This is a genomic window from Nocardioides marmoribigeumensis, from assembly GCF_031458325.1.
GTDB lineage: Bacteria > Actinomycetota > Actinomycetes > Propionibacteriales > Nocardioidaceae > Marmoricola_A > Marmoricola_A marmoribigeumensis.
Window position 1 is genome coordinate 447,659 of the sequence record NZ_JAVDYG010000001.1, and the last position, 225,541, is coordinate 673,199.

Annotated in this window: 221 protein-coding genes, 5 tRNA genes, 3 rRNA genes and 1 riboswitch (2 of these 230 cut by a window edge); of the genes, 59 read left to right on the forward strand and 170 right to left on the reverse strand. The window is 72.8% G+C overall.

The features are described 5' to 3' along the window. Together leuA and J2S63_RS02185 are read right to left on the reverse strand one after the other, a co-directional pair. Positions 1–913, reverse strand: the 5' portion of a protein-coding gene (gene leuA / locus J2S63_RS02180; RefSeq protein ID WP_310298038.1) for a 2-isopropylmalate synthase. The gene continues 887 nt to the left of window position 1, outside the view; only the first 913 of its 1,800 coding nucleotides appear in the window; the start codon lies at positions 911–913; its stop codon lies beyond the left edge, outside the window. Between the two features lie 152 nt (positions 914–1,065). After that, entirely contained in the window at positions 1,066–2,730 is a 1,665-nt protein-coding gene (locus tag J2S63_RS02185) for an FAD-binding dehydrogenase (protein ID WP_310298040.1), read from the reverse strand. Between the two features lie 41 nt (positions 2,731–2,771). Between J2S63_RS02185 and J2S63_RS02190 the strand changes: the two genes are divergently transcribed. From J2S63_RS02190 to J2S63_RS02215, 6 genes are read left to right on the forward strand one after another with little or no spacing between them, the layout of a single operon-like run. After that, complete coding sequence (locus J2S63_RS02190) at positions 2,772–3,263, forward strand: flavodoxin family protein (RefSeq protein WP_310298042.1); 492 nt, start codon at positions 2,772–2,774, stop codon at positions 3,261–3,263. 19 nt (positions 3,264–3,282) lie between these two features. Beyond that, positions 3,283–4,080 carry a septum formation family protein gene (locus J2S63_RS02195; protein ID WP_310298044.1) on the forward strand — a complete coding sequence of 266 codons (798 nt, stop codon included), beginning with the start codon at positions 3,283–3,285 and terminating at the stop codon, positions 4,078–4,080. 7 nt (positions 4,081–4,087) lie between these two features. After that, complete coding sequence (locus tag J2S63_RS02200) at positions 4,088–4,939, forward strand: septum formation family protein (RefSeq protein ID WP_310298046.1); 852 nt, start codon at positions 4,088–4,090, stop codon at positions 4,937–4,939. A 33-nt stretch (positions 4,940–4,972) separates the two neighbouring features. Further along, a complete protein-coding gene (locus J2S63_RS02205; RefSeq protein ID WP_310298048.1) occupies positions 4,973–7,507 on the forward strand; it encodes a DEAD/DEAH box helicase in 2,535 nt (844 codons plus the stop codon). A 45-nt stretch (positions 7,508–7,552) separates the two neighbouring features. Next, the gene (locus J2S63_RS02210) at positions 7,553–7,690 is read left to right on the forward strand and encodes a hypothetical protein (protein ID WP_310298050.1); all 138 of its coding nucleotides are present in this window, start codon (positions 7,553–7,555) and stop codon (positions 7,688–7,690) included. 30 nt (positions 7,691–7,720) lie between these two features. Then, positions 7,721–9,256 carry an LVIVD repeat-containing protein gene (locus tag J2S63_RS02215; protein WP_310298052.1) on the forward strand — a complete coding sequence of 512 codons (1,536 nt, stop codon included), beginning with the start codon at positions 7,721–7,723 and terminating at the stop codon, positions 9,254–9,256. Here J2S63_RS02215 and J2S63_RS02220 read toward each other — a convergent pair. Beyond that, the gene (locus J2S63_RS02220) at positions 9,223–10,398 is read right to left on the reverse strand and encodes an acyl-CoA dehydrogenase family protein (protein ID WP_310298054.1); all 1,176 of its coding nucleotides are present in this window, start codon (positions 10,396–10,398) and stop codon (positions 9,223–9,225) included. The genes J2S63_RS02215 and J2S63_RS02220 overlap by 34 nt on opposite strands. A gap of 68 nt (positions 10,399–10,466) precedes the next feature. On the opposite strand from J2S63_RS02220, the gene J2S63_RS02225 reads away from it, so the two are divergent. Beyond that, entirely contained in the window at positions 10,467–11,249 is a 783-nt protein-coding gene (locus J2S63_RS02225) for an inositol monophosphatase family protein (protein WP_310298056.1), read from the forward strand. On the opposite strand, the gene J2S63_RS02230 is transcribed toward J2S63_RS02225, so the two are convergent. From J2S63_RS02230 to J2S63_RS02250, 5 genes are read right to left on the reverse strand one after another with little or no spacing between them, the layout of a single operon-like run. Then, positions 11,216–12,505: an MFS transporter gene (locus J2S63_RS02230; RefSeq protein WP_310298058.1), complete on the reverse strand. Its 1,290-nt coding sequence runs from the start codon at positions 12,503–12,505 to the stop codon at positions 11,216–11,218. The two genes, J2S63_RS02225 and J2S63_RS02230, sit on opposite strands and share 34 nt — an antisense overlap. Beyond that, entirely contained in the window at positions 12,502–13,098 is a 597-nt protein-coding gene (locus tag J2S63_RS02235; protein WP_310298060.1) for a helix-turn-helix domain-containing protein, read from the reverse strand. The genes J2S63_RS02230 and J2S63_RS02235 overlap by 4 nt, the downstream gene beginning before the upstream one ends. A gap of 54 nt (positions 13,099–13,152) precedes the next feature. Further along, entirely contained in the window at positions 13,153–13,995 is an 843-nt protein-coding gene (locus J2S63_RS02240; protein WP_310298062.1) for a zinc metalloprotease, read from the reverse strand. Continuing rightward, positions 13,996–15,837 carry a CocE/NonD family hydrolase gene (locus tag J2S63_RS02245; protein WP_310298064.1) on the reverse strand — a complete coding sequence of 614 codons (1,842 nt, stop codon included), beginning with the start codon at positions 15,835–15,837 and terminating at the stop codon, positions 13,996–13,998. Between the two features lie 3 nt (positions 15,838–15,840). Next, positions 15,841–17,010 carry an alkaline phosphatase family protein gene (locus J2S63_RS02250; protein ID WP_310298066.1) on the reverse strand — a complete coding sequence of 390 codons (1,170 nt, stop codon included), beginning with the start codon at positions 17,008–17,010 and terminating at the stop codon, positions 15,841–15,843. 118 nt (positions 17,011–17,128) lie between these two features. Between J2S63_RS02250 and J2S63_RS02255 the strand changes: the two genes are divergently transcribed. Then, a complete protein-coding gene (locus J2S63_RS02255; protein WP_310298069.1) occupies positions 17,129–17,386 on the forward strand; it encodes a hypothetical protein in 258 nt (85 codons plus the stop codon). Here the strand turns inward: J2S63_RS02255 and J2S63_RS02260 are convergent. Beyond that, entirely contained in the window at positions 17,371–17,910 is a 540-nt protein-coding gene (locus J2S63_RS02260; RefSeq protein WP_310298070.1) for a NifU-related iron-sulfur-binding protein, read from the reverse strand. The two genes, J2S63_RS02255 and J2S63_RS02260, sit on opposite strands and share 16 nt — an antisense overlap. Before the next feature lie 81 nt (positions 17,911–17,991). On the opposite strand from J2S63_RS02260, the gene J2S63_RS02265 reads away from it, so the two are divergent. After that, the gene (locus J2S63_RS02265) at positions 17,992–19,041 is read left to right on the forward strand and encodes a serine hydrolase domain-containing protein (protein ID WP_310298072.1); all 1,050 of its coding nucleotides are present in this window, start codon (positions 17,992–17,994) and stop codon (positions 19,039–19,041) included. A 6-nt stretch (positions 19,042–19,047) separates the two neighbouring features. Here the strand turns inward: J2S63_RS02265 and J2S63_RS02270 are convergent, their stop codons facing one another. The 4 genes from J2S63_RS02270 to J2S63_RS02285 all read right to left on the reverse strand — a co-directional run bounded on the left by J2S63_RS02270 (position 19,048) and on the right by J2S63_RS02285 (position 23,047). Then, positions 19,048–20,304, reverse strand: a complete 1,257-nt coding sequence (locus J2S63_RS02270) for an oxidoreductase (RefSeq protein WP_310298074.1) — start codon at positions 20,302–20,304, stop codon at positions 19,048–19,050. 4 nt (positions 20,305–20,308) lie between these two features. Then, the gene (locus J2S63_RS02275; RefSeq protein WP_310298076.1) at positions 20,309–20,911 is read right to left on the reverse strand and encodes a TetR/AcrR family transcriptional regulator; all 603 of its coding nucleotides are present in this window, start codon (positions 20,909–20,911) and stop codon (positions 20,309–20,311) included. Positions 20,912–21,051: 140 nt separating this feature from the next. Then, the gene (locus tag J2S63_RS02280) at positions 21,052–22,530 is read right to left on the reverse strand and encodes a PH domain-containing protein (RefSeq protein WP_310298078.1); all 1,479 of its coding nucleotides are present in this window, start codon (positions 22,528–22,530) and stop codon (positions 21,052–21,054) included. 7 nt (positions 22,531–22,537) lie between these two features. Next, positions 22,538–23,047, reverse strand: a complete 510-nt coding sequence (locus J2S63_RS02285) for a PH domain-containing protein (protein WP_310298080.1) — start codon at positions 23,045–23,047, stop codon at positions 22,538–22,540. A gap of 94 nt (positions 23,048–23,141) precedes the next feature. Here J2S63_RS02285 and J2S63_RS02290 point away from each other — a divergent pair, with 94 nt between their 5' ends. Beyond that, the gene (locus J2S63_RS02290; RefSeq protein WP_310298082.1) at positions 23,142–24,062 is read left to right on the forward strand and encodes an LLM class flavin-dependent oxidoreductase; all 921 of its coding nucleotides are present in this window, start codon (positions 23,142–23,144) and stop codon (positions 24,060–24,062) included. Between the two features lie 4 nt (positions 24,063–24,066). After that, positions 24,067–24,747, forward strand: a complete 681-nt coding sequence (locus J2S63_RS02295) for a trimeric intracellular cation channel family protein (RefSeq protein WP_310298084.1) — start codon at positions 24,067–24,069, stop codon at positions 24,745–24,747. Positions 24,748–24,756: 9 nt separating this feature from the next. Here the strand turns inward: J2S63_RS02295 and J2S63_RS02300 are convergent, their stop codons facing one another. Further along, positions 24,757–25,299, reverse strand: coding sequence for a TetR/AcrR family transcriptional regulator (locus J2S63_RS02300; RefSeq protein WP_310298087.1), 543 nt, complete (start codon positions 25,297–25,299; stop codon positions 24,757–24,759). 141 nt (positions 25,300–25,440) lie between these two features. Between J2S63_RS02300 and J2S63_RS02305 the strand changes: the two genes are divergently transcribed. After that, positions 25,441–26,895: an MFS transporter gene (locus J2S63_RS02305; protein ID WP_310298089.1), complete on the forward strand. Its 1,455-nt coding sequence runs from the start codon at positions 25,441–25,443 to the stop codon at positions 26,893–26,895. A gap of 84 nt (positions 26,896–26,979) precedes the next feature. Continuing rightward, the gene (locus J2S63_RS02310) at positions 26,980–27,450 is read left to right on the forward strand and encodes a hypothetical protein (RefSeq protein ID WP_310298091.1); all 471 of its coding nucleotides are present in this window, start codon (positions 26,980–26,982) and stop codon (positions 27,448–27,450) included. 6 nt (positions 27,451–27,456) lie between these two features. Here the strand turns inward: J2S63_RS02310 and J2S63_RS02315 are convergent, their stop codons facing one another. Next, positions 27,457–29,133 carry a hypothetical protein gene (locus J2S63_RS02315; RefSeq protein WP_310298093.1) on the reverse strand — a complete coding sequence of 559 codons (1,677 nt, stop codon included), beginning with the start codon at positions 29,131–29,133 and terminating at the stop codon, positions 27,457–27,459. Between the two features lie 58 nt (positions 29,134–29,191). Here J2S63_RS02315 and J2S63_RS02320 point away from each other — a divergent pair, with 58 nt between their 5' ends. Further along, positions 29,192–29,431, forward strand: a complete 240-nt coding sequence (locus J2S63_RS02320; RefSeq protein ID WP_310298095.1) for a hypothetical protein — start codon at positions 29,192–29,194, stop codon at positions 29,429–29,431. Between the two features lie 41 nt (positions 29,432–29,472). On the opposite strand, the gene J2S63_RS02325 is transcribed toward J2S63_RS02320, so the two are convergent. Then, the gene (locus tag J2S63_RS02325; protein WP_310298097.1) at positions 29,473–29,667 is read right to left on the reverse strand and encodes a hypothetical protein; all 195 of its coding nucleotides are present in this window, start codon (positions 29,665–29,667) and stop codon (positions 29,473–29,475) included. Positions 29,668–29,712: 45 nt separating this feature from the next. Here J2S63_RS02325 and J2S63_RS02330 point away from each other — a divergent pair, with 45 nt between their 5' ends. Continuing rightward, positions 29,713–30,288 carry a TetR/AcrR family transcriptional regulator gene (locus tag J2S63_RS02330; protein WP_310298099.1) on the forward strand — a complete coding sequence of 192 codons (576 nt, stop codon included), beginning with the start codon at positions 29,713–29,715 and terminating at the stop codon, positions 30,286–30,288. A gap of 15 nt (positions 30,289–30,303) precedes the next feature. Here J2S63_RS02330 and J2S63_RS02335 read toward each other — a convergent pair. The 6 genes from J2S63_RS02335 to J2S63_RS02360 form a co-directional block, all read right to left on the reverse strand. Continuing rightward, positions 30,304–30,377, reverse strand: a tRNA-Pro gene (locus tag J2S63_RS02335). Positions 30,378–30,436: 59 nt separating this feature from the next. Next, entirely contained in the window at positions 30,437–30,790 is a 354-nt protein-coding gene (locus tag J2S63_RS02340) for a DNA polymerase ligase N-terminal domain-containing protein (protein ID WP_310298101.1), read from the reverse strand. Next, on the reverse strand, positions 30,787–31,599 hold the full coding sequence (locus tag J2S63_RS02345) for an SDR family NAD(P)-dependent oxidoreductase (protein WP_310298103.1): 813 nt from the start codon (positions 31,597–31,599) through the stop codon (positions 30,787–30,789). The genes J2S63_RS02340 and J2S63_RS02345 overlap by 4 nt, the downstream gene beginning before the upstream one ends. Then, complete coding sequence (locus tag J2S63_RS02350) at positions 31,596–32,159, reverse strand: carboxymuconolactone decarboxylase family protein (RefSeq protein ID WP_310298104.1); 564 nt, start codon at positions 32,157–32,159, stop codon at positions 31,596–31,598. The genes J2S63_RS02345 and J2S63_RS02350 overlap by 4 nt, the downstream gene beginning before the upstream one ends. Further along, positions 32,156–33,064, reverse strand: coding sequence for an SDR family oxidoreductase (locus J2S63_RS02355; protein ID WP_310298106.1), 909 nt, complete (start codon positions 33,062–33,064; stop codon positions 32,156–32,158). Before J2S63_RS02355 ends, J2S63_RS02350 begins: the two co-directional genes overlap by 4 nt. Next, positions 33,061–33,693 carry a TetR family transcriptional regulator gene (locus J2S63_RS02360; protein WP_310298108.1) on the reverse strand — a complete coding sequence of 211 codons (633 nt, stop codon included), beginning with the start codon at positions 33,691–33,693 and terminating at the stop codon, positions 33,061–33,063. The genes J2S63_RS02355 and J2S63_RS02360 overlap by 4 nt, the downstream gene beginning before the upstream one ends. Before the next feature lie 21 nt (positions 33,694–33,714). Here J2S63_RS02360 and J2S63_RS02365 point away from each other — a divergent pair, with 21 nt between their 5' ends. Then, positions 33,715–35,079 carry an alpha/beta hydrolase gene (locus J2S63_RS02365; RefSeq protein WP_310298110.1) on the forward strand — a complete coding sequence of 455 codons (1,365 nt, stop codon included), beginning with the start codon at positions 33,715–33,717 and terminating at the stop codon, positions 35,077–35,079. Here the strand turns inward: J2S63_RS02365 and der are convergent, their stop codons facing one another. Continuing rightward, positions 35,080–36,411 carry a ribosome biogenesis GTPase Der gene (gene der, locus J2S63_RS02370; RefSeq protein ID WP_310298112.1) on the reverse strand — a complete coding sequence of 444 codons (1,332 nt, stop codon included), beginning with the start codon at positions 36,409–36,411 and terminating at the stop codon, positions 35,080–35,082. It lies immediately after the preceding gene. After that, on the reverse strand, positions 36,408–37,094 hold the full coding sequence (gene cmk / locus J2S63_RS02375; protein ID WP_310298115.1) for a (d)CMP kinase: 687 nt from the start codon (positions 37,092–37,094) through the stop codon (positions 36,408–36,410). Before cmk ends, der begins: the two co-directional genes overlap by 4 nt. Positions 37,095–37,178: 84 nt before the next feature. On the opposite strand from cmk, the gene J2S63_RS02380 reads away from it, so the two are divergent. Next, positions 37,179–37,832 carry a hypothetical protein gene (locus J2S63_RS02380; protein ID WP_310298119.1) on the forward strand — a complete coding sequence of 218 codons (654 nt, stop codon included), beginning with the start codon at positions 37,179–37,181 and terminating at the stop codon, positions 37,830–37,832. 299 nt (positions 37,833–38,131) lie between these two features. Here the strand turns inward: J2S63_RS02380 and J2S63_RS02385 are convergent, their stop codons facing one another. From J2S63_RS02385 to J2S63_RS02415, 7 genes are all read right to left on the reverse strand, one after another. Further along, positions 38,132–39,199 (reverse strand): prephenate dehydrogenase, encoded by a 1,068-nt coding sequence (locus tag J2S63_RS02385; RefSeq protein ID WP_310298121.1) that lies wholly within the window; start codon positions 39,197–39,199, stop codon positions 38,132–38,134. After that, positions 39,196–39,579 carry a chorismate mutase gene (gene aroH, locus J2S63_RS02390; protein ID WP_310298124.1) on the reverse strand — a complete coding sequence of 128 codons (384 nt, stop codon included), beginning with the start codon at positions 39,577–39,579 and terminating at the stop codon, positions 39,196–39,198. Before aroH ends, J2S63_RS02385 begins: the two co-directional genes overlap by 4 nt. A gap of 68 nt (positions 39,580–39,647) precedes the next feature. Further along, positions 39,648–40,385, reverse strand: coding sequence for a pseudouridine synthase (locus J2S63_RS02395; RefSeq protein WP_310298126.1), 738 nt, complete (start codon positions 40,383–40,385; stop codon positions 39,648–39,650). Further along, positions 40,382–41,038, reverse strand: coding sequence for an SMC-Scp complex subunit ScpB (gene scpB / locus J2S63_RS02400; RefSeq protein WP_310298129.1), 657 nt, complete (start codon positions 41,036–41,038; stop codon positions 40,382–40,384). The genes J2S63_RS02395 and scpB overlap by 4 nt, the downstream gene beginning before the upstream one ends. Continuing rightward, positions 41,035–41,967 (reverse strand): segregation and condensation protein A, encoded by a 933-nt coding sequence (locus J2S63_RS02405; RefSeq protein WP_374725096.1) that lies wholly within the window; start codon positions 41,965–41,967, stop codon positions 41,035–41,037. Before J2S63_RS02405 ends, scpB begins: the two co-directional genes overlap by 4 nt. 4 nt (positions 41,968–41,971) lie before the next feature. Beyond that, positions 41,972–42,328, reverse strand: coding sequence for a hypothetical protein (locus J2S63_RS02410; RefSeq protein ID WP_310298131.1), 357 nt, complete (start codon positions 42,326–42,328; stop codon positions 41,972–41,974). After that, positions 42,313–43,161, reverse strand: a complete 849-nt coding sequence (locus tag J2S63_RS02415) for a ParA family protein (protein ID WP_310298134.1) — start codon at positions 43,159–43,161, stop codon at positions 42,313–42,315. Before J2S63_RS02415 ends, J2S63_RS02410 begins: the two co-directional genes overlap by 16 nt. 49 nt (positions 43,162–43,210) lie before the next feature. Here J2S63_RS02415 and J2S63_RS02420 point away from each other — a divergent pair, with 49 nt between their 5' ends. Together J2S63_RS02420 and J2S63_RS02425 are read left to right on the forward strand one after the other, a co-directional pair. Continuing rightward, a complete protein-coding gene (locus J2S63_RS02420; RefSeq protein WP_310298136.1) occupies positions 43,211–43,363 on the forward strand; it encodes a hypothetical protein in 153 nt (50 codons plus the stop codon). A 178-nt stretch (positions 43,364–43,541) separates the two neighbouring features. Continuing rightward, the gene (locus J2S63_RS02425) at positions 43,542–44,777 is read left to right on the forward strand and encodes a vanadium-dependent haloperoxidase (protein WP_310298139.1); all 1,236 of its coding nucleotides are present in this window, start codon (positions 43,542–43,544) and stop codon (positions 44,775–44,777) included. Positions 44,778–44,805: 28 nt separating this feature from the next. On the opposite strand, the gene J2S63_RS02430 is transcribed toward J2S63_RS02425, so the two are convergent. The 18 genes from J2S63_RS02430 to pyrE form a co-directional block, all read right to left on the reverse strand. After that, positions 44,806–45,708 carry a site-specific tyrosine recombinase XerD gene (locus J2S63_RS02430; protein WP_310306559.1) on the reverse strand — a complete coding sequence of 301 codons (903 nt, stop codon included), beginning with the start codon at positions 45,706–45,708 and terminating at the stop codon, positions 44,806–44,808. A gap of 56 nt (positions 45,709–45,764) precedes the next feature. After that, the gene (locus J2S63_RS02435; protein WP_310298142.1) at positions 45,765–46,400 is read right to left on the reverse strand and encodes an NUDIX domain-containing protein; all 636 of its coding nucleotides are present in this window, start codon (positions 46,398–46,400) and stop codon (positions 45,765–45,767) included. 4 nt (positions 46,401–46,404) lie between these two features. Next, positions 46,405–48,063 carry a CTP synthase gene (gene pyrG / locus J2S63_RS02440; protein WP_310298145.1) on the reverse strand — a complete coding sequence of 553 codons (1,659 nt, stop codon included), beginning with the start codon at positions 48,061–48,063 and terminating at the stop codon, positions 46,405–46,407. A gap of 125 nt (positions 48,064–48,188) precedes the next feature. Further along, on the reverse strand, positions 48,189–49,124 hold the full coding sequence (locus J2S63_RS02445) for a copper transporter (RefSeq protein ID WP_310298148.1): 936 nt from the start codon (positions 49,122–49,124) through the stop codon (positions 48,189–48,191). Beyond that, complete coding sequence (gene steA, locus J2S63_RS02450) at positions 49,121–50,347, reverse strand: putative cytokinetic ring protein SteA (RefSeq protein WP_310298152.1); 1,227 nt, start codon at positions 50,345–50,347, stop codon at positions 49,121–49,123. The genes J2S63_RS02445 and steA overlap by 4 nt, the downstream gene beginning before the upstream one ends. A gap of 33 nt (positions 50,348–50,380) precedes the next feature. After that, positions 50,381–52,111, reverse strand: coding sequence for a DNA repair protein RecN (gene recN / locus J2S63_RS02455; protein WP_310298155.1), 1,731 nt, complete (start codon positions 52,109–52,111; stop codon positions 50,381–50,383). After that, positions 52,111–53,073 carry an NAD kinase gene (locus J2S63_RS02460; RefSeq protein WP_310298158.1) on the reverse strand — a complete coding sequence of 321 codons (963 nt, stop codon included), beginning with the start codon at positions 53,071–53,073 and terminating at the stop codon, positions 52,111–52,113. The genes recN and J2S63_RS02460 overlap by 1 nt, the downstream gene beginning before the upstream one ends. Next, positions 53,070–53,903, reverse strand: coding sequence for a TlyA family RNA methyltransferase (locus tag J2S63_RS02465; RefSeq protein WP_310298160.1), 834 nt, complete (start codon positions 53,901–53,903; stop codon positions 53,070–53,072). The genes J2S63_RS02460 and J2S63_RS02465 overlap by 4 nt, the downstream gene beginning before the upstream one ends. Before the next feature lie 33 nt (positions 53,904–53,936). Next, the gene (locus J2S63_RS02470; protein WP_310298162.1) at positions 53,937–54,122 is read right to left on the reverse strand and encodes a hypothetical protein; all 186 of its coding nucleotides are present in this window, start codon (positions 54,120–54,122) and stop codon (positions 53,937–53,939) included. Between the two features lie 116 nt (positions 54,123–54,238). Next, entirely contained in the window at positions 54,239–55,279 is a 1,041-nt protein-coding gene (locus J2S63_RS02475) for an HAD-IIA family hydrolase (RefSeq protein ID WP_310298164.1), read from the reverse strand. A 9-nt stretch (positions 55,280–55,288) separates the two neighbouring features. Beyond that, positions 55,289–55,666: a single-stranded DNA-binding protein gene (locus J2S63_RS02480; protein WP_310298166.1), complete on the reverse strand. Its 378-nt coding sequence runs from the start codon at positions 55,664–55,666 to the stop codon at positions 55,289–55,291. A gap of 140 nt (positions 55,667–55,806) precedes the next feature. Then, complete coding sequence (locus J2S63_RS02485; RefSeq protein ID WP_310298168.1) at positions 55,807–56,508, reverse strand: tetratricopeptide repeat protein; 702 nt, start codon at positions 56,506–56,508, stop codon at positions 55,807–55,809. Positions 56,509–56,756: 248 nt separating this feature from the next. Beyond that, a 5S ribosomal RNA gene (gene rrf, locus J2S63_RS02490) occupies positions 56,757–56,873 on the reverse strand. Between the two features lie 89 nt (positions 56,874–56,962). Beyond that, positions 56,963–60,068 (reverse strand): 23S ribosomal RNA (locus tag J2S63_RS02495). 327 nt (positions 60,069–60,395) lie between these two features. Further along, positions 60,396–61,916 (reverse strand): 16S ribosomal RNA (locus J2S63_RS02500). The 16S, 23S and 5S rRNA genes sit together here, the layout of an rRNA operon. A 512-nt stretch (positions 61,917–62,428) precedes the next feature. Next, on the reverse strand, positions 62,429–63,490 hold the full coding sequence (locus J2S63_RS02505) for an alpha-hydroxy acid oxidase (RefSeq protein WP_310298170.1): 1,062 nt from the start codon (positions 63,488–63,490) through the stop codon (positions 62,429–62,431). Further along, entirely contained in the window at positions 63,487–64,764 is a 1,278-nt protein-coding gene (gene tyrS, locus J2S63_RS02510; RefSeq protein ID WP_310298173.1) for a tyrosine--tRNA ligase, read from the reverse strand. The genes J2S63_RS02505 and tyrS overlap by 4 nt, the downstream gene beginning before the upstream one ends. Further along, positions 64,761–65,309: an orotate phosphoribosyltransferase gene (gene pyrE / locus J2S63_RS02515; protein WP_310298175.1), complete on the reverse strand. Its 549-nt coding sequence runs from the start codon at positions 65,307–65,309 to the stop codon at positions 64,761–64,763. The genes tyrS and pyrE overlap by 4 nt, the downstream gene beginning before the upstream one ends. Positions 65,310–65,347: 38 nt before the next feature. Here pyrE and J2S63_RS02520 point away from each other — a divergent pair, with 38 nt between their 5' ends. Continuing rightward, positions 65,348–66,241, forward strand: a complete 894-nt coding sequence (locus J2S63_RS02520) for a haloalkane dehalogenase (RefSeq protein WP_310298178.1) — start codon at positions 65,348–65,350, stop codon at positions 66,239–66,241. A 4-nt stretch (positions 66,242–66,245) separates the two neighbouring features. On the opposite strand, the gene J2S63_RS02525 is transcribed toward J2S63_RS02520, so the two are convergent. The 9 genes from J2S63_RS02525 to argC form a co-directional block, all read right to left on the reverse strand. Continuing rightward, the gene (locus J2S63_RS02525) at positions 66,246–66,848 is read right to left on the reverse strand and encodes a DNA-3-methyladenine glycosylase (RefSeq protein WP_310298181.1); all 603 of its coding nucleotides are present in this window, start codon (positions 66,846–66,848) and stop codon (positions 66,246–66,248) included. Then, complete coding sequence (gene argH, locus J2S63_RS02530) at positions 66,836–68,266, reverse strand: argininosuccinate lyase (protein WP_310298184.1); 1,431 nt, start codon at positions 68,264–68,266, stop codon at positions 66,836–66,838. Before argH ends, J2S63_RS02525 begins: the two co-directional genes overlap by 13 nt. A 119-nt stretch (positions 68,267–68,385) precedes the next feature. Further along, positions 68,386–69,810, reverse strand: coding sequence for an argininosuccinate synthase (gene argG / locus J2S63_RS02535; protein ID WP_310298187.1), 1,425 nt, complete (start codon positions 69,808–69,810; stop codon positions 68,386–68,388). Next, complete coding sequence (locus J2S63_RS02540; protein ID WP_310298190.1) at positions 69,807–70,346, reverse strand: arginine repressor; 540 nt, start codon at positions 70,344–70,346, stop codon at positions 69,807–69,809. Before J2S63_RS02540 ends, argG begins: the two co-directional genes overlap by 4 nt. Beyond that, positions 70,343–71,272: an ornithine carbamoyltransferase gene (argF, locus tag J2S63_RS02545; protein WP_310298193.1), complete on the reverse strand. Its 930-nt coding sequence runs from the start codon at positions 71,270–71,272 to the stop codon at positions 70,343–70,345. Before argF ends, J2S63_RS02540 begins: the two co-directional genes overlap by 4 nt. Then, complete coding sequence (locus J2S63_RS02550; protein WP_310298195.1) at positions 71,269–72,444, reverse strand: acetylornithine transaminase; 1,176 nt, start codon at positions 72,442–72,444, stop codon at positions 71,269–71,271. The genes argF and J2S63_RS02550 overlap by 4 nt, the downstream gene beginning before the upstream one ends. Next, positions 72,444–73,397 (reverse strand): acetylglutamate kinase, encoded by a 954-nt coding sequence (gene argB / locus J2S63_RS02555; protein ID WP_310298198.1) that lies wholly within the window; start codon positions 73,395–73,397, stop codon positions 72,444–72,446. Before argB ends, J2S63_RS02550 begins: the two co-directional genes overlap by 1 nt. A gap of 12 nt (positions 73,398–73,409) precedes the next feature. After that, positions 73,410–74,561, reverse strand: a complete 1,152-nt coding sequence (gene argJ, locus J2S63_RS02560) for a bifunctional glutamate N-acetyltransferase/amino-acid acetyltransferase ArgJ (protein WP_310298201.1) — start codon at positions 74,559–74,561, stop codon at positions 73,410–73,412. Then, positions 74,558–75,586 (reverse strand): N-acetyl-gamma-glutamyl-phosphate reductase, encoded by a 1,029-nt coding sequence (gene argC / locus J2S63_RS02565; RefSeq protein ID WP_310298205.1) that lies wholly within the window; start codon positions 75,584–75,586, stop codon positions 74,558–74,560. Before argC ends, argJ begins: the two co-directional genes overlap by 4 nt. A gap of 73 nt (positions 75,587–75,659) precedes the next feature. Between argC and J2S63_RS02570 the strand changes: the two genes are divergently transcribed. Next, a complete protein-coding gene (locus tag J2S63_RS02570) occupies positions 75,660–76,469 on the forward strand; it encodes a maleylpyruvate isomerase N-terminal domain-containing protein (RefSeq protein WP_310298208.1) in 810 nt (269 codons plus the stop codon). A gap of 11 nt (positions 76,470–76,480) precedes the next feature. Next, complete coding sequence (locus tag J2S63_RS02575; protein ID WP_310298211.1) at positions 76,481–77,149, forward strand: ion channel; 669 nt, start codon at positions 76,481–76,483, stop codon at positions 77,147–77,149. 9 nt (positions 77,150–77,158) lie between these two features. Here the strand turns inward: J2S63_RS02575 and pheT are convergent, their stop codons facing one another. The 3 genes from pheT to J2S63_RS02590 form a co-directional block, all read right to left on the reverse strand. Beyond that, positions 77,159–79,636: a phenylalanine--tRNA ligase subunit beta gene (pheT, locus tag J2S63_RS02580; RefSeq protein WP_310298214.1), complete on the reverse strand. Its 2,478-nt coding sequence runs from the start codon at positions 79,634–79,636 to the stop codon at positions 77,159–77,161. Then, a complete protein-coding gene (gene pheS, locus J2S63_RS02585; RefSeq protein ID WP_310298217.1) occupies positions 79,636–80,745 on the reverse strand; it encodes a phenylalanine--tRNA ligase subunit alpha in 1,110 nt (369 codons plus the stop codon). Before pheS ends, pheT begins: the two co-directional genes overlap by 1 nt. A 111-nt stretch (positions 80,746–80,856) precedes the next feature. Further along, positions 80,857–81,969: a sensor histidine kinase gene (locus J2S63_RS02590; protein ID WP_310298220.1), complete on the reverse strand. Its 1,113-nt coding sequence runs from the start codon at positions 81,967–81,969 to the stop codon at positions 80,857–80,859. A gap of 86 nt (positions 81,970–82,055) precedes the next feature. Between J2S63_RS02590 and J2S63_RS02595 the strand changes: the two genes are divergently transcribed. Further along, positions 82,056–83,696, forward strand: coding sequence for a hypothetical protein (locus J2S63_RS02595; protein WP_310298224.1), 1,641 nt, complete (start codon positions 82,056–82,058; stop codon positions 83,694–83,696). Positions 83,697–83,705: 9 nt separating this feature from the next. Here the strand turns inward: J2S63_RS02595 and J2S63_RS02600 are convergent, their stop codons facing one another. From J2S63_RS02600 to J2S63_RS02620, 5 genes are all read right to left on the reverse strand, one after another. Further along, the gene (locus J2S63_RS02600) at positions 83,706–84,503 is read right to left on the reverse strand and encodes a TrmH family RNA methyltransferase (RefSeq protein ID WP_310298226.1); all 798 of its coding nucleotides are present in this window, start codon (positions 84,501–84,503) and stop codon (positions 83,706–83,708) included. Positions 84,504–84,526: 23 nt separating this feature from the next. Beyond that, positions 84,527–84,910, reverse strand: a complete 384-nt coding sequence (rplT, locus tag J2S63_RS02605) for a 50S ribosomal protein L20 (RefSeq protein ID WP_310298228.1) — start codon at positions 84,908–84,910, stop codon at positions 84,527–84,529. Between the two features lie 35 nt (positions 84,911–84,945). Then, positions 84,946–85,140 (reverse strand): 50S ribosomal protein L35, encoded by a 195-nt coding sequence (gene rpmI, locus J2S63_RS02610; RefSeq protein ID WP_310298231.1) that lies wholly within the window; start codon positions 85,138–85,140, stop codon positions 84,946–84,948. A gap of 81 nt (positions 85,141–85,221) precedes the next feature. Then, on the reverse strand, positions 85,222–86,196 hold the full coding sequence (gene infC / locus J2S63_RS02615) for a translation initiation factor IF-3 (RefSeq protein WP_310298233.1): 975 nt from the start codon (positions 86,194–86,196) through the stop codon (positions 85,222–85,224). A 75-nt stretch (positions 86,197–86,271) separates the two neighbouring features. Then, on the reverse strand, positions 86,272–86,793 hold the full coding sequence (locus tag J2S63_RS02620) for an SseB family protein (RefSeq protein ID WP_310298236.1): 522 nt from the start codon (positions 86,791–86,793) through the stop codon (positions 86,272–86,274). Between the two features lie 36 nt (positions 86,794–86,829). On the opposite strand from J2S63_RS02620, the gene J2S63_RS02625 reads away from it, so the two are divergent. Beyond that, the gene (locus tag J2S63_RS02625) at positions 86,830–87,255 is read left to right on the forward strand and encodes a hypothetical protein (protein ID WP_310298239.1); all 426 of its coding nucleotides are present in this window, start codon (positions 86,830–86,832) and stop codon (positions 87,253–87,255) included. Continuing rightward, entirely contained in the window at positions 87,252–87,830 is a 579-nt protein-coding gene (locus tag J2S63_RS02630; RefSeq protein WP_310298241.1) for a nucleoside/nucleotide kinase family protein, read from the forward strand. Before J2S63_RS02625 ends, J2S63_RS02630 begins: the two co-directional genes overlap by 4 nt. A 6-nt stretch (positions 87,831–87,836) precedes the next feature. On the opposite strand, the gene J2S63_RS02635 is transcribed toward J2S63_RS02630, so the two are convergent. The 8 genes from J2S63_RS02635 to rpe all read right to left on the reverse strand — a co-directional run bounded on the left by J2S63_RS02635 (position 87,837) and on the right by rpe (position 93,885). Next, positions 87,837–88,325, reverse strand: coding sequence for a PH domain-containing protein (locus J2S63_RS02635; protein WP_310298242.1), 489 nt, complete (start codon positions 88,323–88,325; stop codon positions 87,837–87,839). After that, positions 88,309–89,214, reverse strand: a complete 906-nt coding sequence (gene hisG, locus J2S63_RS02640) for an ATP phosphoribosyltransferase (RefSeq protein WP_310298244.1) — start codon at positions 89,212–89,214, stop codon at positions 88,309–88,311. The genes J2S63_RS02635 and hisG overlap by 17 nt, the downstream gene beginning before the upstream one ends. A gap of 22 nt (positions 89,215–89,236) precedes the next feature. Next, positions 89,237–89,500: a phosphoribosyl-ATP diphosphatase gene (locus J2S63_RS02645; RefSeq protein ID WP_310298247.1), complete on the reverse strand. Its 264-nt coding sequence runs from the start codon at positions 89,498–89,500 to the stop codon at positions 89,237–89,239. Between the two features lie 11 nt (positions 89,501–89,511). Then, the gene (gene ribH / locus J2S63_RS02650; protein ID WP_310298250.1) at positions 89,512–90,009 is read right to left on the reverse strand and encodes a 6,7-dimethyl-8-ribityllumazine synthase; all 498 of its coding nucleotides are present in this window, start codon (positions 90,007–90,009) and stop codon (positions 89,512–89,514) included. After that, positions 90,006–91,262 (reverse strand): bifunctional 3,4-dihydroxy-2-butanone-4-phosphate synthase/GTP cyclohydrolase II, encoded by a 1,257-nt coding sequence (locus J2S63_RS02655; RefSeq protein WP_310298253.1) that lies wholly within the window; start codon positions 91,260–91,262, stop codon positions 90,006–90,008. The genes ribH and J2S63_RS02655 overlap by 4 nt, the downstream gene beginning before the upstream one ends. Further along, the gene (locus tag J2S63_RS02660; protein ID WP_310298255.1) at positions 91,259–91,876 is read right to left on the reverse strand and encodes a riboflavin synthase; all 618 of its coding nucleotides are present in this window, start codon (positions 91,874–91,876) and stop codon (positions 91,259–91,261) included. The genes J2S63_RS02655 and J2S63_RS02660 overlap by 4 nt, the downstream gene beginning before the upstream one ends. After that, positions 91,876–92,928, reverse strand: coding sequence for a bifunctional diaminohydroxyphosphoribosylaminopyrimidine deaminase/5-amino-6-(5-phosphoribosylamino)uracil reductase RibD (ribD, locus tag J2S63_RS02665; RefSeq protein ID WP_310298258.1), 1,053 nt, complete (start codon positions 92,926–92,928; stop codon positions 91,876–91,878). Before ribD ends, J2S63_RS02660 begins: the two co-directional genes overlap by 1 nt. 91 nt (positions 92,929–93,019) lie before the next feature. Then, a riboswitch (FMN riboswitch) is annotated at positions 93,020–93,149 on the reverse strand. A 73-nt stretch (positions 93,150–93,222) separates the two neighbouring features. Further along, a complete protein-coding gene (gene rpe / locus J2S63_RS02670; RefSeq protein ID WP_310298260.1) occupies positions 93,223–93,885 on the reverse strand; it encodes a ribulose-phosphate 3-epimerase in 663 nt (220 codons plus the stop codon). Between the two features lie 131 nt (positions 93,886–94,016). Here rpe and J2S63_RS02675 point away from each other — a divergent pair, with 131 nt between their 5' ends. Further along, complete coding sequence (locus J2S63_RS02675) at positions 94,017–94,475, forward strand: hypothetical protein (protein WP_310298262.1); 459 nt, start codon at positions 94,017–94,019, stop codon at positions 94,473–94,475. On the opposite strand, the gene J2S63_RS02680 is transcribed toward J2S63_RS02675, so the two are convergent. From J2S63_RS02680 to pyrR, 17 genes are all read right to left on the reverse strand, one after another. Beyond that, positions 94,445–95,917: an RsmB/NOP family class I SAM-dependent RNA methyltransferase gene (locus tag J2S63_RS02680; protein WP_310298265.1), complete on the reverse strand. Its 1,473-nt coding sequence runs from the start codon at positions 95,915–95,917 to the stop codon at positions 94,445–94,447. The genes J2S63_RS02675 and J2S63_RS02680 overlap by 31 nt on opposite strands. Then, positions 95,914–96,834 (reverse strand): methionyl-tRNA formyltransferase, encoded by a 921-nt coding sequence (gene fmt, locus J2S63_RS02685; RefSeq protein WP_310298267.1) that lies wholly within the window; start codon positions 96,832–96,834, stop codon positions 95,914–95,916. Before fmt ends, J2S63_RS02680 begins: the two co-directional genes overlap by 4 nt. Then, positions 96,831–97,373, reverse strand: a complete 543-nt coding sequence (gene def / locus J2S63_RS02690) for a peptide deformylase (RefSeq protein ID WP_310298269.1) — start codon at positions 97,371–97,373, stop codon at positions 96,831–96,833. The genes fmt and def overlap by 4 nt, the downstream gene beginning before the upstream one ends. Positions 97,374–97,435: 62 nt before the next feature. Then, the gene (locus J2S63_RS02695; RefSeq protein WP_310298271.1) at positions 97,436–99,505 is read right to left on the reverse strand and encodes a primosomal protein N'; all 2,070 of its coding nucleotides are present in this window, start codon (positions 99,503–99,505) and stop codon (positions 97,436–97,438) included. Between the two features lie 160 nt (positions 99,506–99,665). Continuing rightward, entirely contained in the window at positions 99,666–100,868 is a 1,203-nt protein-coding gene (gene metK / locus J2S63_RS02700; RefSeq protein ID WP_310298274.1) for a methionine adenosyltransferase, read from the reverse strand. 29 nt (positions 100,869–100,897) lie between these two features. After that, on the reverse strand, positions 100,898–102,172 hold the full coding sequence (gene coaBC / locus J2S63_RS02705; protein ID WP_310298277.1) for a bifunctional phosphopantothenoylcysteine decarboxylase/phosphopantothenate--cysteine ligase CoaBC: 1,275 nt from the start codon (positions 102,170–102,172) through the stop codon (positions 100,898–100,900). Positions 102,173–102,229: 57 nt separating this feature from the next. Continuing rightward, the gene (gene rpoZ / locus J2S63_RS02710) at positions 102,230–102,571 is read right to left on the reverse strand and encodes a DNA-directed RNA polymerase subunit omega (protein WP_310298279.1); all 342 of its coding nucleotides are present in this window, start codon (positions 102,569–102,571) and stop codon (positions 102,230–102,232) included. 63 nt (positions 102,572–102,634) lie between these two features. Further along, entirely contained in the window at positions 102,635–103,204 is a 570-nt protein-coding gene (gene gmk / locus J2S63_RS02715; RefSeq protein WP_310298281.1) for a guanylate kinase, read from the reverse strand. Continuing rightward, a complete protein-coding gene (gene mihF / locus J2S63_RS02720; protein ID WP_310298283.1) occupies positions 103,201–103,527 on the reverse strand; it encodes an integration host factor, actinobacterial type in 327 nt (108 codons plus the stop codon). Before mihF ends, gmk begins: the two co-directional genes overlap by 4 nt. 125 nt (positions 103,528–103,652) lie before the next feature. Next, positions 103,653–104,129, reverse strand: coding sequence for a hypothetical protein (locus J2S63_RS02725; protein WP_310298286.1), 477 nt, complete (start codon positions 104,127–104,129; stop codon positions 103,653–103,655). Beyond that, positions 104,126–104,965: an orotidine-5'-phosphate decarboxylase gene (gene pyrF / locus J2S63_RS02730; protein WP_310298288.1), complete on the reverse strand. Its 840-nt coding sequence runs from the start codon at positions 104,963–104,965 to the stop codon at positions 104,126–104,128. Before pyrF ends, J2S63_RS02725 begins: the two co-directional genes overlap by 4 nt. Beyond that, positions 104,962–106,038: a quinone-dependent dihydroorotate dehydrogenase gene (locus tag J2S63_RS02735; RefSeq protein WP_310298291.1), complete on the reverse strand. Its 1,077-nt coding sequence runs from the start codon at positions 106,036–106,038 to the stop codon at positions 104,962–104,964. Before J2S63_RS02735 ends, pyrF begins: the two co-directional genes overlap by 4 nt. Continuing rightward, the gene (carB, locus tag J2S63_RS02740; protein ID WP_310298294.1) at positions 106,035–109,409 is read right to left on the reverse strand and encodes a carbamoyl-phosphate synthase large subunit; all 3,375 of its coding nucleotides are present in this window, start codon (positions 109,407–109,409) and stop codon (positions 106,035–106,037) included. Before carB ends, J2S63_RS02735 begins: the two co-directional genes overlap by 4 nt. Before the next feature lies 1 nt (position 109,410). Continuing rightward, positions 109,411–110,538 (reverse strand): glutamine-hydrolyzing carbamoyl-phosphate synthase small subunit, encoded by a 1,128-nt coding sequence (gene carA, locus J2S63_RS02745; protein WP_310298296.1) that lies wholly within the window; start codon positions 110,536–110,538, stop codon positions 109,411–109,413. A 79-nt stretch (positions 110,539–110,617) separates the two neighbouring features. Then, positions 110,618–111,910 carry a dihydroorotase gene (locus tag J2S63_RS02750; protein WP_310298299.1) on the reverse strand — a complete coding sequence of 431 codons (1,293 nt, stop codon included), beginning with the start codon at positions 111,908–111,910 and terminating at the stop codon, positions 110,618–110,620. After that, positions 111,907–112,866 (reverse strand): aspartate carbamoyltransferase catalytic subunit, encoded by a 960-nt coding sequence (locus J2S63_RS02755; RefSeq protein ID WP_310298302.1) that lies wholly within the window; start codon positions 112,864–112,866, stop codon positions 111,907–111,909. Before J2S63_RS02755 ends, J2S63_RS02750 begins: the two co-directional genes overlap by 4 nt. After that, on the reverse strand, positions 112,866–113,411 hold the full coding sequence (gene pyrR, locus J2S63_RS02760; protein ID WP_310298304.1) for a bifunctional pyr operon transcriptional regulator/uracil phosphoribosyltransferase PyrR: 546 nt from the start codon (positions 113,409–113,411) through the stop codon (positions 112,866–112,868). Before pyrR ends, J2S63_RS02755 begins: the two co-directional genes overlap by 1 nt. Positions 113,412–113,660: 249 nt before the next feature. On the opposite strand from pyrR, the gene J2S63_RS02765 reads away from it, so the two are divergent. Both J2S63_RS02765 and J2S63_RS02770 read left to right on the forward strand, forming a co-directional pair. Continuing rightward, positions 113,661–114,503 carry an SDR family oxidoreductase gene (locus J2S63_RS02765; protein ID WP_310298306.1) on the forward strand — a complete coding sequence of 281 codons (843 nt, stop codon included), beginning with the start codon at positions 113,661–113,663 and terminating at the stop codon, positions 114,501–114,503. A 9-nt stretch (positions 114,504–114,512) separates the two neighbouring features. Next, complete coding sequence (locus tag J2S63_RS02770; protein WP_310298309.1) at positions 114,513–115,229, forward strand: acetoacetate decarboxylase family protein; 717 nt, start codon at positions 114,513–114,515, stop codon at positions 115,227–115,229. Here J2S63_RS02770 and J2S63_RS02775 read toward each other — a convergent pair. From J2S63_RS02775 to efp, 4 genes are read right to left on the reverse strand one after another with little or no spacing between them, the layout of a single operon-like run. Next, complete coding sequence (locus tag J2S63_RS02775; RefSeq protein WP_310298310.1) at positions 115,198–116,757, reverse strand: PP2C family protein-serine/threonine phosphatase; 1,560 nt, start codon at positions 116,755–116,757, stop codon at positions 115,198–115,200. The two genes, J2S63_RS02770 and J2S63_RS02775, sit on opposite strands and share 32 nt — an antisense overlap. Positions 116,758–116,762: 5 nt before the next feature. Then, positions 116,763–118,184, reverse strand: coding sequence for a dihydrolipoyl dehydrogenase family protein (locus J2S63_RS02780; protein WP_310298314.1), 1,422 nt, complete (start codon positions 118,182–118,184; stop codon positions 116,763–116,765). Positions 118,185–118,205: 21 nt separating this feature from the next. Beyond that, a complete protein-coding gene (gene nusB, locus J2S63_RS02785; RefSeq protein ID WP_310298317.1) occupies positions 118,206–118,631 on the reverse strand; it encodes a transcription antitermination factor NusB in 426 nt (141 codons plus the stop codon). Positions 118,632–118,639: 8 nt separating this feature from the next. Further along, positions 118,640–119,200 carry an elongation factor P gene (gene efp / locus J2S63_RS02790; protein ID WP_310298320.1) on the reverse strand — a complete coding sequence of 187 codons (561 nt, stop codon included), beginning with the start codon at positions 119,198–119,200 and terminating at the stop codon, positions 118,640–118,642. A 98-nt stretch (positions 119,201–119,298) separates the two neighbouring features. Here efp and J2S63_RS02795 point away from each other — a divergent pair, with 98 nt between their 5' ends. Both J2S63_RS02795 and J2S63_RS02800 read left to right on the forward strand, forming a co-directional pair. After that, positions 119,299–120,195 (forward strand): AAA family ATPase, encoded by an 897-nt coding sequence (locus J2S63_RS02795; protein ID WP_310298323.1) that lies wholly within the window; start codon positions 119,299–119,301, stop codon positions 120,193–120,195. Positions 120,196–120,207: 12 nt separating this feature from the next. Beyond that, the gene (locus J2S63_RS02800; protein WP_310298327.1) at positions 120,208–121,611 is read left to right on the forward strand and encodes a vWA domain-containing protein; all 1,404 of its coding nucleotides are present in this window, start codon (positions 120,208–120,210) and stop codon (positions 121,609–121,611) included. An 11-nt stretch (positions 121,612–121,622) separates the two neighbouring features. Here J2S63_RS02800 and J2S63_RS02805 read toward each other — a convergent pair whose 3' ends face one another. From J2S63_RS02805 to J2S63_RS02900, 20 genes are all read right to left on the reverse strand, one after another. Next, positions 121,623–122,030, reverse strand: a complete 408-nt coding sequence (locus tag J2S63_RS02805; protein WP_310298329.1) for a DUF4190 domain-containing protein — start codon at positions 122,028–122,030, stop codon at positions 121,623–121,625. Continuing rightward, the gene (gene aroB / locus J2S63_RS02810) at positions 122,027–123,133 is read right to left on the reverse strand and encodes a 3-dehydroquinate synthase (protein WP_310298332.1); all 1,107 of its coding nucleotides are present in this window, start codon (positions 123,131–123,133) and stop codon (positions 122,027–122,029) included. Before aroB ends, J2S63_RS02805 begins: the two co-directional genes overlap by 4 nt. Further along, positions 123,130–123,657, reverse strand: a complete 528-nt coding sequence (locus J2S63_RS02815) for a shikimate kinase (protein WP_310298334.1) — start codon at positions 123,655–123,657, stop codon at positions 123,130–123,132. The genes aroB and J2S63_RS02815 overlap by 4 nt, the downstream gene beginning before the upstream one ends. Continuing rightward, positions 123,654–124,832 carry a chorismate synthase gene (aroC, locus tag J2S63_RS02820; protein WP_310298337.1) on the reverse strand — a complete coding sequence of 393 codons (1,179 nt, stop codon included), beginning with the start codon at positions 124,830–124,832 and terminating at the stop codon, positions 123,654–123,656. The genes J2S63_RS02815 and aroC overlap by 4 nt, the downstream gene beginning before the upstream one ends. 12 nt (positions 124,833–124,844) lie before the next feature. Continuing rightward, positions 124,845–125,639 carry a prepilin peptidase gene (locus J2S63_RS02825; RefSeq protein ID WP_310298339.1) on the reverse strand — a complete coding sequence of 265 codons (795 nt, stop codon included), beginning with the start codon at positions 125,637–125,639 and terminating at the stop codon, positions 124,845–124,847. 9 nt (positions 125,640–125,648) lie between these two features. Further along, complete coding sequence (locus J2S63_RS02830; RefSeq protein ID WP_374725098.1) at positions 125,649–126,506, reverse strand: shikimate dehydrogenase; 858 nt, start codon at positions 126,504–126,506, stop codon at positions 125,649–125,651. After that, entirely contained in the window at positions 126,500–127,741 is a 1,242-nt protein-coding gene (gene mltG / locus J2S63_RS02835; RefSeq protein ID WP_310298346.1) for an endolytic transglycosylase MltG, read from the reverse strand. The genes J2S63_RS02830 and mltG overlap by 7 nt, the downstream gene beginning before the upstream one ends. Positions 127,742–127,762: 21 nt before the next feature. Continuing rightward, positions 127,763–128,224 carry a Holliday junction resolvase RuvX gene (gene ruvX, locus J2S63_RS02840; RefSeq protein ID WP_425573295.1) on the reverse strand — a complete coding sequence of 154 codons (462 nt, stop codon included), beginning with the start codon at positions 128,222–128,224 and terminating at the stop codon, positions 127,763–127,765. Positions 128,225–128,250: 26 nt separating this feature from the next. Next, positions 128,251–130,959: an alanine--tRNA ligase gene (gene alaS / locus J2S63_RS02845; RefSeq protein WP_310298352.1), complete on the reverse strand. Its 2,709-nt coding sequence runs from the start codon at positions 130,957–130,959 to the stop codon at positions 128,251–128,253. 65 nt (positions 130,960–131,024) lie between these two features. Then, complete coding sequence (locus J2S63_RS02850; RefSeq protein ID WP_310298355.1) at positions 131,025–131,330, reverse strand: DUF6167 family protein; 306 nt, start codon at positions 131,328–131,330, stop codon at positions 131,025–131,027. Then, positions 131,327–131,914: a hypothetical protein gene (locus J2S63_RS02855; RefSeq protein ID WP_310298358.1), complete on the reverse strand. Its 588-nt coding sequence runs from the start codon at positions 131,912–131,914 to the stop codon at positions 131,327–131,329. The genes J2S63_RS02850 and J2S63_RS02855 overlap by 4 nt, the downstream gene beginning before the upstream one ends. Before the next feature lie 11 nt (positions 131,915–131,925). Continuing rightward, positions 131,926–133,344, reverse strand: a complete 1,419-nt coding sequence (locus tag J2S63_RS02860; protein WP_374725099.1) for a replication-associated recombination protein A — start codon at positions 133,342–133,344, stop codon at positions 131,926–131,928. Between the two features lie 31 nt (positions 133,345–133,375). Beyond that, entirely contained in the window at positions 133,376–134,422 is a 1,047-nt protein-coding gene (locus tag J2S63_RS02865) for an ABC transporter ATP-binding protein (RefSeq protein WP_425573296.1), read from the reverse strand. Beyond that, positions 134,419–135,504 carry an ABC transporter ATP-binding protein gene (locus J2S63_RS02870; RefSeq protein WP_310298361.1) on the reverse strand — a complete coding sequence of 362 codons (1,086 nt, stop codon included), beginning with the start codon at positions 135,502–135,504 and terminating at the stop codon, positions 134,419–134,421. Before J2S63_RS02870 ends, J2S63_RS02865 begins: the two co-directional genes overlap by 4 nt. Beyond that, entirely contained in the window at positions 135,504–136,421 is a 918-nt protein-coding gene (locus tag J2S63_RS02875; RefSeq protein ID WP_310298364.1) for an ABC transporter permease, read from the reverse strand. Before J2S63_RS02875 ends, J2S63_RS02870 begins: the two co-directional genes overlap by 1 nt. Continuing rightward, positions 136,414–137,415, reverse strand: a complete 1,002-nt coding sequence (locus J2S63_RS02880) for an ABC transporter permease (RefSeq protein WP_310298365.1) — start codon at positions 137,413–137,415, stop codon at positions 136,414–136,416. The genes J2S63_RS02875 and J2S63_RS02880 overlap by 8 nt, the downstream gene beginning before the upstream one ends. Positions 137,416–137,538: 123 nt before the next feature. Next, on the reverse strand, positions 137,539–139,179 hold the full coding sequence (locus J2S63_RS02885; protein ID WP_310298368.1) for a peptide ABC transporter substrate-binding protein: 1,641 nt from the start codon (positions 139,177–139,179) through the stop codon (positions 137,539–137,541). A 127-nt stretch (positions 139,180–139,306) separates the two neighbouring features. Continuing rightward, on the reverse strand, positions 139,307–141,103 hold the full coding sequence (gene aspS, locus J2S63_RS02890) for an aspartate--tRNA ligase (RefSeq protein ID WP_310298370.1): 1,797 nt from the start codon (positions 141,101–141,103) through the stop codon (positions 139,307–139,309). Beyond that, a complete protein-coding gene (gene hisS, locus J2S63_RS02895) occupies positions 141,100–142,461 on the reverse strand; it encodes a histidine--tRNA ligase (RefSeq protein WP_310298373.1) in 1,362 nt (453 codons plus the stop codon). The genes aspS and hisS overlap by 4 nt, the downstream gene beginning before the upstream one ends. Before the next feature lie 51 nt (positions 142,462–142,512). Then, complete coding sequence (locus J2S63_RS02900; protein ID WP_310298376.1) at positions 142,513–143,238, reverse strand: MBL fold metallo-hydrolase; 726 nt, start codon at positions 143,236–143,238, stop codon at positions 142,513–142,515. A gap of 188 nt (positions 143,239–143,426) precedes the next feature. Here J2S63_RS02900 and J2S63_RS02905 point away from each other — a divergent pair, with 188 nt between their 5' ends. Continuing rightward, positions 143,427–144,872 carry a DUF349 domain-containing protein gene (locus tag J2S63_RS02905; protein WP_310298379.1) on the forward strand — a complete coding sequence of 482 codons (1,446 nt, stop codon included), beginning with the start codon at positions 143,427–143,429 and terminating at the stop codon, positions 144,870–144,872. On the opposite strand, the gene J2S63_RS02910 is transcribed toward J2S63_RS02905, so the two are convergent. The 12 genes from J2S63_RS02910 to pdxS all read right to left on the reverse strand — a co-directional run bounded on the left by J2S63_RS02910 (position 144,862) and on the right by pdxS (position 157,115). Then, positions 144,862–147,090, reverse strand: coding sequence for a RelA/SpoT family protein (locus J2S63_RS02910; protein ID WP_310306565.1), 2,229 nt, complete (start codon positions 147,088–147,090; stop codon positions 144,862–144,864). The genes J2S63_RS02905 and J2S63_RS02910 overlap by 11 nt on opposite strands. A 230-nt stretch (positions 147,091–147,320) precedes the next feature. Beyond that, complete coding sequence (locus J2S63_RS02915; RefSeq protein WP_310306566.1) at positions 147,321–147,851, reverse strand: adenine phosphoribosyltransferase; 531 nt, start codon at positions 147,849–147,851, stop codon at positions 147,321–147,323. A gap of 50 nt (positions 147,852–147,901) precedes the next feature. Continuing rightward, positions 147,902–149,170 (reverse strand): protein translocase subunit SecF, encoded by a 1,269-nt coding sequence (secF, locus tag J2S63_RS02920; RefSeq protein WP_310298381.1) that lies wholly within the window; start codon positions 149,168–149,170, stop codon positions 147,902–147,904. Beyond that, positions 149,167–150,921 (reverse strand): protein translocase subunit SecD, encoded by a 1,755-nt coding sequence (gene secD, locus J2S63_RS02925; protein ID WP_310298383.1) that lies wholly within the window; start codon positions 150,919–150,921, stop codon positions 149,167–149,169. Before secD ends, secF begins: the two co-directional genes overlap by 4 nt. Then, the gene (yajC, locus tag J2S63_RS02930; protein WP_310298386.1) at positions 150,921–151,289 is read right to left on the reverse strand and encodes a preprotein translocase subunit YajC; all 369 of its coding nucleotides are present in this window, start codon (positions 151,287–151,289) and stop codon (positions 150,921–150,923) included. The genes secD and yajC overlap by 1 nt, the downstream gene beginning before the upstream one ends. Before the next feature lie 88 nt (positions 151,290–151,377). Continuing rightward, a complete protein-coding gene (gene ruvB, locus J2S63_RS02935; RefSeq protein WP_310306568.1) occupies positions 151,378–152,394 on the reverse strand; it encodes a Holliday junction branch migration DNA helicase RuvB in 1,017 nt (338 codons plus the stop codon). Positions 152,395–152,506: 112 nt separating this feature from the next. After that, on the reverse strand, positions 152,507–153,112 hold the full coding sequence (gene ruvA, locus J2S63_RS02940; protein WP_310298389.1) for a Holliday junction branch migration protein RuvA: 606 nt from the start codon (positions 153,110–153,112) through the stop codon (positions 152,507–152,509). Continuing rightward, entirely contained in the window at positions 153,109–153,642 is a 534-nt protein-coding gene (gene ruvC, locus J2S63_RS02945) for a crossover junction endodeoxyribonuclease RuvC (RefSeq protein ID WP_310298392.1), read from the reverse strand. The genes ruvA and ruvC overlap by 4 nt, the downstream gene beginning before the upstream one ends. 87 nt (positions 153,643–153,729) lie before the next feature. Continuing rightward, the gene (locus tag J2S63_RS02950) at positions 153,730–154,494 is read right to left on the reverse strand and encodes a YebC/PmpR family DNA-binding transcriptional regulator (RefSeq protein WP_310298395.1); all 765 of its coding nucleotides are present in this window, start codon (positions 154,492–154,494) and stop codon (positions 153,730–153,732) included. A gap of 24 nt (positions 154,495–154,518) precedes the next feature. Next, a complete protein-coding gene (gene pdxT, locus J2S63_RS02955; protein ID WP_310298398.1) occupies positions 154,519–155,163 on the reverse strand; it encodes a pyridoxal 5'-phosphate synthase glutaminase subunit PdxT in 645 nt (214 codons plus the stop codon). A 50-nt stretch (positions 155,164–155,213) separates the two neighbouring features. Next, positions 155,214–155,492 (reverse strand): hypothetical protein, encoded by a 279-nt coding sequence (locus J2S63_RS02960; RefSeq protein WP_310298401.1) that lies wholly within the window; start codon positions 155,490–155,492, stop codon positions 155,214–155,216. Between the two features lie 696 nt (positions 155,493–156,188). Then, a complete protein-coding gene (gene pdxS, locus J2S63_RS02965) occupies positions 156,189–157,115 on the reverse strand; it encodes a pyridoxal 5'-phosphate synthase lyase subunit PdxS (protein ID WP_310298404.1) in 927 nt (308 codons plus the stop codon). Between the two features lie 180 nt (positions 157,116–157,295). Between pdxS and J2S63_RS02970 the strand changes: the two genes are divergently transcribed. After that, a complete protein-coding gene (locus tag J2S63_RS02970; protein WP_310298408.1) occupies positions 157,296–158,603 on the forward strand; it encodes a pullulanase X25 domain-containing protein in 1,308 nt (435 codons plus the stop codon). A gap of 16 nt (positions 158,604–158,619) precedes the next feature. On the opposite strand, the gene J2S63_RS02975 is transcribed toward J2S63_RS02970, so the two are convergent. From J2S63_RS02975 to J2S63_RS03005, 7 genes are all read right to left on the reverse strand, one after another. Continuing rightward, positions 158,620–159,693, reverse strand: a complete 1,074-nt coding sequence (locus J2S63_RS02975) for a glycosyltransferase family 4 protein (protein ID WP_310298412.1) — start codon at positions 159,691–159,693, stop codon at positions 158,620–158,622. Further along, entirely contained in the window at positions 159,693–160,559 is an 867-nt protein-coding gene (locus J2S63_RS02980; RefSeq protein WP_310298415.1) for a phosphatidylinositol mannoside acyltransferase, read from the reverse strand. Before J2S63_RS02980 ends, J2S63_RS02975 begins: the two co-directional genes overlap by 1 nt. Positions 160,560–160,566: 7 nt before the next feature. Further along, positions 160,567–161,214 (reverse strand): phosphatidylinositol phosphate synthase, encoded by a 648-nt coding sequence (pgsA, locus tag J2S63_RS02985; RefSeq protein ID WP_310298417.1) that lies wholly within the window; start codon positions 161,212–161,214, stop codon positions 160,567–160,569. A 31-nt stretch (positions 161,215–161,245) separates the two neighbouring features. Beyond that, positions 161,246–161,716, reverse strand: a complete 471-nt coding sequence (locus J2S63_RS02990) for an HIT family protein (RefSeq protein ID WP_310298420.1) — start codon at positions 161,714–161,716, stop codon at positions 161,246–161,248. Positions 161,717–161,804: 88 nt separating this feature from the next. Next, entirely contained in the window at positions 161,805–163,802 is a 1,998-nt protein-coding gene (gene thrS / locus J2S63_RS02995) for a threonine--tRNA ligase (RefSeq protein WP_374725100.1), read from the reverse strand. A gap of 71 nt (positions 163,803–163,873) precedes the next feature. Next, positions 163,874–164,320: a hypothetical protein gene (locus tag J2S63_RS03000; protein ID WP_310298422.1), complete on the reverse strand. Its 447-nt coding sequence runs from the start codon at positions 164,318–164,320 to the stop codon at positions 163,874–163,876. A gap of 57 nt (positions 164,321–164,377) precedes the next feature. Next, positions 164,378–164,449, reverse strand: a tRNA-Val gene (locus tag J2S63_RS03005). Positions 164,450–164,878: 429 nt separating this feature from the next. On the opposite strand from J2S63_RS03005, the gene J2S63_RS03010 reads away from it, so the two are divergent. Continuing rightward, positions 164,879–165,325 (forward strand): SsgA family sporulation/cell division regulator, encoded by a 447-nt coding sequence (locus J2S63_RS03010; RefSeq protein WP_310298425.1) that lies wholly within the window; start codon positions 164,879–164,881, stop codon positions 165,323–165,325. A 126-nt stretch (positions 165,326–165,451) separates the two neighbouring features. Here the strand turns inward: J2S63_RS03010 and J2S63_RS03015 are convergent, their stop codons facing one another. Continuing rightward, the gene (locus tag J2S63_RS03015; RefSeq protein ID WP_310298428.1) at positions 165,452–166,291 is read right to left on the reverse strand and encodes an aminotransferase class IV; all 840 of its coding nucleotides are present in this window, start codon (positions 166,289–166,291) and stop codon (positions 165,452–165,454) included. A gap of 128 nt (positions 166,292–166,419) precedes the next feature. Between J2S63_RS03015 and J2S63_RS03020 the strand changes: the two genes are divergently transcribed. The 3 genes from J2S63_RS03020 to J2S63_RS03030 all read left to right on the forward strand — a co-directional run bounded on the left by J2S63_RS03020 (position 166,420) and on the right by J2S63_RS03030 (position 166,689). Continuing rightward, a tRNA-Gly gene (locus J2S63_RS03020) sits at positions 166,420–166,492 on the forward strand. Between the two features lie 35 nt (positions 166,493–166,527). Then, a tRNA-Cys gene (locus J2S63_RS03025) sits at positions 166,528–166,598 on the forward strand. A 16-nt stretch (positions 166,599–166,614) separates the two neighbouring features. Further along, positions 166,615–166,689: transfer RNA gene (locus J2S63_RS03030), tRNA-Val, on the forward strand. A 34-nt stretch (positions 166,690–166,723) separates the two neighbouring features. On the opposite strand, the gene J2S63_RS03035 is transcribed toward J2S63_RS03030, so the two are convergent. The 5 genes from J2S63_RS03035 to J2S63_RS03055 form a co-directional block, all read right to left on the reverse strand. Beyond that, complete coding sequence (locus J2S63_RS03035; RefSeq protein ID WP_310298431.1) at positions 166,724–167,443, reverse strand: UPF0158 family protein; 720 nt, start codon at positions 167,441–167,443, stop codon at positions 166,724–166,726. A gap of 133 nt (positions 167,444–167,576) precedes the next feature. Next, positions 167,577–169,082 (reverse strand): hypothetical protein, encoded by a 1,506-nt coding sequence (locus tag J2S63_RS03040; protein ID WP_310298434.1) that lies wholly within the window; start codon positions 169,080–169,082, stop codon positions 167,577–167,579. Positions 169,083–169,446: 364 nt separating this feature from the next. Next, complete coding sequence (locus tag J2S63_RS03045) at positions 169,447–170,097, reverse strand: hypothetical protein (RefSeq protein ID WP_310298437.1); 651 nt, start codon at positions 170,095–170,097, stop codon at positions 169,447–169,449. A gap of 96 nt (positions 170,098–170,193) precedes the next feature. After that, a complete protein-coding gene (locus J2S63_RS03050; protein WP_310298440.1) occupies positions 170,194–170,982 on the reverse strand; it encodes a VOC family protein in 789 nt (262 codons plus the stop codon). Positions 170,983–171,049: 67 nt separating this feature from the next. Continuing rightward, the gene (locus J2S63_RS03055; RefSeq protein WP_310298443.1) at positions 171,050–171,496 is read right to left on the reverse strand and encodes a hypothetical protein; all 447 of its coding nucleotides are present in this window, start codon (positions 171,494–171,496) and stop codon (positions 171,050–171,052) included. A gap of 42 nt (positions 171,497–171,538) precedes the next feature. On the opposite strand from J2S63_RS03055, the gene J2S63_RS03060 reads away from it, so the two are divergent. Together J2S63_RS03060 and J2S63_RS03065 are read left to right on the forward strand one after the other, a co-directional pair. Next, positions 171,539–172,375, forward strand: a complete 837-nt coding sequence (locus J2S63_RS03060; protein ID WP_310298446.1) for a sigma-70 family RNA polymerase sigma factor — start codon at positions 171,539–171,541, stop codon at positions 172,373–172,375. A gap of 61 nt (positions 172,376–172,436) precedes the next feature. Beyond that, entirely contained in the window at positions 172,437–172,673 is a 237-nt protein-coding gene (locus J2S63_RS03065; protein ID WP_310298449.1) for a DUF1059 domain-containing protein, read from the forward strand. Between the two features lie 3 nt (positions 172,674–172,676). On the opposite strand, the gene J2S63_RS03070 is transcribed toward J2S63_RS03065, so the two are convergent. The 3 genes from J2S63_RS03070 to J2S63_RS03080 form a co-directional block, all read right to left on the reverse strand. Then, a complete protein-coding gene (locus J2S63_RS03070; protein WP_310298452.1) occupies positions 172,677–173,798 on the reverse strand; it encodes an SAM-dependent methyltransferase in 1,122 nt (373 codons plus the stop codon). Beyond that, a complete protein-coding gene (locus J2S63_RS03075; RefSeq protein ID WP_310298455.1) occupies positions 173,795–174,493 on the reverse strand; it encodes a hypothetical protein in 699 nt (232 codons plus the stop codon). Before J2S63_RS03075 ends, J2S63_RS03070 begins: the two co-directional genes overlap by 4 nt. A 66-nt stretch (positions 174,494–174,559) precedes the next feature. Then, complete coding sequence (locus J2S63_RS03080; protein ID WP_310298458.1) at positions 174,560–177,805, reverse strand: ATP-binding protein; 3,246 nt, start codon at positions 177,803–177,805, stop codon at positions 174,560–174,562. A 68-nt stretch (positions 177,806–177,873) separates the two neighbouring features. On the opposite strand from J2S63_RS03080, the gene J2S63_RS03085 reads away from it, so the two are divergent. Continuing rightward, positions 177,874–178,005, forward strand: a complete 132-nt coding sequence (locus J2S63_RS03085; RefSeq protein WP_310298460.1) for a hypothetical protein — start codon at positions 177,874–177,876, stop codon at positions 178,003–178,005. 4 nt (positions 178,006–178,009) lie between these two features. Here J2S63_RS03085 and J2S63_RS03090 read toward each other — a convergent pair whose 3' ends face one another. Beyond that, entirely contained in the window at positions 178,010–179,137 is a 1,128-nt protein-coding gene (locus J2S63_RS03090) for an Rv3169 family protein (protein ID WP_310298462.1), read from the reverse strand. Next, on the reverse strand, positions 179,134–180,279 hold the full coding sequence (locus tag J2S63_RS03095; RefSeq protein WP_310298465.1) for a phosphotransferase family protein: 1,146 nt from the start codon (positions 180,277–180,279) through the stop codon (positions 179,134–179,136). The genes J2S63_RS03090 and J2S63_RS03095 overlap by 4 nt, the downstream gene beginning before the upstream one ends. A 101-nt stretch (positions 180,280–180,380) precedes the next feature. Here J2S63_RS03095 and J2S63_RS03100 point away from each other — a divergent pair, with 101 nt between their 5' ends. Genes J2S63_RS03100 through J2S63_RS03115 form a run of 4 tightly spaced genes read left to right on the forward strand, consistent with a single transcriptional unit; the run spans position 180,381 to position 183,052 of the window. After that, complete coding sequence (locus J2S63_RS03100; RefSeq protein WP_310298468.1) at positions 180,381–180,956, forward strand: TetR/AcrR family transcriptional regulator; 576 nt, start codon at positions 180,381–180,383, stop codon at positions 180,954–180,956. A gap of 11 nt (positions 180,957–180,967) precedes the next feature. Next, complete coding sequence (locus tag J2S63_RS03105) at positions 180,968–182,068, forward strand: glycosyltransferase (RefSeq protein ID WP_310298470.1); 1,101 nt, start codon at positions 180,968–180,970, stop codon at positions 182,066–182,068. Next, positions 182,065–182,490, forward strand: a complete 426-nt coding sequence (locus tag J2S63_RS03110) for an SRPBCC family protein (protein ID WP_310298473.1) — start codon at positions 182,065–182,067, stop codon at positions 182,488–182,490. The genes J2S63_RS03105 and J2S63_RS03110 overlap by 4 nt, the downstream gene beginning before the upstream one ends. Then, complete coding sequence (locus J2S63_RS03115) at positions 182,483–183,052, forward strand: TetR/AcrR family transcriptional regulator (RefSeq protein ID WP_310298476.1); 570 nt, start codon at positions 182,483–182,485, stop codon at positions 183,050–183,052. The genes J2S63_RS03110 and J2S63_RS03115 overlap by 8 nt, the downstream gene beginning before the upstream one ends. On the opposite strand, the gene J2S63_RS03120 is transcribed toward J2S63_RS03115, so the two are convergent. Beyond that, positions 183,049–183,846, reverse strand: a complete 798-nt coding sequence (locus J2S63_RS03120) for a GNAT family N-acetyltransferase (protein WP_310298479.1) — start codon at positions 183,844–183,846, stop codon at positions 183,049–183,051. The genes J2S63_RS03115 and J2S63_RS03120 overlap by 4 nt on opposite strands. A gap of 158 nt (positions 183,847–184,004) precedes the next feature. On the opposite strand from J2S63_RS03120, the gene J2S63_RS03125 reads away from it, so the two are divergent. From J2S63_RS03125 to J2S63_RS03140, 4 genes are all read left to right on the forward strand, one after another. Then, positions 184,005–185,072: a ScyD/ScyE family protein gene (locus J2S63_RS03125; RefSeq protein WP_310298482.1), complete on the forward strand. Its 1,068-nt coding sequence runs from the start codon at positions 184,005–184,007 to the stop codon at positions 185,070–185,072. Positions 185,073–185,129: 57 nt separating this feature from the next. Next, positions 185,130–186,584, forward strand: a complete 1,455-nt coding sequence (locus J2S63_RS03130; RefSeq protein ID WP_310298485.1) for a protein adenylyltransferase SelO — start codon at positions 185,130–185,132, stop codon at positions 186,582–186,584. Between the two features lie 50 nt (positions 186,585–186,634). Next, positions 186,635–186,985, forward strand: coding sequence for a VOC family protein (locus J2S63_RS03135; protein WP_310298487.1), 351 nt, complete (start codon positions 186,635–186,637; stop codon positions 186,983–186,985). Positions 186,986–187,083: 98 nt separating this feature from the next. After that, positions 187,084–188,628: an HNH endonuclease signature motif containing protein gene (locus J2S63_RS03140; RefSeq protein ID WP_310298489.1), complete on the forward strand. Its 1,545-nt coding sequence runs from the start codon at positions 187,084–187,086 to the stop codon at positions 188,626–188,628. A 28-nt stretch (positions 188,629–188,656) separates the two neighbouring features. Here J2S63_RS03140 and J2S63_RS03145 read toward each other — a convergent pair whose 3' ends face one another. From J2S63_RS03145 to J2S63_RS03160, 4 genes are read right to left on the reverse strand one after another with little or no spacing between them, the layout of a single operon-like run. After that, entirely contained in the window at positions 188,657–190,264 is a 1,608-nt protein-coding gene (locus J2S63_RS03145; RefSeq protein ID WP_310298491.1) for an alpha-amylase family glycosyl hydrolase, read from the reverse strand. Positions 190,265–190,266: 2 nt separating this feature from the next. Then, entirely contained in the window at positions 190,267–191,355 is a 1,089-nt protein-coding gene (locus tag J2S63_RS03150; protein ID WP_310298495.1) for a potassium channel family protein, read from the reverse strand. Between the two features lie 9 nt (positions 191,356–191,364). Next, the gene (locus tag J2S63_RS03155; RefSeq protein ID WP_310298498.1) at positions 191,365–191,709 is read right to left on the reverse strand and encodes a hypothetical protein; all 345 of its coding nucleotides are present in this window, start codon (positions 191,707–191,709) and stop codon (positions 191,365–191,367) included. A 44-nt stretch (positions 191,710–191,753) separates the two neighbouring features. Continuing rightward, positions 191,754–192,851, reverse strand: coding sequence for a YihY/virulence factor BrkB family protein (locus J2S63_RS03160; protein WP_310298501.1), 1,098 nt, complete (start codon positions 192,849–192,851; stop codon positions 191,754–191,756). A gap of 17 nt (positions 192,852–192,868) precedes the next feature. Between J2S63_RS03160 and J2S63_RS03165 the strand changes: the two genes are divergently transcribed. After that, a complete protein-coding gene (locus J2S63_RS03165) occupies positions 192,869–194,524 on the forward strand; it encodes an acyl-CoA dehydrogenase family protein (protein WP_310298504.1) in 1,656 nt (551 codons plus the stop codon). 33 nt (positions 194,525–194,557) lie between these two features. Here the strand turns inward: J2S63_RS03165 and J2S63_RS03170 are convergent, their stop codons facing one another. Continuing rightward, the gene (locus J2S63_RS03170; protein WP_310298507.1) at positions 194,558–196,390 is read right to left on the reverse strand and encodes an NAD(P)/FAD-dependent oxidoreductase; all 1,833 of its coding nucleotides are present in this window, start codon (positions 196,388–196,390) and stop codon (positions 194,558–194,560) included. A 97-nt stretch (positions 196,391–196,487) separates the two neighbouring features. On the opposite strand from J2S63_RS03170, the gene J2S63_RS03175 reads away from it, so the two are divergent. The 4 genes from J2S63_RS03175 to J2S63_RS03190 are packed head-to-tail and all read left to right on the forward strand — an operon-like array spanning position 196,488 to position 199,057. Next, on the forward strand, positions 196,488–197,681 hold the full coding sequence (locus J2S63_RS03175; RefSeq protein ID WP_310298510.1) for a GAF domain-containing protein: 1,194 nt from the start codon (positions 196,488–196,490) through the stop codon (positions 197,679–197,681). 19 nt (positions 197,682–197,700) lie between these two features. After that, a complete protein-coding gene (locus J2S63_RS03180) occupies positions 197,701–198,012 on the forward strand; it encodes a pentapeptide repeat-containing protein (protein WP_310298513.1) in 312 nt (103 codons plus the stop codon). After that, positions 198,009–198,377 (forward strand): NYN domain-containing protein, encoded by a 369-nt coding sequence (locus tag J2S63_RS03185; RefSeq protein WP_310298516.1) that lies wholly within the window; start codon positions 198,009–198,011, stop codon positions 198,375–198,377. Before J2S63_RS03180 ends, J2S63_RS03185 begins: the two co-directional genes overlap by 4 nt. Continuing rightward, complete coding sequence (locus J2S63_RS03190; RefSeq protein WP_310298518.1) at positions 198,377–199,057, forward strand: alpha/beta fold hydrolase; 681 nt, start codon at positions 198,377–198,379, stop codon at positions 199,055–199,057. The genes J2S63_RS03185 and J2S63_RS03190 overlap by 1 nt, the downstream gene beginning before the upstream one ends. Here J2S63_RS03190 and J2S63_RS03195 read toward each other — a convergent pair. Further along, positions 199,050–200,507 carry a glycine hydroxymethyltransferase gene (locus J2S63_RS03195; RefSeq protein WP_310298520.1) on the reverse strand — a complete coding sequence of 486 codons (1,458 nt, stop codon included), beginning with the start codon at positions 200,505–200,507 and terminating at the stop codon, positions 199,050–199,052. The two genes, J2S63_RS03190 and J2S63_RS03195, sit on opposite strands and share 8 nt — an antisense overlap. 323 nt (positions 200,508–200,830) lie before the next feature. Here J2S63_RS03195 and J2S63_RS03200 point away from each other — a divergent pair, with 323 nt between their 5' ends. The 5 genes from J2S63_RS03200 to J2S63_RS03220 all read left to right on the forward strand — a co-directional run bounded on the left by J2S63_RS03200 (position 200,831) and on the right by J2S63_RS03220 (position 206,546). Beyond that, positions 200,831–202,561, forward strand: coding sequence for a nitrite/sulfite reductase (locus J2S63_RS03200; protein WP_310298521.1), 1,731 nt, complete (start codon positions 200,831–200,833; stop codon positions 202,559–202,561). Between the two features lie 144 nt (positions 202,562–202,705). Continuing rightward, positions 202,706–203,452: a phosphoadenylyl-sulfate reductase gene (locus J2S63_RS03205; RefSeq protein WP_374725101.1), complete on the forward strand. Its 747-nt coding sequence runs from the start codon at positions 202,706–202,708 to the stop codon at positions 203,450–203,452. A gap of 78 nt (positions 203,453–203,530) precedes the next feature. Beyond that, positions 203,531–204,274, forward strand: coding sequence for a sirohydrochlorin chelatase (locus J2S63_RS03210; RefSeq protein ID WP_310298523.1), 744 nt, complete (start codon positions 203,531–203,533; stop codon positions 204,272–204,274). Positions 204,275–204,351: 77 nt separating this feature from the next. Next, on the forward strand, positions 204,352–205,752 hold the full coding sequence (gene lpdA / locus J2S63_RS03215) for a dihydrolipoyl dehydrogenase (RefSeq protein WP_310298526.1): 1,401 nt from the start codon (positions 204,352–204,354) through the stop codon (positions 205,750–205,752). Further along, on the forward strand, positions 205,641–206,546 hold the full coding sequence (locus J2S63_RS03220; RefSeq protein WP_310298527.1) for a serine hydrolase: 906 nt from the start codon (positions 205,641–205,643) through the stop codon (positions 206,544–206,546). The genes lpdA and J2S63_RS03220 overlap by 112 nt, the downstream gene beginning before the upstream one ends. Here the strand turns inward: J2S63_RS03220 and J2S63_RS03225 are convergent. From J2S63_RS03225 to J2S63_RS03240, 4 genes are read right to left on the reverse strand one after another with little or no spacing between them, the layout of a single operon-like run. Then, complete coding sequence (locus J2S63_RS03225) at positions 206,530–206,898, reverse strand: hypothetical protein (RefSeq protein ID WP_310298529.1); 369 nt, start codon at positions 206,896–206,898, stop codon at positions 206,530–206,532. The two genes, J2S63_RS03220 and J2S63_RS03225, sit on opposite strands and share 17 nt — an antisense overlap. Before the next feature lie 47 nt (positions 206,899–206,945). Continuing rightward, positions 206,946–208,028, reverse strand: coding sequence for an adenosine deaminase (locus J2S63_RS03230; RefSeq protein WP_310298531.1), 1,083 nt, complete (start codon positions 208,026–208,028; stop codon positions 206,946–206,948). Then, complete coding sequence (locus tag J2S63_RS03235; RefSeq protein WP_310298533.1) at positions 208,025–208,405, reverse strand: DUF3037 domain-containing protein; 381 nt, start codon at positions 208,403–208,405, stop codon at positions 208,025–208,027. The genes J2S63_RS03230 and J2S63_RS03235 overlap by 4 nt, the downstream gene beginning before the upstream one ends. Further along, complete coding sequence (locus tag J2S63_RS03240; RefSeq protein WP_310298535.1) at positions 208,402–209,172, reverse strand: HipA family kinase; 771 nt, start codon at positions 209,170–209,172, stop codon at positions 208,402–208,404. Before J2S63_RS03240 ends, J2S63_RS03235 begins: the two co-directional genes overlap by 4 nt. Positions 209,173–209,247: 75 nt before the next feature. On the opposite strand from J2S63_RS03240, the gene J2S63_RS03245 reads away from it, so the two are divergent. Beyond that, positions 209,248–212,484: an NHL repeat-containing protein gene (locus J2S63_RS03245; protein ID WP_310298536.1), complete on the forward strand. Its 3,237-nt coding sequence runs from the start codon at positions 209,248–209,250 to the stop codon at positions 212,482–212,484. Positions 212,485–212,487: 3 nt separating this feature from the next. Here J2S63_RS03245 and J2S63_RS03250 read toward each other — a convergent pair whose 3' ends face one another. Both J2S63_RS03250 and J2S63_RS03255 read right to left on the reverse strand, forming a co-directional pair. Next, positions 212,488–213,561 (reverse strand): 1-acyl-sn-glycerol-3-phosphate acyltransferase, encoded by a 1,074-nt coding sequence (locus tag J2S63_RS03250; protein ID WP_310298538.1) that lies wholly within the window; start codon positions 213,559–213,561, stop codon positions 212,488–212,490. After that, positions 213,558–214,376 (reverse strand): patatin-like phospholipase family protein, encoded by an 819-nt coding sequence (locus tag J2S63_RS03255; RefSeq protein ID WP_310298540.1) that lies wholly within the window; start codon positions 214,374–214,376, stop codon positions 213,558–213,560. Before J2S63_RS03255 ends, J2S63_RS03250 begins: the two co-directional genes overlap by 4 nt. A 70-nt stretch (positions 214,377–214,446) precedes the next feature. On the opposite strand from J2S63_RS03255, the gene J2S63_RS03260 reads away from it, so the two are divergent. Then, positions 214,447–215,745 (forward strand): FUSC family protein, encoded by a 1,299-nt coding sequence (locus tag J2S63_RS03260; RefSeq protein WP_310298542.1) that lies wholly within the window; start codon positions 214,447–214,449, stop codon positions 215,743–215,745. Positions 215,746–215,772: 27 nt separating this feature from the next. Here the strand turns inward: J2S63_RS03260 and J2S63_RS03265 are convergent, their stop codons facing one another. The 12 genes from J2S63_RS03265 to J2S63_RS03320 form a co-directional block, all read right to left on the reverse strand. Next, positions 215,773–216,558 (reverse strand): glucose 1-dehydrogenase, encoded by a 786-nt coding sequence (locus J2S63_RS03265; RefSeq protein WP_310298544.1) that lies wholly within the window; start codon positions 216,556–216,558, stop codon positions 215,773–215,775. A gap of 4 nt (positions 216,559–216,562) precedes the next feature. After that, entirely contained in the window at positions 216,563–217,465 is a 903-nt protein-coding gene (locus tag J2S63_RS03270; RefSeq protein WP_310298547.1) for a 3-oxoacyl-ACP reductase, read from the reverse strand. Between the two features lie 64 nt (positions 217,466–217,529). Beyond that, positions 217,530–217,721 carry a ferredoxin gene (locus J2S63_RS03275; RefSeq protein WP_310298549.1) on the reverse strand — a complete coding sequence of 64 codons (192 nt, stop codon included), beginning with the start codon at positions 217,719–217,721 and terminating at the stop codon, positions 217,530–217,532. A gap of 26 nt (positions 217,722–217,747) precedes the next feature. Then, on the reverse strand, positions 217,748–218,224 hold the full coding sequence (locus tag J2S63_RS03280; RefSeq protein WP_310298551.1) for a pyridoxamine 5'-phosphate oxidase family protein: 477 nt from the start codon (positions 218,222–218,224) through the stop codon (positions 217,748–217,750). A gap of 1 nt (position 218,225) precedes the next feature. Beyond that, complete coding sequence (locus J2S63_RS03285; RefSeq protein WP_310298553.1) at positions 218,226–219,212, reverse strand: NAD(P)/FAD-dependent oxidoreductase; 987 nt, start codon at positions 219,210–219,212, stop codon at positions 218,226–218,228. Between the two features lie 118 nt (positions 219,213–219,330). Next, positions 219,331–220,098, reverse strand: coding sequence for a hypothetical protein (locus tag J2S63_RS03290; RefSeq protein WP_310298555.1), 768 nt, complete (start codon positions 220,096–220,098; stop codon positions 219,331–219,333). Continuing rightward, positions 220,085–220,597, reverse strand: coding sequence for an Rv1363c family protein (locus tag J2S63_RS03295; RefSeq protein WP_310298557.1), 513 nt, complete (start codon positions 220,595–220,597; stop codon positions 220,085–220,087). The genes J2S63_RS03290 and J2S63_RS03295 overlap by 14 nt, the downstream gene beginning before the upstream one ends. Positions 220,598–220,604: 7 nt before the next feature. Next, entirely contained in the window at positions 220,605–221,852 is a 1,248-nt protein-coding gene (locus J2S63_RS03300; protein WP_310298559.1) for an MCE family protein, read from the reverse strand. Beyond that, positions 221,849–223,102: an MCE family protein gene (locus tag J2S63_RS03305; RefSeq protein WP_310298561.1), complete on the reverse strand. Its 1,254-nt coding sequence runs from the start codon at positions 223,100–223,102 to the stop codon at positions 221,849–221,851. The genes J2S63_RS03300 and J2S63_RS03305 overlap by 4 nt, the downstream gene beginning before the upstream one ends. Further along, a complete protein-coding gene (locus J2S63_RS03310) occupies positions 223,099–224,301 on the reverse strand; it encodes an MCE family protein (RefSeq protein WP_310298563.1) in 1,203 nt (400 codons plus the stop codon). The genes J2S63_RS03305 and J2S63_RS03310 overlap by 4 nt, the downstream gene beginning before the upstream one ends. Then, positions 224,301–225,278 (reverse strand): MCE family protein, encoded by a 978-nt coding sequence (locus tag J2S63_RS03315; RefSeq protein WP_310298565.1) that lies wholly within the window; start codon positions 225,276–225,278, stop codon positions 224,301–224,303. Before J2S63_RS03315 ends, J2S63_RS03310 begins: the two co-directional genes overlap by 1 nt. Beyond that, positions 225,275–225,541 carry the end of an MCE family protein gene (locus J2S63_RS03320; protein WP_310298569.1) on the reverse strand. 813 nt of this gene lie beyond the right edge of the window, so the window shows 267 of its 1,080 coding nt (coding positions 814–1,080); its start codon lies off the right edge, out of view; the stop codon is at positions 225,275–225,277. The genes J2S63_RS03315 and J2S63_RS03320 overlap by 4 nt, the downstream gene beginning before the upstream one ends.

The window sequence follows — 225,541 nt, forward strand, 5'->3', positions numbered from 1 at the left end:
GGGTCACCAGGCACACGTTGCCGGTGCGCTCGCCGTGGCCGAACAGGCAGCCCTCGACGCGGTCGGCGCCCGCCATCATCGCCAGCTCGGTCGCGGCGACCGCGGTGCCGCGGTCGTTGTGCGGGTGCAGGCTGATCGTGGTGTGCTCGCGCCGGGTCAGCTGGCGGGAGAACCACTCGATCTGGTCGGCGTAGACGTTGGGCGTCGCGGACTCGACCGTGGCCGGGAGGTTGAGGATGATCTCGCGGCCGTCCTCGGGCTGCCACACGTCGGAGACCGCCTCGCACACCTCGTGGGAGAACGGCAGCTCGGTGCTGGTGAAGATCTCCGGGGAGTACTCGTAGCCGATGACGGTGGCGTCGAGGTTGTTCTCGACGTGCTTCATCACCAGCTCGGTGCCGCGGACCGCGATGTCCTTGACCTCGTCCTTGGAGGCGTGGAACACCACGCGCCGGAACAGCGGCGCGAGCGCGTTGTACATGTGGATGTTGGCGTGGTGGATGCCGACCAGGCTCTGCACCGTGCGCTCGATCAGGTCCTCACGGGCCTGGGTCAGCACCGAGATCGTCACGTCCTCGGGGACGCGGTCCTGCTCGATCAGCTGGCGCACGAAGGCGAAGTCGGTCTCGCTGGCGCTCGGGAAGCCGACCTCGATCTCCTTGTAGCCCATGCGGACGAGCAACTCGAACATCGCGAGCTTGCGGGCCGGGCTCATCGGGTCGATCAGCGCCTGGTTGCCGTCGCGCAGGTCGGTGGAGAGCCAGCGGGGGGCCTCGGTGATCGTGCGGCTCGGCCAGGTGCGGTCGGGCAGGTCGATCGGCTCGAACGGCGTGTAGCGGCCGAACGGCATCGGGGAGGTCTGCTGGGTGTTGCGGAAGCCGGAGCGGGTGAAGCGGGGCGGGGTCTGGGTCATGGGTTGCGGTTGCCTTCGCGAGTGAGGGGCGCCGGCTGCACAGCACGCTCTCCGCAACGAGGGGTCCGGCTGGTCAGACCTCGCTGCGGCAGCGAAGGAGCCCTTCGACTGAGCTCAGGAGAACGAGGCTGCGCGTCAACATCGCCGCCAGCCTACCCGACCTGGGCAGCCGCCGCGCGGCCCGCCGTACGCCCGGAGAAGAGGCAGCCGCCGAGGAAGGTGCCCTCGAGGGCGTTGTAGCCCATCATCCCGCCGCCGCCGAAGCCGTTGACCTCGCCCGCGGCGTAGAGCCCCTCGAGCGGGGTGCCGTCGCTGCGCAGGCAGCGCCCCTGCAGGTCGGTCTCCAGCCCGCCGAGGGTCTTGCGGGTCAGGATGTTGAGGCGCACGGCGATCAGCGGGCCGTTCCTGGGGTCGAGCATCTTGTGCGGGCTGGCCGTGCGGACGATCTTGTCGCCGCGGTGCTGCCGGTGGCTGCGGACGAACGTGACCTGGGCGTCCTTGCTGTAGGCGTTGTCGAGCTCGCGGTCGCGGCACTCGAGCAGGTGGCGCAGGGGCGCCTCCTCGATGAGCGGCTCGTCACCGACCCGGTTCATCCCCTCGACGAGCCCGGCGAGGTCGTCGGCGACGACGAAGTCCTCGCCGTGCTGCTTGAACTTCTCGATCGGGCCGGGGGCCCCGTCGCCGACCACGCGGCTGAGCAGGAGCTTGACGTCCTTGCCGGTGAGGTCGGGGTTCTGCTCGGAGCCCGACAGGGCGAACTCCTTCTCGATGATCTTCTGCGTGAGCACGAACCAGCTGTAGTCGTGGCCGGTCGTGCGCAGGTGCTTCAGCGTGCCGAGGGTGTCGAAGCCCGGGAAGTACGGCGCGGGGAGGCGCTTGCCGGTCGCGTCCAGCCAGAGACTGCTCGGGCCGGGGAGGATCCGGATGCCGTGGTTGGCCCAGATCGGGTCCCAGTTGCGGATGCCCTCGACGTAGTGCCACATCCGGTCGGGGTTGATGATCCGCGCACCGGCCTCCTCGGTGAGGCGCATCATCCGGCCGTCCACGTGGGCCGGGACGCCGGCGACCATCGTGCGCGGCGGCTCGCCCAGGCGCGCCGGCCACGCCTTGCGGACCAGGTCGTGGTCGCCACCGATCCCGCCGCTGCTCACGACCACCGCCTGCGCGCGGATCTCGAAGTCGCCGGTCACGTCGCGGTTGGACGCGACGCCGCGCGGCATGCCGTCGGGGGCGAGGACCGCTCCCCGCACCCCGACCGCCGCACCGCCCTCCACGAGCAGCTCGTCCACGCGGTGGCGGAACGCCAGCCGGATGCGCCCCCCGCTGACGTGCTCGCGCACGCGCCGCTCGAACGGCTCGACGACTCCGGGCCCGGTCCCCCAGGTCAGGTGGAAGCGCGGGACCGAGTTGCCGTGCCCCTCCGCGCGGCCGTCCCCGCGCTCGGCCCAGCCGACGACGGGGAAGATGCGGTGGCCCATCTCGCGCAGCCAGGCGCGCTTCTCGCCGTGGGCGAAGTGCAGGTAGGCCTCGGCCCACTGCCGCGGCCAGTGGTCCTCCTCGCGGTCGAACTGCGCGCTGCCCATCCAGTCCTGCCGGGCCAGCTCGAACGAGTCCTTGATGCCCATCCGCCGCTGCTCGGGGGTGTCGACCATGAACAGCCCGCCCAGGCTCCAGAACGCCTGGCCGCCGAGCGACTGCTCCGGCTCCTGCTCGACCAGCACGACGCTGCGGCCCGCGTCGGCGGCCTCGGCAGCCGCGACCAGACCGGCGAGACCGGCTCCCACCACGACGACGTCGGTCTTCTCCACGTTCGACATGGCGTCACGCTCCCACACCCGGCGGCGCCTACGGTGGCGGCATGGCCCGGTTGCTCGTCGTGCACCACGCGCCCACCCGTTCGCTGCAGGCACTGCTGGACGCGGTGCTGGACGGGGCACGGGACCCGGTGATCGAGGGCGTGGAGGTCGTCGACCGGGCCGCCCTCGGGACGACCGCCGAGGACCTGCTCGCCGCCGACGGCTACCTCCTGCTCACCACGGCGAACTTCGGCTACATGTCGGGCGCGCTCAAGCACATGTTCGACTCCACGTTCCTGCACATCGGGGGCGCCCTGTCCGACGACGGGTCGGCCGCCGAGGGCGAGGGCGGATCGACGGCGGGGCGGCCGTTCGGTCTGCTGGTCCACGGCCGCTACGACACCGAGGGGGCGGTGCGCTCGGTCCTGTCGATCGTCTCCGCGCTGCGGTGGCGCCGGTCGGCCGAGGTGCTCGAGGTGAGGGGCGAGGTCACCGACCAGGACCGCGAGGCGGCGTACGAGCTGGGGGGCACTTTGGCGGCGCTGCTGTCGTGAGGTCGCCTAGCCTGGACCGGTGACCCGCCTCCTCGCCGTCGCCGCGCTGCTGCTCGCGGTCCTGCTGAGCGGCTGCGAGGCCAAGGACGTGGTGCCCGGGGGTGGCGGGGGCAGGGCCGCGGACCTCAGCGCCCCGGGCAACGGGCTGTGCCGCGACCTGGACGTCGAGGCGGTCGACGCCCCGTCCGACGCCAGCGAGCCGGTCGCGTGCACCGCCACGCACACCGCGCAGACCTTCTTCGTGGGCAGCTTCGACAAGGCGGCGACCAAGGACACGGCGTACGACGACGAGGCGCTCGGCGCGACCGTCGCGCGGTCGTGCCGCCCGAGGTTCACCCGGTTCACCGGCGCGACCGACAGCCTGGTGCTGCGCACGGTCGTGACGTGGGCGTGGTGGCGGCCGAGCAAGGAGGCGTGGGAGCAGGGCGCCCGGTGGTTCCGCTGCGACGTGGTCGCGCGCAGCTCCGCCGACGCCCTCGCCCCGCTGCCCCGCACGGCCAAGGGGCTGCTCCTCGGCATCCCGCCGGCCAGGTGGATGGTGTGCGCCGACGGGGCCAAGGTGGCCGATGCGCCTCGTGTGGCGTGCACCGAGAAGCACACCTGGCGCGCTGTGAGCGCCGTCTCCATCGGCACCAGGCGCGACCGGTGGCCGGGCTCACGTTTGGTGGAGGTCCGGTCTCGGGACTTTTGCTCCGACTGGGTGGGCGCGTGGACGAACTACTCGCTCGACTACGAGTACGCCTACACCTGGTTCGGCAAGGACGACTGGGCGTCCGGCAACCGGCTGTCGGTGTGCTGGGCGCGGACCGAGGAGTGACCCACGCATGACCCCGCGACGACGAACCTGGTCCCGGCTGGGCACGACCACCTCGGTGGTCCTGCTCCTGGCCGCCGGGCTGGCCGCCTGCAGCGGCGGGAGCGACGGCGGGAGCGGCGAGCCCGCCGTGCAGCCCCCGAGCAAGGCCTCCTCCTCCAGCCTCGACTCGATCGAGGCGGCGCGCCCGCAGCCGGGCGACTGCCACTCGATGACGCTGTCGCAGGTCACCGCGACCTCCGCCGACGACACCTCCACCGACTGCCTCCACCGGCCCACGACGATCACGGTCGCCGTCGGCTCGCTCGAGGTGAAGGGCCGCGAGGTCGCACCCGGGTCCCGCGCCGCGCAGGACCTGATGCGACGGACGTGCGAGCCCAGGGCCGCCGCGTGGCTGGGGGCCGACTCGCTGCGGCTGAGCCGGCTCACCGCGGTCTGGTTCGTCCCGAGCCCCGAGCAGGTGGCGGCGGGCGCGCGGTGGTTCCGCTGCGACGTGGTCGGCTTCGACCGCGGCGACCACCTGCTGCCGCTGCCTGCCCCGCACCAGCTGCGCGGGTCGCTCGAAGGTGCCGGCGCGAGGCGCTACGCGCTGTGCGGCACGGCCAGGCCGGGCGACAAGAGGTTCCAGCGCGTCATCTGCTCGCTCACGCACTCCTGGCGGGCGATCGCGACGATCGACCTGCCCGGCGGCAAGGCCTACCCCGGCCCGGCCGCGGTGCGGGACAAGGGCGACGACGCCTGCTCGGCCAAGGCCCGCTCCGCCTCCGGCAACGCCCTCACCTACGACTACGGCTGGGAGTGGCCGACCGCGCAGCAGTGGGCCGCCGGCCAGCACTACGGCTTCTGCTGGGCGCCCGCCTGAGCCGCGTGCCGTCCCGACCGGCATGATCGCCGCATGAGGCTGGTCGTTCCGGACACGTCGGACCCCGACGAGGTGTACGACGCGTTCTCGGCCTGGGCGGACGAGCGCGGCACGTCCTTCTACCCCCACCAGGACGAGGCCCTCGTCGCGCTGCTCGAGGGCAGCAACGTCGTCCTGGCGACGCCGACCGGGTCGGGCAAGTCGCTGGTCGCGCTCGGGGCGCACTTCACCGCCCTCGCGACCGACCGGGTCAGCTTCTACACCGCGCCGATCAAGGCGCTGGTCAGCGAGAAGTTCTTCGACCTGTGCGACGTGCTCGGCGCCGACAACGTCGGCATGCTCACCGGCGACGCGTCGGTCAACCCCGACGCCCCGGTCATCTGCTGCACCGCCGAGGTGCTGGCCAACCTCGCCCTGCGCGAGGGCAGCCGGGGCGACGTGGGCCTGGTGGTGATGGACGAGTTCCACTTCTACGCCGAGCCCGACCGCGGGTGGGCGTGGCAGGTGCCGCTCCTCGAGCTCCCGCAGGCCCAGTTCCTGCTGATGTCGGCGACCCTCGGCCCGATGGACCGGATCGCCGACGACCTCACCCGTCGTACGGGTCGGGAGACGGTGGTCGTCGACGACGCCGAGCGTCCCGTCCCGCTGGTCTTCTCGTGGGCCCTGACCCCCCTCACCGAGACCGTCGAGGAGCTGGTGAGCACCCAGCAGGTGCCGGCGTACGTCGTGCACTTCACCCAGGCGGCCGCTGTGGAGCACGCGCAGTCCCTGCGGGGGTCGTTCAAGCTGACCAAGGAGCGCAAGGAGCAGATCGCCGAGGCGCTGGCCGGGGTGCGGTTCGGGGCGGGCTTCGGGCGCACCCTCTCGGCGCTGCTGCGCGCCGGCGTGGGGGTGCACCACGCCGGGATGCTGCCGCGCTACCGCCGGCTGGTCGAGCAGTTCGCGCAGCGCGGCCTGCTCACGGTCATCTGCGGCACCGACACCCTCGGGGTCGGCATCAACGTGCCGATCCGCACGGTGCTGATGACCGGCCTGGTGAAGTTCGACGGCACCCGGCAGCGGGTGCTGCGCACGCGCGAGTTCCACCAGATCGCCGGGCGCGCGGGGCGGGCCGGCTTCGACACCGTCGGGTACGTCGTCGTGCAGGCCCCCGAGCACGTCATCGACAACGAGCGCGCACTGACCAAGGCCGGTGACGACCCCAAGAAGCGGCGCAAGGTGCAGCGCAAGAAGCCGCCCGAGGGCACCGTGGTGTGGACCGAGCAGACCTTCGACAAGCTGGTCAACGGGGACCCCGAGCCGCTGCCCTCACGGATGCGGGTGACCAACGCGATGCTGGTCAACGTCCTCGCCCGCGAGGAGGACGCCTTCCCGGTGGTGCGGCGGTTGCTGACCGAGAACCACGAGGACCGGCGCCGGCAGCTGCGCCTGGCGCGGCGCGCGCTGCGGCTGACCCGGTCCCTCGTGCACTCCGGGGTCGTGACCCGGCTCGACGAGCCGGACCGCTTCGGGCGGACCTACGTGCTCACCGTCGACCTGCCGGTCGACTTCGCGCTCAACCAGCCGCTCGCCCACTTCGCGCTCGCCGCCCTCGACCTCCTCGACCCCGACAGCCCCGACCACGCGCTCGACGTCGTGTCGGTCGTCGAGGCCGTCCTCGAGCAGCCCCGACAGGTGCTGATGGCCCAGCAGTTCGCCGCGCGCGGGGAGGCCGTCCAGCAGATGAAGGCCGACGGGGTCGACTACGAGGAGCGCATGGAGCGGCTCGAGGAGGTCACCTGGCCGCAGCCGCTCGCCGAGCTGCTGGTGCCGGCGTACGAGACCTACCGGCAGCGCCACCCGTGGCTGCCCGAGGACGCACTGGCCCCGAAGTCCGTGGTCCGCGAGATGTACACCCACGGCATGACGTTCACCGACCTGGTCTCCCGCTACGGCCTGAGCCGGTCCGAGGGGCTCGTCCTGCGCTACCTCAGCGACGCCTACCGCACGTTGCGCCGCACGGTCCCCGAGGCCCACCGCAGCGAGGAACTGGACGACCTGGTCGAGTGGCTCGGCGCGACCGTGCGCCACACCGACTCCTCGCTGGTCGACGAGTGGGAGGCGCTGTCCGACCCCGCCCACGTCGTCGAGCGCCACGAGGCCCCGCCGCCCCCGGTCTCGCTCGCCCAGCAGGAGCGGGTGCTGCGGGTGATGGTCCGCAACGCGATGTTCCGCCGCGTCGAGCTCGTCGCCCGCGACGACGTCGACGGCCTCGCCGCGCTCGACGCCGCCGACGCCGAGCGCACGGACCCGCCGCGAGCGCCCGTGTGGACGGCGGCCGACTGGGACGCCGCCATCGGGGAGTACTACGACGAGCACGACCGGGTCGGCACCGGGCCGGACTCCCGCGGGCCGGACCTGCTGGCGGTCGAGGTCGAGGGACGGGTCTGGCGGGTGCGCCAGACGCTCGACGACCCCGAGGGCCACCACGACTGGGTGGTCGAGGCCGAGGTCGACCTCGACGCCACCGCCGAGGTGGGTGAGCCGGTGCTGCAGGTGCGGCGGTTCGGCCGCCTGGGTGACATCTGACCTGCGTCCGTCGCGCTCGCCCCCTCGGCGGAGGCGGTCCGCGACGTGCAGGCCGACCGTCGCGCCGCCAAGACCGCGTGGGACGAGGCCAAGCAGGCGCTGCGCGACCTGCGCGCCGCCGTCGAGGACTGCGCCGCAGCCGACGACACAACCGACCCGGTGGCGCTGCCCGCCGGGGCGTGACCTCGCCCCAGACCTGTCGTTGGGTCAGGTATGAGCCCCACGCAGAAGCGCGCCGTCCTGGCGCTGGTCCCCACCGCCGCGGTCGCGGCGGCCGCGCTCGTCGGCACCGTCGGCGGACCCGCGCAGGCCGACACCGACAGCCTGCGGCTGCACGAGCAGAGCCTCGCCGCCTCCGGCACGGCCGCGCCGCTGCAGAGCGGCAACGTGACGTCCGTGGGGAGCTTCCCCGGCCAGGCCGGGATCTCGGGGTGCTTCCTGCGGACCGCTCCGATCCTGGTCACCAGCGGCGCCGACAGCCTGCAGGTCTGGAACGTCAGCAAGCCCGCCGCGCCCCGACTGGTCGGCACGCTGCCCGACGCGCTCTTCGAGAACGAGGCGATGAACTGCGGGGAGCGACGCACGTCGACGGGCACCCAGCGGTTCGCGCTGATCGGGGTGGACTCGGTCCAGGCCTCCCCCGACGACCCCCAGCACGTCAACGTCGGCGGCAACGAGCTGATCGTGGTCGACGTGACCAGGCCCTCGGACCCGACGATCCGCTCGCGCACCCCCGGCCTGACCAGCACGCACACGGTGGCCTGTGCCGACCGCGACTGCAGCTACGCCTACAGCGCCGGCGACTCGGGTTCGGGCACGTTCAGCGTCTTCGACCTGCGCCACCTCGACAAGCCGCGCGAGGTCGACGGCAAGCCCGGCAAGGCCGGCCTCCAGGCCTTCAGCTCGCCCACCGCCGGCCACAAGTGGAACTTCGACAACGCCGGCTACGGCACCCACACCGGCTTCGACGGCGCCTCGATCTGGGATGTCCGCAAGCCGGCTCGCCCCCGCCTGGTGACCACGACCGGCGCGGCCGGCAAGGGCAACGACCCGCGCTACCCCGGCTGGAACGACTTCATCCTGCACAACTCCTTCCGTCCCAACGCCACGGCGTTCAGGCCCGACGCCACCCCCTCCTTCGCCCACGGCAACGTGCTGCTGGTGACCGAGGAGGACTACGAGCAGGTCGACTGCAGCAAGGCCGGGTCGTTCCAGACCTGGTGGGTCAAGCGTCTCGACGGCACCCCAGGCGCGATCCGCCCGCTCGACAAGGTCGAGCTGTCCGACCTGGGCAGCTACCCCCTGCCCGTGGGTGGATTCTGCTCGTCGCACTGGTTCGACTTCCGCCCCGGCGGCCTGGTCGCGGCCGGCTTCTACGGCGGCGGCACGCAGGTCCTCGACGTGCGCAACCCCCGCGACATCAAGCCCTACGGCCACTCGGTGTGGGGAGGCTCGGAGGTCTGGGACGCGATGTGGGCGCCGGTCTACAAGGACGGTCGGCAGACCGGGCGGAAGACCAGCTACGTCTACTCCATCGACCTGGTGCGCGGCCTCGACGTCTCCCGCGTCGCCCTGCCCGGTACGACGGCCGCGCGCTCCGCGGCGAGCACCCCGGCCGCTCCCGCGGGCGGCCGCGTCCCGGGTGCGCCGCTGGGCCTCGTGGGTGCGGCGCTGGTGAGCGCCGCGCTGCTCCGGGTGGCCGCCCGGAAGGCCGGTCAGCGGAACGCGGAGATCCCCGTCAGCGCCTGACCCACCACCAGCTGGTGCACCTCCGAGGTGCCTTCGTAGGTCAGCACCGACTCGAGGTTGTTGGCGTGCCGCAGGACGGGGTACTCCAGCGTGATCCCGTTGGCCCCCAGCAGCGTGCGGCACTCCCGTGCGATCGCGAGGGCCTCGCGCACGCTGTTGAGCTTGCCCATCGAGACCTGCTCGGGGCGGATCGTCCCGGCGTCCTTGAGCCGGCCCAGGTGCAGCGCGAGCAGCATCGCCTTGTCCAGCTCGAGGGCCATGTCGGCGAGCTTGGCCTGGGTGAGCTGGAAACCCGAGAGCGGGCGGCCGAACACCTGCCGCTCGGCGACGTAGTCCAGCGTGGTCTCGAGGCAGTCGCGCGCCGAGCCGAGCGGGCCGAAGACGATGCCGAACCGCGCCTCGCTCAGGCACGACAGCGGGCCGGCCAGCCCCGCGGCCTCGGGCAGCATCGCGTCGGCCGGCAGCCGGACGCCCTCGAGGACGACCTCGCCGGTGACCGACGCCCGCAGCGAGAGCTTGCGCGTGATCTCCGGCGTGCTCACCCCGGGGGTGTCGGTCGGGACGACGAAGCCGCGGATGTCGCGCGAGGACTCCCCCGTCCGTGCCCACACGACCGCCACGTCGGCGATGGGCGAGTTGGTGATCCACATCTTGGTGCCGTCGAGGACCCAGTCGTCGCCGTCGCGGCGGGCGCGGGTGCGCATCGCCCCCGGGTCGGAGCCGGCGTCGGGCTCGGTCAGCCCGAAGCACCCGATCACCTCGCCGGTCGCCATCCGCGGCAGCCACTGCTCACGCTGCTCCTCGCTGCCCCAGCGGTGGATCGCGAACATCGCCAGCGAGCCCTGCACCGAGACCAGCGAGCGGATGCCGGAGTCGGCGGCCTCGAGCTCGAGGCAGGCCAGGCCGTACGCCGTCGCGGTCGTCCCCGCGCAGCCGTAGCCCTCCAGGTGCATCCCGAGCAGCCCGAGGTCCCCGAAGACCCGGGCGAGGTCGCGCGCCGGGAGCGACCCCTCGTCGTACCACCGGGCGAGGTGGGGGCGGACCTCGCGCTCGAGGACGGCGCGGACGCTGGCACGCATGGCCAGGTCGTCGTCGCTGACGAGGTCGTCGAGGTCGAGGAGGGCGAACGGGTGGGTGCTCACCCACCCACCCTGCCAGGTCCACCGGGACGCCCGGACGGTCCGGACCGGAGCGTGGCTAGCCTGGGGCCATGGAGACCGACGAGGTGCTGCGGCTGCTGCAGGACGTGGCGGCCGAGGTGGTCAACCCGCGGTTCCGCTCCCTGGACGAGGCCGAGATCGCCGAGAAGCAGCCCGGCGACCTGGTCACCGCCGCCGACCACGAGTCCGAGGAGCTCCTCACCGCCGCGCTCCTGGAGGCCTACCCCGACGCGGTGGTGCTGGGCGAGGAGGCCTACGCCACCGACCCGCACCTGATCCAGCGCTTCGTCGACGCCGAGCACGCCTTCACCGTCGACCCGGTCGACGGCACCCGCAACTTCGTCCACGGCTCCCCCGACCACGCCGTCATGTGCGCCGAGGTGGTCGGCGGCGAGACCACGCGGGCGTGGGTGTGGCAGCCCCAGCACGAGACGGCGTACGTCGCGGAGCGCGGCGGCGGCACGTGGCGCAACGGCGAGCGCCTGACCCGGCCGCCGGTGGTCGGCGACCCGGTCGGCGCGACCTCGCGGCGGCGGTGGCGCACCGGCCGGCTGGGCGACCTCCCGCAGCTGCGCAACACGTGGTGGTGCTGCGGGGTCGACTACCCCCACCTGATCGAGGGCGACACCGACTACCTGCTCTACGGCCACCCCAAGCCGTGGGACCACGCCCCGACCGGGCTGCTGGTCACCGAGGCCGGCGGCGTCGTGGGCGACCTCGAGGGCAACGCCTACACCGCGTGGACGCACACCTCGCTCATCGTCGCCGCCGCCGACCGCACGACCTACGACCGGGTGCGTCAGGCGGTCGCCGCGGACTCACGGCTCGGCTGAGGATCCGTGGCGGGCGCCTCGCGCGCCGCGACCCAGTAGAGCGGGGCGCCGAGCGCGAGCACCGCACCGCCGACCCACATCGCGGCACTGACCGAGACACCGCCGGCCAGCGCCGTGAGGCAGATCAGGCCGAGCGCGCCGGCCGGCTGGGAGAACAGCGAGTTGAGCGAGACGACAGTGGCTCGCACGTCGCTCGTGGCGTTGCGGTGCAGCAGCGTGCTGTGCGCCGCGCCGCCGATGCCGTGGAAGGAGTAGCAGGCGAGGTAGACCGCGAGCACGCCGGCCAGGCCACCCAGCACACCCATCATCACGACCGTCAGGCCGAGCAGGACCCGCGAGACGACCCCCGCGGTGCCGATGCCCAGGCGCCGGCCGAGCCACGGCATCGCCGCGGACCCTGCCGCGGCGGCGACCCAGGCAGCGGTCGCCGCCGGGCCGGTGATGGCGGCCGCGGCCTGGGGCCCGCTGGTCACCTCGGCCAGCCGCACGGGCAGCAGCGACTCGTAGGTGCCGACGCCCAGCCCCCACAGCAGCTCGAGCAGGACCAGGGCGACCAGGGCACGCGACCCCCGCAGCAGGCGGGCGCCGGACACGACCGTGCGGGGCACCGCGCGGATGGAGGCGCGGAGCCCCTCGGCGTCGTGCCGCGGCGGCTCGGACATCAGCGCGAGCACCGCGACGAGGCTCAGGACGTGGACCACCAGGGACGCCACGACCGGCAGGGTCAGCGCGTCGACCCGTGAGGTCGGGTCCCAGGCGATGAGGCCACCGGCCACGACCGACCCGGTGGCGATCGCCAGCGACACGACCGTGCCGTAGAGGCTCATGCCACGGTCGATGCGCGCGGCCGGGTCCGCCGCCTGCGCCGCGTCGACGTACCACGCGTCGAGCGGGCCGCTGTCGAGCGCGCGGTAGACACCCAGGAGGGCGAACACCGCGGCGAAGGCGACGAACGAGTGGGCGACGACGAGCAGCCCGATCGAGGCCATGGCGAAGAGCACCGCGGCCGCCTGCACCGGACGCCGGCCGATGCTGTCGGCGAAGCCCCCGGTGGGCAGCTCGAGGGCGAAGACCACCCAGCCCTGCATCGAGGCGGCGACACCGATCTGGGCCAGCGTCAGGCCGCGGTCGAGGGGCAGCAGGACGAAGACCGGGATGAGGAACCCGACCGACAGCCATCGCAGGGCGGCCAGGAACAGGAAGCGGCGCAGGACGGTGCGCTCGGACATCACGTGCGCTGCGTCCACCGCGCTCACAGCGGCCACTCCCCCCGGATCGGGACGGTGTGGAACAGGACGACGACGCGCTCGGCGCCGTCGACCCCGGCCTGACGGCCCGCGGCGACGGACCGCTCACGGAAGCGCTGGACGGTGTCCCACAGCTCGGTGCCCAGCGCCTCGGCCTCTGCCGGGGTGAGCACGACCATGTCGTCGCTCGAGGCGGCGACGTCGACCCACTCCGGCTCCCAGTCGCGCTCCTCGGCCATCCACTGGTCGAGCAGGCGCTGCTGCCAGCGGTACCACTCGCGTCGCACGCTCACCGACGCCTTGTGCGCCTCGGGGTCGCCGAGGAAGTCCGAGGGCGACCACGAGGTCGCGGTGTGGGCGGCCCGCCACCAGCGCTCCCGCTTGGTGCCGCGGTCGGTCTCCTCCTCGACGAAGCCGACCTCGGCCAGCTTGCGCAGGTGGTAGCTGGTGACGCCGCTGGACTCCCCCACCCGCTCGGCCAGCCCGCTGGCGGTGGCCGGGCCGTCGGCCCGCAGGAGGCTCAGGAGCCGGCCGCGCAGCGGGTGGGCGAGGGCCGCGAGGGCCTCGGGGTCCTGGACACGGATGGTCGGACGCTCGGTCATGCGACCACCGTAGTCCCATGCAAAGGCTCTTTGCAAACATCCTTTGCATCTTGCTCAGCAGCGACCCTGCCCCACTGCCCGGAGCCCCGTGCGGTCACCGATGCCGAAGTCGGTGCGGCCGACGTTCTCCCCGTGCATGAGCTGCGTGACGTCGTCGGTGTGCCCCAGGCCGACCAGGTGGCCGAGCTCGTGCAGCACGACCGCCTTCACCGCGGCCCGGCCGTCGCGGTCGAGGATCTCCCCCAGCTGCGGGGCGTCCAGCGCCACCTGCCCGCTGACGTAGCGCGAGCGGAACGACCCACCCACGGCCGTGCTGCCCCCCAGGCCGGCCACGTCGCCCTCGAGCTCGGGGATCCGGTCGGGGGTCGTCCAGGCGACCAGGACCGGCTGGCGCTCGCCGCGGGCCTGGTCAGGGACGGGCTGCTCCCCCGTGGTGCCCGCCAGCCGCAGCCGGAGCCCGGTCAGGCGCCCCACCTCGGCGAGCGACTCCTCGACGATCCCGTCGGTGCCCTTCGGCGCGATCGTGTCGTTCTCGACGACCACGATCTCCTTGCAGGGCGAGTAGGTCACCGGCAGGCGCGGGTTGACCGGCTGGGTCGCCATGAACTCATAGCTCCCCGCCGACTTCTCGTCGTTGCCGCCCGGGCGGAACGCGTCGCCCAGCACGCTCACGTCGTAGCCCATCACCCGCACGAGGAACGACCAGAGCCCCAGCGCGACCACCACGAGCAGGATGACCGCCGTGCCCAGGCGACCGCCCGCACGGCGCCGAGACGGCGGTGGGCCCGTCCAGGCGGCCTGGGCGTCGAGCCGGTCCAGCTCACGCAGCTGCCGCATCATCGCGCGGCGCCGCCGCCGCGGGCCGAGGGTCAGCGAGTCGAGGAACCGTCCGCGCACTCAGCCCACCCGGGCGGGGAGCGTGAACGTCGACCCCGGCCCGGTCCGGACGGTGAGCACGTCGGCCACCTTGGCGTTGTACGACGTGGCGTCGGTCGAGCACAGCACCAGCCGGACCCGGTGGCCCTTGCCGAAGCGGTGGGCGAAGCCGAGCAGCTTGATCCGGACCGGGTCCCCCACCGCACTCGCCGGGACCCGCACGGGCGCGACCAGCCGGTGGATGAGGGTCGCCCCGCCGCCGGGCGCGACGTCGTACACCTTGGCGAAGAAGACCATGTCCTGCCCGTTGCTGTTGGTGATCCGCAGGCGGGCCGACGGGACACCGACGGCGTGGACGGCCTGGCCGAACCGACCCGAGGTGAACGCGGCGAACTGCCCCTGCTGCTCGGTCGGCGGGGTCGTCACCTGCGGTGACGCGTCGGGTCCGGAGAAGTTCGAGGTCTCGGAGTAGGCCGCCGGCTGGCCGCCGGGCGGGTTGAGGAAGGTCGCCGACCCCGCGACCGGGTCGGCCCGCACCAGCCGGTCGGTGGACGAGAGCGTGAACATCGTGGCCCGGTGGCGGATCGGGAAGCTCGCGGCCGCGCCGTACTGCTCGTCGTCGGGACCGCGGCCGTCGTACCTCACCCACGAGCGGTAGTAGGTGAACGCGGGCCCACGCCCTGCTCGGGTGTGGCGCAGCCAGTGGTCCATCCAGCCCAGGGAGCGCAGCGGGAGGTAGCAGCGGTCGAGCTTGCGCACGCGGCGCAGCGTGCCGTCGTAGGCCTCGCACTCGCCGGGCTCGGAGGAGTAGCCGCCGTGGCCACCGGAGTTCCAGATCATCCCGACGGGCACCCCGCGGCGCGCGAGCGCGCGGTAGGTCGAGGCGGCGTCGTTGAGGTTGAACAGGGTGTCGCTCTGCCCCTGCACGAGCAGGACGGGGACCTCGACCTTCGAGAGGAAGGAGGAGGCCGAGGCGCGCGCGACCAGCCGTCGACCGGCGGCGTCGGAGTCACCGGTCGCGGTGAGCCGGGAGTAGAGCTCGCACACCGCGAGGTAGAAGCCGGGGCAGCCCGTGGCGCCGATCTCGGCCGGGTCGCCGGAGGCCTGCTTGGCCGCAGCGCAGCCGCCGTGCCCGTTGGCCGGCTCGGAGTTGCCCGAGGCGAAGAACAGCGAGGTCCACTCCTGCTTGAAGACGCCCTGCAGGTTGAGCGTGTGCGTGAAGCCGGTGCGGTCGCCCGGGACCACGCGGTTGTTGGGGTCGAGGGAGTAGCGCAGGTTGTTCCAGGTCCGGCCGACGATGCTCGTGCGCACCCGCCGGTCGGCGGCAGCGAGCGGGAGCTGGATGCCGCCGCCGTACGACCCGCCGATCGTGCCGACGACGACGCCCCGCCGGTCGTGACGCACGTAGCGCTTGGTGCCGAGGACCTTGGTGATCAGCTGCCGTGCGGCCTTGACGTCCCAGTCGGCCGACTGGAGCGTGATGCACCCGCCGCTGGCACCGAAGCCGGACGAGGTGTAGGTCAGCACGACGTAGCCGTGCGCGGCGAAGAAGCGCGCGGTCGTCGCCACCTCGTTGGAGGTCTTGTCCAGGCCGAAGCCGTGGGTCATGAGGATCGCCGGCTGGGGCGTGCGCCGCGTGGCGTTGTCGGGCACGTAGAGGCGCGTGTCGATGTCGATCGCGACGTCCCGGTCGGGTCCGGTCCGCACCGGCACCATCCGGTCGTAGGTCTTCCAGCTGTGGGTCCCGTTGCGGACCCGCACGTGGTCGGACGCCGCGTCGGCCGTGGTCGGAGGGGCGAGCAGCGCGAGCACCAGGCCCGCCAGCAGCGCCGCCGGGACGCGGCCCCACGTGTGTCGCCCCATGGCTCACCCCTGCCAGTCGCTGTTGTAGACGTCCAGCCCGAAGGTACGTCGCCCAGGGGTCGCTGCGTAGCCGATCTTGCCCAACCCGAAGATCTCCTCGACCGACCCGAGCAGCGCGTAGTGGTTGTAGCCGTAGGACGACGACGTGCCCGGCCTGGTCCACCGCGAGATCGCGAGCAGCCCGATCCGGCCGCCGCCCGGTCCGGCGATGCCCGGCTGGGCGCTGTTGGCGGTGCCCGCGTCGCCGCAGCACGCGCGGGAGTCCTTCCTGGGCCCGTCGGACTCGTCGGCGGTGATCAGCAGGAGCCCGTCCTGGCGGAACGCCGGCGAGGCCAGGATCCGCGGGACCCACGTGCGCATCCAGCGGTTGACGCTGGCCAGGCCGCCGGGCTCGCCGTCGGCGCAGGGCGAGTCGTGCCCGTCGTGGCACAGGTCGGGCGTGACGTAGCTCAGGTGGGGCGTGGTGCTCACGCTCTGCAGGTCGACGGTCAGGTCCTTCAAGGGCCGCACGTGGCGGGCGCAGTAGCGCGGCCGGTCGATGATGTCGTGGAAGTAGACGAACGGGTTGTGCTTGGTCGCATAGGCGCGCGTCGCGGTCGCCCGCTGCCACGGGTCCGTCGTACCGACCCTGGGGTGCTGGCACGGCGTGCCCATGCCCTCCATGTAGCCCTTCCACGACAGGCCGTGCGCACTCAGCTGGCCGGCCACCGTGCGGACCCCGGCCGGGAAGACGCACCCTCTGTTGCCGACCGCCTGTCCGGGACTCTGCGTGGCGGTGCGCAGGAAGTCGGCGAAGACGTGGCAGTCGCGCTGCATGTCCGCGTTGACGCCCTGCCCGCTGACCTGCGCGACGTAGTTGCCCTGCGAGTTGTGCGCGGTTGCGTAGTAGCTCGTCAGGAGCACGCCCTTGCTCCGAAGGGTCGTGGCGAGGTACGGCGCGCGCGACTCCGCGCCCCACGTGCGGGCGAAGCCCTTGTTCTCGATGTTCACCACGAACACGTGCCCCACCGGCGGCACCCTCGTCAGCCGGGCCGTCGCCTGGCTGAGCGCGAGCGTCCCGCCGGGGTCGTCGGACCCGGCGGTCTCGTGCACGAACGCGACCAGCGCGGTCAGGGTGATCAGCGCCGCCACCAGGACGGCCGCCACCCGGGGGAAGGAGGGGTGCGAGCTCACCGGCCCACTATCCCCCGCCCTCTCGCCTCCCACGGTCATTTCCCGCCACCGATGGCGAGGCCAGGAGTCGCCTGTGCACCGGAGAGAAAGTGTCGGAGCTCGGTGGTGGGATGAGGTCATGACAGCGACCGCCGGGTTCACCGCCCCCGCCCCTGAGGACCTGACCTCCCAGGGCCGTGGGTGGCGCCGTGAGGTGCTGCTGTCCGGGGTCCGTGCCGAGCAGCGCACGATCGAGGCCGCCGAGGCCCGCAAGCTGTCCCTGGTCACCGAGTGGGCCGACCTGATCAGCGCCGCCGACCGCGGCGGACCACCCGCCGCCTACCGCTGGGACTCACCCCTCGGCCACGCCTACCTCGTCACCTACCCCCTGGACTGAGGCACGCCGTCGCGGCGGGTGGGCGAGAGCTCGAGCAGGGTCGGCGGGGCGACCACCTCGACCATGACGGAGGCGGCGTCGGGCAGGGCAGCCAGGAGCCGTTCCTCGACCTCGGGGACCACGCCGGCCGAGCCTGCGGCGACGGACAGGCGGACGTGCACGGTGCCCGACGCCTCGACCCCGACCAGCTCCAGGGCGAGTGCGGGCGCCGTCTCGTGCAGCCGTCGTACGGCGTGCGCGGCGCGGGTCGGGAGGTCGAGCGGGTGCAGGTCGTGCAGCACGAGCAGGCCGTCCACCGACGGGTCGTCCGCGAGCTCGACCAGCACGCTCCGATCGACCCCGGCGACCAGGCGCCCGAGGCCCTCCCGGTGCAGGGCGAGGACGGCCCGCACCAGCTCCTGCGCCGTCGCGGCGACCTGGGGCGAGGCCGTGGCGACGAGCTGGTCGAGCAGCTCGTCGATGCGCGCGTGCGGGTCGTCCGGCGGCGCGGCCCCGCCTTGGGTGGGGATCCCCTGCTCGCTCATGCCCGGCAACCTACTGTCCGGCCGACGCCTCGCGCGAGAGCGGCACGGTTCGCGCCGATCGTGCCGTGGCAGCATCGGCCCATGGACCGGCTCGAGACCCGCCTGCGCGACCTGCTGAGCGGGTGGGTCGCCGAGGGCCGCGAGCCCGGCGGCGCCGTCGCCGTGGCCCGCGACGGAGAGCTCGTCGAGGTCCTCGCCGGCACCGTCGACGGCACGCACCCATGGGCCTCCGGCACGCTGGTGATGACCTGGTCGGTGGCCAAGCCGTTCGCCGCCCTCACGGTCCTGGGCGTCGTGGCCGAGGGGGCCCTGGGGCTCGACCAGCCGGTGGCCGACCTCTGGCCGGCGTACGCCGCGCGGGGGAAGGAGGCCACCACCGTCCGCCACGTGCTCAGCCACGCCGCGGGGGTGCCGGTCTTCCCCGAGGCAGCCGCCCACCTCGAGCACGACGACCGCGAGGGCCTGGTCGCGCTCCTCGCCGGGGCCGAGCCCTGGCACGCGCCGGGGGCGGGTGTCGCCGAGCACGCGCTGACCTACGGCCACCTCTGCGACGAGCTCGTGCGCCGCGCGACCGGTGAGGACCTGGCCGACCGCTTCGCCACCCTGGCCGCTGCGCACGACTGGGACCTCCACCTGCGGGTCGGCCCGGCCGACCTGAGCCGTGTCGCGGACGTGGTGCCGCTGGCGGGCTGGCCGCAGACCTACACCGAGGACCCGCGCTGGGGACCGGCCCTGACGCGGCCGCCGGGGCTGCTGGAGCCCGGCACCATGAACAGCGAGCGCTTCCGCACGAGCTCGTTCCCCGCGGTGGCCCTGCACGCGAGCGCCCGCGGGCTGGCCAGGTTCTACGCCGGCCTGCTGCCCGAGGACGGCCCGGTCGCGCGGCTGCTCGGACCCGAGCTCCACCGGGCTTTCGTCACCGCCCAGGCCAGCGGCCACGACCTCGTGCTCGACCGCGAGGTCGCCTGGACCCTGGGGTTCCAGGTCGACGGCGAGGCGGTGGGCATGGGCGGCGCCGGCGGCTGCAGCGCCTGGGTCGCGCACGACGGCACCGCCGTCGGCTGGGTCACCCGCGGCCTCGGCGACCACGACCGCGTCGACGCGCTCTGGGACGCCCTCGCCCAGGGGTGAACGCCCTCAGGCGGTGGCGACCAGGCGGGCTCGGCGCCGCCGCGCGGACAGACCCCGCACGGCCTCGCCGGCCACGAACCCCGTGGCGGCCCTGACCGGGTGCAGACCCCGGTGCGGGTCACGGCCGGCGCCCAGCCGGCCGAGCTGGGTCTCGTACCACTCCGACTCCCCCGCGATGCCCGCCAAGCCCATCAACGACGGGAGGCGGTAGGCCGGGAGCTGCTCCCCCTCGCCGCCCTCGAGCAGCCGCCGGGGCAGGTCGGGGTCGATCGCGATCGGGCGCCCCAGACCGATGAGGTCCACCGCACCGGAGCCCAGGAGCGCCTCCATCGCGGCCCGTGTGCGGATGCCTCCGGTGAGCATCACGGGCAAGTCGGGCGCAGCGGCGCGGGCCCGCGTCGCGAAGGCGGCGAAGTAGGCCTCCTTGGCCCCGACCGGCGTCCCCTCCTCCTCGGCCTCGGGCACGTCGATGCCGAACAGCGCGGGGTTCTCGTAGGTGCCGCCGGAGACCTCCAGGAAGTCGATCCCCTCCTCGGCGAGCAGCCGGACCACCTGCTCCGCGTCGTCCTGGGTGAAGCCGCCGTGGCGGAAGTCCGAGGCGTTGAGCTTGACCGAGACCGAGAAGCCGTCGCCGGTCGCGGCCTTGGCCGCTCGCACCGCCTCGAGGAGCGCGCGGGCACGCCCGGCGACGTCGCCGCCCCACCGGTCGGTGCGCCGGTTGACGTGCGGGGACAGGAACTGCGCGAGCAGGTAGCCGTGGGCGGCGTGGACCTGGACCCCGTCGAGACCGGCCTGCTCCACCAGGGCCGCAGCGGTGCCGAACGCCGCGACCACGGCCTCGACCTCGTCGGCCGACAGCTCACGCGGCTTGCCGAACAGGCCGAGCATCGGGACCGCCCCGCCCGCGCTCGGCGCGACCGGCGTGCTCGCCACGAACCGGTTGGTCTGGCGTCCGGGGTGGTTGAGCTGGGCGACCATCGGCGTGCCCGCCGCGGCCTCGCGCACCCGCGCGAGCCGGCGTACGTCGAGGTGCCGGTCGGCGACCACGTTGCGGCTGCGCTCGAGGAAGCGACGGTCGACCATGAGGTTGCCGGTGACCAGCAGGCCGGAGCCCCCCTCGGCCCAGCGGCGGTAGAGCCGCTCGAGCCGCTCGGTGGGCTGGTTGTCGGCGTCGGCGAGGTTCTCGGTCATCGCCGCCTTGACGATGCGGTGGGGCAGGGCCAGGCCGCTGGGCAGGACGAGCGGCTCGTCGAGTCGGGTCACCGGCTCAGGCCCCCGCCCCCGTGTCGACGATCGCGCGGACGATCTCCTCCGGGGTCGCCCGGATCTCCCCGGACAGCCACGCCACCACGATGTCGGTGGTGCCGGAGACGAGCAGGCGGCAGGCGAGGTACTTCGTGGTCTCGGTCTCCCCCGGCAGCAGCGGCGGGGGGAGCACGACCGAGCAGACGAAGCCGGTGAACTCCTCGACCGCCTCGGCGCGCCGCGGCCCCAGGGCGGGGTGGCCGGCACTCTCGGCGTAGAGCCTGGCCCGGCGGGAGTCCCGGCCGAGCACCTCCAGGAGCATGCGCACGACCGCCTCGGACCTCGCCCGCCGGCCGCCGGTGTCCGGCATCGCGACCTCCATGGCCACCCGGATGTCGGTGTAGAGGTCGTCGGCGAGGGCGACCAGCAGCGTGTCCCGGTCGGCGAAGCTCTCGTAGAAGTAGCGCTTGCCGAGCTGGGCCTCGCTGCAGATCAGGTCGACCGTCACGGCCGCGACGCCGTGCTCCCCGATGATCGCCAGGGTCGCGTCCATCAGCCGGGCCCGGCGTGCCGCGACCCGGTCCACTGCACTCACACCGCCGTAGGGGCGTCGGGCGATCGGCATGGCCCCATTGTCGTGCGTCACCGGCCGCCGGTCACCTCGGGGGCCCGCCCACCCGGACGTCTTTGCCGTGGCTCGCCCGCAGGGGTGGGGCTCAGCGTGTTCCGCGACGACGGTCCGTCGAGTCCTGGAGCCGCCCCGGCTCAGGCCACGAACGGCAGGACCATCTCCGGCGTCGCGTCCAGGGCGAGGGCGGTCGCGTCGGCCAGCGGCAGGTCGAGGACGCGCACGGACTCGCGGCCGGCCGCGGTCGTGGCGACCAGCGTCGCCAGGCCCACACGCCGCTGGAACACGGTCTGGGTGAGCACCCATCCGATGATCCCGTCCCGCTCGAGGACCGTGCGGCGACGGTCGAGCAGCCCTCCCCCGACGACCAGGTGGCCCGGGGTGAGGCGGTGGCCCAGGTGGCGGTACGACGCCTCCGCGAGCCAGGCGCCCAGCGCCGGCAGCGCGAGCACGACGAGCCACGGCCACCAGCCGGTGAGCACGCCGGACCCCGCCAGGACGGCGACCACGACCGCCGCGAGCACCGTCGGCACCAGCCCCCGCACGTGACGCCGGCGCCGGGCGGCGGGCCCGTGCCGGAGCAATGTGGTGGCGAACGCCCCGCCGACGCCGAGCAGCCGGTCACCCACCTGCTCGGCCACCTCCAGCGGGCAGGGCGGCAGCACCTTGGTCGTGCCGCCCTTGCCGACACCGGTCGACAGGGCGTTGAGCTCGGCACCGCGGACGAGCCGCATGAGGACGGGCTCGACCAGCTCGACCCCGCGCACCCGCGCCTCCTCCACGGTCGTGGAGCGCGTGGTGAGCAGGCCCGCGCTCACGTGCACCGCACCGCCCTCACGGGCGACCACCAGCTCACCCCACTGCAGGACGTAGCCGGCGCAGGCGATGAGCACCCAGCCGACGGTGCCCCCCACGACGAGCAGGACCACGACGAGGAGGATGCCGAGCCGCACCACCTCGTCGTAGGTCCCCTGGACCACGCCCTCGAGGTCGACGCCGATGTCGTCGCCCAGTTGGGCCAGGACGCCGAGGGCCGCGGCGACGACCGCGAGCCGGCCGAGGCTGAACGGCGCGAACCGCACCCACGACCAGTCGAGCTCGGCGAGCAGCTCGCGCTGCGGTGCCGGCGCGGGCACGGCCTGCACCTGCGGGGCCGCCGGCGCGCCCGTGCGGGAGCGTTCGAGCAACCAGGTGCGCAGCGCCAGTGCGTCGGCCGCCGCGAGCGAGTCGAGCGTGATGCGCTCGTCGTCGACGCCGGTGCCGATGTCGACCTTGGCCAGGCCGAGGACCCGGTGGAACAGCGTGGCCTCGAGGTCGACGCTGCGGACCCGGTCGAGGGAGACCGTGACCAGGCGCTGGCCGATGAAGCGGCGACGCCAGACCAGGCGCCCGTCGCCGATGCGCCAGCGGGTCGTGGCCCACGGCACGACACCGGCCACCGCCGCGACGACGAGCACGACGATGCCCAGCAGGACCCCCGGCAGGCCGTCGCCCCTGCCGATGCCGATGGCCGCGATGACGAGGGGGAGGACCAGCCGACCGCCCGACCGCACCGGGTCCATGAGCATGATGCGGGGGTCCAGCCGTCGCCACTCCTCGAGGTCGGGCGTGCTCACCGGCGGCTCACGTCGCGTCGCCGCCCGTGGCCGCGGTGTCCCGGGTCAGGTCGGCGACCACGTCGCGGGCCAGTCCGGCGTCGAGGCCCTCGACTCGCACGGCCCCGGCCGAGGAGGCGGTCGTGACCAGCAGCGAGGCGAGGCCGAAGGCACGCATGAGCGCGGTCTGCGAGGTCGAGATCGTCTGGACCCGGCTGAGCGGGACGATGCGCACGTCGCGACGCAGCCAGCCCGACCGCGTGTAGACGGCCTCGTGGGTCACCTCCCAGCGGTGCACGCGGTAGCGCAGCCCCGGCATGACCAGCACGACGGCGAGCGAGGCGAGGAGCAGCCCCACCGCCACCACCCACGCCCACCACGCGGCGTCGCCGAGGGTCAGCACCGCGCCGCCGGCGACCAGCGCCAGCACCACGGACGGCACCGCCGAGAGCCGCCAGTAGCCCACGGCCCGGGGTGAGACCTGCTCCGACGGCTCGCGGAGCACCAGCTCGGGGGTGCGGGTCGGCTGCTCGGTCAAGGCGTCCTCACGGACCCGAGCCTAGGTGCAGCGCGGGCGGCCACAAGTCGACGGGCCGGCCACGGGGCCGGCCCGACGTCATACCCTCGCGTCCATGAGCGAGTCGGCCGGGTGGTCCCTGAGCACCGTGGTCCTCCCCCACCGACGCTGGGCCGACGGGGCGCGCGAGGACTGGCGCCTGGTCGAGGAGCTCGGCTTCGACACGGCCTACACCTACGACCACCTGTCGTGGCGCTCCTTCCGCGGCGGACCCTGGTTCGGCGCCGTCACCACGCTGGCGGCCGCGGCCGCGGTGACCTCGAGGATCCGCCTCGGCACGCTGGTGATCTCGCCCAACTTCCGCCACCCCGTCCCGCTGGCCAAGGAGCTCGTCGGGCTCGACGACCTCTCCGGTGGCAGGATCACCGCCGGGGTCGGGGCCGGCGGCACCGGCTTCGACGCGACCGCGCTGGGCCAGGAGCCCTGGTCCGCACGCGAGCGGGGCGAGCGCTTCGAGGAGTTCGTCGCGCTCCTCGACCGTCTGCTCACCGAGCCGGTGGTGACCCACGAGGGCCGGTTCTACTCCGCCCACGAGGCCGAGAACGTCCCCGGCTGCGTGCAGCGCCCGCGCCTGCCGCTCGCCGTCGCGGCCACCGGTCCGCGGGGGCTCGCGCTGGCCGCGCGGCACGGCCAGGCCTGGGTGACCTACGGCGACCCGCGGCTCGGGGCCGACGCGACGCCGGAGGAGTCCACCCGCGCCCTGGCCGGGCAGCTCGCCCGGGTCAGGGGGGCCTGCGAGGCACAGGGGCGGGACCCCGCCACGCTGCACCCGGTGCTGCTCACCGGCTCCACGCCCGAGGGCGCCGGCGTGCTGTCGTCGTACGACGCGTTCCTCGACTTCGCCGGACGCCACCTCGCGCTCGGCTTCCGGGAGGTCGTCGTCCACCTGCCGGTGCCGGAGTCCGTGCACGCCGCCGATCCCGCGGTCTTCGAGCGAGTCGCGCTCGAGGCGCGGCGCGACCTCGCGGGAGCCTGAGGTGGTGCCCCTGCCCCAGGACACGGTGCTCGACGCCCTGCGGTTCGTCGACCTGGTCGGCGTGCTCGCCAACGCCCTGCTCGGCGGCCTCGTCGCCCGCACGGCGCGGCTCGACCCGGTCGGCTTCGCCGTGCTCGCGATCGTGTCCGGACTCGGCGGCGGCCTGATCCGCGACACGCTGCTGCAGCGCGGCACACCCGTGGCCCTGATCGACGAGGCCTACGTCCTGACCGCGCTGGCCGGCGCCACCATCGCGTTCCTCCTGCCGGTCGAGGGCCGGCTGTGGGCCCGCGTCTTCCCGTACGTCGACGCGCTGGCCCTGGGCGCCTGGGCGGCGGCCGGCGCCCAGAAGACGCTGGTGCTGGGCCTCGGCTGGCTGCCGGCGATCCTGCTCGGCACGATCACCGCGGTGGGCGGCGGCCTCGTGCGCGAGGTGCTGCTCAACCGGGTGCCGTCGATCTTCGGCGGCAACACGCTCTATGCGACCTCGGCCCTCCTGGCCAGCGGCGTGATGGTCCTGCTCCACCAGGCGGGGCACGGCACGGCCGGGCTCGTCGTGACGACCGTGGTGGGGGCGGGGCTCACCCTCGCCGCGCGCTGGCGGGGCTGGCAGCTCCCCGACGCCTACGCCTGGCAGGGACGGCTGGCCACGCTGGCCCGACCACGCTGGCGTCGCCGGAGGTGAGAAGCCCGCTCAGCGCAGCAGCCCGTCGGCGATGACCGCCAGCATCGGGCGGACCGCCGGGGCCGGCAGGTCGCCGTTGTCGGCGACGGTCGCGACGCCGCCGGCCAGCCGGGCCATCTGGAGCGAGTCGACGTCGGGACGCAGGTCGCCGGCGAGCTTGTCGATCACCTGCTGGTTGGCCCCGCGCAACACCTCGCACTTGGTCCGGATCGGTGAGGCCGCGTCGTCGAGGGCGCCGGTGATGCGGGCGGCCCCGCCCTTGTGCACGGTGATCAGCCCGACGTAGGTCTCCAGCCAGCGCAGCAGCACCTCGCGCGCGTCGCCTCCGCCGGTGAGGACGTCCTCGACCGACCGGTTGACCCGGTCGACCCAGGCCTGCATGACGGCGTCGACCAGGTCGTCCCGGGTCGGGAAGTGACGGTAGAGCGTGCCGGGGCCGACCCCGGCTCGCTTGGCGATGTCGTCGAGGGGCGCGTCGTAGCCCTTCTCACGGAAGAGCTCGCGCGCGGCGTCCACGATCCTGGCGCGGTTGCGGACGGCATCGGCACGCACGAGCGGCACCTCCTCCAGGGACGGGTCGACATCGGGACTTGCTAAACGGAGACACTCTCCGTATCGTCGGAGAGGTTAACCGGAGCAACTCTCCGCATAAGTCTATCCCCGTCCCCCGGACCAGAACAGGACTGCACCTCCATGTCTTCCACCCTCGTCCCGCGCGCCCGGACGGCGGCGGCTCCGGGCGCGCCGGAGCGGGTCGACCGTCGCGACCCGGCGCTCGGCACCGCGATCGTCCTGGTCGCCCAGCTCATGCTCATCCTCGACGCCGCGGTCATGAACGTCGCGCTCCCCCAGATCGGCCACGACCTCGACTTCAGCCCCGCCGGGCTGTCGTGGGTGCTCAACGGCTACGGCCTCGCCTTCGGCGGGCTCCTCCTGCTCGGCGGACGGCTCGGCGACGTCCTCGGCCGCCTCCGCGTCTTCTGGACCGGCGTCGCGGTCTTCACCTTCTTCTCGCTGCTCGGCGGCTTCGCCACCACCGCCTGGGAGCTGGTCGCCGCGCGCGTCCTCCAGGGCGCCGGCGCGGCGCTGGCCGCCCCCTCGGTGCTCGCCCTGCTCACCACCTCGGCCAAGGACGCGACCGCCCGCAACCGCGCGCTCGCCCTCTTCGCCGCGGTGTCCTCCGGTGGCGCCACGCTCGGCTTGCTGCTCGGGGGCGTGGTCACCGACCTCGGCTCGTGGCGCTGGACGCTGTTCATCAACGTGCCGTTCGGGCTCGCGGTCCTGCTGACGGTGCGCCGTCACGTCGTGGAGACCGAGCGTCGTCCGGGACGCTTCGACGTGATCGGGGCGGTCGCCTCGACCGGCGCCGCGGTCAGCGTCGTGTGGGCGCTCATCGGCGCCCCCGAGCACGGCTGGGACTCGCTGCGCACCGTCGGCGGCCTCGCCCTCGGCGTGGTGCTGCTCGCCGTCCTGGTCGTCACCGAGGCCAAGGTCGCCCACCCCCTGCTGCAGCTCTCCCTCTTCCGCAGCCGCCACCGCGTCGCCGGCCTGCTCACGATGGCCACCCTGGTCGCCGCGCAGTTCCCCCTGTTCTTCCTCGGCGTGCAGTACCTCGAGGTGCAGCTCGGCTACGGGCCGGTCGCGACCGGACTGGCATTCCTGCCGGTCTCGCTGGGCATCTTCACGATGTCGCGCATCACCCCGCGGCTGGTGGCTCGCTTCGGCACCGCCCCGCTCATGGTGCTCGGCACGACCGGTGTCGGACTGAGCTCGCTGTGGCTGACCCAGCTGCCGGCGGGCGGCTCCTACGCCGCCACGGTGTTCCTCCCGTTCCTGCTCAACGGCCTCTCCGCCGGCCTCACCTTCATGCCGACGACCTTGACCGTGCTGGCCGACGTCGAGCCGGTGCACGCGGGCTCGGCCTCGGGACTCCTGCAGACCATGCAGCAGCTCGGCGGCGCGGTCGGCGTCGCCGTGGTCGCCAGCGTGTACGCCGCGCACCACGCCCCGGGTGCCGCGTTCGTCTCCGGGACGTCGGCTGCCTTCACCGTCTCGGCGCTCACCGCGACCCTCGCCGTCGCCGCGGCGCTGACGCTCCTGCTCCGCCGTACGCCGGCAGTGCCTGAGCGGAGCCCCCACCTGAGATAGGTGGGCGCCACACCCGGCTGCCCCGGTGGAGAGCTGGTCCGTCGGGGGCGGGAACCGCTCCCCCACGCAGGGCGTCACAGGAGCATGACCCGGCTCCTGCTCACCGCGCTCCTGCTCCTCCTCGCCGGCTGCGGCGCCCCCGCGGCCTCGACCCCCGCCACGGACGGCCCTGTCGTCACGGTGCTGGAGGTCTCACGCAGCGGCGGGCTGTGTGCGCAGGGCGCGTGCGCCCACCCGCACCTCGTGGTGCGGTCCGACGGGTCCTGGACGGTCACCGTGCCCTCGGGCCAGGACGGCGCCGAGCCCACGACCACGGAGGGCACGCTCACCGCCGCGCAGCGCGACGCGCTCGACGAGGGACGACGCGAGACGACCCTCGCCGACCACGAGCGACCCGAGCGGTCCTGCGCCTCGTGGGTCGACGGCTTCGACGTCGAGGTGCGGTGGCGTGCGGAGTCGGGCGAGCCGCACGAGGTCAGCAGCTGCGACCACGTCCTGTCTGCCCGGGACCCCCTGCTCGGACTGGCCAAGCAGCTGACCACGACGGCCGGCTGACGAGGGTCAGACCCAGGCGGACAGGTCGACCGGCTCCTCACCGGAGGTGGGTTCCGCCAGCTCGGCGCGGCGGGCCTCGAGGTGCTCGGCCCCCCGGCCCTGGATCTCGGCCGTGAGCTGGTCGAGGTGGAGCCGCGTGAGCTCGGGCTCGCCGTAGGAGAGGACGGTCCAGCGCTCGTCGTCCCCGGTGTGGTGGACCACCGACTCGTCGTCACTGACGTGCACCAGGTCGCGCACGTCCTCGAGCGGCCACTCCTGCTGGCCGTCGCCGATGAGCACCAGCCGCTCGCCGGTGACCAGCAGGGCACCCTCCGACGTGGTGACGTGGTCGGCGGGGCCGGAGCCCTGCGACTCGTAGACCGTCGCGACCGTCATGTGCCGCACGATCTCGCCCGGGTGCGGCACGAAGCCCGGCAGCGACCCGACGTCCCAGCCGGCGGTGACGCCGTACAGGAAGTCGCTGACCACCGAGGCCCGGCCCTGCCAGGCGTCGTGCACCGCCACCTGCTCGGCCTGGTGCTCACGTCGCGCCAGGTCGGCGGCCTCGAGCCGGCGCCGCTCGCGACGGGTGGAGACGGTGGGGGCGACGAGTCCGAAGAGCCACTTGAGGAGCAGCGGCACGAGGAAGACCGCGAGGATGCCGCCGACCGCGACCCCCAGCCCGGTCAGCACGATCAGCCAGATCGGGGTCGGGTCCGTGGCGACGCTGGCCTCGGCGCTCCGCTTCACGGTGCGGTCGTACTGGTCCGTCGCCACGACCTCGAGGCGGTAGGTGCCCGCGTCGACGTCCCGGGAGATGGTGGTCTCCTTCTCCTTGGCCGTGAACGTCCCGGCCTCGGCGGTCACGCCGTCCGCGGAGGTCAGCGTCCACCTCACCTCGACCCCGGGCTCGGTGCGCACCGTCGCGACCACGCTGCCCCCTGCGGCGGCGCGGCTGTCGGTGTCGAGCCCCAGCAGGGGCGGGGTGGTGTCGACCTCGAACGCGTCGACCCTCCCGACCCCCCGGCGGCCCTGGCTGTCGCGCACCGTGACGCTCATCCCGCCGTAGGTGTCGTCGGGCAGTCGGACGCGCACCAGAGCCTTGCCGCCCTTCAGCGTGAAGTCCTTGGGCGCGGCCCCCGACATCGTGACCCTGCCCGTCCTGGAATTGGGGGTGGCGCTCACGCGCACCACCTGGACGTGCGTCGTCGGCTTGCTGACCAGCTCGGCGCCCACCGCCAGGGACGGGATCCGGACGTCGAGCCGGCGGCTGCGCCGGGCGACGTTGCCGACGTCGTCGACGGCCTCCACGGCGACGTCGTGCGCCCCGTTGCCGAGGTCGAGCCAGCGCTTGACCGCGCTCGACTCCGCGGTGCCCTCGGCGACCACGCCACCGTCGACCAGGACCTGGTAGGACGCACCGGCCGCGGTCCGGAACCGCACCGTCGTGCGGGTGTCCTCCCGGGTGCCCGGCGTCCATGTCGCGCGGCTCAGCCGCGGCGGATCGGCATCGGCCTCGGCGGTGAACCCCGCGGGCCTGCTGGTGTTGCCGGCCTTGTCGGTGGCCCGCGCGGCGTAGGAGTGGGCGCCCGTGCTGGTCGTCCAGCTCAGCGTCACCGAGCCCCCGGTCGCCCGCCCGGACGCCACGACCGCGCCCTGCTCGCGCACGACGACGTCGGAGCCCTTCTCGGCGCCGATGGTCACCGTGACCCGTCCGTCAGCCCCCTGCTGGGGGGTGCCGACCTGCGGAGTCCCCGGAGCCTTGCGGTCCGGCTTCTTCTTCGGCTTCGGCTTCGGCGTAGGGGTCGGCGTGGCCGTCGGCCCGCTCGTGGGCGTCGGCGACGAGGCCGGCCCCGGCGGTCCGGGGGTGCCGGGGGCGGACCACGCGGGGACCGCGCCGCTCAGCGGCAGCAGCACCGCGACGGCAGCCGTCGCCGCCACCCGCGTCGCGCTCCGCGACCAGCTCCACCTGCGCACGGCCCCTCCTGCTCCCGACGTCTGACACCCACGGTAAAGAGTGCAGCCACGCGCGGCAAAAACGTCTCAGGCCGCGCGGTCCTCGTGGCCCGGCCCGTGCGGGTGCGCTTCGTCGCGAGGCACCTCGCGCAGGAACGCCGGGGCCGGGTCCGTCCGGCGCTGGTCGGCCAGGTACATCCAGGTCACCGCGCCGAAGGTCGTGCCGTAGGCCACCAGCGCCACCACGATCAGCAGCAGCGTGGCGGCGATCGAGTCCGTCATAACGCCCTCCTCATGTTTCGATACATCTAGTGTAGCGTTATCTGCGTGCCAGATGTTCCCGCCGTACGACGACCCGGCCGCCCGCGTGAGGCGTCGGTCGACCGCCGGCTCGTCGAGGCGGTGCTCGCCCTCGTGCGCGAACGCGGGCCGCGAGCGGTGACCATCGCCGCGGTCTCCGCCCGGAGCGGGGTCGCGCGGACGACGGTCTACCGCCGCTTCCCCGACCGGCGGGCGCTGCTGGTGGCCGCCCTCTCCCCCTTGACGGACCGGGGCGCGCCCCCGCAGGACCTCCCGGTGAGGGGCAAGCTGGCCTGGTTCCTCGCCGCGACCGACGAGGTCCTCCACCGCGGCATCGGCCCCGGCGGGATCGCCGCACTGCTCACCGAGGACGACCCCGACTTCACCTCCGTGCTGCGCGAGGCCCTCGAGGCCGGGCTGGCGCCGGTGCGGTCGGAGATGGCAGCCGACATGGCGGAGGGCCGCCTCGCTCTCCGGGACCCGGACCTCGTCCTCGACCTGCTCCTGGGGCTGCACCTCGCGCGGCGGCTCCGCGGAGTCGCGGCGGTGGCGGGAGACGACAAGACCGCCGAGCAGCTCGAACAGCTGCTGGGCGGTCGCTGACCTGCCGATCTTCTGTCGGGCTGACAGGATTTGAACCTGCGACCCCTTGACCCCCAGTCAAGTGCGCTACCAAGCTGCGCCACAGCCCGTGGCGTCCCCGGCGACGAGGACCGGAGCACATTATCGCAGCGCCGCGGCGGCTTCCGCGTCAGGGTCGGGGCTGCTCGCGGGTCCGCTTGAGCAGCCAGTCCTCCCCCGTGTCGATCAGCGCGTAGCGCACGCTGTCCTCTCGACCGTGCAGCACGAACAGCAGCCGCCGTTCGTTGCTCCCGACGTCCTCCCACCAGCCGATGTCGGCGATGGACTTGTCCGCGTCGGTGTAGGTCAGGTGGTCCAGGTCGTGGTCGGGCACGGCGATCGCGAGCCGCTGGTCCCGGGCGGTGGGCGGGAGACCGCGCGGGACGGCCCAGGAGCGCAGCACCCCCTCCATCTCCAGGCGCAGGTCGAAGTGGGGTCGCGGCTTGCGATGGTCGTGCAGGACGAACGCAGGCCGGTCGGTCATCGGTTGAGGGCCGGGTGGGCGCGACGCAGGAGCGTGACCAGCGCGCGCGTGGGCGCGACCTGGGCGACCGTGGCGGCCACCCGGTTGGCGATGCCCGGGATGGCGTGGAGGCGGCCCTTGTCGAGGGCGTCGAGACCCACGCGCGCCACCTCGGCCGTCGGCACCCACATCACCGAGGGCAGCGCCTTGTCGAACTCGTGCGGCGTGAAGCCCGCCCGCTCACCGAACCCGGTCTCCACCGGCCCCGGGCACAGGCAGGTCGCGGTGACCCCCGTCCCGTGCAGCTCCCCGGCCAGCGACTGGGTGTAGGACAGGACGAACGCCTTGCTGCCGCCGTACGCCGCCTGGCCGGGCAAGGGCTGGAAGGCGGCGGTGGAGGCGACGTTGAGGATCGCGCCGCGCCCTCGCGCGACCATGCCCGGCAGGAAGCGGGTGCAGAGGTCGGCCACCGCGACGACGTCGAGCTCGACCATCGCCATCTCCTCCTCGGGGTCGGCCTCGTGGACCAGCCCGAGCGTGGACCAGCCCGCGTTGTTGACCAGCACGTCGACGGTGACCCCGAGCGCCTCCGCCCGGTCGAGCAGCTCGGCCCGCGTGGCCCGGTCGGAGAGGTCGCCGGCGAGCACGTGCGCCACGCCTCCGTCGGCGCGCAGCTCCTCGGCGAAGGCCTCGAGCCTGTCCTCCGAACGGGCGACGAGGATGACGCCGTGGCCGCGGCGCACCAGCTCGCGTGCGATCTCCGCGCCGATGCCGGACGACGCCCCCGTCACGAGGCAGGCGCGGTCGGGAGCGGGAGCGGGGATCGTCATGAGCCGACCCTAGAGCCGGCCCTCGAGCGGGGGCGGTCGGGCTGGACACGCAGTGTCCCGAGCGTGGTCGCGAGCATCTCGTAGTGGCCGACGAGCATCACCAGCTCGACCAGCGTCGCCTCGTCGTACGACGCCCGCAGGTCGGCCCACACCTCGTCGCCGAGGTCGCGCGTCTCGTGCAGCTCGTCGACCGCGCGCAGGAGCAGGTCGTCCGGGCCGGACCACCCGGACAGCTCCGGCTGCTGGGCCCGCTCGACCTCCTCGGCGCTCAGCCCGGCGCGGCGGCCGAGCCGGCGGTGCTGGGTGAGCTCGTACTCGCTGCCGCAGCGGGTCGCCACCCGCAGGATCACCAGCTCGGCCTCGCGGCGAGGCAGCCGCCCGCCGGGCATGAGCGTGCCGGCGAAGTGCAGCCACCCCCAGAACAGGCGCCGCTGCCTCCCCAGGGTGAGGAACACCGCGGGCGGCTCGGTGCCGGTGACCCGGCCGGCCAGCCGGGCGAACCCGGCGACGAGGAGGCCGACGTCGCGACGGGTGCCGGGCTCGATCCGCGGGGTGCTCATCGCGACGCCACCAGGTCCGAGCGGCGCGCCCGTCGTACGTCGGGCAGGACGCGGTTGGCGCCGACGTTCATCACCCGCATCGCCAGGACGTACGCCGGCGGGCAGACCCGCTGGAGCAGGTGGACCAGCCGGATGTCGTTGCTCGTGTAGACCCAGTAGCGGTTGTGCCGCACGCCGCGCAGGATCGACTCGGCTGCCTCCTCCGGCGTCACCGCCCGCTTGCGGAAGCGCGCGTGCGCCTTGAGGAACGCCGGGCTGGCCTTGTCGACCCCGGCGATCCGCACGGTCTCGGTCAGCGGGGTCGCGACCCCACCGGGGCACACCAGGCTGACGCCGATGCCGTACGCCGCGAGGTCGAACCGCAGCACCTCGGAGACCCCACGGAGCCCGAACTTGGACGCGGAGTAGGCCGCGTGCCAGGGCATCCCGATGATCCCGGCGGCGGACGAGACGTTGACGACGTGGCCGCCCCGACGGCCGTCGACCATCGCGGGCACGAGGGTCTCCAGCACGTGGATGGGCCCCATCAGGTTGACGTCGACGAGGCGGCGCCAGTCCTCGTGCTCGAGCCCGGAGACCGTGCCCCACGTGGAGATGCCGGCGACGTTGAGCACGAGGTCCATCGGGCCGGAGGCGTCGGTGACCCGCTGGGCCAGCGCGCGGACGGCCTCGTAGTCGGAGACGTCGACCGGCTCCGCCACGACGACCTCGGCCCCCCGCGCCCGCAGCCCGGAGGCGACCTCCGCGAGCAGCGGGGCGTTGACGTCGGTCAGGTGCAGCCTGGCACCGTCGGCGGCCAGCTGCTCGGCGACCGCGCGACCGATGCCGCTGGCGGCGCCGGTGACGAACACCGACGCCCCGCGGAAGTCGCGGAAGCGTCGGACTCGTGAGCGGAAGGGGTTCATGCATCCTCCTCGGGAGCGGTGACGAGTCCTGACAGGACCCGGAGAAGCGTGTCGCGGGTGATCAGCGGCCCGGCGGCACCGACCTGCTCGAGCCCGAGCCCGTTGACCAGGGCGACCAGCACGGTGGCAGCCTCCTCGGCGGGCACGGCGAGGGCGAGGCCGGCGGCGGCGACCTCGGCTGCGAGCCGCGCGGCCATGGACGCGACCAGCCGTCGTCGTACGACGGCCACGCGGGCGGCGGTGTCGCGGTCCTGCGACGCGGCGGCGCGGAACTCGGCGAAGACGAGGCCCGCCCGGTCTCCGCGGGTCAGCCCGAGGAGGCCGTCGACGAGGTCGTCCAGGCTCACCGTGCCGGTGCGGCCGGGGACCGAGAGCTGCTCGACCCGAGCGGTGGCCTCCTGCTCGACGAGTGCGAGGAAGAGGTCCTCCTTGCCGCCGAAGTTGGAGTAGAGGGCGCCCTTGGTGAACCCGGCCCGCGACGCGATCTCGGTGGTGGAGGCCTGGTGGTAGCCGTGCTCGAGGAAGACCTCGGCCGCCGCGCCCAGCACCCGGGCGCGCACGTCCTCCCTGGTCGGTCGCACCCGCTCGCGGGTCTTGCCCTCCGCCGGGCCGGCGCTTACCTTCTGCATGTGGATACCGATGGTATGGAGTTGCGACGTCCCCCGTCCAGTGCGACCGCGGTGATCGTCCTGACCCTGCTGGCCGCCGCGCTGGCCCTCACCGGCCAGCCCCCGGCGCGAGCCGTCCAGTCCGCCCGCCCCGCCTGGGCGACCTCGGGGCAGGGACTCACCGTCCGGTCCGCCGAGCGCGTCGACCGCCGGCTGGTGCGGCTGGTCGTGTCGACCAGGGCCCTGTCCCAGCCGGTCCGCGTCAACGTCCTCCTCCCCCGCGGCTACGCCGGCAGCGGGCGTCGCTATCCCGTGCTCCACCTCCTGCACGGCACCAGCGGCGGGGCGGACGACTGGGTCCGCAACGGCGAGGTACGCCGGGCCACCGCCCGCCGCGACGTCATCGTGGTGATGCCGGACGGCGGCTACGACTCCAACGGCGGCGGCTGGTGGACCGACTGGGTCGACCAGCACACGTCCCTCGGTGCGGCGAGGTGGGAGACCTTCCACGTCCGGCAGCTGGTGCCGTGGGTCGACGCCCACCTGCGCACCGTCCCGCGGCGCGGGGCGCGGGCGATCGCCGGGCTCTCCCAGGGAGGGTTCGGCTCGTTCAGCTACGCCGCCCGCCACCCCGACCTCTTCGTGTCCGCCGCCTCGTTCTCCGGCGCACCCGACATCGCCCGTGCGCCCGCGGCCCGCACCCTCGGCGCGACGATCGTCGGCGGCATCATGACCGGCCTCAACCACGTCCAGCCCAACGCGCCGTTCGGCGACCCGGTGAGCGATGCGGTCGTCTGGCGCGGCCACAACCCGGCCAGCCTGGTCACCAACCTGCGGCACACGGACCTGCGGCTGTGGACCGGCGACGGCACCAACGGCCCGTACGACGACCCCGCGAGCGACCCGTCCTTCGCGACGCCCGACCCGATCGAGACGATGACCCACCGGTCCACGCTCTACTTCACCGAGGCCGCGACCACCGACCACGTCGCCTACCGGCTGACCGACTACGGCCCCGGCCGGCACCGTTGGCCCTACTGGGCTCGCGACCTCCGCCAGTACCTCCCGTCGCTGACGCGGGTCTTCGCCGAGCACCGGGGCCGCCCCGCGGTCGTCGGCTACCGCAGCATCGACCGCCGCTACGCCCAGTGGGGCTGGAGCGTCCGGGTCGACCGCACCGAGGTCCAGCGCTTCAGCGGCCTCTCCCGCGCCGGGCGAGGGGGCTTCACCTTCTCCGGGTCCCGAGCGGCGACGGTCCGCACGGCCCGCCTCTACGTCCCCCGCCGGGCGTACGCCGTGCGCGTCGGCAGCGGGCGGGTGCGGCACCTGCGCGCCGACGCTCGCGGCCGGCTGACCGTGGGGGTCCCGGCGCGCACCGGGCCGGTCAGGGTGACGGTGCGCCGCTGATCAGCGCCGCTTGCGCTTCTCGCGAGGCTTGACCTGGATGTGGACGGGCGTGCCCACGAAGCCGAAGTCCTCGCGCAGCCGCCGCTCGACGTAGCGGACGTAGGACGCCTCGAGCGGGCCGGAGGTGAACAGCACGAAGGTTGGCGGTGCGGTCGAGGCCTGCGTGCCGAACAGGATCCGCGACTGCTTGCCGCCCCGGACCGGGTGCGGGTGCTCGGCGACGAGACGGCCGAGGAACGCGTTGAGCTGGCCGGTCGTCACCCGGGTCTCCCAGCCGGCGAGGGCGGCGTCGAGGGCGGGCACGAGCTTGTCGACGTGCCAGCCGGTGCGGGCGGTGATGTTGACCCGCGGCGCCCACTGCACCCGGACCAGGTCGCGCTCGACCTCGCGGTCGATGTAGTAGCGACGCTCCTCGTCGACCAGGTCCCACTTGTTGAACGCGATCACCAGCGCGCGGCCCTCCTCGGCCACGGAGGTGATGATGCGCTGGTCCTGCTCGCTCAGCGGCTGGGAGGCGTCGACGACCATGACGCACACCTCGGCGCGCTCGATCGCGGCGCTGGTGCGCAGCGAGGCGTAGTACTCGTGGCCGGAGGCCTCCTTGACCCGCTTGCGGATGCCGGCGGTGTCGATGAAGCGCCACAGCCGGCCGCCCAGGGTCACCAGCTCGTCGACCGGGTCCACGGTCGTGCCGGCGACGTTGTCGACGACGACGCGGTCCTCCTTGGCCAGCTTGTTGAGCAGGCTGGACTTGCCGACGTTGGGCTTGCCGACGATCGCGACGCGACGCGGTCCGCCGGCCTCGGGGTCGGTCTCGGGCGGGGCGTCGGGCAGCGCCGCCAGCACCGCGTCGAGCATGTCGCCCGAGCCGCGGCCGTGCAGCGCCGAGACGGCGTAGGGCTCGCCCAGCCCGAGGTTCCACAACGCGGCGGCCTCGGCCTCCTGGCGCAGGTCGTCGACCTTGTTGGCCACGAGCACGACCGGCTTGCCGGCCTTGCGCAGGATGCGCACGACCGCCTCGTCCGCGTCGGTGATGCCGATCGTGCCGTCGACCACGAACAGGACGGCGTCGGCCACCGAGACCGCGATCTCGGCCTGGGCCGCGATGCGCTCGGCGAGGCCGCGCGCGTCCGGGTCCCAACCGCCGGTGTCGACGACGGTGAACGCGCGGCCGTTCCAGTTGGCGTCGTAGGAGACGCGGTCGCGGGTGACGCCCGGGACGTCCTGCACCACCGCCTCGCGGCGACCGATGATCCGGTTGACCAGGGTGGACTTGCCCACGTTGGGGCGGCCCACGACCGCCAGGACCGGTGCGCCGGCGACCGCTGTCATGATCCCGCCTTCTCGACCAGCCCGACGACGAGGTCGATGACCTCGTCGAGGGTGAGGTCGGTGGTGTCGATGTGGACCGCGCCGTCGGCCATGGTGAGGGGCGCGGTCGCCCGGCCCGAGTCGATCCGGTCACGCTCACGCAGCCCGGCCTCGGCCGAGGCCGCGTCACCGAGGTGGGCGTGCTCGGCGATGCGGCGACGTGCCCGGGCGGCGGGGTCGGCGGAGAGGTAGACCTTGACCTCGGCCTGGGGCCACACCACCGAGCCGATGTCACGGCCCTCCACGACGATCCCGCCCCCACCGATCAGCTCGCGCTGGAGCTGCAGCAGGCGCTTGCGGACCTCGGGCACCGTGCTGACCGGGCTCACCGCCGCGGTCACCTCGGCGGAGCGGACGGCTGCCGAGGCGTCGGCACCGTCCACGGTGATCGTCGGGTCGGAGGGGTCGGTGCCCGACACGATCGCCGGCTCAGCGCACCGCGCCGCCACGGCCGCGGCGTCGTGCACGTCGACGCCGTGCTCGAGCATGAACCACGTCATCGCGCGGAACTGCGCACCGGTGTCGAGGTAGCGCAGCCCCAGCCGTGCGGCCACGCCGCGGCAGGTGCTCGACTTGCCGGAGCCGGAGGTGCCGTCGACGGCCACCACCACGGACTCGGGTCGGCTCTGTGGGGCGCTGGACACGCGCGTCACTCCCAGAAGGGTCGTCGGAAGGGGAACGCCCGATTCTACCGGCGCCAGCCGGGTGCCCCGACCTACCATCCTCGGATGGAGTGGATCCTGCTGCTTGCTCTCGGGGCCGGCGCTGCCGGCGCAGGCCGGCGCCTCGTCGTACGCCGGGGCGCGCGACGCGACGCCCGGGCCGAGCTGGCCGGCGTACGCCACCTCGCGGAGGAGGACGTCGTCGTGTTCGGCGAGGAGCTCCAGCGCCTCGACGAGGTGGTCGGGGACCATCCGCTCGACGCCGACGCACGTCGGGACTACCAGACCGCCCTCGACGCCTACGAGTCCGCGCAGCGAGCCGTCGAACGGCTCGAGGAGGTCGCGCAGGTCAGCCGGGTCGCCGACGTGCTGACGACCGGGCGCTACGCGCTCGCGTGCGTCCGCGCCCGGGTCGAGGGCACGCCGATGCCGGCGATGCGCACCCCGTGCTTCTTCAACCCGCAGCACGGACCGGCCGCGACCGAGGTGCTGTGGACGACCGGCCGTCTGGGGACCAAGCGCGTCCCCGCCTGCTCCCAGTGCTCGGCACGCGTCGCCAACCGCGAGACCCCCGAGGTGCGGACGGTCTACGACGGCTCGACCACGGTGCCCTACTGGGAGGCCGGCGCGGCCTACGAGCCCTACCGCAGCGGCTACGTCGTGGCCGACCTCGCCCGCGCGATGCGCGCCGGCTACGGCGGCGGTGGGGGCGCGTTCTGAGCCGGTCGTCCGGACCGGGACCAAGGCACCGACCCGCCCCCACCGGCCAGGAACGTGTCCACGATGCCCGGACCCCCGAGGAGCTGGTCGCGGCGCTCGGGGTGCTCGCCGCGGGGCGGCAGCGTCTCGCGCACGTGGAGGCGTACGTCGCGGGTGAGCCTCGCCCGGAGGACCGACCCGCGTGCTTCTTCGACTCCGCCCACGGCCCGTCGACCGCTACCTCGTGGGGTACTTCCACCGACGGGAGACGGCCTGCGGCGGCTTCGTCCCCTGAGCAGCCGCGGTCCCGGCGGGACGGTTCAGCCGTGGACCGACCAGCCCCGCTCCCCCAGCGAGTGCACCAGCACGGCGGCGGCGGACTCGGCCACCACGAGCTCCACCTGACCGACCGGACGGCCCGGGTCGTGGTCGATCCGGACGTCCTCGATGTTGACCTCGCTGCGACCCACGTCGCCGAACAGTCGCCCGAGCTCGCCCGGGTGGTCCGGCAGGGCGACGTACACCGACGCCGTGGCGACGGCAGGCCCGCCGTGCTTGCCCGGGATCGCCGCCGTGCCCGCGACCCCGCTGGACAGCAGCGAGGACACCGCCGGGCGGGCGTCGGAGTCGAGCGCCTCGAGCATGCGGTCGAGGTCCTCGCGCACCTCGCGCAGCAGCCCGGCCACGGCACCGCGGTTGGCGGTGAGGATCTGCTCCCACAGCGCCGGGTCGCCGGCCGCGATGCGGGTGACGTCGCGGACCCCCTGACCCGAGAGCGCCAGGTGGTCCGCCGGCGCCTGAGCGAGACGGCCGGCCACGAGCGCGGCCATCACGTGGGGCACGTGGGAGGTGCGCGCGACGGCCTCGTCGTGAGCCTCGGGCGAGAACGTGAACGCCTGCGCGCCGCAGGCCCGCACCAGCGCGGTCACCGCGTCGACGGCCTCGGGCGAGGACGTGGCGTGCGGGGTCACCGCCCAGGGACGGCCGTCGAACAGCGTCGCGGCCGCGGCCAGCGGACCGGACCGCTCGCTGCCGGCCATCGGGTGGCTGCCGACGTAGCGCCTCAGGTCCTCCGCGCCGACGGACGCCGCGACCTCCGCGAGCGGTGCCGACTTGACGCTGCCGACGTCGGTCACGACGCCGGCGGTCTGATGCAGAGCCGCGACCACGGCGGACCCCACGTGGTCGGGGGGTACGGCGACCACGACGAGCCGCGCCGCCGACCGGTCCACGACCGGGACGCCGGCACCGAGCCCGGTCGCGGTGCGCAGGTGCTCGGGGTTGAGGTCGTCGAGCCACACCTCGACCCCCTGCGCCCGCAGGGCGAGGCCGAGCGAGGTGCCGAGCAGCCCGCAGCCGACCACGAGCACCGGCCCGGGGACGCTCACGAGTCGGGCACCTCGCGCACGCGCGCCAGGTCGCGCCGCAGGTGCGCCGCCCCGTGCAGATAGACGTGGGTGACCTCCGACCGGGTCAGGTGGGTCTCGACGTGGGCGAGCATCCGCACCACCCGGGGCATCGATCCCTCGATCTCCAGCTCGCGGGCGCAGATCAGCGGCACGTCGTCGAAGCCGAGCTGCCGCGCGGCGTACGCCGGGAACTCCGAGACCAGGTCGCTGGTCGCGGTGAACACGATGCTGATGAAGTCGTCGACGGTGAGGCCGTTGGCCTGCATCACGTCGGAGACCATCTCGGCGACCCGCTCGAGCATGTGCTCCCGGGAGTCGTGCTCCAGCTGGGTCGCGCCCCGCACCGCCCGCACGCGCACGGCTGCCTCCTGACTGATCGCCCCGGCCCGACCGACCCCGACCGGGTCACCCTAGTCGCGCGCCGACCTCACAGCCGCGCCGCGTCCAGCAGGGTGCCGAGCTCGTCGCTGGTGAGGTCACGCATCTGCCCCGGCTTGAGGCCGCGGAGCACGACGGGCCCGACGACGGTCCGGGTCAGCCGGGTGACCGGGTGCCCGACCTCGTCCATCAGCTTGCGCACGATGCGGTTGCGCCCCTCGTGGATGGTGAGCTCGACGATCGACCGGTCGCGGGCGGTCGACAGCACCTTGGCGCGGTGCACCTCGACCGGCTGCCCCTCGACCGGCACCCCCGCCTCGAGCCGCTTGACCAGGTCGCGCTCGGCCACCCCGCTCACCTCGGCGACGTAGGTCTTCTCCAGCTCGTACGACGGGTGCGCGACCCGCTGGGCGAAGTCGCCGTCGTTGGTGAGCAGGATCAGCCCCTCGGTCTCGGTGTCGAGCCGGCCCACGTGGAAGAGCCTCTCGGGCCGGTCGGCGACCAGGTCGCCCAGCGTGCGGCGACCCTGCGGGTCCGACATCGTGGAGACGACCCCGCGCGGCTTGTTGAGCGCGAGGTAGACGTGCTCGCTGACCGGCGGCAGCCGCCTGCCCTCGACGCGGATGACCGCGGTGCGGGGATCGACCTTGGTGCCGAGGCGGGTGACCACCTCGCCGTCGACCTCGACGAGCCCGTCGAGCATGAGCTCCTCGCACTTGCGCCGCGAGGCGACGCCGGACTGGGCCAGCAGCTTCTGCAGCCGGACCAGGTGCTCGTCCTCGCTCATGCCTCCTCGAGGTCGACCTCGGCGACCGGCTCGGCCGGCGCGGCCTCCTCCAGCACCTCGGGGTGGTCGAGGTCCTCCAGGTCGGCCATCTCGGGCAGGAAGGGCGCGAGCTCGGGCAGGTCGGACAACGCCGTGATGCCGATGCGCTCGAGGAAGTAGCCGGTCGTGCGGTAGAGCGTGGCGTGGGTCTCCAGGTCGTGCCCGGCCTCCTCGACCAGTCCGCGGGTGACCAGGGTGCGCATGACGCCGTCGACGTTGACCCCACGGATCGCCGAGACCCGGGCGCGGCTGACCGGCTGCTTGTAGGCCACGACCGCGAGCGTCTCGAGGGCAGCCTGCGTCAGCCGGGTCTGCTGGCCGTCGGTGACGAACCGCTCCACCACGGGGGCGAGGGCGTCGCGGGTGTAGAACCGCCAGCCACCGGCCACGTTGCGCAGGTCGAAGCCGCGCCCCTGCTCGTCGTACTCCGCGGAGAGGGCGGCGAGCTCCTGGCGCACCCGCTCGGGCGGGTAGCCGACCGCGGTGGCGAGGGTCAGGTGGTCCAGCGGCTGGTCGGCCACCATGAGCACCGCCTCGAGGGCCGGGCGCAGCTCCGCCAGGGGGACCTCGAGCATCTCCTCGAGCTCCTCGAGCTCCTCGCTGCTCACCGTCATGCCTGCTCCTCCTCGTCGGGCTCGTCGGCCGGCTCGTCGCCGCCCTCGGGCTCGCCGTCGAACTCGTCGGTGATCTCGACCTCGGTGTCGTCGGTCCCGGTCCACCGCACCGTCAGCTCGCCGAGCGGCGTCACCTGGTCGAAGCCGACCACGCCCTCCCGGAACAGCTCGAGCAGCGCGAGGAAGCGGGCCACCCTGGTCATCACGTCGGCACCGTCGGAGCACAGCGACCGGAAGGTCGCCGTGCCGTGGGTGCGCAGCCGCGACACCATGATGCCCGCCTGCTCGCGCACGCTCACGGTCGGGGCGTGCAGGTGGTCCAGCGTGACCGTGGGCGGCGCCGGCTTGGGCGACATCGCCTTGGCGGCCAGGGCGGCGAACTCCTCCAGCCCCAGACCGATCAGCACCTCGGGCAGCAGGGTGGCGTAGCGCTCCTCCAGCCCGACGGACCGCGGGTGACGCAGCGCCTCGGCCTGCAGGCGCTCCTCGAGCACGGAGGCGACCTGCTTGAACGCGCGGTACTGCAGCAGCCGCGCGAACAGCAGGTCGCGCGCCTCGAGCAGGGCGAGGTCCTCCTCGTCCTCGACCTCCGCCTTGGGCAGCAGCCTGGCTGCCTTGAGGTCGAGCAGGGTCGCGGCGACCAGGAGGAACGACGAGGTCTGCTCCAGGTCGTCCGCGGCGGCCGCGCCCGACCGGATGTGCGCGATGAACTCGTCGGTCACCTGCGACAGCGCGACCTCGGTGATGTCGAGCTTGTGCTTGGCGATCAGGCTCAGCAGGAGGTCGAAGGGCCCCTCGAAGTTGGCCAGCGTGAGCATGAAGCCGCCGGTCGGCTCCTGCTCCAGCACGAGGTCGGGCCCGTCCGCGGGCCCAGCCACCGGCTCGGACGGCTCCTCGGTGCTCACCGGCGGCTCCAGCGTCGTGGTCACGCGGTCAGTCCTGCGCCAGGCGGGCGACCAGCGCGCTGTCGGCCCCGTGCTGGTCGAGGTCGGCCAGCGCCATGGCGATGGCCGCGCGCACGATGCGACCGCGGTCGACGCCGAGCCCGTGGTGGCGGCGCAGCTCGAGCCGTGCATGCTCCAGGTCGAGCAGCTCGTCGGAGGTGACGTAGACAGTCATCTTCTCGTCGTGCTTGACCCGGCCCGAGGACTGGCGTCCCTTCGAGGAGCCGGGCGTCTCGACCGGCTCCTCGACGACCGCGACCGCCGGCTCGGCCGGGACCGCGGCCGCCGGCGGGGGCACCGCGGTCGGCCGGAAGATGTCGTCGGGGACCGTCAGACGTCGAGGCACCGGGCCAGCACCTCCTTGGCGAGCGTGCGGTAGGACTCCGCGCCCGCCGACGTGCCGGCGTACGTCGTGATCGGCTCGCCGGCGACCGTGGAGTCGGAGAACTTCACGGTGCGGCGGATGACGGTGTGGAACACGTCGTCGCCCCAGGCCTCGACCAGCCGCTGCATGACCTCGCGGCCGTGCAGGGTGCGCCCGTCGAACATGGTGCCGAGCACGCCGTCGATCTTCAGGCGCGGGTTGAGCCGCTCCTGCACCTTGTCGATGGTGTTCTTGAGCAGCGCGACGCCGCGCAGGGCGAAGTACTCGCACTCCAGCGGCACGATGACGCCGTCGGCGGCGGTCAGGGCGTTGACCGTGAGCAGGCCGAGCGAGGGCTGGCAGTCGATGAGGATCACGTCGTAGGCGTTGATCGCGTCCTGGAGCACCCGCGACAGCGTCTGCTCGCGGGCGACCTCGTGGACCAGCTGCACCTCGGCGGCGGAGAGGTCGATGTTGGAGGGCAGCAGGTCGACGCCCTCGACGTGCGTGGGCACGACCACGTCCTCGAGCGACACGTCGCGCTGCATGAGCAGGTTGTAGACGGTCATGTCCATGGTGTGCGGGTTCATCCCGAGGCCCACCGAGAGCGAGCCCTGCGGGTCGAAGTCGACCAGGAGCACCTTGCGGCCGTGCTCGGCCAGCGCGGCACCGAGGTTGATCGTGGTCGTGGTCTTGCCGACCCCGCCCTTCTGGTTGCACATCGCGATGATGCGCGCGTTGCCGTGGATGCCGATCGGCCGCGGCTCGGGCAGGTCGGGCCAGGGACGCCCGGTCGGGCCGGTCTCACCGGGCACCGGTCCGGAGGGCGCCGTCCGCGGGCGAGGGGTGGTGGCCGGCGCCTGCGTGACAGGCGCTGCGGCGACCGGCGCTGCCGGTGCCGGTGCTGCGGCGACCGGCGCTGCCGGTGCCGACGGTGCCGACGGCGCCGACGGTGCCGACGGCGCGGGGACCCTCACCATCGGAGGCATGGTCGGGGCGCTGGACCCCGAGGAGTAGGAGGAGCCGAAGATCCCAAATCCCTGGTCTGCCACGTCAGCCTGCTCTCGTCGTACCGGTCGGACGACTCGAAACTAGGTCGGCGGACTGGTCCGGGACGGACGCCACGCCGTAGACATGTCGACATTTTGTCGGACGCCGAGGCACCCCCACCGGCTCGCCCACGGAAGGAGCCACCATGTCCCGCAGCCCCCGAACCCGAGTCCTCGCCCCGGCCGCCTGCCTCTGCCTGGCCTGGTCGGCGGTCGCGCTCACCCCGGCGGTGAGCGCGTCCGCGGAGACCGGCGACGCTCGAGCCCGCGTCGTCCGCGACTGGAACGCGATCGCGGTCCGCACGATCGCGACCGAGGCCGCCCTGGGCCCGCCCCCGGCCCAGCTCCACCTCGGGCTCGTCTCCTCCGCCGTGTACGACGCGGTCACCCACGCGCCCCCTGGCCGGGCGTCGGTGAGCGCGGCGGTGGCGACCGCGGCGCACGACGTGCTGTCGGCGTCCTTCCCCGGCGCGGCCGGCCACCTCGACGCCGACCTGGCCACGACCCTGGCCGCCGTGCCGGACGGACCTCTCGAGGACCGGGGCGTCGCGGTCGGTGCAGCCGCGGCGGACCGCCTGCTGGCCTCCCGCGCGCCGCTGAGCACCAGCATCACCCTGCCGGTCGACCCCGCCCCCGGCCCCGGTGAGTGGCGCCCGACTCCCCCGGCGTTCGCGCCCATGGCGTTCGCCTGGCTGGGCTTCGTCGACCCGCTGCTGCTGCCGTCCCCGACGAGCATCGACGTGGGCGGGCCCGACGCGATCACGAGCACGGAGTACGCCGCGGACGTGGACGAGGTGCGGCGGATCGGCAGGCTCGACAGCACCGACCCGGACGCCGACGCCGCCAACGGGCACTTCTGGAACGCGCCCGTGGGCGTCGTGTTCAACACCGCCCTGCGCGAGTGGGCGGACCGGAGCGGTCTCGGGGCACGCGCGACCGCGCGCATGTTCGCCCTGCTCAACATGACCACGGCCGACGCGATCATCACCTGCTGGCGGATGAAGTACGACCACAGGTTCTGGCGGCCGATCACCGCGGTCCGCGAGGCCGACACGGACGGCAACGACGCCACCACCGCAGTCCCGACGTGGTCGCCCGTGGTCGCCACCCCGCCGTACCCGGAGTGGCCGACCGGACACGGCTGCCTGACCAGCAGCTTCGTGCGGGGACTGACCCGCCTGACCGGGTCGGACGCCATCGACCTCGACATCTCCAACCCCGTGACGGGCGAGACCCGGCACTACTCGAGCGCCGCGGCGTTGAGGCGGTCGGCGTTCATCAGCCGGATCCAGCTCGGCATCCACTTCCGTGACGCCATGGAGGACGGCTACCGGGTCGGCCGGATCGCCTCCGACCGCGGGTTCGCGGCGTTCGACCGCTGAGGCCGGCGCACCCCGCGGGCCCCGCAGCTCAGCCCAGGGCCCGCGGGTGCGCGGTCGCGTAGACCTCGCGCAGCCCGTCGACGGTGACCAGCGTGTAGACCTGCGTCGTGGTGACCGAGGCGTGCCCGAGCAGCTCCTGCACGACCCGGACGTCCGCACCGCCCTCGATCAGGTGGGTGGCGAAGGAGTGCCGCAGCGTGTGCGGCGAGACCTCCGCGGTGGCGCCGGCGCGGTCGGCCGCGCGGACCAGCACCGCCCACGCGCTCTGCCGCGAGAGCCGTCCACCGCGGGAGTTGAGGAACACCGCCGGCGTGCCCGACCCGGCGGTGACCAGGTCCCGCCGCGCACGCACGAGGTAGGCCGAGAGCGCCTCGCGCGCCATCGAGCCGAACGGGACGACCCGCTCCTTGCTGCCCTTGCCGCGCAGCCGCACGGCCGCCGACTCCAGGTCGAGGTCGTCGACGTCGAGACCGACCGCCTCGGAGATCCGCGCCCCGGAGGAGTACAGCAGCTCCAGCAGCGCGCGGTCGCGCAGCGCCAGGACCGTGCCGGGCGCACCGGCGGCGTCGAGGATGCGCTCGATGTCGGCCAGGGGCAGTGCCTTCGGCAGCCGCTTGGCCGGTGCCGGCGGGCGTACGCCGGCGGCGGGGTCCGCCTCGGTCCACCCGTCGCGCACGGCGAAGCGGTGCAAGCCGCGGACCGCGACGACCGCCCTCCCCGCGCTCGCGGCCGAGAGCGGCGGGTGGTCCGCGTCGCCCTCGCGCAGGTGCATGAGGAACTCCGAGACCGACGACTCCCCCACCCCGGCCAGGTCGGTGACGCCGCGGCCGGCGAGGAAGGCGGCGTAGCGCCGCAGGTCGCGTCGGTACGACGACAGCGTGTTCGGGGCGAGCCCGCGCTCGACGGCGAGGTGGTCGAGGTAGGTCCGCAGCGCGCGCTGGACGGCCGTCGGCCCGGTCGGGCCCGCGGGGGCGGCGACCTCGGCGGTCACGACGCGGTGTCCCGGTGGCGCCGGTCCAGCAGGACGTGGGTCAGGACGGCGACGGCGAGCGGCCCGTCGGTCAGTCGACGCTCGAGGACGGCGTCGACCAGGTCGTCGAACGGCACCCAGTGGACCGTCATGTCGGCCTCCTCGTGCTCCGGCTCGAAGCCGCCGCGGTCGGGCACGGCGCGCAGGCCCTGGGCGAGGTAGACCTCGATCAGCTCCGCGCTGATCCCGGGCGAGGTGTGCATCGACGACAGGTGCGTCCAGTGGCCCGCCTCGAGCCCCGCCTCCTCCAGCAGCTCGCGCTGCGCGGCCACCAGCGGGTCCTCGCCGGGGACGTCGAGCAGCCCGGCGGGGAGCTCGACCATGCGGCGGCCGATCGGGTGGCGGTACTGCCGGAGCACCAGCGCCCGCCCGTCCTCGTCCAGGGCCAGCACGACGACCGCGCCGGGGTGCTCGACGACGACGCGGCCGAACTGCTCGGCGTGCCCAGGTCGGCTGATCTCGTCCCGGCGTACGGCGAAGGGGGCGCTCCCGCGCCAGATGTCGGCCGAGGCGTGCACGGGCCAGACCTGCGGCTCGTCGACCAGGTCGGGGGCGCCGAGCTCGGTCGTCCCGTCCCCGAGGTGCGCGGTCACGCGCTCACTCCCCGACCGGCAGCTCGAGCTCGCGCTGCCGCTGGATCGCCGCGCCGACCAGTCCGGCGAACAGCGGGTGCGGCCGGGTCGGGCGCGAGGTCAGCTCGGGGTGCGCCTGGGTGGACACGAAGTAGGGATGCACCTCGCGCGGCAGCTCGACGAACTCGACCAGTCCGTTCTCCGGGCCGACGCCGGAGAACACCAGGCCCGCCTCGGTCAGCCGGTCGACGTAGCCGTTGTTGACCTCGTAGCGGTGGCGGTGGCGCTCGTCGACGCGCGTGGCGCCGTAGGTCTCGGCGATCACCGAGCCCTCGGTGAGGTCGGCCGGGTAGAGCCCGAGCCGCATCGTGCCGCCGAGGTCACCGGCACCCTCGACGAACGCGTGCTGCTCCTCCATCGTGGCGATCACCGGCTCCTGCGAGCCCGGGTCGAACTCGGTGGACCCGGCCTTCTCCAGGCCGAGCACGTTGCGGGCGTACTCGATGACCATGCACTGCAGGCCCAGGCAGATGCCGAGCGTGGGGATCTTCTGGGTGCGGGCGTACTCCAGCGCCCCGATCTTGCCGTCGATCCCGCGGATGCCGAAGCCACCCGGGACGAGGACGGCGTCGACGTCGGACAGGTGGCGCTTGGCCCCCTCGGGCGACTCGCACTCGTCGGAGGGCACCCAGCGGATGGTGACCTTGGCCTCGTGGGCGAACCCGCCGGCGCGCAGGGCCTCGGCCACCGACAGGTAGGCGTCGGGCAGGTCGATGTACTTGCCGACCAGGGCCACCGTGACGTGGTCCTTGGGGTGGTGGACCCGACGCAGCAGGTCGTCCCAGTCGGTCCAGTCGACGTCACGGAACGCGAGGTTGAGCCGGCGTACGACGTAGGCGTCCAGGCCCTCGCGGTGCAGGACCTTGGGGATGTCGTAGATCGACGGGGCGTCGACGGCCGCGACGACCGCCTCCTGGTCGACGTCGCACATCAGCGAGATCTTCTTCTTCACGGTGAGCGGGATCTCGCGGTCCGCCCGGCACACGATCGCGTCGGGCTGGATGCCGATCGACCGCAGCGCGGCGACCGAGTGCTGCGTCGGCTTGGTCTTGAGCTCACCCGAGGGTCCGATCCACGGCACGAGCGAGACGTGGAGGAAGAAGGAGTTGTCGCGGCCGACCTCGTGCCGCAGCTGGCGGGCCGCCTCGAGGAAGGGCAGCGACTCGATGTCGCCGACCGTGCCACCGATCTCGGTGATCACCACGTCGATGTCGGGCCCGCCCATGGCGAGCATCCGCTCCTTGATCTCGTTGGTGATGTGCGGGATCACCTGCACGGTGTCGCCCAGGTAGTCCCCGCGGCGCTCCTTGGCGATGACCTTGGAGTACACCTGCCCGGTGGTGACGTTGGCGTGGCCCTGGAGGTTGCGGTCCAGGAATCGCTCGTAGTGCCCGATGTCCAGGTCGGTCTCGGCGCCGTCGTCGGTGACGAAGACCTCGCCGTGCTGGAAGGGGTTCATCGTGCCGGGGTCCACGTTGAGGTACGGGTCCAGCTTCTGCATGGTGACCCGCAGGCCCCGGGCCTTGAGCAGGTTGCCGAGCGAGGAGGCGGTCAGTCCCTTGCCCAGGGACGAGGCGACGCCGCCGGTGACGAAAAGGTGCTTGGTGGTCTGCTCAGCGGCCAAGTGAACTCCCGTGGCTCCGAATGTGCGGCGAGAGACCTCGCCCGTCCACGGGGTTCTAGGCTACCAACGATCTGCCGGTTGGCGACAACCCACGCCGACAGTGCCCGTGATCGAGGCGGTCGAGATCACTTCGCGCCGGGGAAGGCCCCGTCCGCCGAGGAGGAGCTGCCCAGCTGGAGGGTGTCACCGTCGGCCTGGGCGCGCAGGGCCAGCACCGACAGGATCGCCCCCGCCCCGAGCTCCGAGACGTCGACGGTGGAGACCAGCTGCGCGGTCGGCGAGGCGCGCAGGGCGCCCAGCACCCCGTCCTTGGCCCCGCTCGCCAGCGGACCGGCCACGACGACCCCGTCACTGGCCTCGTCGAGGGAGCGTGCGACGGCCGTGACGATGTCGCCGGCTCCCTGCCGCTGGTCGGCGGTCCCGGTCGGCTCCCCCGCCACCACGAGGACGAGGCTCCCCCGCCGCTGCACCTGCCCGGTGACCGAGACCAGGCCCGCGGTGGTGAGGCTGGCCAGCACGGGCGCGGCGCCCCTGGCCGGCGGGGCGCCCTTGTCCTTGCTCGTCGTGAGGACGAAGCCGAGCAGCTGGCCGACACGCACGTAGCCGCTGGAGGCCTGGCCTCCGGGCAGCGGCTGGTCCTCCGAGGAGAGCAGCTGGTCGGTCAGCTCCTCCACCAGCTTGCGGTTGGCCACGTCGACGAGCTTGTCGGTGAGCTCCACCCGAGCGGCGAGGGTCCCGCCGGCGCGCTGGACGAGCGCCACGGCCCGGGTGACCTGGTCGGGGTCGGCGCCCGGCAGGGTCACGACCGTGACCGCCCGCCGGCGCAGGCTGTCGCCGACCAGCTCGTCGGCCGTGGCGCGCGCGAAGGCGTCGTTGAAGCTCCGCCCCCGCTGCAGCTCGGCGATGCGCTGGTCGGCGGCGGCGAGGGCCTCGGCGTCGGTGTCGCCCGCGCCGACGGCGGCCTCGTCGCGCTGGAGGGGGCCGGCACCGAGCACGACCCCGATGGCGAGCGCGAGGAAGACCGCGACGAGCGAGACGACGTGGGAGCGGAAGGAGATCACGGGAGCAGTCCTCGGATCCAGTCGATGAGGGGCTGGGCCTGGTCCTGCAGGTCACGCAGGAGGGCAGCGCCGTCGGGCGAGGTGGACAGGGCGGCAGCGAGGGCCACGAGGCCCGCGAGCAGCACGAGGGCGAGGTGCCACGGGCGCACGCGCCCGGCGTACACCACGGGGACCGCCTTGGCGTCGACCAGCCTCGGCCCCACCCGCAGCCGGGTGAGGAACGTCGAGGCCAGGCCGGAGCGCTGCCGGTCGAGGAACTCGTCGAGGCTCGCGTGGGTCCCGACCGTCACGATCAGCGAGGCGCCCTTGAGGTCGGCCAGGAGCAGGGCGAGGTCCTCGCTGGTGCCGCTGGTGGCCACCCGCTGGGGGCGGACGCCGATGCGGTCGAGCCGGTCGGCCCCGACCGCCCGGTCGGTGGCGTCGGCGTGCACGACGACCTCGCGGGCCGAGCGCAGTGCGGCGTCGCTGACCACGCGCTCCCCCGCCCCGCCGGCGACGCGCGCGAGACCCTCCTCACCGATCACCACGATGTCGGGGCGCAGTCGCGCCTCGCGCAGCGCGTCGGCCCCGGCGTCGACACCGACCAGGACCGGGTGCTGCTCGCGGATGAAGCGACGGATCCGACGCAGGTCGGACTCGTGGTCGAAGGCCCGGACCACCACGACCACCGGACGGCCGGCGATCCGGGTCGCGACGTCCGGCACGCCGCGGCCGTGCAGCAGCAGCTCCTGCTCGCGGCGGAGGTACTCGGTCGTGCTGTGGGTGAAGCTCTCCAGCTGGGTGGCCAGCCCGGCGCGCGCCTCGTCCATCTGCACGAGCACGGCGTCCAGGTCGAGCCGCGTGCCGCGGGCGACCTCCTTGCCGTCGACGAGGAGCCGGTCGCCCTCGACGCGTCCCGACGCGCCGTTCCTGGCCGCGAGCACGCCGGTGCCGGCGTCGTCGAGCAGCACCACGCCGGCTTTGGCGAGGACCTCCGCGCCGAGCGCGGGGTAGCGACCCGAGACGAACCGCCCCGCGTTGACCACCGCGGCGACCTGCTGGGCGACCAGCTGCTCGGCCGTGCGCCGGTCGAGGTCCAGGTGGTCGAGGACCGCGATGTCGCCGGGGCGGAGCCGCGCCAGCAGCGAGGAGGTACGCCGGTCCACGCGGACCGTGCCCTGCACCGCGCCGGCCGGGTCGCTCCGGGCGCTGGCGCGCGCGCTGCCTCGTCCGGTGAACTTCATGACCGCGTCATCGTGTCACGCACGGTGGCGCGCTCAGGTCAGGGCGCGCGCGGTGGCGAGCAGCTCCTCGGCGTGGGCCTGGGCGGAGTCAGACCCCTCGAGGCCGGCGAGCATGCGCGAGAGCTCGCGGACGCGCCCGGTGTCGTCCAGGAGGGTGAGTCCCGAGGTCGTGACGAGCCCGTCGCTGCTCTTGGCGACCACCACGTGACGGTCGGCGAAGGCGGCGACCTGCGGCAGGTGGGTGACCACGACGACCTGCGCGTCGCGGGCCAGCATCGCCAGACGCCGTCCGACCTCGACCGCGGCCTTGCCGCCGACGCCGGCGTCGACCTCGTCGAAGACCATCGTCGGGACCGGGTTGGTGCCCGCCAGCACGACCTCGAGCCCCAGCATCACGCGGGAGAGCTCGCCGCCGGAGGCGCCCTTGTGCAGCGGCCTCGCCTCGGCACCGCGGTTGGCGGCCAGCAGCAGCTCGACGTCGTCCAGCCCGGTGGCGTTCATCCGCAGCCGGCGGCCGTCGACCTCGAGCCCCTCGGCCGCCTCTGCCTGGGTCACCCGAGCCTCGACCTGCGCGTGGGGCATGGCGAGCGCGGTCAGCTCCTCCGACACCGCGTGGGCGAGCCGCTCGGCCGCCTCGGCTCGGACCGCGCTCAGCGCGGCCCCGGTCGCGGCCAGTGCCGAGGCGAGCTCGGCAGCCCTCGCCTCGAGCTCGCCGATCCGGTCGTCGGCTCCCTCGAGGCCGCCGAGCCGCGCGGCCGCCTCGGCGGACCAGGCGATCACCTCGTCGATGCTGTCGCCGTACTTCCGGGTCAGCGCGACCAGGGCCGCCCTGCGCTCGGAGACGGCCGCCAGCCGTGCCGGGTCGGTCTCCAGCCCCGAGGCGTAGGACGCGGTGTCGGCGGCCAGGTCGCCGAGGAGGTAGCCGACCTCGGCCAGCCGGTCGGCGAGCTCCCCCGCGGCCGCGTCGTGGTCGCGGACCCCGTCGAGCAGCCGCCGTGCCGCCCCGACGGCACCGAGCGCGTCGGGTCCGCCCTGCTCGGCGGAGAGCATCTCGCGGGCCTGCTCGGCGGCCGTGCGCAGCGTGTCGGCGAACCCCAGCCGGGACTCCTCCTCCGCCAGCGCAGCGTCCTCGCCGGGCGCCGGGGCGACCTGCTCGATCTCCTCCAGCCCGAAGCGCAGCAGGTCGACCTCGCGTGCCCGCTCCCGGCTGCGCGTGAGCAGCTCCTCGCGCTCGGCCTCGACCGCACGCAGCTCGGCGTGGGCCGCCGCGAACTCGCTGCGGAGCCGCAGTGCCTCCGCGCCGGCGTACCTGTCCAGCGCGTCGCGCTGCGCGGTCGCGCTCAGCAGCTGGTGCTGGTCGGACTGTCCGTGCACGGCGACCACCCGGTCCGCGATGGCCGACAGCACGCCGGCCGGGACGCCGGCCCCGCCTGCGTAGGCCCGCGAGCGCCCCTCTGCCGAGACCTGGCGCGCGAGCATCAGCCGCTCGCCGTCGAGCTGACCGCCGGCCTCCTCGACCGTGGTCCGCAGCTCCTGGACCAGCTGGGTGCCGGCGAGGTCGAGCACGCCCTCGACGCGGGCCTGACGGGCGCCCGTGCGCACCGCCCCCGAGTCCGCGCGGCCACCCAGGAGCAGGCCCAGCGCGGTGACCAGCATCGTCTTGCCCGCGCCCGTCTCGCCGGTGATCGCGGTGAACCCCGGCCCCAGCTCCAGCACGGACTCGTCGATGACGCCGAGGCCGACGATCCGCAGCTCCTCGAGCATCAGTCCCGGGCCTCCTGCCGGCGACGCTCGGCCGCCCCGCGCCACCCGGAGACGGGCAGCTCGAACTTCGCCACCAGCCGGTCGGTGAAGGGTGCCTCGTGCAGCCGGGCCAGCCGGACAGGTGCATGTCCGCGCCGGACCTCGATCCGGGCCCCGGGGGGCAGGTCGACGGTCCGCCGGCCGTCGCACCAGAGGACGGCGCCACCGTCGTTGGTGTGGATCACCTGGACCGAGATCACGCTGCTGGGGGCCACGACCATGGGCCGGGCGAACAGCGCGTGGGCCGACAGCGGCACCACCAGCAGGGCCTGCACCTCCGGCCAGACGATGGGTCCACCGGCCGAGAAGTTGTACGCCGTCGACCCGGTCGGCGTGCTGCAGACGACCCCGTCGCAGCCCCACCGGGACAGCGGCCGTCCGTCGATCTCGACCTGGACCTCCAGCATCCGCTCGCGCGAGGCCTTCTCCACGCTGGCCTCGTTGAGCGCCCAGGTGGAGGCCACCAGGGCGTCCTCGACGAAGACGGACACGTCGACGGTCAGCCGCTCCTCGGCGCGATAGTGGCCGGCCACCACCGCCTCGATCACCTGGGCGAGGTCGTCGTGGTCGGCCTCGGCGAGGAATCCCACGTGCCCCAGGTTGATGCCCAGCAGCGGAGCCCCGGTCTCGCGGGCCATCTCGGCGCCACGCAGGATCGTGCCGTCGCCGCCCAGGACGAGCACGAGGTCGCAGTCCTCGGCGGCCTGCGGGCCGGCCTCGACCCGCTCGACCCGGTCGTCCTCGGCCCACGGCATCAGGTCGGCGTCACCGGACAGGACGCGGACGGCGAGCCCGTGCGCCATCAGCTGTCGCGCTGCGTGGAGCGCCTCGGTGGCGACCTCCTCGCGGCGGGTGTTGACCACCAGCAGGACGCGTCGGGGCGCTCCAGGCACTCCGTCCTCGGCCGGCTCGTGGTTGCTCACGGGTCCACCCTCTCAGAGGGCACCCCCACGACCGGGCTCCGCACCGCGTCGTCGATCTGCTCTGTGGAGAGCGTGGACGGCCCGCGACGCAGCCACAGGAAGAACTCGCGGTTGCCCGACGGACCGGGCAGCGGGCTCGGCGCCACCGCGCGGGCGCCCCACCCCCGGGCCTCGGCCGCGGCTGCGACGGTCGCGACGGCCTCGGCGCGCAGGGCCGGGTCCCGCACCACGCCGCCCTTGCCGACCCGGTCCTTCCCGACCTCGAACTGCGGCTTCACCATCAGGGCGAGGTCGGCGTCGGGCGCGCAGACCCCGACCAACGCGTCGAGCACGAGGGTCAGGGAGATGAACGACAGGTCGCCGACCACGACGTCCACCGGGTCGCCGATCACCTCGAGGCTCAGCTCCCGCACGTTGGTGCGGTCGTGGACCACCACACGCTCGTCCTGCCGCAGGCTCCAGGCCAGCTGCCCGTAACCGACGTCGACCGCGACCACCTGGGCCGCGCCGTGCCGCAGCAGCACATCGGTGAAGCCGCCGGTGGACGCTCCTGCGTCCAGGCAGCGGCGCCCGGTGACCACCAGCCCCAGTGGCTCGAGGACGGCGAGCGCCCCGGCCAGCTTGTGCCCTCCCCGTGAGACGTAGTCCGGGGTGGCGGGGTCCTCCCGCACGACGATCGCGACGTCGGTCGTGACGCCGGTCGCGGGTTTGGTCGCCCGCGCCCCGGAGACGGTCACGCGACCGTCCTGGATCAGCGTGGCCGCGTGCTCCCGCGACCGGGCGAGGCCTCGGCGCACGAGCTCGGCGTCGAGGCGGAGTCGTCGAGGCATCCGGCTGCCCTGCCTCCCGGGCGTGGAGGGGGCTCAGGCGCTCGCGGCGTGGGGACCGTGCCGCAGGTGACCGTCGTCGGTCAGCAGGCCGCGCAGCTTGGCATGGGCCAGCTCGAACGCCGCCACGTGGTGGTCGATCGCGACGTCCTCGAGAGTCTCCAGCTCGTGGACGACGGCAGCAGCACGCTCCGACGGACTGGTGGTCGCCTCGTGGTCCATGCTGGCTCCTCTCGGGATCTTGACGTGGTCGGACGCCCGGACACCCGGGCGGTCCCCCGACCTGATCATGCGACGGACTTGCGGCACCATACCCCCTGGGGCGTGGGCGGAATCGGTCACGGTGCGGTGAGTCGGTCGACGTCAGGAGCGGCTCCCTCGGCATCCGCGTGGGCCCAGGCCGCGGCGGCCACCACCCGCCACCAGTCGTCGGCCCCGCCCGAGCCCTCGACCTGCAGCTCGCCGGCATCGACACAGGCCTTCCAGCCGCCGCAGACCCAGTGGTCCCCGTCCTGCTCCGGCGCGGGATGCGCGGTGTGGAGGCCCCCCAGGTCCGCCGAGACGTACGTCGGTCGCTGGTCCCCTCCTGCCGCGACGAGCTCCTCGATCCCGGTCACGCCGGTCATCACCAGGAGGCTGTGGCACCCCGCCCGCACCGCGCCCTCGATGTCGGTGTCGAGCCGGTCCCCCACCATGAGTGGCCGCTCGCCCCCCACCCGGCGGATCGTCTCCTTCACCAGCGGCGGTTCGGGCTTCCCGGCGACACGCGGCGTGACCTGGGCGAACTCCTGCACCGCCCGCACGAGCACCCCGTTGCCGGGGCCCGGGCCGGCCGGCGTCGGGACGGTGAGATCGGTGTTGGACGCCACCCAGGGCAGGCCCTTCCTGACCAGGATCGCGCCGTCGATGACCGTGCGCCACCGCAGGTCCGGATGGTAGCCCGAGACCACCGCGACGGGCTCGTCCTCCAGCGACTGCACGGGCCTCAGCCCGGCCTCGCGCAGGGCCGTGAACAGCCCCTCACCGCCGATGACGAAGACCGCGGCGTCCTCTGCGAGGTCCTCGGCCAGCACGGTCGCGGCCGCCTGGGCCGAGGTCACGACGTCGTCGGTCGAGGCGTCCACCCCCAGCTCGCGCAGGTGCTCCGCGACACGGCCAGGTGGGCGTGCGGCGTTGTTGGTCACGAACGCGACGTGCATCCCTGCCTCGACCGCTTCCGCGATGCGGTCCGCAGCACCCGGCACGACGTCGGGACCGATGTAGACCACGCCGTCGAGGTCGAGCATCGCCAGGTCGTAGTGGGAGGTCAGCGGGCCGTCGCTGGCCCGCAGCACCTCCGAGCCCACGAGGTCGAACTCCGTCGGCGCTCCGTCTCCCACCCCGCGAGCCTAGCCCCGGCTGAGCCGACGCCCTCGCAGGACCTCGATCTCGACCCGGCTCATCCCTCCGCCGCGGGGGAACCGGCGTCGCAGGGCGCCCTCGAGCTCCACCACGTCCCCCACCTCCCAGCGGGCGACCGCGCGGCGCATGCTCGCGGACCACGCGGTGCACTCCACCCAGTCCACGGTCTGCTTGGAGCCCTTGGTCATCGTCGTGCGGTCCCGGCGCACGCTGATCCGGAGGCCCACCACCGTGGCCCCACTGGGCAGCTCACGCTCGACGGGCGCGCCTGAGACCCGCCCGCGCAGCACGACCTGGTTGAGCGCCGCCTCGGCGACACCCTCCGAACCGTTGTCCTCGACCTTCGACGCGGTCGACACCTCCATGAGCTCTCTCCGTCCCGGACCGACGCGCGCGGCCACGAGACCCCAGGCTCGCGCCGACCGGGGACAACACACGCGCCGTCGCGGCAGACCGTGGACGGAGCGCTCCTCGGCGGCGCAGGGGACGAAAGCCGGCTCGAGGCTCAGGCCTGCTCGGCCTCGAGCTCCTCGAGCCGCTCCGCGGCATCGGTGAGCTGCTCGCCGTCGACCGCGACCGTGCGGTGGAACCACTCGATCGCCTCGTCACGGCGACCGGCCTTGAGCAGCAGGTCGGCGTAGGCGTAGCGCAGCCGCACGACCCACGGCTCGCGAGCCACGGACCGGACATGGGCGTTCTCGAGGGTGCGCAGGGCACCGTCGACCTCGCCCAGGTCGAAGCGCGCCCCGGCCTCGACGATCGTCATCTCGACCTGCTGGGCGCGCTCGAGCTTCTTGACCGAGGGATTCTTGGCCAGCTCGAGAGCACGCTCAGGACGGCCGAGCGCGCGCTCGCAGTCGGCCATCATCGGCAGGTAGGCATTGGTGCCGCTCATCCGCTTGGCCGCACGCAGCTCCGACAGCGCCTCGGCGAAGTGACCCGCCGCGTACGCCGCTTCGCCGCACGCCTCACGGACCACGCCGACCCGGGACGCACGACCGCGAGCCGCCAGGGTGTGCTGGTAGGCCGTCTCCGGCTCCGAGTCGATCAGCAGGCCGGCCGCCGCGAGGTGGCGCGCGACCCTGGCCGCCAGCTTCTCGGGGAGTCCCCGCAGCTGGTCCAGCACGGAGCGGTCGAGCTCCTTGCCGGTGACCTCCTCGGGCAGCGGAGGGCCGTCGTAGACCTTCTGGTCGGTCGTGCGCTCCACCTGGACCCGGTCCCGGCGGTCACGAGGGTCCTCACGGCGCGGGGCGCTGCGATCGGGTCGTCCCCTGCGGTCACCACCGCCGCGGGTCTCGTTTTTGCGCGGGTCGTTGCGCTCGGTTCGGGCGTTTCGGTCTCCATCGCGGCGCGGGCCGCGACCCTGTCGCTCGGACATGGAGGCTCCTGATGGCTGGAAATGTGTGCGGACATGCGTGAAGGCCACCCGAGATCGGGTGGCCTTCACGAAAGAATGTCCGGCGACGTCCTACTCTCCCACAACCTCCCGGTTGCAGTACCATCGGCGCTGAAAGGCTTAACTTCCGGGTTCGGAATGGAGCCGGGTGTTTCCCTCTCGCTATGGCCGCCGAAACTCTATGGAGTTAGATCAGACCAGTATCAGTGGACTGGTCCCCGACCGTAACTCGGGAACCACACAGTGGACGCGCAACATCTTTGAGCAAGACAAGCCCTCGGCCTATTAGTACCGGTCGGCTCCGTGCATTGCTGCCTTCTACCTCCGGCCTATCAACCCAGTCGTCTACTGGGGGCCTTACCTGGTTGACCCAGTGGGAAACCTCATCTTGAAACGTGCTTCCCGCTTAGATGCTTTCAGCGGTTATCACTTCCGAACGTAGCTAACCAGCCGTGCTCTTGGCAGAACAACTGGCACACCAGAGGTTCGTCCATCCCGGTCCTCTCGTACTAGGGACAGCCTTTCTCAAGTTTCCTGCGCGCGCGGCGGATAGGGACCGAACTGTCTCACGACGTTCTAAACCCAGCTCGCGTGCCGCTTTAATGGGCGAACAGCCCAACCCTTGGGACCTACTCCAGCCCCAGGATGCGACGAGCCGACATCGAGGTGCCAAACCATCCCGTCGATATGGACTCTTGGGGAAGATCAGCCTGTTATCCCCGGGGTACCTTTTATCCGTTGAGCGACACCGCTTCCACATGCCGGTGCCGGATCACTAGTTCCGACTTTCGTCCCTGCTCGAGTTGTCACTCTCACAGTCAAGCTCCCTTGTGCACTTACACTCGAAACCTGATTGCCAACCAGGCTGAGGGAACCTTTGAGCGCCTCCGTTACATTTTAGGAGGCAACCGCCCCAGTTAAACTACCCATCAGGCACTGTCCCTGATCCGGATCACGGACCTAGGTTAGATATCTAGTACGACCAGAGTGGTATTTCAACGTTGACTCCACACGAACTGGCGTCCATGCTTCAAAGTCTCCCACCTATCCTACACAAGCCGAACCAAACACCAATACCAAACTATAGTAAAGGTCCCGGGGTCTTTCCGTCCTGCCGCGCGTAACGAGCATCTTTACTCGTAGTGCAATTTCGCCGAGTCCACGGTTGAGACAGCGCCCAAGTCGTTACTCCATTCGTGCAGGTCGGAACTTACCCGACAAGGAATTTCGCTACCTTAGGATGGTTATAGTTACCACCGCCGTTTACTGGGGCTTAAGTTCTGCGCTTCGCTGGTAAACCAGCTAACACGTCCCCTTAACCTTCCAGCACCGGGCAGGAGTCAGTCCGTATACATCGTCTTGCGACTTAGCACGGACCTGTGTTTTTAGTAAACAGTCGCTTGGGCCTGGTCTCTGCGGCCATCACCGCTTTGCAGAGCAAGTCTGCTCACGGATCCGGCCCCCCTTCTCCCGAAGTTACGGGGGCATTTTGCCGAGTTCCTTAACCATGGTTCACTCGATCGCCTTGGTATTCTCTACCTGATCACCTGAGTCGGTTTGGGGTACGGGCGGCTCACAGCTCGCTAGAGGTTTTTCTCGACAGCATAGGATTACCCACTTCGCCTGAACGGCTCCGTACGAGTGTCTCAGGCTATATGAGACGCGGATTTGCCTACGTCTCGCCCTACGCACCTACCCGTGGTCTACCATCGCCACGGTTGGGCTACCTTCCTGTGTCACCCCATCGCTTGACTACTACTGATTCGGGTCGCGCGCTCCACCAACGGTCTCCCGAAGGAGTCCCGCGGCTTCGGGCGCTTAGCATCATCAGGTTCGTCAGGGGCGCTGTTTCGCCGGTACGGGAATATCAACCCGATGTCCATCGACTACGCCTGTCGGCCTCGCCTTAGGTCCCGACTTACCCAGGGCAGATTAGCTTGACCCTGGAACCCTTGATCATTCGGCGGAGGAGTTTCTCACTCCTCATTCGCTACTCATGCCTGCATTCTCACTCGTATGGCATTCACGGCTGGATCACTCCGCCGCTTTACGCGCCATACGACGCTCCCCTACCCATCCATGCTCCTGGACCACTAAGGCCTAGATAATGCATGAATGCCATAGCTTCGGTGGATAACTTGAGCCCCGCTACATTGTCGGCGCGGAATCACTTGACCAGTGAGCTATTACGCACTCTTTCAAGGGTGGCTGCTTCTAAGCCAACCTCCTGGTTGTCTCTGCGACTCCACATCCTTTTCCACTTAGTTATCGCTTAGGGACCTTAGCTGATGGTCTGGGCTGTTTCCCTCTCGACTACGGAGCTTATCCCCCGCAGTCTCACTGCCGCGCTCTCACTTACCGGCATTCGGAGTTTGGCTGACGTCAGTAACCTTGTAGGGCCCATTAGCCATCCAGTGCTCTACCTCCGGTAAGAAACACGCGACGCTGCACCTAAATGCATTTCGGGGAGAACCAGCTATCACGGAGTTTGATTGGCCTTTCACCCCTATCCACAGGTCATCCCCCAGGTTTTCAACCCTGGTGGGTTCGGTCCTCCACGCGGTCTTACCCGCGCTTCAACCTGCCCATGGATAGATCACTCCGCTTCGGGTCTTGATCGTGCGACTCAATCGCCCTGTTCGGACTCGCTTTCGCTACGGCTTCCCCACTCGGGTTAACCTCGCCACACAACGCAAACTCGCAGGCTCATTCTTCAAAAGGCACGCCGTCACAATTCACGAGGAATCGCTCCGACGGATTGTAGGCACACGGTTTCAGGTACTATTTCACTCCCCGCCAGGGGTACTTTTCACCTTTCCCTCACGGTACTTGTCCGCTATCGGTCACCAAGGAGTATTTAGGCTTAACGGGTGGTCCCGCCAGATTCACACGGAATTTCAGGGGTTCCGTGTTACTTGGGGTGACGTCGCAGAGCCATCGTCTTACGTCTACGGGGGTATCACCCTCTACGCCAGGATTTTCCAATCCTTTTCGACTTCAACGATGGTTTCTTACTCTGTGCCAGCTCGGCAGAACTGACTCGACGGCCCCACAACCCCTCCTGCGCAACGCCTGCCGGCTATCACACGCATGAGGTTTGGCCTCTTCCGATTTCGCTCGCCACTACTCTCGGAATCACTTTTGTTTTCTCTTCCTGTGGGTACTGAGATGTTTCACTTCCCCACGTTCCCTCCAGACACCCTATGTGTTCAGGTGCAGGTAGCTGGACATGACTCCAGCTGGGTTTCCCCATTCGGAAATCCCCGGATCACAGCTTGATTGCCAACTTCCCGGGGCTTATCGCAGGCTTCTACGTCCTTCATCGGCTCTTGGTGCCAAGGCATCCACCATGTGCCCTTAGTAGCTTGTCATTTGCTACAAAGATGCTCGCGTCCACTGTGTAGTTCTCAAGATACGGGCGGTCCCGGCCACCTGGTCCACGCTGACCCGCCGATGCGGGCAGTTCGTGGGATGGTCGGTCCGTCAGAGGTGATCAAGCCTGATCCCTCAGGACCCAACAGTGTGCCTGGCTCGTCGTGACCACGCTCGAGGTTCCACTCCGGCGAACCGGTTGTACTGACGAGGCGTCTGTGACGAGCCAAATAGTCGACGTTCCACTAGTGAGCGTTGAGCCGCCATGGAACGTTCGTCCATGAAACGGGCTCGGCTCCGAGGCTGAGCCTCAGAATGCTCCTTAGAAAGGAGGTGATCCAGCCGCACCTTCCGGTACGGCTACCTTGTTACGACTTCGTCCCAATCGCCAGCCCCACCTTCGACGGCTCCCTCCACAAGGGTTGGGCCACCGGCTTCGGGTGTTGCCGACTTTCGTGACGTGACGGGCGGTGTGTACAAGGCCCGGGAACGTATTCACCGCAGCGTTGCTGATCTGCGATTACTAGCGACTCCGACTTCATGGGGTCGAGTTGCAGACCCCAATCCGAACTGAGACCGGCTTTTTGGGATTCGCTCCACCTTGCGGTTTCGCAGCCCTTTGTACCGGCCATTGTAGCATGCGTGAAGCCCTGGACATAAGGGGCATGATGACTTGACGTCATCCCCACCTTCCTCCGAGTTGACCCCGGCAGTCTCTTATGAGTCCCCACCATGACGTGCTGGCAACATAAGACGAGGGTTGCGCTCGTTGCGGGACTTAACCCAACATCTCACGACACGAGCTGACGACAGCCATGCACCACCTGTATGCGAGTGTCCAAAGAGCTCTCTATCTCTAGAGAGTTCTCGCATATGTCAAACCCAGGTAAGGTTCTTCGCGTTGCATCGAATTAATCCGCATGCTCCGCCGCTTGTGCGGGCCCCCGTCAATTCCTTTGAGTTTTAGCCTTGCGGCCGTACTCCCCAGGCGGGGCGCTTAATGCGTTAGCTGCGGCACGGAACTCGTGGAATGAGTCCCACACCTAGCGCCCAACGTTTACGGTGTGGACTACCAGGGTATCTAATCCTGTTCGCTCCCCACACTTTCGCTCCTCAGCGTCAGGTAATGCCCAGAGAACCGCCTTCGCCACCGGTGTTCCTCCTGATATCTGCGCATTTCACCGCTACACCAGGAATTCCGTTCTCCCCTGCATACCTCTAGTCTGCCCGTATCAGAAGCAGGCTCGGGGTTAAGCCCCGAGTTTTCACTCCTGACGCGACAGACCGCCTACGAGCCCTTTACGCCCAATAATTCCGGACAACGCTCGCACCCTACGTATTACCGCGGCTGCTGGCACGTAGTTGGCCGGTGCTTCTTCTGCAGGTACCGTCACTTGCGCTTCGTCCCTGCTGAAAGAGGTTTACAACCCGAAGGCCGTCATCCCTCACGCGGCGTTGCTGGATCAGGCTTTCGCCCATTGTCCAATATTCCCCACTGCTGCCTCCCGTAGGAGTCTGGGCCGTGTCTCAGTCCCAGTGTGGCCGGTCACCCTCTCAGGCCGGCTACCCGTCGAAGCCTTGGTAGGCCATTACCCCACCAACAAGCTGATAGGCCGCGAGCTCATCCATCACCGCCGGAACTTTCCACCACCATCCGATGCCGGAGGTGGTCGTATTCGGTATTAGCTTCGGTTTCCCGGAGTTATCCCGATGTGATGGGCAGATTGCTCACGTGTTACTCACCCGTTCGCCGCTCGTGTACCCCCGAAGGGGCCTTACCGCTCGACTTGCATGTGTTAAGCACGCCGCCAGCGTTCGTCCTGAGCCAGGATCAAACTCTCCGTTGAAATCTACTGAAATGGCCCGAAGGCCTTTCATCGATATTTGGAGTATCCCGGCAAGTTGGCCCCAGGAAAATGGGACCGTCTTACCAAAGGAACCGTCAGACAAATGGCGCGACCGACGAATCGATCTCGCATCTGCCGACGGGGCGTTACAAATTAATTCGTCGACTTTTGGCACACTGTTGAGTTCTCAAGGATCAAGCGCGCACCGCAGTTCGGCCTCTCGGCCTTGCTGGGGGGCAACCTGGTGAAACTTACCGGTTCGCTCTCGGCCAGTCAAACTGGCCTCGGTCTTGCCGGCCCCCGGCGCGCCACTGCCACCGAGTCGATCGGAGGCCGCCGTGGCGCGCACTCGTCCCGCTCCGGTGAGGAGTGAAGAGTTGGGGGTTCCGCCTCGGGGCCGGCCGCCCGACCTCTCGGCCTTGCGTCCCGCCGCTCCCTGGCGACAGGTGAAACATTAGGACGGCCCTGGCGAGCAATGCAAATCGGGGTCCAGTGGCGCCGGTCACACGAGCTCAGGAGCCGGTGTTGACCACCAGCTCGCGGGGGACCGAGGCCGCCGAGGGCTCCCCCGCGAGGCGCACGCACTCCTCCAGGTCGGAGGTCAGCTCGCCCAGCAACGAGACCACTCCCGCGGCACCGCCGTCGGCCAGCGCCCAGAGGACCGGTCGCCCGAGGAACACCGCCCGCGCCCCCAGGGCGAGCGCGGTCAGCACGTCGAGGCCGCTACGCACTCCCCCGTCGACGTACACCTCGGCGTCGTCGCCGACCTCCTCGACGACCGCGGCCAGGGCGTGGGCCGGCGCCATCGCGCGGTCGAGCTGGCGTCCCCCGTGGTGGGAGACCCAGACCGCCGCGGCACCGGCGTCCACGCAGCGGCGCGCGTCCTCGGGGTGCAGCACGCCCTTGACCACCACCGGGAGGCCGAAGCGCGCGGCGAGCCACGCGACGTCCTGGGGCCCGAGGTCGGTGGCCTTCTCGGCCGCCGCCCGCACGGCGGGGTCGTCAGGGCCCCCGCCCTGGTCGGGGAAGTTCACGCGGAGCCACCCCGGCTCGACGGCGGACCACACGGACCGCTCACCCTCGCGCTTGGTGCCGACGACGGGGGTGTCGGCGGTGAGGACCAGGGCGCGGGCACCGGCCGCCACCGCGCGGGCGACCACCGGCTCGCTGACGGAGCGCTCGGAGGTGAGGTAGATCTGCAGCCACCACGGCACCCCGGTGGCGGCGATGTCCTCGAAGGTCGACCCGGCGTTGCTCGAGACCACCATCGGCACGCCGCAGCGGGCGACTCCTCGAGCGGTCTCGACCTCGCCGTCGGGGTGGGCGGCGCGGTGCAGCGTCGTGGGTGCGACCCCGATCGGCGCGGCGTACGTCGTGCCGAGGAGCTCGGTGGCGAGCTCGACGTAGGTGACGTCGCGCAGCACACGGGGCCGGAAGCGCCAGGACCGCCACGACTGCTCGGCCTCCGAGGCGCTGAGGCCGTCCCCGGCGCCGCAGGCGACGTAGTGGTACACCTCCGGGGACAGACGCGCGCGGGCGCGCTCGGCCAGGCCGTCGGCGTACCTCCCGCTCATCGCAGGACCCGCACCCCGGCGAAGCTCTTCTTGCCCCGGCGCAGGACCAGCCAGCCACCGGGCAGGACGTCGTCGGCAGACGGCCTCCACTCCGGGTCCGGCACGCGCGCGTTGTTGAGGTAGGCCCCGCCCTCGTTGACCGTGCGTCGCGCGGCTCCGCGGCTCTCGCTGAGCCCGGCCGCGACGAGGAGGTCGACGATCGTGGGGAGCCCGTCGCCGTCTGCGTGCGCCTCTCCCCCGCCGGTCTCGGCCAGCGCGGCCGACAGCGTGTCGGGGTGCAGCCCCCCGAGCTCGCCCCCGCCGAACAGGGCCGCGGAGGCCGCCTTGATGCGTTCGGTCTCCTCCGCGCCGTGCACCGTGGTGGTGATCTCCTGGGCGAGCGTCTTCTGCCCGGCCCGGAGGAACGGCTTGTCGGCCGTCTGCTGCTCGAGGTCCTCGATCTCGGCACGGTCGAGGAACGTGAAGATCCGCAGCAGCTCGCCCACCTTGACGTCCTCGGCGTTGAGCCAGAACTGGTAGAAGGCGTAGGGCGACATCATCTCGCGGTCGAGCCAGAGGGCTCCGCCCTCGGTCTTGCCGTACTTCGTGCCGTCGGCCTTGGTGACCAGCGGCGTCGCGAAGGCGTGGACGTGGCCGCCGTCGGCCCTCCTGATCAGCTCGACACCTCCGGTGAGGTTGCCCCACTGGTCGGAGCCCCCGAACTGGAGCGTGACGCCGTGGCGGCGGTAGAGCTCGAGGAAGTCCATCGACTGCAGCAGGACGTAGCTGAACTCGGTGTAGGAGATGCCGGTCTCGAGCCTGGCCCTGACCACCTCCCGGGCGAGCATGCGGTTGACCGGGAAGTGCTTGCCGATGTCCCTCAGGAAGTCGATCGTCGAGAGGTCCTTGGTCCACTCGTAGTTGTCGACGATGGTCGCGGCGTGGGGTCCCTCCCAGTCGAGGAAGGGCTCGAGCTGTCGCTTGAGGCGACCCACCCACTCCTGGACCGTGTCGACGGGGTTCATCGTGCGCTCCCCCGAGTCACGCGGGTCGCCGATCATCCCGGTCGCGCCACCGACGAGCGGGAAGGGGACGTGGCCGGCCTCCTGGAGGCGCCGCGCGGTCAGGATCTGCACCAGGTTGCCCATGTGCATGCTCGGTGCGGTCGGGTCGAACCCGACGTAGAAGCGCACCGGCCCGTCGTCCATCTCCTTGCGGAGCGCGCCGAGGTCGGTCGAGTGCGCGAGCAGCCCGCGCCACTCCAGGTCGTCGAGGACGTGGGTCGCACCGCTCACCGCGCGGCCTCCCTCGCCGCGTCGAGCACGGCCTTGGTCAGCACGGGGCGCACCTCGAGGCCGACGTCGTCGAGCGGGTTGGTGCCCTCCGGGCTGCGGTCGATCGCGCAGACCACCACCTCGACGACGGCGCCCAGCTCACGCAGCGCCCTCGTGGCGTCGCGCACCGCACCCCCCGTGGTGATCACGTCCTCGACCAGCGTGACCCGGCGGCCTGCGACGTCGGGTCCCTCGGCCAGCTTGCAGGTGCCGTACTCCTTGGCGTTCTTGCGCACGAACAGCGAGGGGAGCTCCGTGCGGGCGCTCAGGACGGTCGCGATGGGGATGCCGCCGAGCTCGAGGCCGCCGAGCAGGTCGGTGTCGTCGGGCACCAGGCCGACCATCTGGTCGACCACCCGCGCGAGCAGGGCCGGACGGGCCTCGAAGAGGTACTTGTCGAAGTACTCCGAGGCGACCTGTCCGGAGCGGAGGGTGAACTCCCCGGTCAGGCGGCAGCAGGCGTCGACGTCGGCGGCGAGGGTCGGGTCGGTGGTCTCGGCGGTCACGGGCCCATCCTTTCAAACGGCCGCGCTAGCCTCGCCCGGTGTCCCGCTCCGCTGACGTCCTGCGCACGCCCGACGAGAGGTTCGAGGGCCTGCCCGGCTACGACTTCGCGCCGCACTACACCGAGGTCGACGGGCTGCGGCTCCACCACGTCGACGAGGGGCCGCGCGACGCCGCTCCGGTGCTGATGCTGCACGGCGAGCCGTCGTGGTCCTACCTCTACCGCCACATGGTGCCGGTGTTCGCCGGGGCAGGGCTGCGCGCGGTCGCACCCGACCTGGTCGGTTTCGGCCGCAGCGACAAGCCCACGGTCCGGTCGGCGTACAGCTACCAGGCGCACGTGGACTGGATGGCCTCGTGGCTCGAGGCGGTCGACCTGCGCGACGTGACGCTGGTCTGCCAGGACTGGGGGTCGCTCATCGGGCTGCGGCTGGTGGCCGAGCACCAGGACCGCTTCGCGCGCGTGGTCGTCGCCAACGGCTTCCTGCCGACCGCTGACCGGCGTACGCCGCCGGCCTTCCACCTGTGGCGGGCGTTCGCGCTGCACTCGCCCGTGCTGCCGGTCGGGCGCATCGTGGACGTCGGGTGCAGACGGAGGCTCAGTGCCGCGGAGCGCAGGGCGTACGACGCGCCGTACCCGAGCTCGCGGTACAAGGCGGGAGCGCGAGCGTTCCCGGCGCTCGTGCCGACCTCGCCGGACGACCCGGCCGTGCCCGCGAACCGGGCCGCGTGGGAGGCGCTGGGCCGGTGGGAGAAGCCGTTCCTCACGCTGTTCGGCGCAGGCGACCCGATCCTCGGGCGGGCGGACCGGCCCCTGCAGCAGCACGTGCCGGGCGCCGCCGGCCAGCCGCACGACCGGCTCCCGGGCGGCCACTTCGTGCAGGAGGACCAGGGCGAGGAGATCGCGCGACGCGTCGTCGCGTGGATCGGCTGAGCGGTCAGCGTGCCGGCCGGGGCTTGGCCGGCACGTAGCGACTGACCGTGGGGTCCCCCGTCACCCAGAAGCGCCACGGCCGGTCGGCCGCGTGGCGCAGCCCGACGCGCGGGCCGGTGCTCACCTGGGCCGCCGGGCGGTCGGCCGGGGTGAGGGTGACCGGGCCGGCGACGAGGTCCGCCCCGTCGTGGCCCGGGCCGATGCCCAGCGCCCGGCACAGGCTCGCGGGCCCCTTGGCCAGCTCGGCGTCGCGACGGGCCGGAGGCCTCCGGGTGCGCGCCAGCTCGAGGCCCTCGACGACCTCGCCGGCGCGGACGAGCACCGCCCCGCACTCGCCCTCCGGCCCGGTGACGACGTTGGCGCAGTGGTGCATGCCGTAGACGAAGTAGACGTAGAGGTGCGCGGGCGGCCCGAACATCGTGGCGTTGCGCTCGGTGCGTCCGCGGAAGCCGTGGGACCCGGGGTCCTGCGTGCCGGCGTACGCCTCGACCTCGGTGAGGCGTACGGCGACCGGGCCGTCGGGGTGGTCGTGGCGCAGGACGGCGCCCAGCAGGAGCGGGGCGACCTCGACCGACGGCCGGCCGAGGAGCTCGGTCAGCCCAGCCACTCGCGGAGGCGACCCGTCTCGCCGCGGAGCTCGGCCAGCTGCTCGGCGACGCGGACCGGGGCGGTGCCGCCGCGCCCGTCGCGCGACGCCACCGAGCCCTCGACCGTGAGGACGTCGCGGACCGCCGCGGTGAGCCGGGGGTCGATGGCCGCGAAGTCGTCGTCGGAGAGGTCGGCCAGCTCGATGCCGCGCCCTTCGCAGGCGCGGACGCAGGCGCCGGCGATCTCGTGCGCCTCGCGGAACGGCACGCCCTCGCGCACCAGCCACTCGGCGACGTCCGTCGCCAACGAGAAGCCCGCGGGCGCCAGCTCCGCCATCCGGTCGGTGTGGAAGGTGAGCGTGGCCATCTGCCCGGCGAAGGCGGGGAGCAGCACCTCGAGGGTGTCGAGGGAGTCGAAGACCGGCTCCTTGTCCTCCTGCAGGTCGCGGTTGTAGGCCAGCGGGAGCGCCTTGAGCGTGGCCATGAGCCCGGCCAGGTTGCCGATCACGCGGCCGGCCTTGCCCCGGGCCAGCTCGGAGATGTCGGGGTTCTTCTTCTGCGGCATGATGCTCGACCCGGTGGAGAAGGCGTCGTCCAGCGTGGCGAAGCCGAACTCCTTGGTCGCCCAGAGGATGACCTCCTCGGCCTGGCGCGAGACGTCGACCCCGATCATGGCGAGCACGAACGCGAGCTCGGCGACGAAGTCGCGCGACGCGGTGCCGTCGATGGAGTTGGCCGACGAGGAGTCGAAGCCGAGGTCCGTCGCGACCGCCATCGGGTCGAGGCCGAGGCTCGAGCCGGCCAGCGCGCCGGAACCGTAGGGCGAGTCCACCGCGACGCGGGCGTCCCAGTCGCGGATGCGCTGCACGTCGCGCACCAGCGGCCACGCGTGGGCGAGCAGGTGGTGGGACAGCAGCACCGGCTGGGCGGCCTGCAGGTGCGTGCGCCCCGGCATGATCGCGCCGAGGTGGGTCTCGGCCTGGCCGGCGAGGGCGTCGACGAGGTCGAGCGCCAGGCGGCCCACGACGCGGGCGTGGTCGCGGAGGTAGAGCTTGAACTGCGTGGCGACCTGGTCGTTGCGGCTGCGGCCCGCCCGCAGCTTGCCGCCGAGCTCGGGCCCGAGGATCTCGACCAGACCGCGCTCGAGGGCGCCGTGCACGTCCTCGTCGCTCTGCGCCGCGACGAACTCGCCCGCCGCCACACGGCGGTCGAGCTCGACCAGGCCCTCGAGCATGCCGGCGAGCTCGTCGTCGGTGAGGAGCCCGGCGCCGTGCAGGACGCGGGCGTGGGCGCGGGAGCCGGCCAGGTCGTACGGCGCCAGGCGCCAGTCGAAGTGGGTCGACCGGGACAGCGCCTCGAGCTCGGGGCTGGGGCCGCCGGCGAACCGGCCGCCCCAGAGCTTGCCGGTCTGGGTCGATCCGGACTCGTGCGTGGTCATGGTGCCTCTCTGCGGACGCCCGGTGGCGTCGTACTGGTGCGGGTCTGTGGTCGCTTCGATCGCGTTGCAACGCCGGATGAGCGACCGTAACCCCGATCGACAGCGGGGGCTGCGGGGGGTCAGTCGGAGCCGAACTCCATCGCGGCGGCCTCCAGGGCGCGCTCCTCCTCGGCGCCGGGGTTGTCGGCGATGCGGTCGGCCCCGCCGGCCTCGATCTCGCCGAACAGGGTGCCGTTCTCGACCAGGACGTGGCCCTGGTCCTCGGGTTGCGCGGCGTAGGCCTCGAGCTTCCAGCGCGAGTCGGCGATGTCGAGGTTGCGCATCGTGAGCTGGCCGATGCGGTCGGTCGGGCCGAAGGCGGCGTTGGCCGTGCGCTCCATCGAGAGCTTGTCGGGGTGGTAGGAGAACGCCGGCCCGTCGGTGCGCAGGATCGAGTAGTCCTCGCCGCGACGCAGCCGCAGGGTCACCTCGCCGGTGACCAGGGAGGCGACCCAGCGCTGGAGGCCCTCGCGGAGCATGAGCGCCTGGGGGTCGAGCCAGCGGCCCTGGTAGAGCAGGACGCCGAGGCGGCGGCCCTCTGCGTGGTAGTTGGCGATCGTGTCCTCGTTGTGGATCGCGTTGAGCAACCGCTCGTAGGCGATCCAGAGCAGGGCCATGCCGGGAGCCTCGTAGATGCCGCGGGACTTGGCCTCGATGATGCGGTTCTCGATCTGGTCGGACATGCCCAGGCCGTGGCGACCGCCGATGGTGTTGGCCTCGTGGACCAGCGCGACGGCGTCGTCCGTGCGGCGGCCGTTGATCGCGACCGGCCGGCCGGCCTCGAAGGCGATCGTGACGTCCTCGGTCTCGATGTGGACCGAGGGGTCCCAGAACTTCACGCCCATGATCGGCTCGACCGTCTCCAGCGAGACGTCGAGGTGCTCCAGGGTCTTGGCCTCGTGGGTCGCGCCCCAGATGTTGGCGTCGGTGGAGTAGGCCTTCTCCTGCGAGTCGCGGTAGGGCAGGTCGCGCTCGGTGAGCCACTGGCTCATCTCGTGACGGCCGCCCAGCTCCTCGACGAAGTCCGCGTCCAACCACGGCTTGTAGATGCGCAGGTCGGGGTTGGCCAGCAGGCCGTAGCGGTAGAACCGCTCGATGTCGTTGCCCTTGAACGTCGACCCGTCGCCCCAGATGTCGACTCCGTCCTCGTGCATCGCGCGGACCAGGAGCGTGCCGGTCACGGCGCGGCCCAGAGGCGTGGTGTTGAAGTAGGCGCGGCCGCCGGACCTGATGTGGAAGGCGCCGCACGCCATCGCCGCGAGGCCCTCCTCGACCAGCGGCCGGCGGCAGTCGACCGCGCGGCTGATCTCGGCGCCGTACTGCAGGGCCCGGCCGGGGACGCCGGAGACGTCGGGCTCGTCGTACTGCCCGAGGTCAGCGGTGTAGGTGCACGGGACCGCACCCTTCTCGCGCATCCACGCCACGGCGACGGAGGTGTCGAGACCGCCGGAGAACGCGATGCCGACGCGCTCGCCGACCGGGAGGGAGGTGAGGACCTTGCTCACGAGGTGCCTTTCAGTGCCAGGGAGGTGAAGCGGCGGGCGACGTCGTCGCCCCCGCGGGCGTCGGCGGCGATCACCAGGACGGTGTCGTCGCCGGCGATGGTGCCGATGACCTCACGCATCTCGACCTTGTCGATCGCGGAGGCGAGGAACTGCGCGGCACCGGGAGGCGTGCGGAGCACGACCAGGTTGGCGCTCGAGGTGGTGGAGACGAGCAGCTCGTTGCAGAGCCGGGCGAGCCGGGACTCGCTCGCGCCGGTCTCGGGGGTGGCGGCGGTCGCGCTGCGGTCGCCCCCCTCCCCCGGCACGGCGTAGACCAGCGCCCCGTCGGCGCCGCGCACCTTGACCGCGTCGAGCTCGACCAGGTCGCGGGACAGCGTCGCCTGGGTAACGTGCATGCCGGACTCGGCCAGCAGGTCGGCGAGGTCGCCCTGCGAGCGCACCGGGTGGCGGGTCAGCAGCTCGATGATGCGGTGCTGGCGCGCGCTCTTGGTCGCGGGGATCACCGGGGCGGGCGCATCGGCGGCGCGCGGGCTCATGACGGTCCCTGCTGCAGGAGGAAGGTGAGCAACGCCTTCTGGGCGTGGAGCCGGTTCTCCGCCTCGTCCCAGACCACGCTCCGCGGTCCGTCGATCACCTCGGCGGCGATCTCCTTGCCACGGTAGGCGGGGAGGCAGTGCAGCACGATCGCGTCGTCCTTGGCCTGCGCGAGCAGCTCGGCGGTCAGCGCGTAGGGCACGAACGGCCTCATGCGCTCCTCGGCCTCGTCCTCCTTGCCCATCGACACCCACGTGTCGGTCGCGACGACGTCGGCGCCGGCGACGGCAGGCACCGCGTCGGTCGAGTGGGTCGCGGAGCCGCCCGTCTGCGCGGCGATCTCTTGTGCTCTCGACAAGATCTCCGGGGCGGGCGCGTAGCCCTCCGGCCCGGCCACGGTCACGTGCATCCCGGCGAGTGCTCCCGCGAGCAGGTAGGAGTGCGACATGTTGCAGGCCGTGTCCCCGAGGAAGGTCAGCCGCTGGCCCGCCAGCGCACCCCGGTGCTCCTTCACGGTCAGGAGATCGGCGAGCAGCTGGCACGGGTGGAAGTCGTCGGTCAGCGCGTTGACCACCGGCACCCCCGCGTGGGCGGCCATCTCGTCGAGGCGGTCCTGGCCGAAGGTGCGCCACACGATGGCCGCGACCTGGCGACCGAGGACCTTGGCCGTGTCGGAGATCGACTCCCTCCGGCCGATCCCCGCCAGGTTGCCGTCGACCATCACCGGCACGCCGCCGAGCTCGCCGACCCCGGTCATGAAGGACACCTGGGTGCGCAGCGTGGGCTTGTCGAAGACCAGGGCCACGCCCTTGCGCTGCCCGAACGGCTGCTCGGCCCCCCGGTCGGCCTTGAGACGCAGCGCGAGGTCGAGCACCTCGGCCTGCTCGGCCGGGGTGAGGTCGTCGTCGCGCAGGAAGTGGCGGGTCACGAGTGGTCCTCCTCCGTGGCGCCGAGGGCCTCGGCGAGGATGTCCGGCCACGCGTCCACGAACGACTGCGCCTGCTCGCCGGTGAGCACCAGCGGAGGGGCGAGGCGGATCCGGTCGGGGGTCGGGTTGTTGACGATGAAGCCGTGCCGCTGGGCGGCGAGCACGACCTCCTGCGAGACCGGCTCGGCCAGGGTCAGGCCGATCAGCAGCCCGCTCCCCCGCACGTCGGTGACGAGGGGGTGACGCAGCCCCTCGCGCAGGAGCCCGCCGACCACGGTCGCGTTGGCCAGGAGGCCCTCGGACTCGATCGTGTCGAGGACGGCCAGCGCCGCCGCGCAGGAGACCGGGTTGCCGCCGAAGGTCGAGCCGTGGTGGCCGGGACCGAGCAGGTCGCCGGCCGCCCCGAGGCCGAGGCACGCGCCGATCGGGAGGCCGCCGCCGAGGCCCTTGGCGACCGTGAGCACGTCGGGCTCGACGGCCGGGTCGTGGGCCCAGAACGAACCGGTCCGGCCGACCCCGGTCTGGACCTCGTCGAGCCACAGCAGCGCGCCGTGCTCACGGGTGATGCGCCGCGCCGCCGCGAGGTAGCCCTCCGGCGGGAGCAGCACGCCGGCCTCGCCCTGGATCGGCTCGAGCACCACCGCAGCGGTCGCGTCGGTGACGGCGTCGGCGAGGGCCGCCTCGTCGCCGTACGGGACGAAGGTGACCTCACCGGGGAGCGGCTCGAAGGGCTCGCGGTAGGCGGCCTTGCTGGTCAGGGCGAGCGCGCCCGTCGTCCGCCCGTGGAAGCTGCCCTCGGCCGCGACCAGGTGCGTGCGGCCGGTGCGCCGGGTGAGCTTGAAGGCGGCCTCGTTGGCCTCGGTGCCGCTGTTGGTCAGGAAGGCCCTGCCGGGGCGACCCGTCGTGGCGAGCAGGCGCTCGGCGAGCTCGACCTGCGGCGCCGTCGCGAAAAAGTTCGAGACGTGGCCGAGGGTGGTGAGCTGGCGCGTGACGGCCTCGACGAGCGCCGGGTGACCGTGACCCAGCGCGTTGACGGCGATGCCGCCGAGCAGGTCGAGGTAGCGCGTGCCGTCCTCGTCCCAGACGTAGGACCCCTCCCCGCGGGCGAGGACGAGCCGCGGCGTGCCGAACGTGGTCATCAGCGCCTCGCCGTAGCGCTTCATCGTCGTCATCACGGCACCTCGGGCTTGTCGCTGGTGGAGTAGAGGGCGCTGCGGACCTTGGTGGGGACGCCCGGCAGGACCTGGGTGCCCACGCCCTCGTCGGTGAACACCTCGAGCAGGACGGCGTGCGGCGTGCGGCCGTCGATCACCGTCGCGCGCGGGACGCCTTCCTGCACCGCCTTGAGGCAGGCGCCCATCTTGGGGACCATCCCGCTGGCCAGCGTCGGCATCAGCTCGGCGAGCGCCTCGGGGGAGATCTCGCCGATCACGTCGTCGCTGTCCGGCCAGTCGCGGTAGAGACCCTCGACGTCGGTCAGGACGAGCAGCTTCTCCGCGCCCAGGGCGACGGCCAGCGCGGCCGCCGCCGTGTCGGCGTTGACGTTGTGGACGGTGCCGTCGGCGTCGGGGGCGACGCTGGAGATGACGGGGATGCGCCCGGCCTCGACGATGTCCTGGACCGCCTCGGGACGCACCTTCGTCACCTCGCCGACCAGGCCCAGGTCGACCTCCTCGCCGTCGACCACGGTGCTCGTGCGCGTCGCGGTGAACAGGCCTGCGTCCTCGCCGGAGAGCCCGACGGCCAGCGGTCCGTGCTCGTTGATCAGACCGACGAGCTCGCGCTGCACCTGGCCGACGAGCACCATCCGGACGACGTCCATGGCCTCCTCGGTGGTGACGCGCAGGCCGCCACGGAACTCCGAGGCGATGCCGAGCCGGTCGAGCATGCCCGAGATCTGCGGGCCGCCCCCGTGGACGACGACCGGCCTGAACCCGGCCATCCGGAGGAACACCACGTCCTGGGCGAAGGCCCGTTTGAGGGTCTCGTCGGTCATCGCGTTGCCGCCGTACTTCACCACGATCGTGCGGCCGTGGTAGCGCATCAGCCACGGGAGCGCACCCGCCAGCACGGCGGCCTTCTCCGTGGCCACCTGCCACTTCTGCATCCGGTCGTTCTCGGTCATCGGTGGGCTCTCTCAGCTGCTGTAGGCGGAGTTCTCGTGGACGTAGGCGTGGGAGAGGTCGTTGGTCCAGACCGTCGCCCGGGCCTCGCCGGCCTTGAGGTCGATCGTGACGTCGACGTGGCGCGGGGTGAGGTCGACCTCATCCGGCGAGGCGTGCGGCGTCGAGGACCGGCACACCCACACCCCGTTCATCGCGACGTCGAGGTCGGCAGGGTCGAACGCCGCCTGCGTCGTGCCGATGCTCGCGAGCACGCGGCCCCAGTTGGGGTCGTTGCCGAAGACCGCGGCCTTGAACAGGTTGCTGCGCGCGACCGAGCGGCCGACGTCGACCGCCTCGTCCTCGCTCGCGGCGTGGAGCACGGTGATCGCGATCTCGTGGTCGGCGCCCTCGGCGTCGGCGAGCAGCTGCATCGCCAGGTCGGTGCAGGCACGCGTCAGCGCGTCGGTGAAGTCGGCCTCGGTCGGGGTCACGCCCGAGGCGCCGCTGGCCATCAGCGTGACCGTGTCGTTGGTGGACATGCAGCCGTCGGAGTCGAGGCGGTCGAAGGAGACCCGCGTGGCTGCCCGCAGGGCGCGGTCGGCGACCTCGGCCGGGACGACCGCGTCGGTGGTGAGCACGACCAGCATGGTCGCCAGCTGGGGTGCCAGCATGCCGGCGCCCTTGGCCATGCCGCCCACCGACCAGCCGGCGCCCTCGACCACCACCTGCTTGCTCACCGAGTCGGTGGTCATGATCGCCTGCGCGGCGTCGTCGCCCCCGCCCTCGTCCAGCCCGGCCGCAGCGGCGTCCACGCCGGCGAGCACCTGCTCGCGCGGGTTGGTCAGGCCGATCAGCCCGGTCGAGCAGACCACCACGTCGATCGCGCCGATGCCGAGGTGGCCCGCCACCTGTTCGGCCACCGCGTGCGTGGTCTGGAAGCCCTCCGGCCCGGTGTAGCAGTTGGCGCCGCCCGAGTTGAGCACGACCGCGCGCACGACGCCGTCCTGCACGACGCGCTCGCTCCACAGGACGGGGTTGGCCTTGCACCGGTTGGAGGTGAAGACGCTGGCTGAGTCGTACGTCGGCCCGTCGTTGACCACGAGCGCGACGTCGCGCGCCCCGCTGCTCTTGAGCCCTGCGGCGACACCTGCCGCCCGGAAGCCCTTCGGGTGCGTGACGCTCACGGCGCGATCCCCACGGTGGTCAGGCCCGTGGCCTCGGGGAGGCCGAGGGCGAGGTTCATGCACTGCACTGCTCCCCCGGCGGTGCCCTTGGCGAGGTTGTCCACGGCACCGACCGCCACCATCCGGCCGGCGGCCTCGTCGACGGTGACCTGGAGGTGCACGGCGTTGGACCCGAGGACGGACTGCGTCTGGGGCCACATCCCCTCGGGGAGGAGGTGCACGAACGGCTCGTCGGCGTAGGCCTGCTGGTAGGCCGACCGCACCGTCGCCTCGTCGGCGGAGGTGGGGGCCGAGCAGGTGGCGAGGATGCCGCGGCTCATCGGCACGAGCAGCGGGGTGAAGCTCACCCGGACCTCCTGCCCGTGGGCCAGGGCGCCGAGGTTCTGCACGATCTCGGGCGTGTGGCGGTGGACGCCGCCGACGCCGTAGGCGCTGGCGTTGCCCATCACCTCGCTGCCGAGCAGGTGCGGCTTGGCGGCCTTGCCGGCGCCGCTGGTGCCGCTGGCCGCCACCACGACGATGTCGGAGGCGTCCACGAGGCCGTGCTGCACCGCGGGGGCCAGCGCGAGCGAGGAGACCGTCGGGTAGCAGCCCGGGACCGCGATGCGCCGGGCGCCGCTCAGGGCCTCGCGGTTGTCGCCCAGCTCGGGGAGACCGTAGGGCCAGGAGCCGGCGTGCGCGCCGCCGTAGAAGCGGTCCCAGGCCTCGGAGTCGGTGAGCCGGAAGTCGGCGCCGCAGTCGACGACCACGGTCTCGGCGCCCAGCGCCTCCGCGATCGCGGCGGACTGGCCGTGCGGCAGCGCGAGGAAGACGACGTCGTGGCCGGCGAGCACCCCGGCCTCGGTGGGCTCCAGCACGCGCTCGGCCAGCGGGACCAGGTGCGGCTGCAGCGTGCCGAGGGCCTGACCGGCGTTGCTCGCGGCCGTGAGGGCACCGATCTCGACCTCGGGGTGGGCCAGGAGCAGTCGCAGGAGCTCGCCCCCGGCATAGCCGCTTGCGCCGGCGACGGCGACGGTGGTCGTCATGTGCATGACTATACAGTCAAGCGCAGATGTATGCCACGTGGGTGTGTCGGCCGGCGCCGGTAGCGTGCCGGACATGACCCCGGCTCCCCTCGCCCTCCCCCACGCCACCTACCTCGAGCACCTCGCCGCCGAGTCGCAGCGCTTCCGCGACGTGCTGGCGACCTGCGACCTCGACGCACCGGTGCCCAGCTGCCCCGACTGGGACGCGCGGGCGCTCCTGGACCACCTCGCCGGCGTCCAGTGGCACTGGGGCACGGTGGTCCGGGAGCGCATCACCGAGGACGGCGACCTCGAGCCGCCGCCCTTCCCGCACGAGCGCGAGGCCCTCCTCGCGGCGTACGACGACGCGAGCGCCGCCCTGCAGGGCTCGCTGCGGGACACCGACCCCGACACCGAGGTGTGGATGTGGGCCGAGGACAAGCGGGTGGGCTTCATCGCGCGGCGGCAGGCGCTCGAGGCCGCGGTGCACCGCATGGACGCCGAGCTGGCGGCGGGCGTGCCCGTGACCGCCGTGGACCCGGCCCTCGCCGCCGACGGCGTCCTCGAGGTCCTCGACGTGATGTACGGCGGGTGCCCGCCCTGGGGCTCCTTCGAGCCGCTGGGCCCCCACGCGGTGGTGCGGTGCACCGACACCGGCGACGAGGTGACCGTGGTGGTCGGCCGGTTCACGGGCACCGACCCCGACGGGACGTCGTACGACGAGCCCGACCTGTCGGTGCGCGCGGCCGACCCGGAGTCCGAGCCCTCGGCAGCCGTGACCGGGACCGCCGACGACCTGCTGGCGTGGCTGTGGCACCGCCGGGGACGGGCGTCGGTCACGATGACCGGGGACGCCACGACGATCGAGGTGCTGGTCGGGCTGCTCGACGGCGCGATCGACTGAAGGGGGGTCCGGTGAACGACCCGCTCCGCACGATCCGGCGGACCCCGTCGGCCGTCCTGCTGACCGTGCAGCTCGCCGGGATCCTGGTCTACCCCTTCCTGGGCGACCGGACGGCCGGCCGGGTGCTGCTCCAGCTCTTCGGGCTCGGGGTGCTGGTGCTGGCCGTCATGGCAGTGCGCAGCACGCCCGCCCTCACGTGGATCTCGGTGCTGCTGGGAGTCCCGGTCGTGGTGCTCACCGCCCTCGAGCTGACCTGGCCCGGCAGCAGCGCCATCGCGTTGTGGTCGGCGGTGCTGCACGCGGCGTTCTACGGCTACACGGCCTACGCCCTGATCCGCTACATGTTCCACGACGAGCACATCTCGCGAGACGAGCTCTTCGCCACCGCGGCGACGTTCACGGTCGTCGCGTGGGGCTGGGCCTACGCCTACGCCGCGGTGCAGATCGTGTGGCCGGACTCGTTCACCGCAGCGCAGCGCGCGGCCGACCCGCGCACGTGGGTCGAGCTGCTGTTCCTCTCGGTGACCACGCTGAGCAGCACGGGGCTCTCCGACGTGGTGCCGGTCAGGCCCCACGCCCGCTCGGTGGTGATGCTCGAGCAGATCGCCGGGATGCTCTACCTCGCGCTGGTGGTCGCGCGGGTCACCGCACTGACCGTCATGGGTCGCAGGCCGCGCTGAGCCGGACGCTCAGCGCAGCACGGCCCCGTGGCGCTCCTCGGCGAGGGCGACGGCGGAGGCCCGGACGGCCGCGACCTCCTCGTCGGTGAGCGTGCGGTCCGGGGCTCGCAGGCGCAGCGCGAAGGCCAGCGAGCGCCGACCCGCACCGACCTGCTCGCCGGTGTAGACGTCGAAGAGCCGCACCGACTCGAGCAGCTCCCCAGCGCCCTCGACGAGGGTCCCGCGGAGCTCCTCGGCGGTGACGTCCTCGCCGACCACGAGGGCCAGGTCGATCTTGGCGACCGGGAACGTCGAGAACTCCGGTGAGCGGACTGCCGCCGCGTGCTGCAGCAGCGCGTCGAGGTCGACCTCGGCCGCGGCCGACCGCGCCGGGAGACCGAACGCCTGGCAGACCTTGGGGTGCAGCTCGCCGGCGTGGCCGATCGGCTCCTCGCCGAGGAGGACCTCCGCGCACCGACCCGGGTGCCAGGGCGCGACCGCGGCGGAGCGCACGTGCACCTCGACCCCCAGCGCCTGGGCCACGTCACGCACGGCCTGCACGGCGTCGCTCCACGTCGCCGGGCGGCCGGGCCCCCACCAGCCCGCACGCTCGCGGTCCCCGCAGGCGAGGAGGGCCAGGTGCAGAGGCTGGTCGGGCAGGGCCTTCTGCAGGTCGTCCCACTCCCCCGGCGTCGGACGGCGGTCGACCGGCAGGATCGGCGCCGGCTGCGAGCCCCGCGGGCGGGTCACCGTCGCGGTCTCGAACAGCGCGACGTCGGGCTGGCCCCGGCCGGCGTTGCGCGCCCCGGTCTCCAGCAGCCCCGGCAGCAGCGTCGTGGTCATCAGCGGCTGCTCGTTGCTCAGCGGGTTGGCCAGGCGCAGCGACTCCCGCCGCGGGTCGTCGGCGGGGAGCCGCAACGCGTCGTACGCCGAGGAGCCGACGAACGGGAAGCTCACCACCTCGACGAACCCGGCCCCGGCGAGGGTGCGTCCGACCTTGCGCCGCAGCAGCTGGGAGGCCGTCAGGCCCCGACCGCCCGGAGCGGCGGGCAGCACGGACGGGATGTCCTCGTAGCCGACGATGCGCGCGACCTCCTCGACCAGGTCGAAGGGGTCGGTCAGGTCGGGACGCCAGGACGGCACCACGGCGTGCAGCCGGTCGCCGTCGAGGGTCACCTCGCAGCCGACGGCGCGCAGGTGGGCGACCGTGGTCTCCGCGGTGATCGGCATGCCGGTGATGCGCTCGGGCAGGTCGGTGTCGATGGTGATCGTCACCGGCTCGGGGGCCTCGCCGACCACCGTGACGCCCGGCTCGACCGTGCCTCCGCCGAGGCGGACGAGCAGCTCGGCGACGCGGTCGGCCGCGGCCTGCGGCAGGCGCGGGTCGACGCCGCGCTCGAAGCGCTTGGACGCCTCGCTGGGCAGCTTGTGCCGCCGCTGCGTGCGGAAGATCGAGACCGGGTCGAAGTGCGCGGCCTCGATGACGACCCTCGACGTGGTCCCGGACAGCTCGGTGGTCTCGCCGCCCATGACGCCGGCGAGACCGATCGGGCCGGAGTCGTCGCAGATCAGCAGGTCCTCGACGCTGAGCGTGCGGTCGACGCCGTCGAGCGTGGTGAGGTGCTCGTCGCGACGCGCGCGGCGCACGCGGATCGGACCGGTGAGCTTGTCGCCGTCGTAGCCGTGGATCGGCTGGCCCAGCTCGAGCATGACGTAGTTGGTCACGTCGACGGCGAGCGAGATCGGACGCATGCCCGCGAGCTGCACGCGGCGCGCGAGCCACGGCGGGGTCGGCGCGGAGGGGTCGAACCCCGTCACGGTCCGCGTGACGAAGACCGGGCACCCGGGCGGGTCCTCGACCACGACCGGGTAGCCGTCGTCGTTCGCGGGCGGGGTCGGGCGCTGCGCCGGGTCGGTGAAGGGCGCGCCGAGACCGAGCGCGGCCTCGCGCGCGACGCCACGCAGGGACAGGGCGTAGGCCCGGTCGGGGTTGATCTCCATCTCGATCACGTCGTCGCGGATCGCGAGCAGCTCGATCGCGTCGTCCCCGGGCTGCCCGAGGTCGGACGGCAGCACGATGATGCCGTCGTGGTCCTCGCCGAGGCCGAGCTCGCGGGCCGAGCAGATCATGCCCGCGGAGACGTGGCCGTAGGTCTTGCGCGCGCTGATCTCGAAGCCGCCCGGCAGGGTCGCCCCCGGCAGCACCACGACGACCAGGTCGCCCACGGCGAAGTTGTGCGCACCGCAGACGATGCCCTGCGGCTCACCGGTGCCGTTGGCCCCACCGACGTCGACCGAGCACCAGCGGATCACCTTGCCGTTCTTCTGCGGCTCGTCCTCCGCGGACAGGACGCGTCCGAGCACGAGGGGACCGACCAGGTCCTCGCCCGGCCGCTCGAGCGCCTCGAGCTTGAGGCCCAGCGCGGTCAGCCGGTCGGCCAGTGCCTGCGTCGACACGTCGGCCGGCAGGTCGGCGTACTCCCGGATCCAGGAGACAGGGGCGCGCATCAGATCTCCGTCCCGAACGCGGTGGTGAAGCGGACGTCGCCCTCGAACAGGTCACGCATGTCCTCGACCCCGTGCCGGAACATCAGCGTGCGGTCGATGCCCATGCCGAAGGCGAAGCCGGTGAACTCCTCGGGGTCGACCCCGCAGGAGACGAGCACGCGGGGGTTGACCACGCCGCAGCCGCCCCACTCGATCCAGCCCTCCCCCTTGCACGTGCGGCAGGGCTCGCCGGCCGAGGCCCGCCCCGTGCCGCGGCAGACGAAGCAGACCAGGTCGACCTCGGCGCTCGGCTCGGTGAACGGGAAGTACGACGGCCGGAAGCGCGTGGTGATCCCCTCGCCGAACATCGACTCGGCGAAGTGGTCGAGGCTGCCCTTGAGGTGGGCCATCGTGATGCCGCGGTCGACCACGAGCCCCTCGACCTGGTGGAAGACCGGGCTGTGCGTGGCGTCGTACTCGTCGGTGCGGAAGACCCGGCCGGGGCACACGACGTAGATCGGCGGGGTGCGGGTCAGCATCGTGCGGGCCTGCACCGGCGAGGTGTGGGTGCGCAGCACGAGGGCGTTCTCGGGCGGGTCGGCCCAGAAGGTGTCCTGCATCGTGCGCGCCGGGTGGTCGGGCCCGAGGTTGAGCGCGTCGAAGTTGAGCCACTCCGCCTCCACGACCGGGCCCTCGGCGACCTCCCAGCCCATCGCGACGAAGACGTCGGCGATGCGCTCGGACAGCATGGTGATCGGGTGGCGGGCGCCGAGCGGACGGCGGTCCCAGGGCAGCGTGACGTCGACGGCCTCCTCGACGAGGATGCGCGCCTCCTGCTCCTCCTCGAGCACCGCCTGCCGGACGGCGAGGGCCTGGTTGACCGCGCCGCGCGCCTGGCCGACGCGCTGGCCGGCCTCCTTGCGCGCCTGCGGGGGCAGCGCACCGATCTCGCGGTTGGCCAGCGCCAGGGGCGACCGGTCACCCGCGTGGTCGAGGCGGGCCTGCTTGAGCGCCTCGAGCGAGGTCGCGGCCGCGATCGCGGCGAGGGCCTCCTCCCGCATCCGCTCGACCTCCTCCGCCTTGAGCGGGGTGACCTCGACGGGGTCGTACTCAGTGTTGGGGCCCGACATGGCCGACAGTCTAGGGAGGCGCCCGCAGCGTTGTTTGCTCGCCTCCGGCTCGCGGTCGGCGGACCGGTGAGGCGCGTCCACCCCTCGCCCGGCGGCTCGGGACCCGCCGGACTATCTCACCGACTCGGCCACCGTGGCCACGGGCCAGGTGAGCTCGATCCGCGCGCCACCCGAGGACGCGTCCTTGATCGCGACGGCCCCGCCCTGGGCGGTGATGAGCCCGTGGACGAGGTACATGCCGAGCCCGGACCCGCCGCGCGCTCCGGACTTCCAGAACTTGGTGAACACCCGCTTGCGGATCTCGGGGTCGATGCCCGCGCCCTCGTCCTCGACCGCGAGGGTGAGCGCCTCCGCCCCCGACGGGACCGGCAGCACCTCGATGGTGACCTGGCCCTCGCCGTGACGCAGGGCATTGTCGACGACGTTGGTGAGCACCTGGGCGAAGCGGTCGGGGTCGGCCATGATCAGCGGCGGCCGCTCGTCGCCGACCACCTCGATCTCGCGTCCGGTGCCGGCCTGGGCCGAGGCGACGACGCGGTCCAGCGCCGCCCGTGGGTCGAAGGCCTGCAGGTGCAGGCTGAGCCGGTTGGTGTCGATGCGCGCGATCTCGAGCAGCTCGGCGATCAGGCGGGTGAGCCGGTCGGTGTCGGTGTGGACCGACTCCATGATCATCTTCTTCTGGTCGTCGTTGAAGCGGTCCCACCTCGCCAGCAGCGTCGCGGTGAACCCGCGCACGCCGGTGAGCGGGGAGCGCAGCTCGTGCGCGACGGTGGCGACCAGGTCGGAGCGCTCGCGGTCGAGCCGCTCCCTCGCCCGAGCCGAGCGGAGGGAAACCCCGACCGCGCGGACGGGCCCGCCGCGCCGGTCGCGGACCAGCTTGGCGGTCACCAGCAGCTCGGTGCCGTCGTCGAGCAGCCAGGCGCCCTCGTTGACCTGGCGCCGGATCGCGAGCCCGGTGTAGGGACAGGTGGAGTCCATCCACGAGTTGCCCTCGGTGTCCTGCAGGGCCATGACGTCGGACAGCGGCCGTCCGACGAGGGGACGGCCGCCGAGCATCGACGCCGCGAGGTGGTTGGCGTTGACGACCGTGCCGTGCTCGTCGGCCACCAGCACCCCGTCGGGGAGCAGCTCGCACAGCGCGAAGTCGGACGTGGTCGCACTCCCCGCCCCGTCGGCCACCAGTGCCCCGAGCTCGGCGGGGATCCCCCTCACGAATCCCGACATACCGGCACCCTACCCACGCGCGGGCGGTCCAGCGCCGCGCAGCGCCAGGTCACACCGGCCCCTCCGGGCACGTGGGACACTCGCGCATGACCCGCCCCCGCGCCCTGGTGCTGCTGGGAGCGGGCGTCCTCGCGCTGGTGGCCGGAGCGTCGTACGCCGTCCTCGACGACCGGCTCGGCGATCCCTACCGCCACCGGCTCGAGAGGTACGACGACCAGCAGGGCGAGCGCAACCGGTTCGTCGCCCTGCCCGACGCGCCCGGTGGCAGGGCGCAGCTGTCCCTCGGCTCCCCGGACGGGCACCGGCTCGTCGTGCAGTGGCGCGACCCCGACGGGCACGGATGGACCGCGCCCGAGACCGTGCACGAGGACCGGACCCACCGGGCGGTGGACAGCACCGTGCGGATGGCGGGTGGGACGGTCGCGGTCGTGGAGACCTACACCGACGACGTGCACGACGACTCCGACATCGGTGACGTCGACGTCGTGGTCGTCTGCCGCGACCGCCGGTGCACGCCCGGTCGCACGGTCGACGGCGCTGCGGTCTCGGAGCCGCAGGTGACCCCCGACGGGCGCACGGTCCTCTTCGGCTGGACCCGCCGCGGCGCGGTCGCGTGGGAGCACGACCACGGGTTCCGCACGTGGAGGTGGACCGGCCTCGACACCCGGCGTACGGGGGTCTCGCGGCCCGTGCTCGCCCCCGACGGCTCGCTGCGGCTGGTGCGCGGGACGCGCTCCGAGGGCGCCTGTCGCTACTCGCTGCTCACGGCCCCGCCGCGCTCGGGCGACCTCCGGGTCTCGGGCGAGCAGACCTCACCCCTGCCACCGCGGCAGCACGGGTCGGAGTGCCTGTCCTCCCTCGACACGTTCAGCAGCGACTGGGTCGGCGTGGAGCCCGACGACCACGCCACCGACCGCTTCTGGTTCGTCCGGGACGGGCAGCGGTGGACCACCACCGCCGAGGACCCCAGCGGCCTCGTGCGCGGGCCCGACCTGCGCGGTGACGCGTGCTGCGAGCTCGCCGTCAACGACGTCGGGCGGGACGAGGTGGCCTCCTTCTCCCCCGACGGTCGCCGCGTCTCCGTGCAGGTGCACCGCCAGGGCGACCCCACCTGGGGCAGCCGACGGCTGCTCGACGCCGCCCCCGCCGACGTGCGCTGCACCTGGCTCGAGGGCAGCCGCGTCGGACCCCGTGGCTTCGCCCTCCGGTTCGCGTGCCACTCCGGGCCCAGCGGGCCCGCGGACCGGTTCGAGGGCGACTCCTACGCCGTGGCCGTCTCGCCGGACCTCGAGCGGTGGGAGACCTTCTTCGTGCGGGACGTCATCGGTGACCCGCTCACGGACGAGGACGTCGGCGTCCTGGTCCCGGGGCGTCCCTACACGAGCTGGACCCCCGAGGGCGGGGTGCAGCGGCTCGGCCTCCCCCAGCCGTCGGGCACCTACGTCGGGCGCGCGCAGGACGGCACCTACGTCCGGCTCGCCCTCACCGAGGGACCCTCGGGGTGCACCGGCGAGGCGGTCGTCGCCGACCCCGGCGACCAGGAGTGGAGCGAGCCGGTGCCGGGCTCGTTCACCGCCGGCCCGGCTGCGCGGTGCCGGGTCGGCTACGTCGGCCTCACCGAGGACGGGGACGCGCTCTTCACGCTGGACTCCGACCGGGCCACCCGCCGCGCCGAGGTCGTGCGTGAGGGGGACGGGTGGCGCCTGCGCGCCGGACCCCGCGGGTGAGCTGTCGGCTCAGCGCCGGGCGGCGTAGGTCGCGTAGAGGCAGACCGCCGCAGCCGTCGCGAGGTTGAGGCTCTCGGCCCGGCCGGGGATCGGCACGCTCACCCGGTGGTCGGCCAGCTCGGCGAGCTCGGCCGGCAGGCCCCACGCCTCGTTGCCGAACAGCCACGCCACGGGACCGCGCAGCAGCTGCGGGTCGGCGTAGAGGTCGGTCTCGCCGGACCCGTCGGCGGCCAGCACGGTGAAGCCGCGCTCCTGCAGGAGCGCCACCGCCTCGGCGGTCTCGCGGTGGACGGCCACCGGGAGGTGGAAGACCGAGCCGACCGAGGCGCGGACCGTCTTGCCGTTGTGGACGTCGACGGAGTCGCCGGTCAGCACGACCGCCTGGGCCCCGACCGCGTCGGCGCAGCGGACGACGGTGCCGGCGTTGCCGGGGTCGCGCACGTCGGCGCAGACGACGACCAGCGAGGGGGTGTCGGAAAGCACGTCTGGGAGGGGACGGTCGAGCGCGGAGCACACCGCGACGACGCCCTGCGGGCTCACGGTGTCGCTCAGGGAGGCGACCGCCGCCTCGTCGGCGTCGTGCCACGCGACGCCGACCGCGTGCGTGCGGAGGTCGTCGTGACGGCCGGGGACCGCGAAGACCTCGCGGACGCAGCCCGGGAGGGCCAGCGCCTCGCGGACCGCCTGCCGGCCCTCGGCCAGGAACAGGCGTCGCTCGGTGCGAGCAGCACGACGGGTGAGCCTCCTCGCCTCCTTGACCCGGCCGCTCCTGGTGGAGAGCAGCGGGTCGTCGGCGGGGACGCTCACCCGTCTGTGGTGGTGCTGGGGCGTCAGGCCGTGGCCGGCGCGTTGACGTCGTCGGGCAGGGCCGCCTTGGCGGTCTCCACGAGGACGTTGAACGCCGCCGGGTCGTTGACGGCGAGGTCGGCGAGGATCTTGCGGTCCACGTCGACACCGGCCAGGCGCAGGCCCTGGATGAACCGGTTGTAGGTCATCCCCTGCTGGCGCGCCGCGGCGTTGATCCGCTGGATCCACAGCTTGCGGAAGTCGCCCTTCTTGGCCTTGCGGTCCCGGTAGCTGTAGACCAGCGAGTGGGTGACCTGCTCCTTGGCCTTGCGGTAGAGGCGCGAGCGCTGGCCGCGGTAGCCGCTGGCGCGCTCGAGGGTCGTACGACGCTTCTTCTGGGCGTTGACCGCCCGCTTCACGCGTGCCACGTGAGTTCTCCTTCAGTTCGGGGTGGAGCCGGAGCTCAGCGGCCCAGCAGCTTGCGGACGGTCTTGTTGTCGGCCTTGGAGACCTCGGTGGTGCCCGACATGCGACGGGTCATCTTCGAGGGCTTCTTCTCCAGGTTGTGGCGCAGCCCGGCCTTCTGGCGGCGGAGCTTGCCCGAGCCGGTCACCCGGAAGCGCTTGCTCGCACCGGAGTGCGTCTTGTTCTTCGGCATCAGTTCGTCCTTCTCGTTGACTGCTGGTCGCACCCGCGGGGGCGGGTGACCGTCGGTGCCGGCCCGGCTGGGCCGACGACCTCAGATGTCGGTGTCGGCGTCGAGGTTGTCGCCGCGCCGCTTGGGCTTCTCGGCCTTGGGCTCGGCGGCAGCCGCGGCGGCGTGGGCGCGGCGCTCGGCGTGCTCGGCCTCGACCTCCGCCGCCTTCTCCGCGGCGCGCTCGACCTTGGCGGCCTTGACCTCGGCCTTGGCCTCGGCCTTCTTCTTGTGCGGGCCCAGGACCATGATCATGTTGCGCCCGTCCTGCTTGGGGGACGACTCGACGAAGCCCAGCTCGGTCACGTCCTCCGCGAGACGGTTGAGCAGGACCAGCCCGAGCTCGGGACGGTGCTGCTCACGACCGCGGAACATGATCGTGATCTTGACCTTGTCGCCCTGCTTGAGGAAGCGCACCACGTGACCCTTCTTGGTCTCGTAGTCGTGCGCGTCGATCTTGGGGCGGAGCTTCATCTCCTTGATGACCACGTTGGTCTGGTTGCGGCGCGCCTCACGGGCCTTCTGGGCGTTCTCGTACTTGAACTTCCCGTAGTCCATGAGCTTGCAGACCGGGGGCCGCGCCATCGGCGCGACCTCGACGAGGTCGAGGTCGGCCTCCTGCGCGAGCCGGAGCGCGTCCTCGATGCGGACGATGCCGACGGTCTCGCCGTTGGGTCCGACGAGCCGTACTTCGGGAACGCGGATCCGGTCGTTGATGCGCAGCTCTGTGCTGATGGGTCCTCCTGGTGTCGTGGGTCGTGCGACCTCGGCGCCGGAGCTCCCCGAAAAGCGAAGCAGCCCCCGTGTCGGCGACAGCGGAGGCCAGTCGGCGGCGTACGTCGTCCAGCGCGCGCGCTGGACGGGCGTCGTACGACGTCGCGCCCGGGACCACCCCTGCGGGTGGACCGGGTGACCGGACCCGACGACCTGGCGGCCGGTGCGGGTGGGAGCCTGGGCCCCGCTTGTCGGACCCGCATGCTCGTGGTGCCGGTGAGCACGCGGATCGGTCCCGACCATCATAGCGACCACGCTGCCCGGACGCACATCGCGGCGCCGCCGGGCTCAACCGGGAGTCAGCCGGGAGTCAGCCGGGGGTCAGCCGGGGTCGACCACCTTGGTCCAGGCCAGGCGTCCGGCAAGGTCGGCGAGGCGGTAGCCCTCGGCGAGCGCCTGCAGGTCCTCGTCCTGCACGACGAAGCGCACCGGGCCCGCCACGTCGACCAGGAGGGTGTCGGCGCCGTCGACGCGGGCGGCCTCGGCCGCGGCCGTGACCGAGACCGGGACCGGCCTGGCGTCGGGCCGCCACGCCTGCAGGGCGGCCATCGAGGTGAACGCCAGCAGCGCCGTGCGTCCGCCGGGGCCGCGCATGAGCACGGTCGCCATGTCGGAGGTCTTGTCACGGGCCAGGCCGTCCTCCCCCAGCTCGACCTCGCCGAGGACGGCCACGACCGGCACGAGGAGGCGGGCGTCCTGGAGGACCGCGAGGGTCTCGCGGTGCAGCCCGTCGGGGTCCGCGTCGTACGCCGTCAGGGCGTCGGACACCGCCTGGCTCGCCGTCCCGTCGTCGTCGCCGAACCCGGTGTCGAGGAGGCGGCGGGCGGACGGCGGTTCGGTCACCGGGTCATGCTCTCACCGGGCTCGTAGGCTCCTCCCATGGACTCCGTCTCCTGGGTCGCCCTCGGCTCGGCGCTCACGCTCGCCGGCCTGCTGGTGTCGGTGCTGGTGTGGTCCCGGCGCGGGGCGGGTCCCGGGCTGCGCGCGGTGGCGTGGAGCCTGCTGCCCCTCGCCGCGGCGCTCACCGGGATCCTCCGCCTGGCCGGGGACGTCGTCGACGCCGTGGGCCGGTGGGCGGTCCGCCTGGTCCTCAGCCCCGTCGTCTGGCTCGGCGTCGTGGTCGCCGGCCTCGCCGTCGTGCTGTGGCTGGTGGGCACGGTGGTCTCGGCGCGCACCCAGCCCAAAGCCGTCGGGTCGGCGCCGGCGCGACCTCGGGGCCAGGCGCCCGTCGCGTCCGGCCGCGGTGGCGTGGTGGAGGACCAGGACGACATCGAGGCGATCCTGCGCAAGCACGGGATCCGGTGACGCCCCTCGGGGACCGGCTGCTCGACCTGGCGCTGGCCCGTCGCGGACGCCTCGTCGCCGGCTCGCGGCTGGTCTGCGTGGACGGCTTCGCCGGCTCGGGCAAGACCACGGCGGCCGGCCTCCTGCACGCTGCGGCCGGCTCGCGGGGGCTGCGGGCGACGGTGGTCCACATGGACGACCTCTACGCCGGCTGGTCGGGCCTGCCCCACCTGCACGAGGTCACGGTGCCCCTGGTGAGGGGACTCGCCGAGGCCGGCCGGGCGACGTACCGACGCCATGACTGGGAGCGCGGGGCGCGCGCCGAGGAGCACGTCGTGGAGGCCGGCGACCTGGTGGTGCTGGAGGGCGTGGGCTCCGCCGACCCGGCGTACGACGACGTGGTCACGCTCCGCGTGCTGGTCACGGCTCCGCTCGACGAGCGGCTGCGGCGCGGCCTGGCGCGCGACGGCGAGGCGATGCGCGAGCGGTGGCTGCGGTGGCAGGAGGCGGAGGCGGCCCACCTCGAGCTGGCCCGGACCGCCGAGCGCGCCGACGTGGTGGTCGACGGGCTGACCGGCCGGGTCACCCCGGCCTGAGGAGCCTCAGGCGTCGGGCTCGCGGGCGTCGTGCTGCGCGATCAGCGCGCGCAGGGCACGGACCTGGCGCTGGGCCCGCGCGCCGTCGGAGCCCTGCACGCCCAGGGCGCTCAGGGTCGTGCCGTCGGCGAGGTCGAAGGTGACCCACGGGTTGCCCGGCAGCATGCGGACCGCGAGGACCTGGGGCCACTGCAGCCGGTGGGTGCGGTAGCCGTTGACCACGTTGAGCCCCTCGGCGTCCGCGTCGACCCGGCAGCGGGCGAGGGCGTGACCGACGACGAGGACACCGGCGCCCATGCCGAGCACCGTGAGCCGCTGGAAGACGGTGAACGCCTCCCGGACGTGCGGCGGGAACGAGATCCAGATCGCCGCGCCCACGCCGAAGAGCATGACGCCGAACGCGACCGCGGCGATGCGCACCCCGAGCGGGCGGAACGTCACCGGCAGGTCGGGCGTGGCCGGCGTCGGGCGGGCGCCCTCAGAGTCGGCAGGCATGGATGTCGGTGGTCAGGATGGCCCGCGCGCCGATGTCGTAGAGCGCGTCCATGATCCGCTGGGCCTGGTCGCGCGGGACCATCGAGCGGACCGCGACCCAGCCCTCCTTGTGCAGCGGCGCGACGGTCGGGCTCTCGATGCCGGGGGTGAGCGCGAGGGCCTCCTCGGTGCGCGCCGCGGGGAGGTCGTAGTCCATCATCACGAACGATCGGGCGACGAGCACGCCCTGGAGCCGGCGCAGGAAGACCTCGACGCCCGGGTGGGCCGAGTCCGGGCCGCGTCCGATGAGGACCGCCTCGGAGCTGAGGATCACCTCACCGGCCACCTCGAGACCGGCCTGACGCAGCGTGCTGCCGGTCTCCACGACGTCGGCGATGACGTCGGCGACGCCGAGCTGGATGCTGGTCTCGACCGCGCCGTCGAGCCGGATGACCGTCGCCTCGATGCCGCGCTCCTCGAGGTAGCCCTTGACCACGCCCGGGTAGGACGTCGCGACGCGCTTGCCGGCCAGGTCGGTGGCGTCCCCGCCGAGCACGCCGGGGCGCGCGGCGAAGCGGAAGGTCGAGCGGCCGAAGCCGAGGGTGAGCACCTCGTCGGCCTTGGCCCGCGAGTCGCGCAGCAGGTCGCGCCCGGTGACGCCGAGGTCGAGGGTGCCCTCCCCGACGTAGAGCGCGATGTCGCGCGGCCGGAGGTAGAAGAACTCCACGCCGTTGTCGGTGTCGGTGAGCGCGAGCTGCTTGGGGTCGTTGCGCTGCTTGTAGCCGGCCTCGCGCAGCATGTCGGAGGCGGCCTGGCTCAGCGCGCCCTTGTTGGGCACGGCGATGCGCAGCGGGGCGCCGTCGGCGCCGGCGATCGGCGGCGGCAGCGGGGTGGAGGTGGGCGGGGTCACGAGGGGGTCCTCACGGGGGTGGTCACAGGTGGGCGTAGACGTCGTCGAGGGTCAGTCCGGAGGCGAGCATGAGCACCTGGGCGTGGTAGAGCAGCTGGGAGATCTCCTCCGCCGTGCGCTCCGGGGTCTCGTGCTCGGCGGCCATCCAGGACTCGGCGGCCTCCTCGACCAGCTTCTTGCCGATCGTGTGGACACCGGCGTCGAGCTCGCGGACGGTCCCCGAGCCCTCCGGCCTGGTCGCGGCCTTGTCGCTGAGCTCGGCCCAGAGCTGCTCGAACGTCTTCACAGGAGGACAGCCTATCGGCGGCCGACGCCGCCGACCTCGCGCAGCGTCCGGGCCGTGAGCAGCGCGGCCGCGGTGGCCTCGTAGCCCTTGTCCTCCTGGGAGCCCTCCAGCCCGGCTCGGTCGAGCGCCTGCTGCTCGGTGTCGCAGGTCAGCAGGCCGAAGCCGATGGCGACGCCGTGGTCGAGCGCGACCCGGTTGAGCCCGTCGGTCGCGGCGGAGCAGACGTAGTCGAAGTGCGGGGTGCCGCCGCGGATCACGACCCCCAGCGCGACGACCGCCTCGTGGCCGGCGCGGGCCAGGGCGTCGGCGACGACCGGGAGCTCGAAGGACCCGGGCACCCGGACGACGTCGGCGGTGACGTTGAAGTCGGCCAGCGCCTTCTGTGCGCCGGCCACCAGGCCGTCCATCACCTGGTCGTGCCAGCTCGCGGCGACCACGGCGACCTGGAGGTCGCTGCAGTCGACCGGCTCCGCCGCGTAGCGCTCGGTGGGGGAGCCCACTCCACTCATGCGTCTGCTCCTTGGTTGTCGTCGAGGGTGAGGTCCGGGAGGACGTGGCCCATCCGGTCGCGCTTGGTGCGCAGGTAGTCGAGGTTGTGGTCGTTGGGGTGGGGGGTGAGTCCCACGCGCTCGACCACCTCGATGCCGTAGGCCTCCAGGCCCTCGGTCTTGGCCGGGTTGTTGGTCAGCAGCCGCACCGACCGGACCCCGAGGTCCTTGAGCACCTGGGTGGCCGCGCCGTAGTGACGGGCGTCGGCCGGCAGCCCCAGGTCGAGGTTGGCGTCGACGGTGTCCCGTCCGCCGTCCTGCAGCTGGTAGGCCTGCAGCTTGGCCAGCAGGCCGATGCCCCGGCCCTCGTGGCCACGGAGGTAGACCACGACGCCGCTGCGGTTGGCGACGATCCGCTCCATCGCCTCGTCGAGCTGCGGCCCGCAGTCGCAGCGGCTGCTGCCGAACACGTCGCCGGTCAGGCACTCCGAGTGCACCCGGCACAGCACGCCCTCGCCGCCCTCCAGGGCCGCCGGGTCGCCGTACACCAGCGCGACGTGCTCGGACTCGTCGATCGCGATGCGGTAGCCGAAGGCGGTGAAGTCGCCGAACCGGGTCGGCAGGCTGGTCACCGCGACCCGCTCGACGTGGCTCTCGTGACGGCGGCGGTGGTGGACCATCTGCTCGATCGAGATGAGCTTGAGCCCGTGCTCGTCGGCGAAGTCGCGCAGCTCCTGCCCGCGCTTCATCGTGCCGTCGTCGTTGACCACCTCGACGAGCACGCCCGCGGGGGTCAGCCCGGCCATGCGGGCCAGGTCGACCGCGGCCTCGGTGTGCCCGCGCCGGGACAGCACGCCACCCTCGCGGTAGCGCAGCGGGAAGATGTGCCCGGGGCGCGTGATCTCCCACGGCTCGGTCGCGGAGTCGGCCAGCACGCGCGCGGTGTGCGAGCGGTCGGCGGCACTGATCCCGGTGCTCACCCCGTCCCGGGCGTCGACCGAGATCGTGTAGGCCGTCCGCAGCTTGTCCTTGTTGTGCGGCGTCATCAGCGGGATCTCGAGCCGGTCGAGCATCTCCCCCGGCATCGGCACGCAGATCACGCCCGAGGAGTGGCGGATCGTGAAGGCCATCAGCTCGGGCGTCGACCTGCTGGCGGCGAAGATGAGGTCGCCCTCGTTCTCGCGGTCCTCGTCGTCGACGACCACGACGGCCCTGCCGGCCGCGATGTCGGCGATCGCCTCCTCGACGCTGTCGAGGCGGATCGTGTCGCTCATCGGTTGTCCTCCTGCTGCAGGCGGGGGCCGAGCATGCGCTCGACGTACTTGGCGACCACGTCGACCTCGAGGTTGACCGGCTCACCGGGCTGCCGGTGACCGAGCGTGGTGCGGGCGAGGGTCTCCGGGATCAGGGAGACGGTGAAGCTGCCGCGGGCGTCGTCGACGCGCACGACGGTCAGCGAGACGCCGTCGACCGTGATCGAGCCCTTGTCCACGAGGTAGGTCGCGAGGTGCGGCGGGAGCGAGACCTCGACGACCTCCCAGTGCTCGCTGGGCGTGCGGCTGCGGACCTCGCCGACCCCGTCGACGTGGCCCTGCACGAGGTGGCCGCCGAGGCGGGCCTGCAGGGTCATCGCGCGCTCGAGGTTGACCTGCGACTGCGGGGCGAGGGCGCCGAGGCTGCTCTTGTCGAGCGTCTCGCGCATCACGTCGGCGGTGAACACCTCGCCGTCGAGGCTCGCGACGGTCAGGCAGACCCCGTTGACGGCGATGGAGTCGCCCAGCGAGGCGTCCTCGGTGACGAGCGGTCCGCGGACCGAGAGCCGCATCGCGTCGCTCTGGCTCTCCAGGGCGACGACGGTGCCGAGCTCCTCGACGATGCCGGTGAACATCAGGCCTCCTTCTCGTGCGGTCTCATGGTGAGCCGCACGTCGGTCTCGGGAGCAGCGCCGATCGTCGTCACGTCGAGGACGTCGAGGCGCAGCGCGTCGGTGATCGAGGTGAACGGCAGCCCTTGCGCAGCAGGGATCCCGTCACCGATGAGCAGGGGCGCGACGTAGGCGACGACCTCGTCGACGAGCCCGGCCGCGAGGAAGGCGCCGGCCAGGGTCGGGCCTCCCTCGAGGAAGACCTCGCGCCGGCCCTGCTCGAAGAGCGTCGTGAGGACCGCGGACAGGTCACGCGTGCCGGTCACCCAGGTGGCGGCGGAGTCGTCGAGCACGGCGGCGTCGCCGGGCAGGGGGCGCTCGCCCACGACGACGCGCAGCGGCTGCGCCTGGCGCGGCAGCGGCCGGTCGTGCTCGTCGCGGACGTTGAGCCGGGGCCCGTCGGTGAGCACGGTGCCGGTGCCGGCCATCATCACGTCGGCCAGCCCGCGCAGGCGGTGGGTGTCGCGGCGCGAGGCGGCGTTGCTGACCCAGCGGCTGGTGCCGTCCGCGGCGGCGCTGCGCCCGTCGAGGCTGGTGGCCAGCTTCCAGGTGACGAACGGGCGGCCGTGCCGCAGCCCGTGCAGCCAGCCGCGGTTGAGCCGCGTGGCCTCCTCGGCCATCAGCCCGCACTCCACCTCCACACCTGCCTCGCGCAGCCGCCGCGCTCCCCCGCCCGCCGCCTCGGTGGGGTCGGGCAGGGCGTGGACCACCCGCCGTACGCCGGCGGTGAGGAGGGCCTCGCTGCACGGGCCGGTGCGGCCCGTGTGGTCGCACGGCTCGAGGGTGACCACCGCGGTCAGGCCCTGCCGCAGCAGGGCGTCGTCGACCTGGGACAGCGCGTCGACCTCGGCGTGGGCGGTGCCCGCGCCCCGGTGGAGGCCCTCGGCGACCACGCGGCCGTCGTCGTCGAGGAGCACGCAGCCCACGCGGGGGTTGGGACCGAAGGGGACACCGGGCGTCGCGGCCAGAGCGAGGGCGCGCGCCATCGCCTCGCGCTCCGCGCTGCTGGTGCCCATCTGGTCGCCTCTCCGGTCCGCGTCTCGCGGTCACCGGGGGCGTGCAGGGAAGACGGTCGGTCCGGCCCACCGTCGTGCGGCGGCCGGAGCCGTGCGTGCGCTTCCCATCCGGACTCTCACCGTCGGTCCAGGAGTTCCACCTGGTCCACCGGTCACTGGCTGTGACCGGGTCGCGGACTGTCACCGCCGGCTCGGAATTTCACCGATCCCAGTGCACGCGAGCTCAACACTCGTCACGGGAAAGGGTGCCACACCCCCGAGGGAGGTGTCAGCGACGTCCCACGGAGACGCGCGTCACGCCTGCGCGGCCGCAGCGGTCGCGCGCAGGCGGTCGACCATGTCGGCCGGGTCGTCGGCGCTGAAGACCGCGCTGCCGGCGACGAACATGTCGGCCCCCGCCTCGGCGCAGCGCTCGACCGTGTCGAGGGAGACGCCGCCGTCGACCTGGAGCCACAGGTCGAGGCCGTGCCGGTCGATGAGCTCGCGCGCGCGGCGGATCTTGGGCAGGCACAGGTCGAGGAACTTCTGGCCGCCGAAGCCGGGCTCGACGGTCATCACCAGAAGCATGTCGAGCTCGGGCAGGAGGTCCTCATAGGGCTCGACCGGCGTCGCCGGGCGCAGGGCCAGCCCGGCCCGCGCGCCCTGGGCGCGCAGCTCGCGCGCGAGGCGGACCGGGGCGGTGGCCGCCTCGACGTGGAAGGTCACCGAGCCGGCCCCCGCCTCGACGTACGCCGGAGCCCAGCGGTCGGGGTCCTCGATCATCAGGTGCAGGTCGAGCGGGGTGTCGACGGCCTTGGCGAGGGCCTCGACGACCGGCACGCCGAGGGTGAGGTTGGGGACGAAGTGGTTGTCCATCACGTCGACGTGCAACCAGTCGGCGTTGGCGATGCGGCGCGCCTCGTCGGCGAGGTGGGCGAAGTCGCAGGACAGCATGCTCGGTGCGATCTGGATTCCCATGGCGGTGCGCAGCCTACCGACCGCGCGCTCCGCGGTTGGGAGCCGTACGGCGGGGGTACCCCGTGCAGCAGGAGGGCGGGAGAGGGTACGGCGCACCGGCGCGCCGCCCCCCGCACAGGAGAGGAGCCCTCATGGACACCGTCCAGGTCATCGTGCTGGTGGTCGTCGTGCTCGTGGTGGTGGGTGCCGTCGTGGCCCTGCTGGGACGACGCAGGCGGCAGCAGCACGAGCAGCGGGTGCAGGTCGCCCAGCAGCACCGCGAAGGTGCCCGGGAGGAGCTCGGCGACCTCCACCAGCAGCGGCAGCAGGCCGACGTCGCCGAGCAGCGCGCCCAGGAGGCGCGGCTGGCCGCCGAGCGCGCCGAGACCGAGGCCAGGGCCGCTCGCGAGGCCGAGCAGGTCCAGCTGGCCCGGGCCGAGGACCGCGTCCGCGAGGCCGACCGGGTGGACCCGCGCGTGGACCACACCGCCGACGACTACGAGCCCGGCTTCGACCGGGTGGACCGCCCCCAGGACGTGCAGCACCAGCAGCCGGGCACCGCGCCGGTCGAGCCCGGCACTCAGCCGGTGGACGGCCGGCCGACCACCTGACGGCGGCGCAGCAGCGCCAGGAACATCGCGTCCGTGCCGTGCCGGTGCGGCCACAGCTGGACGGTGCCCGCCAGCGGGCCCGCGTGGTCGGGCACGGCACGGAGCACGTCGGCGGCCACCTCGTCGGCGTCGAGCAGCTCCACGTCGTTGCGCCCGGCCAGCACCTGCTCCACGACGCCCGCGGTCTCGGCGAGGACCGGTGAGCAGGTGACGTAGGCCGTGAGGCCGCCGGGCCGGGTGGCGTCGATCGCCCTGTCCAGCAGCGCGCGCTGGAGCGGGACCAGTGCCTCCACGTCGCCCGGGGTGCGGCGCCAGCGCGACTCCGGGCGCCTGCGGAGGGCACCCAGGCCCGAGCAGGGCGCGTCGACGACGACGCGGTCGAACTCGTCCCTGCCCCACGGGGGGTCGGTGGCGTCGGCGACGACGACCTCGACGACCCCGGCCGGGACCGCGGCGACCGCGCGCTCCACCAGGGCCGCCCGGTGCGGAGCGCGCTCGCCGGCGAGGAGGTGGGCGCCGCGGCGGGCCGCCTCGGCCCCCCACAGCGCGGCCTTGCCACCGGGCCCCGCGCAGGTGTCCAGCCAGCGCCGGTCGTGGCCGCCTTCGAGGGGCACCGCGAGCGCCGCGAGGGCGACCAGCTGGGAGCCCTCGTCCTGGACCGCCGCGCGCCCCCGCCGGACGGCCTCGATGGCGCCGGGGTCCCCGGAGCCGAGCGTGACGCCCAGCGGCGACCAGCGGGTCGGCTCGGCGCCCTCGACCGCGAGGAGCTCCTCCCGGTCGACCAGGCCCGGTCGGGCCACCAGCGTCACGCGGGGGGCCTCGTTGTCGGCGGCGAGCAGCGCGTCGAGCTCGTCCGCCCGCTCCCCCAGGCTCTCGGCCAGGGCGTCGACCACCCACCGGGGGTGCGACTGCCACACCACCTGGAAGCCGCGCGGGTCACCGCCGGGGTCGGGCGCCACCGCCCGCACCCAGGCGTCGAGCGTCTGCTCGGCCACCCGGCGCAGCACGGCGTTGACGAAGCCGGCCGGACCGTGGCCGACCTCCTGGCGCACCAGGTCGACGGTGGTGCCGACCGCGGCGTGCGACGGCACCCGCATCGACAGCAGCTGGTGGGCCCCCAGCCTCAGGGCGTCGAGCACCGGCGGGTCGATGCGCGTCACCGGACGCCGGGCGCAGGCGCTCAGCACCGCGTCGTAGGTGCCCTGCCGACGCAGGGTCCCCGCGGCGAGCTCGGTCGCGAACGCCGCGTCCCGTCCCTCCAGCCCCCGGGCCCGCAGGCGCTCGGGCAGCACGAGGTTGGCGTAGGCGTCCTCGGCCGCCACCGCACGCAGCACGTCGTACGCCGCAAGCCTGGCCTGGTCGACCTTGGGCCGTGGCCGAGGTGGCCGGCCGCCGCTGCGCGGTCCGGGGCGCTTGCCACCCGGGCGGGGCCGGACGTTCATCCGAGACGCTCGCCGGAGGCGACCCGGACCCCGCGCGCCCAGTCGGCGGCCGGCATCTCCTTGCGGCCGTGGGCTCTGACGAGCCCGAGGCGGACGGCCGTGGTGCCCGTGCCGACGAGCACCTCCTGCTTGCGGACCACGAGCTCGCCGGCCGCCACCTGCTCGTCGACCGGCTCGAGGGGTCCGAGCTTGAGCCGCTCGCCGGCGTACGTCGTCCACGCGCCGGGCGCGGGCGTGCAGGCCCGGACCTGCCGGTCGACGGCGAACGCGGGCTGCTCCCAGCGCACCTCGGCCTCGGCGACCTCGACCTTGGCGGCGTGGCTGACGCCGTCCTCGGGCTGGGGGCGCTCGTGCAGCTCGCCGGACTCCAGGCCGTCGAGGGTCGCCACCAGCAGGGGCGCGCCGGCCTCGGCGAGGCGGTCGAGCAGGTCGCCGGCGGTGTCGCGAGGACGGATTCGCTCGGTCAGCACGCCGTACGTCGGGCCGGCGTCGAGGGCGCGGACGATGCGGAAGGTGGTGGCGCCGGTGTAGTCCTCCCCCGCCCAGAGGGCCCGCTGCACCGGGGCGGCGCCGCGGTAGGCCGGGAGGACCGAGAAGTGCAGGTTGACCCAGCCGTGCCGGGGCACGTCGAGCGCCGACTGCGGCAGCAGGGCGCCGTAGGCCACGACCGGGCAGCAGTCGGGCTCCAGCGCGCGCAGGGCCTCGAGGAACTCAGGCTCGCGCGGGTGGCCGGGCTTGAGCACCGGCACGCCGAGCTCCTCGCCCAGCTCGGCCACGGGACTCGCGACCAGCCGGCGCCCGCGGCCCGCCGGGGCGTCGGGACGGGTCACCACGCCGACCAGCTCGTGGGGCGAGGCGGCGATCGCCCGCAGCGACGGGAGGGCGACCTCGGGCGTGCCCGCGAAGACGACCCTCACAGCGCCAGGCCGCGCGTGGGGTGCGGGCTGACCTTGATCGTGGGCGGCGGCCCGAACCACTCGGACTCGCGGATCGCGCGCATCGCCTGCTTGCGGGTCTCGGCGTCCAGGCGCTGGACGAAGAGGATGCCGTCGAGGTGGTCGGTCTCGTGCTGGATCGCCCGCGCGAGCAGGTCGGAGCCCTGGATCGTCACCGGCTCGCCGTGCATGTCGACACCGCGTGCGACCACCTGCAGCGACCGCCTGCAGGGGAAGACCAGGTCGGGGATCGACAAGCAGCCCTCGTCGCCGTCCTGCATCTCCTCGGACAGCGAGAGCTCGGGGTTGACCAGGTGGCCGAGCTCGCCGTCGACGTTCCAGGTGAACACCCGCAGCCCGACCCCGATCTGGGGCGCGGCGAGGCCGGCGCCCGGGGCGTCGAGCATCGTGTCGGTGAGGTCCTTGACCAGGCGGCGCAGCTCGGCGTCGAAGTCGACGACCGGGGCGGCCTTCGTGCGCAGCACCGGGTCTCCGAAGAGACGGATCGGCTGGACGGCCACGGGCGCTCCTTCACGGGTCGGGGGGACGACCCCCGAGTCTACGGAGCCGCCCGATCGGTCCCTCAGCCCAGGGACCAGGGGTCGACCTGCACGCGCACGGGCGGCAGCTTGCGGGCCGCACGCACCCCGGACACCGCGCGCAGCGCCTCGGAGAGCGCCGGACCGGCCCGGCGCGGGACGCGGACGACGACCCGCTCGGCGCCGTCCTGGTCGGGCACCGGTCCGAGCACGTCGGCACCCGGCGGGAGGCGCAGCCGGCCCAGGGCGTCGGCGAGGTCGTCGGGCGACCCGGTCAGCACGGCCATGCGTGCTCCCGGCGGGAGGTGGGCCTCGCGCCGCTCCTGGGCGGTGCGACCGGCGAAGCCTGCGGGGTCCCACCGGACCAGGGCCTGGACGACCGGGAGCGCCGGGTCGCCGACCAGCACCACGTGCCCACCCTCGCCCGCCGGGCGGGCCAGGGCCGCGGCGTTGGCCCAGCGGCGCAGCGCCTCCTCCTCGGTGCGCAGGTCGGGGCGCGCGAGCACGAGCCAGGTGTCGAGCAGGACCACCGTGGTGTAGCCGCCCCGGGCCGGTGGCTCGGCGCCCGGGGTCGCCACGACGAGCACCGGGGCGTCCTCGACCTCGTCGAGCACCCGGTCGGCGCTGGACCGCCGCACCGTGGTGCCGGGGAACGAGCGGCCCAGCTCCTCGGCCGTGCGCCGCTCCCCCAGCACGACGGCCCTCAGGCTGCCCTGTCCGCACACCGGACAGCGGTGCTCGGGGACCTCGGTGCCGCACCAGCGGCAGGTCAGGTCGGCCTGGGAGCGTGGCTGCTCCAGCGGCCCCTGGCAGTGGGCGCAGCGCGCCGGGGTGCGACAGGTGCTGCACACCAGGGCGGGGGCGTAGCCGCTGCGCGGGGTCTGCACCAGGACGGGCCCGTGGGCGAGCCCCTCCGCGATGGCGCGGTGGGCGCTGGTCGGCAGCCGGGTCGTGCGGGCGAACGGGTCGCGCTCGACCTCCTTGTCGGTGGCCCCGGTCACCGACACCCGCGGGGCGAGGCTGCGGCGCAGGTCCCGGTGGGCGGTGAGGTCGTGGGCCCAGCCGGTCTCCACCAGCACCGCCGCCTCCACGCTGCGGGAGGTCGCGGCGAGCAGGGCCCCGGCCCCCGCCTCGTGGGCGCGGACCAGCAGCACCTCACGGGTGTGGGGGTAGGGCGCGCGGGGCTCGGCGAACAGGTCGTCGCCGTCGTCCCAGAGCGTCACCAGCCCGAGGTCGTGGACGGGAGCGTAGGCCGCGGCGCGGGTGCCGACCGCGACCCGCACGTCGCCGCGCGAGAGGGCCAGGAACGCGCGGTAGCGGGCGGCCGGACCGAGGTCTGCCGAGAGCACGACGTGGCGCCCCACGCCGAGCACCTCGCCCAGGGCCGCGTCGGCGCGGGCCAGGTCGCGGTGGTCGGGGACGCAGAGCAGCGCACCCCGCCCGCTCGCCACCGTCGCTGCCACCGCGTCGGCCAGCCCGCGCATCGGGTCGTCGCCGGGCAGGACGGACCACACCGCTCGCGGGGACCTCCCCTCCCGCAGCCCCTCGAGCAGGCCGGGCGGGTAGTGCTCCCACAGGGGCGACGGGTCCAGAGGGGCGGCCGGGTCGGCGGCCGGGCGTCGCTCCTCCTTCTCCACCCGGGCGTGGCGGGGCGGGATCGCGAGGCGGAGCACGTCGGAGCGCGTGCCGGCGTACCTCTCCGCGACGAGGAGGCTGAGCCGGGCGACCTCGGGGTGGAGCACCGGCTCGGGACTGACCACCTTGCGCAGGGGCGCCAACCGGCCCGGGTGGTCGCTCTCCGCGACGCGCTCGAGCAGGAAGCCGCCCACCTCCTGGCCGGCGAAGCGCACCTTGACCCGGCAGCCCGGGACCGCCTGGTCGTGCAGGTCGGCGGTGACGAGGTAGTCGAACGGCTTGTCGAGGTGGGCCAGCGGCACGTCGACCAGCACGCGGGCCACGGGTCGCTCCGGCGCCGGGTCGGGCCCCCGGGCCTGGTCCTTGGCGCGGGTGCGCTCGGTCTGCTCCGCCGCCTCGGCCCGGGCCCGCGCGAGCTCGGGGAGCAGGTCGAGCTGCTCCCCGGCGGGCGGGGTCCTCGGGTCGGGCTCTTCGGGCACGCCGGGAGTCAACCAGCCCCCGCCGACGTACGCCCCATCTGGGTCCACAGGGCCCGCTGCAGTTTCACTAGGTACCTAGTGAAACTGTCACCTCCCGAGCGAAGTTTCGCTCGGGGAGCGAGAACATCACTAGGTACCTAGTGAAACCGAACCCAGCGGCTCAGATGCCGGCGGCGGCCTTGAGGGCGTCGACGCGGCTGGCCTGCTCCCAGGTGAACTCGGGCAGCTCGCGGCCGAAGTGGCCGTAGGCCGAGGTCGCGGCGTAGATCGGGCGGAGCAGGTCGAGCTCGCGGATGATCGCGGCCGGGCGGAGGTCGAAGACCTCGAGCACGGCCTTCTGGATCAGCTCGTCGGAGACCACGCCGGTGCCGAAGGTCTCGACGAAGACGCCGACCGGGGCGGCCTTGCCGATGGCGTAGGCGACCTGGACCTCGCAGCGACGGGCCAGGCCCGAGGCGACGACGTTCTTGGCCACCCAGCGCATGGCGTACGCCGCGGAGCGGTCGACCTTGGACGGGTCCTTGCCGGAGAACGCGCCGCCGCCGTGGCGGGCCATGCCGCCGTAGGTGTCGACGATGATCTTGCGGCCGGTCAGCCCGGCGTCGCCCATCGGGCCGCCCACGACGAACTTGCCGGTCGGGTTGACCAGCATGCGGTAGCCGTCGGAGGGCAGCTCGAAGCCCGCCAGCACCGGGTCGATCACGTGCTGCTTGACGTCGGCCTCGAGCTGGGCGTGCTCGACCTCCTCGGCGTGCTGCGTCGACAGCACGACCGTGTCGATGCGCACGGGGCGGTCCTCGGCGTCGTACTCGATGGTGACCTGGGTCTTGCCGTCGGGACGGAGGTAGGCCAGCGTGCCGTCCTTGCGGACCTCGGTCAGCCGCTGCGCGAGCCGCTGGGCGATCATCACCGGCAGCGGCATGAGCTCGGGGGTGTCGTCGCAGGCGTAGCCGAACATCAGGCCCTGGTCGCCCGCGCCGCGCATGTCGTCCTCGTCGGCCGAGGAGCCCACGCGCGACTCGTGGCCGTGGTCGACGCCGGCGGCGATGTCGATGGACTGGTTGCCGATCGCGACCGTGACGCCGCAGCTGTTGCCGTCGAAGCCCTTGTCGGAGGAGTCGTAACCGATCTCGAGGATCGCCTCGCGGACCAGCTGCGCGACCGGGGCGTAGGCCGTCGTGCGGACCTCGCCCGCGACGACGACCAGGCCGGTGGTCAGCAGGGTCTCGACGGCGGTCCGCAGGTTGGCGCGGTCGGAGTCGTGCTCCATCAGGTAGTCCAGGACGGTGTCGCTGATCCGGTCGGCGATCTTGTCCGGGTGGCCCTCGGTCACGGACTCGGAGGTGAAGAGACGTCCAGTCATGACGCCGAGCGTATCCGCCGGCCCGAGGCTCAGCGGGGGGTGCCCGAGGCCGTGGACAGCCAGCGCGAGGCGACCCGGTCCCAGATGACGTGGGCCAGCACCGACTTGGACCCGAGCGGGACGCTCGTGGTCGTGCCGTCGCTGCCCAGGACGACCGCCTCGTTGTCCGGACTGCCGAACACCTTGCCCTGGCTGACGTCGTTGACCACCAGCAGGTCGCACCCCTTGCGGGCGAGCTTGGCGCGGGCGTGGTCGAGCACGGAGCCGGTGGCGTCGCCGGTCTCGGCGGCGAACCCCACCACGACCTGGCCCGGCAGGGCCCGCTCGCGGGAGAGCTCGGCGAGGATGTCGGGGTTCTGCACCAGCTCGAGCGGCGGGGCGGAGCCGTCGTCGCCCTTCTTGATCTTGCTGTCGCTGTGCGCCGCGGGCCGGAAGTCGGCGGGCGCTGCTGCCATCACCACCGCGTCGGCGTGAGCGGCCGCGGCGAGCACCTCCGTGCGCAGCTCGGCGGTCGTCTCGACGCGTACGACGTGCACGCCGGCCGGGTCGGGCAGCGCCACGTTGGCCGCGACCAGCGTGACCTCCGCCCCCCGGGTGACCGCGGCCCGGGCCAGGGCGACTCCCTGGAGCCCCGAGGAGCGGTTGCCCAGGAAGCGCACCGGGTCGAGGTACTCCCGGGTGCCGCCCGCCGACACGACCACCTTGCGGCCGGCCAGGTCCTGGCTGAGCCCGCCCTCGTGCCGGCGCGCGTGGGCCAGCACCCCCAGCGCGGTCTCGACGATCTCGAGCGGGTCGGGCAGCCGGCCCTTGCCGGTGTCCTTGCCGGTCAGGCGCCCGGAGGCGGGCTCGAGCACGACGACCCCGCGGTCGCGCAGCGTCGCGACGTTGGCCTGCGTGGCGGCGTGCTCCCACATCTCGGTGTGCATCGCCGGCGCGAGCACGACGGGGCACCGGGCGGTCAGCAGCGTGTTGGTCAGCAGGTCGTCGGCGAGCCCGTGGGCGGCCTTGGCCATCAGGTCGGCGGTGGCGGGGGCGACCAGGACGAGGTCGGCCTCCTGGCCCAGGCGCACGTGGGGCACTTGGTGGACGTCGGCCCAGACCTCCGAGGAGACCGGCTTGCCGGACAGGGCGGCCCAGGTCGGCGCCCCGACGAACTCGAGCGCGGCGGCGGTGGGGACGACGGTGACGTCGTGACCGGACTCGGTGAGCCGGCGCAGCACCTCGCAGGCCTTGTAGGCGGCGATGCCGCCGCTCACCCCCAGGACGACCCGGGGACGGGCGACGGCATCTGCTTCGGTGCTCACGTCAGGAATGGTCGCAGACCCGACCGGCGACCCGACAGGGAACGGCGACGCGAGGGCTCAGAGGTCGAAGTCGGAGGACCCGGCCTCGGTGGCACCCGCCGGTGCGGCGGGCTGGTCGACCGCGAGTTGCGGCTCGGCCTCGGGGTCGTACTCCTCGCAGGTGAGGAGGTCCGCGTTGATCTCGCGGAGCGCGATCGACAGGGGCTTCTCCTGCACGTGGGTGTCGACCAGCGGGCCGACGTACTCCAGCAGGCCCTCGCCGAGCTGGGAGTAGTACGCGTTGATCTGCCGGGCGCGCTTGGCGCTGTAGAGCACCAGCTGGTACTTCGAGTCGGTCTTGGTCAGGAGCTCGTCGATGGGCGGGTTGGTGATGCCCTCGGCGATCGGGGTGCCAGACACGTGGGTGAGCCTCACAGAGAGTTGCGGGTGGTGAATGAAGAGATGTCCGCCTGCGCGACCAGGTCAGGTGACCGGAGCAGAACTGGGACCAAGCATCAATCGTACCAACTCCTCGCCCGCAGCCGGAATCTCGGTGTTGACGATGGTCACGTCGAACTCGGGCTCGGCGGCCAGCTCCTGCCGCGCGGTCCGGAGCCGGCGCTCCCGCTCGGCCTCGGTCTCGGTGCCTCGGCCGACCAGCCGGTTGACCAGCTCCTCCCACGACGGCGGGGCGAGGAAGACGAACAGGGCGTCCGGTGCGGTGCTCCGCACCTGGCGTGCGCCCTGCAGGTCGATCTCGAGCAGCGCCGGCCGGCCGGAGGCGAGCGCCTCGGAGACGGCGTGGCGGGGCGTGCCGTACTTCGCCGAACCGTGGACGACCGCCCACTCGAGCATCTCGCCGTCGGCGATCATGCGGTCGAACTCGTCGTCGTCGACGAAGAAGTAGTGCTGCCCGTGCACCTCCCCCGGGCGCGGGGGCCGGGTGGTCGCGGAGACCGAGATCCAGATCTCGGGGTGGTGCTCGCGGACGTAGGCGGCGATCGTGCCCTTGCCGACGGCAGTGGGGCCGGCCAGGACGGTCAGGCGGCTCACGCGGGTCCGCCGCCGGCGAACTCCTCCTTGAGCGCGGCGATCTGCTTGGAGCCCAGACCACGCACGCGGCGGCTCTCGGAGATGCCGATGCGCTCCATCAGCTGACGGGCGCGGACCTTGCCCAGCCCGGGCATGGCCTGCAGCAGGTCGACCACGCGCATCTTGCCGATGACCTCGTTGGTCTGCCCCTGCTCGATCACCTCGACGATCGAGGCACCGGAGTGCTTGAGGCGGTTCTTGACCTCGGCCCGCTCCTTGCGGGAGGCGGCTGCCTTGTCGAGGTTGGCCTGACGCTGTTCGGGGGTGAGTCGCGGCAGAGCCACAGTCGTCCTCGCAGTCCACTCGATCGGGGCGTCGCGTCGGGTCCACGACAGGTCAGGAACGGGTCGAAATCTAGTCATCCCGCCCGGCGTGCCGCAAACGGGGGGTCAGCGGGTGTCCCGCCCGGTCAGACGCGGAGCTCGACGTGGCACACCTGGCGAGCCTGGTCCTCCAGCCCGCGGGAGGCGTCCACGACGCGTGGGCTGGAGAGCTCCGCCGCGACCTCGCCGAGTCGCCGGGCGTCGGCCGCCGAGACGCCCGCCGGAGTGCGGCCGGGGCGGTAGTCACCGGGGTCGACCCCCGCCTGCTTCACCGCGTCCACCAGGCCGCTCCAGGCGTAGTAGACGGTGTCCCACTCGTCGCGCAGGTCGTGGGGCGCGGCGTCGCGCAGCCGGCCGAGCGCCTCGGCGGTGGGCGTCAGCACGTCGGTGCCGGGCTTGCCTGCCTGGGCGGCCAGGTCGGCCAGCTGCTTCCGCTCGTCCTTCAGCGTCGAGCAGTAGGCACTGTCGCGGCTGTCCCCGTCGCCGCCGCAGCCGGTCAGGCCCGCGAGCACGAGGAGGCCGCAGAGCGCAGCGGCGAGGCGGCTCAGGACGTGCGCCCTCATCGGACCAGGGCCGCGAACTGCTCGTTGGTGCGGCGGGCGGCCGCCCGCAGCGCGGCGACGTCGGGGCCGGCACCGAGGATCTCGCGGCTGCTGGACGGGACGACGTGGCGCACGGCGTCGCCGAAGACCGCGCGCACCGACTCGGCCGTGCCGCCCTGAGCGCCGACCCCGGGCACCAGCAGCGGGCCGTTGACGTCGAGGTCCTCGGCGCTGACGGGGGCGCGTCCGATGGTGGCGCCGACGACGGCGCCGTGCGAGCCCCAGGGCTCGGCCCCGGCGTTGCGTGCGGCGAGCTCGGCCAGGACGGTGCCGGCCACCGAGCCACCGTCCGGCGTGCGGGCGTGCTGGAACTGCGGACCCTCGGGGTTGGAGGTCAGGGCCAGCACGAAGACCCCCGCCCCGTGCCGCTCCGCGGTCGCCAGCATCGGCTCGAGCGACCCGAAGCCGAGGTAGGGGCTGGCCGTCATCGCGTCGGCGGCGAGCGGCGAGCGCGGGTCGAGGTAGGCATCGGCGTAGCCCTGGGCGGTCGTGCCGATGTCGCCGCGTTTGACGTCGAGCAGGACCAGCGCGCCCAGCTCACGGCACCCGGCGACCACCCGCTCGAGCACGGCCACGCCGGCCGACCCGTGGCGCTCGAAGAACGCCGACTGGGGCTTGACCACCGCGACCTCGGGACCCAGCGCCTCGACCGAGGTCATCGCGAAGCGCTCCAGCCCGGACACGTCGTCGCTGAGGCCCCAGGCCCCGAGCAGCGCCGCGTGCGGGTCGATGCCGGCGCAGACCGGTCCGCGCGCGTCCATGGCGGCCCGCAGCCGCGCGCCGAAGGGGGTCGTCATCGGGTCGCCTCCCGGGTCGGGGTCTCGGACAGCGCGCGCTGCACGCGGGCGGGCCACCACGGCCCGCCGTACACGAAGCCGGTGTAGGCCTGCAGGAGCGTCGCCCCGGCCTCGAGCCGGGCGCGCGCCTGGGCGGCGTCGCCGATGCCGCCGACCCCGACCAGGCACAGGTCGGGGCCCACGCGCCCGCGCAGCAGCCGCAGGACCTCCTCGGACCGCGTGGTCAGCGGCGCACCGCTCAGCCCGCCCGCGCCGCAGGCCTCCACGTCGGCGGACGGGCTGGCCAGCCCGTCGCGGCGGATCGTGGTGTTGGTCGCCACCACCCCGTCGAGGCGCAGCGCCAGGGCCAGGTCGGCGACCGCCAGCACGTCGTCGTCGGAGAGGTCGGGGGCGATCTTGACCAGCAGGGGGACGCGGCGGCCCTCCCCGTCGGTCGCCTCGTCCGCGCGCCGGCGTACGGCGGCCAGGAGCGGCTCGAGGCGCTCCACCGCCTGCAGGTCGCGCAGCCCCGGGGTGTTGGGCGAGGAGACGTTGACGACCAGGTAGTCCGCGAAGGGGGCCAGCAGCCCCGCGCTCTTCTCGTAGTCGGCGACCGCCCCGTCCTCGGGGACGACCTTGGTCTTGCCGATGTTGACCCCCAGCACCACCGGGTGGTCGCCGGGAGCGCGGCGAGCGGCACGAGCCGCGAGCCGACGGGCCACGACCTCGGCCCCGTCGTTGTTGAAGCCCATGCGGTTGACGATCGCGCGGTCGGCCGGCAGCCGGAACAGCCGCGGCCGGTCGTTGCCCGGCTGGGGCTCCCCCGTCACGGTGCCGATCTCGACGTGGCCGAAGCCCAGCGCGGCAAGGGCGTCGACGCCCTGGGCGTTCTTGTCGAACCCGGCGGCGAGCCCGAGCGGGCCGGCGAAGGTCAGCCCCATCGCGAGCACGGGCTCCGCCTCGCGGCGGACCCGCGTCCCGCGCGCGGCCAGCGCAGGTCCGGCCGACCGGATCGCCCGGAACGCAGCGTGGTGGGCGCGCTCCGGGTCGACCCGGGTGAACGCGTGCTGGAACAGCGCGTCGTACGCCGTCACGCGCGGCCGCTCCTGGCGGCCCAGTCCTGCAGGGACCGGACCCCGATGTCGTGCCGTCGCAGCGCCTGGATGCCCTGCACCGCGGCGGCCAGGCCCTGCACGGTCGTGATGCACGGGATGTTGGCGACGATGGCCGCGGTGCGGATCTCGTAGCCGTCGACGCGCGCCGACCCTCCGGTCGACGAGCCGTGGGGCGTGTTGATGATCAGGTCGACCTCGCCGTCGCGGATCAGGTCGACCGTGGTCGGCTCGCCGTCGGGGCCCGGGCCCTCGAAGTGCTTGCGCACCACGCGCGCGTCGATGCCGTTGCGGCGCAGCACCTCGGCCGTGCCGCCGGTCGCGAGGATCTCGAAGCCGAGGTCGGCCAGCACCTTGATCGGGAAGATCATCGTGCGCTTGTCGCGGTTGGCCATGCTCACGAAGATCCGGCCGCTGGTGGGCAGGCTGCCGTAGGCCGCCGCCTGGGACTTGGCGAACGCGGCGCCGAAGTCGGCGTCGAGGCCCATCACCTCGCCGGTCGACTTCATCTCGGGGCCGAGGACGGTGTCGACCTGCGCGCCGTCGGCGGCACGGAACCGGTTGAACGGCATCACCGCCTCCTTGACCGCGATCGGCGCGTCGCCCGGCAGCTGCCCGCCGTCGCGCTCGGGCAGCAGCCCGCCGCGGCGCAGGTCGGCGATGGACTCGCCGAGCATCACGCGCGCCGCGGCCTTGGCCAGCGTCACCCCGGTCGCCTTGGAGACGAACGGCACCGTGCGGCTCGCCCGCGGGTTGGCCTCGAGGACGTAGAGCACGTCGGAGCCCAGGGCGTACTGGATGTTGAGCAGGCCGCGCACCCCGATGCCCTTGGCGATCGCCTCGGTGGCCTCGCGGATGCGGCCGATCTCGGCGGCCCCCAGGGTGATCGGGGGCAGCGCGCACGCCGAGTCGCCGGAGTGGATGCCGGCCTCCTCGATGTGCTCCATCACGCCGCCGAGGAACAGGTCGGTGCCGTCGTAGAGCGCGTCGACGTCGATCTCGACGGCGTCGTCGATGAACCGGTCGACCAGCACCGGCCGGTCGGGGCTGATCTCGGTCGCGGCGTCGATGTAGGACCGCAGCGCCTCGTCGGCGTAGACGATCTGCATGCCGCGGCCACCCAGGACGTAGGACGGCCGCACGAGCACCGGGTAGCCGATCTCGGCCGCGATCGCGCGCGCCTCGTCGTACGACGTCGCCATGCCGTGCTTGGGCGCGACGAGACCGGCGTTGCCGAGCAGCCGGCCGAAGGCACCGCGCTCCTCGGCGAGGTGGATCGCGTGCGGGGAGGTGCCGACGACCGGGACGCCGGCGTCCTCGAGGCCCTGCGCGAGCCCGAGCGGGGTCTGACCGCCCAGCTGGCAGATCACGCCCGCGACCGGTCCCATGGCGAGCTCGGCGTGGTAGATCTCCAGCACGTCCTCGAGGGTGAGCGGCTCGAAGTAGAGCCGGTCGGAGGTGTCGTAGTCGGTCGAGACCGTCTCGGGGTTGCAGTTGACCATGATGGTCTCGTAGCCCCCGCCGGGCAGGGCCGAGCCGCCCTTGGTGTGCGACAGCGCGAGGCTGGCGTGCACGCAGGAGTAGTCGAACTCGATGCCCTGGCCGATGCGGTTGGGACCGCTGCCGAGGATGATCACGGCCGGGCGCTCGCGCGGCTCGACCTCGGTCTCCTCGTCGTAGGACGAGTAGTGGTAGGGCGTGCGGGCCGCGAACTCCGCGGCGCACGTGTCGACGGTCTTGTAGACCGGGCGGATGCCGAGCGCGTGACGGACCCCGCGCACGACGTCCTCCGACAGGTTGCGGATGCGGCCGATCTGGTGGTCGGAGAACCCGTGGCGCTTGGCCAGCCGCAGCAGGTCGGCGGTCAGCTCGGGGGCGTCGATGAGCTCCTGGGCGACCTCGTTGATCAGCACCAGCTGGTCGATGAACCACGGGTCGATCCGCGTGGCCTCGACGACCTCGTCGGGCGTCGCCCCGGCGCGCAGGGCGTCCATCACCTTGCGCAGGCGCCCGTCGTGCGGCGTCGCGATCTCCTGCAGCAGCGCGTCCTTGTCGAGCTCGACCCACGTGTGGGACCAGTCGAAGGGAGCCTTCCTGTCCTCCAGGCTGCGCAGGGCCTTCTGCAGCGCCTCGGTGAAGCTGCGTCCCAGGGCCATCGCCTCGCCGACCGACTTCATGTGGGTGGTCAGGGTCGGGTCGGCGCCGGGGAACTTCTCGAAGGCGAACCGCGGCACCTTCACCACGACGTAGTCCAGCGACGGCTCGAAGCTGGCCGGGGTCTCCCCCGTGATGTCGTTGGGGATCTCGTCGAGGGTGTAGCCGATGGCGACCTTGGCCGCGATCTTGGCGATCGGGAACCCGGTCGCCTTGCTGGCCAGGGCGCTGGAGCGCGAGACGCGGGGGTTCATCTCGATGACGACCACGCGGCCGTCCTCGGGGTTGACCGCGAACTGGATGTTGCAGCCGCCGGTGTCGACCCCGACCGAGCGGATGATGCCGATCGAGAGGTCGCGCAGGTGCTGGTACTCCCGGTCGGTGAGCGTCATCGCCGGCGCGACGGTGATCGAGTCGCCGGTGTGGGTGCCCATCGGGTCGAGGTTCTCGATCGAGCAGACGATCACGACGTTGTCGGCCTTGTCGCGCATCACCTCCAGCTCGTACTCCTTCCACCCGAGGATCGACTCCTCGAGGAGCACCTCGGTGGTGGGGCTGGCCGAGAGGCCGGCGCCGGCGATGCGGCGCAGGTCGTCCTCGTCGTAGGCCATGCCGGAGCCGGTGCCACCCATCGTGAAGCTCGGGCGGATCACGCAGGGGTAGCCGAGCTCCTGGGCGCCGTCGAGCGCCTTCTGCAGCGCGTGCCGCTCCTTGTCGCCCTTGCTCGCATGCGCTCCGAGGTCCTCTCCGTTGCAGATGACGCTGCGCGCCACCTCGCCGCCGAGCTCCTCGACGATGCGCTTGAACGACTCGCGGTTCTCACCGCGGTGGATCGCCTCGATGGACGCGCCGATCAGCTCGACGTCGTACTTCTCGAGCACGCCGGCCTCGGAGAGCGCGATCGCGGTGTTGAGCGCGGTCTGGCCGCCGAGGGTCGCGAGGAGCGCGTCGGGCCGCTCGTGGGCGATCACGCGCTCGACGAACTCCGGGGTGATCGGCTCGACGTAGGTCGCGTCGGCGAACTCCGGGTCGGTCATGATCGTGGCCGGGTTGGAGTTGACCAGGATGACGCGCAGTCCCTCGGCCTTGAGGACGCGGCAGGCCTGGGTGCCGGAGTAGTCGAACTCGCAGGCCTGGCCGATGATGATCGGCCCCGAGCCGATCACCATGATGCTCTGGATGTCGTCGCGCTTGGGCATGTCAGGCCTCCCCGCCCATGAGGGCAACGAACCGGTCGAAGAGGTAGGCCGCGTCGTGGGGACCGCCCGCCGCCTCGGGGTGGTACTGCACCGAGAACGCCGTGAGGGCACCCTCCGCGTCGCGGAGCTCGAGGCCCTCCACAACGTTGTCATTCAGACAAATATGCGAGACCGTCGCCTCGCCGTACGGCGTCGAGGTGGCGCCGTCGCGCGGCGCGTCGACGGCGAACCCGTGGTTGTGCGCGGTGATCTCGACCTTGCCCGTGGTGCGGTCCATCACCGGCTGGTTGATGCCGCGGTGGCCGTACTTCAGCTTGTAGGTGCCGAACCCGAGCGCCCGCCCGAAGAGCTGGTTGCCGAAGCAGATGCCGAAGTAGGGCAGCCCGCGCTCGAGCGCCTGCTGGAGCAGCGCGACCTGGTCGGTGGTGGCGGCCGGGTCACCCGGGCCGTTGGAGAAGAAGAGCCCGTCGGGCGAGACCGCGAGCACGTCGTCGATCGTGGAGGTCGCCGGCAGCACGTGCACCTCGATGCCGCGCTCGGCCATCATCCGCGGGGTGTTGGCCTTGATGCCGAGGTCGAGGGCCGCGACGGTGAACCGCTTGTCGCCGACGGCCGGGACGACGTACGTCGACTCGGTGGTCACCTCGCCGGCGAGGTCCGCGCCGGTCATCTCGGCCGACTCGCGCACCCGGGCGAGCAGCGCCTCGGGGTCGCGCTCGGTGGTGGAGATGCCGACGCGCATCGCGCCGCGCTCGCGGAGGTGACGAGTCAGCGCGCGGGTGTCGACGCCGCTGATGCCGACCACGCCCTGGTCGCGCAGCTCGTCGTCGAGGCTGCGGCGGGAGCGCCAGCTCGACGGCACGCGCGCGGGGTCACGCACGACGTAGCCGGCCACCCAGACGCGGCGGGACTCGGGGTCCTCGTCGTTGATGCCCGTGTTGCCCACGTGGGGGGCGGTCATGACCACCACCTGGCGGCGGTAGGACGGGTCGGTGAGCGTCTCCTGGTAGCCGGTCATCCCCGTGGAGAAGACCGCCTCCCCGAACGTCTCTCCCTCGGCGCCGAAGGACTCACCGCGGAACGTGCGGCCGTCCTCCAGGACCAGCAGTGCGGGCGCATGCCTCGGCACGCCGTACCTCCTTCTCCGCCTCACTGGACGGCTCGTTAAAGGATGTTCGAGCTGGTGGGAAACCTACCAGCGGGGATGGTCAGGTCAGCTTGCCGTCCAGGACCGTCGGTCGGCCGCGGAGGAACGTCGCGACCACGCGGCCGGGCAGCTCCATCCCGGCGTACGGCGTGTTGCGCGACAGCGAGGCGCTCTCGGCGGCCTCGACCACGCGGCGGGCCGACGGGTCGTAGAGGACGACGTGGGCCGGGTTGCCCTGCTCGAGCGGCTGGCCGTGGTCGGTGAGCCGCCCGATCCGCGCCGGGGCGTAGGACATCCGCTCCGCGACGCCGGCCCAGTCGAGCAGCCCGGGGTCGACCATCGTCTCCTGCACGATCGACAGCGCGGTCTCGAGGCCGAGCATGCCGAAGGCCGCGCTCGCCCACTCGCAGTCCTTGTCCTCGTGGGGGTGGGGGGCGTGGTCGGTGGCGACGATGTCGATCGTGCCGTCGGCCAGGCCGGCCCGGAGCGCCTCGATGTCGCTCGCGCCGCGCAGCGGCGGGTTGACCTTGTAGATCGGGTCGTAGGTCGCGGCCAGCTCGTCGGTGAGGATCAGGTGGTGGGGGCACGCCTCGGCGGTGACGTTCCACCCCTGGGCCTTGGCCTGCCGCACGATCGCGACCGAGCCCGCGGTCGAGACGTGGCACACGTGCAGCCGCGACCCGACGTGGGCGGCGAGCAGGCAGTCGCGCGCGATGATCGCCTCCTCCGCCACGGCCGGCCAGCCGGCCAGGCCGAGGCGGCCGGAGAGCTCGCCCTCGTTCATCTGGGCGCCCTCGGTCAGCCGCGGCTCCTGCGCGTGCTGGGCGATGACGCCGTCGAAGGCCTTGACGTACTCCAGCGCGCGGCGCATCAGCAGCGGGTCGCTGACGCACTTGCCGTCGTCGGAGAAGACCCGGACCCGGGCCGCGGAGTCGGCCATCGCGCCGAGCTCGGCCAGCCGCTCCCCCGCCAGCCCGACGGTGACCGCGCCGACCGGGAAGACGTCGGCGTAGCCCGCCTCGCGACCCAGCCGCCACACCTGCTCGACGACGCCCGCGGTGTCGGCCACGGGGTCGGTGTTGGCCATCGCGTGCACGGCGGTGAAGCCGCCGAGCGCGGCGGCCCGCGTGCCCGAGAGCACGGTCTCGGCGTCCTCGCGGCCGGGCTCGCGCAGGTGGGTGTGCAGGTCGACCAGGCCGGGCAGCGCGACGAGGCCGTAGGCGTCGACGACCTCGGCGCTCGGGGCGGTCACGGTGCCGGCGGCGCCGACCTCGGCCAGCACGCCGTCGCGCAGCAGGAGGTCCTGCGGGGTGCCGCCGAGCACGGCGGCGCCGCGGATCAGGAAGTCGGTCACAGGTTGTCCTCCGAAGGGATGTCCGAGGCGTCGGCGCCGCTGAGCAGCAGGTAGAGCACGGCCATGCGGACCGCGACTCCGTTGGTCACCTGCTCGACGATCACCGAGCGCTGGGAGTCGGCGACGTCGGCCGTGATCTCCATGCCGCGCACCATCGGGCCGGGGTGCATCACGATCGTGTGGTCCTGCAGCGTGGCCATGCGGCGGGCGTCGAGGCCGTAGCGCCGGGAGTACTCCCGCGTGGTGGGGAAGAACGCGGCGTTCATCCGCTCGGCCTGCACGCGCAGCATCATCACCGCGTCGGTCTTGGGCAGCACGGCGTCGAGGTCGTACGACGTCTCGACGCCCCAGGTGTCGACGCCCACCGGCAGCAGAGTCGGTGGGGAGACGAGGGTGACCTCGGCCCCGAGCGTCTTGAGCAGCAGCACGTTGGACCGGGCCACGCGCGAGTGCAGGACGTCGCCCACGATCGCGACGCGGCGGCCCTCGATGCCGCTCTCGGAGGAGCCGAGGTGGCGCCACATCGTGAACGCGTCGAGCAGCGCCTGAGTGGGGTGCTCGTGCGTGCCGTCGCCGGCGTTGACCACCGAGGAGCGCACCCAGCCGGAGTTGGCCAGGCGGTGCGGCGCGCCGGACGCGCCGTGGCGGATCACCACCGCGTCGGCGCCCATCGCCTCCAGCGTCAGCGCGGTGTCCTTGAGCGACTCGCCCTTGGACAGCGAGGAGCCCTTGGCCGCGAAGTTGATCACGTCGGCCGACAGCCGCTTGGCCGCGGCCTCGAAGGAGATCCGCGTGCGCGTGGAGTCCTCGAAGAACAGGTTGACCACGGTGCGACCCCGCAGGGCCGGCAGCTTCTTGATCGGCCGGTCGGCCAGGGACCGCAGCTCGGCCGCGGTGGTCAGGACCAGCTCGGCCTCGTCACGGCTCAGGTCGCCGGCGCTCAGCAGGTGCTTCATCAGGAGCTCGCCTCCTCGATCGTGACCGAGTCGGTGCCGTCCATCTCCGCGACCCGCACCCGCACCCGCTCGGCCGAGGAGGTGGGGAGGTTCTTGCCGACGAAGTCGGCGCGGATGGGCAGCTCGCGGTGCCCGCGGTCGACCAGGACCGCGAGGCGCACGGCCTTGGGCCGGCCGAGGTCGTTGAGCGCGTCCAGGGCGGCCCGGATCGTGCGCCCGGAGTAGAGCACGTCGTCGACGAGCACGACGACCTTGCCGTCGATGCCGTCGGAGGGGATCTCGGTGGGCAGGAGGGCCCGGGCCGGCTTCATCCGCAGGTCGTCGCGGTACATCGTGACGTCCAGGGAGCCGGTGGGGACCTGCTCGCCCTCGACCGAGGCGATGCGCTCGGCGATGCGCTGGGCCAGGGGCACGCCGCGCGAGGGGATGCCGAGCAGCACCAGGCCGGCCGGGCCCTTGTTGCGCTCGAGGATCTCGTGGGAGATGCGGGTGAGGGCCCGGTTGACGTCACGGGGATCGAGGACGGTCCGGACGGGGTCGCTCACCGCGGGACCGGGGACAGGCGCGCTCACAAGAGGAGGACCTCCTTCTCCGCCTCACGGGACGGCTCGTTAAAGGATGTCGTGCGCCCCCACCTTAACAACCGAACGGCTGCTCGCCGAACCGCGACAGGCCGCCGAGGGGGTCACACCGCACGCCCCCGCGTGGCGAAGCCCACCCCGCCGAGCCCTCCCCGGCGAGGACGGTCTGTGGCACGGTGGGGTCCTCGAGCAAGAGGAAACGAGGGTTGTCACATGGCGAGGAGCCGGCAGGGACTCCGCGGCCTCCGCGTGGCCGTCACCGGGGGAGCCCAGGGCATCGGCCGCTCGATCGCCGAGCGCCTGGTCGCCGAGGGGGCGCTGGTCGTGATCGGCGACGTCCAGAAGGACCTCGCCGATCGCACCGCCGAGGCGCTCGGGTGCACCGCGCTGGCCCTCGACGTCACCGACGGCGTGGAGTTCGAGGGCTTCCTCGACCAGGCGGGCGCGGCGCTCGGGGGGCTCGACGTGCTGGTCAACAACGCCGGGATCATGCCGATCGGCCCGTTCCTCGAGGAGGACGACCGCACCACGACGCGGTGCGTCGAGATCGACCTGCTGGGCGTGCTGACCGGCACCAAGCTGGCCGGACGTCGCTTCCGCGAGCAGGGTCACGGCCACGTGGTCAACGTCGCCTCGGCCCTGGGGACCTTCGCCTCGCCCAACGCCGCGACGTACTGCGCCACCAAGTACGCCGTCGTCGGGCTCGGCGAGGCCCTGCGCCAGGAGTGGCACGGCTCCGGGGTGCAGGTGAGCACGATCTGCCCCGGCTTCGTGCGCACCGAGCTCATCGCCGGCATGCGGCCTCCCGCCGGGACCGAGCGCCTCCTCATGATCGATCCCGAGCAGGTCGCTGCCTCGGTCGTCGGGGCCCTGGCCCGCGGCCGCTCCCGCACCGTGTCGGTGCCGTCCCACCTGGTCCCGTCGGTGAAGGTGTTCACGCTCGTCCCCGAGCGCCTCCGCGACCGCGTCTTCCGGGCCGTCGGCGGGCACCGGGTGACCTCCGGACTCGACGTCGAGAAGCGGGCGGCCTACCAGCGCCGCCTCGAGAACAGCTAGGAGCCGCACGTGACCGCGACCGACCTCCCCCGTCCCGAGCTGACCGGTGTCACCGGGGTGGCCGAGACCCTGCTCAGTCCCGGCCTGCTCGCCGCGCTCCCGGAGAACACCTCCGAGGCTCCCTGGACGGTCAACTGCTCCGCGGTGCTGTGGACCGGGCGCCCGACCGCCGCGGCCCGCGCCGCGCTGGCCCCGCAGCTGCGCGACTCGCGTGCAGTCGTCGTGGTGGGCGGGATGGTGCGCTACCTCGAGACGCCCGTGGGGCCGTACGACGAGGTGTTCGGCATCGTGATGGTGCGCGAGTCCCTGACCCGGACGTTCGGCCACGTCGCCTTCATGGCCGTCGACTCCCCCGCGAGCCTGGTGGGCGGTCGCACCAACTGGGCGATGCCCAAGACCCTCGCTTCGTTCTCCGGCGGCGTCGGCAGCGGTCGCACGATCGTGGCCCGAGGCGATGACGACAAGGCGTGGGAGGTGCGTGCGACTCCGCGCGTGGTGGGGCCGCGCGTCCCGGTCCGCAGCAAGGCCGTCACCCGGCAGGAGTTCCCGGGGGAGCGGCTCGGCGACAGCCGGCTCTCCGCCAAGGGCAGGGCCCGGCCGGCCGTCGTGGACGTGCAGGTCGCCTCCGACGGACCGCTGGCCGGGTGGATGCGTCCCGGACGCCACCTCGGGGCGGTCGCCGAGGACGTCACCTTCACCCTCGGCGTGCCTCGCCTCCTCGGCTGAACGCCGTCCGTCGGGCCGCCACGACCGTCACGTCGTCCTGCCGGGCGCCGGCGGTGAACGCTCTCACCGCCGCGTCGACCTCGGCCACCGCGGCCTGCGGTGACCAGTCGTCGAGGTCGCGCAGCGCCCGGAGCACGCCCTCCTGGCCCAGCTCGGTGCCGTCGGCGGACCGCGACTCCAGGACGCCGTCGGTCAGCGCCAGCAGGAGGTCGTCGTCGCCGAACGGGGTCACGGCCGCGTCCCACTCCCCGCCCAGCACGCTCACGACCGGTCCGGTGGGCGCCAGCTCGTGCGCGACGGGGTGCGCTCCCCGTCGTACGAGCAGGGCGGGAGGGTGGCCGGCGTTGACGTGCAGGAGCGTGCCACCGGCGACGTCGACCTCCACGACCAGGCAGGTCAGGAAGCGCTCCGGGTCGTGGTCGAGGTCCGCGGCCGCGATGGTGAAGGCGCGCAGCAGGTCGAGGTCGGTGCGGAGGAGGGTGAGGAGGCGCTGCTGGAACCGGAGGGCCACGAGCCCCGCGGTCGCCCCGTGGCCGGAGACGTCGGCGACCATCAGCGCCACGGCCCCGCTGGGCCGCTGGACCGCCTGCCACCAGTCACCGGCGAGCACGCCCTCCATCGGTCGCAGGACGCCGGCGACGGTGAGCCCGCCGAGGTGGCGCAACGGCTCGGCGGAGAGCTCCCCACGCATCCCCGCGACGACCGGGGTCTGCTGCTCCAACGCCTCGACGGCGGCCCGCGAGGTGTCCAGCTCCTCGACCAGCCGACGGCGCATCGCCTCGGCGTCGGAGGCGATCGCGACCACCTCCGGGGGCCCCTGGGTGGTCACGCGCGCGGTGAGGTCGCCGGCAGCCACGCGACGCAGCGACCGGCGGAGGGTGCCCACCGGGACCAGCAGCCAGCGTCGTAGCAGCAGCCCGATGCCGACCAGCAGCAGGAGCAGCACGAGCGAGCTCGTGAGCAGGACGTCGCGCAGGGTGCGCTCCGCGGCGGCGGCGGAGTCCTCCGCCTGCACGACCCGCTGCTCGATGTCGGCCAGCAGCGCCTCCTGCACCCGGCGCACCTCGTCGAAGGCCCGGCGCCCCGTCCCAGTAGCGACGAGCCGCTGGGCGAGACCCGTGCGACCCGCCTCGCGGGCGCGGACCTCCGGGCCGGGCCCCACGCGTCGCCAGGTCCGCGCCGCGTCCTCGGCCTGGTCGATCCGGCGGAGCAGGGCCGGGTCGTCGACGAACGCCTCCCGCAGCTGCGCGACGCGCCGCCGCTCCTGGGTCCGGCCGACGTCGTACGGCGCCAGGAAGCTGCGGTCCCCGGTGATGAGGAAGCCCCGCTCCCCGGTCTCCTGGTCGACCAGCGCACGGGCGAGGGCGCGCGCGTCGCCCGCCGCGGGCTGGAGCCGGCGGTCGACGTCGCGGCGGATGGCGCTCGTCCGGTCGGCCGCGACCAGCACCGCGGCGCCGGCCACCACGACCACCAGCAGCGCCGCCACCACGACGGCGACGACGCGGAGGTGCAGCGGGACCCGAGACACCCCGCTCAGCCCAGCGGGGAGGGGGCGTCCCGCTGTGGCGCGGTGCCCCCGAGGGCGGACAGGGCCTGGCGCACGACGCCGTGCCACGTCGGATAGGCGTAGATCATCGACTTGAGCACGCTGACCGGCACGCCGGCGTGGACGGCGGTGGTGAGCATGGCCAGCACCTCCCCACCCATCGGCCCGACCGACGTACCTCCCAGGAGACGGTCGCCGGTGGCGACGAGCTTGACCAGCCCGTCGTTGCCCTCCCCGTGCAGGTCGCCGCGCGAGGAGTCCTTGATGTCCACGACCCCGACGCGCACGTCGTGTCCGGCCTCCCGCGCCTGCGCCTCGGTCAGGCCCACCGCGCCGACCTCGGGGTAGGTGAACGTCACGCGCGGCACCGCGGAGTAGTCCGCCGCGGGGCCCTCCTCGCCCAGGAGCTGGCGGATGACGACGGCCGCCTGGTACTTCGCGACGTGGGTGAACAGGCCCTTGCCGACGACGTCGCCCAGCGCCCACAGCCCCTCGACGGTCGCGCCGTCGTCGTCCCGCACGCGCAGGTGGTCGTCGACGTCGACGAACGTCCGGTCCTCGGTGTCGATCCCGACGGACTCCAGGCCGATGGCGGGCAGTCCCGTGTCGCGGCCGGCGGCGACCAGCAGCCGCTCGGCCCGGACCTCCTCGCCGTCGACGGTCAGGACGAAGCCGTCGTCGCGGTGCGTGACGCGGCTGATCCCGACCCCGGAGCGGACGGTCATCCCGTCACGCCGCAGCACGTCGGCCATGAGCGCGGAGACCTCGGGCTCCTCCTTGGCCAGGATGCGCTCCCCGGCCTCGAGCAGCGTCACGTCCACCCCGAAGCGGGCGAAGGCCTGGGCCAGCTCGCACCCGATCGGGCCGGCACCGACCACCGCCATCGTGCGCGGCAGGTCGGTGACCTTGACGATGTCGCGGTTGGTCCAGAACGGCGTGTCCGCGAGCCCGTCGATCGGCGGCGCGGCCGGCGAGGTGCCGGTGGCGAGCAGCACCGCCCTGCTCGCGGAGTACGGCGTGCCGTCGACCTCGACGCTGCGGGCGCCGGTCAGCCGTGCCTCGCCGTGGAGGACGGTCGCGCCGCGCTCCTGCAGCCGCTCGACGGACGCGGTGTCGTCCCACCCGTGGGTGCCCCTCGCGACCCGCCGGGCGACCGCCTTCCAGTCGGGTCGGACGTCGCACTCCCCCGAGACGCCGGGGGCGTGACGGGCCTCGACCACCGCGGTGGCGCCGCGCATCATCAGCTTGCTGGGCACGCAGCCGTAGTAGGGGCACTCACCCCCGGCCAGGTGCTTGTCGACCGCGAGCACCGACAGCCCCGCCCCGGCCAGCTTGTTGGCGGCGAACTCGCCGCCGGGTCCGAGTCCCACGACGATCACGTCGTACGCGTCCCCCACAGGCGTCCTCATGGGGACACCCTGCCAGGTAGGTCAGACGCGGTGGGTGCCGTCGCGCAGGATCGCGCCGAGGATGCCGTTGACGAACGCCGGGGAGTCGTCGGTCGAGAGCTCGGTGACCAGGTCGACCGCTTCGTCGATGGCGACCTCGTCGGGGACGTCGGTGTGCCGCATCTCGTAGACCGCGAGACGCAGCGCGTTGCGGTCGACCGCCGGCATGCGGGTCAGCGACCAGTCCCGGGAGTAGCGCGAGAGCAGCTCGTCGATCTCCTCCTGGTGGTCGACGACCCCGCGCACGAGCTCGACGGTGTAGCCCGCCACCGGCGGGTCCTGGTCGTCGAGCCGCTGCTGCAGGGTGCCGTCGAGCGACAGCCCGCGGACCTCGCTCTCGAAGAGCACGGTCAGGGCGCGGGACCGCGCCTTGCTCCGGGAGGAGCGGTGGGGGCGTTGCTCGGCCACGCTCGTGCTCAGCTGACCCGGCCGAGGTAGCTGCTGTCGCGGGTGTCGACCTTGACGCGCTCCCCGGTCGTGATGAACAGCGGGACCTGGATGGTGTGCCCGGTCTCGAGCGTCGCGGGCTTGGTGCCACCGGTGGAGCGGTCGCCCTGCAGGCCGGGCTCGGTGTAGGTGACCTCGAGCTCGACCGAGGCCGGGAGCTCGAGGTAGAGGACGCGGCCCTCGTTGGTGGCCACGATCGCCTCCTGCTGCTCGAGCAGGAAGTTCTTCGCCTCTCCCACGGTCTCGGGGTCGATCTCGAGCTGGTCATAGGTGCCCGAGTCCATGAAGACGTAGTTGGTGCCGTCGTTGTAGAGGTACTGCATCGTGCGCTTGTCGACGTTGGCGACCTCGACCTTGACGTCGGCGTTGAACGTCTTGTCCACGGACTTGCCGGACTCGATGTTCTTCAGCTTGGTGCGGACCACCGCGCCGCCCTTGCCGGGCTTGTGGTGCTGGAACCAGATGACCTGCCAGAGCTGGCCGTCCAGGTTGAGCACCATGCCGTTCTTCAGGTCGTTCGTGGTCGCCATGCGCGCAGGAGCCTCTTCAGTACGTCGGGGGTCGGGCAGCGCCCCAGCCTACCGGTGGCCCGCCGTGCCGGACGAACCGCGACCCGTAGCCTGACCCGGTGACCTGGTTCGACTCCCCCGCGGATGCCACCGAGCGGCTGCACGGCGCCGGCTACCTCGCCGACGACGCCACCGCCACCACCGTCTTCCTCGCGGGCCGGCTGGAGAAGCCGCTGCTCGTCGAGGGGCCCGCGGGGGTGGGCAAGACCGAGCTGGCCAAGGCGGTCGCGCGCGCCACCGGTGCCGAGCTCGTGCGGCTCCAGTGCTACGAGGGGCTCGACGAGGCCCGCGCGCTCTACGAGTGGAACTACAAGAAGCAGCTCCTGCGCATCCAGGCCACCAGCGACGACCAGGCCTGGGAGCAGACCCACGACGAGATCTTCACCGACGAGTTCCTGCTCACCCGCCCGCTGCTCGGCGCGATCCTCCGCGAGGAGCCGACGGTCCTGCTCATCGACGAGGTCGACAAGACCGACGTCGAGGTCGAGGGCCTGCTGCTCGAGGTGCTCAGCGACTTCCAGGTGACCATCCCCGAGCTCGGCACCGTGGCCGCCGTACGCCGGCCGTTCGTGGTGCTGACCTCCAACGCCTCGCGGGAGCTGTCGGAGGCGGTCAAGCGGCGCTGCCTGTTCCTCCACCTCGACTACCCCGACGCCGAGCGCGAGCGCGAGATCGTCACCTCGCACGTCCCCGAGGCCGCCGAGCGGCTCACGCGTCAGCTGGTCGACCTGGTCGGCACGCTGCGCGAGCTCGACCTCAAGAAGGCACCCTCGATCAGCGAGTCGGTCGACTGGGCGCGCACCCTGGTCGCCCTCGAGGTCGCCGACCTCGACCAGCACGCGGTCGAGCGCACGCTGGGCGTCGTGCTCAAGCACTCCTCCGACCAGACCAAGGCGGTCGCGGCCCTGCGCAACCACCACGCGGGCACCCGGCCCGGCGCGCCCCGGCGACGGTAGGGACGCCGACCCGTGGCGCTGCTCGAACGGCACCTCGCCTTCATCGAGGCCCTGCGCGAGGCCGGTGTCCCGGTCTCCTTGGCCGAGGACCTCGACTCGGTCGTGGCCGTCGAGCAGGTCGGCCTCGGCGACCGCGAGACCCTGCGGGCCGGGCTGGCTGCGACCCTGCTCAAGCGGCAGACCCACCGAGGGCTGTTCGACGCGATCTTCGACCTCTACTTCCCCGCCCTGGTGGGGTCGGGCTGGCGCGGCGGGCCGCTCGACGGCAGCGAGCCGGCACCACCTGCGGACGCAGCCCCCGAGCGCGGCGCCGACGACGCCCTCGCCGAGCTCCGCCAGGCGATGGCCGACGCGCTGGCGGACGGCGACCAGGACGCCATCCGCCTGCTCGTGCGCGAGGCCGTGGAGCAGTACGGCGCGATGCCCGGCCGGGGCGAGGGGCTGTCCTCGTGGTCGTCGTACAACACCGTGCAGCAGCTCTCCCTCGACGGGCTGGTTCTGCGCGTCGCGCGGGCGCTGATGGAGGGCAGCGACGACCGCGACCCGCGCTCGGAGGAGGTCTCGATGCTGACCGCGGCCAACCGGGTCGCGAGCCTCCAGCGGCAGGTCGAGGCCGACGTGCGCCGACGCATCGCGGAGGAGAAGGACCCCGACCACGTCGCGCGCACCACCCTGCGGCCCAGCCTCGACCAGCTGCCGTTCCTCAACGCGCGCCGCGACGACCTCGAGGAGCTGCGGCGCCAGATCTACCCCCTCGCCCGGCGCCTCGCGACGCGACTGGCCCGCGAGCAGCACGCGCGACGGCGCGGCCCGCTGGACTTCCGGCGCACCATCCGCGCCTCCATGGCCACCGGTGGGGTGCCCATCACCACCCACCACAGGCCGAGGCGGCCGCACCGCACCGAGCTGGTCGTGCTGTGCGACGTGAGCGGGTCGGTGGCCAACTTCGCGAGCTTCACGCTCCTGCTCGTCTACGCGCTGCGCGAGCAGTTCACCAAGGTGCGGGCGTTCACCTTCGTCGACGACATCCGGGAGGTCACCGACGACTTCGTCCCCGGGGCCGACCCCGCCGAGACCATGCTGCGGCTCGCCGAGTCCGCGCGGCACGCCTCACGGTGGGGCCGCACCAACTACGGGCGCGCGCTGAGTCGCTTCGTCGAGGACCACCCCGACGCGGTCGGTCCCCGCACCAGCCTGCTCGTCCTCGGCGACGCGCGGTCGAACTACTCCGACCCCGGCCTCGAGGTCCTGCGCGAGCTGGTCGCGACCGCCCGCCACGCCTGGTGGCTCAACCCCGAGCACCGGCGCCAGTGGGGCACCGGCGACTCCGCGGCCCCGGAGTATGCCGAGATGATCGACATGGTCGAGTGCCGCAACCTCACCCAGCTGAGCGAGTTCGTGCACGACCTGGTCTGAGGTCCGCGCGGTCAGCCGTTGATGCTGGCGATGCCGGCCATCACGAGGATGACCGAGGGGATGCCGAAGACGAGCGTGCCGAGCCAGCCGGTGACCAGCCCCGCGGTCGCCACGCCCTCACCGCCCAGGCGGCCACCCGAGGAGCGGATCTCCCGCCGGGCCCGGCCGCCCAGGATGATCGCCGGGATGCCGGTGAAGAAGGCGCAGCCGGTCAGCGACAGGATCCCGCAGACCAGCGCCGCGACCGCCGGGCCGTGCAGCGAGGACGTCGGGTGGCTGGACTGCGCGTGGGTCACGCTGCCGTCGGAGAGGTAGGAGCGGAACTCGCGGTGCTCGGTCCACTGCTCGCCGTCCCACCAGCGCAGGCGGCCCGGCTCGGCGGAGTCGGGGTACCACCCCGCCGGGGGCGACCCGGTCACCGCGGCGTCCGCGGGCGTACGGCGGCGAAGGCCTGCTCGAGCAGGTCGGTCGAGGGCCCCTCGAGGACGACGGGCCGAGCGACGCCCTCCAGCACCACGAACCGCAGCAGGTCGCCGCGCGACTTCTTGTCCAGCCGCATCGACGCGAGCAGGTCGCCCCACGGCGCGCCGTCGTACGACGTGGGGAGGCCGACCGCGGACAGCAGGTCGGCGTGACGGGCGGCCGTGACGTCGTCGAGACGACCGGCGAGGCGGGCCAGCTCGGCGACGAAGACCATGCCGATCGAGATCGCGGCACCGTGGCGGTAGCGGTAGCTCTCGGCACGCTCGATCGCGTGCCCGAGGGTGTGGCCGTAGTTGAGCGCCTCGCGACCGGGGTGGCCGGCAGCGCCGCCGGTCTCCTTGAAGTCACCGGCGACGACGTCGAGCTTGACCTGGATGGCCCGCTCGACGAGCTCCCGCTGCTCCTCGGAGCCGACGCGCATCGCCGTGGCGGGCGACCGCTCGACGATCGAGAGGATCTCGGGGTCGGCGATGAAGCCGCACTTGACCACCTCGGCCATGCCGCTGACCAGCTCGTTGCGCGGCAGGGTCTCCAGCGTCGACAGGTCGCACAGCACCCCGGCGGGGTGGTGGAACGAGCCGACGAGGTTCTTGCCCTCGTCGGTGTTGATGCCGGTCTTGCCACCGACCGCGGCGTCGACCATGCCCAGCAGGGTCGTGGGCACGTGGACCACCTCGACGCCACGCAGCCAGGTCGCCGCGACGAAGCCGCCGAGGTCGGTGGCCGAGCCGCCGCCCAGCGTGACGACCGCGTCGGAGCGGGTGAAGCCGGCCTGACCCAGGACCGACCAGCAGAACTCCGCGACCCGGGCGGTCTTGGCGGTCTCGCCGTCGGGGACCTCGATCCCGTGGGCGGCGAAGCCTGCTGCGTCGAGCGCGTGCCGCAGCGCGCGGGCCCGGTCGGCCATCGCGGTCGGGTGGATGACCGCCACCCGGACCACCCCGTCGCCGAGGAGCGCCGGGAGCCGGTCGGTCAGGTGGTGCCCGACCACGACGTCGTACGACGTGTCGCCCTGCAGGCGCAGCGTGGTGGCGCTCACGCGCCCTCCTCCGCCTCGACCCACGCCCGCACCTCGTCGGCGACCTCGTCGGCCGGACGCCCGTCGGTGTCGACGACGTGCGAGGCGACGGCGGCGTAGATCGGCAGCCGCTCGGTCAGGATCGTCTTGATCCGCGAGCGGATGTTGCCGACCAGGAGCGGGCGCCCCTGGCCGAGCCCGACCCGCTTGGCGGCGTCGGCCAGGCCGACGTTGAGGAACACCACGCGCTGGCCGACGAGCACCTCACGGGTCCCGGGGTCCATCACCGCTCCCCCGCCGAGCGCCAGGACGCCGGTGTGCTCACGGACCGCCGCGCGCACCGCGGCCCGCTCGCGGTCGCGGAAGTAGGGCTCCCCCAGCTCGATGAAGATCTCCTGGACGCTGCGGCCCTCCTGGGCCTCGACGTCCTGGTCGGTGTCACGGACCTCGCAGCCCCAGGCCTGCGCCAGCAGGTCGGCGACAGTGGTCTTGCCGGCCCCCATGGGACCGATCAGGACGACGCGCGGGCCGTGCGGCTCGGTCACCGGAACCTCAGCGTCTCGAGGTAGGACTCGACGTTGCGGCGGGTCTCCCCCACCGAGTCGCCGCCGAACTTCTCCAGCACGGCCTCGGCGAGCACGAGCGCGACCATCGCCTCGGCGACCACCCCGGCGGCCGGCACGGCGCAGACGTCGGAGCGCTGGTGGTGGGCGACCGTGGCCTCGCCGGTCGCGACGTCGACGGTGCGCAGCGCGCGGGGCACGGTCGCGATCGGCTTCATCGCGGCCCGGACCCGCAGGGTCTCGCCGGTGGTCATGCCGCCCTCGGTGCCCCCCGACCGCCCGGAGGTACGGCGGATGCCCTCGTCGGTGCCGACGATCTCGTCGTGCGCCCGGGAGCCGGGGACCTCGGCGAGCCCGAAGCCGTCGCCGACCTCGACGCCCTTGATCGCCTGGATGCCCATGAGCGCCCCGGCGAGCCGGGCGTCGATGCGGCGGTCCCAGTGCACGTGGGAGCCGAGGCCCGGCGGCAGCCCGTGGACCACGACCTCGACGACGCCGCCGAGGGTGTCGCCGTCCTTGTGGGCCTGGTCGATCTCGGCGACCATCGCCTTGCTCGCGTCGGCGTCGAGGCAGCGGACCGGGTCGTCGTCGAGGTGGGCCAGGTCGGCCTTGGTCGGCACCGAGCCGTAGGGCGCGGTGGCCTGGCCGATCCGCACCACGTGCGAGACGATCTCGGCCCCGGTGGCCTGCTCGAGGAAGGCCGACGCGACGGCCCCGAGCGCCACGCGCGCGGCGGTCTCGCGGGCGGAGGCGCGCTCGAGGATCGGGCGGGCCTCGGGGAAGTCGTACTTCTGCATGCCGACCAGGTCGGCGTGGCCCGGGCGCGGCCGGGTCAGGGCGGCGTTGCGGGCCGAGCCCTCGAGCTCGTCGGCCGGGACGGGGTCGGCCGACATCACCTTCTCCCACTTGGGCCACTCGGAGTTGCCGATGCGCAGCGCGACGGGCCCGCCCTGGGTCTCGCCGTGGCGGATGCCGCCGACCACCTCGAGCTCGTCGGCCTCGAACTTCATCCGTGCGCCGCGGCCGTAGCCGAGCCGCCGGCGCGCGAGCGCGTCCTGGATGTCGGCGGAGGTGACGCGGACGTGGGCGGGCAGGCCCTCCAGCACGGCGACCAGCGCCGGGCCGTGGGACTCTCCCGCAGTGAGCCAACGAAGCATGCGCTCAGTCTCTCAGCCGCCGAGGTAGGCCCTCGCGACGGTCTCGCCCCACACGACCCCGATGACCGCGCCGACGAACATGAACGGCCCGAACGGGTAGGACCGGCGCTCGACCACGCGCAGCACCGAGAGCAGGCCACCACCCAGTCCGCCGACCAGGAAGCCGGCGTAGATCCCGACCAGCAGGGGGCCCCAGCCGAGGTAGCCCAGCGCGATGCCCAGCACCCCGGAGAGCCGGACGTCGCCGTAGCCCATGCCGCGCGGGTAGACCAGCCACATCAGCACGAACGTGCCGCCGGCCACGAGCCACCCGAGAGCCGCGCGGCGCAGGTCGTCCCAGTCCCGGCCGGGGACCGCCGCAGCGACCGCGAGGACCACCACCACGGCGTACGACGGCGCGATCACCTTGGTGGGCAGCAGTCGCGTGCGCCAGTCGACCAGGGACAGGGCGACGCCGACCGGCGCGAGGTAGGCCAGGAACAGCAGCGGGGTGGCGAGCCCGACCGACCAGCCCAGGACGGCGCCGACGACGGCGGTCGCGACCGCGCACCTCCAGGCGAGCCCGGGGAGCGCCGCGATGTCGGCGTAGAGCTCCTTCGGCGCCTCCGGGGCGGGCGCGGGCTCCTCGGGCGGGGCGGTCGTGTCGGTCTCGTCGCGGTGGTGCGCCGACGGGTCCTGGTCGGGCTCGGGCTCGGGGTCGGGCTCGGGGTCGGGCTCGGGGATCGCACGGACGAGCACCGGCACGAACCACCCGGTCACGGCCCCCAGCACGGCCATGAGCAGCGCGGCGGCCAGGGACGAGGACACCTGCGGAGCCTAGCGACGGGAGTCGGCGCGGCGGGCCAGCTCGGCGCGACCCGCCTCGCGCAGCACACCCACCTCGACGCGCTGCCCGGTCATCAGGGCGACCTGGAGGGCCGCCTGGTGGGCGAGCAGGTCGAGCCCGTCGACCAGCGGCAGCCCGACGGACAGCGTGGTCTCGGCCAGCGGCGTGGGCCACGGGTCGTAGACGACCTCGAACACCGCGCCGACCTGGGCCGCCGCCGACAGCACCCCGGAGGTCTGCGCCTCGGCGGGGATCGTGCTGACCAGCAGGTCGGCGTCGACGACGCGGCGCTCGAGGTCGTCGAGCCGGGCGACGGTGAGCAGGGGCGGGGTCGGGTGCCGGTGGACGGCCTCCACGGTCGCGACCGCCCGCGCGGGGTCGCGGACCAGCAGGGTGGCGTGGCTGCAGCCGAGGTCGGCCAGCCCCAGCAGGACCGAGGCGGCCGTGGCTCCCCCACCGAGCACGATCGCGGAGTCCGGCGACCCGCCGAGCCGCTCGCGCAGCGCCCCGACCACCCCCGGGACGTCGGTGTTGTCACCGACCCGGCGGCCCCCCTCGAGCACGACGGTGTTGGCGCCCCCCGCGAGCCTCGCCGTGTCCGAGACCTCGTCGAGCAGCGGCATCACCGCGCGCTTGAGCGGCATGGTCAGCGACAGCCCGTGCCAGGAGTCGTCGAGCCCCTCGAGGTACGCCGCCAGGTCGTCCTCGCCGACGTCGTGGGCGTCGTACTCCCAGTCGAGGCCGAGCGCGGCGTAGGCGGCCCGGTGCAGCGCGGGCGACAGCGAGTGCGCGATCGGTCGACCGAGCACCCCGCAGCGTCGGCGCCCGGGGCCGGGCCCGCTCAGCACCGGTCGGACCCGGCGCAGAACTTCGCCAGGTCGTTGTTCTTCCACGACAGGAACTGGTCGTAGTCCTTGGTGAACCTGGTCTCGCCGGTGTCGAGGTTGACCGTCACGTAGTAGATCCAGTCACCCGGGGTGGGGTCGGCGGCCGCCGCGATGGCCTCGTCGCCGGGCGCCTCGATCGGGGTCGGCGGGAGGCCGGGGTACTTGCGGGTGTTGTAGGGCGAGTCGACCTGGAGGTCCTCGGTGGTCAGGCCCAGGCCCAGGTCGCGCCCGAGGGCGTAGTTGACCGTGGCGTCGATCTGCAGCAGCTTGTCGGTCGCGTTGGTCTCGAGGCGGTTGTAGATCACCCGCGCGACCTTGCCGCGGTCCTGGTCGCGGTTGGCCTCGGACTCCACGAGGCTGGCCACGATCATCAGCTGGCCCGGGGTGTAGCCCAGCTTCTTGGCCGCCCCCTCGAGGTCGGCCTCGTCGGCGGCCTGGCGCCAGCGGTCGACCATGGTGGCCAGCACCTTGGTCGCGCCGGCGTTGGGCGGGAAGGCGTAGGTGGCGGGGAACAGGTAGCCCTCGGCGTTGCCCTTGGCGTAGGACGGGAGCCCGATGCCCTTGGCGTCCTTGACCGCCTTCTTGTACCTCGCCAACGGGATGTCGGTGGCCTTGGCGAGCCTGGGCAGGATGTCGGAGACCCGCAGCCCCTCGGGGATCGTCACCGAGGCCTGCACCAGGTTGGCCGGGTCGACGAGGACCTCGAGCGCGTCGGCGGCCGGGAGCTGCTTCTTGAGCTGGTAGAAGCCGACCTGGATGTCCTGGGCGTCCGCGTCGTCCTTGGCGGCTTCGCTGAAGGCGTCGACGCTCTTGACCACGCCCTGGGCCTTGAGGTGCCGGGCGATCTCGGTGGTGGTGTCGCCCTGCTTGACCTCGAACAGCACCGAACCGGTGCCGGGGCCGTCGTAGTCCGGCGGCGGGGCCATCAGCGCGTCGATCTTGTCCTTGCCGAAGGTGAAGGCGGCGACGGCACCGGCGACCACCAGCGCCGCGACCACGATCAGGACCAGGCACGACTTGAGGCTCCCGAGGCGGCGGTGCCGGCGCGGGGCGGGCTCGAGGTCGCTGAAGAACGACCGCCCCTCCTCCTCGGCGGTGAGGGGCGCGCCCTCCTGGGCGACCTCCTCGTGCGGCGGCTCGTCCTGGCCGAACAGGCTGAAGCCGTGCTCGTCGTCGCGGTCGCGCTCCAGGCTCATGCCACTCCCTGTCGTCGTCGGTCAGCCGGGAGGTCCGCCGACCAGCTCACCGGGCGGCGCTCCCGTCGCGCGCTCGGTGTCAAGTGCATTCTGCAGGATGACGACCGCAGCGGCCTGGTCGACGACGGCTCGCCGCTTCCTGCCGTGCTTCTTCCCGCGCCCCCCGTGCTCGCGCAGCTGGTGCGTGGCCGTGACGGTGCTCATCCGTTCGTCGCACAGCCGCACGCCCACGGTGCTCCCGGCGGCGCCGAGCGCCTGGACGAGCTGGTCGGCGTAGGCGCGGACCTTGGCGGCCGCGGGACCCTCCTGCCCCGACAGGGACCGGGGCAGCCCCACGACGACCTCGACGGCCTCGTGCTCGGCGACCAGGGCGACCAGGCGAGGCACGTCGTCCTCGCCGCGCGGCAGGGTCTCGACCGGGGTGGCGAGGAGGCCCGAGCGGTCGCTGGTCGCGACCCCGACCCGGACGTCACCGACGTCCACGCCGATCCGCGCGCCCTCCCGCACCCTCAGGCCCCGCCGGCCTCACGGACGCGGAGCACCTCGGCACGGACGTCGGCCAGCGCCTGCTCGACGCCCGAGGCGTCCGAGCCGCCGCCCTGCGCCACGTCGTCCTTGCCGCCGCCCCGACCGCCGATCGCGGGCGAGGCCGCGCGGACCAGCGCGTTGGCCGAGAAACCCGCCGCCCGCGCCCGGTCGTTGGTCGCCGCGACCACGGACACCTTGCCGTCGGCCGCGCCGATCACCACCACCACGCCCGGACGGTCCTGCGGCAGGCGCCCGCGTACGTCGAGCGCGAGCGTCCGCACGTCGCCGCCGCCCGCGCCGTCGACCCGGTGGCCGACGAACGCGATCCCGTCGAGGTCCTCGGCCCCCGCCGCGACCTGGCCGGCCGCCGCGAGCAGCTGGGCCACGCGGACCTGCTCGATCTCCTTCTCCGCCGACCGGAGCCGCTCGACGAGGTCCGAGACCCGCTCGGGCAGCTCCTCGGGACGCGCCTTGAGCACCTCGCTGAGCTGGGCGACGAGCACGTGCTCGCGGGCCAGGAAGCGGTAGGCGTCGGCGCCGACCAGCGCCTCCACCCGGCGCACCCCCGAGCCGATGGACGACTCGTGCAGCAGCTTGACCAGGCCGAGGCGCGCGGAGGTCGCGGTGTGGGTGCCGCCGCACAGCTCGCGCGCCCAGTCGCCGACGGAGACCACGCGCACGCGGTCGCCGTACTTCTCGCCGAACAGCGCCATCGCGCCGGACTTCACCGCGTCGGCCTGGCTCATGATCTCGGCGTGCACGGGGAGGTCGGCGAGGATCAGGTCGTTGACCCGCGCCTCGACGTCGGCGAGCACCGAGGTCGGCACCGCCCCGGAGGCGGAGAAGTCGAACCGGAAGCGGCCGGGCGCGTTCTCCGAGCCCGCCTGGGTGGCGGTCTCGCCGAGCGCCTCGCGCATCGCCTTGTGGACCATGTGCGTCGCGGTGTGGGCGCGGCTGATCGACAGGCGCCGCTCGAGGTCGACCAGGCCCTGGGCGCGCTCGCCCACGGTGACCTCGCCCTCGAGCACCTTGACCTGGTGCACGACCAGCCCGGTCACCGGGCTCTGCACGTCGAGCACCGCCAGCCGCGCGCCGTTGGCGAGCTCGATGACGCCCTGGTCGGCGAGCTGGCCGCCGCCCTCGGCGTAGAACGGGGTGCGGTCCAGCACGAGCCCGACCTCGTCGCCGGCCGACGCCGCGGCCGCGGTCGCCGAGCCGGTGATGATGCCGCTGACCACGCCCTCGGAGACGACCTCGTGGTAGCCGGTGAACTCGACCGCCCGACCGAGGCTGTCGGCGATCTCGCGGAACGCGCCCGCGTCGCCGTGGCCCGCCTTCTTGGCGCGCGCGTCTGCCTTGGCCCGCTCGCGCTGCTCGCCCATGAGGCGGCGGAAGCCCTCCTCGTCGACCGAGAGGCCCTGCTCCGAGGCCATCTCGAGCGTGAGGTCGATCGGGAAGCCGTAGGTGTCGTGCAGGGCGAACGCCCGGTCGCCGCTGAGCACGGTCGCGCCCTGCTTGCGCGCGTCGCTCGCCGCGAGGTCGAAGATCTGCGTGCCCGCGCGCAGCGTGGAGCGGAACGCCTCCTCCTCGGCGTAGGCGACCGTGGAGATGCGCGTCCAGTCCTGGTGGAGGTAGGTGTAGGTCTCCCCCATCTTGTCGCGGCTGACGGGGAACAGCTCGGGCAGCACGCGGTCCTCGCAGCCGAGCAGCCGCATGGACCGGATCACGCGGCGCAGCAGGCGCCGGAGGACGTAGCCGCGGCCCTCGTTGCCCGGCGTCACGCCGTCGCCGATCAGCATCATCGAGGAGCGCACGTGGTCGGCGACCACGCGGAAGCGGACGTCGTCCTGCTCGCCCTGTGCGCCGCCGGCGCCGTAGCGCCTGCCGGTGAGCTCCATCGCCCGCTGGATCACCGGGAACATGACGTCGATCTCGTACATGTTCTCCTTGCCCTGCAGGAGGAACGCGACCCGCTCGAGGCCCATGCCGGTGTCGATGTTCTTCCGGGGCAGCGAGCCCGCGATGTCGAAGTCCTCCTTGGAGCGCACCGCGCTGAGCTCGTCCTGCATGAAGACGAGGTTCCAGAACTCCAGGTAGCGGTCCTCGGCGGAGAAGTCGCCGTCGGCGCCGTACGCCGGCCCGCGGTCGATCAGGATCTCCGAGCACGGGCCGCCGGGGCCGGGGACGCCCATCGACCAGTAGTTCTCCTTGGGGCCCAGGCGGGCGATGCGCTCGTCCGGGACGCCGGTGATGCGCTTCCAGAGGCCGAGCGCCTCGTCGTCGCCGTCGAGGATCGAGGGGTAGAGCCGGTCCTCGGGGAAGCCCCAGCCGCCGTCGGCCACCGGCTTGGTGACCAGGTCCCAGGCCGCCTCGATCGCGCCTTCCTTGAAGTAGTCGCCGAACGAGAAGTTGCCGCACATCTCGAAGAACGTGCCGTGCCGGGTGGTCTTGCCGACGTCCTCGATGTCCGGGGTGCGCACGCACTTCTGCACGCTCACCGCGCGCTTGTAGGGCGGGGTCTCCTGGCCCAGGAAGTACGGCTTGAACGGGACCATGCCGGCGTTGACGAACAGCAGGTTGGGGTCGTCGAGCAGCAGCGAGGCCGACGGCACGGGCGTGTGCCCGAGGGCCTCGAAGTGCGCGACGAAGCGGCGACGGATCTCCGCGGTGCTGAGGTCGGTGTCCTGCATGGTCCGGTGGGGCCTTTCTTCGGCTCGACGTCTGGGACGGGCGTGCGACGCGGCCGGGGCCGGCGTCAGCGGGGACGAGCAGCGGGCAGCACCCGCACGGTAGCGCTCTCACCTGAGCCGCTCGTGCCCTGTGTCAGCGCCTGGGGCCCGGACCTCGGTCCGGTGGGCCCAAGCGCGAGGCGCTCGCGCAGCTCGGTCTGCTTCTCGGCCCGCCCGGCCTCGAACTCCGCGCGCAGCACCCGGGCGCCCGCGAACCACCCGGTGAGCCGGTCGTGCAGCCCGTCGACGGTCAGGGCCTCGGCGACCCGTCGGGTCCGGGTCGAGGCGTAGACGCCGGCCGCACTCCCGGCGACGAACCAGAACGTCCTCATGCCGCGTCCTCCACGCGGGCCGGGCGCTGGGCCTTGACCGCCCGGAGCAGCCGCCTGGCCTCGCGCAGCTCCTGGCGGCGCACGCGCCGGGAGCGACGGCGTGCGACGTGGGCCTCGGCGGCCGCGCGGTCGAGGTGCTCGGGCCGCAGTGCGCGGCGTACGCCGTGGGCGGCGGCCAGCAGCGAGACCCCGGCGTCGGTGACGCGCCGGGCGACGACCGACCGGTCGTCGAGGCGCCCGAGCCCCTCGAGGACCCGCGTCTCGACGTCGAGCGGGGCCGTGCGGCGGGGCGCCGGGTCGTCCTGGGGGCCGTGGGTCAGGGCGGCCTCGGTCAGGGTGGTGATGACGTACTCACGGTCGGCGGCGACCGCGTCGCTCGCGCGCCGGGCGCTGTGCACCTCGGCGGTCAGCTCCTCGACCCTGGACGCCAGGGCCTCGACCTGCTCCTGCGAGCGGCGCAGGCCCGCCTCCAGGGCGGCACGCTCGGCCGCGGACCGCGACCGTGCCCGCCGCACCACGACGAGCACGAGCCCGAGGACGAGGAGAGCGCCCGCTGCCCCGAGGGCGAGGTCGAGTTGGCTCATGCGGCCCGACCCTACCCGCCGCCGGTGCCGGTCGGACCACCCTCCGGGACGGCCGGACCGCCCCGGACCAGACGGCGCACCCGCTCCCAGCGCTCCTTGACCGCCGCCTCTGCGCCGTGCGTCGTCGGCTCGTAGTAGGTCGCCTCGGCGACCACGTCGGGGGCGTACTGCTGGGTGGCGATCGCGAAGGGGGCGTCGTGGGCGTAGCGGTAGGCCGCCCCGTGGCCGAGCTTCGTGGCGCCGGAGTAGTGCGCGTCGCGCAGGTGGGCCGGCACCTGCCCGACCTTGCCCGCGGCGACGTCGGTCTCGGCCGCACCGATCGCGCGGGTGACCGCGTTGGACTTGGGCGCCACCGCGAGCGCGATGACGGCCTGGGCGAGGTTGAGCTTGGCCTCGGGCATGCCGATCAGCTGCACGGCCTGGGCGGCGGCGACCGCGGTGGTCAGGGCGGTCGGGTCGGCCAGCCCGATGTCCTCGCTGGCCAGGATCACCAGGCGCCGGGCGATGAAGCGCGGGTCCTCCCCCGCCACGACCATGCGCGCGAGGTAGTGCAGCGCCGCGTCGGCGTCGCTGCCGCGGATGGACTTGATGAAGGCGCTGGTCACGTCGTAGTGCTGGTCGCCCTGGCGGTCGTAGCGCACCGCCGCGCGGTCGACGGCACGTTCGGCGGTCTCCACGTCGACGGTGGCGCTGCCGGTCGCCCGGGCCGCGCCCGCCGCCGCCTCGAGGTAGGTCAGCCCCCGGCGCGCGTCGCCTCCCGCGAGCCGCACCAGGTGGTCCAGCGCCTCGTCCTCGACCTCGACCTCGCCGGCCAGGCCGCGCTCGTCGCCGATCGCCTGGTGCAGCACCGCACGCACGTCGTCGTCGGTCAACGACTGCAGGGTGAGCATCAGCGAGCGGCTCAGCAGCGGGGAGATCACGCTGAAGAACGGGTTCTCCGTGGTCGCGGCGATCAGGGTCACCCAGCGGTTCTCCACGCCGGGCAGCAGCGCGTCCTGCTGGGCCTTGGAGAAGCGGTGCACCTCGTCGACGAACAGCACGGTCTCGCGGCCGGTGCGCACCAGGCGGTTGCGCGCGGCGACGATCGCCTCGCGCACCTCCTTGACCCCTGCCGCGACCGCCGAGACCTCCACGAAGTGCCGGTCGGTCTGGCGGCTCACGATGCCCGCGATCGTGGTCTTGCCGGTGCCCGGGGGCCCCCACAGGATCAGCGAGGTCGGCTGATCGGCCTCGACCAGGAGGCGCAGCGGCGACCCGGGGGCGAGCAGCTGCCCCTGCCCCACCAGCTCGTCGAGCGTGCGCGGGCGCATCCGCACCGCCAGCGGGGCCGAGGAGTGCGTGTTGCCCGCCAGGGTCCCCCCGCTGCCCCCAGGACGACTCGAGGCGGGCGCGTCGTCCCGCCCGTCGTCGTACTCGAAGAGGCCGTCCACGTGTCCGACCCTACGTGGGCCCGCGCGGGGCTCAGTCGCCGGCGCCGACCACGTTGCGGACCTCCGCGAAGTGGCAGGCCGAGGGGTGCGGGTCGGCCTGGCGGTCGACGAGCAGCGGCTCCTCGGTCGCGCAGATCTCCTGCGCCTTCCAGCACCGGGTGCGGAAGCGGCAGCCCGACGGCGGGTTGGCCGGCGAGGGCAGGTCGCCCTGCAGCACGATCTGGTCGCGGAGGCCGCGCAGCGTCGGGTCAGGCACGGGTACGGCGGACAGGAGCGCCTGGGTGTAGGGGTGCGTCGGCCGCTCGTAGAGCGCCTGGTCGTCACCGATCTCGACGATCTTGCCGAGGTACATCACCGCGACCCGGTCGGCGATGTGGCGCACCACCGACAGGTCGTGGGCGACGAAGACGTAGGAGAGGCCGAGCTCGTCCTGGAGCCGCTCGAGCAGGTTGATCACCTGCGCCTGGACCGAGACGTCGAGGGCCGAGACCGGCTCGTCGCAGATGATCACCTCGGGCCGCAGGGCCAGGGCCCGGGCGATGCCGATGCGCTGGCGCTGACCGCCGGAGAACTGGTGCGGGTAGCGGTTGTAGTGCTCGGGGCTCAGGCCCACCACCTCGAGCAGCTCCTGCACCTTCTGCTTGCGCTGACCCTTGGGGGCCGCGTCGGGGTGCACCTCGAAGGGCTCCCCCACGATGTCGCCGACCGTCATGCGCGGGTCGAGCGAGGAGTAGGGGTCCTGGAAGATGATCTGGACGTTGCGGCGCACCTCGCGCAGGCGCCGCTCCTTCATCCCGACGAGCTCCTCGCCGTTGAGCTTCACCGAGCCGTCGGTGGCCTTCTGCAGGCCCATGAGCACCCGGCTGAGGGTCGACTTGCCGCAGCCGGACTCGCCCACGAGGCCCAGGGTCTCGCCGCGGTGCAGCTGGAGGGAGACCCCGTCGACCGCCTTGACGTGGCCGATCGTGCGCTTGAAGACGATGCCCTGGGTGATCGGGAAGTACTTCTTGACGTCGGTGGCCTCGAGCACGACCTCGCTGGTGCGCGAGGTGCGCACCCGCTCGTCCTGGACGGTCACGATCCGAGCACCTCCTCGTAGTAGTGGCACGCGCTCTGGCGGGGGGACCCCGCACCGGGGCCGGACTTCACCGGGTCGGCCACGTCGTAGAGCGGCGGCACCTCACGCTCGCACTTGTCCTTCTTGAAGGCGCACCGGGGGTGGAAGTTGCAGCCGGTGGGCAGCTGGGTGAGGTTGGGCGGCAGCCCGCTGATCGAGGCCAGCTGCTGGCCCTTCATGTCCAGGCGCGGGATCGACTCCAGGAGCGCCTTGGTGTAGGGGTGCGCCGGCGCGGAGTAGATCGACATCACGTCGGCGCGCTCGACGACCCGGCCGGCGTACATCACGCAGATCTTGTCGGCCACGTCGGCGACCACACCCATGTCGTGGGTGATCAGGATGAGCCCCATGTCGCGCTCCTCCTGCATGTCCTTGAGCAGGCGCATGATCTGGGCCTGCACGGTCACGTCGAGGGCGGTGGTCGGCTCGTCGGCGATGAGCACGTCGGGATCGAGGGCCAGCGACATCGCGATCATCACGCGCTGCCGCATGCCGCCGGAGAACTGGTGGGGGTAGTCGTCGACGCGGTTCTTGGCGTCCGGGATGCCGACCATGTCCAGCAGCCGGGCGGCCTCCTTCTTGGCGTCCCCCCGCGACATGCCACGGTGCTCCCGGAACAGCTCGCCGAGCTGCCAGCCGACGGTGAAGACCGGGTTGAGCGAGCTGAGTGCGTCCTGGAAGACCATGGCGATGCGGTTGGACCGCACCTTGCGGCGCTTGTCGTCGGACAGCTTGAGGAGGTCCACGCCCTGCAGGAGCACCTCGCCGCCCTCGATCTTGGCCGGCGGCGAGTCGAGGATGCCCATGATCGCCTGCGCGGTGACGGACTTGCCGCAGCCGGACTCGCCCAGGATGCCGAGGGTCTCGCCCGCGTTGAGGACGAAGTCGAGACCGTTGACCGCGTGGGCCACGCCCTCCCGCGTGTGGAAGTCCACGCGCAGGCCCTTGACCTCCAGCAGCGGCGCCGTGGGGTCGAAGTCCACCCCCGAGATGGACTTGTCGTGCGTCTGGCGGGGTCCGCTCGAGATCGCCTCGGTGGTCATCAACGGCCTCTCGGGTCGAGTGCGTCGCGCAGCACGTCGCCGAGCAGGATGAAGCTCAGGACGGTGATGATCAGCGCCGCGCACGGGAAGATCAGCAGGTGCGGGTTGCCGGAGACGGCGTAGCCCTCTCCCTGGGCGACCAGGATGCCCCACGAGATCGCCGGCGGCTGGAGACCGACGCCGAGGAACGTCAGCGTGGCCTCCGCCGAGACGTAGGTGCCGACGTAGAGCGTCGAGAGCACGATGATCGGCGACAGCGCGTTGGGCAGGATGTGCTTGCGGATCAACCAGAAGTTCGACGCCCCGAGCGCGCGCGAGGCCTCCACGAAGTCCTGGTCGCGCAGGCTGATCACCGTGCCGCGCACGATGCGCGTCATCGAGGTCCAGCCCAGCGCCACGAGCACGATCGAGACCGACGTGCCGTTCTGCTGCTGGAGGAGGGCGAGGAACATCAGCGCGCCGAGCAGGAACGGCAGGCCCAGCACGACGTCGGTGAACCGGCTGATGAGGGTGTCGGTCCAGCCGCCGTAGAAGCCCGACAGCACGCCCAGCGTGCCACCGATCAGCGCGGTCAGGATCGTGACGATCACGGCGATGAAGATCGAGGGCCGCGCCCCGTAGATGATGTGGGTGTACATGTCGCAGCCGAGGATCGTCGAGCCGAAGACGTGGCCCTCGCTCGGTCCCTTGCGGGCGCTGGTGAGGATGCACTTGTCCGGGCTGGTGTGGGTCCACAGGCTCGGGAACAGCGCCATGGACACGACCAGGAGCACGATCAGCGTGCTGACGATGAACACCGGGCTGCGCCGCAGCTGAGCCCAGGCGTCGGCCCACAGGCTGCCCGCGCCCGCGCCCGCGCCCTCGCCGGGCGGGGTCGGGGAGTTCTCGACCTCCTGGGTCGTCACGGTGCTACTCATAGCGGATCCTCGGGTCGAGTACGGCGTACAGCAGGTCGACGAACAGCGAGGCCACCAGGAAGACCAGGGTCAGCAGCGTCGCCACCGCGATGACCACCGGTGTCTGGCCACCGCGCACCGACACGAAGGTCAGGCCGCCGATGCCGGGGATGTTGAAGATGCCCTCGGTGACGAGCGCGCCCGCCATGAGGGTCCCGATGTCGATGCCGATGTAGGTCACCACCGGGATGAGCGAGTTGCGCAGCGCGTGGATGCCCACGATGCGGCGCTGCTGCAGGCCCTTGGCGCGGGCCGTGCGCACGTAGTCGGACCGGAGGGTCTCGATGAGCGAGGTCCTCGTGAGCCGAGCGATGAAGCCCAGCGACAGTCCGCCCAGCACGATCGCCGGGACCACGAGACTGGCCCACGGATGGTCGGGGCGGTAGGTCACCGAGAACATCGCCTCGACCCAGTCGGGTGCTCCTCGGTCCTTGACCCACTTGCCGATGTAGAGGCCGCTGAGGATCTGCATCAGCACGCCGAAGACGAAGACGGGGACCGAGATCAGCAGCACCGTCGAGACGCGGACGAAGTTGTCGGCGAACGAGTCCTTGCGCAACCCGGCCAGCACGCCGGCGACGATGCCGACGAGCGACTCGAAGACGATGGCGAGGGCGGTCAGACGGAGGGTGATCGGCGCGGCGCGACCGATGAGGTCGAGCGTCGACTGCCGGTTGAAGTCGGTGCCGAAGTCGCCGTGGGCGTAGTTGCCGAGCCGCTCGAAGAACATCCCGAGGCACGGGTTGCCGGTGTGGTTCAGGCAGGGGTCGTCCAGGCCGAAGGACCGCGTGAGCGTCGCGATCGTCTCCGGCGGCGGCTGACGGTCACCGAACAACGAGCGGATCGGGTTGCCGCTGATCTGGAACGACAGGGTCTGCAGGTAGTGCAGCAGGAACATGGTGCCCAGCAGCACCGGGATGAACTGGAGCAGTCTTCGGATGGTGTAGCGACCCACGCTCTGACCTCCTCACGGGATCGGGGGGCTCGGACGTGCAGGCGAGCGTCGGGCGAGTGCGGACCCCGGTTGGGGCCCACACTCGCCCGATCGTCTCAGATGGTCAATACGGCTGACCGTAGGTCAGCTGTTGACCGTGACGTCCTTCAGCAGGAGCTGGTCGAGCGGGCTGTAGCCCACGTTGTCGACGTTCTGGCTGCTGAGGATGAAGGTCTGGCCGAACCACAGCGGGATGACGACCATGTCCTTGAGGACGACGTCGGCCGCTGCCTGGTAGTCCGGCAGGCCCTCCTCGACGGTGGCCGCCGAGTTGCCCTTGTCGATGAGCGACAGGAACTTGTCGTGCTCCGGGCCCTTCCAGTCGCCGTAGTTGGAGCTACCGGCGCCGTACAGCGGGTCGAGGTAGTTCTCCGGGGACGGGTAGTCCGGCAGCCAGCCGAGACGGTAGGGACCGTCCACCTTGCTGCGGGTGCCCAGCGTGTTGAGGTAGGGGGTGAAGGGCTGCGACTTGAACTCGAAGTCCACGCCGAGGACCTGCTTCCAGCCCTGGGCCATCGCCTGCACCCACTCCTCGTGGCCGCCGTCGTTGTTGAACCAGATCTTGATCTTGTTGCCCGGCACACCACCGGCCTCGTCCCAGAGCTTCTTGGCCTGCTCGGGGTCGTACTTGCAGAACTCGCAGGCGTCGTCGCGGCCGCCCGGCACGAAGCCCGGGATCAGGTCGGTAGCCGGCTTGTAGAGGCCGTTGAGGACGTTGTCGATGATCGCCTGGCGGTCGATGGCCAGCGAGAGCGCCTCGCGGATCTTCGGGTTGTCGTAGGGCTTCTGGTAGAAGGGGAAGCCGAAGTACGAGAACGAGCCCGAGTCGGTCTTGAGGATCTGGTCGGGGTAGGAACCCTCGGCCTGCTTCTGCTGGGTGGCGTCGACCTGGTTGACGATGTCGAGCTCACCGGACTGGAAGTCGCGGTAGGCGGTCTTGAGGTCGCCGTAGAGCTTGAACGTGATGCCGTCGGCCTTGCCGTCGGTCGCGTCGTCGGAGTACTTGTCGTAGTGCTTCAGCGTGATGGACTGGTTGTGCTTCCACGCCTCGGCGAACTCGTAGGGGCCGTTGCCGATCGGCTTCTCGTTGCAGGCCTTGATGTCGGCCTCGCACGCCTTCGCCATGGGGGCGAACGCCGGGGTGTAGGACATGACCAGCGGCCACTGCGAGAACGGCTTGGTGAGCTGGACCTCGATGGTCTTGTCGTCGACGGCCTTGAGGCCCGACATCTCCTTGGACTTGGGCTTCTTGCCCTGGAGGTCGTCGTAGCCCTTCACCTTGCCGAAGAAGAAGCCGACCTGGGTGGCGTTGGGGCCGTAGGCGGCGTAGTTCCACGCGCGCACGAACGACTCGGCGTTGACCGGCTCACCGTTGTGGAAGGTGAAGCCGTCCTTGAGCTTGATCGTCCACTTGGCGCCGTCCTCGGAGTTGATCGACTCCGCCATGCCGAGCTTCTGCTCGGTGGTCTTGGGGTCGATCGACAGCAGGCCGGTCCAGACCAGGCCGATGATCTGCGAGCAGCCGGACGAGTAGCAGGCGCTGGTCGGTGCGAACGCCTCGGGCTCCGCCTCCGACACGCTGAAGCTGCCGCCCTTGGCGCCGGAACCGCCACCCGAACCGCCGGACCCGCCGTTGCCGTCGTCCGAACCCCCGCCACAACTGGCGAGGATCAGGGCGGCAGCCACGGGCAGCGCGAGCGTCGACAGACGCTTCATTCGCCTCATGGGATGTCCTCCATCACGTGGAACTTGTCATGGCGCGGGACGTAGGTCACGCCCGCGCGGAGCCCACCTCACCACACCGTTCGGGGCGAGGTCACGATCGTCGACTGAGTCGGGACTGAGTCGTGTCCTAACCGTTATCCGCACCGGGGACCGGCCCCGGCTCCTTCGTGGCCGGGGCGTCGACGCCGGCCTCGGCGCGCTGCTCCGGGCTGATCGGCGCGGGGGCCGCGGTGAGCGGGTCGAAGCCGCCGCCGGTCTTGGGGAAGGCGATGACGTCGCGGATCGAGTCGGTGCCGCTCAGCAGGGCGCAGACCCGGTCCCACCCGAAGGCGATGCCGCCGTGCGGCGGGGCGCCGTACTTGAAGGCCGAGAGCAGGAAGCCGAACTTCTCCTCGGCCTCCTCCTCGCCGAGGCCCATCACCGCGAAGACGCGCTTCTGGACGTCCTCGCGGTGGATACGGATCGACCCGCCACCGATCTCGTTGCCGTTGCAGACGATGTCGTAGGCCCAGGCCAGCGCGTCGCCCGGGTCGGTGTCGAAGGTGGCGGTGTCCTGGGGCGAGGTGAAGGCGTGGTGGACCGCGGTCCACGCGCCCGAGCCGACCGCCACGTCCCCCGCGGCCGTCGCGTCACCCGCGGGCTCGAACAGCGGGGCGTCGACGACCCACACGAAGCTCCAGGCCGACTCGTCGATCAGCCCGCAGCGACGACCGATCTCGAGGCGGGCGGCGCCGAGGAGCGCGCGGCTCGACCTCACCGGGCCGGCGCCGAAGAACACGCAGTCGCCCGGCTTCGCGCCGACGTGCTCGGCGAGGCCCGCCTTCTCCGCGTCGGAGAGGTTCTTGGCGACCGGGCCGCCCAGCTCGCCGTCCTCCTGCACCAGGACGTAGGCCAGGCCACGTGCCCCGCGCTGCTTGGCCCACTCCTGCCAGGCGTCGAGCTGCTTGCGCGGCTGGCTCGCGCCACCGGGCATGACGACCGCCCCGACGTACGGCGCCTGGAAGACGCGGAACGGGGTGTCGGCGAAGAACTCGGTGCAGTCGGTGAGCTCGAGGTCCAGGCGCAGGTCGGGCTTGTCGGAGCCGTAGCGCGCCATCGCCTCGGCGTAGGTGATGCGCGGGATCGGGGTGGTGATCTCGTGGCCGATGAGGGCCCACAGGCGGGTCAGGATCGCCTCGCCCAGCTCGATCACGTCGTCCTGGTCGACGAACGACATCTCGATGTCGAGCTGGGTGAACTCGGGCTGACGGTCGGCGCGGAAGTCCTCGTCGCGGTAGCAGCGGGCGATCTGGAAGTAGCGCTCCATCCCGCCGACCATGAGCAGCTGCTTGAACAGCTGGGGGCTCTGCGGCAGGGCGTACCAGCTGCCCGGCCGCAGGCGCGCCGGCACGAGGAAGTCGCGCGCGCCCTCGGGGGTCGAGCGGGTCAGCGTCGGGGTCTCCACCTCGACGAAGCGGCGCTCGTGCAGCACCTCGCGCGCGGCGTGGTTGACCTCCGAGCGCAGGCGGATCGCGGCAGCCGGGCCGCTGCGCCGCAGGTCGAGGTAGCGGTGCGCCAGGCGCACCTCCTCCCCCACCTCGACGTGGTCGCTGATCGGGAACGGCAGCGGCGCGGCGGCGGAGAGCACCTCGACGCCGCCGTCGGCGGACGCGACGACCTCGACCTCGCCGGTCGGCAGGTGGGGGTTCTCGTTGCCGGCCCTGCGGGCGACGACCTCGCCGACGACCTTGAGGCAGAACTCGCTGCGGAGGCTGTGGGCGACCGACTCGTCGCGCACCACCACCTGCACGACGCCGCTGGCGTCCCGCAGGTCGATGAAGGCCACCCCGCCGTGGTCGCGGCGGTTCGCCACCCAGCCGGCCAGGGTGACGACCTGGCCGACGTGCTCACTGCGGAGGGTGCCGGCTTCGTGGGTGCGGATCAACGCGATGCTCCTTGCTCGGTGCTGCTGGTGGTGATGCGGGCGGTGAGGTCGGCGGGGGGTGGGGTCCAGGCGTCGGGGTCGGCGCTCTGCTGGTCACCGGACCGGATGTCCTTGACCTCGTCGGGGCCGCCGTCGGTGCCGGGGAACCACACGTAGGGGATGCCGCGGCGCTCGGCGTACCGGATCTGCTTGCCGAACTTCTGGGCCGCGGCGGCGACCTCGCACGGGATGCCGCGGCGGCGCAGGCGCTGGGCGGTCGCGTCGCACGCCTCGCGGGCGTCCTCGTCGGGCAGCGCGACCAGCACGACGCTGGGCACCTGGCGGTCGGCGGCGAGGCCCTCGCGCTGCATGAGCGGGACCAGCAGCCGGGTGACGCCGAGCGAGATCCCGACCCCGGGGTAGGTCGTCCGCCCGTCGCTGGCCAGCGAGTCGTAGCGACCGCCCGAGCAGATCGAGCCGAGCCACTCATAGCCCTCGAGGCGGGTCTCGAAGACCGTGCCGGTGTAGTAGTCCAGGCCGCGCGCGATCTTGAGGTCGGCGACGATGCGCACCCGGTCGGAGACCAGGTCCGCGCACCGGCGTACGACGGCCGCGAGCTCCTCGAGCCCCTCGTCCAGGAGCGGGTCGGTGACCCCGAGGGCCCGCACCTGCGCCACGAACGAGTCGTCGGACGCCGAGATCGCGGCCAGCCCCAGGGCGGCGCCGGCCTGCACGTCGGTGAGCCCGGCCTCGATGACCAGGAGCCTGCGCACCTCGTCCTCGGGGAGCTTGTCGAGCTTGTCGACGACGCGCATGACCTCGTCGACGTCGGGGGCCCCGATGCCCTGGTAGAAGCCCTGGATCAGCTTGCGGTTGTTGACCTGGAGCGTGAGCGCCGGGAGGAAGTCGAGGCGGCCGAGGGCGTCGAGCATGACCCGGGCGACCTCGACGTCGTGGTGGAAGGGCAGCACGTCGCGGCCGACCACGTCGATGTCGGCCTGCGTGAACTCGCGGTAGCGACCCTCCTGCGGGCGCTCACCGCGCCACACCTTCTGGATCTGGTGGCGCCGGAAGGGGAACTCCAGCCGGCCCGCGTTCTCCAGCACGAAGCGGGCGAACGGCACGGTCAGGTCGAAGTGCAGCCCGAGGCCGGCGTGGCCCTCGGGCGAGGTCTCCTGCAGGCGGCGCAGGACGTAGACCTCCTTGGAGGTCTCGCCCTTGCGGAGCAGCTGGTCGAGCGGCTCGACGGCACGGGTCTCCAACGGAGCGAACCCGTGCAGCTCGAAGGTCTCCGCGAGCGTGCGCAGGACCTGCTGCTCGGCGATGCGCTGGGCGGGCAGCAGCTCGGGGAACCCGCTCAGCGCGGTCGGCTTGGCCATGGGTGTGTGTCTCCTGGGGCCCGGGGACGGGCGGTCGGTCGGGGTCGTGCCTCAGAGCCCGCGCGTGGGCGCCGCGGGGGCGCCGGCGTCAGGGTGGCCCTGACGCACCAGGTCGAGGAGGAACGGGTTGGTCGCCCGCTCGCGGCCGATGCTGGTCTGCTCGCCGTGACCCGGCAGCACGACCACGTCGTCGGCCAGGGGCAGCACCTTGGTCGCCAGGCTCCGCAACATCGTCGCATGGTCGCCACCGGGCAGGTCGGTGCGGCCGATCGAGCCGGCGAAGAGCAGGTCGCCGGAGAACATGACCTCCGAGACGTCGGCGGAGTCGTACGGCGTGCGGAAGGTGATCGAGCCCCGGGTGTGGCCGGGGGCGTGGTCGACGGCGAACCTCAGCCCGGCCAGCTCCAGCAGGCCGCCGTCGGTGACCTCACGGACGTCGTCGGGCTCGGCGAACTCGTACTTCCCGCCGAGCAGCATGCCGGCGGTCTCGCGCGACATGCCGGCCATCGGGTCGGAGAGCAGGTGGCGGTCCTCGGGGTGGACGTAGGCCGCGGCGTCGTAGGTGCCGGCGACCGGGGCCACGCACCACATGTGGTCGACGTGCCCGTGGGACACCATGACCGCGACCGGCTTGAGCCGGTGCTCGCGCACGACGTCGGCGACGCCCGGCGCGGCGTCCTTGCCTGGGTCGATGACGACGCACTCGCTCCGGGGGGAGTCGGCGACCACGTAGCAGTTGGTGCCCCATGGTCCGGCGGGGAATCCGGCGATGAACACGGGGGGCAGCCTACCGAGCGCCCGGCGGCCGTCCCCACCGAGATTCCGGGCGGGGCCTGCGGACTACCATGGCGGCGCGGGTCGCGCGGACGGCCTGCAGACGTGCACGACACTCCGCCGGGACCCTGACCGCACGGGTCCCGCACCAAGCGCCGGCCCCGGCCGGCGCCGACCCGAGGGGAAGCCCCATGACCGAGAGCCCGGAGACGCCCCACCCGGCCGAGACTCCCGAGAACCCGGCACCGGAGGCACCGGAGGCCCCGGCCGCGCAGGCACCGGCGTCGGAGGCACCGGCTCCCGCCCCCCGTCCCGGCCCGCGGCCCGTCCCCCGTCCGGGGCGACGCCCGGCCGCCGCGAAGGCCGCCGAGGCCGCGCCGGTCGTCCCGCAGGTCCCCGAGTCCGACCCGCGCCCCTGGGGCCGCGTCGACGAGGAGGGCAACGTCTACTGCAAGGTCGGCGACGGCGGCGAGGAGCGCCTGGTCGGCCAGACCCCCGACATGACGCCGGAGGCCGCCCTGGCCTTCTTCGGCCGCAAGTACGACGAGCTGCGGTTCGAGCTGGCGCTCCTCGAGCAGCGGGTCACCTCCGGCACCGCGGCCCCCGACGACGCCGCCGGCGCCCTCAAGCAGCTCAAGGCGCAGGTCCGCGACGCCCGCGTCGTGGGCGACCTCGCCGCCCTGGACTCGGTCCTGGCCACCCTCGACGAGGAGATCAAGGCCGAGCGCGAGAAGCGCAAGGCACGCCGCGCCGAGGAGGTGGCCGCGGCCCGCACCGCCAAGGAGCGCCTGGTCGCCGAGGCCGAGAAGATCTCCGGCGGCACCGACTGGCGCCACGGCGCCGACAAGCTGCGCACCCTGTTCGAGGAGTGGAAGGCGCTGCCCCGCCTCGACAAGCCCAGCGACGACGAGCTGTGGAAGCGCTACTCGGCCGCCCGCACGTCCTACACCCGCCGTCGCAAGGCGCACTACGCCGAGCAGTCCGAGAAGCGCGAGGCCGCCAAGGTGGTCAAGCTCAAGCTGGTCAAGCAGGCCGAGGCCCTGGCCACCTCGACCGACTGGGGCCCGACCGCGGGGGCGTTCCGCGACCTCATGCAGCAGTGGAAGGCCGCCGGCCCGGCCCCTCGCACCGAAGACGAGGAGCTCTGGCAGCGGTTCCGTGGCGCCCAGGACCAGTTCTTCAACGCGCGCGACGCGGTCAACAAGGCCACCGACGCGGAGTACGCCGGCAACGCCGAGGCCAAGGAGAAGCTCCTCACCGAGGCCGAGGCCCTGCTCCCGGTGACCGACCTGCAGGCCGCCAAGACCGCCTTCCGCGACATCGCCGAGCGCTGGGACGCCGCAGGCAAGGTGCCCCGCGACCGGATCAAGGACCTCGAGGGCCGCATGCGCAAGGTGGAGCAGGCGATCCGCTCCGTCGAGGACGCCCAGTGGAAGCGCTCCAACCCCGAGGCCCGGGCCCGCGCGGCCGACACGGTCGCCCAGCTCGAGGCCTCGATCGCCGATTTGCGGGCCAAGGCCGACAAGGCGCGTGCGGCGGGCAACGAGAAGAAGGCCGGCGAGCACGAGTCGGCCGCCGAGGCCCGCACCGCGTGGCTCGACCAGGCCCAGAAGGCACTGGAGGAGTTCAGCCGGTGATGCGCTGGGCGTCGAAGACGCCCTCCACGTGCCGCACCGCCCGCAGCACGTGACCCAGGTGCTTGGGGTCGGCCATCTCGAAGGTGAAGCGCGTGCGTGCGACCCGGTCGCGCCCGGTGGTCAGCGACGCCGACAAGATGTTGACGTGCATGTCGGAGAGCACCTTGGTCACGTCGGACAGCAGCCGTGAGCGGTCCAGGGCGTCGACCTGGATGTTGACCAGGAACATCGACTGAGCGGTCGGGGCCCACTCCACCTCGACCAGCCGCTCGGGGTGGCTGGTCAGCGCGGTGGCGTTGGTGCAGTCGGGGCGGTGCACCGAGACCCCCGAGCCGCGGGTGACGAAGCCGATGATCTCGTCGCCCGGCACGGGCGTGCAGCACTTGGCCACCTTGACCCACACGTCGCTGATCCCCTTGACCACGACGCCCGCGTCGCCGGCCGGCCGGCCGACCCGCGGCGGCTGGGTGATCGTGACGCTCTCGGCGAGGTCCTCGGTCGCCCCGATCTCGCCGCCGAACAGGTCGATCAGGCGGTGGACGACGTGCTGGGCGCCGATGGTGCCCTCCCCCACCGCGGCGTAGAGGGCGGAGACGTCGGCCAGCCGCAGGTCGGCGGCGACCGCGCTCAGGCTGTCGTGGGTCATCAGTCGCTTGAGGGCGACGCCCTCCTTGCGCATCAGCCGCGCGATCTGCTCCTTGCCCCGCTCGGAGGCCTCCTCGCGGCGCTCCTTGAGGAACCACTGACGGATCTTGCCGCGCGCCCGCGGGGACTTGACGAAGCCCAGCCAGTCGCGGCTGGGGCCCGCCCCGTCGGACTTGGAGGTGAACACCTCGACCACGTCGCCGTTGTCGAGCGTGGACTCCAGCGGCACCAGCCGGCCGTTGACCCGGGCACCGATCGCGCGGTGCCCGACCTCGGTGTGGATGGCGTAGGCGAAGTCGACCGGCGTCGACCCCGCCGGGAGGGCGATGACGTCACCGGCCGGGGTGAAGACGTAGACCTCGGTGGAGTTGATCTCGAACCGCAGCGACTCCAGGAACTCGTCGGGGTCGACGGTGTCCTGCTGCCAGTCGATCAGCTGGCGCACCCACGCCATGTCGCCGTTCTCGCCGGCGCGGCGGTCGGTGTCCTGCCCGCCTCGCACGTCCTCCTTGTACTTCCAGTGCGCCGCGACGCCGTACTCCGCCCTGCGGTGCATGGCGTGCGTGCGGATCTGGATCTCGACCGGCTTGCCGCCCGGACCGATCACCGTGGTGTGCAGCGACTGGTACATGTTGAACTTCGGCATCGCCACGAAGTCCTTGAACCGGCCCGGGACGGGGTTCCAGCGGGCGTGGATCGCACCGAGGGCGGCGTAGCAGTCGCGGTCGTCGTCGACCAGGATGCGCAGGCCGATGAGGTCGTAGATGTCGGAGAACTCGCGGCCCCGCACGATCATCTTCTGGTAGATCGAGTAGTAGTGCTTGGGCCGACCGGTGACCGTCGCCTTGACCCGCGAGCTGCGCAGGTCCTGCTCGACCAGCTCGGTGACGGTGCGCAGGAAGCTGTTGCGCGACGGCGCCCGCTCGGCGACCAGCCGCACGATCTCGTCGTACATCTTGGGGTGCAGGGTGGCGAAGGCGAGGTCCTCCAGCTCCCACTTGATCGTGTTCATGCCGAGCCGGTGGGCCAACGGCGCGAAGATCTCGAGGGTCTCCTTGGCCTTGCGGACCTGGGAGGACTGCTTGGTGTAGCGCAGCGTGCGCATGTTGTGCAGGCGGTCGGCGAGCTTGATCACGAGCACGCGGATGTCGCGGCTCATCGCCACGATCATCTTGCGGATGGTCTCGGCCTGGGCGGACTCGCCGTACTTGACCTTGTCGAGCTTGGTGACCCCGTCGACGAGCTGGGCGACCTCCTCGCCGAACTCCGCGCGCAGCTCCTCGAGGGTGTAGTCGGTGTCCTCGACCGTGTCGTGCAGCAGCGAGGCCACGAGCGTCGGCTCGGTCATGCCGAGCTCGGCCAGGATGACCGTGACCGCGAGCGGGTGGGTGATGTAGGGCTCGCCGCTCTGGCGCTTCTGGTGGCGGTGGGCGTGCTCGGCGACCCGGTAGGCGCGCTCGAGCAGCGCGAGGTCGGCCTTGGGGTGGTTGGCCCGGACCGCACGGAACAGGGGCTCCAGCACCGGGGAGTTGGACTGCCCACGACCGCCGATGCGTGCCAGGCGGGTGCGCATGCGACCCGCCTGGGCGGCCGGGGTCGAGACCTCCGGGCGGTGCTCGACCGGCTCGGGCAGCCGCTCCGGGACGCGGGGCGCGACGGCCTCTCCCGGAGCGTCGTCCGAGGACTCGCGGGGACGTGGCTCAGCGGCTGCCGTGGACAACCGCTCCTCGCTCATCGCCGTCCCCTTCCTGCTCCGGGGACCAGTCTAGGCGGGAGGTCGCGCGGACGGCCCGCGCGCTCGCACTAGATGGTGTAGAGCGAGTGGAGGGGGGTCTCGCCCAGGGCCTCGCGGCCGGGGAGGAACGAGAGGTCCATCAGCACGGCGACCGCGATGACCTCGCCGCCACAGGCCTCGACCAGCTCCTTGGTGGCGTTGACCGTGCCGCCGGTGGCCAGGACGTCGTCGACCACGAGCACCTTGTCGCCCGGCTCGATGGCGTCCTGGTGCATCTCGAGCGTCGCCTCGCCGTACTCCAGGGCGTAGGAGACCGCGTGCGTCGGCCCGGGCAGCTTGCCGGCCTTGCGGACCGGCACGAACCCGGTGCGCAGGCGCAGGGCGACCGGCGCGGCGAGGATGAACCCGCGCGCCTCGATGCCGAGCACCTTGTCCACGCGCGGCTCCCCCGCCTCGTCCAGGGCCGCGGCCGCGAGCCCGTTGACGACCGCGGTGAACCCGTCGTGGTCGGCCAGCAGGGGCGAGATGTCCTTGAAGACGATGCCCGGCTTGGGGAAGTCCTCGACGTCACGGATGAGCTGGTCGATGCGGTCGTGCAGCTCCTGGGGCGAGAGCTCGTGCGGGGGCACGGGCGTGACCACCGCGTCGCTCACTTCTTGCCGCGCTGCGAGCGTGGCTTGCGCGTGGGCTGCGGGCGCCGGGCCGCCGAGGTGTCGCCGAGCGGGATCGAGCGCTTGTCGGTGGACCGCTCCCCCGCCGAGAAGCGACCGGGCGCAGCACCCGTGACGGGGCGGCCGCCGTTGCGCGGCTCGTCGTCGACGTCGTGGAGATCGTCGTCGGCGACGGCGCGCCCGCGCGAGGCGGCCGGCTCGTCGTAGACCGGCATGTCGTCGGAGTACGCCGGCACCGAGGCGTAGCGGTCGACCTCGCGTCGGCTGCGGTGCTTGCGCGCACGGGCGTCGCCCGCCCTGACCCCCGGCTCGCGCTCCTTGAGCTGCACGAGCAGCGGGGTGGCGATGAAGATCGAGGAGTAGGCACCGGCGGCCATGCCGACGAACAGCGCCAGGGCGAGGTCCTTGAGGGCGCCGGAGCCGAGGTAGACCGCGCCGACGTAGAGCAGGGCGCCGACCGGCAGCAGCGCCACGACCGAGGTGTTGATCGACCGGACCAGGGTCTGGTTGACCGCGAGGTTGGCGGACTCGGCGTAGGTCCGGTGCATGCGCTTGCCGGACGCGACGTTCTCCCGCACCTTGTCGAACACGACGACGGTGTCGTAGAGGGAGAAGCCGAGGATGGTGAGGAAGCCGGTGACGGTCGCCGGGGTGACCTCGAACCGCGACCAGGCATAGACCCCGACGGTGATCACCAGGTCGTGCGCCAGCGCGACGATCGCGGCCACCGACATCTTCCACTCGCGGAAGTAGCCCCAGATCATCAGGATCACCAGGCCGACGAACACCCCGAGGCCGAGCAGCGCCCGGTTGGCGACGGCCCGGCCCCACGAGGGCCCGATCACGTCCTGGCTGATGTCGTCGGCGCGGACGCCGGCGGTCTTCTGGATGATCTCCGAGACCTTGTCGGCCTCGTCGGTGGTCAGCGGCTCGGTCTGGATGCGGATGTTGTCGCTGCCCGAGGTGTTGACGATCGGCGCCTTCGCGGCGTCGACGCCGGCGCCGGCGACCGCCTCGCGGATGTCGGTCACCGCGCCCGGGGTGGCGTTGCCCTGGCCCATCGCGACGCGGTACTCCACGCCGCCCTCGAACTCGATGCCCATGTTGAGCTTGGGGAGGAGGAGACCGGCGACCGAGACCAGCACGATGACGGCCGAGATGGAGTACCACAGCAGCTTGCGACCGACGAAGTCGATCGAGATCGTGCCGTCGTACAGGTCGTGGCCGAAGCGGGAGAGCTTGCTCATCGGGCACCTCCAGCGGCGGCCGTGGGGATCGGGGCCGGCTTGCGACCGACGTGCTCGGGGGACAGCCCGGACCAGCTGGAGCCGGTGCGGAACATCTTGAACCGGGCCAACCAGGTGACCATCGGCTTGGTGAACCAGAAGAACACGATCAGGTCGATGACCGTGCTGATGCCCAGCGCGAACGCGAAGCCCTTCACCACGCCGATCGCGAAGACGTAGAGCACGACCGCGGCCAGCAGCGAGACCGCGTCAGCGGCCACACAGGTGGCCCGGGCGCGGACCCACGCCGCCTCGACCGCGACCCGCAGGGTCTTGCCCTCGCGGAGCTCGTCGCGCAGGCGTTCGAAGTAGACGATGAACGAGTCGGCGGTGATGCCGACCGCGACGATGAGGCCGGCGATGCCGGGCAGCGTCAGGGTGAACCCGGCGTTCTCGCTGAGGAAGATGACCGCGGCGTAGGTGATCGCGGCGGCGATGCCCAACGAGGCGACCACCACGACGCCGAGCGCGCGGTAGTAGAGCATGCAGTAGACGATCACCAGGAGCATTCCGACCCCGCCCGCGAGCAGGCCCGCGTCGAGCTGGTCGGCGGCCAGGGTCGGGCCCTCGACGGTCTCCAGCGGCACCTCGAACTTCAGCGGCAGCGCGCCGTACTTCAGCGAGTTGGCCAGCGACCGGGCCTCTGTCTGGTTGAAGTCACCGGTGATCTGCGGCCGGCCGTCGGCGATCGGGGAGATCACGCGCGGAGCGGAGAGGACCTTGCCGTCGAGCACGATCGCGAAGAGCTCGTTGGTGCCGGCCATGGACCGGGTCACGTCGGCGAAGGTCTTGGTGGCCTTGCCGTTGAAGTCCAGCGTGACGACGTACTTCGCCTCGTTCTGCGGCACGCCGTAGTCGGCGCTGTCGAGCTGGGTGCCCTCGATGATCGCCGGGGAGAGGAGGTACTTGTTGCCGTCCTTGTCGCAGGCGAGCAGCGGCTTGGACGGGTCGTCGTTGACGGTGGCCTCGGCATCGCAGGTGAAGTTCTGGAATTTGGCCAGGTTGACCGGGTCGGGGTTGCGCATCCAGGCCAGCTGCTCCTCGACCGAGCTCGTGTCGGTCGGGACCGGCGCGGCCGAGGGCTGCGCGGCGGGGCTGGTCGGCTGGGCCTGCGGCGTGGCCGAGGGCTTGGCCGAGCCCTGGGGCTTGGGCTTGGGCTTGGGCGAGGGGGTGGGCGCGAGCGCGGCCGCGCGACCGGCGGGGCTGGAGGACGAGCCCGCGGAGGCCTTCGGCTCGGGGGACGAGGACGGCGCCGCGCCGGGCGACCCGCTCGGCTTGCTGGTCGGGTTGCTGCTCGGCGAGCCGCTCGGGGACGGCGAGGGCTGGGCCTGGGGGGTGCCCGGCGCGCTGGCGGCCACGAGCCGGAAGCGCAGCTGGGCCTGCTGCTTGACCGTGTTGACCAGGTCCTTGCGCTCCTTGCCGGGGATCTCGACCACGATCTGGTCGTTGCCCTGCACGGTGACCTCGGACTCCGAGACACCGGAGGCGTTGACCCGGCTGTCGATGATCTCGGCGGCCTCCTTCATCTTCTCGGGGGTGATCTGCTCACCCGTCGCGGTCGAGGCGGTCAGGGTGATCCGGGTGCCACCCTGCAGGTCCAGCCCCAGCTTGGGCTTCCAGACGCCGTTGAGCGCCAGGCCGACGTACATCACGACGATCGCCAGGACGAACAGGACGAGGGTGCGGCCCGGACGCGAGCGCTTCGCAGCCATCAGTTGCTCCGGTGGGGGTCGTCGGGGGTGTCGGTCCCGGGGTCCGGCACGGGGTCGGGCTCGACCTCGTGGGCGACCTCGGGGTCGCTGTCGATGGGTGCGGTCACGACCTTGAGGACCGCGCCGCGGGCGACCTTGACCTCGGTCCCGGGCGCCAGCTCCAGCATGAGACAGTCACCCGCCGCCGGGTCGTCGACCTCGGCAGTGACCCGACCGAAGAAGCCGGCGTTGGTCATCACCTCGTCGCCGACACCCACCGCGCGCTGGGTGTTCAGCATCTCCATCTGCCGCTTGCGCTGCGGCCGGATGAGGAGGAGCCAGAAAGCAACGGCCAACAGGACCAACCAGAGGAGCTCAGCTCCGCCCACGAGGGTGTCCTTCCAGGGTCGACGTGCACGCCCGAGCGTGCGGGAGGGCATGACGAAGGAGCCCCCCTCGTCGCGCCAGTGGCAGAGTCTAGCCCTCGAGGTCGAGGCTCATCTGCGGCTCCTGGGGAGGGGCCAGCCCGAGGTGGGTCCAGGCGGCGCGCGTGGCGACCCGTCCCCGCGGCGTGCGCGCCAGGAAGCCCGACCGCACCAGGAAGGGCTCGGCGACCTCCTCGACGGTCTCCCGCTCCTCCCCCACGGCCACGGCGAGGGTGGACAGCCCGACCGGGCCTCCCCCGAACCGGCGGCACAGGGCGTCGAGCACGGCCCGGTCGAGCCGGTCGAGCCCCGAGCGGTCGACCTCGTAGAGGTCGAGGGCGGCCCGGGCCACCGCGCGGGTGCCGGTGCCGTCGGCGCGGACCTGGGCGTAGTCGCGCACCCGGCGCAGCAGACGGTTGGCGATGCGCGGCGTGCCGCGGCTGCGCGAGGCGATCTCGGCACAGCCCTCGTCGTCGACCGGTGCCTCGAGCAGCCCGGCGCTGCGCCGGATGATGCGCTCGAGCTCGACGGGCTCGTAGAACTCCAGGTGGGCGGTGAAGCCGAACCGGTCGCGCAGCGGGCCCGGCAGCAGGCCGGCCCGGGTGGTCGCGCCGACCAGGGTGAAAGGAGGCAGCTCGAGGGGGATGGCGGTGGCGCCGGGGCCCTTGCCGACCACGACGTCGACCCGGAAGTCCTCCATCGCCATGTAGAGCATCTCCTCCGCCGGGCGCGCCATCCGGTGGATCTCGTCGACGAAGAGGACGTCGCCCTCGTTGAGGCCGGACAGGATCGCTGCCAGGTCGCCGGCGTGAGTGATCGCCGGGCCGCTGGTGAGGCGCAGCGGCACGGTCATCTCGGCGGCGATGATCATCGCCAGCGTCGTCTTGCCCAGTCCGGGCGGCCCGCTGAGGAGCACGTGGTCCGGGGTCCTCCCCCGGCGTCGCGCCGCGTGCAGCATCAGTGAGAGCTGCTCGCGCACGCGCTCCTGCCCGACCAGCTCGTCGAGGGTGCGGGGACGCAGCGCGGCCTCGACGGCGCGCTCGTCACCCACCGCCTCGGCGTCCACCAGGGCACGGCTCTCGAGGTAGGAGAGCTCGGCGGCGCTGAGCTGGTCCAGGTCGCCGAGGTCGCCGAGGTCGCCTGGGTCGCCGAGATCGCCGGGGTCGTGGTTCACCGGTGCCTCACGACCGGCTCAGGGTGCGCAGGGCCGCCCGCAGGAGGGCGGCGACGTCCGGGCTGGGGCCGGCGTCGTCGGCGACGGTCTCCACGGCGCGGTCGGCCTCCTTGACCGACCAACCGAGACCGACCAGGCCCTCCCGGACCTGGCCGCGCCAGGCGGGCTCGGCCGGCGTGGGCGTGGCCGTGGCGAGCGCGCCCCCGCCCGTCGGGGAGCCGACGCGGTCCTTGAGCTCGAGGATGATGCGCTGGGCGCCCTTCTGGCCGATGCCGGGCACCCGCGTCAACGCCCGGACGTCCTCGGTGGTGACCGCCCGGCGCAGGTCGTCGGGCGGGAGGACCGCGAGCATCGCCTGGGCGAGCTTGGGCCCGACCCCCGAGGCGGTCTGCAGCAGCTCGAAGAGCGTGCGCTCGTCCTCGTCGAGGAACCCGAACAGGGTCAGCGAGTCCTCGCGCACGACCATGCTGGTCGGCAGGGTGGCCTCGCCGCCGAGCCGCAGTGTGGCGATGGTGCCGGGGGTGCAGTTGAGCTCCAGGCCCACCCCGCCCAGGTCGACGACGACGGAGGTCAGCCCGACCTGGGCCACGCGTCCACGGACGAAGGCGATCATCGGGCGGCTCCTCGGGTGACGCTCGACTGCTGGAGGGCGGTGGCGATGCGGCGCTGGGCGCCGCCTCGCCAGACGTGGCAGATGGCCAGGGCGAGCGCGTCCGCCGCATCGGCGGGCCGCGGTGCCTCGGCCAGGCGCAGGAGGCGCGTGACCATGGCCCCCACCTGGGCCTTGTCGGCCCGGCCGCTGCCGGTGACCGCGGCCTTGACCTCGCTGGGGGTGTGCAGCGCGACCGGGATCCCGCGTCGCGCCGCGGCGACCATCGCCAGGCCGCTCACCTGGGCCGTGCCCATGACGGTGCGGACGTTGTGCTGGCTGAAGACCCGCTCCACCGCGACCACGTCGGGGGCGTGACGGTCGATCCAGGCGCCGATCTCGACGTCGACCAGGTGCAGGCGCTGGGCGACCTCGAGGTCGGGCGAGGTGCGGGCGACGCCGACGTCGACCAGGGTGAGCGGTCGACCGGGCGAGCCGTCCACGACCCCCAGGCCGCAGCGCGTCAGACCGGGGTCGATCCCGAGCACCCGCATGCGGCTCTCCTCAACGTCGTCCGAACATGTGTTCGTACGACGCTAGCCGAGGCCACCCCGGAGCCGGGGCAGACGCGCCGGGCCGCCTCAGGCGTCGAGCGCCTCGAGCACGTCGTCGGGGATGTCGAAGTTGCCGAAGACGTTCTGGACGTCGTCGAGGTCCTCCAGCGCCTCGACCAGGCGCATCACCTTGGCGGCGCCGTCGGCGTCGACCTGCACCTCCATCGACGGGACCCACTGGGCCTCGGCGGAGTCGTAGTCCAGGCCGGCCTCCTGGACCGCCGAGCGCACGGCGAGCAGGTCGGTGGCCTCGCTGAGCACCTCGAAGGCGTCGCCGAGGTCGTTGACCTCCTCGGCCCCCGCCTCGAGGGTCGCCTCGAGGACGTCGTCCTCCCCGATCGCTCGGTCGCCCTGCTCCTTGGGCAGCACGACGACGCCCTTGCGCGTGAAGAGGTAGGCCACCGAGCCCGGGTCGGCGAGGGTGCCGCCGTTGCGGGAGGTCGCGGTGCGGACCTCCATCGCGGCGCGGTTGCGGTTGTCGGTGAGGCACTCGATCAGCAGCGCGACACCGCCCGGACCGTAGCCCTCGTACATGATCGTCTGGTAGTCCGCGCCACCCGCCTCGGCGCCCGAGCCACGCTTGACCGCCCGGTCGATGTTGTCGTTGGGGACCGAGGACTTCTTGGCCTTCTGGATCGCGTCGTAGAGCGTCGGGTTGCCCGTCGGGTCACCGCCGCCCATGCGGGCCGCGACCTCGATGTTCTTGATCAGCTTGGCGAACAGCTTGCCGCGGCGGGCATCGATGACCGCCTTCTTGTGCTTGGTGGTGGCCCACTTGGAGTGACCGGACATGCAGGCGATCCTATGCGAGGCGACTCAGCGCGCCGCACCCGCCAGGCGCACGAAGAACGCGTGCACGCGACCGTCGCCGGTGATCTCGGGGTGGAACGAGGTGGCCATGAGGGCGCCCTGGCGCACCGCGACGACCCGGCCGGAGGCGGGGCCCGTGGCCACGGTGCCGAGCACCTCGACGCCCTCCCCCACCTGCTCCACCCACGGGGCGCGGATGAACACCGCGTGGAACGGCCCGTCCAGCGAGGTCTCCGCCGCGGCCCCGGCCTCCTCCACCTCGGCGTGCAGGTCGAGGTCGGCCTCGAACGAGTCGACCTGGCGGCCGAACGCGTTGCGGCGCACGACGACGTCGAGGCCGCCGATCGTCTCCTGGCCCTCGACGCCGCCCTCGATCCGGTCGGCGAGCAGGATCATCCCGGCGCACGTGCCGAACATCGGCAGGCCGTCCCGGGCACGCTCGCGCAGCGGCTCGAGCAGCTCGAAGGTCCGCGCGAGCTTGACCATCGTGGTCGACTCGCCGCCCGGCAGCACCAGGCCGTCGACCTCGGCGAGCTCACGTGGACGGCGTACGGCGACCGCGTCGGCCCCGCCACGCACGAGCATCGCGAGGTGCTCGCGTACGTCGCCCTGGAGGGCGAGGACACCGATGCGGGGACGGGTGCGGGACACCGGGCAAGCCTAGGAGCCAGACCACCACCAGCCGCACCGAGGGGTCGCCCTCAGGGGCGCTGGAGCATCGAGAACGCGGCGGCCCACGACAGCACCCGAGCCACCCCGCCCAGGCGCCGTCCCGTCGCTGCGACCTCGAGAGGGTCGAAGGTGCGGTCGAGGCGAGGGGTGAGGACCTCGAAGACGCCGGGATGCTGCAGGGCCGCCGCGACGACGGGCCAGGAGTCGCGCACCGGGTCGTCGGGGGCGAGCCAGATCGGCCCACCGGCTGGTCGCCGCGCTCGCCGAGCGCCGAGACCCAGCCGGACGGGTCCTCGGCCACCGCGCACGCGACCTGCTCGGGGACGGCCAGCGGTGCGGCGTCGAACAACCACTCACCGGCACTCGCCACGCGCCTGCCGATGACGTGCTCGCCGGGCTGGAGGGTGGCGGCCGTCCCGAGGTTGAGCGTCCGCACCTCCCGATCGGCTGCGACGTCGAGCCACGTGATCGTGGTGGCGTCGTCACGGACGAGACGAAGGCGCCCATGGCTGCTCCGCACCAGCCCCTCGACGCCGACCGCACGAGCGACGAGCCCGGGAGAGCACGTCCCGAGGAAGTCCCGCAGTCCGTGGTGGTCGTTCAGGTAGGACTGGGCGAACACCCAGTCGTGGTCCGAGACCTGGCACTGCGCATCGATCGGGTCGCGGACGGCCCGTGCGCCGGTGGCACCGGCCAGACGAGCGCGGCGGGCGTCGCGGAAGGCGGCCAGGATGTCCAGCGAGCCCGGTCTGCCCAGGTGCCCGACGGCCTGCGAGCGGATCCATCGCGCCAGCGCCCAGGGCGGCAGGAGGCGGATCCCGGCCATCGCCTCCTGGGGGAGCCCGGCGGTCGGCAGCCGGCGAGGTCGTGGTCGGTGCGGGGCGCGCTTGCGACTGCGTCAGTTCGACATACGCGCATGTCAGCAGTCATCGGCGACAGCGAACGGCCCCTCCTCCCGCGCCGGGAGGAGGGGCCGCTCTGTCAGTCTGTGGGTGAGACCCGGCTCACCAGCCGCGCTCGGCGAGCCGGTGGGGCTGCGGGATGTCGTCGACGTTGATGCCGACCATCGCCTCGCCGAGACCACGGGAGACCTTGGCGACGACGTCGGGGTCGTCGTAGAAGGTCGTGGCCTTGACGATCGCCTCGGCGCGCTGCTGGGGGTTGCCGGACTTGAAGATGCCGGAGCCCACGAACACGCCCTCGGCGCCGAGCTGCATCATCATCGCGGCGTCGGCCGGGGTGGCGATGCCGCCGGCGGTGAACAGCACGACGGGGAGCTTGCCGGCCTCGGCGACCTCCTTGACCAGGGAGTAGGGCGCCTGGAGCTCCTTGGCGGCCACGAACAGCTCGTCGGGCTCGAGGTTCTGCAGGCGGCGGAGCTCGCGGCGGATCGTGCGCATGTGGGTGACGGCGTTGGAGACGTCGCCCGTGCCGGCCTCGCCCTTGGAGCGGATCATCGCCGCGCCCTCGGTGATGCGGCGCAGCGCCTCGCCCAGGTTGGTCGCCCCGCACACGAACGGCACGGTGAACTGCCACTTGTCGATGTGGTTGGCGTAGTCGGCCGGGGTGAGGACCTCGGACTCGTCGATGTAGTCGACGCCCAGGCTCTGCAGCACCTGCGCCTCGGCGAAGTGGCCGATGCGGGCCTTGGCCATCACCGGGATCGAGACGGTCTCGATGATGCCGTCGATCATGTCGGGGTCGCTCATCCGGGAGACGCCGCCCTGCGCACGGATGTCGGCGGGCACGCGCTCGAGGGCCATGACGGCGACGGCACCGGCGTCCTCGGCGATCTTGGCCTGCTCGGGGGTGACCACGTCCATGATCACGCCGCCCTTGAGCATCTCGGCCATGCCGCGCTTGACGCCCTCGGTGCCCCGCTGGGGAGCGCTCTCGGTGGTGGCGTCGGGGGTGCTGGTCTGGTCAGTCACAAGGTCACTCTTCGATCGGATCGGGGGTCGGGGACGGTCACGAGACCGCCTCCCAGTCTACTTCCGGGGCCCGCGGGACCGAAATCCGCGGACTCTCCGCAGGACCTCCGGTACTGGTCGCTCGTCCGCGCCGCCCCCACCATGGCGCTGTCGGTCCAGGAACGTCCGGAGGGACCCGCCATGAGATCCAGGCTCCACGCTGCACTGCTCGCCACCGTGGTCTCCCTCGGCACCCTCCTCCTGCCGTCCGCGCCGGCGGCCCAGGCCCAGCCCACGACGGTGTCGGTCCCGGGCAGCTTCGGCAGCGAGGTCGGCTGCGCCGGCGACTGGGACCCCGGCTGCAGCCAGGTGCAGCTGGTGCGCGGGACGGACGACGACGTGTGGTCGACCGTCCTGTGGCTCCCCGAGGGCAGCTATGAGTACAAGGCCGCGCTCAACGGCACGTGGGACGTCAACTACGGCCTCCACGCCGTCCAAGGAGGCGACGTCATCCCCCTCACCGTCCCGCCCGGCGGTGCCTCGGTGAAGCTCTACTACGACGACACGACGCACTGGGTGACGGACTCGACGGGCACGACCGTCGTCACCGCGGCGGGCAGCTTCCAGTCCGAGCTCGGCTGCCCGGGCGACTGGGCCCCGGACTGCCTGCGCTCCTGGCTGGAGGACCCGGACGGCGACGGCACCTCCACGTTCACCACCACCGCCCTCCCGGCCGGCGACTACGAGGTGAAGGCGGCCCTCGGCGAGACGTGGGACGTGAACTACGGCGCCGGCGGCGCACCCAACGGCTCGAACATCCTGTTCCACGTGCCGACCACGGGCTCCGCGGTCACCTTCTCGTTCGACGGCGCCACCCACGTCCTGACCGTCACGACCCAGCCCACCCAGCAGGCGACCTCGGTCACGGTCACCTCGTCGGCCAACCCGTCGCTCGTCGGCCAGCAGGTCACCTACACCGCGACGGTGAGCCCGGAGCCCGGTGGAGGCACGGTGGACTTCACCGACGGCGGGACCTCGATCGACGGTTGCGGCGCCGTCGCCGTCGGCACGACGGGCACCGCGACCTGCGAGACGACGTACTCCGCGGTGGGCACGCGCACGATCGCGGCGACGTACTCCGGCGACGACGCGTCCGCGAGCAGCGCGTCCGGCCCGCTGAGCCAGCAGGTCGGCTACGGCACGAGGCTGCGCTACGACGCGTCCAAGTCGAACCGGGCCGGGTCGACGGTGCCGGTCAAGGTGCAGCTGGTGGACGCCACCGGAACGAACGTGTCCGCTCCGGGGACCACCCTCACCGTCACGGGGTTCTCGCCGTCACCGGCCCCGGGCACGGCCCCCTCGGGGACCTTCACCTCTATGACGTCCGCCCAGGGTGCGTACTACCAGCTCAACGTGCGAACCACGCGGTACCCCAAGGCGCGCTACCAGCTGTCGTTCACGGCGACCGGCGACCCGACGGTCCACACCGCCACGGTCGTGGTCGGCTGAGCCACCGGCGGCCCGGTCAGCGCGGGCTCAGCGTCCGCCGGTAGACCTCCACGATGCGCGGGGTCACCACGCTCCAGTCCAGGCGGCGGGCGGCGGCGCGACCGCTCCGTCCCAGGGAGGTACGGCGGGCCGGGTCCGCGAGCAGCCCGGTCACCGCCGCCGCCAGGTCGGCGGACCGACCGGGGGGCACGAGGAGCCCGTGCCGCCCGTCACCGAGCAGCGCCCGGAACGCCGGCAGGTCGGAGGCGACGACCGGGGCGCCGGCGGCCATCGCCTCGGCGACGACGATGCCGAAGCTCTCGCCCCCGAGGTGCGGGGCGAGGACCACGTCGGCGGACAGCAGCAGGCGGGCCTTCTCCGCCTCGCTCACCGGGCCGATGACGTCCACATGGTCCGCGGCGCCCTCGACGTGGCCAGGGCCCGCGACGACCAGACGGGCGGTCGGGTGGGCCGGCACGACGGCGCTCATCGCGCGCAGCGCGACGGCCAGACCCTTGCGGGGCTCGTCGGCGCGCCCCAGGAACAGCACGGTCGGGGTCGCCGAGGGACTGCGCTCCCCCGCGAACCGCTCCAGGTCGAGCGCATTGGGGATCACCTCGACCGGGGCGTCGCTGTAGCGCGCGAGCGTGTCGGCCGCGACCCGGGAGACCGCGATGTGCGCGTCGATCCGGCGACTGCGGCGGGCGACGGTGGCCGCGCCGGCCCGCATCGCCAGCGCCCGCTCCTGGGCGGTGTGGACCGTGGCGACCAGCGGCAGCGACCCGGCACCGAGCGCGTGCCACGTCACGCTCGGCGTGACCGGCTCGTGCAGGTGGAGCACGTCGAACCGGCCGTCGCCCAGCCAGGCCCTGGTGCGTCGGGCGGTCTGGGGACCCAGGTCGAGCCGCGCGACCGAGCCGTTCCAGCGCACCGGGAGGTCCTGCCCGGTCGTGGTGACCCACTCGGGGTGCTGGCCCGTGTTGGGCCGGCCGGGCGCGAGCACCCCGACGTGGTGGCCCAGCCGGCGCAGCGACCCGGCCAGCCCGAGCACCTGGGCCTGCACTCCCCCGCGCGCGTCGAGGGAGTAGGGGCACACCAGCCCGACGCGCATCAGGGGAAGACCCGCTGCATCATGTGCCAGTCGGCGGTGTCGGCGACCAGGCCGCGGGAGAACGCCGCGGCCACGGCACGGGTCGCCGCGGCCACGCCGTCCTCGCCGGTCCCGGGATCGACCGGCTCGTGGAAGGTGATCTCGAGGTCGTCCTCGCGGTAGGCCAGGGTCACCGGCACCAGGTCGGCGCCCGTGCGCTGCGCCAGGAGGGCCGGCCCCGGCGGCATCCTGGCTGGCTGTCCCGCCAGCTCGACGTCGACCGCCGTGCGGCTCAGGTCGCGGTCGGCCAGCAGGCACACGAACCCGCCCGCGCCGGCCCAGTCCCCCAGCGCCGTCATCGGCGGCTCTCCCCCGGTGAGCGGGAGGATCTGCATGCCGAGGGAGGAGCGGAACCGCACGAACTCGTCGTACACCCGGACGGGCTCGAGGCGCTCGGCGACGGTCATCAGCGGCATGCCGGTCGCGCAGGCCCAGGCCCCGGCCCAGTCCCAGTTGGCCTGGTGGGGCAGGGCGGCGACGACACCGCGCCCCTCGGCGTACGGCGTGCGGAGTCGTTCCTCACCGGCGGTGCGGGTGCGCGCGACGAGGTCGTCGAGGGGCCAGGTCGAGAGGCGGAACGCCTCGCACCAGTAGCGCAGGTAGGACTGCACCCCGTCGTGGACGAGGTCCTCGAGGTCGGCGGCGTCGAGCTCGGGCCGCAGGCGGGCGTAGTTGGCGCGCAGCTGCTGCACCCCGCGTCCGTTGCGCCGGTAGGTGCGCCCGCCGATCCGGGCGAACAGCGAGCGGGCCCGCGCCTCCGGCAGCCGGCCGACCCCGCGCCAGGCACCGACGTACGCCGAGGCGACGGCCCGGTCGCGCAGGCTCACGCCGGTCTCACGCGACGGGACGCGTGGTCTCGAGGGCGCGCGACTGGTCGCGGACGGTCAGCACGCGCTGGAAGACGGTGATCGTGCTGGCCACGGCGAGGGCACCGAGGGTGACCGGGATCGCCCAGAGCGCGTCCTCGCCGGCGCCCAGGAGGTTGGCGATGTCGGCCAGGCCGGTGACCACGAGGATCGAGACCAGGCGGGTCGCGCGCTCGGCGATGCCGACCTTGGCCTCCATGCCCAGCGACTCCGCGCGAGCCCGGGCGTAGGAGGTGACCGACCCCATCACGAGGTCGTAGAGGCACAACGCGACGAGCCACTCGTTGTCGCCGGGACCGACGTAGTACATCGCCAGGCCGGCGAACACCGCGGCGTCGGCGATGCGGTCGAGCGTGGAGTCCAGGAAGGCCCCGAAGGGCGAGACCCGCCCCGACAGGCGCGCCATGTTGCCGTCGACGATGTCGGAGAAGACGAAGGCGGTGATCACCAGGACGCCGACCAGCAGGAGGCCCTGGGGGAAGAAGACCAACGCGCCGGCGCAGACCCCGAGGGTGCCCACCAGGGTGACCGCGTCGGGGCTGACGCCCAGCTTGAGGAGGAGGCGGGCGATGGGTGTGAAGACCCCGCCCCAGAAGGCCCGGAAACGTTCGAACATGGTGGGGCCAGGCTAGCGGCCGCGCTCCCCCTCAGACGGTCGGCCACGCCTCGGCGAGCAGGGCACGGGTCTCGGTGAGCAGCTGGGGCAGCGTCTTGGTGCGCCCGATGATCGGCATGAAGTTGGCGTCGCCGCCCCAGCGGGGCACGACGTGCTGGTGCAGGTGGGCGGCGATCCCCGCGCCGGCGACGTGCCCCTGGTTCATGCCGAGGTTGAACCCGTGGGCGCCGCTGACCGCGCGGATCACCCGCATCGCCTGCTTGGTGAACGCGGCGAGCTCCGCGGTCTCCTCGTCGGTGAGGTCGGTGTAGTCCGCGACGTGGCGGTAGGGGCAGACCATCAGGTGGCCCGAGGAGTAGGGGTAGAGGTTGAGCACGGCGAAGGTGTGCTCGCCGCGGTGCACGACCAGCCCCTCCTCGTCGCCGAGGGTGGGGATCCGGCAGAAGGGGCACTGCCCCTCGCTGCCGTCGGCGGGCTTGTTCTCCCCCGAGATGTAGGCCATCCGGTGAGGAGTCCACAATCGCTCGAGAGCATCCCTCTCCCCTGCGCCGTACTGGTGGACGGCACCCACCTCATCGTCTCCCACCTCGTTACACCTGGGCCTTGTCCTCGACCGCCTTCACGACCTGCTCGATCGCCTCGTCCACCGAGAGGCCGTTGGCCTGCTCTCCGTCGCGGAAGCGGAACGAGACGGTGCCCGCCTCGAGGTCGCGGTCGCCGACCAGCAGCATGTAGGGGACCTTCTGCAGCTGGGCGTTGCGGATCTTCTTCTGCATCCGCTCGTCGGAGTAGTCGACCTCGACGCGGATCCCCCGCGCACGCATCCTGGTCGCCACCTCGTCGAGGAAGTCGAGGTGACGCTCCGCGACGGGGATGCCGGCGACCTGCACGGGGGCCAGCCAGGGCGGGAAGGCGCCGGCGTAGTGCTCGACCAGGACGCCGTAGAACCGCTCCAGCGACCCGAACTTGGCCGAGTGGATCATCACCGGCTCGTGCGGCGAGCCGTCGGGGCCGGCGTACTCCAGCCCGAAGCCCTTGGGCTGGTTGAAGTCGTACTGGATGGTCGACATCTGCCAGGTGCGACCGATCGCGTCGCGCGCCTGGACCGAGATCTTGGGGCCGTAGAACGCCGCGCCGCCCGGGTCGGCGACCAGCTCGAGGCCGGACTCGTCGGCGACGTCCTGGAGCACCTGGGTCGCCTCGGCCCAGTCCTCGTCGGAGCCGACGAACTTGTCGGGCTTGGAGTCGTCGCGGGTCGAGAGCTCGAGGTAGAAGTCGTCGAGCCCGAAGTCGCGCAGCAGGCCGAGCACGAAGTCGAGCAGGTGCTTGATCTCGGCGGGTGCCTGCTCCTTGGTGACGTAGGAGTGCGAGTCGTCCTGGGTCATCCCCCGCACACGGGTGAGGCCGTGGATCACGCCCGACTTCTCGTAGCGGTAGACCGAGCCGAACTCGAACAGCCGCAGCGGGAGCTCGCGGTAGGAGCGCTGCCGCGAGCGGTAGATCAGGTTGTGCATCGGGCAGTTCATCGGCTTGACCATGTACTTCGCGCCCTCGAAGTCCATCGGCGGGAACATGGTGTCGGCGTAGTAGGGCAGGTGGCCCGAGGTGTAGAAGAGGCCCTCCTTGGTGATGTGCGGGGTGCCGACGTAGGAGAAGCCCTCCTCGATGTGGCGCCGGCGGACGTAGTCCTCCATCACCCGCTTGAGCACGCCGCCCTTGGGGTGGAAGACCGCGAGGCCCGAGCCGAGCTCGTCGGGGAACGAGAAGAGGTCGAGCTCGCGGCCGAGCTTGCGGTGGTCGCGCCGCTCGGCCTCCTCGATGCGGTGCAGGTGCTCCTCCAGCGCCTCCTTGGACTCCCACGCGGTGCCGTAGATGCGCTGCAGCTGCTTGTTCTTCTCGTCGCCGCGCCAGTACGCCGCCGCGCTGCGCATCAGCTTGAAGGCCGGGATGCGCTTGGTGGTGGGCAGGTGGGGACCGCGGCACAGGTCCTTCCACGCCAGGTCACCGTTGCGGCGGTGGTTGTCGTAGATGGTCAGCTCGCCGGCGCCCACCTCGGCCGACGCGCCCTCGGCGATGCTGTCGGTCGAGCCTGTCGAGACCCCACCCTTGAGCCCGATCAGCTCGAGCTTGTAGGGCTCGTCGGCCAGCTCCTCGCGCGCGTCGTCGTCGCTCACCACGCGACGGGAGAACCGCTGGCCCTCCTTGATGATCTTGCGCATCCGGGTCTCGATCTTGTCGAGGTCCTCGGGCACGAACGGGGTCGGGACGTCGAAGTCGTAGTAGAAGCCGTTCTCGATCGGCGGCCCGATGCCCAGCTTGGCCTCGGGGTAGAGCTCCTGGACGGCCTGGGCCATCACGTGCGCGCAGGAGTGGCGCAGGATGTCGTGCCCGTCCTTGCTGTCGATCGCGACGCCCTCGACCTCGTCGCCGTCGCCGAGCTCGTAGGCGAGGTCCTTGAGGTCGCCACCGACGCGGGCAGCGATGATGCTCGGCTCCTCGGCGAACAGCTCCCACGCCTTGGTGCCCGTGGTGACCGCGCGCTCGGCTCGCTCGCCTGCGTCGATGACGGTCACCTTGGTCTCGGACACCGGGTTGCTCCTGTACGTCGGGGGCTGGGCGCCTCGATCGTATCGGCCGGGTCGGGGGCCCCGGCCAGCCGTCATCCCCCGTGCGCGTCCTCGGGCGTCGCCTCGTGACCCTCGCGGCCCTGGGTGCGCCGCAGCGCCTTCATCTCGGCCTCGAACACGTGCCGCTTGCCCTCGACCAGGTCGTCCAGGGCCCGCTGGTGGAGGCCCTTGACGTCGGCGTAGTAGCCGTCGTCGTAGGCCTCCACCATCTGGAAGGACCACATCCCCGGCAGCGGGTTGCGCCCGAGGACCGTCGCGTCGAGCGCGTCGGCGAGGTCGTGGTGGCCGGCCTCGCGGATGAGCCGGGTCGCCTCCTCCATCGTGGTCTCGGCGCTGCCGCACAGGCGGTGGAAGGCGTAGAGGTGGCCGCGGGCGTCCTCGACGTGGTCGACGGCGGCGGAGAGCTTGCCCAGCGCCTCGACGGTGGCGTCGGTGACGCCGGCGGGACGGCGGTGGTCGGGGTCCGGGAAGTCGGTCATGTCTGGTGGTTCACCAGATCGCCGCGAGCCAAACGGCCCGGAGGGGTGCAGTCGGGGTGGGCGATACTGGGTTCGAACCAGTGACCTCTTCGGTGTGAACGAAGCGCGCTACCACTGCGCCAATCGCCCGGGTGCGGGGACACGATAGCCCACCCGATCGGCGTCGCCGACCACGGGTCTCCCCCGCCCGGGCGGCCGTCTGCGGCGCCGGGCGACGTCCTGGAACGGTCCCGGAGGGGTCCTGGGACCCCTCCACCCCGGTCGCGGGTGGACAGGAGGACCAAGGTCCTTTATGTTTGTTTTGTCCGTTTCTCCGGCCTTGTCGCCGCCCGGGTGGACAATCCGAGTGCGCCCGCGGATCACCCGTCTCTAGTCCATCTGGGCCATTTGCTCGGGACTTTCGTCTTTCGTGTTTACGGGACCCTTGGTCCGAGGCACTCTGGTGCCAGGGAGATCGAGGGCCCGGGAACAAAGTCCCGAAAAAGTCCGAGAACCCGCGTCATGGAGGCTCTGGGAGGCCGTCTCCTTGACGTCACTGCCAAGGGAGAGGCAACCGAGATGGACTTCAACGTCACCGCCAAGAACACCGCCGCACAGCTGGTCACGACGGTCATGACCCTCGAGCTGATCGACAGCACGGGTGCTGCCACCCCGCTGGAGACCGAGTTCGCCTACGACCCGGCCGACCCGTTCGCGGTGTCCGCCACCTTCGTCACGGTCGCCGGCCGCGTCCAGTGGACCTTCGGTCGCGACCTGCTCATCGGCGGGCTCTACGAGCCGACCGGTGACGGCGACGTCCACGTGTGGCCCTGCCTCGACGGCGACGCCCACTCCGTGGTGATCATCGAGCTCTGCTCGCCCGACGGCGAGGCCCTGGTGCAGGCCCGCGCCTCGGAGCTCACCTCGTTCGTGGAGAAGATGACCTCCTCGGTCGCCCCCGGCGCCGAGTCGGCCTACCTCGACGTGGACGGCGCGATCTCCGCCATCCTGGGCGAGGCTGCCTGAGTCTGGTTCCCTCGGGACGACCGCGGTTTGGGAGGACCTGGTCGTCGCGGCGGAACCCCGCCTCTCCGGCAACGCCGAGGCCGGTCCAGCAACGGAGCTGGACCGGCCTCGGCGCTTTTCGTGCCCTCACGGATCGGGGTGCTCGGCCTCACGCGCGCGCCAGGTCTCGGCCGCGGCCCGGGTGACCGGGCCGACGTCGTCCCACTCGCGGTCGTCGCAGCGGGCGACGGGCTGGACGTCGCGGGTGGTGGAGGCCAGGAACACCTCCTCCGCGCGGGAGAGCACCACGAGCGGCTCGTCGACCTCACGGGCGCCGCACCACTCGACCAGCAGCTCGCGCGTGATGCCCGCCAGGCACCCGGAGGCCAGGGTCGGCGTGCGCAGCTCACCGTCGACGACGTAGAAGACGTTGGAGCCGGTCCCCTCGCACAGGTGGCCGGCCAGGTTGCCGAAGACCGCCTCCTCGGCCCCGCGCTCGGCGGCGTAGGCCAGCGCGACGACGTTCTCGGCGTACGACGTGGTCTTGAGCCCGGCGACCGCGCCACGTTCGTTGCGGGGCCACGGCACCGTCACGACCGATGCCCGGCCCGTCCGCTGCTGCGCCTCCACGGCTGCGACGACGAGCGTGGGGCTGGCGTCGCCGCGACCGGAGCCCATCGGCGCCGGCCCGGCGGTCACGGTGATGCGCAGACGGCCGAACGGCAGATGCCGGCGCTCGAGCACCTCGGCCACCCCCCGGCGTACGGCGTCCTCGTCGACCGGCGGCAGGCCCAGCCCGGCAGCGGAGCGCTCCAGACGCCGCAGGTGGCGCGTGAGGGCGAACGGCACGCCGTCCACGACCTTCACGGCCTCGAACACCCCGTCACCCACCGTGAAGCCGTGGTCGTCGACCCGGATCACGGGCTCCCGGGGGTCGTCGAGCACCCGCCCGTCGACCCACACCGTCGGCTGCTGCTGGTCTGCCACCCGCGTCACGCTAGCCCGTCCGCGACGCCCCCGTGGGGCCGCGCCGAGGAGCCCCCGAAATTGGACACTCCCAGGACGTCGGCTACAGTTCTGCTCGCACGTCACCGGCTCGTCCGGTGGAGTCGCAAGCGGACGTAGCTCAGTTGGTAGAGCGCAACCTTGCCAAGGTTGAGGTCGCGAGTTCGAGCCTCGTCGTCCGCTCGGAGAAGGGTCGCCACACCAGCGAGCTCCTCCTTGGTGGAGTGGCCGAGAGGCGAGGCAACGGACTGCAAATCCGTCTACACGGGTTCAAATCCCGTCTCCACCTCGACACAACACAACAAGGGCGATTGGCGCAGCGGTAGCGCGCTTCCTTGACACGGAAGAGGTCACTGGTTCAAACCCAGTATCGCCCACCACTCCTCACGACCCCTGGCTGCCGGCGACGCGCGCTCAGGGGTCTTGTGCTCGGTGGACGGCACGGTACGCCGGCGCACAGCCGTGAACGGCGAGCCACCTGCGCGCCCTGCCCCGGCGACGGTCGTCGGCGAAGGTCAGCCAGTCACCGAGCAGGTCCTCGTGCTCCCAGATGACGTCTCGGAAGCGCCGGAAGGCGCCCCGTCCGTGCAGTGCGCGTTCGAGCCGGCGGGCGACGTCCGGGGCGCGCACGCTCTCCAGGAAGAGCTGCATGTCGCGGAAGCCGTCCCGCGAGCCCTCGCACTGGACCCACAACCAGGCGTCGGAGTCCAGGTCGTCCTCCTCGAGCTCGCCCTCCTCCATCGCGTCGTCGATCGCGCTCCGGGGCCACACCGCCCCGGTGGCGAGCTCGACCGCCCCGCCACCGTGGACCGGGTCGCCCTCGAGCACGTCCGAGAGCTCGTCGAGATCGACTGGCACCGGACGAAGCAGCGGAGTCGCACCGACCCCTTCGGCGGCCTCCAGGACCTGCCGCAGCTCGTCGTCGCCCGTCCAGCCGCGCGTCTCGAGCCTCTCCCGACAGGCTCGTGCCGTCTCTCCGGCGCCGGGCACCGCGGCGCGCACAGCCGCGGCGAGCCCGTCGCCGATCAGGTGCAGCGAGGCCGGGCTGTCGCCCAGGGCGAGCTCGACGACGTCCTCCAGGTCGCCGCGGGCCACGGCGGAGCGCGCCCTGCGTAGCTGGTCCTGCTCCGTCATCGCTCCCAGCTCTCGGACTCGGCGCTGTCCCGTTCGTGCACGATGGTGCGGCGCCGGGTCGAGGCGAGCAAGGCCGGATCACCCAGCTCCGGGCAGCCCGGCGCGCCGTCGACCGACACACCTGCTGCCTTCATCAGGATGCGGGCCCGGTCGGACACCGAGCCGATGACGCCGAAGTGGTCGAGCAGCTCCGCGGTCTGCAGGCCCGGCGACCAGGCGCCGGCAGTGTGGTTGGCGGTCGCCACCATCCACGCCACCGCCGCCGCTGCGCGCACGGGCGAGGCCTTGCGCGCGAAGACCTTGGGCTCGTTGCGGGCAGCCCGGGCCAGGACCGGCGCATGGCCGTGCGGTGCTCCACGTCGAGCAGCGACTCCGCACCGTCGTCGCACCGGTCGAGGATCTCCTGGACCACCGAGCGGATCGTCTCGGGGATTCCGATCCAGTCGAAGGGCTCATCAGGGAGCGGCACATCGTCGAGCGCCGCGAGTGCTGCCGCGCCACCGACCTCACGAGCCAGCTGGTCGCGGGCCCAGCTGCGGTGGAGCTCCCCACGGTGGTCGGAGTCCATGAGTCGCTCGACGAGGTCGGCCAGACCCGTCGTGGGCTGCGCGCGCACCTGCTCGAGGTAGACGGGCTCCCACCGGTCGATGCTCGCGAGCGTGTCCGCGGTGTGCTCGGCCCGGATGCCCTCGTGGGCATGGCAGTAGCGGGTGTAGGCACGGACGAGCCGCGGAAGTCGCGCCAGGAAGTCGGAGTCGGCCATCACCTTGCGCGGGAACCAGTCGGCCAGGAGCAGCTCGACGGTCACCGGGCTCCGCCGGTAGGGGTCCCCGGGGGCATGGTCGGTGCAGAACCACAGCACGCTCTCCAGCAGATGACGCTCGTCGGGTCCGTCGACGCCGCGGCCGAACGGTGAGGCGAAGAAGTCGGCCGCCACAGCGGCGGTCTCCTGCGCGGTCCACTCCTCGCGACCCTCCAGGTGTCCGCCGGGAGGAAGCAGCTCGGTGATCCACTCCACCAGCGGGCGACACATCGGCCAGCTGTCGGAGGTCGGCTGCGGGTAGGTGCGGGCGCCGCGGTCGACAGCTGCCTCGATCACCGCGCGAGCGCGTGCAGGATCGGTGCGGGTCAAGGACTGGTCCGGGTCGTCGAGCAGCGTCCCCGTCCGCAGGGCCAGGTCCTCCAACGGAGCCGGCACGACGAAGGCGTCCTTCACCACCGAGCCGAGGTTGTGGTCGACGTAGACGAGCGCGGACAAGGCGTCGCCGCTCGGCAGGACCGCGCCCACCAGGTAGTCGTCCCCGTCGCCGAGCACGTGGGTGAGGCACCAGGCCTGCGGGTCTGCTACAGCCCCACCGAACGAGGCGACCCAGTCAGGCAGCGGATGGTGCCGGTGGACCAGCTCTCGGCGGATCGTCTCCGCCACGGCCTCGTCGGTGGTGAGCTCGGCCATGAGGGTGAGCACGGCCGTCGTCTCGGCGTACGGCGTGCCCACGAACGACTCGACCAGGTCTGTCAGGACGATGCCCTGCGGCTCCGGGTGGAACGGGTCGCGGGCCCGCGGGCCGGTGGTCTCGAGCATCCCGCTCACGAGTGACAGCAGGTCGATCGGGTCCGTGGAACGGAGAGCGGACCTCATGCTCTGGAAGAGCCCCTGATCCTCCGCGCGTTCGTCCGGCCTGCGTCCCTGGACGGTCGGTCGCTGACGCGCGTGAGGGGCGTGGTGGCGGCAAGGCTTCTTCCTCGACACGAGGCGACCCTACGACGGGGCCCTCCTCGCGGGACCACCGTCGCGGCGGTGGCAGCTCACCCCGCGAGCGTGTTTCCGGGTTGCACGAGGGTCAGGTGAGACCCGTGCGGCGTACGCTCGTCACAGGGTACGGCCGGGCGCCCAGCGCGCCGGCCCCCGAACCCCCAGGCGGGGGCCCGGCCCGGGTCCGTCGTCCTCCAGGAGCCGCTCGTGCGGATCACCCCAGAGCCGCCGGGCGGCTCCGCCCTGCACCTCACTGCGGTGGCCCGTACACCGCGAAGTTGAACCCCGCGTCGTAGAAGGCCCCGCTCGGCAGGTAGACCGCCACCGTGATCGTCACATCGCCGGTCGCGCACGAGGTGACCGTGGAGTTGACGGTCACGAAGACCCCGCTGAAGCCGGGCGTGCCGATGAAGACGGGCAGCCCGCCCTGACACCCGGGCCGGAGGCCGGGCAGGACGAGCGGGTACACCCCGGTGGAGCTGCGGGAACCCGTGATGTTCCCCGAGGTGGCGGCCTGGCTGAGCACGCCGGAGTCGCTCATGTAGCCCACGGCGAGGAGCCGCGCCGACGGTCGGGCGTCGATCTGGCCCTTGGTGTAGTAACGCTTGTCGTGGTCGTGCGACGCCGGGGCGAAGGAGGCCGCCGTCCGTCCGGCCAGCCTCGCGGAGTCCAGCGCCTTGAGCAGGATGTTGTTGGGCAGCCTCCCTGACGCGTCGGTGGCGACGAGCTTGCCCGCACGGTCGCTGATCGTGGCGCTCGCGCCGACCGCATGTCGCCCGTCCACCTTGTCGGCGTTCATCGCGTCGTAGGCGGCTCGCGCGACGCTCGGCCCCGCGGCGCTGACCAGCCCCGCGACGAGACCGACGGCGAGATACGGCACCCAGCGGCGGACCTGGTTCATGGCGCTCCTCCTCACCGCGGGCCGGAGGACCCGCACCTGCCTGGATTGTGGAGGCCCGCACTGCCCGGAGTCAGGGCCCTGAGGTCCCTGGACTTTTCAGGCCTGGAGGCGGACCTCCACGCCGGCGGGGTCACGCAGGACGGCCAGGACGCCGTACGGCGTGGCCTCGGGCGGCATGAGCACCTCGGCGCCGAGCGAGGCCGCGCGCTCGACGACCGCGCGGGCGTCGTCGCAGCCGAGGTAGACCGCCCAGTGCGCGGGCTCCTCGGGCATGCCCGCGTCGGCGGCGTCGTCCATGATCCCGGCGCGTACGGCGGCCGGGTCGCCGCCCTGGGCGCCGTAGGTCGCGTAGCGGAAACCCGGCAGGTCCGTGACGTGGTCCTCCCAGCCGAACACCCCGCGGTAGAACGCGTGCGTGGCGTCGAAGTCCCGGGTGTGCAGCTCGAAGTGGGTCGGGGCGCCGGCCTCCATCAGGGCGCCGAAGCCGGGCTCCGTGCCGGGCTGCCAGGCGCTCACGACCGCTCCCCCGGCGTCGCGCAGGATCGTGAACGTGCCGTTGGGGGCGACCTCGCAGGGCTCCATCAGCACGGTGCCGCCGTGGGCGGTCGCTGCGGCGGCCGTGGCCGCGGCGTCGTCGGTGCGAAGGAAGACCGACCAGGCGTCCGGCATGCCCCACCCGGGGTCGTTGGCCATGACCCCACCGACCGCGCGGCCGCGGTGGAGGAGGTAGCGGTAGCCCTCGGGCGACCCGGCCTCCTCGCAGGTCCAGCCGAGCAGCTGGGTGTAGAAGGCGACGGAGGCCTCGACGTCGGAGCTGACGAGGTCCATCCAGACAGGGGCGCCGACGGGGATGTGGAGGTCGGTGGTGGCGAGTGGGCTGGTCATGGGGCGGTCCCTTCCGGAGCGGGCTGTGAGCGTGTGTCAGTGGTCGGACCCGGCGAGGACGCGCGACTCATCGGTGCAGCTGCGGCCATCCGGTCAGGAGGGCGTCGAGCTCCGCTCGCCTGAGGTACGACGGGTTGCCGCCGGCCGGCATCCGCAGGACCTCCGCGCCCCGCAGGACCGGGTGGTCGAGCAGCTCGGGCCGCAGCACGTGAGGGTCGACCGGCTCGAGCCGCAGGGGGACGCGCAGCGTCGTCCCGTCGTACGACGCCCGCCCGGTCGTCGTGCCGTGCGCGTGGATCCCGGCGGGGAGGGTCGGGCTGCGCCCGCTCACCCACAGCAGCACGGCCTGACCCGGCTCCACCAGGTCGGCCCGGTAGGTGGGCCGCACGCAGGAGACCCAGTCGGTCGAGAAGCCGCGACGGGCGAGCTCGGCGACGGTCCCCTCGGCGGGGCTCGCCTTGACCACCCAGGCGCCGAGCGACTCCGGGGTGACCGACCGCGACGGCGTGCTCACGCGCCGACCCTGCCCGGCCGCGCAGACGCCTAACCTGGGCCCGTGGAGCAGACGGAGGCCTTCGAGCAGGAGCGCCCGCGGCTGGTGGGCATCGCCGCGCGGGTCCTCGGCGACCACGCCGAGGCCGAGGACGTCGTGCAGCAGGCGTGGCTGCGCCTGCACGGCACGGACGCGGCGATCGACAACCTGCCCGCGTGGCTGACCACCGTCACCACGCGTCTGTGCCTGGACCGGCTCAAGTCGCGGACCCCGACGCCCGTCGAGGAGGTCGAGCCGGCCGACACCGCGCCGGACCCGGTCGACGACGTGGTCCTGGCCGACACCGTCGGCGTGGCGCTGCAGGTCGTGCTCGACCGGCTCACGCCGTCGGAGCGGGTGGCGTTCGTGCTCCACGACACCTTCGGCTTCGAGTTCCCGCTGATCGCCTCCCTGCTGGGCACCACGCCCGCCGCCGCCCGCAAGCTCGCCTCCCGGGCACGCGCCAAGGTCAGCGCCCCCGCCTCCGAGGACCACCTGGCCGACTGGGAGGTCGTCGACGCGTTCCTCGAGGCGGCGCGCGAGGGCGAGTTCACCCGCCTGATGGAGCTGCTCGCCCCCGACGCGTTCGTCGGCGCCGACGAGGCCGCGGTGCTCGCCGGCACCCCGTCGCGCATCGAGGGCCGGGACGCGGTCGCCGCGTTCTTCGACGGGGCCGCGAAGACGGCCTTCCCGGCGTACGTCGCCGACCGGCCGGTGGCCGCGTGGATCCACCGCGGCGAGGCCCGGGTGGTCTTCGACTTCGAGGTCGTCGACGGCCGGGTCCGGAGCATCACGTTCCGGGCGGCGCCCGACGTGCTCGCGGCCGTCGTACGACGGGACGGGGCGGTCGCGCGCACCTGACGGTCACACTCGTGGCTCCCCGCTCGTCGGGAGGTCAGGAACCGATCGAGAGGACGACCCCATGAAGACGATGACCTGCCGCGAGCTCGGCGGACCCTGCGACCTCGAGCACCGCGGCGAGACCGCCGACGAGGTGATCAAGGCCCAGGACGCGCACCTCAAGGAGGCGGAGAAGGCCGGCGACACCGCGCACCAGCCGGCCCGCGACGAGATGAAGGGCCGGTGGCGGCACCCGAAGCGGTCGATGGGCTGGTACACCCAGGTCAAGCGGGACTTCGCCGGCCTCCCGGAGGCGTGAGGCTCAGCGCCGCAGCACGTAGCACCGCAGCAGGTCGTGGCCGAGGTCGACGACCTGCACGTCGGGCAGGCCGGCCTCGGTGGCGTAGGCGCGCAGCGTCGAGGGCCGCATGACCGCGCCGGTCCCGGCCGACCCGTCCTCGCTGAGGCCGACGGGCAGGCAGTGCAGCACCGACGAGGCGTAGAACAGCCGCTCGGGCAGCGGCCCCTCCTGCCCCGGCCCCGGCGGGGCGAACTCGTCGGCGACCGCCTCGTCGAGGACGACCACGCAGCCGTCCTCGGCCAGGGAGGACCGGGCCGCGGCGAGCGCGGCGACCGGGTGCGCCATGTCGTGCAGCGCCTCCAGCACGAGCACCGCGTCGCAGGTGCCCGCCACCGCTCCCAGGTCGGCGTCGGCGTGCAGCGTCTCGAAGCGCACCCGGTCGCCGACCCCCGCGGCGGCAGCGTGCTCCCTCGCGTCGGTCACCGACGCCTCGTCGCTGTCGACGCCCACGACCGTCAGGCCGGGGAACCCCTGGGCGAGCGCGACCGCGGCGTAGCCGACCCCACAGCCCAGCTCCAGGACCCGCGCCCCCGGCCGCGAGAGCCGCTCGTCGAGCCCGAGCAGCGGCACCCACTCCGGCACGAGCCGCTGCTGCCAGTCACCGCGGTTGAAGGCGCCCTGCGCCTCGCGCAGGCCGTCGCCGTACTCCCCGAACGACAGGCCCCGGCCCTCGCGCCAGGCGCGCGTGACGGCCGGCATCGAGAGCCCGGCGGCGCCCAGGAGCCGCACCAGGGGCGTGAGGTCGAACGGGCTGCCCTCCGCCGCGAGGACGAGGGCCGTGCTCGCGGGCAGGGAGTAGGAGCGGGCGTCCGGGTCGGCGGCCGGGTCGTCCACCCCGACCAGCCCGGCCATGGCCTGCTGCTCCAGCCACTCGCGGCAGTAGCGGGCGGCGATGCCCGTCGCCTCCGCCAGCGCCGGCGCCGTGCGCGGGGACGCGGCCAGGGCGGCGTACAGCCCGGTCTCGAGCCCGAGCTGGATCGTCATCAGCTCCAGGGACCCGAGGGCCGTCGCGACCAGGCGTCCGGCGAGGGCTCCGGCCGCCTCCACCGTCACCGGGGACGGCTGGTCCAAGGTGGCGGTCATGCCGGCACCCCGGCCGTCGACCCGGCGTTGGCCTCGGCGATCTGCTGCTCGAGCTCGACGCTCCAGCTGCCCGCGCAGTGCACGCGCAGCGACGCGACCCGGCCGCCGCGCAGGCGGGCGACGAGGGTGCCGACCGAGAGCGTGGAGGGCTGCTCGGCCGTGGGGTGGGTGCGGTAGGCGTACTCGACGAGGACGCCGTCCGCGATCGGGTGGGCCTCCCACTGCTCGAAGGTCCGGCCCGGGGCCTCCTCGCGCAGGCCCGTCACCATCTGGTCGACGCCGCGGGTGACGACCTGCCAGTGCGGCACGAACATGTCGACGGTGACGTCGTCGGCGACCAGGCCGTCGAGCACCTCGTTGGTCTCGAGCGTGTGGCGCAACCCGTGGGCGACGCCCTGACGGAGGTCGGCCGAGGTGACGAGGTCGAGGTCGGTGAACTCCGCGGGACCGTCGGTGAGCGCCATCGCCTGCGCGGCCATCGCGTCGGTCTCGGGAAGCGCGGAGTTGACCCTCGCGTCCTCCCAGGAGGCGAAGTGGTTGACCGAGACGTAGTGCGTCGGGTCGTGGCGGTCGCGGTAGAGCGCGCCGTCGACCAGCGTGCGGCGACCCTCGGTCTCCTCGGTCCACCGCCGCTCGAGCTCCTCGAGGGCCTCGATGCGGTCGGTGCGGAAGCTGATGATCTGGACGAAGGACATGGACCCCTCCTCGGCTGGGCCGCGGCCGGTGCCGCGGGCTCTGACCTGCAGGCGTGAGGTCGGGCCTCACGTCGTGACCTGCCACCTCACGTCGCGCTCGGGCTCGTAGCGGCAGAACACCCCGGTGCGCACCGATGCCCGCAGGTGCCGGCCCGCCTCGGGGTGCTGCTGCTCGACGCGCGCGAGCGTCTCCTTGAGCCGGCGCGTGACGCGGGAGCGGGCGCGCTCCGCCTCCCCACCGGTACGGCGGGCGCGGCCACCCAGCCCGTAGGCCGAGCGCAGCGCCGACAGGAGGGCCTCGCGCTCCTCCCGGAGCCGGTCGGCCTCGTCGTCGCGGCCGTCGTCCTCCGCGTCCGCGAGGTCCGCCTCGATCGTGGCCAGCCGCTCGGCGTACTCCCGGCGCGCGCGGTCGTCCAGCACCTCCCCGAGGTCTCCCCCGGCGGCGACCGCGGCGCGCGTGTCTGCCCGGCCGCCACCGTCGAGGTCGAGCACGTGGACCTCGTGGCCCGGGCGGGTGAGCAGCACCGCGAGGTCAGCCAGGCCCTTGCTGTCGGTGAGGGTGACCGCGCGACCGGCGTAGGTGAGCGTCCAGACCTCGCCGTGGCGGGCGAGGGCGGTGCCGACGGGCTCGACGGGGGTGCTCCCCGGGTCGACCGGGTCCACCGGGTAGCGCTCGGCGTACCACCGGGCGCGCCGGTCCAGGCCCATCGCGAGCAGCTCGGACTGCGCGTGCTCGAACAGCCGGTGGGCCTCCTGCGCCGCCCCCCGGCCGGCGAGGACGCCGGCGAGGACCCCCTCGGAGTAGGCGACGTGCAGCCGGCTCCCGAACCGGGCGTTGCCCGCGACCGCTGCCCGCGCGTGCTCCTCGGCCTCCTCGAGCCGGCCGGAGGCGTGGGCGAGCATCGCGAGCAGCCGGTCGGTGACCCCGTGGGTCCCGGCCGCGATGCCGTCGACGGCGACCAGGCCGGCGTACGGCAGGAGGCGGGCGTGGACGACGTCGCAGTGCTCGGGCTCGTCGCGTCCCTCGACCAGCGACACCGCCGCGTGGCACAGCCCGGAGAGCCGCTCGGCGTCGTCGGGCAGGCCGTCGACCAGCTCGGCCAGACGCGGCAGGGCCGGGCGGCGGACGTGGTCGGGCTGGCCCGGGAAGAGGGCGACATAGGTGGCGCCGTCCGGCGCGAGCTCGGGCAGCACGCCGAGCATCTCGAGCATGACCGGGAGCTGCTCGGCGAGCCGGTCCTCCTCCCCCGCGGCCCACGACTCCTGGACGTAGGAGAGCGCCGCGGCGTTGCGGCTGCCGGCCCGACCGCCCAGCTCGCGCGCCTCGCGGGCCGCGGCGATCATGGCGGGCACGTCGCCGCGCAGCTGGGCGCGGAAGCCCCGCCACAGCGGGACGTACCACGAGCAGAGCGGCTGCCCGAGCTCGTCGGCGACGGCGGCGAAGCGGTCCATGTCGGCGAAGGCGCCGGTGCTGTCGCCCAGCTCGAGCCGCGCCACGACGCGGTGCCGCAGGCCGAGGAGCACCATGGCTGGGTCGCGGCCCTCGGAGAGCCGGACGATCTCGCCGGCCTGGGCCACCCGCGTGTGCACGTGGGCCGGGCCGGCGAAGGCGTCGCAGTGCGCGGCCAGCGCGTGGGCCGTGGCCCGCGGGTCGCCCACCCGTCGGGCCATGTCGACCGCCTCCTGCGCCAGGCGCGGCCGGGCGGCGTCGCCGGCGGTGTAGGAGACCGCGACGGCGAGCCTGGCCAGCAGGTCGACCCGGGTGACCGAGTCGTCGGCGGGCAGGGCGTCGAGCGCCTCGGTGAGCAGGGCGACCTGGGCCTCGTCGTGCAGCCGGACCTCGAAGCCGGTGAGTCCGGCGGCGTAGCCCAGGGCGGCCGCGGCCAGCCCCTCGGCGTCCTCGTGCTTGCGGGCCAGCGCCGCGGCCTCCTCGAAGACCGACCTGGCGGCGTCGAGGTCGCCGTCGGCCAGCAGCGCGTCGGCCCAGTGCCGGAGCACCTCCCCGCGACGCGGGTCGTCGGGGGTCGTCACGTCGGCCACGCGGCGCCAGCCCTGCGCGGCGACGGCGTAGGCGCGGGCGGAGTACGCCGCCGCGGCGGCGCGGCTCCCCCAGGCGACGGCCCGGTCGAGGTCACCGAGCGGGAGGGCGGCCAGGGCGTGGTGGGCGGCCTCGGCGAGCGCAGATGGGCTGAGGTCCGCGGCGCCCTCGAGGTGGTCCGCGACGGCGAGGTGGAGCGCGCGCCGCTGCGCGACGGGGACCGTCTCGACCAGCGCGTCCCTGACCAGGGCGTGCCGGAACACCACGCCACCGTCCTCCCCCTCGGCCAGGCCGGCGGCCGCCGCCTCCGCGAGGTGCTCCTCGACGTCGCCCGCGTCCTGCCCGGTCACCGCCGCCACCGTCGACAGGCTCGGCGTCGCACCCGCCACTGCGGCCGCGGCGAGCGTGGCGGCGCACGGCTGGGAGAGGCGCGCCAGGCGGCGCCGCAGCAGCGAGCGGGCGCTGTCCGGGACGAGCCTCACCGCGGCCGCGCTCTCCCCCCGCGAGGCGGCCAGGCGCCCCATCTCCGTTGCGAACAAGGGGTTCCCGCCCGTCCGGGCCGCGAGCTCACGGGCGTCGTCGTCGTCGAGGCGGAGCCCGCTGGCGTCCTCGACCACGCGGGCGAGGTCGGCGGCCGCCAGTCCGGCGAGGGGGACCACCTCCGCCCAGCGGTGCAGGGTCAGCCGGAGCTCGTCGGCGAGGTCGCCGCGCTCGATCTCGTGCGACCGCCAGGCCGCGACCGCCACGACGCCTGCGGGCAGCCCCGTGCTCGCCAGGAACGAGAGCAGCCGCAGCGAGTCGGGGTCGGCCCAGTGCACGTCGTCGAGCAGCATCAGGAGCGGCCCCTGCCGGGCCTCGGCCTCGAGCGCGGCCAGCACGGCGTCGAACAGCGGGAACCGGTCCGGCGCGTGCTCCGGTCCGGTCAGCCCCGCCGGGGGCCCGGCGGCCTCGGGCACGAGCACCGTCGCCGCGCGGGCGCGCGGGCCCCAGCGCCGTCGTACGCCCTCGGCGGTGGCGTCCTCGCCGAGCAGCCGGCGCAGGACCTGCGTCCACAGCCAGTACGCCGGCGTGGCCGGGTCGGACCAGCCCGCCCCCCGGGCGACCGCGACGCGCCGGTCGGCGGCGAGCGTCTCGGCCTCGGCGAGCAGCCGGGTCTTGCCGATGCCGGCCTCGCCCTCGACCCACAGCAGCCGCCCCGGCCCGCCCTGTGCGGAGTCCAGGACCTCGAGCAGGCGGGCGCGCACGGGGTCACGACCCACCATCCGTGCGGTCATCGGCCCTCCTGAGCGGCTCGACGCACTGCCCGGGGACACTCTGCTCCTGCCGGGGTCACCCTGGAAGGGTGATCTCCCACGACGTCGCCGTCCGCCTGTCCGCGGCGGGCCTGGCCTGGACGCCGGCGAACGCCGACCGGTTGTGGCTGGGGGCGGCCGACGCGGCGGCCCGGGCACTGCTCGCCGTCCTGGCCGGGTGACCCCTCAGCGGACGTCGAAGAAGTCCTCGAAGCCGCTCGGGTCGTGGCGGCCGATCACGAAGTGCTCGAAGAGGCCCCACCCCTCGTAGGACCTTCCCCGGTCGGTGAGGACCGCCCGTCCCACGTGGTCGACGCAGCCGAACATGACGCGGCCCTTCACCTGCTCGTCGGCGAGGTCGTAGGTCACGCGCTCGGTGAACCCCTCGCCCTTCCAGGTGCCGTGGGTCCAGTCGGGGTCGCCGCCGTAGCCCCCGCCGACGTGCAGCGGGGTGGCGAGCAGCGAGGTGACGTCGAGGTGCATCGGCTCGCCGGACGGGGTCGCCAGGCGGAGGCGCGCCCCGGTCGGGGTGCGGGTGCCGGGGGCGTAGTCGACCGCCACGACCGGCCACCCGAGCTGCTCGACCCGGCCGTCGGCCCACACCCGGTGGACGTCGTTGAGCGTGCGGTGGCCGCTCGGCTCCTCCTGGAGGATCACCACGACCGCGAAGTCGTCGAACCGCATCGGGACGTAGAGCCACCACATGCCCTCGAAGGGCGGGTCGCTCGGAGCGCCGGGCGGCTCCGCCGCACCGACCGGACGGATGCCCCACGAGCGGTCGCGCGTGCCGACCCAGCGGTCGGGCGTGACCTCGAGACGCTCGCCGTCCACGACGAGGTGCCCCGACCACGTGCCGACCTGGGCGAAGCGCTGCGCGTCGAGCGTGACCCGGGCCCCCGACCGCAGCACGTGCGGCTGCTCGCGCAGCACCGGGAACGAGCCCTCCCAGTTGAGGTCGGCGGAGATGCCCTCGGTCTCGTCGAGGGTGACCCGCAGGCGCTGGAGCGGCTGCTCGACGTCGATGCGGAACCCGCCGACGCGCTGGTCGAGCCGGTCGTCGTCGCAACGGTCGGACAGGTGGACGGCGGTCTGCCGGCCGTCGCGGGCCACGAGCAGGAACGCGTCCTTGGTGCCCAGGTTGGGGTAGTAGCCCAGACCGCCGACCACGAAGACCTCGCCGGTGCGGTCGTGGGCGTTGAAGTAGCAGCGGTCGTAGAAGTTGCGGTCCGAGCTCGCGGGCCACGCGACCGGCAGCGGCGCCTGGTGGATCGGGAATTCGTCGAGCGGGCTGATGCCGCCGCTGCCGGTGCTCACGCGCCGACCTCGTCGAGGATCTGGGCCATCAGCGGCCCGCAGTGCATGAGGGAGTCGACCTCGTCGGGTCGTTCGATCTCGCCGAAGTGGATCTGCCGCGCCCCGGTGCGCATGAAGACGATGCACCACTGCAGACCGTTGTAGACGTGGTACCAGGTGAGGTCGCACAGGCGGGCGCCGCTGAGCTCCTCGTAGGTCGCGACGACGTCCTCCTCGCGCAGGAAGTCCGGCATGCCGGGCAGCTCGAGGGCGGCGGCGATCGACTCGAAGACGCGGTGGGCGAAGACCATCCACGACACGTCGAGCTCGCGCGGCCCGAGGCAGGCCATCTCCCAGTCGAGGACGGCGACCGGCTCGAAGTCGCGGTAGATCATGTTGCCGATGCGCGCGTCGCCCCAGCAGAGCACGTCGTCGATCGGGTCGGTCTCCGGGACGTTGGCCTCCAGCCACGCCAGCGCACGCTCCGCGAGCGGCGACCGGCCGATGTCCGCGGCGGCGTAGCCGTACCACGCCTTCGTCCGCGCGAGGTCCCGCTGGAGCAGGGTCTCCCCGTCGTGGCCGTGCCGGGCCGGGTCGAGGAACTCGAAGGTCGTGGTCGCGTCGCGGATCGCGTGCAGCCCGGCCAGCACGGCCACCGAGGAGTCCCGCAGCCTGGCCTGCTGCTCGGGGGTCGCGTCGTGCACCCAGCTGTCGCCGAAGTTGTAGGGCAGGACGTCGGGAGGTATGACGCCCTCCACCCGGTCCATCAGGAAGAACGGCGTCCCGAGCACCGTGCCGGTCGGCTCGATGAGCCCGACCTGTGGGACCGGCACGTCGGTGACCTCCCCGACCAGGCGCATCACGTCGTACTGCTCGCGCAGCTCGTAGCGGGGGAACACCGGGAAGTCCTCGGCCGCCGGGGCGACCCTGGCGACGTACCGACCCACCCTCTGCTCGCCTCCCTCGCGCCAGGTGGCGTCGAGGACCAGGGTCTCGCTGCTCATGCCGTTGGCGTCGACGCCGGAGAGCAGCGAGAGGGTGGGCCGGCTGCCCGGCGGCAGGGCGCCGGACAGCCAGTCCTGAAGCAGTCGCTCCGTGCCCGCCGCGTCTCGGCTCGACCGCTGCAGGCGGAGGTCGGCGGGGGGTCCGGAGGTGCTGGTCATCCGGGGATGATGGCTAGAACAGGTTCTCGAGTCAACGGTCCAGACATTCACGTCAATGGGCATTGACACGAATGTGGGATTCGGCGTCAACTACCACTGACATGAAAACAACCCGCACGTACACGATGGGCGCCCGCGCCGAGGCGGTCGAGCGCACGCGGCGAGGGATCATCGACGCGGTGGTCCGGCTGGCCCAGCAGCGCCCGTTCACCGAGATCTCGCTGGACGCCGTCGCGAGCGACGCAGGTGTGAGCGTCCAGACCGTGCTGCGACAGTTCGGCTCGCGCGACGAGCTCCTCGAGACCGCGCTGGAGGTCGCCAGGCGCGAGGTCGTCGAGAGCCGGCGCACGCCCCCGGGCGACGTCCCCTCGGCCGTCCGCACGATCGTGTCGCACTACGAGGAGCACGGCCGCGCCGCCCTCCTCATGCTCGGCCAGGAGAGCCACGACCTGTTCGCCCGGCACGTCACCGACCGGGGCCGGAAGATGCACCGCGACTGGGTGCGCGAGGCGTTCGCGCCGGCCACCGACGACGTCCTCACCCTCGACCTCCTGGTCGTCGCGACCGACGTCTACACCTGGAAGCTGCTGCGACTGGACCGCGGGCTGTCCCGTGCGACGACGCAACGGCGGATGCTGCACCTCGTCAACGCCGTCCTCGCGGCCGACACCCCCTGAAGGAGACCCCCATGGCCGAGATCCTCGTCGTCACCTGGGACGGGGGCGGCAACGTGCCGCCTGCCACCGGCATCGCCCGCGAGCTGCTCTCACGGGGTCACCGGGTCCGCTTCGTCGGGCACCGGGCACAGCACCGGAGCCTCGTCGACGCGGGCTTCGAGGTCGCGCCCTCGCCGCGGTCACGCGACTTCAGCGGCGTCCAGGAGAGCTCGCCGGTGACGATGGCGCGCACCTTCTCCGACCGCGGCCTCGCCCGCGACGTGATCGCCGCCCTCGACGCACGCCCGGCCGACCTCGTGGTCGTCGACTGCCTGCTGATGGGCGTGCTCGAGGCCGTGCGCGCGCACGGGACGCCGTACGTCGTCCTCGAGCACCTGTACGACGCCTCCTACCGCTCGCTGCTGCGGGGGCCGATCGGCCTCGGGATGCGCCTGCACGGGCTGCGACCGGGCCGTGCGCTGGCCGGGGCCGCCGCACGGCTGGTCGCCTCGGTCCCGGAGCTCGACCCCTCGGGCGAGCGGGCCGGCATCGAGCACGTGGGGCCGGTCGTCGAGTGGAGCCCTCGGGTCCCGGGCGACCCGGCCGTGCTGGTCAGCCTCAGCACCTTCGCCTACCCCGGCATGGCCGACTGCCTGCAGCGACTGCTGGACGCGACCGCCGGGCTGGAGGCCCGGGTGGTGGTGACCACCGGCCCGGTGGTCGACCCCGCCTCGCTGCGCACGGCCGCCAACCACGAGGTGCACCGCTTCGTCCCGCACGCCGAGCTGATGCCGCACATGTCGCTGGTCGTCGGCCACGGCGGTCACTCGACGACCATGCGGGCGCTGGCCCACGACCTGCCCCTGGTGGTCATGCCGATGCACCCGATGGTCGACCAGCCCGTGGTCGGCAGGTCGGTCGCCCGGGCCGGCGCCGGCCGCGTCGTGCCCAAGGCGGCACCGGCCAAGCGGGTGCGGCCGGTCATCGAGGATCTGCTGGCCGACGGTCCCCACCGGGCGGCCGCCGCCCGGCTCGGCGAGGCCGTCCGCGCGCGTCCCGGTGCGCGGCGGGCCGCGGACCGGGTCGAGGACCTGGTCAGCCACCGGCGGCCGGGTGTACCGTTTGGTACATGATCTCCTCGACCCGCACGATCCCCGCTCCCCCGGCGCAGGTGTACGCCGCCCTGGCCGACGTCGCGCACTGGCCCGACTGGCTCGACACCGTCGACTCCCTCGAGCTGCTCGACGGCGCCGCGAGCCCGCCCGCCGTGGGCGACCGCGCGACCATCCGGCAGCCCAGGCTCCCGGCTGCCACCTGGACGGTCACCGAGGTCGAGCCGGGTCATCACTTCACCTGGGAGTCGACCGCGCCCGGCCTGCGGTTCGTCGGCCGTCACGTCGTCGAGCCGTCCGGCGACGGCGGCTCGGTGGTCACGCTCGGGATCGACCAGCAGGGACCCCTGCGCGGCTTGGCCCGGCTGCTGTGGGGCCGGCTCACCCAGGAGTACGTCGACCGCGAGGGCGTGTGCCTCGAGAACCGCGTGCTGGGTGGCTGAGGCATCGGCCGAGGGCCCGCGCGAGCGCCTGCTCGCACGTGCGGTCGAGCACTTCGGCCGCACCGGGCTCGGGGACCGGAGCCTCCGCGGGATCGCCGAGGACCTCGGCACCAGCCACCGGATGCTGATCTACCACTTCGGGTCCCGAGAGGGCCTCGTCGCGGCGGTCTCCCTCGCCGTCGAGGCGCGCCAGCGCGAGGTGATGGCGCAGGCCTACGCCGATCCCGACGCCGACCCGCTGACGGCCGCGGCGGCGTACTGGGCCGACACGGTGGCGGCGACGCGTCGCTACGGGCCGCTGTTCTTCGAGGCCGCCGCGCACGCGGCGCAGGGCCGCCCGCACGCCGACGACTTCGCCCGCGGCATGGTCGCCGACTGGCTGCCCGCGGTCACCGAGCAGTGCCGGCGCGCCGGGATCCCCGACGACGGGGCCGAGGACCACGCCCGCCTCGCGCTCGCCGCCACCCGCGGGCTCCTGCTGGACCTGCTGGTGACCGGCGAGGACGACGCGGTGGCCCGCGCCTCCGCAGTGCTGCACCGCTTCCTGCTGCGGCCCGCCTAGCGCGTCCAGATGTACGGCGTCGTGGTCGTCACCGCGAGCAGCCCGGAGCGCTCCAGGATGGGCCTCGACATCGGCGTGCAGTCGGACTGGATGTAGCGGAACCCCCGCCCGAGGGCGGACCGGGCGCGGGCGCTGACCAGCGCGCGGTAGAGCCCCCTCCCCCGCCACTCCGGCACCGTCGAGCCGCCCCAGACCCCGGCGAACTCGGTGCCCTCGACGCCGACCAGCCGCCCGCCGGAGACGATGCGTCCCTCGTGCTCGACGACCCAGTACTCGTCGCCGCGCGCCATCCCCTCCAGCCCCGACCGCACCGAGCCCCAGGACTCCCCGAACACCCCGGCCTGCATCTCGAGCAGGGCGGCGAGCTCGATCTCGACGTCGGACGCCCCGGCCTCCAGCCGTCGTACGACGACGCCGTCGGGCAGGTCGAGGTCCACGACCAGCGACGCGGCCTCGCCGATCATCACGGTCTCCTCCTCCTCGGCCTCGAGGCCGGCCGCGACGAGGTGGTCGACCAGGTCGGCCGGGAGGTCGTGGCCGCGGGTCTTCCACTCGAAGCGCTCCATCGCGGTGCGGTCGCGGAAGAACGCCACGACCTCGGCGACCAGCTCGTCGAGCGCCTCGCCGTCCAGGTCCCCCAGGCTCCGGTAGGACACGAACCCGCCGCCCCCGTCGTCGAACTCGGCCAGCACCACGGGTCCGAGCGGGGTCACCTTGACGGCCCCCACCACCTCGGCGTCGCCCCGCAGGTCGCGGTCATAAGCACGCAGCATCTCGTCTCGCAGGTCGTCCACGGGCCCATGATTCACCCTTAGGGCGAGTCCCGGGCGAACAGGACCGACGGCCCTGCCGCAACGAGCACCGCGCCGCGTAGACCGGGCTGGCAGCAGTTTTTCTCACCTCAGACAACGAAGGGGGACCCCTCATGGTTTCTCGGACCAGAGCCGCACTGGTGACCGTGCTGGCACTCGGCACGGCAGGCGCCGTCGTCGCCGCGCCGGCCACCTCCACGGCCGCGATCAGCGGCGGCGGGCACGGGATCGTCGTCGCCTCCAAGCTCGGCGACCCGTTCGGTCTCCAGAGCGCGCGGGCCCACCGGGGCCTGATCGTCGCGGAGAACGCCGGGAGGGTGACCCGCCTCTTCGCCGACGGCCGCAAGCGCACCATCCTCTCCGGCGTCCCGGGCCTGGCCGGTGTGGCCGGCGGGCCGCGCCGCGTCTTCGCCGTCGTCGGTGGACCCAACGAGGAGGGCTCCCCCTCGGGCGGCAAGTACGGCCCCAGCCGCGTGATCCGCATGACCTACAACGGCAAGGGCAAGAAGGTCATCGCCAACCTGCTGGCCTACGAGCTCAAGCACAACCCCGACGGCCAGAAGCAGTTCGTCAAGGGCAAGCCGGTCGACGCACTGTCCAACCCGTTCGCCATGACCTGGTCGAAGTACGGGCTCTTCGTCGCCGACGGTGGCGCCAACGACGTGCTCAAGGTCAACCCCGCAACGGGCAAGGTCTCCACGTTCTTCGTCCCGCCGACCGTGAAGGACGAGAAGGCCTGCAAGGGCCCGGACGCCAACGCCAACCCGGGCACCAAGGGCTGTGACCCGGTGCCGACCGGTGTGCAGGTCGTGGGTCGCGACGTCTTCGTCAGCACCCTCGGCGCCGAGGCGCCCTCAGCGGGCCGCGTCTACCGTGTCGACGCCCGCAGCGGCAAGGTCCGCAACGTGTGGACCAACCTGACCGCGCCGACCGGGGTCGCCGTCCGTCGTGACGGGACGGTCTACTTCTCGCAGGTGCTGCACGGCGCCCCGGCGGGACCGCCCGGACCGGGCTTCGACCCCGCCGACGTCGGCCGCATCGTCCGCATCCGCAACGGCCACCGCACCTTCGCGCCCGTGACGATGCCGACCGGCCTGCTGCTCAAGAGGGGCGTGCTCTACGCCAGCTCGTGGAGCGTGGGGTCCTTCCTGGGCATGAAGGACGCGGGCAAGGTCGTGCGCGTGCCCGACTCGCTGTTCCACCGCTGAGCCACCGGCTCACCCGCCCGAGCCTGCGAGCGCGCACCCCGCTCGTAGGCTCGTGGCGTGACCACGACCTCCGTCCGCCTCGGCAACCGGTTCGCGACCGCGCTGCCCGAGCTCGCCCTCCCCTGGACGGGTGAGGCGGCCCCGGACCCGCGGCTGCTCGTGCTCAACGAGCCGCTCGCCGCGGCGCTCGGCCTCGACCCGTCGTACCTCCGGAGCGAGGCGGGCCTCGGCCTCCTCCTCGGCACCGACGTCCCGCCGGGTGCCACGCCCGTCGCGCAGGGCTATGCCGGACACCAGTTCGGCGGATGGTCGCCGCGTCTCGGTGACGGGCGCGCGCTCCTGCTGGGCGAGCTCGTCACCGACTCCGGTGACCTGCGCGACCTCCACCTCAAGGGCAGCGGCCGCACGCCGTTCTCCCGCGGCGGCGACGGCCTGGCCGTCGTCGGCCCGATGCTGCGCGAGTACGTCGTCAGCGAGGCCATGCACGCTCTCGGCGTCCCCACCACCCGGTCCCTCGCGGTGGTCGCGACCGGCCGTGAGGTGCGGCGCGAGCGGCTCGAGCAGGGCGCCGTCCTGGCGCGGGTGGCGAGCAGTCACCTGCGCGTCGGGACCTTCCAGTACGCCGCCTCGCTCGGCGACCGCCCGCTCATGGTGCGGCTGCTCGACGAGGCGATCGACCGTCACCACCCGTCGGCGCGCTCGGCCCCCGAGCCTGCGCTCGGGCTCTTCGACGCCGTGGTCGAGGCCCAGGCCCGGCTCGTCGCGCAGTGGATGCTGGTCGGCTTCGTGCACGGCGTCATGAACACCGACAACATGACGATCTCCGGCGAGACCATCGACTACGGCCCCTGCGCGTTCGTCGACGCCTTCGACCCGGCGGCGGTGTTCAGCTCGATCGACCACGGCGGTCGCTACGCCTACGGCCGGCAGCCGCTCGCCGCCGAGTGGAACCTCGCCCGTCTGGCGGAGACGCTCCTGCCGCTCATCGACGAGGACTCCACGGTCGCGGCCGAGAAGGCGACCGAGTCGCTCGGCCGCTTCCGCGGCCTCTACTCCGCCGCCTGGTACGACGGCCTCCGGGCCAAGCTCGGCCTGCCGGAGGGTCTCGCCGACGACGTGTTGACCGCCCTGTCCACCGACCTGTTCGCGCTGCTCGAGTCGGGGCACGTCGACTTCACCTCGTTCTTCCGGCGGCTCGGGTCCGCGGCCCGCGACGACCGGGCGCCCGCGCGCTCGCTCGTCCTCGACCTGCCGGGCATCGACGCCTGGCTCGACTCCTGGCTCGCGCTCGCCCCGGACGCCGACGCCATGGACCGCGCCAACCCGGCGTACGTCCCGCGCAACCACCTCGTCGAGGAGGCCCTCGCGGCCGCCACCGCCGGGGACCTCGCTCCCCTGCACACGCTGCTCGACGCGGTCACCTCGCCGTACGACGAGCGCCCGGGGCTCGAGCGCCACCTCGAGCCCGCGCCCGACAGCTTCGGCGCCTACACGACGTACTGCGGCACCTAGCCTGTCCGCATGACCTGTCGACTCCATGAGCGCCGGGGCGGCGGCTTCCGGTGACCACGCTGTTCGCCGGGCTGCTGGTCTCCGACCTCCCTCGCGCCGAACGCTGGTGGACGGCCGCGCTCGGGTCCGAGCCGCTGATGCGACCCAACGACACCGAGGTCGTGTGGGAGGCCGGCGGTGGCTACGTCTACGTCGACGCCCACCTCGACGGGCGCGTCGCCGGGCAGGGCCAGGTGACGCTGTTCCTCGACGAGGGCCACGACCTCGAGGAGCGCGTCCGCGCCCTTGCCGCGCACGAGATCTCACCCGTCCTCGACGAGACCTACGACAACGGCGTCCGCAAGGTCACCTTCGCCGACCCGGATGGCAACCGTCTGGGGCTGGGGGCCCGCCCCGCCTGACCCGCGTCGCGGTGCGGACTCGGATCTCGTTGCACAGCTGGCGAAAGTCGCCTGTGCGCCGGAGAGAAAGTGTCGGAGCTCGGTGGACGGATGAGGTCATGACAGCGACCGCCGGGTTCACCGCCCCCGCCCCTGAGGACCTGACCTCCCAGGGCCGTGGGTGGCGCCGTGAGGTGCTGCTGTCCGGGGTCCGTGCCGAGAAACGCACGATCGAGGCCGCCGAGGCCCGCAAGCTGTCCCTGGTCACCGAGTGGGCCGACCTGCACCGCGCCGACACGGTCGCCCTCGACGGCGACACGCTGCTCCCCGTGTCCGGTTCTGCGCCGGCCCCGGCCTCGGTGGACCTGGGCAGCCTGCCGATCCTGATGTCCGGGGTGCCGGTCGAGGAGTACTGCGTGACCGAGCTGGCCACCGCGCTGCGCACCAGCCACGCCGCGGCGCGGTCGTTGACCCAGGACGCCCTGGAGCTCCGCGAGCGTCTGCCCCGCTGCTGGGCCCGGGTCCACGCCGGCAAGCTCCCCGCCTGGAAGGCCCGCACCGTGGCCCAGCAGACCCACTCACTCCCCGATGAGGCGGCGGACTGGGTCGACCGCAACCTCGCCCCGTTCACCACCAGCCTGTCGGTGACCCGGATCAAGAACGCCATCAACGCCGCGGTCCTGCGCTTCGACCCCGACCGTGCCGCCGCCGAGGCCGAGGCCGCCTCCGACCGGCGGGGGGTGTGGTTCGACTACGAGCACGGGGCCGACGACCTCGTCCTGCAGGACAGCCGCCCCGACGGCACCATGCGGTTCGAGGGCCTCGCCTCGGTCCCCGACGCACTGGCCTTCCGCGACGCACTCAAGACCACGGCCACCGAGCTGGGCATCCTCGGCGACGACTCCCCCGAGCTGGTCCGCATGTCCAAGGCCATCGGGATCCTCGCCGACCCGCAGCACGCCATCGACCTGTCCCACTCCGCCGACCACGCCCTCGAAGCCGAAGCCGAGCCCGAAGCCGCGAGGGGGGAACCGGTGCCCCGCCGCCGGCCGAACCGGGCCCGGAGCCCGCTCGGGGTCGAGCGCCCCATCCACCTGCACCTGCACACCTCCACCGACGTCGCCCGCATCCAGGCGAGCGGCCTGCCCCACGCCGCGTCACCGATCAGCCGGGCCGCGGTCGAGCAGTGGCTCGCCGACCTCGCCCCCGGCACACGCGTGCAGGTCACCCCCGTGATCGACCTCAACCACCACCACGCCGTCGACGCCTACGAAGCCCCCGACCACCTCCGCGCCCTGGTCGACGAACGCGACCACGGCTGCGTGTTCCCCTACTGCACCAACCGAGGCCGCTACGACCTCGACCACACCGACCCGTTCCTCGACCCCGACGACGGCGGACCACCCGGGCAGACGGGCAACCACAACCTCGCCAAGCTCTGCCGACACCACCACCGAGCCAAGACCCACGGACACTGGACCTACCGACGCGTCACCGACCCCTGGGACCTCGACATCGGCTGGCCCGACCCACACCGGGACGAGCAGCACCCACCCGTGACCTCCACCGCCGACCGCGGCGGACCACCCGCCGCCTACCGCTGGGACTCACCCCTCGGCCACGCCTACCTCGTCACCGCCACCGGCACCTACCCCCTCGACTGACGCCGCCGGCGCACGGACGACCGGGGCGTCAGGCGAGCTCGAGCACGGCGTAGCCGAAGCCCTCGGCCCGCAGACCGGCAGCGGTCAGCCCGACCCCCTGCCCGAGGAGGACCGTCGCGCCGGCGAGCCCGTCGAGCTCCACCTCGGCAGGCTCGCGGCGCGGGTTGACCACGACGACGTGGGAGTCACCGCGCCGCCAGGTGAACGGGTAGCCCTCGTGCAGGACGGTCGTGCTCGCCCGGCCCCCGAGCGCCGGGGTCGCCCGGCGCAGGGCGGCGAGTCGCCGCACGAGGTGGAGGGTCGAGCCGGGGTCCCGCTCCTGGGCCGCCACCGTCGGGCGGTCGCCGGAGGGGTCGATCGGGAGGTAGAGCGCCTCGGCCGGCGCGGTCGAGAAGCCGGCGTTGGGCGAGTCGTCCCACTGCATCGGGGTGCGGCAGCCCGAGCGGTTGTACGCCGGGTTGCAGATCGAGCCCTCGACGTCGGGCAGGCCGGGGAGGTAGCGCATCCCGATCTCGTCGCCGTAGTAGAGCGAGGGCACCGTGCCCCAGGTGAACAGGAAGGTGAGGGCGGCCCCGAGCTCCTCGGGCGTGCGCGGGTCGGTGCGCAGTCGGCTGAAGTCGTGGTCCGCGGTGGCCATGATCACCCGGCGCGCCGGGTCGTCGGCCTTCGCCCGGGCCCAGCCGTCGAGGAAGGGCCGGGTCGTGCCCCGGCCGTCGGCGTGGAAGAACGGCTCGGGGTTGTGCTGGAACGGCAGGATCCCCGCGCCCTTGTTGTCGAAGAGGCTGCCGTGCTCGGGCTGGATGACCAGGAAGAAGTCGGCGTCGAACCCGAAGCCGAGACCCGTGCGCGGCTCGGACCCCTCGGGGACCAGCACCGCGTCGGGGTGCGCGGAGGCCAGCCAGGCCTGGAGGTCGCGCCAGATCCGGGTCGTGGCGACCGTGCCCCTGTTCTTGCCGTGCTGGTCCTTGACCAGGGAGAACGCCATGTCCACGCGGAACCCGGCGACGCCCCTGCTCAGCCAGAAGTCGAGGACCTCGCGCAGCATCTCCTTGTTGCGCATCGGTCCCGGGTCGTCGACGCCGTCGCGCCACGGCTCGTCCGGAGGGGTCTCGGTCCACCCGAAGTTGAGCGCGGGCTGCTCGTCGTAGAAGTTCTTGAGGTACCACCCCGGACGCGGCCCCGGGGACGGCACCCAGCCCGGGGTGCCCGGGATCGTGGAGTCCCACGCCCAGGTCGGCAGCTCCTCGATCCAGACGTAGCGGTCGCCGTCCGGGCTCGGGCCGTCGGCGTGCAGCTCCTCCTGGAACCACGGGTGCTCGATCGAGGTGTGGCCGGCGACGAGGTCGAGCAGGACCCGGATGCCACGCTCGCGGGCCCGGCCGACGAGCTCGACGAGGTCGTCGTTGGTGCCGTAGCGCGGCGCGATGCGCAGGTAGTCCGACACGTCGTACCCCGCGTCGACGAACGGCGAGGCGAAGCACGGGTTGAACCAGATCGTGTCCACCCCGAGCGACTCGATGTGGTCGAGGTGCTCGATCACCCCGCGCAGGTCGCCGATCCCGTCCCCGTCGGAGTCCGCGAAGGACTGCGGGTAGATCTCGTAGACGATCGCGTCGGCCAGCCAGTCACCTGCCACGGTCAGTCCTCGTCGTCGGCGAAGTCCTCGTCGTGGGTGCCCGGGCGGGGCGCCCACGGCAGCTCCTCCGCGGGGCGTACGACGACCAGGCGGTCGCCGCGGGCGAGCTGGGTGACGACGGGCTCGTAGTAGCGATGCACCTTGTTGTCCCGCACGACCGCGATGACCTGGTCGGGCAGCTGCTGGGGCTGCTTGCCCACCTCGGGGACGAGCAGGTCGCGCTCGGCGACCTCGAGCCCCTCGCCGTAGGAGAGCAGGTCGTCGATCACCGAGCCGAGGGCCGGCGAGACCGCGGACAGGCCGAGCAGCCGGCCGACGGCGTCGGAGGAGGTGACGACCGCGTCGGCACCGGACTGCCGCACCAGGCGGACGTTGTCGCTCTCGCGGACCGCGGCGACGACGTAGGCGCGGGTGTTGAGCTGGCGCGCGTTGAGCACCGACAGCACCGTGGAGTCGTCGCGGTCGGTGGTGATGATGATCTGCTTGGCCTGCGCGGCCCCCGCGCGCCGCAACACGTCGCGCCGGGTGGCGTCGCCGACGACCGCGGTCAGGCCGTCGTTGTTGGCGTCCTGGACCGCGCTCTGGCTGGGGTCGACGACGACCATGTCCTCGCGGGAGACCCCGTTGCCCAGCAGGGTCTCGATGGCGCTGCGGCCCTTGGTGCCGTAGCCGACGATCACGACGTGGTTCTTCATCCGTCTCCTCCACCGGGACACCCGGTACATCTCCCGGCTCTGGCTGGTGAGCGCCTCGATGGTCGTGCCGATCAGCAGCACCAGGAAGGCGATGCGCAACGGGGTGATCAGGATCGCGTTGACCAGGCGCGCGGACTCGGAGACCGGGGTGATGTCGCCGTAGCCCGTGGTGCTGAGCGTGACCGTCGTGTAGTAGAACGCGTCGGACAGGTCGACCTTGCCGGTGGGGTCGGCGGTGTCGCGGTAGCCGGTGCGGTCGGCGTAGACGATGGCGATCGTCACCAGCAGCAGCGCGACCGCGATCAGGATGCGTCGGGTCAGGATCCACCCGGGCGAGCGCACGATCTCGGGGAACCGGATGGACCCCAGCGTGGACTCAGGCACGACGTCGGGCACGGGATCAAACTACTCGCGGCGCTCGACGTCGCCGTAGAGGTAGATGGTGGTGTCCTCGCCCTTCTCCGACCGGTCGAGCGACACGAAGCGGAAGGTGTCGCCCTTGACCGGTCGCGCGGAGCCCGGCGTGCGACGCCACTCGCCGCACAGCGCGCCGTCCTGGGTGCCGGGGTCGTCGGCGACGCCGTCCCCGGTCAGGCACAGCTGGCGGGTGTCGGGGTCGTAGCTCTCGACGGTCGCCACCGTGGGGTCGGAGGCCCGCGGGCCCGCCACCGAGCCGATCAGGAAGCCCCCGAGGAGGCACAGGCATCCGCCGGCGACGGCCACAGGGGTCGGCAGGTTGATGTTGGCCACGGCCACAGCATCCCAGAGGGCACCACAGACAAACGTGAGATCGCTCAGCGGCGGACCGTGTCGCGCCCCGGGCTCTCGTCGGGGGCGGGGTCGGGCTCCTGGTAGGCGGGCAGGGCGACGGTCAGCTCGTCGCCCTCGGCCAGGTCGAGGTCGTCGTATGCCGCCTCGGCCTGGCGCGCCCTCAGCTGGCGGGCGCGCTCGCGCAGCCGGCGGACCAGCTCGATGCGCGCCCGCGCCGGCCCGGACTCGGGCCACAGCTGGTCGAAGGAGGCGTTGAGCGCGGCACCGATGAGCACCGCGATCGCGATGATGTAGAGCCAGATCATCACCGCGATCGGCGCCGACAGCGGGCCGTAGATCGAGGTCGACTCCCGCGCAGTGATGGTGAGGACCCACCGCAGGATGTAGGACCCGACCACCCAGATCAGCAGGGTGAGCGCGGCCCCGGGGAGGTTGTAGCGCCACGAGGTCCGCACCGGCACCGACACGTGGTAGAGCGTCGCGGTGAACACGATGCAGAGCACCACGACCACGGGCCAGTAGAGCGCGTTGAGCGCGTCGAGCCGGGCCGGAAGCACCTTGTCGACCAGTCGGGGACCGGCCACCACGAGCGGGATCGTGATGATCCCGGTGACCAGGCCGAGGACGTAGAGCGAGAACGACAGCACACGGGTGCGCACGATGCCGCGGTGGCCGCCGAGGCCGTACATGATCGTGACGGTGTCGACGAAGACGTTGAGCGCCCGCGAGCCCGACCACAGGGCGAGGATGAAGCCGATGGAGGCGACGTCGTAGCGAGGCGTCCTCAGCACGTCGTTCATCGTCGGCACGATGATGCTCTGCACGGTGTTGTCGGTGAACAGCTTGAGCGCGAGCCGGACCACCTCGGCCTTGAACTCCCCCACCCGCTGGTCGGTGAAGTTCTGCACGAACCAGCCGATGGAGCCGGTGAGGCCGAAGATCAGGGGCGGGAGCGACAGCAGCGCGAAGAAGGCCGCCTCGGCGGCCAGGCCGGTCACCCGGTTGCGCAGACACGTGGCGACGGTCGACACCACCAGCCGCCACGACGTCTCGCCGACCGCCCTGGCTCGGGCCTGGAGACGCTCCCAGGTGGCGGCGGGATGCTCCTCCTGGCCCGCCATGGCTCTACGGTAACCGCATGGACGACGGCACCCGGGTAGCGACGAACCAGGCACCTCCCCTCGTGGGACACAACACGTTCACCACCGACCTCGCCCTGGTCGAGGCGGTCCGCCGGCACGGCTCCGAGGAGACCGTCGAGAGCCTGGGTGCGGTGGGCGCGGAGGCCGGCACGGCCGAGGCCCGGGAGCACGGACGGCTGGCCAACGAGCACGAGCCGGTGCTCAAGCCGTTCGACCGCTACGGCAACCGGGTCGACGAGGTCGAGTTCCACCCGTCGTGGCACTGGCTGATGACCCGCGGCATTGGGCACGGCCTCGGCGCCACCCCGTGGACCAGCGACGACCCGCACGCCCACGTGCGCCGCGCGGCCGGCTTCATGGCGTGGGGCCACACCGAGCCCGGCCACGGCTGCCCCATCTCGATGACGTACGCCGCCGTCCCGGCCCTGCGCGTCGACGACGCGGTCGCCAAGGAGTGGACCCCCCGGCTGGCCTCGACGACCTACGACTTCGGGCTGCGTCCGGTCGACCAGAAGGCCGGCGCGCTGGCCGGCATGGGCATGACCGAGAAGCAGGGCGGCTCCGACGTCCGCGCCAACCAGACCCGCGCGGTGCGCACCGAGGTCGAGGGCGAGTACACCCTGCACGGCCACAAGTGGTTCACCTCCGCCCCGATGAACGACGTCTTCCTCGTGCTCGCGCAGGCCGAGTCCGACGAGGGGGGCCGGCTCTCCTGCTTCCTGGTCCCCCGCGTCCTGCCCGACGGCACGCGCAACCGGCTCGACGTCGTACGCCTCAAGGACAAGCTGGGCAACCGCTCCAACGCCTCGTCCGAGCTGGAGTTCCACGGCACCTGGGCCCAGCGGCTCGGCGACGAGGGCCGCGGCGTGCGCACGATCATCGAGATGGTCGCCGCCACCCGGCTCGACTGCGTGCTCGGCTCGGCCGGCCTCATGCGCAAGGCGCTCGCCGAGGCGTCGTGGCACGTCGCGCACCGCAGCGCCTTCGGCGGGCTGCTCGCCGACAAGCCCCTGATGCAGAACGTGGTCGCCGACCTGGCCGTCGAGTCCGAGGCCGCCACCGCCCTGGGCATCCGGCTGGCCGCGGCGGTCGACGACCGCACCGACCCCCACGAGGCGGCCCTGCGGCGCATCGCGCTCCCCCTGGCGAAGTTCTGGGTCTGCAAGCGCACGCCGGCGATGGTCGCCGAGGCGCTGGAGTGCCTCGGCGGCAACGGGTACGTCGAGGAGTCCGGCATGCCGCTGCTCTTCCGCGAGTCGCCGCTCAACTCGGTGTGGGAGGGCTCGGGCAACGTCAACGCGCTCGACGTGCTGCGCGCGCTGCGCCGCGAGCCCGAGGTCGTCGACGCGTGGATCTCCGAGGTCGGCCGGGCCGCCGGCGCCGACCACCGGCTCGACGCCGCGATCACCTCGACGCTGGAGACCCTCGCCGACTCGATGGACCCCGAGGGCGCCGAGCTGGGCGCCCGCCGCCTGGCCTCGCAGATGGCGCTGTGCCTGCAGGGCGCGCTGCTCGTGCAGCACGCCCCCGACGCGGTGGCCGACGCCTTCTGCGCCTCCCGCCTGGGCGGGCACATGGGCGGCACCTTCGGCCAGCTCCCGCGTGGCCTCGCCTACGCCGAGCTCGTGGAGCGCGCCACCCCGGTCCTCTGACCGAGGACCGGGGCGGGCGCACCCGGGGGGGACTCAGCCGGTGTGGTGCACCTCCTGCAGCCCGTAGACCGGCGTCGGGAGGCCCTCGTGCCGCGCCTTGAGCTGGAGGGCGAGGTAGAGCGAGTAGTGCCGTGACTGGTGCAGGTTGCCGCCGTGCATCCAGAGGTTCTGCACCTGGGTCGGCTTCCACATGTTGCGCTGCTCGCCCTCCCACGGACCGGGGTCCTTGGGGGTGTCGGAGCCGAGGCCCCAGCACTTGCCCAGGCGGTCGGCGGTCTCCTGGTCGACGAGGTCGGCGACCCAGCCGTTCATCGAGTTGTAGCCGGTGGCGAACACCACGAGGTCGGCCGGCAGCTCGGTGCCGTCCTCGAGCACGACGGCGTCCTCGGTCAGGCGCACGACCTGGCCGTGGGCGAGCTTGACGTCCCCGTTGGCCACGAGGTCGGCGGCACCGACGTCGATGTAGTAGCCGGACCCGCGGCGCAGGTACTTCATGAAGAGGCCGGAGCCGTCCGCACCCCAGTCGAGCTCGAACCCCGCCTTCTCCAGCCGGTCGTAGAAGTCCTTGTCCCGCTCGCGCATCTGGTCGTAGAGCGGGATCTGGAACTCGTGCAGGATCCGGTAGGGCAGGGAGGCGAAGATCATGTCCGCCTTCTCCGTCGTGACGCCGTTGGCCACGGCCTCCTCGGAGTAGAGCGCCCCGAGACCGATCTCCATCAGGCTGTCGCTCTTGACGATGTGCGTGCTCGAGCGCTGCACCATCGTCACGTCGGCGTCGTGCTCCCACAGCGCCCCGCAGATGTCGAAGGCGGAGTTGTTGGAGCCGATCACCACGGCCCGCCTGCCGGCGTACGCGTCGGGTCCGGGGTGGCGCGAGGAGTGGTGCAGGTCGCCCTTGAAGACGTCCATGCCCTCCACCTCGGGCATGCGCGCCTTGCCCGACATGCCGGTGGCGAAGACCACGTGCTTCGGGGTGAGGACCAGGGGACGGCCCTCCCGCTCCACCTCGACGGTCCACTCCTGCGCCTCGTCGTTCCAGCGGGCCGACCTGGCCTCGGTGCTCGACCAGTAGGGCACCTCCATCACCTTGACGTAGGACTCGAGCCAGTCGCCGATCTTGTCCTTGGGCGCGAAGACCGGCCAGTTGTCGGGGAACTTGAGGTAGGGCAGGTGGTCGTACCAGACCGGGTCGTGCAGGCACAGCGACTTGTAGCGGTTGCGCCACTGGTCGCCGGGCCGCGGCTGCTTGTCGATGACCAGGGCCGGCACGCCGAGCTGGCGCAGCCGGGAGCCCAGGCCGATGCCGCCCTGCCCGCCGCCGATGACCAGGACGTAGGGCTGCGTGGTCGAGCCGAGGCTCTCGGCCTCCTGCTGGCGCCGCTCGGCCCAGGTGGCGCGGTGCTTGTCCGCGCCGTGCTGGGCGCCCATCGGCCGGCGCGTGCCGCGCGGCTCCTCGAACCCCTTGAGCTCGTCGAGCGTGGTGAGGAACGTCCAGGCGACGTCGACCCCGTCCTCCTCCTTGAGCCGGACGAGACCGCTGCCGCGGCCCGCGCCGGTCTCGAAGCGGAACCAGGCCGTGACGACACCGTCCTCCTCCGTCGCGGGCTCGGTGGTCGTGAAGTGGGACGGGTCCGCGCCCTCCAGCGTCGCGGTGAGCAGGTCGGTCACCCCCTCGCGACCCTCGACGGTCTTGAGGTTCCAGGTGAAGGCCACCAGGTCGCGCCAGAAGGCGTCGGTGGCGAACAGGCCGGCGGCGCGCTCCACGTCGTGGGCGTGCAGGGCCGACTCGAAGGCGGAGAACCAGGCGTCCGCGCGGTCGGCCGGGGAGACCCCGGCGCCGGCGGGCCGTTCGATCGTGTTGGTCATGGCGACAGGACACCCACCGGCCCCGACCCACGTGAAGGGTTGCAGCGAGTTGCACTGTTTGTGGTGCACGTCACGCCCACCGACCTAGGCTCGCCCCGTGACGTCCCCGTCGTACGCCGCCGTGCGCCCCGGCACCGACCTCGGTGTGCATGCCCGCGCGCTGCGCCGCGTGCACGACGCCGTGCTGGGCGGCATACGCCCTCCCGACGCCCCGCGCCCGCTGGTCGGACGCTCCTGGCAGCGGGTGATGGAGCTCGGTCTCGACCCCACCCGGCCCAACGCGCGGGACCCGCTCCCCCGCTCGCTGGTCGAGCAGCGCCGTCGCGAGTCGGGCCTGTCGCAGGTCGTCGACGACATCCGGTCGGTGCTCGGCAGCGTCGCGGACGCCTCGCGCTTCATCGTGGTCGTCACCGACGCCGAGGCGACGATCCTGTGGCGCGAGGGCGCCCCGCGGGTGCTCATGGAGGCCGACCGGCTCGGCTTCTCCGAGGGCGCGTGCTGGACCGAGGAGCAGGTCGGCACCAACGCGATCGGCACGGCGCTGACCGAGGCCGCCCCCGTGCAGCTGTTCTCCGCGGAGCACTTCGAGGAGGGCCAGATCCCGTGGTACTGCACCGCCTCCCCGATCCACGACCCCCGCACCGGCGACCTGCTCGGCATCGTCGACGTCAGCGGGCCGGCGCTCACCCTGCACCCCGCGCTGGTCGCCCTGGTCGAGACCGCCACCCGGCTCGCCGAGGCGCAGCTGTGGCGGCGTCATCAGGAGCGGCTCGATCGGCTGCGCCGCTCGGCGGGCCCGGTGCTGGCGACCACCTCCGGCCCCCTGCTCGTGGTCGACGACCACGGCTGGGTGGCCCACCACGCCGGCGTCTCGGCCCGCGACCGCATCGCGGTGCCCGCCGCCCAGCGCACGCTGGCCGTGCCGGGGCTCGGTCTCTGCGTGCCCGAGCGCATGGGCGAGGGCTGGCTCGTGCGCCCCTCGGCCGGCGAGCGGACCGTGACGGCGACCCTCGACCTCACCGGTGACGAGGCGCTGCTCGAGGTCTCCTCGGCCGACGGCGCGTGGCGCACGTCCCTCTCCCGACGCCACGCTCGGCTCCTCGCCGACCTGCACGACGCGGGCCGCGAGGGGCTCACCGCTGCGGCGCTCAGCCGGCGCACCTACGGCGACGACGCCCACCAGGTCACCGTCCGCGCCGAGGTCAGCCGCTTGCGCCGCGTGGTCGGCGGGCTCGTCACCACCGGTCCCTACAGGATCTCGGCCGACGTCTCCCTCACCGTCCGTCGCTGAGGCCTGGCACGATCGCCGGATGGTGTTCGCCGAGGACGAGGAGGTCGCGGGTCGCGCGTTCCGCGACGAGGACTGGTACGCCGAGTCGCTGGGCCGGGTGACCTTCCGCGACTGCACCTTCACCGACGTCGACCTCACCGAGTGCACCACCGACGGGACGACCTTCACCGGCTGCACGTTCTCGTCCAGCCGGCTCAACGCCTCGACCCACACCGCGTCGTCGTCCGCCGGGTGCGATTTCCGCCGGACCCGCCTCTTCGGCGAGACCCGGCTCGACCTCGCCGCGGCGGTCCTCCTCGCCGAGGCCCACGGGGCGCGGGTGGAGACGTGAGGACGCTGGTCGTGGACGGGGCCAACGTCGTGGGCTCCCGGCCCGACTGCTGGTGGAAGGACCGCGCCGGCGCGGCCCGGCGGCTGCACGACCGGCTGCTGCGGGCCGACCTCGACCACGACGAGGTGGTCCTCGTGCTCGAGGGGGCCGCCAAGGCCGGGGTCCCGGCGGGTCGCGACCTGCACGTCCGCACGGTGCACGCGCCTCGCGACGGCGACTCGGCGATCGTGGCGCTCGTGACCGAGCTGTCCGGTGCGGGCGCGCTGTGCACCGTGGTCACGGCCGACCGCGTCCTGGCCGGCCTGGTGTCGGCGCGCGGCGCGGTCGTGAGCAGCCCGTCGTACCTCCTGGAGAGGCTGGACTGATGCGGCTCGTCGACGGCGCGGGCTCCCGGATCGCGGTGCACACCGTCGACGGACCGGCTGCGCGCGCCCGGGTCGTGCTGCTCCACGGCACCGGCGGGACCGCGGCGACCTGGGACGTCGTGGCGGCCGACCTGGCCCGGGACCGCACCGTCCACGCGGTCGACCTCCGCGGCCACGGGGCGAGCGAGTGGCCCGGCACCTACTCGGTCGACCTGATGGCAGCCGACCTCGCGGCGTTGCTCCCGCAGCTGGGCACCGACCTCGACGTCATCGGTCACTCCCTCGGCGGACTGGTCGCGGCTCGCACGATCGCCCGGGGCGCGCCCGTGCGGCGGCTCGTCCTCGAGGACGTCGGCGTGCTGCACCCGCGGCCCCCGGCGACGCCCGACCGACCCGACGGCAGCCTCGACTTCGACTGGGCGGTCGTCGAGCAGGTCCGCCCCGAGATCGACTCACCCGCCGAGCACTGGCCGGCCACCTTCTCGGACCTCACCGTCCCGACCCTCGTCGTCGGCGGCGGACCGTCGTCGTTCGTCCCGCGGGACCACCTCGCCGAGCTGGTCGGCCTGCTTCCCCACGGGTCCCTGGTCACCCTCGACACGGGTCACGAGGTGCACGCGACGGCGCCGGGAGACTTCCTGGCAGCCGTGCGTGCGTTCCTCGACGGGTCCCTCAGCTGAGCTCGAGACCGGGGTAGAGCGGGTTCTTGTCGAGCATCTCGGCCGAGGCCGCGCGCACGCGGTCGGCGACCCCGTCGGCCAGCTTGTAGCTGGCCTTGGAGGGCTCGCCCTTGGACGTGGTCGTCGGCTCGGTGTTCCTCAGCACCTCGACGACCAGCTCGGCGACGCGGTCGAACTCGGTCGCCCCGAAGCCGCGGGTGGTGAGCGCCGGCGTGCCGAAGCGGATGCCGGAGGTGTACCACGCGCCGTTGGCGTCCGACGGCACCGAGTTGCGGTTGGTGACCACGCCCGCCTCGAGCAGCGCGGACTCCGCCTGACGGCCCGTCAGCCCGAACGAGCTGACGTCGAGCAGCACGATGTGGTTGTCGGTGCCGCCGGTGACCAGCGTGGCGTCACGGGTCAGGAAGCCCTCGGCCAGCGACTTGGCGTTGTCGGCGACGTCCTGGGCGTAGGTGCGGAACTCCGGCTGACGCGCCTCGGCCAGCGCGACCGCCTTGGCGGCCATCACGTGCGACAGCGGGCCGCCGAGCACCATCGGGCAGCCGCGGTCGACCGAGGGGGCGTACTCCTCCGTCGCCAGCACGAGGCCGCCGCGCGGGCCGCGCAGGGACTTGTGGGTCGTGGTGGTCACGATGTGCGCGTGCGGCACCGGGTCCTCGTCGCCGGTGAACACCTTGCCCGCCACGAGACCGGCGAAGTGCGCCATGTCGACCATGAGGGTCGCGCCCACCTCGTCGGCGATCTCGCGCATCTTGGCGAAGTCGACGCGGCGGGGGTAGGCGGAGTAGCCGGCGACCAGCACCAGCGGCTTGAACTCGCGCGCCTTCGCGGCGACCACGTCGTAGTCGAGCAGGCCCGTGGCGGGGTCGGTGCCGTACTGCTGCTGGTGGAACATCTTGCCGCTGATGTTGGGGCGGAAGCCGTGGGTGAGGTGGCCACCCGCGTCCAGGCTCATGCCCAGCAGGCGCTGGTTGCCCAGGTCGTGGCGCAGCGACTCCCAGTCGGCCTCGGTGAGCTCGTTGACGTTCTTGGCGCCCAGCTTCTCCAGCGCGGGGGCCTCGACGCGGTGGGCCAGGATCGACCAGAAGGCGACCAGGTTGGCGTCGATGCCCGAGTGGGGCTGGGCGTAGGCGTACTCCGCGCCGAACAGCTCGCGCGCATGCTCGGCGGCGAGGGCCTCGACGGTGTCGACGTTCTGGCAGCCGGCGTAGAAGCGGTGACCGACCGTGCCCTCGGCGTACTTGTCGGAGAACCAGGTGCCCATGGTGAGCAGGACGGCCGGCGAGGCGTAGTTCTCGCTGGCGATCAGCTTGAGGGAGGATCGTTGGTCAGCGAGCTCCTGTCGTGTGGCCTCCGCCACACGGGGCTCGACGGCGCCGATCACCTCGAGCGCGAGGTCGTAGGCGCGGGACGCCTGGGAAGCGGTGCTGCTGGGGGTGGAGGCGGTCATGGGACCAGCCTAGTGCTGATCCCGACCGTCTCATCCAACGGACATCCGTCTCACTACATGAGAACAGCGCTTGTGGGATGCCGTCTTGTCACCTGAGACTTGCGCCCATGATCACTGCGGCGACCTCCCTGGTGCTCGTGGCGCGACGCCACGTGGACCTCGGTCGCACCCGCAGCATGATGTGTATGTCGGCCTGACGCCTGCCTGCCCCGACCGTTCCCGGTCACCACCTTGGCTCGCGGCGCCGACTGCACCCCGACAACGTCGTCGGCACCGGAGTCCGCGCGCGCACGCCTGCTACAGACTCAGAGGTCCAGCCCGACATGACGATCGACACCAGCACGCGGCGCCCCGCCCGCACCCGCGACGCACGCCCCCGCGGCGAGGGCCAGTGGGCCCTCGGCCACCGCGAGCCGCTGAACGCCAACGAGGTGTTCAAGAAGGAGGACAACCCCCTCAACGTGCGCGACCGGATCGAGAAGATCTACGCCTACGAGGGGTTCGACTCCATCGACCCGGACGACCTGCGCGGCAGGTTCCGCTGGATGGGCCTCTACACCCAGCGCAAGCAGGGCCTCGACGGCACCCAGACCTCCGCCCTCTCCGACGAGGAGCTCGAGGACTCGCACTTCATGATGCGGATCCGCAGCGACGGCGCGATCCTCGGCATCCCCCAGCTGCGCGCCCTCGGCGAGGTGTCCACCACCTACGCCCGCGACACCGCCGACATCACCGACCGCCAGAACATCCAGCTGCACTGGGTGCGCATCGAGGACGTCCCGGCGATCTGGGAGCGCCTGGAGAAGGTCGGCCTCGGCACCACCGAGGCCTGCGGCGACGGGCCGCGGCCCTTCCTCGGCTCACCGGTGGCCGGCATCGCCGCCGACGAGATCATCGACGGCTCGCCCGCGCTGGCCGAGATCAAGCGCCGCTACATCGGCAACCCCGACTTCTCCAACCTCCCGCGCAAGTACAAGACCTCGGTGTCGGGCCACCCCAGCCTCGACGGCGCCCCCGAGGTCAACGACTGCTCCTTCGTGGGCACCGTCCACCCCGAGCACGGCCCCGGGTTCGACCTCTGGGTCGGCGGCGGCCTCGCCACCAACCCGATGCTCGCCCACAAGCTCGGTGTCTGGATCCCGCTCGCCGACGTGCCCGACGTGTGGGAGGCCGTGACCTCGGTCTTCCGCGACTACGGCTACCGCCGCCTGCGCAACCGCGCGCGGCTGAAGTTCCTGCTGGCCGACTGGGGCGTGGAGAAGTTCCGCCAGGTGCTCGAGGAGGAGTACCTCCACCGGCGGCTCGTCGACTGCGAGTCCCCCGCCGCACCCACCACCAACGGCGACCACATCGGCGTGCACAAGCAGAAGAACGGCCTGTTCTACGTCGGCGCCTCAGCCATCGCCGGCCGCGTCTCCGGCACCACGCTGAGCGCCCTGGCCGACGTCGTGGAGAAGCACGGCGCGCGCGGGGTCCGCCTCACGTCGTACCAGAAGATCGTGGTGATCGGCGTGCTGGAGGACGAGGTCGAGGGGCTCGTGGCCGACCTCGACGAGATCGGCCTCGCGGCCAACCCCTCCCCGTGGCGCCGCTCGACGATGGCCTGCACCGGGCTGGAGTACTGCAAGCTCGCGCTCGTCGACACCAAGGAGCGCGCCCGCGCGCTCGTGGCCGAGATGGAGAGGCGGATCCCCGAGCTCGACACGGTCATCACGGTCAACGTCAACGGCTGCCCCAACGCCTGCGCCCGCACCCAGATCGCCGACATCGGCCTCAAGGGCCAGCAGATCAACGAGGACGGTCGGCAGGTCGAGGGCTTCCAGGTCCACCTCGGTGGCGGCATCGGGCTGCAGTCGCAGTTCACCGAGACGCCGTTCGGCCGCAAGCTGCGCGCGCACAAGGTGAGCAGCGCCAAGCTCGACGACTACGTCGAGAACGTCGTGCGCCACTACCTCGCCGAGCGCACCGACGGCGAGGCGTTCGCGACCTGGGTGGCCCGCGCCGACGAGACTGCTCTCCGCGGAGAGGCCGAGCTCGTGGAGGTGGACGCGTGAGCGAGCGCAGCGAGCGAACCAACAAGTCACGCGTGGCTCCGCCGCCGAGCGCAGCGAAGGCGGTGGACGCGTGAGCGAGCGCAGCGAGCGAACCAACAAGTCACGCGTGGCTCCGCCGCCGAGCGCAGCGAAGGCGGTGGAAGCGTGAGTGCGGCGACGACGACGGCGGCCCGCAACCAGCGGGGCAGCCTCACCGAGGGACGCTCGCCCGAGGAGCTGCGTGACCTGGTCAACGCCGTCGGCGCCGAGCTCGAGCTCGCGCCCGCGGAGGACATCGTGGAGTGGGCCGCCGAGACCTTCGGTGAGCGCTTCGCGATCACCTCGTCGATGGGCGACGCGGTCCTGGCGCACCTGGCGAGCCGGGTCGTGCCGGGCATCGACGTGGTCTTCCTCGACACCGGCTACCACTTCGCCGAGACCATCGGCACCCGTGACGCCGTCGAGCTGACCCTGCCGGTGCGCATGCTCACCATCGAGCCCGCCCAGAGCGTGGCCGAGCAGGACGCGGAGTACGGCGAGCGCCTCTTCGAGCGCGACCCCGACCTGTGCTGCGCGCTGCGCAAGGTGCAGCCGCTGCAGGACGCGCTGGCGGGGTACGACGCGTGGGCCACCGGCCTGCGCCGGGCCGAGACCCACGCCCGCGTCATCGCGCCGGTGATCGGCTGGGACGACCGCAAGCAGAAGGTCAAGGTCTCGCCGCTCGCGCGGTGGACCGACGAGCAGGTCGACCGCTACATCGCCCGGCACGACGTGCTGGTCAACCCGCTGCAGCAGGACGGCTACCCCTCGATCGGCTGCTGGCCGTGCACCCGGCGCGTGGCACCGGGCGAGGACAAGCGAGCCGGCCGCTGGGCCGGCCAGGACAAGACCGAGTGCGGCATCCACCTCTGAGGTCGACGAGGACAGCAGAGGCACCGCACCCACCAGGAAAGACCGCTCCCCCGGGAGCACGAGACGAAGGAGGCTCCGATGACCGCACCCGCTCTGGTGGCGCTGGCTCACGGCAGCCGTGACCCCCGTTCGGCCGCCACCGTGCGCGCCCTGGTCGACGAGGTCCGCGCCCTGCGGCCGGACCTGCGCATCGAGACCGCGTTCCTCGACCTGTCGAAGCCGTCCTTCGACACGGTCGTCGCCAAGCTCGTCCGGGCCGGCGTCGAGGAGATCGTCGTCGTCCCCCTCCTGCTCACCGAGGCCTACCACGCCAAGGTCGACGTCCCCGAGGCGATCGCCGCGGCGATGGAGCGCCACGAGGGCCTCAAGGTCCGGGCCACCCCGGTGCTCGGCCTCGAGGCGATGTTCCTCGAGGTGCTCGACCAGCGGCTCCGCGACGCCCTGTGCGCCGCCCGGGTCCGCGAGCTCGACGGGCTCGTCCTGGCCGCCGCCGGCACCACCGACCCGCTGGCGCTGCAGTCGATCCAGCGGCTGGCCCGCGTGTGGGGCGCCCACCACAAGCTGCCGGTCATCCCGGCGTACGCCTCGGCCTCTCCCCCGGCCACCGGCGAGGCCGTGCGCTCCCTGCGCGCGCAGGGCCGTCGCCACATCGCGGTCGGCTCGCTCATCCTGGCCCCGGGCAAGCTCTACGACCGGGCGGCCGAGCTCGCGCTCGAGGCCGGGGCGGTCGCGGTGTCCGACCCGCTGGGCGCCCACCCCGAGGTCGCGCGGGTCGTGCTGGCGCGCTACGCCGTCGGCGCGGTCGAGCTCGTCCCGGTCTGAGCGGGGCGGCCCGGACCCTACTGCCGGGTTCGGTCCGGGCTGCATGACCCGCCCTCGGGACGGATAGGCTCAGCACCATGAGCCAGCACTTCGATGTCGTCGTCCTCGGCGCGGGCCCCGGGGGCTACGTCGCCGCGATCCGCGCCTCGCAGCTCGGCCTGAAGGCCGCGGTGATCGAGAAGAAGTACTGGGGCGGTGTGTGCCTCAACGTGGGCTGCATCCCCAGCAAGGCGCTCCTGCGCAACGCCGAGCTGTCCCACATCCTCCAGCACGAGAAGGACAAGTTCGGCATCGAGGGCGACGCCACGATGTCCTTCGAGCCCACCCACAAGCGGTCCCGCCAGGTCTCGGCGGAGATCGTCAAGGGCGTGCACTTCCTGATGAAGAAGAACAAGATCACCGAGATCGACGGCTGGGGCACCTTCGTCGACGCCAAGACGATCTCGGTCGAGGACGACGAGGGCAACACCTCCGAGGTCACCGCCGACACGGTCATCATCGCCACCGGCGCGACCACCCGCCTGGTCCCCGGCACCGAGCTGTCCGACAACGTCGTGACCTACGAGGAGCAGATCCTCGACAGCGAGCTGCCCGAGAGCGTGATCATCGCCGGCTCCGGCGCCATCGGCGTCGAGTTCGCCTACGTGATGAAGAACTTCGGCGTCGACGTCACGATCGTGGAGTTCCTGGACCGGATGGTCCCCACCGAGGACGCCGAGGTCTCCAAGGAGCTCGCCAAGCACTACAAGAAGCTCGGCGTGAAGGTGCTGCTCAAGACCAAGGTCGAGAAGATCGAGGACCCGGGCGGCGGCGGCAAGGTCAAGGTGACCGTCAGCAAGGACGGCAAGGAGGAGGTCCTCGAGGCCGACCGCGTGCTGCAGGCCATCGGCTTCGCTCCCCGGCTCGAGGGCTACGGCCTCGACAAGACCGGCGTGGAGACCACCGACCGCGGGGCGATCGCGGTCGACGCCCGCGGTCGCACCAACGTCGACGGCGTCTACGCGATCGGCGACGTGACCGGCAAGCTCATGCTCGCCCACACCGCCGAGGCGATGGGCGTGGTCGCGGCCGAGACGATCGCCGGCGAGGAGACCGTCGAGATCGATTTCGACATGATCCCGCGCGCGACCTACTGCCAGCCCCAGATCGCCTCCTTCGGCTACAGCGAGGAGCAGGCCAAGGACAAGGGGTACGACGTCAAGGTCGCCAAGTTCCCCTTCGCCGCCAACGGCAAGGCCAAGGGCCTCGGGGACACCTCGGGCTTCGTCAAGATCGTCGCCGACGCGGAGTACCACGAGATCCTCGGTGCCCACCTCATCGGCCCCGACGTGACCGAGCTGCTCCCCGCGCTGACGCTGGCGCAGAAGTGGGACCTCACCGCCGACGAGGTCGCGCGCAACGTGTTCGCCCACCCGACGCTCTCGGAGGCCGTCAAGGAGGCCGTCGAGGGCATCGCCGGCCACATGATCAACCTCTGAACGTCCCGGAGGGCACCCGCTGGAGCATCGCGGCCGGCCCGGTCGACGACCCGGCCGTGGTGTCGGTGGAGCCCGACCTGCTCCTGCCGACCGCGAGCGTGGGCAAGCTGTTCCTGCTCCTCGAGCTGGCCGCACGGCTCGAGGCCGGGACGCTGTCGCCCGACCAGCCGGTGGACCGCCGGTCCGTCGCGCCGGTCGCGGACTCCGGGCTGTGGCAGCACCTGATGACCGACGTCCTGCCGCTGGGTGACGTGGCCCAGCTGGTGGGATCGGTGAGTGACAACTGGGCGAGCAACGCGCTGCTCGACCTCGTCGGCATCGAGGCCGTGCAGTCACGCGCGCAGTCCCTCGCGCCCGGTGGCTCCACCCTGCTCGACCTGGTGCGGGACCGTCGGGGCCCGGAGCACCCGCCGACGCTGAGCCTCGGCTGCGCCTCGGACTGGCTGGCGCTGATGTCCGCGCTGGCCACCGGCGACGGCCTCGGCCGGGCGACCAGCCTCCGGGTCCTGGAGTGGCTGCGGCACGGCCTCGACCTGTCGATGGTCCCCTCCGGCTTCGGACTCGACCCGCTCGCGCACGCCGACCCCGACGGTGGCCTGCGGGTCTTCTCCAAGACCGGCACCAGCGACGGCGTCCGCGCCGACGTGGGCGTGGTGATGGGCAGCCACGACACCTGGGCCTATGCCGCGATCGCGAGCTGGGACCCGGCCGAGGGCGACCGCCGCGACGAGGTGCTGGCGACGATGCGCGAGCTCGGCGAGCTGGTCAGGCGCGAGGTCAGCTCGTCGGGATGACGTGCTCGGCGACGACCTCGCCGCCGACCGACACGACCGCGGTCCACAGCGGCCACTCGACCGCGACGCCGACGACCTCGGCCGGGAACCGCGCGGTGATCTCGCCCTCGCCGAGGTCGGCGTCGACCTCGACGTCCTGACGCCCGGTGTCGCCCACGACCCACTGCCGGTCGGCCGACCCGCCGGCCTCGCCCAGCGAGCAGCCCAGCTCGACCGTCTCGCTGTGGTCGGGGCTGGTGATCCGGACGGCCCACTCCGCCTCGCCGGCCGCCTCGCCGTCCCACTCGATGGTGAAGGCCACCACGTCACCGGCGATCGTCCGGCCGCACTCCGTGATCTCGACGCGCGTCATGAGGGTGAACCTACCCGCGCGGGCGAGGCGCCGGCCGCCCGCCGCGCTCAGGCGCCCAGCTCGGCGTACGCCGGCTTGAGGACCTGCTCGATGATCGCCAGCCGCTCGTCGAACGGCAGGAACGAGGACTTCATCGCGTTGACCGCGACCAGTCGCAGCTCGCGCGCGCCCCACCCGAGTGCGTCGACCAGCTGCTGCAGCTCGCGGCTCATCGAGGTGCCGCTCATCAGCCGGTTGTCGGTGTTGACCGTGACCCGGAACCTCAGCTCGGTGAGCAGGCCGATCGGGTGCTCGACGAGCGAGGGCGCCGCCCCGGTCTGGAGGTTGGAGGTCGGGCAGAGCTCGAGCGGGATGCGCTTGTCCCGGACGTACGCCGCGAGGCGGCCCAGGTGGGCACGTCCGGACCCGTCGACCTCGATGTCGTCGATGATCCGCACGCCGTGCCCGAGCCGGTCGGCACCGCACCACTGCAGCGCCTCCCAGATCGACGGCAGGCCGAAGGCCTCACCGGCGTGGATGGTGAAGTGGGCGTTCTCGCGGTGGAGGTACTCGAAGGCGTCGAGGTGCCGGGTGGGCGGGTAGCCCGCCTCCGCACCCGCGATGTCGAAGCCGCAGACGCCCTCGTCGCGGTAGCGCACCGCAAGCTCGGCGATCTCGCGCGACCTGGCCTGGTGCCGCATCGCGGTGAGGATCTGCCGCACCACGATGCGACCGCCGGCGGCCCGCTCCCCCGCCCTGAAGCCCTCCTGGACCGCGTCAACCGCCTCCTCGAGGGAGAGTCCGCCGGCGAGGTGCTGCTCGGGCGCCCAGCGCACCTCGGCGTAGACCACGCCGTCCTCGGCGAGGTCCTCGACGCACTCGCGGGCCACGCGCACGAGGTCCTCGCGACGCTGCATCACCGCGATCGTGTGCTCGAAGGTCGCGATGTAGCGCTCCAGCGAGCCGGAGTCGCACGCCTCGACGAACCAGTCCCCCAGCGCCTCCGGGGCCGCGGGGAGGGGGTGACCGACCTCGGCCGCGATCTCCGCGACCGTCGCGGGCCGCAGCCCGCCGTCGAGGTGGTCGTGCAGCAGCACCTTGGGGGCGCGACGGACCAGGTCGGACACGGGGACGTCGACTCGCTCGCTCATGTCACGAGTCTCTCGACCAGCCGAGCCAGCTCGGCCTGCGGGTCGGTGGTCGCGCCCCCGTGGATCGGCCCGGGCTGCACGACCGTGCTGCGCGGTGCGCTGAGGAACCCGAAGCGCTGCGTCATCGGAGCCCCGGCCGGGTCGCCGGCCGCCCCGTCGCCGGCACAGACGTGCTCGATGGTCGCGAGCGCCGACCGCACCGCCCGCAGGTCGAGGTCGGGGGCGAACGCCCGCACCCGCTCCTCGTCGAGGTGGGCGGCGCAGCCGAGGAAGTCGGCCTGCTGGCTGTAGAGCACGACCCCGAGGTTGAGGAACTCCTCGCGGTCCACGCGCGGGACGCACCGCACCACGACGTACTGGAACCCGACCCTGCTCATGCCGCACCTCCGGGGAGCCAGGGGCGGCCGCCGCCGACGCGGGCCAGCAGGAAGTCGACGTACGCCGCCCGCACGGCCTCGGCGTCCGCACCCGGCACGGGCTCGAGCCACTCGGTGGGGACCCGGCCCGTCACCTCGGTCAGCAGCTCACGGGTCACCCGGGGCGCGAGCTCGGCGTCGGCGGCGGGCACGCCGTCGAGGAAGGCGCGCAGGACGTGCGTGGAGGCGTCGTACGCCTGGAGCGCGAAGCGCTCGGGAGAGGTGAGGCCTCCGGACCACGAGTGGTGGAAGTAGAGGCACGCCCCGTGGTCGATCGCCCACAGCCGGCCGTGCCACATCAGCAGGTTGGGGTTGCGCCACGAGCGGTCGACGTTGGCGCACAGGGCGTCGAGCCACAGGACGCGGGCGGCGTCGACGGGGTCGGGCTCGCAGCCGGCGTCGAAGCCGAACGAGCCGGGGAGGAAGTCGATGCCCAGGTTGAGCCCGAGGCTCGCGGTGAGCAGGTCCTGGACCTCCTCGTCGGCCTCGTAGCGCGCGATCACCTGGTCGAGCTGGAGGCCGACCAGGCGGGGCGTGGCGATGCCGAGCTCGCGGGCCAGCTCGCCGACGACGACCTCGGCGACCAGGACCCGCAGCCCCTGGCCGGCGCCGCGGAACTTGCAGACGTAGGTGCCGAGGTCGTCGGCCTCGACGATGCCCGGGAGCGAGCCACCCTCGCGCAGCGGCGTGACGTAGCGGGTCGCGGTCACGGTCGGGAGGGCGGGCACGCCCCGAGGCTAGCGGGCGGCGGCAGGGACCTACGCCTCCTGCCGCGGAAGCCGACCGAGCCGGACAATCCGGATATGTCTCTCTCGCGCGTGCGCTCGCTCCTCGCCCCGGCGATCGCGGGCCTGCTCGCGCTGGCGCTCCTCCCCTCCTTCGCTCCCGGCGCCGCCGCGGCGGAGACCTGGCTCGACCCGGCCTTCGGCGGCGACGGACGCGTCCAGCAGTCCTGGACCGGCGACCTGTTCGGCACCGTCATCGACTCCGACGAGGCCCCGGACGGGACGCTCGTGGTCGCGGCGGAGCCTGCCCACACCTTCTGGGGCTGCTGCAGCGCCCAGGTCGGCGCCTGGGCGCTCGCCCGGCTGACCCCGCAGGGCGACCTGGTCAGCTCCTTCGGGGGCGACGGGATCGTCGGGATCGCCCAGGCCGCCTCCCCGGGGTCGGCGAACAACGTGGTCCCCACGGGGCTCGACGTGGACGGGGCCGGCAGGATCCTCGTGGTCGGCCATCGCAGCAGCGGGGGCGACTCCGTGCCGGTGCTCGTCCGGCGCACCTCCTCCGGCGCGCTGGACCCGGCGTTCGGCTCGGGCGGCACGGTGGCGGTCGGGAACCCCTCCACCTGCTGGAAGACCGACGTTCCCTACCTCGAGGACGTCATCGCCCTGCCCAGCGGCAAGGTGCTGGTCGTCGGGACCTGCTCGACCGCCTCGCAGACCTCGTCGTACTTCGCGGTGGTGACCGCGCGCTACCTCGCCGACGGCACCCTGGACACCTCCTACGGCACCAACGGGTGGAGCACGCGGTCGATGCCCCAGGCCGTGGGGGCCTGCTGCGGGGCAGACGTGACGCGCCTGTCCGACGGCCGCATCGTGGTCGGCCTGTCGAGCAACGACGGGGCGGTGGTGCGCCTGCGTCCCGACGGCACCAACGACCCGACCTTCGGCGGCGGCGACGGCCTGGCGACCTTCCCCGACGGCTCGGGCTACCCCCTCCTCGCGCTCGACGACGGCACGGCGTTCGTCGGCTCGGGCTACGAGACCGTGCGCCGGCTCGAGGCCGACGGCACCACGGACACCTCGTGGGGCGCCGACGGCCTCGCGTCGTTCGCCACCACCGACGTCTGCTCCTACCCCGGTCTGAGCGCCCTGACCGGCACCGCCGCCAAGGTCGTCGGGATCGTGACCTGCTCACGGGGACCCGTCGACGCCACCACGTCCGGGTCCGTCCTCAGCGCGCTCGACAGCACCGGCACCCTCGACGGCTCGGTCGGGACGCGGACCAGCGTCCTGCGGGCCACCGGGGCGGACGACTTCTCCGGCGGGACCCCCGGCATGCTCCGCACCGACGGCACGGGCTACCTCCTGCTCGGTGCCGACACCACCCCCGGCCTGCGCATCGAGCGCCGCACCTCCACCGGCGCCCTCGACACCTCGTACGCCGACGTGGGCGGTCGCCACGTGACCTTGCGGGGTCGGCTGTTCTCGCTGGAGGAGCCGCACGGCGTCCGCGACCGCCAGGGCCGCCTGGTCACCGTGGTGCTGGCCGGTGACCGCAGCGTCGCCGACGAGGGCGTGCTGCTGGTCTCGCGCTTCCTGCCCGGCGGAGCGCTCGACACCGGCTTCGGCGTCGGGGGCACGCGCCGGATCGAGGTCGGCGGCCACGAGCCCCACCAGAGCGAGAAGGCCTCTGCCCCCACCCTGCTCGTCGCGCCCGACGGCAGCATCACGCTCGTCGCGCGCTGGAAGAACGACACCCAGATGTCCGCGGAGAACCACCGGGACGGGCTGCTCTACGCGCGGCTCACCGACACCGGCACGCTCGACACCGCGACCGTCCCCGGCGGCAGCCGGATCGTCGAGGTCCCCGGTCTCGACGGCGACAGCTCCATCGGCGGCGTCGTGCCGGGGGCCGGCGGCACGGTCGTCGTCGGGTTCGACCGGTCCACCGACGACGGACCGGTCCCCGCCGCCGTACGACTGCTGCCCGGCGGGGACATCGACGCGTCGTACGGCGTCTCGGGCGTCCGTGCGCTCGCCGACGTCGCGTCGTCGGGCAACGCCCAGGTGATGCTCCTCCCCCTGCCGGGCGACGCCTCGTTGCTGACCTGGCGGGAGTACACCAGCAACTTCGACAAGGACGCGTTCGTCGCGGCCCGGCTCACCTCCGGCGGGTCCGTCGACGGCGGCTACGGCACCTCGGGCCGCTTTCGCCGTGCCCTGCCGGGCACGGTCGTGGCGACCACGGCACCCAGCGGCAGGACGCTGTTCGCCTGGCACGTGCGGCGCCACCCCAGCGACGGCTACGACTACTCCGCCGTCCTCCACGTCGAGCGGCTGACGGCCGGCGGCGTCCCGGACACCTCGTTCAGCGGCGACGGCGAGGCGACCGCCAGCCCGGCCTCGACGGTGACCACCTCGATCCTCCTCGCCATCGGGGCGTCCGGCGACCGGCCGCTCGTGCTCTACAGCGAGTACGCCGCCCACAACACCACCAGGCTGGCCCGCTTCACCGCCTCGGGCGCGCTCGACACCGGCTTCGGCACCAACGGTCGCGTGGCCCTGGCCACGAGCTCGATCAACGTGGGCTTCGGGCGCGACCAGGTGCTCGGACAGCCGTCGGGGCCCACCGACGTGGTGACCGTCCCCTACGTCCCCGCGGGCGGGGCCCGCTCGCTGTCGGTCATCCGCGTCCGCGACCGGGTCATCGGTCTGACCGGGCCGACCGGCACCGTGCTGACCGGCTCGGCGTCGTACTCCTGGTCCGGCAAGGGCCTGGCTCCGCCGTTCACCGTGGCGACGACGTCGGTCTCACCTGCGGGCACCTTCGCCTCCTGGAGCAACCACTCGCCGACCTCGTCGACCGCGACGTCGGTCCCGCTGTCGGCGGGCCGGACGACCTGCGTGCGGGTGCGGGACCGCGGCGGTCAGACCACCGCACCGTCCTGCGCGACCTCACCGCTGACCGCGACCTCGCTGACGGCCGCCGGGTCGTGGTCGAGGCTGTCCGGAAGCGCCTACTACCGCGGCTCCGCGAGGACCACCGAGGCCGGCGGCGCGACGCTGAGGGCGACGGTCAGGGCGCGCGGCCTCGCCCTGGTCGCCACCACCTGCTCGACCTGCGGCAGCGTCGCGGTGCTCTGGAACGGCACCCGGCTCACGACCGTGTCCCTGCAGGGCTCCTCGCGGCACAAGGTCGTGCTGCCCGTGGTCACCTGGTCGGCGGTCCGCAGCGGCAAGGTGACGCTCAAGGTCGCCACCTCGGGCAAGCGGGTCACCCTCGAAGGCCTCTCGACCTGGCGCGACGACAGCCCCTGACCGTCAGCGGGTGGATCGGCGACGCACGCGCAGTCGCAGCGGCTCGAGGTCACGGGGACGGTTCTCGTCGACCCACCGGTCGATGTCCTCCCACCAGGAGAACAACCAGTCGATCCGCTCGTCACGGTCGGTCGGCACCTCGGCCCGTGGCACTCGCCACCACCGCATGAGGATCTCCTTGTCCATCGGCAGCTCGCGCCACACGTCACGGACGGTGACGAGGTGCTCCAACCCCGTGTGCGCCACGAGCATCACGTCGGCGTCCGGGGCGGCGTCGAGGGCCGCCAGCAGGCCACCGGGCTGGGGTGCGAGCACGTGCTGCATCCCCTCGGCACGCTCGGCCATGCCGTGCAGGCCCTTCTCCCGCAGGCGGGCGATGCGGGTGTGGCGGCGGCGGGGGGTGAAGTTGCCGCCCTCCGGGAAGATCACGAACGCGTCGTCCTCGTCGAGGTCGGCGGCCAGGCCGGCGATCGCCTGCTCGACGTCGGCGTCGCCTGCGGAGATGAAGCGGCTCGGCACACGGTTGAGCAGCGTGTCCACCATGGGGTCCCAGGCCAGGGTCTCCTTGAGGACGACGCGGGGCTCGCGGTCGTACCAGTGCAGCAGGGCGTACATCAGCACGAACGAGTCGCCCGGCCCCGCGTGTCGGCAGCAGACCAGCAGCGGGTCGCCGGGCCGCGCGTCGGGGGTCGGCCCCTCGGTGCTGATCTTGAGCCGCAGGACCCGGCGGCACTCGCGGAAGAACACCACGAGATACCACCGCGCCAGGACGTAGTGGGCGCGCTCGAAGCGTGGCCCGTGCAGCTTCCACCCCAGGCCCGAGGCGATCCACAAGCCGAACAGCGCGACCAGCATGAGGCTCTCCAGCACCGCCTGGACGACCGCGATCCACAGCAGCCGCAGCGGACGCCACTGCCCGGGCACGAACGGCGACAGCGCCGCGGCCGCGAGCAGGGCCACCGGCACGAACCCCAGGAGCAGCACGGTCAGCCCGACCACGAGGCTGCCGGTCACGGCGCGGCGCGCCCCCCGCACCCACCAGCGCGGCGACCAGGTCGGGACGTAGCGCTCGGTCACAGCGACCGCTCCAGGTAGGCCCGCGAGGCGTCGTACGCCCGGGTGATGCGGTCCGTGACCCCGCCGAAGCGGCGGTAGGCCAGCAGGGAGTCGTCGGCGGCCGACCCGCCACCGGACGGCATCACGTGGGCCTCGACGTGGTCGGGCAGCTCGGCGAGCTCGCGGTGGAAGCGGTGCCGGCGCGCGATCTCGAACGAGACCCGGGCGACCTCCCACGGCCGCCGCGGCAGGGTGAGCGGGCGCTCGACCCGGCCGACCTGGAGCACGAAGACCCGGTCCGCCCCGAGCGCCACCGCCCGGCCCAGCGGGATCGAGTTCACGATGCCGCCGTCGAGGTAGTGCTCACCGTCCACCTCGGCCGGCTCCAGGAGACCGGGGACGGCGGCCGAGGCCATCACCGCGTCGACCACCCGGCCCTCGGTGAACCAGTGCTCCGCGGCGCGCTCGATCGAGGCGGCGCAGCACTGGAAGGGGACGAGCAGGTCGCCGAACGTGCGCTCCCCCAGCTCGGCCTCGATCCGCCTGCGCAGCGGGGCGCTGGAGTGCAGGTGGGTGCCGGTGCTGACCGCCCGCCGGACCTGCCGGAGCACGCCGTCGGGGTAGATCTCCTCGCTCGTGGCGGCGCGCCACAGCTCGGTGAGCCGTCGGACCACCTCGTCGCCGGGGTACGCCGCCACGAGCGCGCCGTTGAGGGCACCCACGCTCGTGCCGAGCACCAGGTCGGGCTGGACGTCGGCCTCCAGCAGCGCCTGGAGCATGCCCACCTCGGCGGCACCGAGCACACCACCACCACCGAGCACGAAGGCTGTCGTCATGGCCCCACGCTAGGTGACCGGTCGAACCGGGCGGCTTGGTCTGGGCCCACCCACGCGGTATCCATGACTCGTGCAAGGGCAATGGCGCACCACCGTGGTCGGCCAGCTCGCGCGGCTGCGCCTGCGCGGGCGCTCGGGCACGCTGTGGTCGCTGCGGATCACGGTGGCCGCGGTCGCGAGCTACGTCGTGGCGCTGGCCCTGTTCCCCGGCTCCACCCCGCTGCTCTCGCCGCTGACCGCCATGCTCGTCGTGCAGGTGACGCCGTGGAGCCTGCTGGCCAGCGGGATCGACCGGGTCGTCTCGGTGGTCCTCGGCGTCTCCGTCGCGATCGGGGTCTCCGCGCTGGTCCCGCTGACGTGGTGGAGCCTCGGGGTCGTCATCCTGGTCTCGCTGCTGCTCGGCCAGGTGCTGCGGCTGCGCCACAACCTGCTCGAGGTCCCGATCAGCGCCATGCTCGTGCTGGGGGTGGGCTCGCTGGCCACCGAGTCCGCGGCCAGTGACCGGGTCCTGGAGACGTTGGTCGGAGCCGGGGTCGGGGTGGTGGCCAACCTGGCGTGGCCGCCCAAGGTCGCCAGCGCGGACGCCGGGACGGCGATCGACGACATGGCCAACTCGCTGGCCGACCTGCTCCGCGGCGCGGCCGGCGACCTGGAAGGCTCCGACGGCTCCCCCGAGGACCTGGTGCGCCTGACCGACCGGTTCCTGGGGCAGGTCCGGCAGGTGACCCACCGGATCCCCGACGCCGGGTCGGCCCTGCTGCGCGCGGAGCAGAGCCGTCGCCTCAACGTGCGTGCCGTGGGCAAGGCCGACCGGGGCCCCGGCCTGCGCCAGGGGCTGGAGGCGCTGGAGCACAGCGCGGTGTCGATCCGCGGACTGCTGCGGGCCTTCGCCGACGCCGCCGCCTTCCTGGCTGCCGACGACACCACCTCGACCGACCCCGGCCTGCGCAGCACCGGAGCCCGGGTGTGCCGCGTGCTCGCGGACGCCGTCGACGCGTTCGGCCAGACCGTGGCCGACGACGCGATGGGCTCCGCCGAGGACAGCACGCGCAGCCTCACCGCCCTCCGCACCCGGGTCACCGAGCTGCGCGAGCTCCACCTGGAGCTCCAGGCCCGGATGGAGACCACCACCGACCCGGCCATGGTGGAGCTGGTGGCCTACACCACGGCGACGGTCCGCCGTCTGATCCGCGAGCTCGACCCCGACGAGCGGCTGCGCCGGCAGCTGCGGCTGCGCCGGGCCCAGCGGCCCGTGGCCCCCCGCCTGCGCCACCGCGACCCGCCCTCCGGACCCCTCGGGGAGGTCGGCGAGGACTCCCCCACCACGGTGTTCCACCCCCGGCTGAGCAAGCCCCGCCCGCCCGACTGACCCCGGCGGGGAGCAGACGACAGCGCCTCAGCCGCCGAAGGCGTGGGTGGCCGTGCAGCCGCCGTCGGCGACGAACTCCGCGCCGGTCGAGAACGAGCTCTCGTCGCTGGCCAGGAAGACGTACATCGGCGCGAGGTCCTCGGGCACGCCCACGCGCTTGAGCGGCACCCGGCTCGCGCCCCACTCCATGCCGGCGTCGCCGGCGTAGCCGCGGGTCATGCCGGTGTCGATCATGCCGGGGTGCACCGAGTTGACCCGGATGCCCTTCGGGCCCAGCTCCATGGCCGCGGCCTTGGTCATGCCGCGGATCGCGAACTTGGTGCCGGTGTAGGCCACGAGCGTCGCCATGCCGGCCAGGCCCTCCACCGACGAGGTGTTCATGATCGAGCCGCCGCCGTTGGCCGCCATCACGGGCGCGACCGTCTTCATCCCGAGGAAGCAGCCGCGCACGTTGATCGAGAAGATCCGCTCGAAGTCCTCCAGCGGCATCGTCGTGAGGTCGGCGAACGCCAGGATGCCGGCGTTGTTGACCAGCGTGGTCACCGGCCCGAACGCCTCGGTCGCCGTGGCCACGCAGGCCTGCCAGCTCTCCTCGTCGGAGACGTCGTGGTGGACGAAGACCGCGGCCTCGCCCAGCTCGTCGGCCAGCAGCTTGCCCGCGTCGTCGGCGATGTCGGCGACCACGACCCGGGCGCCCTCGGCCACGAAGTGGCGGCAGATCGCCGCCCCCTGGCCCTGCGCGCCACCGGTCACGATCGCGACCTTGCCGGCCAGCCGGCCGCCCTGTCGGTTGGGTCCCCCGTTGCCCGTCACGTCCTCAGACCTCCAGTCGCATGATGCTGTCAGCGGCGAAGCAGATCGCCGGGTCACGGTCGGAGAAGTAGCTTCCGACCTGCTTGTCGAGGTCGGCCAGGTCCCAGGTCGACCCGGAGGCGTCGAAGCGTTGCTCGACCGTGGGCGCCGCGACCAGCGCGACCATCCCGCCGTACACCACGAAGACCTGGCCGCTGATCGCCTGCGCGGCGGGCGAGGCGAGGTAGGCCACCAGGGGCGCGACGTGGGCGGGCGAGAGCGGGTCGACCTCGGCCCCGGAGTCGTCGGTCTCGCCGAAGACCCCGGCGGTCATCGCCGTGCGGGCCCGGGGGCAGATCGCGTTGGCGGTCACCCCGACCCGGCCCAGCCCGCGCGCCTCCGACAGGGTCAGCGCGGTGATGCCGGCCTTGGCGGCGGCGTAGTTGGGCTGGCCCGGGGAGCCGGAGAGGAACGCCTCGCTGGAGGTGTTGACGATCCGGCCGTACGTCGGGGCGCCGGTCTCCTTGGCCACCGCGCGCCAGTGGGAGGCGGCGTTGCGGGCCAGCAGGAAGTGGCCGCGCAGGTGGATGCGGATGACGGTGTCCCACTCCTCGTCGGACATGTTGAACAGCATCCGGTCGCGGGTCACCCCTGCGTTGTTGACCACGATGTCGAGCCGCCCGCGAGCCTCCGCGGTCGCGGCGAGCAGCGCGTCGGCCGTCGACCGCTCGCCCACGTCGCCCGCCACCGCCTCCGCCGAGCCGCCAGCGGCGCGGATCGCGTCGACCGCCTCGTCGGCGGCACCGGGCAGGTCGTTGAGCACGACGTGCGCGCCTGCCTGCGCGAGGGCCTCCGCCTCGGCGCGGCCGAGGCCGGCGCCGGCGCCGGTGACGACCGCGACCCGCCCGTCCAGGCTGAGATCACTCACGCTTCCACCGCCTTCGCTGCGCTGGACGGCGGAGCCAAGCGCCTGTGCCTGGAGTTCGCTCCGCTCACGGGACGATGCTCAGCGCGGCCTTGGGGCACGAGGCCACGGCCTGCTCCACTCGGGCACGGTTCTCGTCGGTGACCTCGTCGGTCAGGATCTGCAGGTAGTCGTCGTCGTCCACCTCGAAGACGTCGGGTGCGATGCCCACGCAGATCGCGTTGGACTCGCAGAGGTCGAAGTCGGCCTTGACCTTCATCAGCTCATCTCTCCTGTCTCGATGCCTCAGCCCTGTCCGGGCAGGGCCTTCATCTTGCTGTGGTCCCAGCTGGCGACCTTGTCGGGCGTGATCACGATGCCGACCCGCTTGGCCACCTGCTGCTCGACGATGTCGCGGCCGAGGTCGCCGAGGTCGGCACCCCCGGCCATCGCCGTCACGACGGCGCTGCCGATGCGGCGGATCCCGTCGGGGTCGCGCACCAGCTCGGCCGTGCCCTGGATCGAGACGCCGGCCAGCTCGGCGTAGTCGCTGCCGGTCTCGACCAGGGCGGTGATGCGCGGGTCGCGCTCGAGGTTCTTGACCTTCTGGGAGGTGCCGTAGGTCCAGAACGCGATGCGTCCGTCCTGCACCACGTAGAAGAGCGTGGTCAGGTGGGGCGCGCCGTCCTTGCCGACGGTGGCGACCTGGACCTTGATGTGGGCGCCGAGGAAGTCCTGGACCTCCTGCTCGCTCATCGCGACCGCCTGTCGAGACCTGCTCATCTCATCCTTCCGAGGAGTGGCCCGGGAAGAGGTGGGCCTCGGGGTTGATCGTCACCGCGGCGTTGTTGACCGCGGTCGCCGCCTCCCCGAAGCCGACGGCGATGAGCCGCACCTTGCCGGGGTAGTCGCTGATGTCGCCGGCGGCGAACACCCGCGGCAGGTTGGTCGCGGTGGTGGAGTCGACGACGATGTGGCGCTTGTCGGTCTCCAGCCCCCACTGCTGGATCGGGCCGAGGTCGGCGACGAACCCCAGGGCCGCGACCACCGCCTGCGCCGGGAGCGTCTCGCTCTCCTTGGTCTTCACGTGCTCGACCTCGACGTGGGTCACGCGCCCCTCGCCCATGAGCTGCGCGACGTTGGCGTTGGTGATGACCCGCACCGAGGAGCCCAGCACCTTGTCGACCGTCGCCTGGTGGGCGCGGAACGCGTCCCGGCGGTGGACCAGCGTGACCGAGGCCGCCAGCGGCTCGAGCGCGAGCGCCCAGTCGAAGGCGCTGTCGCCGCCGCCGACGATGACGACGTCCTTGCCGACGTAGCCGTCGAAGCTCGGGACGAAGAAGGCCACGCCGTCGCCCATCCAGCCCTCGGCCGCTGGCAGGGGACGCGGGGAGAACTTGCCGATGCCGGCGGTGATGATGACCGCCTTGGCCACGACCTGCTCGTCCTCGCCGATGGTGACCGTGACGGTGCCGGAGGCCTCGTCGCTGACCAGGTGCGTGGCGGTGCGGCCGAGCAGGTAGAGCGGCGAGGCGGTCGCGGCCTGCTCCACCAGCCCGGCGACCAGCTCCTTGCCCTTGACCACGGGGAAGCCGGCGACGTCGAGGATGTCCTTCTCGGGGTACATCGCGGTGACCTGCCCACCGAGCTCGGGCAGCGAGTCGACCACGCCGACGCTGAGCCCGCGGAAGCCGGCGTAGTACGTCGCGTAGAGGCCCACCGGACCCGCCCCGATGATCAGCAGGTCCAGCTCGTGGGTGGCTGTGGTCACGCTCGTCCGCCTGTCGATGAACCCTGTCGGGGATGGCTCAGTCGGAATGTAGAACGTGTTCTAATCTATCCGACTCCGGCGGTTCTTCCTAGCACGTCCTGAGCTCCGGGCACCTCCCTCAGGAGGTGGGGAACGAGATGTCGTCGATCAGCCACGACCCGTCGCGACGTACGACGGTCACGTTGGCGCGGTCCTGCAGGATCTGCTGCTTGTCGGACCCGGCGGTCGAGGTCGTGCGGTTGATGAACACCAGGGTGGTCACCTCGTCGCGCTCGGCCCGCACCACCGCCACCGCGACGACCTGGGCGTCCTGCGTGCGGCGCTGCTTGCGGGCCCGCTCCTCGATCTCGTCGAGGGTGTCCTCGTAGTCCTTGCGGAACGACGGCGTCAGCTGGGCCAGCGCCTTGGCCCGGTTGTCGTCGAAGGTCTGGAAGTCGTAGCTCAGGACCGACTGGAGCTTCTCCGGCAGCGTCGCCCGCACGGTGCGGCCCGCGTCGTCGGCGGCCTGCAGGTCCTGCTCGTGGCGCCAGGCGAGGAAGGCCATCGTGGCGAAGACCAGGGTCAGCACGAGCGCCAGCGCCGAGGCGGCCAGCACGACCGGGCGGGACGGCCCGCCGCCCGCCGTCCGGCTGGTCTTCGTGCCGTCCGGGGTGGTCTCGACAGGCTCGACCACCGGGGGCTCGACCACCGGGGGCTCGACCACCGGGGGCTCGACCACCGGGGGCTGCTCGACCGCAGGCTCCTCGACCGCGGGCTCCTCGACGGGTGGGAGGTCGCTGTGGCAGTAGCGGCACCGGATGGCCGCGGCCTTGATCACCTCGGCGCAGTAGGGGCAGACCTTGCTGTCGGCCGGGACCTCGCCGGCGCCCGGCTCACGCGGTGGCATCGACGAACTCCAGGTTGGAGGTGAGCCAGCGGCCGCCGACCCGGGTCACGGTGACCTGGAGGCGGTACTGGCGCGGCTGGGGGGTGGAGGTGCTGCGGTTGGTCACGTCGGCGTCCATGACGATGAGGACGCGGGCCTCGCTCCCCCGGCGCTCGAGCAGCGCCGCGCCGTCCTTGGGGATGGTGGGCACCTGCACCGAGCGGTTCTGCTGGATCAGGCGGCGCAGGGGCTGCTCGCTCTGCTTGAACTGCTGCAGGAACGGGCCGGTGGCTCCCTGCTCGACCCGGCTGACGAAGTCGTCGATCTTGCGGTAGTCGACCGACGCCCAGCTGAGCGTCTGGGCCGTGGCGGCGTCGAGGGCGGCGCGGTCCGCGGCGACCGACTCCTCGGCGTCGGAGGCCTTGCGCGACAGCACCACCCAGGCGGCGACGGACAGGACGACGGGGACGAGCAGCGCGGCCAGCGCGACCCACCCCGTCCAGCGACGGGACCGGCTCATCTGCCCGTCACTGCTCCAGCGTGGGGCCGATGAGCATCCACTTCCAGGCGTCCTTCCCGTAGACGTCGCTCGCCCCGAGGCCGCTGACGACGACCTGGTCGGGGGTCCCGACGACCGTACCGGTGCGGGGGTCGTACGGCGCGACGCGGTAGCTGCGCGTCTTGGGCGCGGGGGCGTACTTCGACCCGCGCGAGGTGTAGGGCGAGGGCGAGGCGCAGTGCGCCTTCAGGTACGTCGGGGCGTCGCGCAGGTCGAGCGGCGAACGCCACTGCGACTCGGGCTTGTAGCCGGCGGTGCAGGGGGGCGGGTCGTTGGTGTACTCCAGGTGCACGTGGCCGTAGCCGTCCTTGGTCGTGCCGCTGAAGCCCGAGGCGATGATCACCGGGTAGGTCACCAGCAGCTGCTCGACCGAGGCGAGCCGCGCGACCGTGACCTGGTTGACCGTGACCAGGTTGCCCAGCAGCACCGGCAGCGTGGGCTCGAGGTCCTTCATCAGCGCCTGCACCTCACGGGCCGCGCCGGGGCCGCCCTGGAGCACCTGGCGCAGCTGGGGGTCGCGCGAGCGCAGGGCCCCGCTGATCTCGGCGAGCCCGGAGGCGAAAGCCTTGATGTTGTCGGCGTTGGCCGCCTGGGTGCGCAGGACCGTGCGGCCGTTGCGCAGCAGGCGGATCGTCTGGGCCTGGTTGGCGTCGGCGGCGTCGATCAACCGGCCGCTGCCGTCGATCAGGTGGCCGAGCGGGCGACCGGTGTCGTTGAACATCGCGCCGAGCTCGCTGATCGTGGTCTTGAGGTTGGCCCGGTCGACCGAGCCGACGAACCTGTTGAGGTCGACCAGCAGGTCGCCCTCGTCGACGGGGATCGAGGCGTCGTTGCCCGTGATCGTGTCTCCCTGGCCGAGGAACGGCCCCTTGTCCGAGGGCGGCTCGAAGTCGAGGTACTGCTCGCCGACCGCCGACCCGTTGTGCACGAACATCGGGCTGTCCTGGGGCACCCGGGCCCGGTCCTCCAGGTCGAGGCGTACGGCGACCTGGTCGCCGCGCGGCACCATCGAGTGGACCTTGCCGATCTGGACGCCGCGGTAGGTCACCTCGCTGCCCTCGTAGAGCCCGCCGGTGGTGGGCAGCACGGCGGTCACCGTGAAGCCGCGCCCGAGGATGCGGTCGACCAGGCCGAGGTAGTTGGCGCTGGCGTAGAGGACGCCGACGGCACTGATCACCACGAAGGCGATCAGCCGGCGCCGCACGCTGCTGGTCACGCCTGCCCACCTCCCAGCAGCTGGCCGAGGGAGGTCGAGCTCGAGGTGCGGTTGGTGCCGAGCAGGCCGCCGAGCAGGCCCCCGCCCGAGCCACCGCCCGAGCCACCGCCCGAGCCACCGCCCGAGCCGCCCGGGCCGGGCAGGTCGGGGAGGTCGGGCAGCTGCGGCGTGCCGCCGCCACCGGGGAGCGGGACGCACAGCGGCGTGCCGGGCACGCAGGTGCCACCGCCGTTGCCGCCGCCACCCCCGCCGCCGCCACCGCCGGCGAAGTTCTGGAACAGGTTGTCGAGGTTGACCGAGAAGACGATCGAGGTGTTGGCGTAGTCGCCGTGCACGATGTCGTTGGACTCGATCGGGAACGGGAAGCTGATCAGCAGCCCCAGCGCCGGCGGGATCTGGTCGTCGGCGTCGGCGATCTCGCGCACGACGGGCTCCAGGGAGCGCAGGTCCGCGAGCAGGTCGTCCTTGGTCGCGCCGATCACCCGGGTGCCGACCTTGCCGAGCCGGTCGAGGGCCTCGAGCATCGTCATCAGCTGCTTGCGCTGGTCGGCCAGCACCTTGACCGCACCGGGGAACTCGTCGAGGGCCGCGGTGACCGTGCCCTTCTCCTTGTTGAGCGTGGCCGAGAAGCTGTTCAGCTTCTCCATCGCGGTGAGGATGTCCTGCTTCTGGGCGTCGAGGCCGCTGACCAGGGTGCGCAGCTCGCCGAGGAGGTGACGCATGCGGCCCTGCCGGCCGTCGAAGACCGCGTTGATCTCGCGGGTGATGGTGGCCAGCTGGCCGACGCCGCCGCCGTTGAGCAGGAACGACAGCGCCCCGAGGACCTCCTCGAGCTCCGGGTTGCGTCCGGTCTCGTCGAGCGGGATGCGGGCCCCGTCCTCGAGCCTGCCGCTGGTCGCCCCCTTGGCGGGCACGAGCGCGACGTACTTCTCGCCCAGGAGGCTGGTCTGACGGATGTCGGCGGTCACCTGTGACGGCAGGTCGACGTCGTCCTGGATGCGCAGCACCGCCTCGGCGTGCCACCCGACGCGCTTGAGGTCGACCACCTCCCCGACCGTCACGTCGTTGACCTTGACCGGGGAGCGCGGCACGAGGTTGAGCACGTCGTCGAACTCCGCGGTCAGGGAGATCGCGTGGTCCTTGTCGACCGGCGAGCCGGGCAGCGGGAGGTCGGTCGCCTCGCAGCCGGTGAGCACCACCGTGGTCACCAGCGCCAGGGCGGCCGCTCCGCCGCGGACCAGCCGCCTCATCGCGCACCCCCGAGCAGGCCGGACAGGTCGTCGGCCGAGCGCGCGCCGCCGTACCTCACCGCGACCGCGCCCTCGGAGGCGGCGGCCGGGGCAGGGGCCGCGGCGTTGCTGTTGGCCTGGTCGAGGACCGGGCGCAACAGGGCCTTGAACAGCTTGCACGCCGTGCCGGCCTGCGGGATGCCGCCGCCCTTGACCAGCAGGCAGAGCAGGCCGTCGAGGTTGGCCCGGTTGGGCTCGGTGCGCAGGCGCGACCCGATCGTGCCGCTCTTGGGGTCGAAGGCGATCGCCAGGTTGCCCATCGCGGAGGGGCCGATGTCGAGGACGTTGCGCAGGGCCTCCTTCTCCTCGGCCAGGATCTTCACGATCGTGGTGAGGTCCTTGACGTCCTTGACCAGCATGCCGCGGTTGTCCTTGACGAAGCGCTGCACCCGCCCGAGCACCGAGGCGAGGCTGTCGAGGACGGCGTTGAGCTCGTCCTTCTCCCCCGCCAGCTGGGTCGAGACCGCGCCGAGGTTGTCCATGAACTGGCTCACCGACCGGTCGTTGGCCGCGAGCGCGCCGCTGAACTCGTCGAGCGCCCGGACCGACGCGAAGAGGTCGCCGCTGCCGTCGCCGAAGGTGGTCAGCGCCTTGGACAGGTTGACGATCGTGGCGTTGCCCGCCGCCCCGCGGCCCTTGAGGAACTTCGCGCCGGCGGTCAGCACGTGGTTGAGCGTGCCGTCCCTGTTGACGCCGTTGGGGCCGAGCGCGCGGGTCACGTCGACCAGGCTGCGGTAGATGCGGTCGAGCTCGATCGGGGTCGCGGTGTCCTGCACCTTGATCTCGGCGTCGTCGGCGAGCACGTCGCCCTTGGTGTACGCCGGGGTGAGCTGCACGAAGCGGTCGGCGGTCAGCGTCGGGGTGATGATCACCGCCTGCGCGTCGGCGGGCACCTTGTACTGGTCGTCGTACTCCATCTCGACGCGCACGGTGTTGCCCTCGGGGATGACCGCGGTGACCTTGCCGACCGGGACGCCGAGGATGCGCACCTCGGACCCGGGGAAGAGCTGGACGGCCCGGCTGAAGTCGGCCGACACCGTGCGCGTGCCGCCGCTGTCGCGGAGCATCACGAAGGTCGCGATCACCAGCAGGCCGACGACCAGCAGCGCCACCAGGCGAGGGGCGCCGGAGAGCCGCGGGAGCGAGAAGGAGCGCGCCATCAGCCACCCACCTGCGGGCTGTTCTCGGTGGCGATCGTGCCGAGGTTGACCGCGAAGGCGTCGAACCACGGGCCGGTGCCGATGATGTTGGACAGGATGCGGGTGTAGGGGCCCAGCGCGTGGACCGCGCGCTGGAGCTGGCCCTGCCGCCTGACCAGGGTCTGGGTGACGCGGTGCAGGTCCGCGAGCATGGGGCCGATCTGCTTCTGGTTGTCGTCGACCAGGCCGCCGAGCTGCCGGGAGAGCTGGGCGGTGTTGAGCAGCAGCGTGTGGATCGCCGCGCGGCGGGCGCGCAGCTCGGCCAGGACCAGGTTGCCGTCCTTGATCACCTGGACCAGGTCGCCCTTGCGCTCGGCGAGGAGCCGCGTGACCGACTTGGCCCGGGCGAGCAGCTGCTTGAGCTGCGCGTCGCGCGAGGCGATGGTCTGCGAGACCCGCGACAGGCCGTCGAAGACCGCCCCCGCGTCGTCGCTGGTGCGGTCCATCGTGCCCGCGACGGTGGTGAGCGCCTGCTGCAGCTGGGGGATGTCGATCCGCTCGGTGGTGTCGGAGAGCTCGCCGAACACCTTCACGATGTCGTAGCTGGAGTCGGTGCGCGCCAGGGGGATGGTCGAGCCGCCCTCGGCCTTCTTCCCGCCCTTGGGGTGCAGGTCGATGAACTTCTCGCCGAGCAGGTTGAGGACCTCGATCTGCGCGGTCGACTCGTCGCCGAACGAGACCCCGTTGTCGATGTCGAAGTGCGCCACGACGTAGCTGCCCTTGAGCTCGATCTCGCTGACCCGCCCGACGTCGACCCCGGCGATCTGGACCATGTTGCCCTTGTGCAGGCCGCTGGCGTCGCTGAACTGCGCGGTGTAGCCGGTGCCCCGCATGCCGGGGAACTTCTGGATGTTGAGCGCGAGCGCCATCGCCACCAGGGCCATCACCACGCTGATGGTCCCGATGCGCACGATCTGCGAGCTGGAGTAGCGCCTCATGACAGGTGGCACCGCTTCTCGCTCGAGCTGTAGCGGACGTCGCGCAGCCGCTGGGCCAGCGGCTTGAGGGCCGGCAGCGCCTTGACCAGCTCGCGTGGCAGCGTGATGTCGGCCTGGTAGCTGCAGAGGTAGTAGTTGTACCAGGAGCCGTAGGTGCCGGTGCGGGTCTGGTCCTCGAGCATCTCGGGCAGGTTGGTGAGGATCTGGTTGAGCACCTTGCGGGTCTCGTCGCGCGACAGGACCTCGGCCAGCCGCCGCAGCTG

Excerpts from the sequence above, each read along its gene's own strand:
- J2S63_RS02185 (WP_310298040.1), bottom strand. The coding sequence starts at position 2,730 with ATGTCGAACGTGGAGAAGACCGACGTCGTCGTGGTGGGAGCCGGTCTC.
- J2S63_RS02190 (WP_310298042.1), top strand. The coding sequence starts at position 2,772 with ATGGCCCGGTTGCTCGTCGTGCACCACGCGCCCACCCGTTCGCTGCAG.
- J2S63_RS02200 (WP_310298046.1), top strand. The coding sequence starts at position 4,088 with ATGACCCCGCGACGACGAACCTGGTCCCGGCTGGGCACGACCACCTCG.
- J2S63_RS02205 (WP_310298048.1), top strand. The coding sequence starts at position 4,973 with ATGAGGCTGGTCGTTCCGGACACGTCGGACCCCGACGAGGTGTACGAC.
- J2S63_RS02215 (WP_310298052.1), top strand. The coding sequence starts at position 7,721 with ATGAGCCCCACGCAGAAGCGCGCCGTCCTGGCGCTGGTCCCCACCGCC.
- J2S63_RS02225 (WP_310298056.1), top strand. The coding sequence starts at position 10,467 with ATGGAGACCGACGAGGTGCTGCGGCTGCTGCAGGACGTGGCGGCCGAG.
- J2S63_RS02235 (WP_310298060.1), bottom strand. The coding sequence starts at position 13,098 with ATGACCGAGCGTCCGACCATCCGTGTCCAGGACCCCGAGGCCCTCGCG.
- J2S63_RS02245 (WP_310298064.1), bottom strand. The coding sequence starts at position 15,837 with ATGGGGCGACACACGTGGGGCCGCGTCCCGGCGGCGCTGCTGGCGGGC.
- J2S63_RS02255 (WP_310298069.1), top strand. The coding sequence starts at position 17,129 with ATGACAGCGACCGCCGGGTTCACCGCCCCCGCCCCTGAGGACCTGACC.
- J2S63_RS02260 (WP_310298070.1), bottom strand. The coding sequence starts at position 17,910 with ATGAGCGAGCAGGGGATCCCCACCCAAGGCGGGGCCGCGCCGCCGGAC.
- J2S63_RS02265 (WP_310298072.1), top strand. The coding sequence starts at position 17,992 with ATGGACCGGCTCGAGACCCGCCTGCGCGACCTGCTGAGCGGGTGGGTC.
- J2S63_RS02275 (WP_310298076.1), bottom strand. The coding sequence starts at position 20,911 with ATGCCGATCGCCCGACGCCCCTACGGCGGTGTGAGTGCAGTGGACCGG.
- J2S63_RS02290 (WP_310298082.1), top strand. The coding sequence starts at position 23,142 with ATGAGCGAGTCGGCCGGGTGGTCCCTGAGCACCGTGGTCCTCCCCCAC.
- J2S63_RS02305 (WP_310298089.1), top strand. The coding sequence starts at position 25,441 with ATGTCTTCCACCCTCGTCCCGCGCGCCCGGACGGCGGCGGCTCCGGGC.
- J2S63_RS02310 (WP_310298091.1), top strand. The coding sequence starts at position 26,980 with ATGACCCGGCTCCTGCTCACCGCGCTCCTGCTCCTCCTCGCCGGCTGC.
- J2S63_RS02325 (WP_310298097.1), bottom strand. The coding sequence starts at position 29,667 with ATGACGGACTCGATCGCCGCCACGCTGCTGCTGATCGTGGTGGCGCTG.
- J2S63_RS02340 (WP_310298101.1), bottom strand. The coding sequence starts at position 30,790 with ATGACCGACCGGCCTGCGTTCGTCCTGCACGACCATCGCAAGCCGCGA.
- J2S63_RS02345 (WP_310298103.1), bottom strand. The coding sequence starts at position 31,599 with ATGACGATCCCCGCTCCCGCTCCCGACCGCGCCTGCCTCGTGACGGGG.
- J2S63_RS02350 (WP_310298104.1), bottom strand. The coding sequence starts at position 32,159 with ATGAGCACCCCGCGGATCGAGCCCGGCACCCGTCGCGACGTCGGCCTC.
- J2S63_RS02355 (WP_310298106.1), bottom strand. The coding sequence starts at position 33,064 with ATGAACCCCTTCCGCTCACGAGTCCGACGCTTCCGCGACTTCCGCGGG.
- J2S63_RS02360 (WP_310298108.1), bottom strand. The coding sequence starts at position 33,693 with ATGCAGAAGGTAAGCGCCGGCCCGGCGGAGGGCAAGACCCGCGAGCGG.
- der (WP_310298112.1), bottom strand. The coding sequence starts at position 36,411 with ATGACAGCGGTCGCCGGCGCACCGGTCCTGGCGGTCGTGGGCCGCCCC.
- J2S63_RS02380 (WP_310298119.1), top strand. The coding sequence starts at position 37,179 with ATGGAGTGGATCCTGCTGCTTGCTCTCGGGGCCGGCGCTGCCGGCGCA.
- J2S63_RS02395 (WP_310298126.1), bottom strand. The coding sequence starts at position 40,385 with ATGAGCGAGGACGAGCACCTGGTCCGGCTGCAGAAGCTGCTGGCCCAG.
- scpB (WP_310298129.1), bottom strand. The coding sequence starts at position 41,038 with ATGACGGTGAGCAGCGAGGAGCTCGAGGAGCTCGAGGAGATGCTCGAG.
- J2S63_RS02425 (WP_310298139.1), top strand. The coding sequence starts at position 43,542 with ATGTCCCGCAGCCCCCGAACCCGAGTCCTCGCCCCGGCCGCCTGCCTC.
- steA (WP_310298152.1), bottom strand. The coding sequence starts at position 50,347 with ATGAAGTTCACCGGACGAGGCAGCGCGCGCGCCAGCGCCCGGAGCGAC.
- recN (WP_310298155.1), bottom strand. The coding sequence starts at position 52,111 with ATGCTCGAGGAGCTGCGGATCGTCGGCCTCGGCGTCATCGACGAGTCC.
- J2S63_RS02465 (WP_310298160.1), bottom strand. The coding sequence starts at position 53,903 with ATGCCTCGACGACTCCGCCTCGACGCCGAGCTCGTGCGCCGAGGCCTC.
- J2S63_RS02470 (WP_310298162.1), bottom strand. The coding sequence starts at position 54,122 with ATGGACCACGAGGCGACCACCAGTCCGTCGGAGCGTGCTGCTGCCGTC.
- J2S63_RS02480 (WP_310298166.1), bottom strand. The coding sequence starts at position 55,666 with ATGGAGGTGTCGACCGCGTCGAAGGTCGAGGACAACGGTTCGGAGGGT.
- J2S63_RS02505 (WP_310298170.1), bottom strand. The coding sequence starts at position 63,490 with ATGAGCGGGAGGTACGCCGACGGCCTGGCCGAGCGCGCCCGCGCGCGT.
- argH (WP_310298184.1), bottom strand. The coding sequence starts at position 68,266 with ATGACCACGCACGAGTCCGGATCGACCCAGACCGGCAAGCTCTGGGGC.
- J2S63_RS02540 (WP_310298190.1), bottom strand. The coding sequence starts at position 70,346 with ATGAGCCCGCGCGCCGCCGATGCGCCCGCCCCGGTGATCCCCGCGACC.
- J2S63_RS02550 (WP_310298195.1), bottom strand. The coding sequence starts at position 72,444 with ATGACGACGATGAAGCGCTACGGCGAGGCGCTGATGACCACGTTCGGC.
- argB (WP_310298198.1), bottom strand. The coding sequence starts at position 73,397 with ATGACCGAGAACGACCGGATGCAGAAGTGGCAGGTGGCCACGGAGAAG.
- argC (WP_310298205.1), bottom strand. The coding sequence starts at position 75,586 with ATGACGACCACCGTCGCCGTCGCCGGCGCAAGCGGCTATGCCGGGGGC.
- J2S63_RS02570 (WP_310298208.1), top strand. The coding sequence starts at position 75,660 with ATGACCCCGGCTCCCCTCGCCCTCCCCCACGCCACCTACCTCGAGCAC.
- pheT (WP_310298214.1), bottom strand. The coding sequence starts at position 79,636 with ATGCGCGCCCCTGTCTCCTGGATCCGGGAGTACGCCGACCTGCCGGCC.
- pheS (WP_310298217.1), bottom strand. The coding sequence starts at position 80,745 with ATGTCGGGCCCCAACACTGAGTACGACCCCGTCGAGGTCACCCCGCTC.
- J2S63_RS02590 (WP_310298220.1), bottom strand. The coding sequence starts at position 81,969 with ATGTCGGGATTCGTGAGGGGGATCCCCGCCGAGCTCGGGGCACTGGTG.
- J2S63_RS02595 (WP_310298224.1), top strand. The coding sequence starts at position 82,056 with ATGACCCGCCCCCGCGCCCTGGTGCTGCTGGGAGCGGGCGTCCTCGCG.
- rpmI (WP_310298231.1), bottom strand. The coding sequence starts at position 85,140 with ATGCCGAAGAACAAGACGCACTCCGGTGCGAGCAAGCGCTTCCGGGTG.
- infC (WP_310298233.1), bottom strand. The coding sequence starts at position 86,196 with ATGATGGTCGGGACCGATCCGCGTGCTCACCGGCACCACGAGCATGCG.
- J2S63_RS02625 (WP_310298239.1), top strand. The coding sequence starts at position 86,830 with ATGGACTCCGTCTCCTGGGTCGCCCTCGGCTCGGCGCTCACGCTCGCC.
- J2S63_RS02635 (WP_310298242.1), bottom strand. The coding sequence starts at position 88,325 with ATGCCTGCCGACTCTGAGGGCGCCCGCCCGACGCCGGCCACGCCCGAC.
- ribH (WP_310298250.1), bottom strand. The coding sequence starts at position 90,009 with ATGAGTGGAGTGGGCTCCCCCACCGAGCGCTACGCGGCGGAGCCGGTC.
- J2S63_RS02655 (WP_310298253.1), bottom strand. The coding sequence starts at position 91,262 with ATGAGCGACACGATCCGCCTCGACAGCGTCGAGGAGGCGATCGCCGAC.
- J2S63_RS02660 (WP_310298255.1), bottom strand. The coding sequence starts at position 91,876 with ATGTTCACCGGCATCGTCGAGGAGCTCGGCACCGTCGTCGCCCTGGAG.
- ribD (WP_310298258.1), bottom strand. The coding sequence starts at position 92,928 with ATGGGCACCAGCAGCGCGGAGCGCGAGGCGATGGCGCGCGCCCTCGCT.
- rpe (WP_310298260.1), bottom strand. The coding sequence starts at position 93,885 with ATGGGAATCCAGATCGCACCGAGCATGCTGTCCTGCGACTTCGCCCAC.
- J2S63_RS02675 (WP_310298262.1), top strand. The coding sequence starts at position 94,017 with ATGGACACCGTCCAGGTCATCGTGCTGGTGGTCGTCGTGCTCGTGGTG.
- J2S63_RS02680 (WP_310298265.1), bottom strand. The coding sequence starts at position 95,917 with ATGAACGTCCGGCCCCGCCCGGGTGGCAAGCGCCCCGGACCGCGCAGC.
- metK (WP_310298274.1), bottom strand. The coding sequence starts at position 100,868 with ATGACTGGACGTCTCTTCACCTCCGAGTCCGTGACCGAGGGCCACCCG.
- J2S63_RS02725 (WP_310298286.1), bottom strand. The coding sequence starts at position 104,129 with ATGAGGGCGCACGTCCTGAGCCGCCTCGCCGCTGCGCTCTGCGGCCTC.
- pyrF (WP_310298288.1), bottom strand. The coding sequence starts at position 104,965 with ATGACGACCCCCTTCGGCGCGCGGCTGCGGGCCGCCATGGACGCGCGC.
- carB (WP_310298294.1), bottom strand. The coding sequence starts at position 109,409 with ATGCCCAAGCGCGACGACATCCAGAGCATCATGGTGATCGGCTCGGGG.
- J2S63_RS02755 (WP_310298302.1), bottom strand. The coding sequence starts at position 112,866 with ATGAAGCACCTGCTGAGCGCCGGCGACCTGAGCCGTGACGAGGCCGAG.
- J2S63_RS02765 (WP_310298306.1), top strand. The coding sequence starts at position 113,661 with ATGGCGAGGAGCCGGCAGGGACTCCGCGGCCTCCGCGTGGCCGTCACC.
- J2S63_RS02780 (WP_310298314.1), bottom strand. The coding sequence starts at position 118,184 with ATGAGGACGCCTGTGGGGGACGCGTACGACGTGATCGTCGTGGGACTC.
- efp (WP_310298320.1), bottom strand. The coding sequence starts at position 119,200 with ATGGCGACCACGAACGACCTGAAGAACGGCATGGTGCTCAACCTGGAC.
- aroC (WP_310298337.1), bottom strand. The coding sequence starts at position 124,832 with ATGCTTCGTTGGCTCACTGCGGGAGAGTCCCACGGCCCGGCGCTGGTC.
- mltG (WP_310298346.1), bottom strand. The coding sequence starts at position 127,741 with ATGAGCCTGGAGCGCGACCGCGACGACGAGCACGGCTTCAGCCTGTTC.
- alaS (WP_310298352.1), bottom strand. The coding sequence starts at position 130,959 with ATGCAGGACACCGACCTCAGCACCGCGGAGATCCGTCGCCGCTTCGTC.
- J2S63_RS02850 (WP_310298355.1), bottom strand. The coding sequence starts at position 131,330 with ATGAGGACGTTCTGGTTCGTCGCCGGGAGTGCGGCCGGCGTCTACGCC.
- J2S63_RS02855 (WP_310298358.1), bottom strand. The coding sequence starts at position 131,914 with ATGAGCCAACTCGACCTCGCCCTCGGGGCAGCGGGCGCTCTCCTCGTC.
- J2S63_RS02870 (WP_310298361.1), bottom strand. The coding sequence starts at position 135,504 with ATGACCACCGAGGCGATCTCGAGCGGACCCCGCCAGACGCACGACAAG.
- J2S63_RS02875 (WP_310298364.1), bottom strand. The coding sequence starts at position 136,421 with ATGAGTAGCACCGTGACGACCCAGGAGGTCGAGAACTCCCCGACCCCG.
- J2S63_RS02885 (WP_310298368.1), bottom strand. The coding sequence starts at position 139,179 with ATGAGGCGAATGAAGCGTCTGTCGACGCTCGCGCTGCCCGTGGCTGCC.
- hisS (WP_310298373.1), bottom strand. The coding sequence starts at position 142,461 with ATGGCCAAGCCGACCGCGCTGAGCGGGTTCCCCGAGCTGCTGCCCGCC.
- J2S63_RS02905 (WP_310298379.1), top strand. The coding sequence starts at position 143,427 with ATGACCGAGAGCCCGGAGACGCCCCACCCGGCCGAGACTCCCGAGAAC.
- J2S63_RS02910 (WP_310306565.1), bottom strand. The coding sequence starts at position 147,090 with ATGCGCACCCGCCTGGCACGCATCGGCGGTCGTGGGCAGTCCAACTCC.
- secF (WP_310298381.1), bottom strand. The coding sequence starts at position 149,170 with ATGAGCAAGCTCTCCCGCTTCGGCCACGACCTGTACGACGGCACGATC.
- secD (WP_310298383.1), bottom strand. The coding sequence starts at position 150,921 with ATGGCTGCGAAGCGCTCGCGTCCGGGCCGCACCCTCGTCCTGTTCGTC.
- ruvA (WP_310298389.1), bottom strand. The coding sequence starts at position 153,112 with ATGATCGCCTTCGTCCGTGGACGCGTGGCCCAGGTCGGGCTGACCTCC.
- ruvC (WP_310298392.1), bottom strand. The coding sequence starts at position 153,642 with ATGCGGGTGCTCGGGATCGACCCCGGTCTGACGCGCTGCGGCCTGGGG.
- J2S63_RS02950 (WP_310298395.1), bottom strand. The coding sequence starts at position 154,494 with ATGTCCGGTCACTCCAAGTGGGCCACCACCAAGCACAAGAAGGCGGTC.
- J2S63_RS02970 (WP_310298408.1), top strand. The coding sequence starts at position 157,296 with ATGAGATCCAGGCTCCACGCTGCACTGCTCGCCACCGTGGTCTCCCTC.
- J2S63_RS02975 (WP_310298412.1), bottom strand. The coding sequence starts at position 159,693 with ATGCGCGTCGGGCTGGTGTGCCCCTACTCCCTCGACGCGCGCGGGGGA.
- pgsA (WP_310298417.1), bottom strand. The coding sequence starts at position 161,214 with ATGTTCGAACGTTTCCGGGCCTTCTGGGGCGGGGTCTTCACACCCATC.
- J2S63_RS02990 (WP_310298420.1), bottom strand. The coding sequence starts at position 161,716 with ATGGCCTACATCTCGGGGGAGAACAAGCCCGCCGACGGCAGCGAGGGG.
- J2S63_RS03000 (WP_310298422.1), bottom strand. The coding sequence starts at position 164,320 with ATGACCGACTTCCCGGACCCCGACCACCGCCGTCCCGCCGGCGTCACC.
- J2S63_RS03010 (WP_310298425.1), top strand. The coding sequence starts at position 164,879 with ATGGACTTCAACGTCACCGCCAAGAACACCGCCGCACAGCTGGTCACG.
- J2S63_RS03035 (WP_310298431.1), bottom strand. The coding sequence starts at position 167,443 with ATGACGGAGCAGGACCAGCTACGCAGGGCGCGCTCCGCCGTGGCCCGC.
- J2S63_RS03040 (WP_310298434.1), bottom strand. The coding sequence starts at position 169,082 with ATGAGGTCCGCTCTCCGTTCCACGGACCCGATCGACCTGCTGTCACTC.
- J2S63_RS03045 (WP_310298437.1), bottom strand. The coding sequence starts at position 170,097 with ATGAACCAGGTCCGCCGCTGGGTGCCGTATCTCGCCGTCGGTCTCGTC.
- J2S63_RS03050 (WP_310298440.1), bottom strand. The coding sequence starts at position 170,982 with ATGACCAGCCCACTCGCCACCACCGACCTCCACATCCCCGTCGGCGCC.
- J2S63_RS03065 (WP_310298449.1), top strand. The coding sequence starts at position 172,437 with ATGAAGACGATGACCTGCCGCGAGCTCGGCGGACCCTGCGACCTCGAG.
- J2S63_RS03070 (WP_310298452.1), bottom strand. The coding sequence starts at position 173,798 with ATGACCGCCACCTTGGACCAGCCGTCCCCGGTGACGGTGGAGGCGGCC.
- J2S63_RS03075 (WP_310298455.1), bottom strand. The coding sequence starts at position 174,493 with ATGTCCTTCGTCCAGATCATCAGCTTCCGCACCGACCGCATCGAGGCC.
- J2S63_RS03080 (WP_310298458.1), bottom strand. The coding sequence starts at position 177,805 with ATGACCGCACGGATGGTGGGTCGTGACCCCGTGCGCGCCCGCCTGCTC.
- J2S63_RS03095 (WP_310298465.1), bottom strand. The coding sequence starts at position 180,279 with ATGACCAGCACCTCCGGACCCCCCGCCGACCTCCGCCTGCAGCGGTCG.
- J2S63_RS03100 (WP_310298468.1), top strand. The coding sequence starts at position 180,381 with ATGAAAACAACCCGCACGTACACGATGGGCGCCCGCGCCGAGGCGGTC.
- J2S63_RS03105 (WP_310298470.1), top strand. The coding sequence starts at position 180,968 with ATGGCCGAGATCCTCGTCGTCACCTGGGACGGGGGCGGCAACGTGCCG.
- J2S63_RS03110 (WP_310298473.1), top strand. The coding sequence starts at position 182,065 with ATGATCTCCTCGACCCGCACGATCCCCGCTCCCCCGGCGCAGGTGTAC.
- J2S63_RS03140 (WP_310298489.1), top strand. The coding sequence starts at position 187,084 with ATGACAGCGACCGCCGGGTTCACCGCCCCCGCCCCTGAGGACCTGACC.
- J2S63_RS03160 (WP_310298501.1), bottom strand. The coding sequence starts at position 192,851 with ATGGCGGGCCAGGAGGAGCATCCCGCCGCCACCTGGGAGCGTCTCCAG.
- J2S63_RS03165 (WP_310298504.1), top strand. The coding sequence starts at position 192,869 with ATGGACGACGGCACCCGGGTAGCGACGAACCAGGCACCTCCCCTCGTG.
- J2S63_RS03170 (WP_310298507.1), bottom strand. The coding sequence starts at position 196,390 with ATGACCAACACGATCGAACGGCCCGCCGGCGCCGGGGTCTCCCCGGCC.
- J2S63_RS03180 (WP_310298513.1), top strand. The coding sequence starts at position 197,701 with ATGGTGTTCGCCGAGGACGAGGAGGTCGCGGGTCGCGCGTTCCGCGAC.
- J2S63_RS03190 (WP_310298518.1), top strand. The coding sequence starts at position 198,377 with ATGCGGCTCGTCGACGGCGCGGGCTCCCGGATCGCGGTGCACACCGTC.
- J2S63_RS03195 (WP_310298520.1), bottom strand. The coding sequence starts at position 200,507 with ATGACCGCCTCCACCCCCAGCAGCACCGCTTCCCAGGCGTCCCGCGCC.
- J2S63_RS03200 (WP_310298521.1), top strand. The coding sequence starts at position 200,831 with ATGACGATCGACACCAGCACGCGGCGCCCCGCCCGCACCCGCGACGCA.
- J2S63_RS03210 (WP_310298523.1), top strand. The coding sequence starts at position 203,531 with ATGACCGCACCCGCTCTGGTGGCGCTGGCTCACGGCAGCCGTGACCCC.
- lpdA (WP_310298526.1), top strand. The coding sequence starts at position 204,352 with ATGAGCCAGCACTTCGATGTCGTCGTCCTCGGCGCGGGCCCCGGGGGC.
- J2S63_RS03225 (WP_310298529.1), bottom strand. The coding sequence starts at position 206,898 with ATGACGCGCGTCGAGATCACGGAGTGCGGCCGGACGATCGCCGGTGAC.
- J2S63_RS03230 (WP_310298531.1), bottom strand. The coding sequence starts at position 208,028 with ATGAGCGAGCGAGTCGACGTCCCCGTGTCCGACCTGGTCCGTCGCGCC.
- J2S63_RS03235 (WP_310298533.1), bottom strand. The coding sequence starts at position 208,405 with ATGAGCAGGGTCGGGTTCCAGTACGTCGTGGTGCGGTGCGTCCCGCGC.
- J2S63_RS03245 (WP_310298536.1), top strand. The coding sequence starts at position 209,248 with ATGTCTCTCTCGCGCGTGCGCTCGCTCCTCGCCCCGGCGATCGCGGGC.
- J2S63_RS03255 (WP_310298540.1), bottom strand. The coding sequence starts at position 214,376 with ATGACGACAGCCTTCGTGCTCGGTGGTGGTGGTGTGCTCGGTGCCGCC.
- J2S63_RS03275 (WP_310298549.1), bottom strand. The coding sequence starts at position 217,721 with ATGAAGGTCAAGGCCGACTTCGACCTCTGCGAGTCCAACGCGATCTGC.
- J2S63_RS03280 (WP_310298551.1), bottom strand. The coding sequence starts at position 218,224 with ATGAGCAGGTCTCGACAGGCGGTCGCGATGAGCGAGCAGGAGGTCCAG.
- J2S63_RS03290 (WP_310298555.1), bottom strand. The coding sequence starts at position 220,098 with ATGCCACCGCGTGAGCCGGGCGCCGGCGAGGTCCCGGCCGACAGCAAG.
- J2S63_RS03295 (WP_310298557.1), bottom strand. The coding sequence starts at position 220,597 with ATGAGCCGGTCCCGTCGCTGGACGGGGTGGGTCGCGCTGGCCGCGCTG.
- J2S63_RS03305 (WP_310298561.1), bottom strand. The coding sequence starts at position 223,102 with ATGAGGCGGCTGGTCCGCGGCGGAGCGGCCGCCCTGGCGCTGGTGACC.
- J2S63_RS03310 (WP_310298563.1), bottom strand. The coding sequence starts at position 224,301 with ATGGCGCGCTCCTTCTCGCTCCCGCGGCTCTCCGGCGCCCCTCGCCTG.
- J2S63_RS03315 (WP_310298565.1), bottom strand. The coding sequence starts at position 225,278 with ATGAGGCGCTACTCCAGCTCGCAGATCGTGCGCATCGGGACCATCAGC.